Raw genomic sequence first — 224,045 nt, forward strand, 5'->3', positions numbered from 1 at the left:
TATCGTCGATCCCTCGCGCGGCATCGACGAGGTCGGCACGGTCATCGTCGAGGGCAGGAAGATTGTCGCCGCCGGCAAGGCGGCGCTGAACCAGGGTGTGCCGGAAGGCGCGACTGTCATCGACTGCGCGGGAAAGACCCTCATTCCAGGTTTGATCGATAGCCGCGTCTTCATCGGCGAGCCCGGCGGCGAGCATCGCGAGACTATTGCCTCGGCGAGTGTGGCGGCAGCGGCGGGCGGCGTCACCTCGATCGTCATGATGCCCGACACCGATCCGGTGATCGACAATGTCGCGCTGGTCGAATTCGTGCTGCGCACAGCCAAGGATACGGCAAGCGTCAACATCTTTCCGGCGGCGGCGATCACCAAGGGGCTCGACGGCCGCGAGATGACCGAGTTCGGCCTGCTGCGCGAGGCCGGCGCCGTCGCCTTCACCGACGGGCGCCACACAATCGCCAGCGCCCTGGTGATGCGCCGGGCGCTGACCTACGCCCGCGACTTCGGCGGCGTCGTCGCGCATGAGACGCAGGACGCCGACCTTGCCTCGGCGGGCGTGATGAATGAGGGCCTCTACGCAAGCTGGCTCGGCCTTGCCGGCATTCCGCGCGAGGCGGAATCGATCCCGCTGGAACGTGACCTCGCTTTGGCGCGGCTGACGCGCGGAACTTATCACGCGGCCAAGATCTCGACGGCGATGGCGGCCAACGCCGTGAGCCGGGCGAAAGCTGACGGTGCCAATGTCACGGCCGGCGTGTCGATCCACAATTTGTCCCTCAACGAGAACGACGTCGGCGAATACCGCACGTTCTTCCGGCTGACGCCGCCGCTGCGTGCCGAGGACGACCGGCTGGCCATGATTGAGGCGATCAAGGACGGCACCGTCGACATTGTCGTGTCCTCGCACGATCCGCAGGATGTCGACACCAAGCGCCTGCCCTTCGCCGACGCGGCGGCCGGCGCGATCGGGCTGGAAACGCTGCTGGGCGCGGCGCTGCGGCTCTATCACAATGGCGACGTCTCGCTGCTCAGGCTTGTCGAGGTGCTGTCGGCCGCTCCGGCGAAACTGTTCGGCCTGCCCGGCGGCACGCTGAAGCCGGGTGCCGCGGCCGACCTCGCGCTCGTCGATCTGCACGAGCCCTGGATCGTCAGCGAGAGCGGCCTTCGCTCGCGCTCGAAGAACACCTGCTTCGAGGGCGCGCGGCTGCAAGGCAAGGTCTTGCAAACGATGGTGTCGGGCCGCACAGTGTTTTCAATCTAGGCCGATGGCGGCGTAGTCCGCCATTTCGTGCGGTGAAGGAAATGCGGGGTGAAACAATGGGTTATGGCGGTATCCTGGCGCTACTGTTCGGCTATCTGCTTGGCTCGATTCCCTTCGGCCTGCTGATCACTGGCGCCGCCGGCCTTGGCGACGTGCGCAAGATCGGTTCCGGCAATATCGGCGCCACCAACGTGCTGCGCACCGGCAACAAGGGGCTCGCCGCCGCCACGCTGCTGCTCGACGCCCTGAAAGGCACGGCGGCGGTGCTGATCGCCGGCCGCTTCGCGCCGGAGTTCGCGCTTTGGGCCGGCTTCGGTGCCTTCCTTGGCCATCTCTTTCCGGCCTGGCTCGGCTTCAAGGGCGGCAAAGGCGTCGCAACCTATCTCGGCGTGCTGATCGGCCTTGCCTGGCAGGTAGCGCTGATCTTTGCCGCCGTCTGGCTCGCCGTCGCCTTCCTGTTCCGCTACTCCTCGCTCGCAGCGCTCACGGCAGCGGTGGCGGTGCCGATCGCGCTCTACTTCCTCAGCACACCCGCTATTGCCGGCCTGTTCGTGGCGATGAGCCTGATCGTCATCGTCAAGCACCGCGCCAACATCTCGCGGCTTATCGCCGGCACCGAGGGCAAGATCGGGGCCAAGGGATGAGCAAGCCCGCCGCCGGCCCGCGCCTCAGCGACCGGCAGCGGCTGAGCTGGCTTCGCCTGATCCGCACGCCGAATGTCGGTCCTGCCTCGTTCCGCGAACTGATCAACCGCTTTGGCTCCGCCGAGGCCGCGCTCGAAATGCTGCCCGAGTTGATGATCTCCGGCGGCGCCAGCCGCATCCTCCGCATTCCCACTGTGGCCGAGGCCGAGGCGGAGCTGGACGCGGCAAGGCGGGCCGGCGGCCGTTTCGTCGGCATCGGCGAGGCCGACTATCCGCTTCTGCTGAAGGCCATGGATAATCCGCCGCCCCTGCTTGCGGTGAAGGGCGAGGGCGCGGTTTTCCGTCTGCCGGCGGTCGCCGTCGTCGGCGCCCGCAACGCCTCGCTCGCCGGCGTCAAGATGGCGCGGATGCTGGCGGCGGACCTTGGCCGCGACGGCTACGCGATCGTCTCCGGCCTGGCGCGCGGCATCGATACGGCAGCGCACCAAGGCAGCCTCTCTACCGGCACTATTGGCGTGCTGGCCGGCGGGCTCGACATGCCCTACCCGCCCGAGAATGCCGCGCTCTGCATCGAGATCGCCGAGCGTGGCGGCGCCGTCGTCTCGGAAATGCCGTTCGGCTGGCAGCCGCGCGCGCAGGATTTTCCGCGCCGCAACCGGCTCGTCGCCGGCATGGCGCTGGGGCTGGTGGTGGTCGAAGCGGCGCAACGTTCGGGCTCGCTGATCAGCGCCAGGCTGGCTGGCGAGATGGGCCGCCTGGTTTTCGCCGTACCTGGTTCGCCGCTCGATCCGCGCGCGGCCGGCTCGAACGGCCTGCTGAAGGACGGCGCGACGCTGGTGACCGAAGCCGCAGATGTTTCCAGCGCCATCGCGCCGCTGGCAGGGGCGCGTGTTTCAAGAATAGCACCGCTGGCCGAGCCGCCGGATCTCTCGGCAATGCCGCCGCCACGCGAGGATGATCGCGCGGGCGTGCTCGAGGCGCTCGGCCCGACGCCGGTGGCGGTCGATGAGGTGATCCGTCACACTGGTCTCAGCGCCGCCCAGGTCTCGATGGTGCTGTTGGAGCTCGATCTCGCGGGACGGCTGGAGCGCCACGCCGGCGGCAATGTCTCTCTGGTTTCCTGATGGTTCCACCCGGCGCCGTGGCACTGACGATCGAGTGCTTCCGTTTGGAAATCACCGCATGCGCTATCTGAACGCGCACAGGCTCGTAACCAATCTGCCCGTCGTGGAGAACTATTTCGCCAGGCGCGCGGCGCCTCGGTCGGGCATGCGGATTTTCTTCCAGGACGAACACAATCTGGTGCTTCCTGGCGGGCGTGACGTTCCACCCTCAAGCGCTCCGGGCGTCGTGCCATCCATCTTCGGAGGCGACGAGACGTATCTCGTCCGGATCGCAAACGAAAAGCAGTACCGCACGGCGGACGTCGTGCTCGAATACAATGTGCCGAACATCGTCAACATCAAATCCAGCGGCCGGTTTCCGAGGCGCTTCAGCGAGCGGATCGTCTACTGCCCTCCGATCCCCTTCGACTATTCAAATGCAGGCGGCCGGTCGATCGACGTCCTGACCAACATCATCAACACCAGGGAGCCGAGGCGCGCCTCCCTGATCGAAAGACTGGAGGCTTTTGCGGGCTACAGGAATGTCCAGGGCGTCTACGACCTGCCCGGGCTGCGGTCGCTGTACCAAAGCGCTAAAATCATCGTCAACCCGCACCAGACCTGGCATCACCACTCGATCGAGGAGTTCAGGGTCCTGCCGGCGCTTTCGCAAGGCTGTCTCGTCGTCAGCGAGGACGTGCCGCTGCGAACACACATCCCCTATCATGAATATGTGATCTGGTGCCGGTACGAGGACATTCCCGACGTCGTCGCCGAGACGCTGCGGAACTACGGCCGCCTTTTCGAGAAGATCCACGGCCCCGCCGGCGGGCTTGCGGAATTGCTGGCGTCGATGCTGGCCGAGTTCGAACGGTCGATGGACAGGGTGATTGCCGCCGACGCGGCCAGGTCCGGTGCCTCGAGATTACTGTCGGCCATTCGGCGCCGTCTGGGCTAGCGGAATAGATATTTCGACACTTCCGGATTGCCGCGGCGCCACATCACATTGTCCAGGAAGTAGTGATGGACGTTGATGAAGATCAGCACGATGAAGAAGAACAGCGACGAGCCGAGAACTTGCCTGTCATAAGGGATCATAGCCGTCAGCACGAACGGGATCAGCCAGAAGCCGAGATAGCCGAGCGCGCCGCCACCGACGATAAATCCCAGGACACGAAGCCTGTAGAGGGGGCCGAGAAAGGACAGGATCTTCGGTTGCGGATCGCTCGCGGCATCCAGACCGTCGCGCTCGACATTGGTCTGATAGCGCCAGACCACCGCCAGGTACTGGAGCGAGTGGAGCGCGGGCACCACAAGCAGCCAGAGCGGGTTTATCCTTGCGATCAGGATCCAGAGGTAGAGTGATGCGACATAGGCCACGATGCCGTTGTACGGCAGGCCGCCGCCGTTCTTTCGCCAACGGTTGACCAGCATCATGACCGTAGCCGCGGTGGATGCTACGGCTACCAGCAGGGCAATGTCGGTGATCCACGACGGGGCCGCGAATGTGTAATATTCCAGCCCATAGTATTTGCCCGCGGTGACCGCCGTATTCGTCTGCAGCCAGGCCAGGATCCAGACGGCATAGCTGTTGACCAGCAGCACCTTCTTGTCCCGATCGTCGAAGAATTTGCGCTTGAGCACGGCATCCACCATCAGCATGCCGTAGCCCTGCTTGACGTAGTGCCAGCCGACGAAGAAGAACATGGCGTTGGTCGCATATCCCAGCAGCCGCGTGTTTGCCGTCGCCGCGCCATAGGCAAAGAAGGCGCTCATGATCAGGGGAACGGCGATGCCGGCGAAGATGTAGCGGATCTGCAGGCCCTTGTCGTATCCGTCGCCGCTCACCTTGCGTCCGAAATTGCGGTAGAAAATCTGATATGAGTGGGCGAAGTGGGGATAGTTTACCAGATACGCCACAAAGACCATCGTAGCGGCAACGAGGCCTTCGTACTCGAGCGGCACAAGAAACAGAACCGGCAAGATGAGAAACGCGCTACCGCCGAGCATGAGGAAGTCGGCGACTGGGCCGAATAGATATTTCTGGGGTTTCGCCGCCGCGGGGGCCAGGGTGTCGGCCGAAAGGTGAAGTGCCATGTATCGCCTCCCTTGCGAATGCCGACTCTAGCTGCCGCCCAGTCTGGCGACAAGGTTGGCACTGCCGGTCTACGCCCGCTTTGTGGATATCGAAGGCATCACGAAACGCGTTTCGGCGACTGCAACTCGCGCCCCATCCTGGCAGCCTGAAAGATCGTCATCAAAACCAGTATCGGCTCGCCATCGGTCGGATTGATCATCAGGGCGACGCGGCCAAGTTCGTCGCTCATGGCACAGTTCCAGTCCTTGACCGCGATCACCTTTTTCTCGGACAATTTATTGCCCCTCCCCTTGGACGCCTCTGCCCGGCCCACTCGATCGATCCAACGGAAAGCTTGGCCCCGGGCCGATCTAAATACAAGCAATCGCTAATATTGTTATAGCTAGCCGACTAACAGATGGGCTTCAGGAGGGCCGTTTAATCTATATGATCCAATAGTTTGGTCGTCGCGGCGTCACGACGGTGTTCGGAATTGGCTCGATCGATGCCTTCCACGGTGATGGCGAACATCCCGTTTTCGATCCTGGCTATCCAGCCCTTTGCCTTCAGATACCAGAGATGAAAATCCAGATGTTCTCGCGGACAGCCTGACAAGCGCTCGAGTTCGTCATCGCCAATGCCGGGATTGTTGACGTCCTGGCGCCGCTTTACATAGAGAAGCGTCAGCAGTTTGGCCTGGATGACGACATCCCGCTCAAGACCTTTGGTGTTGCTGGCCTCCTCGGTAAGCTCACGGCGAAGGCCCAGATTGTCCCTGTACTGGATGTCGTACTGCGCGCGCTTGACCGGATCCTTCAGCGTATTGTGGGCTTCCACGATCTCGCTGAAGCGTGAATCATCTCCGGTATCCCGATTGTCGGGATGATAGCGCATGGCAAAATAACGAAATATCCGTTCAATCGTTTCCGAGTTGGCGTTCGGGCTGATTTCCAGAAGTTCGTAGTAGTCAGTGAACATTGGTGGTGCTGCCTCGAATCTACACCACTCCCCCATAGGCAGCTTCGCGCAACTGGTACCCACATGCAAGCAGGCTTCCCGAGAGGGAGTGCCTGGCGATCCGAGCGAAGTGGGCAGCATGCCGGGCGAAGCTGCGAATCTCCGCCGTCGCCACGACCGTGGACACCACCACGGATGACGGCGAGATCGTCCGCAATGCCATCACCAGTCGGCAACCCCAATTCCCCGCGCCGTGCAAATGGTTCTGGCGCGGTCACCGGCTTTGTCAAACGAACGCTAATATACGATATAGCCTGCCGCCCAGCTGCCATGTTAGATCTAGGCGGACAATGAAAGTCCTGTTGATCGCGCTAGCCGTCGCTCACAACTGGTACACCGGCTATCATGATCCGGTTACCGGCTATGAATGCTGCGAGGACAAGAAGGACTGCGGGGTCATCAGCTCGCGCTATGTCGAGCCGCTGCCTGGTGGCGGTTTCAATGTCCGCACGGGGTCCAAGACCCGATACTTCATTCCCAAGAACCGCGTCATAGAGAGCGAAGACAGCCAGCATCACATCTGCTTGTCCCCGCCGTTTTCCTATATTCGCTGCTTCTTTGCGCCCCGCACGGAGGCGAGCCGATAGACACTCGCTGCATTTCGCGAGGCCCATTTCGGAGTTGACCGGCGCCCATTGGGCGGGGGGCTTTGGGGCAAGGCGCCGGCCAGTCAGCCGCGCAAAGCAGTGCGCCTAATCTTAAGGGCGTCGATCATTTCGTCAGCCCACCCCGGCGCCGCCGCCGTTCTTGGGGATGAAGGTCTCACTCGGCCTTTAGTACCTGGTGTCTGGTCAACCAGTCACGAATGATCAATCGGACGGCTTCAGGTCGGGAAACCTCATGTTCGGCAACAAACTGATCGACGCCCGCGAGCATGTCCGGTTGAAGGCGGACCATGATCGGCACGCCCTTTCCGGTTGGGACCGGTCCCCGCCGTTTCTTTGATATCACGGTTTCGTGCTTTGGCATAAAAACTCTGATATCAGAATTTCGGTTCTTGCGAAAGCGCTAGAGCCTCACACAAACCGAATTGGAGAAGATCCGATGCCGAACAACTATGTTCGGGCAGCCGCCCAAGGTGCATGACATCCAACAACATTGTGAAGTTTGGCCCGCTGCCTCGGCGGCGGGCCATTTTGTTAGGCTCCTGTTAGGAGAACCGCCCTCGCCCGTTCCAGGTGAGAAACGATATCACATTGCATTCATTGAAAAATTTGGTGAGCGCGATGGGATTCGAACCCATGACCTACTGATTAAAAGTCAGCCAAAAGCCATTTTCCGCAAACCCTTGCGCCACAAGGCTTTGACCGTGTCCGCACCACAAGCCCTTGATTTACAAGGCGACGCTGTTTGACAAATCAGCGACAGCAGACGACACTGAGCGTCACAGGTAGACATTACGGGGACGGACACGGGCGCGGACACAAATCCATGGCACACAAACTCACCGACACCATCATCAAAAGCTTGCCGAAGCCGGCAAAGGGCAACCGGATCAGCTATGACAAGTCCGTGACGGGACTGGGCGTGCGCGTCACGGCGGCTGGCGGGCGAGCCTTCATCCTCAACTACCGCACGCGCGCCACGGGCAAGGAGCGCCGCTACACGATCGGCTCTTGCGACGACTGGAAGATCGGCGCCGCGCGCGAGGAGGCCAAGCGGCTCAAGCGCCTGATCGACAAAGGCGAGGACCCGCTGGCCAAGCTCGAAGAAGAGCGCGACGCCAAGACGATGGCCGACCTCTGTACGCGCTACGAGGAGAGGCACCTCGACGCGAAGAAGAAGCGGCCCTCGTCCGTCGTGGACGACAAGGCCATGATCCGCGATTACATCCTGCCGAAGCTTAAGGAAAAGAAGGTCGCAGATGTCCACTCCACGGACGTCGAGGACCTGCACGCGGCGATCAGCAAGCGCGGCACGAGCGGCCGGCCGGCACGCTATCGGGCAAACCGCGTGGTCGCGCTGCTCAGCAAGATGTTCAGCCTCGCGCTCAAATGGGGCTGGCGCGACCATGCCGCCGGCAACCCGGCCAAGGGCATTGACCGCAACACCGAGGCGAAGCGCAAGCGGTACCTGTCGGCCGCCGAGCTGGAGAGCCTGACAGCCGCCCTCACCGCGCACAAGGACCAACAGGCCTGCAACATCGTCCGGCTCCTGCTCCTGACCGGCGCGCGGCGCGACGAGGTCGAGAGCATGCGCTGGAAGTACTTCGACGCCGCCGAGGGAACCTGGGCAGGTGTCGACCTCGACGCCGGCAAGTGGACCAAGCCGGCGTCGACGACGAAGCAGAAGGGATGGCACGAGGTGCCGCTGTCGGCTGCTGCCCAGTCGCTGCTGGCCGGCCTGCTCGCGCAGGCGCAGGGAGAGCTGAAGAAGGGCGAGAAGCTGTCCGACTACATTTTCCCGGGCCGCGGCGGGAAAGGCCATCGCGAGGAGATCAAGACCCAGTGGCGCGAGCTTTGCATTGCGGCCGAGCTGGTCGACGTCACGACGCTCGCCAACGGGAAGACCAAGGTCACACCGAACGTGCGCATCCACGACCTGCGCCACACCAACGCCAGCGTGCTGGTCAGCAAGGGGGTGCCGCTAACGATCATCGGCAGGATGCTGGGCCACAGCCAAGTGAGCACCACGGCCCGCTATGCGCACCTGTATGACGATCCGCTGCGGGAGGCGGCAGAACTCGCCAGCGCGGCCCTTGCGCCTGTGAAGCCGGCGCCAGAACCAACTCCGGAGGACCCTGAGCCGGCTGGCGCCAATGTCATCCCGATAAAACAGAGGAGGAAATGACCGTGACGACACTGCAGCAGGCCGCAGCGGCCCTGATGGAAGCGATGCAGGCCGAGGCGGACCTCGCCCGGGCGAAGGATCACGCGCTCCTTGAGGCGCTGGCGAAGAGGACCCCGAAACGGCGCCAGCTGGAACATCAGGCCCCGACGCCCGAGGACCGCTCCGAAGAGGCTGCGCGGTGATGGTCGGACAACTTCTCGGCACGACGCCTATCCGGCCCGGTTTGGAAAAGGCCTACGATGCCGCAGTCCTCTTCGAGGCGAGGAACCCCGCATGCACACTGCAGGAGGTCGCGCAACACTTGCTCGACGAGGAAGTGCTGCCGGACTGGTGCGCCTCGGGGTGGGCCGCCGAAGCCGCGGTAGCGGAATGGCGGTCGTTCTGGCACTACCTGGCAAACATTGTTCAGTACCGTAGCTGGATGGCGCACTGATCGGAGCGGTAGGCCATCTAAAACTGACAAAAGAGCGCCCACGGGGCGCTCTTTTTTGTTTTCGGCGCGAGCTCGTAGCCCCGCTGCCGAGGCGTTTTAGTCCAGAGCAGCCTGTTGATCGGTCCAGAATCCAGCACACGGCGGCAACTTATCCGCTAAGCTACTGATTTCATTCATAGTCCCTGGGAGGTACCTGCCAGGGACCATGGACGACATCTCCGGACTAAAGGACATTTCACGGCACATGCCGGCGACAGCTAGAGCCGGAAATGTGGACCTCGAACAGACAAGGACCCCCGGAGAGAAAGATGAACGCCCACGACATTATGACGGAGTACGTGACCCAGTCTCAGCTGGCGGCAGCGCTGGGCCTCACGACCAAGACACTGCAGCGCTACGGACAGTTGCCCGACGGGCTCCCCTCCCTCCGCCTCGGCGGAAAAACCCTTTATCGCGTGAGCACCGTTCGCAACTGGATCGCTAAGCGCGAGACCAAGCCGAATCCGCGCCGGGCGGGGTCGCCACGATGACCGCCGCGACGCTGCTGGTCGCCCTGGCTGCGGGAGCCGCGACAGGGCTGCTGATCAGCGCCGTGGTCACCCTCACCGAAACCAAGGGTGGCGCCCGCCGTCGCTGACACCGGGCCTCACCGAACCGAAGGCGGAAACCATTCCAATGACCATCCCCGATCTCGACGCTTGGCGGGCGCTCTGCCCGTTCATTATCTGGCGCGACAGGACCGGCCGCGAAGTCCTCGCCAACCGCCTGCACGTTCCGATCCTGCAGCGATATCGCGGTGTCGCGTCGGTCGCCGATCCGACAGAACAGGTAGCATGGGTCGAGCGCGAGCTGCTCTGGCACGGCGACGCAAACGCCCCGTGGTCGGCCACGGTCGGCGCCACGGCATCGCTTGCCCGCGTCAATCGCATGCTCGCTCAATGGGGCCTGCCGGCGCTGCCAAAGCCACCTCGGCCGGGCGCCAGCCCAAGGGGCGCTCGGGCCGACAGCGCGCAGCCTTGGGCCGCGCATTTCCGGCAGAAGGCCGCATCCTGAAATGGTTTACGACCTCGCGCAGCGCGTGACAGTGCCGCCGCTCCTGAAGGCCGAGTTCGCCAAGGCGCGCGACACGGTCGAGCACGCGCGAGGCTGGCGTCGCCACCAGGCGGCGCGCCTGCTGGCCGAAGACTATGGCTACCGCAACGGCTGGCGTCTCCCGGCCCGGCCCTTGTCCTTCTGTCTGGGGCAACTAGAGCGGCGATCGAACCAGACACGGCGCAGCGAGATCGGCTACCCGCAAGAGGGGTTTGAAAAACCGATCTTCTATCGCGCCGACGGGCGGCCGGCGGCGATCGTCGCGCATCCCTACCACATCGACGAGCGGCAGCTGGCCGGTCTCCGCGAGCGGTATCTGCTACGCTTCGAAATCGACGCGACCTACCCGGCATGGCTCGCGCTCGGGCTCGGCGCGAAGCTGCTTGTCATCACGCCGGACGATGAGCGCATCGCCGCGCTCGACGCCGAGGTGGCGCGTCTGCAGGACACCTACCTCAAGGGCTCGCTGGCCGCTTGGCGCGCGCATCTGCGCGGCGAAGGCATGCCGATGACGGTCGGGCGGCGCGGCGGCCACGCCGCGCCCGGCTTCGGCTCGATCGCGCCGCACGATCCCGAGCGGGCCGCCCAGCGGGCCGCCTTTTTCCAGCGCCAACAACCCCGACAGGAACGCGCCGCCGTGGAACAGCGAACGCAACTCAGATTTTTCAGGAAACCGGACCAATGAACGCCATGGCCAAAACCACCCCTCTCAGCCCCACCGAAGTGCGCCTGCGCGTGAAGGCCCACGGCTACTCGCCGCTGCCGAACAAGGCGAAAGAGTGCGTCCTGCGGGAGTGGCCGACGGTCGAAGCCACAGAGGAGCTTATCACCAAGAAGTGGAGCCGGATGCTCGGATGCACCGCGACCGGCATCCGCCTCGACGATGACCTCGCCGTCATCGACATCGACGTCGATGACGAGGTGCAGATCAAGAACATACTCAATCGACTTTATGACGCTTTTCCCGACACGCTCGGCAATCCCGACGTGCCGCTGCTGATCCGCCATGGCGGCGGCGCCAAGCTCGCCATTTTCATCCGCACTGACGAGCCGTTCAGCCGCATCGCCTCGCGTGGCTGGACCAAGCCCGGCGAGACCGTCGACGACGGGGTCCACAAGGTCGAAATCTTCTCCAGCGCCTCGGCTCGCCAGTTCGGTGCCGTCGGCCCGAGGAGCTTCGCCAAAGATGGCAGCATCGAGACCGAGTACAGGTACAAAGACCGCTCGCCGCTCGACACGCCGAAGTCCGCGTTACCCCTCGTCACTAAGAAGCGGTGTTTCGAAGTCGCCGACATCGTCGAGGAAGTGCTCGACGCCGCCGGCTGGTCGCCTGTCGAGCGGACCACCAAGGGCGAGAGTTCCGTCGAAGCCAAATACGATCTCACCGAGGATATGAAGTTCGATTGCAAAGACGGCGTCACTCGCACGCTGGCCGAGCTGCCCGACGCGGCGGCGGCATGGCGGGTCGCCGGTCAAACCCTACGCTGCTCGGCGGCGTGGCTCGAAGGGCCGGGCGCCAAGAAAACAGAGCGATGCATCATCGGGCTCGACCACGCCGGCAACGTGTTCGTTCACGAGTTCACGACCGGCAACCACTACCCGGTGTCGGCCGCGCCCGAGGCCCGCGACATCAAGGTCACCGATCTGGCGCAGAAGCTGAAGGAAAAGGGCTATGCGCCGCCGCGCCTGATCCAAGTCAAGGCCGGCGCGCTGCACGAGTTGGCAACCGAGGCCGAGCAGGCGCTGCTCGAAGCTCATGCGCCTTTTTACGTGCACGGCGGCGCGATCAAAAGGCCCGTGGTCGAAGAGGTCGAGGCCTCGCACGGGCACAAGACCAAGGTTGCCCGGCTCACGCCAGCGACCCCCGACATGATGCGCGATCATCTCAGCCGCGTGGCGAACTGGGAAAAGTACGACCTGCGCAGCAAGAAACTCGTGCCGACAGACCCGCCTCGCGACGTCGCGGCGACATTGCTGGCGCGCGATGGCGAGTGGAAGCTGCCGAAGCTCGTCGGCGTCATCACCACGCCGACGCTCCGGCCCGACGGCACCATCTTGAGCGAGCCGGGCTACGATCCCGAGACCCGGCTGCTGCTCGTCGAGCCGCCGATGCTGCCGCCGATCCCCGACCAACCGACCCGCGACGCCGCGCTCGCCGCGCTCGGCACCCTCGACGCCCTGCTCGCCGAGTTCCCGTTCGTGAACGACGCCAGCCGGTCGGTGGCGCTGTCAGAGCTGATCACGCCCGTCGTTCGCGGCGCAATGACGCTGGCGCCGCTCCACGCGAACACCGCGCCCGAGGCTGGGACCGGCAAGAGCTACATCGTCGACATCGCATCCGCGATCGTAAGCGGGCAACGCTGCCCGGTGTTCGCGGCCGGGCACACCGGGGAAGAGACAGATAAGCGCATCGGCGCCGCGCTCATGACAGGGCAGGCGCTGGTCTCGATCGACAACCTGAATGGCGAGCTCGGCGGCTCCAGCGTGTGCCAAGCGGTCGAAAGGCCCGTGGTCGACGTCCGCGTGCTCGGGCAATCCAAAAACGTGCGCGTCGAGAACCGGGCGACCTTCTTCGCCAACGGTAACAACATCAAGCTTGTCGAGGACGTCGTGCGGCGCACGATCCTCTGCTCGCTCGACGCGAACATGGAGCGACCCGAACAGCGCGAGTTCAAGGCCAAGCCCTACGACCTCGTCATCGCCGACCGTGGCCGCTACATCGCCGCCGCGCTCGTGATCGTGCGCGCCTACGTCGTGGCGGGATGCCCCGACACGCTGCCAGCGCTCGCCTCGTTCGAAGACTGGTCGCGGCTGGTCCGCTCGGCTCTGGTCTGGCTTGGCCGGGCCGACCCGGTCGAGACGCAGGAAGCCGCCCGGCGAGACGACCCGAGCAAGAACCTGTTTCGACAGTTCGTCGCCTCTTGGCGCGAGACCAGCGGCACCGACCAGCAACTGACCGCCACCGAGCTGAAGAAGCTGGCGGAAGAGAAGACCAATATCAGCCCGTTCGAACCAAAGCATCTCGAACTGCACGCCGCTCTCGTCGCTATCGCGGCGCCGCCCGGCCGCGGCGAAATTAGCGCGCTACGGCTCGGGGTGTGGCTCGGCGAGCGCTTCGGGCAAATAGTTGACGGCGTGAAGCTCCACGGCGGCAAGGACAAGCACACAAAGGTCAACGTGTACTGGCTGACTGAGACGGCGCCGCATGGTAGCGGCGCTGGCGAAGGGTAGTTCTGCGGGTAGTTGCGTATAGTTGCGGGTATCGTTTTGCTCAAACGCAGCAAACTGTCAGTGGTAATACACGCCATCCGATATGACAGTTACGTTGAGACGGCTGGAATGATACCCGCAAGCCTCCGCAACTACCCGCAGCCGTTTGAAATATCGCGACCGTCGCGTGCTGGAGCACATGCGAGAGCGACCGCTGTGCCTGTCGCATGCTACGCGGACGTGCCCGAGCCGCCGGCACGCCTGCCGATCGTTGTAGCCAACGGAGGGCCGCCGGCAACGAATTAAGGCTCACCTTTCTCTATACTCCCTAAAGAAAGCAGTTGCGCCAGGCCGCCGGGTGCGTCTCGACGACGGTCTTGCGTCCAGCCGCCCTCCCTGCTAGGAATATAGTCCTCGGCATCGCTCTGGTATCCCGGTTTCCGCCGCCATGCCAGACCCGACCCGGGAAAGCGTCCTCCGCTCTGGTTCGGTGCGCGGAGGCCGCACCATTGGGCGGCCCTGCTCCCTTCGGTAAGGAGCGGGGCCGCCACCCCCATCGAAAGGACGCTCCCAGACCATGGCGCGCGGACGAGGAAGACCCCCGAAGTTCTCCGAAGAGCAGGCGTTCGCCGCTGCTAAAGCCGGCGGCGGCATGTTCGCGATCGCCGATCGTCTGGGCGTCGACCGGCGTACGCTGGTCAAATGGCAGAACAGGCACCCCGGTTTTAAAGAGGCTGTAGAGAGGGGCCGCAAGGCTGACGCCGAGAAGCCGACCCAGGAGCAATACGAGGCCGCCGTCGACCTCCATGAGCGCGCGCAGTCGCTGCGCTCGCTGCTGGCCGACCTGACGCCGCCCGAACCCGCCAAGCCCGATCCTCGTGACGCCGAGCGCGCTGCAGAGCTGAAGACCGAGGTCGAGAAGATCGCGCCGAGGCCGCTCTCACCCAACCCCGACCGGCTTGACGTTGCGGTGATGATCGCGGCGGCGGCGAAACCCTCGATCGCCCGGAGCAGGCGCGGACCGGAGCCGCAGGCAAGAGCAGAGCCGACACCGGAGCACCGGCCGCCCAGACGGACAGCCTCGCCAGCAACTGACGAAGACACGCCGGAGCTGCCCTCGCCCGATGACGCATGGCGACGGCGTTTCGGCAACGGCGCGGAGTTGCAAGACCCGCGCAGCGGATGGTGACAAGTTCGCGACAAATAGCGACAACAGCCATCAACTGATAAGTAATCAGAGGACATCTGACGACAACCAACTGATTTCTTTCTATTTTTCTTGTGCTAGGGATTTATTCCTGTATTGTGTCCGTTGGTAGTCCACCGGAGCACCGAAAAATGTCCCCTTCCAACCGTGACCGCCTGCTCGCCGATCTCGCCGACGACAACGACGAGAATGGCCTTGGCGACGGGCTTAGCGATGGTCTCGAAGACGACAACGAAGGCGGCGCGCCCGCCGCGCCAGCTATGCCGCCGTCGTCGTCGACAGCCCGCCCGGCGCCCTCCGAAGACGATGACGAGGGTTACACGTCCGAAGCCCAGCAACGCGCCGCCGAAGGTAAAGCCACTTTGCGGCCGCCCGACGTGAGCAATCTCTCCGCCCTGCCCCTCGACGAGCTGCTGAGGGCCCTCGTCAACGCGACCAAGCCGAAGCGCCGCACACGTGGGCTCAACGCCGATGCCCTCCTGCGATCGAAGCAGATTGACCGCATCGCTGCCAAGCTCGCCAGCACCGAGAAAAATCTCGCCGCGCTCGAAGCCCGCCGTGCCGACGTCGACGTGCTCGACGATCGGGCGCTGAACACCTTCCAACGGCAGCTTACGGACGCCGAGGCGACGATCAAGACCTTGCGCATGGCCCACGCGGCCCATGTCGGCATCCACGAGCGCGAGAGCGCCGAGGAAGCCCGGCAGGCTCTGGAAACCAGTACGCGCACGACAATCGCCAATCACGCCGCACAATACGCCGCAGGCCTTCAGGAGCTCCATTTCTACGCCGCCCAGATCGTCGCCCTCGGCGCCACTCTCGACGACCACAGGCAGGCCATGGAAGGTGCTTCCTACGTCGCCCGCGAGCGGGGCCAGCCGGAACTCGCCTTCGATCCGGAAATCCTCCGCCGCGCCGTCTGCCGCCTCTTTGAGACCGAGCCGAAGGCGGCCGTGATGCCCGAACGCTGGGGCGAGACCGATGAACAATGGCACAAGCGCCTGTTTCAGACGCTGCAAAGCCACGCCGAAGGCCGCATTCGCGGCGACGATCGCGACCAGCGGAACCTGAGGCAGGATAGGCCGCGCATTGAACGGGCCAGGAAACTCTATGTCGAGCGCGGCGACGACGAGGACGACACCGCGTACGGCCTGCGCCAGCTGGCGCACCTTGCCGAGCAGCTGCCGTGCCGGCAGGCCGAAGGCGAGAGCGACAGCGACCACATGGCCCGGCTGCTCGGCGTGCTGGCGAAGACGCTGGGCATCACCCGCCAGGGCGAAAGCGACAGCGCCTATCTGCTGCGCGTCGGCAATGCCCGCGCCATTGCCGCCGACCGCATCGGCGACGTGCTCGACACGACCGGTCAGAAGGCGATCCCGACCATTGAGGTGCATTGCTCCAGCCCGGCGACCGCCGAGCGCCTGCGCCGCCAGCGCGGTCACCAACGCCTTGTCGGCGAGTTGGACCCGTGGGCCGGCGGCCAAAAGGTCTCGGTCCACAGCCGCATGACCGTCGCGCCGCCGCCCCGGTCCCTGCCGCCATCGCAACCGCTGCCGTCGTGGGTGCAGGACGACGTCGCCCGCTTCGGCGACAGCTAATGGAGAACTGCAATGCCAACCGCAAACAACCGCTTCAACGCCTTCAACTCTAGCCTCGCCACGCTCGCCAGACAGTCGGGAGCGCCTGAAGACCGCACCGCCGCCATCCGCGCGGCTCATGAGCAGGCCCGGCGTGACGAGCTGGCGTGGCCGGCGAGCAAGGCGAAAGTTCCGCCACCCAACGGCAACCAGGACCTGACCCTGCAACAGCTCAACGCGCTGGCGATCGGCCCCAACACATGACGTGCTTCGTCTGATCCGGAAGTTCGACCACCATGGCCGTCATCACGAAAAGGGGTTTCCCGCCAGTCGCCGCCACCATCGGCTCGTATGCCGCGCAGTTTGGCGGCCCGGCTGGCGCTAATGGCGTCGTCCTCGACGACGCCATTCAGCCGCGGAACGGCAGCAACCAGACGCGGCTCGAATACCTCCTGCAGGGGCCCGACAGCGGCGATGCCGGTGCCCGCTTCAACTGGCGTTCGATGTGCACAGTCACGCCAGTCGAGCAGATGGTGCGAACGCTGCTGCCTTACATGCCACCCCTGACAAGACCTTCCCGCTGAGCTTGCAACAGCTGGCGAGCCGCGCGCATGTGCAGCGACGGGTGGACTTTCAGAACCGATCCCTGCCGAACTTTTCCCTGATATACTCGATCGGTGACCGAACGCGCCTATGTGTCATCCGCATGTAAGGCTCGAATATGGAAGGCATTTGCCTCAGGAATTCGTCTGCCTCCCGCAGCCGTTGTTGATTTCGATCAGTCTTTGCGGTTGTGTCGTCGTCCGGGTACATTCGCTCAGGCTGGGATAGTGGTTCGAATTGTCTAACCAGCTTCGCGAATGAGGAAATTCTGGCGAAAGCGTCCGGGCCAAAAAGAAACTTTCCTTCAAGTATTCCTTCACGAGTTAGGAGTTGGCATTCTTCGCCAGCTTCCTTGTTTGTCACGAGCGATAGAGCAGCTGTCTCAAGCTTGGAGTAGACCGCCTGTCGACGGTCGAAAAGATCGAGCAGTACCTTTTGATGCGCTGTCCTCCATTGAAGGAATGCGATGATCGCAACAGCTATGCCGATTGTTGGCGTGAGAAGCGCAGCCAGAGTCTGCATTGTTCCCTTCCCCAAAGTTGGATCGACGTGGCGATCAGCATCCCATCGCCGGCACCGTGAGCTTCGGTATCTCGCTATTCTTCCTCCGACAATAAATCCATCGGCCTTACGCCTATTGCTTCAGCGATCTGCCAGAGCGTAATGACCGTTGGGTTCCTTTTTCCCATCTCCAATCCGCTTACGTAGGCACGGTCTACGCCCATTCGATCGGCGACCTCATGCTGCGTGAGGTTAGCCGCGATGCGGCAACGCTTCACGTTCTTCGCAACGAGCTGACGCATGTCCATACGGCATGCGTGGCGAATTGTGCACTTTAATGCGACGCACTATAGTGCACCATACAATGGTGAGGGGCTGTCATGTCTGCACTAAAGAATCTCGCATGCCAGTTCGTGGTGCTGACGTTCTTTGCGTCCACTGCGTTATCCGCTGAGCAGGTGGACGAAGGGCCGCGCAATCTCGATCGCGCCGTGACCCTTTATCGGCAAGGAAATTTCGTGGGGGCGCTGTCCATTATCAGACCGCTAGCGACGTCCGGCGATGCCCGTGCAGAAACTTATCTCGCCAAGATGCTTCTCTCAGGTCAGGGTGTTCAGAGGGATGCGCCCGCTGGATTGGCGCTGTTGCGTGCTGCAGCTGATCAGGATTATCGCGAAGCAGAATTCCTGCTCGGGGCTGCATATGCGTCAGGAGAGCCAGGCCTACCGGTAGATTACGTGGAGGCCTTGAAATGGCTGATAATAGCTAGAGCCCAAGACGGGCTAGCATACGGCATGCTGAGGGATCAGATGGGCGCCGAGAACGTGGCGACAGCCACTGCCAGGGCCGCGCGCTGGCGCGAAGACACCGACCGCAGAAAAGTGCAAGCTGCCTTGGCTCTCGGCAATAAGAATGAAGTTTCGGATTATCTTACCCGACTTGCTGATGAAGGCATACCAGCTGCCCAATATGAGCTGGGTTTGTTATACGCCGCCGGAGTACCGGATGGCATCCCTTCGAAGAAGGTGCCAGGGTTGATGGATTTTCTACCGAATGACCGAAAGGCTGCAGAATTATTTCTTAGGGCGGCATCGTTAGGTTATCCGCCGGCTCAGTCGAGGTTTGGGGCAATACTTTACGAAGGTCGAGGAGTGACCGCCGACAAGGCCGAGGCGGCGAAATGGTTCGAAAAGGCAGCTGCCCAGTCGGAAGTCAGCGCGATGATTGCGCTGGCGGACATGCTAGCAGCGGGAGATGGTGTCCGACAGGATCAAGGTCGAGCGTTCACATTGTACAGCCATGCTGCGGGCAAAGGTGATCCAGCGGCAATGAAGGCGCTGGGCGAGAGTTATGCAAGCGGCAGGCTTACCGAGAGAGACACCAAGCTTGCGTATATGTGGCTCACTCTGGCCAGTCAAATATATAGAAAAGAGCTTGTTGAGGTCTCTGCAAAAGAGGCCGACCTAACCCGCCTTGGCTTGGTCGAGCTGATGTCCCAGGATGAAATAGATCGTGCCAAGAACGCCACAGACATGTGCTTGAGCACATACTACCAACAATGCGGGGCATCATCTCTTCAATGAGCGCTGCTTATGTTTGTGAGATTTTGACCGATCGATGTTCCGGTGCTCTCATCCGAAAGGCAGCTCAGCGCGTCGGTCCTGGCTAGCATAACGTCTCGCACGCCACCCCATCGCCGTCGCGATCCAGTTTCCCGCCCAAGAGCAGTTCTGCAGATACCATTGGGCCTCGTCACACGAACTGATCTGCTTGCACGTCCGCCGCGGCTCGCATGAGTTGCCGCTCTGCGCGACCAGCTTGCGGCTGACGATGCCGAGCGGCTGGCTCGGCGGCGCCGCGCCGTCAGTGTGCGACGAGCGCCAGTCCCAAGGCGGTTCGAAGTTGCCGACCCAAAGACCGATCTTGGCCGCCTGCGCCTTCGCCTGCTGTGGTGCGTAGGAGCCAAGACTGTAGAGCGGCCAGTCGAGCGCTTGGCCATGCTCGACCATCCACGCCGCCACGCTGACGCCGTCGGCGCGCCGGCAGTCCCCGACGAAGCGGTGATAGCGATCCCAGGTCACGAACGTGCACTGCACCGGCCTCGATGCGGCCAGGAACGCATCCAGCGCTTCCGCCGATCGCCGGCCGCAAGGATATTCGAAGCCCTTGGCATCGTCGCAGTATTGTTTGCTCTCCGGCGCGTCGATCCCGTTGAAGCGTATCCGCTGCCCGTGGACTTCGATCGTGTCGCCGTCGATCACGGAGGCTACGCCGGCGATGGCGACCAGCTTCGGCTTAATCAAGTTCTGCAAATTGATTTCCGGTAGCGATCCGCTGTTATGCATGACAAATTGCGTCACCAAGGCCGCAAATGCGGCTACGGTCACGAACACAAGCCGCAAAGGCACAGCCGACAACCAGCGTGCTCGATTACGCTTAGTTCCGCTGCGCTTTCGCCAATGCATTAGGTATCCCCCGACACCGAACACGATAATGCGCCTTCCACACTTTGTTGTCGAATCCATTGTTGGACAGGCTTGCGATTGGCCTTGCATTACGCAATGTTAGCAGCGGGTTAGAGGATTTGGGGGGACCATGAAGCGATTTTCTTTGACCGCCGCTGCGTTTGTTTGCTTGGCGGGTTGTGCTACGCCACCGGACAAGATTGCAGGCGTGCCAAATGCGGGCCCTTGTACCCAGGCCGATAAAGAACGCTTGGCCGTTTTGACAAACCAACAGAACAAGGCCGCGACCGGTGACGCTCTCGGTGTGTTCTTGATTGGCGTTCCGGTTTCCTCGATGTCTGGCGGCGACCACGAAACCGAAATTGCCGTGCTGAAAGGTCGTTGTGGTCCGCCGAAAACCTGATGGTGACGGAGCGTCTCGGGTCAGAACATGAGGGGAATTCGCAATGCCCGTGACGAGCGGTTCGGGTAATCCAAAGTGGACACGCGACGAGACCTTACTGGCGCTCGATCTGCTTTATCGGCATGGCAAGCCGATCGACAAAAATCACCCGGACGCTGCGGAGCTGTCGCGGCTGTTGCGGGCGGCAAACATCTACCCCCAGACTGACCGGAAAGAAAGTTTCCGTAACGCTGACGGCGTGGCGCTGAAGACGCAAAATCTGTTTTCTGCCTTGCACCCTGAGCGCCGATTGAGTTCTTCCGAAATGGACAGGACCGTCGTTGTCGAGTTCCCAGATAGCCGCAAGTTCGAACTGGCAGAGATAGCAGCCGCAATTCGACAGGCGTTGGTCGGCAACTCATCGGGCGAGACTGATGAAGACGACGACCTTGAAGTCCCGGAAGGGAAGTACCTCGCCGCGCGTCATCGCCAGAGAGACCGGAGGCTCCGAATGCGGCTGATCGACAAGCGGCGTGCCAGCGGGCTGAGATGTGAAATCTGCGATTTCTCCGTGGACGCAAGCGCCCCTAAATCGACCGACAGCTTTTTTGAGGCCCACCACACAACACCGCTGGCCGCGGCAGAAGGCGAACGAACAACCCGGCTTTCCGACATGGCCCTAGTCTGCGCCTGCTGTCATCGCTTCATTCATCGGCTGATTTCTGACAACAAACGCTGGGTAGGGATTGCCGAAGCTGCACAGGCTTGGAAGGCTCTCGCACTTAGATCGTTGTGAATCTGCCTTACTATTTCTCTGGAGGGGTTGGATGCGTCCCGTTTGCTTGATGGCGCTATTTTTTGCAGCGCCCGGAGTCGGCTGGGCACAGCAGCAGGAGATGGCCGCGCCGCAGCCGAGGTGCTGGCTAGGATCAATGAGCTATTCGCCTGGAGCAACTGTTCGAGCCGGCGATAACGTTATGCTGTGTACGCCCGCGTTCGCTTGGGAACCGGCCACAAAATCCGCAGCGTCAGGGTGCATTTTCAAAAGTGAGTTTTATAATTCCGGCGCTGTGGTGAGCGGCAACGAATGCCAGCCCGACGGCACGTGGACGACAGTTTCTCCAGCTAAGCCTTAAGACGTGTCGTGCTGGTCAGGCGGTGCCTTCGGTCGAACTCTCCTCGTCCATCGCATGCGGCACCGGCAGATAGGCGTTAGCCATCAACCAATCGTCCAAGATGGTCTCGACCAGATCGAGCTTCCCTTTGCCCATCTCGGCGGCCAGGCCATTCAGCATCTCGTCGGTGCGCGGATCGAGACTGAGCCCGCCCACATTCCTGAGCAGCAGCGCAGCCCTTCGCAACAGCACTTGCAATTCGGCCCGCGAGGCGTCTGCTATGTGATCGGCAGTGCTTTCCAGTTCATGCACGAATTGATGACGGGACATCGGTTACGCTCCTAAAGGAATTTCTCGCCCTCGCCGCGGTGTTCGAAGCAGAACCAGTGGGGCGCCTGCTTCGGCCTAGCGAAGCCCCAGGCGGCATCTTTGCTGCAGCCGTCGTGCTCGCAGACGTGGTGCTGCACGCCGGGCGGGGTGCCATATTCAGGCTTGGGCAATCGGATTTCGTCGCTCATAAGCAACAGTGAACGAAATGAGAACAAAGCTGTCAAGCCGCCTCTTGACCAGAGCCGCCGCCGTTCCTCATTTCAGGGTAATGCCCGAGCAACCCGAGAAGTGGCCGAGAGGTGCCGCCTGGACCCTGACGCATGCCCACGATGCGGGGCAGGTCGCAGGCATCAGGTGCGGCTACTGTCGCGTCACGCGCTACTACCAGCCCGGCAGAGCTTAGGGAGGTGATCGGGAACGTCACGATTGACAAAGTGCGGGATAAGGTACGCTGCCAAGAATGCAAAAGCCGTGAGTGGATGAGGGCCCAGCTCTTTCATCCGACCGGAGAGCAGGCGCACACAATCCGGTACAGGCGGCTTGTGGAAATCCGATGGGAGAAACGAGTGATCTGGTGGGACGAATAGCTGCGGGAGCCTTTGCGGCTCTCGCAGCCAACTGCATGTCAAAAGCTTATTCGCCGGAACGCAGGATGCCTGTCTTACCCGGGTACTGGGCCTTGCTGTTCTGACGCCACCAGAACTCGACGCTCACGGGGATGTGCCATTTCTTTGCAAGCCGGTCGACCTCCTTCCAAGCGTCAGATGCCGACTGGCCCTGGACCGAGATACCCAAATCGGGATGGTACTTAAACCCGTCGTCCTCGAAGCGTTCTGCCTTGGCAGGTACGCCCAGGGCTCCAACGAGAGCATCGCCGTCGAGCTTACTCTTGGCTCTCACATGCTTGATCATCGTCAGCAAGATAGAAGCCCAGCGAGGGCTGGGTAAGTTTTTACTGTTGATGGTCACCTTAAGAGGCTTCGTAAACGCCAGGCCCGGAGCTGTGGTGAAATGCAGGGCTGGGCCGTCTGTTGAGATCGCCTCCTCTGGCTCGTCGTCACGCTCTAGTCCCAGCTGTTCCATAGCCTCGCGCACGATCCGGTCGATGGTCTCGGTAGGCGTCTTCGTGCCGAACCAGGTCGAGATCGATTTAAGGTCCGAGAAAGTAGCGTCGTTGATTCTAATCACAGGCATCATTGGGTCCTTCCCTCCGCGTTAACACCAGAGGATATGTAACATATAAGCTGATTTTGCAAGAGGATATGTAACATATTCTCTGAGCGGCCGTTGGATGCTCATAACCCGCTAACTGTTTTTCCTCTTCGAGAAGAGCAAGCGCATCGCGCCCACCCCCAAATGCCCCTGCCCGGCCGCTTCTACCGCGACCGACCAAGCGTCTGCGCTAGGTCATAGTACGGCGGGGTCTGTTGCCCGCAGGGTCTCCAAACCGCCTATGGTGGCGCGCGCCATCAGCTTGGCGCTCGGGGGGGGGGGCGCCGTGACATCGCGCCCCCGCGGCGACTTGTAGAAGCACAACGGCGACGCGGCGATATCGCCGCATTTCAACGGCGTAATGCGAGCGCCGGGGCTGCGAAACCGGGCAAGACCTCCCAGTTCACAGTTTCGCTTTGACGGCTTTTTGGAACGTGGCACGCATGTGCCTGATTTCACTGGTCGTCAGCTTCCCGCCGATCGCCGAGCCGCAGATTGGTAGAAGCTTTTTGTCAAGCTCAGCAGGAACGCCCCGGTCTGTCTCCCAATAGGCCGCAACCCCCTCGATATCGGTTTTTCCAAGCCCATCGACGAAGGTAGTGACCGTTACGGCTATAGTGGCCAGGTTATGGGCTTCTCCTGTCGCCGGAGTAGATGCGGCCTTCGCAGCAGCCACCTTTATGACTTCTTCTTTCTCTTCCCTCACCGATAGAAAGGTCTTGATCGTATCGGCTCCCCACTCCGTTGTCGTGTCTGCTTCCAACATGAGTTGCTGGGACTGCGACCCGCGACTTGGCGCAATGCCGAGCAGATGCACTCTTACCCCATAGTTTTGCGCAATCTGAACGCCCACGCGAACATCTTCATCCCCCGACAGAAGAATGGCATCGCCGATGGACTTTAGTCGGGCCAATTCGATCATATCAGTCACAATAAGGGAATCGACGCCCTTTTGCTGCCCGTGGCTGTTTATGAAACCTAGCCGAAGTTTGACATCGTCTAGACCTGCCACCGCAGCTTGATCGGTCGTTGGCCGGCTGCCACTTACGGCACCATCATACCAGTAAATTCTCAGGAGCTTTGTGTCTGGGGCTCTCTGCGCCACCTTCTTTCAGGCATTCCACGGCCTGTTTTGCGTCAAGGCTAACTGCCGTTCTGGCCTTCTTGCTGCCAGTTAGCGCAGTGCTGCCCTGTGCGAAAAGGTAGCCCGCGTCCACAAAGACTGCGCACCGATCCATTGTCCCCGCCCCACAAATAGCAAGGGCTCCCGCAGGAGCCCTTTTATGCCGTCACGGCCACAATTTACGTATCGGGACGCGACGGAGTAACCGGTTAAATGGCACGTACGCTGTCACTTCGCAAGTGAGATTATTCACATTTAGCGTGAAACTCAATATCAACAATGTGTTGACGAATTGTTTGTTCCGCGGTTTGTCCGGACGAATTCCCTCCCCGATTTTACGGACACCGCACGGACACAAAATCAGATGGACACGAAAACCGGCGCTCACCTCTTACAAATTATTGATTTTACTTAGTTTTTGGTGAGCGCGATGGGATTCGAACCCATGACCTACTGATTAAAAGTCAGTTGCTCTACCGGCTGAGCTACGCGCTCCCGCGGGCTCGAATAAGGCCGCCCTCGAAATTGCGCGGAACATAGGGAGAGTGCCTCGACGGGTCAACCGGAAAAACATGGCCTCCAGGCTGGATTTTCGCTGTGTTCGGCGCGGCATTGTGGCCATGCGGGCATGCGCGGCATAGCGCATGAGAGGGCGAAGGGCTTGCCTCCGTAAAACGCCACCACCGTCAAGGCGCATTCTGCAATCTGAACGGGAACCTGGGAACAATTGCCTATGTCGCCCGTTTTTTCGGACACAAGGGACGTCAACAACCCTTCGAGGAGAAGAGCGATGAACAGGATCGCATCCAGCCTGCTGGCGGCCGCGCTGTCGGCGTCTTTCGTGGCGGCGGACATTGTGCCAGTCAATGCCCAGCCAAATTATGTACCGCTGGGCCAGGGGCTGTCTTCGGACGTCCAGACCGTGCAGTACCGGGACTGGAGGAGACACCGCGCGCTCAATCGCGAATTCTCGCGCCGGGACGGTGTCGTGTACTGGAATGGCCATCGCGGTTATCGCGAATATCGTCGCGGCTATCGCCGTCACGGCGACTTCTGGTTCCCGCTGGCGGCCTTCGCCACGGGCGCGTTGATTACCGGTGCCATCATCAACAACCAGAACCGTGTCTATCGCGGTGGCGATGCCCATGTCCAATGGTGCTACGACCGCTACCGCTCCTACCGCGCCTGGGACAACACGTTCCAGCCGTACAACGGCCCGCGTCAGCAGTGCTATTCGCCCTACTGACCTGATCATCGGAACACGGGAGGCTGCGGAGGCCCGTGCCGGCAACGGCACGGGCCTTTCGCGACATCCCGGTCAAGGAAGCGATCCGCGGATCAACTGGCCCAGCCGATGGTCTTGAAGATCAGATACAGGCCTCCGCCTTCACCGCGTGGGGAGCGGTAAGCGCCGAGTGCATCGCAGATGCGAACCATTGCCCCGCTCAGCCCCCAGCCGAGCGCCTCCAGGTCATTGTTCGTGTCGAGCACATAGGCCTGAGCCAGCTCATCAATGCCTTTTTCCTCGCCGAAGGACCGAACCCGCTTGGCGTCTTCGAGGAGTTCGCCAGGCAGGTTTGAATTTGCCCAGGCCCACAGCCAGTTGTCAGCTTTGGCGCTCGTACTGCCCGCAATCTGGATCTCGGCGACGACCTTGATAACGCCTTGCTCCGAGAACAGGAGCTTTCGTGCCTTCAGATCGTAGTCGTAGCGCGGCCAGCTGCCGAGGCGGAAATCCTTCTGCAGGCGGTCGTTCTTGGCTTTCAGCTGATCGAAAGCCTCTTCGCGCCAGCCAGTATACCAATCTGGATTCATTCACCCCTCACCCAGCCGATCTCGCTGCCGATTTATGGCACGCTCAGCGTCCTGCGCACAGCGTCACGCCAGCCCGCCAGCTTGGCGGTGCGGGCCGCAGTGTCCATCTCCGGCTTGAAGCGGCGGTCGAGCGCCCAGGTCTTGGCGAACTCCTTTGCCTTCGGCCACACACCCGCCTTCGAGCCGGCAAGCCAGGCAGCACCGAGCGCCGTCGTTTCCAGGATGGTCGGTCGGTCGACCGGCGCATCGAGGATGTCGGCCAGCCGCTGCATCGTCCAGTCGGAAGCCACCATGCCGCCGTCGACCCGCAGCACGGTCTTGGCGGAAGCCCCCTTCCAGTCCTTGCGCATGGCGTCGAGCAGGTCGCAGGTCTGGTAGGCGACGGATTCCAATGCCGCGCGGGCAAACTCCGCCGGGCCTGAGTTGCGGGTCAGGCCGAAGATCGCGCCGCGCGCCTCGGCGTCCCAATGCGGCGCGCCGAGGCCGACGAAGGCCGGCACCAGATACACATTCTGCGCCGGATCGGCGGCTGCCGCGAGCGCGCCGCTCTGCTCGGCCTTGCCGATCACCTTGATGCCGTCGCGCAGCCATTGCACGGCGGCGCCGGCGATGAAGATCGAGCCTTCCAGCGCATAGGTGGTCTTGCCGTTCAGCCGGTAGGCGATTGTGGTGAGCAGCCGGTTCTTCGAGCGCACCAGATCGGCGCCGGTGTTGAGCAGCGCGAAGCAGCCGGTGCCGTAGGTCGACTTCATCATGCCCGGCTCGAAACAGGCCTGGCCGATGGTCGCGGCGTGCTGGTCGCCGGCGACGCCGAGGATTTTTATCTCGGCGCCGAACAGGCCCTTCTCGGTGACTCCATAGTCATCGGCGCAGTCTTTCACTTGCGGCAGCATGGCGGCCGGGATGCGCAGGATCGACAGCAGCTCGTCGTCCCAGACATTCTTCTCGATGTTGTAGACCAGCGTGCGCGAGGCGTTGGTGGCGTCGGTGGCGTGCACCTTGCCGCCCGTGAGCCGCCAGATCAGGAAACTGTCGATGGTGCCGGCGAGCAGCTCGCCCTTTTCGGCGCGCTTCCTGGCGCCTTTCACCTTGTCCAGCATCCAGGCGATCTTGGTGCCGGAGAAATAGGGATCGAGCAGCAGGCCGGTTTTCTTGGTGAATGTCTTTTCCAGCCCCTGCTTCTTCAATTTCTGGCAGAGCGGCGCGGTCCGGCGATCCTGCCAGACGATGGCGTTGTGAATCGGCTTGCCGGTCGCCTTGTCCCAGATGACGACGGTCTCGCGCTGGTTGGTGATGCCGATCGCCGCCACGTCCGAAGCGTTGCGGCTGGCAGCCTTCAGCGCGGCCTTCACGGTCGCCACCACGCTTGCCCAGATCTCCTGCGGATCGTGCTCGACCCAGCCCGAGGCTGGATAATACTGGTTGAATTCCTGCTGGCCGGCGCCGGCTACCTTCATCTGGTCGTCGAACAGGATAGCCCTGCTCGATGTCGTCCCCTGGTCGATGGCAAGCACAAAGCCGCTCATTTCCGCTCCTCCGCTCTTCATGCAACAGGGGAGACGGCAAAAGCCGCCTCCCCCGCAGGATCCATGCGGGCGCTGACGCCCGCATCAGGCAGTCTTACTTCTGCCAGCTCTTCACGAGCTCGTCGTAGTTGATGGTGATCGGCTTTTCCTTCTCGTTCTCGATCTTGAGCTGAGGCGCGAGATTGCCCTTCTTGACCGCGTCCGCGTTCCAGTAGGCGAGGTCATGCTCTTCGGCCATCTTCGGGCCGATATCGCCCTGGACGCCCGACTTCTCGATGCGGCTCATGACCTTTTCCTGCTCGGCGCAGAGCGAGTCCATCGCTTCCTGCGCGGTCTTGGCGCCGGACGAGGCATCGCCGATCGCCTGCCACCAGAGCTGAGCCAGCTTCGGATAGTCAGGCACGTTGGTGCCGGTCGGCGACCACTGGATGCGAGCCGGCGAGCGGTAGAACTCGATCAGGCCGCCGAGCTTCGGAGCACGCTCGGTGAAGCTCTTGTCGTGGATCGTGCTCTCGCGGATGAAGGTCAGGCCGACATGGCTCTTCTTCACGTCGACGGTCTTCGAAGTGACGAACTGCGCGTAGAGCCAGGCGGCCTTGGCGCGGTCGGTCGGCGTCGACTTCATCAGCGTCCAGGAACCCACGTCCTGATAGCCGAGCTTCATGCCGTCCTTCCAGTAGACGCCGTGCGGCGACGGCGCCATGCGCCACTTAGGCGTGCCGTCGTCGTTCATCACCGCCTTGGCGCCGGCGTCGACCATCGAAGCAGTGAAGGCGGTGTACCAGAAGATCTGCTGGGCGACCGCACCCTGCGCCGGCACCGGGCCGGATTCGGAGAAGGTCATGCCCTGCGCTTCGGCCGGAGCGTAAGCCTTCAGCCAGTCGAGATACTTCTGGATCGAATACACCGAGGCCGGGCCGTTGGTGTCGCCGCCGCGCGCCGTGCAGGAGCCGACAGGACGCGAGTTCTCGTCGACCTTGATGCCCCATTCGTCGACCGGCAGGCCGTTCGGGATACCCTTGTCGCCATTGCCGGCCATGGACAGCCAGGCATCGGTGAACCGCCAGCCGAGCGACGGGTCCTTCTTGCCGTAGTCCATGTGGCCATAGACCTTCTTGCCGTCGATCTCGCGGCCGGTGAAGAACTCGGCGATGTCCTCATAGGCCGACCAGTTGACCGGCACGCCGAGGTCGTAGCCGTACTTGGCCTTGAAGTCGGCCTTGTTCTTCTCGTCGTTGAACCAGTCGTAGCGGAACCAGTAGAGGTTGGCGAACTGCTGGTCGGGAAGCTGGTAGAGTTTCTTGTCCGGCGCCGTGGTGAAGGAGGTGCCGATGAAGTCCTTGAGGTCGAGGTTCGGATTGGTGACGTCCTTGCCGTCGCCCGCCATCCAGTCGGTCAGGTTGCGCACCTGCTGGTAGCGCCAGTGCGTGCCGATGAGGTCGGAGTCGTTGACCCAGCCGTCATAGAGGTTCTGGCCGGTCTGCATCTGGGTCTGGATCTTCTCGACGACGTCGCCTTCCTGGATCGTGTCGTGCGTGACCTTGATGCCGGTGATGGCGGAGAAGGCCGGCGCCAGCACCTGCGATTCATAGGAATGGGTGGCGATGGTTTCCGAGACGACCTTGATCTCCATGCCGGCAAACGGCTTGGCGGCGTCAATAAACCACTGCATCTCCTTTTCCTGGTCGGCGCGCGAAAGCGTCGACAGCGGGCCTATCTCCTTGTCCAGAAAGGCCTTCGCCTCATCCATCCCGGCGTAGGCATTGCCTGCCCCGAGCAATAGGACAAGGGCGGTCGTTGATGTTAAAAATTGCCGTCGCATGTGTTTCCTCCAGTTTTGGTTTCAAGTGCGATCTGGAGCGGTCGCCGGCACGCGGCCGCTCCAACAGTTTCCCCTCTATACGTAGCGGAACACGCCGATGGCGTAGACTACGGAGAGAGCGAGAGCCCACCACAGGTTGGGTCCAACCAGACCCAGCCAAGCGAGATGGATGAAGGCGCTGCCGAGCAGCGACAGGAAGAGACGGTCGCCGCGCGTCGTCTCGAAGCGGAGCACGCCGACGCGCGGATTGCCGCCCGGCGAGGCATATTCCCAGGCCGCCATGCCGCAAAGCAGCAGGAAGACGGTGCCGAAGAAAGCCGCCGTCGGCCAGGTCCACGCCATCCAGGAGAGGTCGAGGTTCATGGTCATACCCTCCCCAGGGCAAAGCCCTTGGCGATGTAGTTGCGGACAAACCAGATGACGAGCGCGCCGGGGATCAGCGTCAGCACGCCGGCGGCGGCGAGCAGTCCCCAGTCCATGCCGGCGGCCGAGACGGTGCGGGTCATGGTGGCGGCGATCGGCTTGGCGTCCGTGGTGGTCAGCGTGCGCGCGATCAACAATTCCACCCATGAGAACATGAAGCAGAAGAAGCAGGCGACGCCGATGCCGCTGGCGATCAGCGGCATGAATATCTTCACGAAGAAGCGTGGGAACGAATAGCCGTCGATATAGGCCGTCTCGTCGATCTCCTTCGGCACACCGGACATAAAGCCTTCGAGGATCCACACCGCCAGCGGCACGTTGAACAGGCAGTGCGCCAGCGCCACCGCGATATGGGTGTCGATCAGGCCGAAGGCGGAATAGAGCTGGAAGAACGGCAGCGCGAACACCGCCGGCGGCGCCATGCGGTTGGTCAACAGCCAGAAGAACAGATGCTTGTCGCCGAGGAAGCGATAGCGCGAGAAGGCGTAAGCCGCCGGTAGCGCCACGGCGACCGAGATCACCATGTTCATCACCACATAGGTGATCGAGTTGATATAGCCCGAATACCAGGACGGGTCGCTGAAGATGGTGCGATAGTTGGCGAGCGTCGGCGCATGCGGATAGAGCGTCAGCGACGAGACGATCTCAGCATTGGTCTTGAAGCTCATGTTGATGAGCCAGTAGATCGGCAGCAGGATGACGATGATGTAGAGCGTCGGCACGATCCACCACCAGCGCGATTCCTCGCCGCGGCGCCGCATCAGGCGCGCCACCTCGTCCTGCGACAGGGCGCTGCTCAGCCCTTCCGAAACCGCCGTCTCGCTCACTCTGTTCGCTCTTTCGTTAACGCCGGTCATCTCAGCGCTCCGCGTCGTAGTTGGTCATCACGGTGTAGAAGACCCATGACAACAGCAGGATGATCAGGAAGTAGACCAGCGACATCGCCGCCGCCGGACCGAGGTCGAACTGGCCAAGCGCCGTCTTGACCAGGTCGATCGACAGGAACGTCGTCGAATTGCCGGGACCGCCGCCGGTGACGACGAAAGGCTCGGTGTAGATCATGAAACTATCCATGAAGCGCAGCAGCACTGCGATCAAAAGCACGCGCTGCATCTTCGGCAGCTGGATGTAGCGGAACACCGCCCAGCGCGAGGCGCCGTCGATCTTGGCCGCCTGGTAGAAGGCATCCGGGATCGAGACCAGGCCGGCATAGCAAAGCAGCACGACGAGGCTGGTCCAGTGCCAGACGTCCATTATGATGACGGTGACCCACGCGTCGATCGGATCCTGGACATAGTTGTAGTCGATGCCGAGCGCATTGACGTAGTAGCCGAGCAGGCCGATGTCGTTGCGGCCGAAGACCTGCCAGATCGTGCCGACGACATTCCATGGGATCAGCAGCGGCAGCGCCATCAACACCAGGCAGACCGGCACGCCCCAGCCCTTCTTCGGCATGTTGAGCGCGATGAAGATGCCGAGCGGCACCTCGATGATGAGGATGATGAAGGAGAAGATCAGGTTGCGGACCATCGCTTCCCAGAAGCGGTCGGAGGACAAGAGCTCCTCGAACCACTCCGTGCCGGCCCAGAAGAAGACGTTGTTGCCGAACGTGTCCTGCACCGAATAGTTGACGACGGTCATCAGCGGGATGACGGCCGAGAACGCCACCAGCACCAGCACCGGCAGCACAAGGAACCAGGCCTTGTTGTTCCAGGTCTTTTCCATCTATGCCCCCATCTCGACGCGCCAGGAATCGGCATAGATGTTGATGCCGGCCGGATCGAAACTCACCTTCGGATCGGCCGGCACGGTGTCGTCCTCGCCGATGACGGCGGCGATCTCGCGGCCCTCGAGGCTGGCGCGCACCACCTTGTGGCGGCCGACATCCTCGACCTTGCTGACTTTGACGGCCATGCCGTCGCGGCCGAGCCTGACATATTCGGGGCGGATGCCGAGCTCGATCGAGCCGGCGCCGGTGTTCCCGCTGGCAGTCTTGGGCACGCCCGGCAATTCGATGCGCTGGCTGCCGATCGTCGCGGTCCTGCCGTCGATCGCCACCGGCATGACGTTCATGCCGGGCGAGCCGATGAAATAGCCGACAAAGGTGTGGCGCGGCCGCTCGAAAAGTTCGGCCGGCGTGCCGATCTGGACGATCTCGCCGTCATACATGACCACCACCCGGTCAGCGAAGGTCAGCGCCTCGGTCTGGTCGTGCGTGACATAGACCATGGTGTAGCCGAAACGGCGGTGCAGTTGCTTCAGCTGCGAGCGCAGCACCCACTTCATGTGCGGGTCGATGACGGTCAGCGGCTCGTCGAACAGGATGGCGTTGACGTCCGAACGCACCAAGCCGCGGCCAAGCGAGATCTTCTGCTTCTGGTCGGCGGTCAGGCCGCGCGCTTTCCGGTTCGCCCATGACGCCAGATCGATCATCTCCAGCGTCTCGCGCACCTTGCGGTCGACATCGGCCTCCGGCACGCCGCGGTTGCGCAGCGGGAAGGCCAGATTGTCGTAGACGGTCATGGTGTCGTAGATGACCGGGAACTGGAACACCTGGGCGATGTTGCGCTCCTGAGTCGACAGCCTGGTGACGTCCTTGCCGTTGAACAGCAACTGGCCGTGCGAGGGGTGGAGCAGCCCCGAAATGATGTTGAGAAGCGTGGTCTTGCCGCAGCCGGAAGGCCCGAGCAGCGCGTAGGCGCCGCCATCCTCGAAGGTGTGGTGCACCTCCTTCAGGGCGAAATCTGAATCCTTCTGCGGATTGGGCAGGTAGGAGTGGCGGATGTGGTTGACGTCGATGCGTGCCATCGCTTCCTCCTCAAGCCGCGAGCTTCGGCGCGGCGGCCACGGCGCGGCCGTTTCCGTCGAAGACCATGATGTGGCGCGGATCGATGAACACCTCGACCATGGCGTCGGGCTCGAAGTCGCGGATGCCGTGGGTCAGCATCACCCAACGGGCGTCGGCGAAATCGAGATGGATAAAGCTCTCCGAGCCGGTGATCTCGGTGATGGTGACCTTGGCCCGCACCGGCACGGCGGCGGCATTGGGCCGCTCGAGCGACAGATGATGCGGCTGGAAGCCGATCGTGTAGATGGCGTCGGCAATGCCGGTGAGCTCGGCCGGCACCGGCAGCGTCACGCCGCCCTCGAGCAGGAAAACCGGACCCTTCTTGGCGAGCACGATGGTGTTGAGCGGCGGATCGGCAAAGGTTCTTGCCGTCACCAGGTCGACCGGCTTGCGGAACACCTCGATGGTCGGGCCGAACTGGGTGACGCGGCCTTCCGAAAGTGTCGCCGTATTGCCGCCGAGTAGCAGCGCCTCGTGCGGCTCGGTGGTGGCGTAGACGAAGATGGTGCCGGCGGCGGCGAAGATCTTCGGCAGCTCGGCGCGCAGCTCCTCGCGCAGCTTGTAGTCGAGATTGGCGAGCGGCTCGTCGAGCAGCACGAGGCTGGCGTTCTTGACGATGGCGCGGGCGAGCGCGGTGCGCTGCTGCTGGCCGCCGGACAGGCTGAGCGGGGTGCGGTCGAGATAGGGCGTGAGCTTCAGCAGTGCCGCGGCGTTGCGCACTTCCTTGTCGATCTTGGCCTGCTCGGCGCCGGCGACCCTCAGCGGCGAGGCGATGTTCTCGTAAACGGTCATCGCCGGGTAGTTGATGAACTGCTGATAGACCATGGCGACGTTGCGCTTCTGCACCGGCTGGCCGGTGACGTCCTTGCCGTCGAACCAGACCGAGCCGGAGGTCGGCGCGTCGAGGCCGGCCATCAGCCGCATCAGGCTGGTCTTGCCGGACAGCGTCGGTCCGAGCAGCACGTTCAGCGAGCCGTGCTGGAGCGTCAGCGACACGTCGCGGATATGCTCCGCCGCGCCGACCGTCTTCGACACGTTTCTCAATTCCAGCATGATGCCTCCTCCCCGGCTCTGTGCATCACACGGCCATCCTATTCGGCCGCCGCGACATGGCGGCGACTTATTCCACGCATGAATTCGTCGAGCGTCGCGGCCTGCTCGCGACTGAGATGCAGGCCACGCTTGGTCCGGCGCCACAATACATCCTCAGCGGTCAGCGCCCATTCGTTTTCGACGAGGTAGCGAACCTCGGCTTCGTAGAGATCAGCGCCGAAGTTGCGGCCGAGATCGGCATTCGACTTGGCGAGCCCCAGCACGGCCTGCGCCAGCGTGCCGTAGAGCCGGGTCAACCGACGCGCCAGGCGCTGATCGAGGAACGGATAGGCGCTCTTCAGTTTCGCCACTTGCGCCTCGAAGCCGGTGGGCGGGAAATTGCCGCCCGGCAGCGGCGCGTTCGATGTCCAGGGCTTTCCGCGCTTGCCGAGGAAGCTTTCGATCTTTTCCAGCATCGATTCCGACAGCCGGCGATAGGTGGTGATCTTGCCGCCGAAGGCGTTGATGATCGGCGCGGACCCCTCGCCGCCATCGGTTTTCAGAACATAGTCGCGGGTCGCTTCCTGCGCCCTAGAGGCGCCGTCGTCATAAAGCGGGCGCACGGCCGAATAGGTCCAGACGATGTCGGAACGCTTGACCGGTTGCGCGAAATACTCGCTTGCCGCGGCGCAGAGATAGTCAATCTCGGTGTCGCTGATCTTCACATCATGCGGATCGCCCGGATAGTCGCGGTCGGTGGTGCCGATCAGCGTGAACTCTTCCTCATAGGGAATGGCGAAGATGATGCGGCCATCCTTGTTCTGGAAGAAATAGGCGCGCGGATCATCGAACTTCTTGGCGATGACGATGTGGCTGCCTTGCACGAGGCGGACATTGTGGACGTCATTCTGGCCGACCGTCGCCGAAAGCACGTGATCGACCCAGGGGCCGGCGGCGTTGACCAGAAGCCTGGCCTTGACTTCCTCGGTGTCACCGGTCCTCAGCTCCTCGAGCCGGATTGCCCAGAGGTCGCCTTCGCGACGCGCGCCGACGACCTTGGTGCGGGTGCGGATGATCGCGCCGCGGTCGGCGGCGTCGCGAGCATTCAGCGCCACCAGGCGGGCATCGTTGACCCAGCCGTCGGAATATTCGAAGGCCTTGCGAAACAGCGGCTTCAGGGGCTTGCCGGCCGGATCCGTCCCCATGTCCAGCGTCTTCGTCGCCGGCAGCAGTTTGCGCCCGCCAATATGGTCGTAGAGGAAAAGGCCGAGCCGGATCAGCCAGGCCGGCCGCAGGCCCTTGGCGTAAGGCAACACGAAACGCATCGGCCAGATTATGTGCGGCGCGTTCTTCCACAGAACCTCGCGCTCCATCAGCGCTTCGCGTACCAGGCGGAATTCGTAGAACTCAAGATAGCGCAAGCCGCCATGGATCAGCTTGGTCGAGCCGGACGAGGTGCCGCTGGCCAGATCGCTCATCTCGGCGAGAAAAACCGAGAAGCCGCGACCAACCGCGTCGCGGGCGATGCCGCAGCCGTTGATGCCGCCGCCAATGACAAAAATGTCATGGATCGGTGATGCGTCCAAGAAATCCTCCAGCGATTTCGCATTGCAGCATTTTTGGTCTTTTGCGAAACCGTTACGGAATTAATTCGAAATACGAACGAATGTCAAACGAAATATCACAGCGCCGTGAAAGCCACGTTAGCCGGCCCTAGCCGAGCGATGTTTCGATCAGCTGAACCTCTGCCTCCTCGCAGATCTTGCGCACCGAGGGGATGTCGCAACGATCGGTGATGAAGGTGTTGACCTGCGACAGATGGCCGATGCGAACCGGCGCGGTGCGTTCGAACTTGGTCTGGTCGGAAACCAGGATGACGTGCCTGGCGTTGGCGATGATGGCTTGCGCCACTTTCACCTCGCGAAAATCGAAATCGAGCAGCGCGCCATCATGGTCGATGGCCGAGGCGCCGATGACGGCGTAGTCGACCTTGAACTGGCGGATGAAGTCGACGGCGGCCTCGCCGACGACGCCGCCGTCGGAGCCACGCACGACGCCGCCGGCAATCACCACCTCGATCGAAGGATAGACACGCATCCTATTGGCAACATTGATATTATTGGTGATGACCATGAGGCCGTTGTGGTCCAGCAAGGCCTTGCTGACGGACTCGGTCGTGGTGCCGATGTTGATGAAGAGCGAGGCGTTGTCGGGGATCAGCCTGGCGGCGGCGCGGCCGATCGCCTCCTTCTCCTCGGCGGCGATCTTGCGGCGCGCCTCATACTCCATGTTCTCGATGCCGGAGGGGAACAGGGCGCCGCCATGGATGCGTGTGAGCAGGCGCTGGTCGCAGAGATCGTTGAGGTCCTTGCGGATGGTCTGCGGCGTCACGTTGAAATGCGTGGCCAGATCGTCCACCAGCACACGGCCATGATCCTGGGCCATCTGGACGATTTCAGCATGGCGCGGGGACAGAAACATCTAGTGCCTCCCGTTTTCGTTTTTCTTGTGTATATCCGAAAACGAAAGCAATGAAAAGGCAGATGCCGGCTAATGAAAATCATATGATCGCAAAACCGGCGCAGCTCGATAGGGGGCTTGCCTCAAGTAAGGCAGCGTGCGATTTCGGTGATGACATCAAATGCCGCGTCGATATCGTCCGCCGTCGCCTCGAACTGGCCGGCCTGGAAGCGGATCGCGACCCCACCATCCACTTTGGTCTGGGTCAGGTAGATGCGGCCATCGTCGTTGATGGCATTGACCAGTCGAAGGTTGTGTTCATCTGAATCGGCGCCCGCCCCTCCCTTATGCCGAAACGAAAATAGCGACAGCATCGGCTCGGTAACGATGTCGAAATCCGCCTCGCCTGCCAGGCGCTTGGCGAGGCCTTCGCTCCAGGCGACGTGGTTACGGATCATGGCGCGCAGGCCTTCCAACCCATGCGCCCGCAACAGGAACCAGAGTTTGAGCGCCCGGAACCGCCGACCGAGCGGCACCGACCATTCGGAATAGTTGATGATACCGTCATGACCATGGGTCTTGAGATAGTCCGGCTTGATGGCCAGCGTACGCACCAGATCTTCGGGCTGGCGGATGAACTGGATCGAGCAGTCGAACTGCGCGCCCAGCCATTTGTGCGGATTGAAGACGATCGAATCGGCGCCTTCGACGCCGGCCCAGAAATGCCGATACTCCGGGCAGATCATCGCCGATCCGGCCCAGGCGGCGTCGACATGCAGATAGAGGCCGTGCCGTTTGGCGACAGCAGCCGCGGCGGCGATGTCGTCGGTGCCGCCGGTGCTGGTGCCGCCGACGCAAGCGATGATACCCGCCGGCCGCATACCGGCGTTGCGGTCGGAGACGATCGCGGCTTCGAGCGCCGCGGTGTCCATGGCACGGAAACGGCCGGCGACCGGAATGCGGACGAGGTTCTCCTCGCCGATACCGGCGACCCAGATGGCGCGATCGATGGAGGTGTGAACCTGATCCGAGGAATAGACGCGAAGCCTCGCCTGCCCTGTCAGCCCCTCCTTGTTCCCCTGCCAGTCGAGCGCCCGCTCGCGCATGGTCAGCACCGCGGCCAGCGTTGCCGACGAAGCCGAATCCTGGATGACGCCGGAAAAGCCATCGGGCAGGCCGAGCGCCTGGCGCATCCAGTCGACGGTACGGGTCTCCAACTCGGTCGCCGCCGGCGAGGTCTGCCACAGCATGCACTGCGCCGCCATCGCCGAAACCAGATATTCGGCAACCACCGAGACCGGGGCGGCATTGGCCGGGAAATAGGCGAAGAAGCGCGGGTGCTGCCAATGCGTCATGCCGGGCACGATCTTTTCCTCGAAATCGGCAAAGATCCTGTCCATCGGTTCCGCGGTTTCCGGCGGCGAGACCTCGATGGCATGGAAAACCTCGCCAGGGGCAAGCGCTGGGCGCACCGGCCGTTCGCGCAAGGTGTCGCGGTAGTCGACACCCCAGTCGGCGGCACGCCTAGACCAAGTGCGGAATTCGTTATTGTCCATGTTTCCTCCCAGTAGCCGGCCGCCGCGCCGGCAAATGCAACCGCTCGGGTGTTGATTAACATGTTAAATATATGAAGGCAATGATTCAGCGAGGTCGCGCCGCCCTACCCCGGAAAATCCGGCAGGCTGGCGAAAGCCGTCTTCAGCGCGTTCGACCAGCCGTCCGAGATGGTGCGGTAATAGTGATCGTCCTGGCCGATGCGCTTCTTAAGGCTGACCTTGAAGGCGTCCTTCTCGTAGAACAGCAGGTCGAGCGGCAGGCCGACCGACAGGTTCGACTTCAGCGTCGAATCGAAGGACACCAAAAGCAGCTTCACCGTCTCGGCCAGGCTCATCGTGCGTTCATAGGCGCGGATGATGATCGGCTTGCCGTATTTGGTCTCGCCAATCTGGAAGAACGGCGTGTCGTCGGTCGATTCGATGAAATTGCCCTCGGGATAGATCATGAACAGCCGCGGCGGGCTGCCCTTGATCTGGCCGCCGAGGATGAAGGAGGCGTTGAAGTAGGAATCGGCCTTGTCGCCTGCGGGCGAGGAATGAGCGATGACCTCCTTGACCGTATCGCCTACCAGCCGCACCGTCTGGTACATGGACGGCGTCTCGAGCAGCGTCGCATGGCGATCCGCCACTGCCTTGGTGCGCTCGTCGAGCAGGCTGACCACGGCCTGCGTGGTCGCCAGATTGCCGGCCGACATCAGCACAATGACGCGCTCGCCGGGCTCCTCCCAGACATGCATCTTCTTGAAGGTCGAGATCGAATCCATGCCGGCGTTGGTGCGCGTGTCCGACATGAACACGAGCCCGCGATCGATCTTCAGGCCGACGCAATAGGTCATGGGTACTCTTTAGCAGCGATTCCGCTGGAATTACTGCTCTACCGTGACAGTCACCGCAAGCTGTTCCTGCGCCTGTCCCAGCCTAATCCCCGATACCGGTGAGGCGTCCCGGTAGTCGCGCCCGGTCGCCACGCGCACATAGCGCTCGTCGGGGGAGATTCCGTTGGCGGCATCGAAAGCAACCCAGCCGAGGCCTTGGACATGCGCCTCGGCCCAGGCGTGGCTCGCCGCCTGCTGGACCGCCGCATCCATCATCAGATAGCCGCTGACATAGCGGGCCGGAAAGCCCATGGCGCGCGCCGCGGCAGCGAAGATATGGCTGTGGTCCTGACAGACGCCGGTTCTAAGCGCCAGTGCCTCTTCGGCCGGCGTCATCACAGTGGTGGCGCCAGGCTTGTAGGCGACACGCTCACCGATCGTGCCCATCAGCCGATGAAGCCGCTCGATATCCGTGCCCTTGCCCGCCGAGGCGGCAAGCTCGCGAATGCCTTCGCCGGCGGCGGTCAGCGGCGTCTCCTGCGCGAACAGCCAGAGCGGCGCAAAACCCTGGTGTTGACCGGATACGCCCGTGGTGTCGCGCGTCACCACCTCGCCCGAAGCTTCAATGGCGATGGCGTGAGGCTCGCCTTCGACGCTCAAAAGCCGGGTGTCGTTGCCGAAATGGTCGGTGAAGCGTACCTCCTCGCGCGCGCCATCGATCTTCAAAGCCCAGGACTGAACGGTCTGTGTGTGGCCGCTGACTGGCAGCAGCCGCAGCCGCTGCAAGAGATACTGCACCGGCGCATCGTAGCGGTAGTCTGTCCGATGGGTGATCTTGAGCCGCATGGCGTCAGTTTCCGGTTGCGAGCCTGATGCTCAATAGAACTTGTAATCCAGCGCGATCTCGTCGCCGAGCCTGGTGTTGTCGCGGATGAAATTGGCCAGGAACTCGTGCAGGCCGGCGTCGAATATGTCCTTGATTGAGCCCGCCCTCAGCATTGCCTGCGTCTTTTCGGCCGTGGCGTGACATGCATGGCGCTCGCCATAGTCGTCGCCCAGGAATTTCAGGTGTTCGGCGAGGAAGCGGTAGCAGAAGGTCAGGGAACGCGGCATGCGCACGTTGAGGATGAGGTAGTCGGCGATGTTGGTCGGCTTGTAGTCGGCGTCGTAGACCCAGCGGTAGGAGCGATGCGCCGACACCGAGCGCAGGATCGATTCCCACTGATAGTTGTCGAGCGTTGAGCCGACCCAGGAGATCGACGGCAGCAGCACGTAGTATTTGACGTCGAGGATGCGGGCCGTGTTGTCGGCGCGCTCGACATAGGTGCCGAGCTGCGAGAAATCGAAGATCTCGTTGCGCAGCATGGTGCCGTAGAACGAACCGCGGATCAGCGCTGTCTCGCGCTTGATGGCGTCGAGCACGTTCGGCAGGTCGCGCTCGTCGATGGGCCTGGCCAGCATGCGCTTCAGCGACATCCAGGCCTCGTTGATGCTCTCCCAGGTCTCGCGCGTCAGCGCGGTGCGCACCATGCGGGCATTGTTGCGGGCGGTCTCGATCGAGGACATGGTGCTCGACGGGTTCGAGGTGTCGCGCAGCAGGAAGTCGGAAACGTTGGCAGCGGTATAGTCCTGGTATTTCTGGCTGAAGGCGATGTCGGAGCCCGCGCTCAGCAGCACCGAGTTCCACTCCTCGGACGCATTCTGCGTACGGGTGAGCGCCATGCGCAGGCCGGCATCGACAAGGCGGGCCATGTTTTCGGCCCGCTCAATGTAGCGGTTCATCCAGTAGAGCCCGTTGGCGGTACGGCCCAAAAGCATATCAATTTGCCCCGATGTCGAGCGAATAGCGAATAGCGAGTAGCGAGTAGGGAAGAATGCGTCTCATGATTGCTGCGTCCCCCTGCCCAGCTCAATCATCCAGCACCCACGTATCCTTGGTACCGCCGCCCTGCGAGGAATTGACCACCAGAGAGCCCTCTTTGAGGGCCACGCGCGTCAAGCCGCCGGGCACGATCTGGATGCGGTCGGAGACCAGCACATAGGGCCTGAGGTCGACATGGCGGGGCGACAAGCCCTTCTCGGTGAGGATCGGGCAGGTCGACAGCGCCAGCGTCGGCTGGGCAATGTAGTTCGATGGCTTTGCCGCGAGCTTCTTGGCAAAGTCCTGGCACTCCTTCTTGGTCGCCGCAGGCCCGACCAGCATGCCGTAGCCGCCGGAGCCGTGCACTTCCTTGATGACCAGCTCGCTGATGTGCTCCAGCACATATTTCAGGCTGTCCCCCTCGGAGCAGCGCCAGGTCGGGATGTTGCCGAGGATCGCCTTGCGGCCGGTGTAGAACTCGACGATCTCGGGCATGTAGGAATAGATTGCCTTGTCGTCGGCGATGCCGGTTCCCGGCGCATTGGCAATGGTGATGTTGCCGGCGCGGTAGACGTCCATGATGCCGGGCACGCCAAGTGCCGAGTCCGGGCGGAAGGTGAGAGGATCGAGGAAAGAATCGTCCACGCGCCGGTAGAGCACGTCGATCTGCTTGTAGCCTTCCGTCGTGCGCATCGCGACATGGCCGTCGACGACGCGCAGGTCCTGGCCCTCGACCAGCTGCACGCCCATCTGGTCGGCGAGGAAGGCATGCTCGAAATAGGCGGAGTTGTAGCTGCCCGGCGTCAGCACGGCGATGGTCGGCGCATCCTTGGTGCCCTTTGGCCGCACCGCGGCCAGCGACTGGCGTAAGAGCTGCGGATAGTTTTCGACCGGCCGCACCTTGATCTGCTGGAACAGCTCGGGGAAGAGCTGCATCATCGTCTCGCGGTTCTCCAGCATGTAGGAGACGCCGGAGGGCGTGCGGGCATTGTCCTCCAGAACGTAGAACTCGTTCTCCGAGATGCGCACGATGTCGACGCCGATGATGTGGGTATAGACGCCGGCCGGCGGCCTGACCCCGATCATTTCCGACAGGAAGGCCTCGTTCTTGGCGACCAGTTCCCTGGGCACACGGCCGGCGCGCAGGATTTCCTGACGGTGGTAGATGTCGTCGAGGAACGCGTTCAGCGCCTGGACGCGCTGCTCGATGCCTTGCGTCAGGCGGCGCCATTCATTGCCGGAGATGATGCGCGGGACGATGTCGAAGGGGATCAGCCGTTCTGAGGCTTCCTGCTCGCCATAGACGGCAAAGGTGATGCCGGTCTTGCGGAAGACGCGCTCGGCGTCCTGCATTTTCTGGGTAAGCCTGGCCGGGTCTTGCTCCTTCAGCCAGCGATCATAAGCCGAATATGGTCTTCTCAGTCCGGAAACTTCCGGAAGCATTTCATCAAACGCTGCCAATCGCGTACTCCCCTGTGACACCATTTCACTGGCGTCGTCGGAGAAAATCAAGCGCAATCGGTGATTTGATGGATGCCGGCGGTCGTTATGTCAGGACTGCTTAAGATTGAGGCAGGGCCGACGGGGCTGGGTCAGGCTTTGCCTTGCGCCCGGGCAAACGACAAAGGGCGACTCAGAAGGCGCGGAAAGTGACGATGGTGAACGTGTCCTTGATGCCGGGCAGAATCTGCACCTTCTCGTTGATGAAGTGGCCGACGTCCTGCTCATCCTCGACATAGAATTTGGCGAGCAGGTCGTAATTGCCGGCGGTCGAGTAGATTTCCGAGGCGATCTCGGCATCGGCAAGCGCGCCCGCGACCTCATAGGCCTTGCCCAGATCGCACTTAATCTGCACGAAAAATGCCTTCATTGCCGGTCCTGCCTAGCCTCTGCGCGAATAAGCGGCCCTTTTGGCAGAGTGGCGCCCAGCTTTCAAGCACCAGCCGAAAGGCGCCGAGCAACGAGCACCAAGCATGGCGGCATCGCCGAATCGCGGCGCCTGCGATTTGCTGAAACCACCAAGCGGCGCCATGCGTATGTTAGGATGCATCTTCGGACTGCGATTTCCCCTGGGGACAATGGAGGCAGGCATGCGCCGCTCGTTATTCGCATTCGCAATCATTCCATTCCTTTTCCTGTCCTCGGCGCTTGCAGGCGACGCCGAGGTCAAGGCGGCGCAGACGGTCATCGACAGCCAGTTGAAAGCCTTCATCGCGAATGACGGCGTCAGGGCCTACAGTTTCGCCGCGCCGAATGTGAAACGCGTCTTCCCGACGGTCGACATGTTCATGAACATGGTGACCAACGGCTACGCGCCGGTGCGCAAGCCGCAGAGCTATGCCTTCGGCAAAGTCGAGCAGACCGGTCCGACCTCGATTATCCAGCAGGTGATGATCGTCGGGCCTGATGGCAAGGATTACGAGGCGGTGTATACGCTGGAGCAGCAGCCCGACGGTAGCTTCCAGATCACCGGCTGCAGCCTGCGGGCCTCGACGTCGCTCAGCACCTGAGCCGGTCAGAGCACCGGAATATCACCCCGCGCCCAGCCTTCGGAGATCTCTGCGGCACGTGCATCGAAGGCCTGCGCTTCGATCGTGGCGCGGATGTCCTGCATCAATTTCTGATAGTAGGAAAGATTGTTCCAGGTGAGCAGCATCGCGCCAAGCGACTCCTGCGAACGCACCAGATGATGCAGGTAGGCGCGCGAATAGTCGCGTGCGGCCGGGCAGTCGCTCTCCTCGTCCAGCGGCCGCGGATCGTCGGCATGGCGGGCATTGCGCAGGTTGACCTTGCCGCGGCGCGTATAGGCGAGGCCATGGCGGCCGGCGCGGGTTGGCATCACGCAATCGAACATGTCGATGCCGCGCGCCACCGATTTCAAGATGTCGTCCGGCGTGCCGACGCCCATCAGGTAGCGCGGCCGGTCGGCAGGCAGTTCCGGACAGGTGATGTCGAGCATGTCCAGCATCACCGCCTGCGGCTCGCCGACGGCCAGCCCGCCGACGGCGTAGCCTTTCAGGTCCATGGCCTTCAGCGCCTGCGCGGAGCGCACGCGCATGGCCGCGCTGTCGCCGCCCTGGACGATGCCGAACATCGCCTTGCCCGGCTGGTCGCCGAAGGCCGCCTTGCAGCGCTCGGCCCAGCGCAGCGACAATTCCATCGCGCGCTCGATCTCCTTCGGCTTGGCTGGAAGTGCCGTGCATTCGTCGAGCTGCATCTGGATGTCTGAGTCGAGCAGGCCCTGGATTTCGATCGACCGCTCCGGCGACATTTCGTAGGGCGCGCCGTCTATATGCGAGCGGAAGGTGACGCCCTTTTCCGAGAGTTTTCTCAGCTTCGACAGCGACATCACCTGGAAGCCGCCGCTGTCGGTGAGAATCGGATGCGGCCAGCGGGCGAATTCATGCAGGCCGCCGAGCTTCGCCACGCGCTCGGCGCCCGGCCGCAGCATCAGATGATAGGTGTTGCCGAGGATGATGTCGGCGCCGACGCCGCGCACCTGGTCCATGTACATGGCCTTCACGGTGCCACCGGTGCCGACCGGCATGAAGGCCGGCGTCCGGATCTCGCCGCGCGGCATCGAAATCACGCCGCGCCGCGCCCTGCCGTCGGTGGCAAGCAGCTTGAAGGTGAAAGCCTCAGCCATGGAAGTCCTTGTCGTGCACAGGCGCGCCGGGTGCCTGCTCGTCGAGCGACTGCCGGTAGCGGATGCAGCCGCGCATGAATTTTTCCCAGGGCGGCACCGCGATGGCAGGTTCGGTCTTTTCCGGCAGCAGGGCCCAGAGGTCGGGGTGATGCCAGCAGAGATCGTGGCCGGTGGAGTCGCGATGGGTGCGAATGCCGGCGCGCAGTTTCTTCACCTCCGCGACCAGAGCGTCGCGGTCCATGTGTTCCAGATCATCGTCCATCGCTCGTCTCCGCTCGGTAAAGCAAGCTGGCGTCTCCGTAGGAGTAGAACCTGTAGCCGCTGTCGATGGCATGCGCATAGGCCGCGCGCATCGTCTCCAGCCCGCTGAAGGCCGAGACCAGCATGAACAGCGTCGAGCGCGGCAGATGGAAATTGGTCATCAGGAGATCGGCCGTCCGGAAACGGTAGCCGGGCGTGATGAAGATATCGGTCGGACCCGACCAGGCGGCGAGCCTGCCGTCCGGCGTGGCCGCGCTTTCCAGCAGGCGCAGCGACGTCGTGCCGACGGCGATGATCCGCGCTCCGCGCGCCTTGGCCTCGTTGAGTGCTTGAGCGGTCTCGGCGCTGACCGAGCCGGTTTCGGCATGCATCTTGTGGTCGGCGGTGTCGTCCGCCTTGACCGGCAGGAAGGTGCCTGCGCCGACATGCAGGGTGACGAAGCGGCGCTCGATCCCTTTCGCGTCCAATGCGGAGAACAGCTCTGGCGTGAAATGCAGCCCGGCGGTGGGCGCGGCGACGGCGCCCTCCTCCCTGGCATAGATGGTCTGGTAGTCCCTGCGGTCGCGCTCGTCGTCATCGCGCTTGGAGGCGATGTATGGCGGCAGCGGGATGTGGCCGACCGCATGCAGCGCCTCGTCGAGAAACGGACCGGACAGATCGAAGCCAAGCAGCACCTCGCCCGCCTCGCCCTTCTCGATCACCGTGGCGTCGAGCCGGCCGAGAAAGCAGGAATTGGTGTCATGGCCGAAATGGATGCGATCGCCCGCGGCGATGCGCTTGCCTGGCCGCATGAAGGCCTGCCAGCGGTCGGGCGCCACCCGCATGTGCAGCGTTGCCTCGACCTGCGCCTGTGCCTCGCCGCGCTTGCGGATGCCCTTGAGCTGCGCTGGAATGACCTTGGTGTCGTTGAAGACGAGGACGTCGCCTTCCTTGAGCAGCGACGGCAGGTCGCTCACCGCGCGGTCGGCCAGCCCCGCGCCGCCCGGTCTGACGACCAGCATCCTGGCGCTGTCGCGCGGCTCGGCCGGACGCAATGCAATGCGGTCTTCCGGCAGGTCGAAATCGAAGAGGTCGACGCGCATCAATAGAGCCGGATGAGCAGCGCTCCGGCGAGCAGCAACGCGGCGCCGGCAATGCGGCCGAGCGAGATCTCGCGCACCGCCACGCCCAGGAAGCCGGCGCGGTCGATGAGCATGCCGGCCAGCAGTTGGCCTGCGACCAGGAACGCCATCAGCGCGGCGGCGCCGATACGTGGCGTCAAAATCGTCGAGAGCGTGACGTAGAAGCCGCCGAGCATGCCGCCGGCGATGAACAGCCATGGCGCGGGCGCTTTCCAGTCTAACGAAATGCCCTGCAGCTTCACCACCACGAGAGCGATGATGCCGAGCACGACCGCGCCCGACAGGAACGAGAACGCAGCCGCCGCGACCGGGAGGCCCAGGCCGCGCGCCAGCTGCGAATTGATGGGCGCCTGAACGGCGATAAAGGCGCCGGACAGGATGCCAAGCAGGGACCAGACGGCGCCCATCATCGTGGTTTCACACCTTACTTGACGTCGGCCGCGACCTTGAGCGACACGATCTTGTCGGGATCCTGCACCGGCTCGCCGCGCTTGATCTTGTCGACATTTTCCATGCCTTCGATCACCTGGCCCCAGACCGTGTACTGGCGGTTGAGGAAGGCGGCATCGTCGAAGCAGATGAAGAACTGGGAGTTGGCCGAATTCGGGTTCTGGGCGCGCGCCATCGAGCAGGTGCCGCGACCGTGGTTGGCGTTGGAGAACTCGGCCTTCAGGTCGGGCTTGTCCGAGCCGCCCATGCCCGCGCGGGAAGGCGCGAAGGAGGCCTTGCTCGAATTGCCGAACTTGACATCGCCGGTCTGCGCCATGAAGCCGTCGATGACGCGGTGGAAGACGACGCCGTCATAGGCGCCTTCGCGCGCGAGCTCTTTGATGCGGGCGACATGGCCGGGCGCCAGGTCGGGGAACATTTCGATGACGACGTTGCCCTTGGTTGTTTCCATTATGAGCGCGTTTTCGCGGTCCTTGATCTCAGCCATGTCAGATATCCTTTTGAGAAAAACAGATTTATTTGTCGGCGGCGATACGCACTTTGACCATGCGGTCGGGGTCTGCGACCGTGCCGTTGTCCGCCTCGTCGCCCTTCTTGATGTTGTCGACCAGCTCCATGCCGCTGACGACATTGCCGACGATGGTGTACTGGCCATCGAGTGACGACGCCGGCGCGAACATGATGAAGAACTGCGAATTCGCGGAATTCGGATCCTGCGAACGGGCCATGCCGACCACGCCGCGCTTGTAGTGCTCGGTCTGCGAAAACTCGGCCGGCAAGTCAGGCAGGTCGGAGCCGCCGGTGCCGACGGCCTCGGGGTTGAAGCCCTTCTTCATGTTGCCGAACTTGACGTCGCCGGTCTGCGCCATGAAGCCGTCGATGACGCGGTGGAAGGCGACATTGTCATAGGCGCCCTCGCGCACCAGCTTCTTGATCTGCGCGACGTGCTTGGGCGCCAGATCGGGGCGCAGCGCGACGGTCACGTCGCCGTCCTTCAGCGTGATGATCATAGTGTTTTCCTTGTCGGCGGGGAAGGCCGGGAAGGATGCCGCCACGAGGCCGGCCAGCACGACGAGGAACGAAGCGAGCTTCTTCAGCTGCATGGAAGTCTCCGGAGTTTTATTTCGCGAATTTGGCGGTGAGCGCGCCGGCGACGGCCGCCGGCACGAAGGGGCGGATGTCGCCTCCCATCGAGGCTATCTGGCGGACAAGTGTGGCGGTAATGGTTCTGACCGACGGGCTGGCGGGCAGAAAAACCGTCTGCAGTTCCGGCGCCATGGTCTCATTCATGCCGGCCATCTGCATCTCGTAGTCGAGATCGGTGCCATCGCGCAGGCCGCGTATCATGATCGAGGCGCCCTCTCTCCTCGCCGCGTCGATGACCAGGCCATCGAACGCCACGACCTTTATGCGGGCGCCGTCGCGACCGAACTCGGCCTTGGTCGCCGCTTCGATCAGCTTCACCCGTTCCTCGAATGAAAACAGCGGCTTCTTGCCGGGGTGGATGCCGATCGCCGCATAGACGATGTCGGCCACGGCGAGCGAAGCCTTCAGCACGTCGAGATGGCCGTTGGTCAGCGGGTCGAAGGAGCCTGCGTAAAGGGCGATGCGTTCGGTCATGGCAGGCTTCTAGCGGGCGCGCGGACGGAAGGCAAATCCGATTGATGCGGCATCCGTGAACCTTTTCGCAGACTGAACGACAGATGAATGCGACGATCAGGAACGTTTCACGCAGCGTTCACTAGGTTGCCGCTTCAGGAGATGAAACCAAAGTCCCATCTATCCGTTATTAGGCGCAGGAGAACACGCACATGCTGATCTACATGCTAGCCACCGCAATGACAGTCGCCATGCTGATCGCCACCGCATTCGGTCTGCATCAGGAAGCCGTGCGCGTTCGCGCCAAGACGAACACGCGGCGCTTCGAAGTCCGCAAACCCTATCGCCACTACTGAATTGCGCCCCGCTTGATTGCGCGAACAGTCCCGATTGCGCCGGCCGTCTGGCCGGCGTTGCTGTTTTAAGCTTATTCGGCAATATCCGGAGCATCGTCCGTGGCATCGGCCTCGCCTTCGACGCTCTCTTCCTCATCCGATTGCGGTTCCGAAATCCGCTCCACCGAAACGACCTTCTCGCCTTCGGCCGTGTTGAAGATGGTCACGCCCTTGGTGGCGCGGCTGGCGAAACGGATGCCGTTGACGGGGACGCGGATGACCGTGCCGCCGTCCGACACCAGCATGATCTGGTCGTCATTGCCAACGGGGAAGGTCGCCACGAGACGACCGATCTCGGCCGTCTTCGACACGTCGGTGGCGCGGATGCCCTTGCCGCCGCGCCCGGTCAGTCGAAAGTCGTAGGACGAAGATCGCTTGCCGTAGCCATATTCCGTCACCGTCAGCACGAGGCGCTCATGCTCCTTGAGGAATTCGTAGCGTTCGTCGGAAAGCTCCGCCTCCTCGCCGATCTCCTCATTGGTCAGCGCGATCTCTTCCTCTTCACCGGCAACACCGGCGGCAAGCCGCCGCTCCGCGGCCGCCCGCTTCAGGTAGGCGGCGCGCTCGGCGGGCGAAGCGTCGACGTTTTCGATCACCGACATGGAGATGACCCGGTCGGTCTCGGCCATGGCGATGCCGCGCACGCCGACCGAGTTGCGGCTCTGGAAGACGCGCACGTCGCTGACCGGGAAGCGGATGCACTGGCCCGAATTCGCCGTCAGAAGCACGTCGTCATTGTCGGTGCAGGTCTCGACGCCGAGGATCTCGTCGCCTTCCTCCTCCAGCTTCATGGCGATCTTGCCGTTGCGGTTGACCTGGACGAAGTCGGACAGCTTGTTCCTGCGCACGGTGCCGCGCGTGGTGGCGAACATCACGTCGAGCTCACCCCAGCTTGCCTCGTCCTCGGGCAGCGGCATGATGGTGGTGATGCGCTCGCCCTGCTCCAGCGGCAGCATGTTGATCAGCGCCTTGCCGCGCGACTGCGGGTTGCCGATAGGCAGTCGCCACACCTTCTCCTTGTAGACGATGCCGCGCGAGGAGAAGAACAGCACCGGCGTGTGCGTGTTTGCGACGAACAGGCGAGTGACGAAATCCTCTTCCTTGGTCGACATGCCGGAGCGGCCCTTGCCGCCGCGGCGCTGCGCCCGGTAGAGCGAGAGCGGCACGCGCTTTATGTAACCGGAATGGCTGACGGTGACGACCATGTCCTCGCGCTGGATCAGGTCCTCGTCTTCCATGTCCGCGCCGCCGTCGGAGAGTTCGGTGCGGCGCGGCGTGCCGAACTCGTCGCGGACCGCGATCAGCTCGTCCTTGACGATCTGCTGGATGCGCGCGCGGGACGACAAAATGTCAAGATAATCAACGATCTCGGCGCCGATCTTGTTCAACTCGTCGGCGATCTCGTCACGGCCGAGCGCAGTCAGGCGCTGCAGGCGCAACTCGAGAATGGCGCGGGCCTGCTCTTCCGACAGATTATAGGTGCCGTCCTCGTTGATGCGGTGGCGCGGGTCGTCGATTAGCTTGATCAGCGACGCGACGTCGTGGGCCGGCCAGCGCCGTTCCATCAACTGCTCGCGCGCAGTCTGCGGATCGGGCGCGGTGCGGATCAGCTTGATCACCTCGTCGATGTTGGCAACGGCGATGGCGAGACCGACCAGGACGTGCGCGCGTTCGCGCGCCTTGCGCAAAAGGTACTTGGTGCGGCGGCTGATCACCTCCTCGCGGAAACCGACGAACGCCTTCAGCATGTCGATCAGCGTCATCACTTCCGGCTTGCCGCCGTTCAGCGCCACCATGTTGGCGCCGAAGGAGGTCTGCAGCGGGGTGAAGCGGTAGAGCTGGTTGAGGATGACATCAGCGACGGCGTCGCGCTTCAGTTCGACGACGACGCGGTAGCCCTGGCGGTCGCTCTCGTCGCGAATGTCGGAAATGCCCTCGATGCGCTTGTCGCGCACCAGCTCGGCCATCTTCTCGATCATCGAGGCCTTGTTCACCTGATAGGGAATCTCGGTGATGACGATCGATTCACGGTCGTTGCCGCGCGCCTCGATATTGACGCGGCCGCGCATGACGATGGAGCCACGGCCGGTCGAATAGGCGCTGTAGATGCCTGAACGGCCAAGCACGATGCCGCCGGTCGGAAAATCCGGACCGGGCACGATCTCCATCAGTGTCGGCAGGTCGATTGCAGGGTTGTCGATGAGGGCGATGGCGCCGTTGCAGACTTCGCCGAGATTGTGCGGCGGGATGTTGGTGGCCATGCCGACGGCGATGCCGCCGGAGCCGTTGACCAGCAGGTTCGGGAAGCGGGCCGGCAGAACCTTCGGCTCGCTGCCCGACGCGTCGTAGGTGTCCTGGAAGTCGACGGTTTCCTTGTCGATGTCCTCCAGCAATTCATGCGCGACCTTGGTCAGCCGCGACTCGGTGTAGCGCATCGCCGCCGGCGGATCGCCGTCGATCGAGCCGAAATTGCCCTGCCCGTCGATCAGCGGCACGCGCAGCGACCAGTCCTGCGCCATGCGCACCAGGGCGTCATAGATAGAGGCGTCGCCATGCGGATGGTACTTACCCATCACGTCGGCGACTGGGCGCGCCGATTTCACATATTTGCGGTTCCAGTGGTAGCCGCTCTCATGCGAAGCATAGAGGATGCGGCGATGCACCGGCTTCAGACCGTCGCGCACGTCGGGCAGCGCGCGACTGACGATCACGCTCATGGCGTAATCGAGATAGGAGCGCTGCATCTCCTCGATGATCGAAATCGGCTCGATGCCGGTCGGGCCGCCGTCGGCGCCGCGCGGTGTCTTCTGGTCGGTCAAATCAGGTCACAATCCAGTCGGGAATCACTCGCTGCTTATATAGGAAGCGGCGCCGAAACTCCAATCTTCGTGGCGCTTTTCCAGGGACAATTTTGGCGGCAATTTCAAAAGGATACCGCTGATTGCGACGATATGGCCACGGTGGGTTTCGCCGCCGCCGGGGCTGGTTCGTCGCCGATCGCCGTCACCGAGAGCGACCGCAAGTACGCTGAACCGGGCCCCGGTGGCCGCGTTGCGGGCGCCCTCAGTAGCCGCCAGTCCGGCGCGCGCGGTAGGCGCCAGGCGCTTCTCCCATCTCGCGCCTGAAGCGGCGGTTGAAGGTCGACAGGTCGCTGAAACCGGCGTTGAAGGCGATCGTCGAGATCGCCGTGTCGGAGGTGCGCAGTCGCACGGCGGCCTTGTGCAGCCTGGTTTTGAGCAGGAACTGGTAAGGCGTCATCCCGGCGACTTGCCGGAAGCTGCGCAGGAAATGATAGGGGCTCGTCGCCGCGCTGCTGGCGAGGTCGGCGAGCGACAGCGGGCGGTCTGCTTCGAGTTCGATCAGCCGCACCGCCTCGGCGACCCGTTTCTGGTCGCGACGGCTCGGCGCGCGGGCGGCATAAACGGCATCCGAGCTCGTCCTGACCACCGCGCCGGCAATGCGCAGGCCGAGTTCCTCGAATGCGTCGGCGTCGCCGGTTTCCCGCGCGGGCTTCCGCTTCCGCCAGCAGCGGCGCAAGCGCCGGCAACGGCGGCAGGCGCGGCGCGGCGAAGCCAAGCCGCATGGCGCCGGGCACGTCGGCGACAATGCGCTCCATATAGGTCGGCGAAAAATGGAAGGAGAGGCAGCGGTCGCCGGCGCCGTGCTCATGCCCGCACTCATAGCAGGCGCCGGGATTGCCGAGCAGGATCGCGCCGGGCGCAAGCATCGCCGTGCCCTCGCGTGTCCGGTAGCGGAACGTGCCCTGGGTTACCGCGGCAACGCAAAAGCCGCGATGCTCTTCCTCGAACGGGCTGTCGCCGACGCCGGCGGTGCACACGACGTCCGACACCTGCCAGCCCCGGCCCGAGACGATTTTCTTCTCACGCGTCGTCATCGCCCGAAAGTTAGCAATTTTCCCCAAGCGCAGAACCCTTTCCTGCCTCTATTGGTCGTGCTCTCCTGACAAACGAGGCAGTAGTCATGATCGGTTCCTTCGCTGAGGCCCTGCACAGCGGCGAGCCCAACCCCGGCCTAGCCGAAAAGCTGGCGCTCTATGGGCGCTTCGTCGGCGCCTGGACATTCGACGCCACCCGCCATCTCGAGGACGGCACGGTTCTTACCGGGCGTGGCGAGGTGCATTTCGGCTGGGTTCTGGAGGGCAAGGCGATCCAGGACGTGTGGATCCTGCCCGCGCGCAATACTGGTGTACAGACATCTCTCGGCGCGTGGACGTTCTACGGTACGACCCTGCGCGTCTACGATCCCGGGGTCGATGCCTGGCACATCTTCTGGAGCGATCCGCGCAACCAATACTACAGCCGGCAGCTCGGCCGCGCCGAGGGCGAGACGATCGTGCAGGTCGGCGCCGATGGCTCCGGCGCGTCGGTGCGTTGGAGCTTTTCGCGCATCACCGAGAATTCGTTCCGTTGGCTCGGCGAGCGCTCGCATGACGGCGGCGCCACCTGGCGGCTCGAGGTCGAATTCCTCGCCCGCCGCACGACTTGAGGCTGATCGGCTACCCTAATGAAAAAACGGAGAAAACGATGCTTGACCACATCTCGCTCGGCGTTGGCGACACAACTGTCTCGAAGCGCTTCTACGATGCCTTGCTGCAACCACTTGGCTATGGCTGCCTCAGCCAGTCGCCCGGCTCGCTCGGCTATGGCGCCAATGCAGTGGCGCTCTGGGTGAATGAAGCCGCGCGGCCGGTGCCGGCGGACACGGAGTCCGGCCTGCATTTCTGCTTCGCCGCGCCGACGCGAAAGAGCGTCGATGCCTTCCACGCGGCCGCGTTGCGTGAGGGCGGCAGGGACAATGGCCCGCCTGGCTTGCGCGCCGCTTATGGTGAAAACTACTATGCCGCCTTCGTCATAGACCCTGACGGGTACCGGCTCGAGGCTTACTGCGGCAAAGCTGAATAGCCGGCTGAAATCCCCTCCCTTCCTGTTCCCACCGCTCCCGCTTTGCTCTACCAATTGACGAGCTTGGGCTTCGCCCGGCGGGAGGGGACCAGCGATGCCGAGCTTCGACAGCCTGTTCAATGCCTTCGTCACCATACTGGTGACCATCGACCCGCCCGGGCTGGCGCCGCTTTTCCTCGCTGTGACGCGCGGCATGAACCGCGAGGAGCGCCAGCAAGTTTCGGTGCGGGCCTCGGTGATCGGCTTCCTGGTGATGGCGCTGTTCGCGGTTGCCGGCGCCTCGATCCTGTCGGTGTTCGGCATCACGCTGCCGGCCTTCCGCGTCGCCGGCGGTTTCCTGCTCTTCTTCATCGCCTTCGAAATGGTGTTCGAGCGCCGGCAGGACCGCAAGGAGAAGATCGGCGACGTCGCCATCACCAAGGACATGATCCACAATATCGCCGCCTTCCCGCTGGCGATCCCGCTGATCGCCGGCCCGGGCGCGATTTCGGCGACGGTGCTGCTGTCGGGACACTTCGACGGTTTCGCGGCGCAGGCGGCGCTGGTTGGCATCATCTTCGTCAGCCTCGCCATCACCTATCTGGTGTTCGTGCTGGCGGAGCGCATCGACCGCATCCTCGGCCAGACCGGCCGCTCGATCCTGACGCGGCTGCTCGGCGTCATCCTGGCGGCGCTCGCCGTACAGTTCGTTGCGGACGGCGTCAGGGCACTAATGGCTGCCTAAGCGGGACCCCTGCTGCCTTATTTCGCGGCGGTATCGACGACCTCGAAATCATGCGTGACCGTCGCCGTCTTGGCCATCATCGCGGTCGCCGAGCAGTACTTTTCGATCGAGAGGTCGATCGCGCGCTTCACCTTTTCATGCGAGAGCCCGCGGCCCTTGACGATGAAATGCATGTGGATGCGGGTGAAGACCCTGGGCTCCTTCTCTGCCCGGTCGGCGTCGAGCTCGACGACGCAATCCTCGATCGCCTCGCGGCCTTTTTCGAGGATGTGGACGACGTCGTAGGCCGAACAGCCGCCGGTGCCGATCAGCACGAGCTCCATCGGGCTCGGCCCCGGCGTTTTGCCCTCCGGGCCGGACGCTGTTCCGAGGACAACCTTGTGGCCGCTGCCGGACTCACCGACGAAGGTGCGTTCCTCGACCCATTTGACGCGTGCTTTCACGGCATTTTTCCTTGCGAGGCCTTGGCCAGCCTATTGACCGAACACGACCGTATGCATGATCCGGCCAGGCAGCAGCGTGAAGATGCCGGCGCCGATCAAGGCGAAGACATAGAGCTTGATCATGGCGCCGCGATGCGCGGCGACGCGATGGGTGTGCGCATACCACACCGCCAGCGGCGCGGTGACCAGCACCAGGATCGACAGCAGATGGATCGGACTGAACGGGCCGATCAGGCGGATCTGCTGGATCCAGAAACTCGAGACGGCGATGACAAGCATCAGCGCCGCCCAGGCATAGCCCATCACGCGGTGGCTCGGCGTGCCTTGCGGAAGCGCCAGCTGCGCGCCGCCAATCGCCAGGGCGGCAAGGGCCGCGAATGCATGCCACGGAATGGGAGGGGGCGCGGATAGCAATGGTCCGAGCGACATCTCCCCTCCTCAATGCCGGTTACGTGGGGCGCTCAGAACGGGATCTCGTCGTCGAGTTCGCGCGACGCACCGCCGCCGCCACCCCTGGAGCCGCCACCGCCGCCGCCGCGGCTGAAGCTGTCGTTCGTGCCGGACTGGCCGAAATCCGAGCCGCGGCTGCTGTTGCCGCCACCGGCATAGCTGCCGACCTGACCGCCGCCCTCGCCGCGCGCGTCGAGCATCTGCAACTCACCACGGAATTTCTGCAGCACGACCTCGGTCGTGTAGCGGTCATTGCCGGTCTGGTCCTGCCATTTGCGCGTCTGCAACTGGCCCTCGACATAGACCTTCATGCCCTTCTTCAGATACTGCTCGGCCACCTTGGCGATCTGGTCGTTGAAGATGACGACGTTGTGCCACTCGGTCTTTTCCTTGCGCTCGCCGGAATTCTTGTCGCGCCAGCTTTCCGAGGTGGCGATGCGGATGTTGACGACCGGCTCACCCGAGTTCAGGCGGCGGATTTCCGGGTCCGCCCCGAGATTGCCGACCAGAATGACCTTGTTGACGCTACCCGCCATCGTACTTCTCCGCGCTCATCCGAAACAAATTTTTGACGCCGCACCTTACAGCTTGCGGGCAATCGCCGCCCGTCGTGACTGGCTTTTCCCACAAGGTTTTTGTTCTCTTTTCGTTCTATGATGTGGGCGATGCGCTGTCAATGGTTGTCAGCAGCATGTAGTGTTCCGGCCCGGAATTTCCACGTGATCGGGAACGGATGGGGTGCCAGGTGAAGTCGATCGCACATGGGGACCAGCAGCGCGAGCAATGGCGGGCGGGCGTCGAGACACGCATGCTGGTATCGGCCAGCAACGGCGCGGCGCAACTCTGCATATTCGAACAATGGGTCGAGCCCACGGTCGGCGCCCCGACCCATTGGCATTCGGTCGAGGAGGTGCTCACGGTCGTCGCCGGGATGGCCGAGGTGTGGATCGATGACCAGCACAGCGTCCTGACGTCAGGCCAGTCTCTCATCGTCCCCGCGCACAGGAAACATGGCTTCCGCAACGTCGGCGACGAACCGCTTCACATCCACGCGGTGTTGGCGTCGCCGATCTTCGAGGCCACCTTCGATGGAGCGGCCGGGCTGGTGAGGCGCTGGCTTCCGCAAGGTTCGTAAACAGCGCTTGCCAAATCAATAAGTATCGACTTATGCTTCTGCCATGATCGAGGCAGAGATTTTCCGCGCGCTGGCCGACCCGACACGGCGCGCCGTCTACGAGCGGCTGGTCGCCAGCGAGATGACCGTGTCGGAGCTGCGCATCGGCATGACGGTGTCGCAGCCGGCGGTGTCGCAGCATCTGGCGGTGCTGCGCGGCGCAGGCCTGGTGGTCGAGCGGCGCGCCGGCCGCAATGCCTATTACCGCGCAGCGCCGGAAGGGCTCGAGCCGCTGCTCGGTTGGATCGAGCGCTACCGCGCGTTCTGGCCGGAACGCATCGAGAAACTGAAGACAGTTTTGAAGGGAATGGACCAATGACGGCAACCGAACGTCCTCCTGCCGATGCGTCGCTCAACTTCGAATGCGAGCTTACCGATCCGCCTGAAAAAGTCTGGCGCGCGCTGACCGAAGCGGAATTGCTGGCGGCCTGGATGATGCCGAACGACATCACTCCCGAAGTGGGCAGCCGTTTCGCCTTTGACGGGCCAGAGGCGCCGATCGAGTGCGAAATCCTCGAAGCCGAGCCCGGCAGGCTGCTGCGCTATTCCTGGCGCGAGCGGCCAAGCAAAGGCAATGGCGGACGGCAAGTGCCGCTCGACGGCCGATTGGACAGCATCGTCACCTTCACGCTCGACCCGACGGTTTCCGGCGGCACGCACCTGCGCATCGTCCATGAGGGCTTTGCGCGCATGCCCGCCGTCGCCATGGCCGGTGCCGGTTGCCGGCACGCCTTTGGCGCGGGCGGCACGAAACGGGCGATCGCGGCGAATGCGCCGCAGTTGCGGCGCGCGGCCTGAGCAAGGAACCAAGGGAGAGACGAAATGAGCGGTCTTGCCAATCTGGTGCCGATGGTGATCGAACACTCGAGCCGCGGCGAACGCGCCTTCGACATCTTCTCGCGGCTGCTGCGCGAACGCATCATCTTCATCAACGGAGAGATCAACGACGGTGTGTCGGCGCTGGTCTGCGCCCAGCTTCTGTCGCTGGAATCCGACCATCCCGACAAGGAGATATCGCTCTACATCAACTCGCCGGGCGGCGTGGTGACCAGCGGTTTCGCCATCTATGACACCATGCAGTACATCTCCTGCCCGGTGTCGACCGTGTGCATGGGCTTTGCCGCCTCGATGGCGTCCTTCCTGCTGATGGCCGGTACGCCTGGCCGGCGCATCGCACTGCCCAACGCCAGCATTGTGCTGCACCAGCCGCTCGGCGGCTTCCAGGGCCAGGCGTCCGATATCCAACGTCACGCCGAAGGCATCATGCGCACCAAGCGGCGCATGACCGAGCTCTATGCTCATCATTGCGGCCGCACCTACGAGGAGGTCGAGCGCACGCTCGACCGCGACTATTTCATGACCGCCGAGGAGGCCAAGGCCTGGGGTCTTGTCGACCATGTCTACGACACCCGCAAGAAGGCGGCATGAGGCCGGCACGCGGCAAAGTGATCGCGTGCGGTCTGGCATCGCTTCTGCGCCGCCAATATAGTCCGGCGATGACCAGCAAGCGTTCGTCCAGACTCCTGCGCATCGTCGCCCTCGCGACCGCGAGCATGTTGGCGGGCGCCGCCTTCGCCGATGACAGTTCGACACAGAAGGCTGCTCTGCCCGGCGTGAGCAGCGACTATCGCATCGCCAAGCCCGCCCCGCAGCCCGAGCCCGAGGACGCGCTGCCGGCCAGCGGCAACGGCCAGTTCAAGATCGGCGATACCGATGTCAGGATTTCCGGCAGCATAACCATCGACATGGCGACGGGTGGGATCAGGCCGCCGAGCCATTAAGGTGCTTTGAACGTCGGCGCTGCCGCCGCGTCGTGGAATGCGAGCGCCGCCAGCCGCTGAAATCAGATCTCCGCTTCGCCTTCGAGATAAAACACGCACTGCCCTTCGAGCTCGACACGCTCGCCAACCGCGCGGCACGTGATCTCCCCGCCTCGCTTCGATGCCTGATACGCACGCAACTCTGTCTTGCCGAGGCGCGGAGCCCAATAGGGCACCAGCATGCAGTGCGCGGCGCCGGTCACCGGATCCTCAGGAACTCCTTTCGCTGGAGCGAAGTACCGGCTGACGCAGTCGTACGCTTCATCACCTGCTGCCGTCACGATGACACCGGGTCGGTCCAGACGAGCAATCGCCGCCATGTCTGGCGTAAGTGAGCGCACAGTGCTCGCGCTGTCGAGCACCGCCATGTAGTTGAACGCGTTCACCCAGACTTCAACAGGTTCGACGCCGAGGGCATGCGCGAACCCCGGCGGGACCGCCGCGGCTTTCTCCGACGGGCGCGCCGGAAAGTTCAACACGTAGCCCGCATTCACACGCGTAACCACGAGCGGCCCGCTCTTCGAATGAAACACGACCGACTGACGACCCGGCTCGAGCCGCTCCATCACGACCGCCGCGCTCGCAAGCGTCGCGTGTCCACAAAGCGGCACTTCCGTGACGGGCGTGAACCATCGAAGCCGATAGTCGCTCCCCTCGCGAACGAGAAACGCGGTCTCCGCCAGATTGTTTTCGGCGGCTATGGCCTGCATCACCGCGTCGTCCGGGAAGCTGCCCATCGGCATGACCGCGGCGGGATTGCCGGCAAATCGCCGGTGAGCGAAGGCATCGAGCTGGAAGATGGGTGTACGCATGGGATTGAGATGGATTGAACTCACGGCCCACCAATCGCGCCATGTATCGGTCGACGTTGACGTAGGACGGGTGCGCCATCGGCACCGAGTGCCATCGCTGGCGCAAATTTAAGCCCCGCCGCTGCTTCTACAGTCTGACGGGGCTTTCATGGATCTGAAATCCAACTTTTGCCGGGAGTGTTCTGCCGGCGTTTGATTTCGGATGCTCCGCGGCGTTCAGCCGACGATCCGACTATGGTCTCTGATTGTTGGGAATCGGCAAGTCACGGTTTGTCGGGCAGCGCTCACGCCAAGCCCTGGCACTTATGCCCGCCGCGGCTCCATCATCGTGTGGAGCCTCAAGGGACTGTCCGGTGGCGTCATGCTCCGCTCCTGGGTCCGTTGCGACAATTGTCGTCCGAAGCGCAAATCGCAAAGCCTGCGGCGTCTCGCAGGCCACCTTTGGGTGGCGAGGCCATCGAAAGACGGCCGGCTCCGTTGACCCCCGGACACTGCTCCCGTGAGTCGGAGACGTCAACCGTTGAAAAGCCGATTAACGGAAAATGTGATCACCGGGAGGTTACGTCTAGGTCAGGTCGGGGCGGGATTTCCACACCGCTTTGTCAGGAGCGTGTTCGGCCTTTGTTCTTTCCGCTTGCCCGCCCGCGCGAAAGACGGTTAAACGCTTCTGTCGAGTGTTGTGGCGTCTCTCGACGTGGCGGGAAAACTACCTACATAGGGGATGGCCGGGGAACCCCGCCACTCCAGCAAATTCCAGACCTGAGGCGGCGACCGGCGATGGCCGACCATAAATACCTTTCCATTCGCGGGGCGCGCGAACACAATCTCAAGAACGTCGATCTCGATCTGCCGCGCGACAGCCTGATCGTCATGACCGGCCTGTCAGGTTCCGGCAAGTCGTCGCTCGCCTTCGACACCATCTATGCCGAAGGCCAGCGCCGCTATGTCGAGAGCCTGTCGGCTTATGCCCGCCAGTTCCTCGAGATGATGCAAAAGCCGGATGTCGACCAGATCGACGGGCTCTCCCCCGCCATCTCCATCGAGCAGAAAACGACGTCGAAGAATCCGCGCTCGACGGTCGGCACCGTCACCGAGATCTACGACTATATGCGGCTTCTGTTCGCGCGCGTCGGCATTCCCTATTCGCCGGCCACCGGCCTGCCGATCGAGAGCCAGACGGTCTCACAGATGGTCGACCGCGTGCTGGCGCTGGAGGAAGGCACGCGCCTGTTTCTGCTGGCGCCGATCGTGCGGGGCCGCAAGGGCGAGTACCGCAAGGAACTGCTGGAGCTGCAGAAGAAGGGGTTCCAGCGCGTCAAGGTCGACGGCGTCTTCTACGAGATCGCCGATGTGCCGGCGCTGGACAAGAAGTACAAGCACGACATCGACGTGGTTGTCGACCGCATTGTCGTGCACGGCGACCTGGCGACGCGACTTGCCGATTCCATTGAGACGGCGCTTAAGCTCGCCGAGGGCCTGGCCGTCGCCGAATTCGCCGACAGGCCGCTCGACGCCAGCCTGACTGGTGAGGATTCGGTCAACAAGTCGAAGAACGAGACGCATGAGCGCATCCTGTTCTCGGAGAAATTCGCCTGCCCGGTTTCGGGCTTCACCATTCCGGAGATCGAGCCCAGGCTGTTCTCCTTCAACAATCCGTTCGGCGCCTGCCCGACCTGCGACGGCCTCGGCAGCCAGCGCGCCATCGACGCCAATTTGGTGGTGCCCGACGAGAACCTTTCGCTGCGCGACGGCGCCGTCAGCCCGTGGGCGAAGTCGACCTCGCCCTATTACGCGCAGACGCTGGAAGCGCTGGGCAAGGCCTATGGCTTCAAGCTCGGCGACAAGTTCAAGGATCTTTCCGCCGAAGCGCAGGAGGCGATCCTGCACGGCACCGGCGAGCGCGAGATCACCTTCCAGTACGATGACGGTCTGCGCTCCTACAAGACGACCAAGACCTTCGAGGGCGTCATCCCCAATCTCGACCGGCGCTGGAAGGAGACCGAATCCGCCTGGATGCGCGAGGAGATCGAGCGCTTCATGTCGGCGACCCCCTGCCCCTCCTGCAGCGGCTACCGGCTGAAGCCGGAGGCGCTGGCGGTGAAGATCGCGGGAAAACACATCGGCGAAGTGACCGAGCAGTCGATCCGCAAGGCCGACCAATGGTTCACCGAATTGCCGGCGCAGCTCAACGACAAGCAGAACGAGATTGCGGTGCGCGTGCTGAAGGAGATCCGCGAGCGGCTGCGCTTTCTCAACGATGTCGGCCTCGACTATCTGACGCTTTCGCGCAATTCCGGCACGCTGTCGGGCGGCGAGAGCCAGCGCATCCGGCTCGCGTCGCAGATCGGCTCGGGCCTCACCGGCGTCCTCTATGTGCTGGACGAGCCGTCGATCGGCCTCCACCAGCGCGACAATGCACGCCTGCTCGACACGCTGAAGCACCTGCGCGACATCGGCAACACGGTGATCGTCGTCGAGCATGATGAGGACGCCATCCTGCATGCCGACTATGTCGTCGATATCGGCCCGGCCGCCGGCATCCATGGCGGCGAGATCATCGCGCAGGGCTCGCCGCAGCAGATCATGGCGACGCCGGCCTCGATCACCGGCAAATATTTGTCCGGCGAACTCGAAGTGGCGACGCCTGCCATGCGCCGCGAAGCGAAGAAGAACCGGCGCATCAAGGTCGTCGGCGCGCGCGGCAACAATTTGAAGAACGTCACGGCGGAAATCCCGCTCGGCACGTTCACCGCGGTCACCGGCGTGTCGGGCGGCGGCAAGTCGACCTTCCTGATCGAGACGCTGTTCAAGGCGGCCTCGCGCCGCATTATGGGCTCGCGTGAACATCCGGCCGAGCATGACCGCATCGAGGGGCTGGAGTTCCTCGACAAGGTCATCGACATCGACCAGTCGCCTATTGGACGGACGCCGCGCAGCAACCCCGCCACCTATACCGGCGCCTTCACGCCGATCCGCGACTGGTTCGCGGGTCTGCCGGAAGCCAAGGCGCGCGGCTATCAGCCGGGCCGCTTCTCGTTCAACGTCAAGGGCGGCCGCTGCGAGGCCTGCCAGGGCGACGGCGTCATCAAGATCGAGATGCACTTCCTGCCCGACGTCTACGTCACCTGCGACGTTTGCCACGGCAAGCGCTACAACCGCGAGACGCTCGACGTGCTGTTCAAGGGCAAGTCGATCGCCGACGTGCTCGACATGACGGTCGAGGAAGGCGTCGACTTCTTCGCTGCCGTTCCCGGCGTGCGCGACAAGCTGGAGACGCTGAAGCAGGTCGGCCTCGGCTACATCCATATCGGCCAGCAGGCGACGACGCTGTCCGGCGGCGAGGCGCAGCGGATAAAACTCGCCAAGGAACTGTCGCGCAAGGCGACCGGCAAAACGCTCTACATCCTCGACGAGCCGACCACCGGCCTGCACTTCCACGACGTCGCCAAGCTCTTGGAAGTGCTGCACGAGCTGGTCGACCAGGGCAACACGGTGGTGGTCATCGAGCACAATCTCGAGGTCATCAAGACCGCCGATTGGGTGCTCGACCTCGGCCCCGAAGGCGGCGACGGCGGCGGCGAACTGGTCGCCTCCGGCACACCGGAAGCGATCGTGCGCGAGAAGCGCAGCTACACCGGCCAGTTCCTCAAAGAACTGCTGGAGCGGCGCCCTGGAGGCAAGCGCGAAGCGGCGGAGTGAGTGCGCAAATCGTCAGTGCCTGGAGAGCGTTTGAATGACATTCAGAGAGGCGCTTGCGGCGGATCTCCCCGCCGTCGTCGCGCTAACCACCGCCGCCTATGCGCCCTACACCGCTCTGCTCGGCGCGCCGCCTATGCCGGTCACGGAAGACTATGCGCCACGCATCGAGCGCGGCGAGGTCTGGCTGCTGGAGGGCGGCGCTGAGCTTGCCGGGCTGATCGTGCTCGAGCGCCATGCCGACCATGTCATGATCTTCAGCGTGGCCGTGTCGCCTGCGTTTCAAGGCAAGAAGTTGGGCATCGCGCTGCTCGACTTCGCTGACGAGCAGACACAGTCATGGGGTCTGCCGGAGGTGCGGCTCTACACCAATTCGCGGATGGCGCGGAACATCGCGCTCTATACGGCCTATGGTTTCCGGGAAACGGGTCGCCGGGCCCACCCCTACCGGCCAGGATGGATTGTGGTCGACATGGTCAAGCCGGTCGACCAAGCCGCCTGATAGCCTTTTTGAAACTGGGAGGATGACAATGGCCAGCCAAGGAACGATCCGCTCGGGCATGGGCGGCTGGACGTTCGAGCCGTGGGACACGTCTTTCTATCCTGACAAGCTGTCCAAGGCCAAGCAACTCCAATACGCCAGCCGGCAGGTGCCGAGCATCGAGGTCAACGGCACCTTCTATTCCAGCTTCAAGGAGCCGACCTTCGTCAAATGGGCGAACGAGGCGCCTGACGGTTTCGTCTATTCGCTGAAGGGCAACCGCTTCGTCACCAACCGTCGTGTGCTGGGCGAAGCCGGCGAGTCGATGATGCGTTTCCTCGGCTCCGGCGTTGCCGCGCTCGGCGACAAGCTCGGCCCGATCCTGTGGCAGTTCGCGCCGACGAAGAAGTTCGATGCGGACGATTTCGAAGCCTTCTTGAAGCTGCTCCCCGAGAAGCAGGACGGCGTCGCACTGCGCCACGCGCTGGAAGTCCGGCACGACAGTTTCATCATGCCGGAATTCGCGGCGCTGGCCCGCAAGTACAAGGCGGCGATCGTCTATGCCGACCACGCCAAATATCCTCGGATTGCCGACGTCACCGGCGATTTCGTCTATGCGCGGCTGCAGACCGGCAGCGACGACAATCCCGACTGCTACACGCCGAAGGCGTTGGATGAGTGGGCGGCGCGCGTAAAAACCTGGGCGGAAGGCAAGCAGCCGGCAGACCTGCCGCGCGCCGATGCCAAGACCGACGCGCCGGTCAAGCCGCGCGACGTGTTCGCCTATTTCATCACCGAGGGCAAGGTGCGCGCACCGTTCGGCGCCATGGCGCTGATGAAGCGCGTGACGGGCTGACGCGGCAAAATCTCGGTATCTTCGCGGATATCGTAACGGTATCGACACTTCCTTGCGGCACTAATAGCCGACGCCAGAGCAGACTCTGGCGCCGCCGCCGGCAAGGACAGGGCATGCTGCTCGACTACAATTCAATGCTGCTGGCGGTCGGCTTTTCCGCCGCTTGCCTCAGCATGACGTTGTTCGGCACATGGCTGACCGCCCGCTCCGACAGGTTCCTTCTGACCTGGGCCATCAGCGTGCTGGTGATCGTCGGCGAGGTGTTCGTCTATGACGCCTATATCGAAGCCCCTGGGCCTGTCCTCGGCGTTCTGACGCTGGCACTTCTGCTGCTCGGCTTTTCGGTGATGCTGGGTGCCGCCCACCAGTTCAGGACAGGGCGCTCGCCATTGCCGCGCGTCCTGGTGGGCGCCGGCATTTCGCTCGCTTTGGCGCTGCCGCCCATGGCGCTCGGCTATGACGGGCTTGGCTTCATGCTGGAGAATTTCCTTGCCGGCCTGCTGCTGTTCGCGACGGCGCATGAATACTGGCGCGGGCGGGAGGAAGCGCCTGCGCCGCTGCAGGGTGTCGCCCTGCTCTATTCGCTGACCGCGGCTTCGTTCGTGCTGTGCGCGGCGGTGCTGGCCTGGGACGGCAGGCTGGTGCTCGGCCACGCGCCGAGCAACTGGGCCGAGGATCTCAGCCTCATCATCGTCATCGCCTCGATGACCGGCATCGGCGGGCTGTCGCTGGCGCTGAACCAGGGGCGGCTGGCGCAGCATCACCGGCGCAATGCGCTCACCGATCCGCTGACCGGCCTGCTCAACCGGCGCGCGCTGTTCGACCTGCATGGCGAGGCGCCGGTCGGCGCTTTCATGGCGGTGGTGGTGTTCGACCTCGACGGCTTCAAAGCGATCAACGACGAGTTCGGCCATGCCGCCGGCGACGCGGTGCTGAAAGTGTTCGCCGAGGAACTCGCGGCCAATCTTCAGCCGACCGACGCCGCCGCGCGCCTGGGCGGCGAGGAATTCGCGCTGGTGCTCAAGCGCACCTTGCCCGAGAAGGTCGAGTTCGCCGCCGAGCGCATCCGTGCATCTTTCGCCGCGCGCCACATCGAAACCGAGACGCGCCCGCTGTCCTGCACGGTCAGCGCCGGCTACGCCTTCGGCAGCCAGGACGGCATCAGCTTCGACAAGGTGCTCAGCGCCGCCGACAAGGCGCTCTATGCCGCCAAGCGCGGCGGCCGCAACCGCGTGCTTGCCGCGACGCTGCGGCGAGCGAGCTAGCGCCCGGCCTGCCTTCGCTTCAGTGCGCCATCACCTCGTTGTAGGCATCGAGGTCGACATAGAAAACCTTGGTCATTTCGCCGATCAATTCGTCCCGATCGTAGCCCTGCGACCGCAGGATGTTGATGGCGGTGATGATGTCGACGCGCTCGGTGAGGCGTCGCTTCTGGTAGTCTTCGACAAAACGCTCCATCGCCTTCCCCCTGGCAAGATTGTTTGGACGCATTGACCGACAATCACTGCGGGGAAAGCTAGGCTTGCTTGCTTGCGTGGAACTTGCCGGCCGGCCAGCACCTTCCCCCTCATTCGCGACTGGTACGGAAAGCGGCCGACTCACCAAGGCCAAGAAAAGACTAGCATGCGGTATTAAACACGCCAGAGCCGTCAATGACTTCGTCATCCTTGGCCGCAGCCAGCGCGAAGCGGAGCGAAGACCCAAGGATCCCTGCCGTTACTTGGAAGCGCTACTAAAGGTGCAGATTCTAGGATGGCAGGAGCGAGGTTGAACGGTTTTTATTCTGGACCGCCGCAATCTTCCGCCGATGTCACGGCATGGATCCTTGGATCTGCGCCGCGTCGCTTCGCTCCTTGGCACGCCCAAGAATGACGAAGGCGAGCTACACCGTCAGGAACTTCCGGACATCCGCGCGATCGAGGTCTTCAGCGGGGCCGGTGTGGACGATCTGCCCGCGGTCCATGATGTTGACCTCGTCGGCAAGCTCGCGGCAGAAGTCGAGATACTGCTCAACGAGAAGCACGGCAATGCCGGCCTGGTCGCGCAGGTAGCGGATGGCGCGGCCGATGTCCTTGATGATCGAGGGCTGGATGCCTTCGGTCGGCTCGTCGAGCACGAGCAGCTTCGGCCGCGTCACCAGCGCCCGGCCGATGGCGAGCTGCTGCTGCTGGCCGCCGGAGAGATCGCCGCCGCGACGGCCGAGCATCTGCTTCAGCACCGGGAACAGCTCGAAGACATGCGCCGGGATGTTGCGGTCGGCCCGTTTCAGCGGCGCGAAGCCGGTCTCCAGATTCTCGCGTACCGTCAGCAGCGGGAAGACCTCCCTGCCTTGCGGCACGAATGCGATGCCCGACCGGGCGCGGTCATACGCCGCGCTCCGGTCGAGCGCCTTCCCCTCGAAGGCAACGCTTCCGCTCGTCAGCCGGTGGTGGCCGACGATCGATCTCATCAAACTGGTCTTGCCGACGCCGTTGCGGCCGAGCACGCAGGTGATCTTGCCGGCGCCGGCCTTCAGCGAAACACCGCGCAGCGCCTGGGCGGCACCGTAATGCAGCGTGGCGTTGGAAACTTCGAGCATGGTCAGCGCCTTCTCCAGCGCCTGAGGAAGGAAAGGTCGAAACGGTGGAACGAGACCCGCCAGATCATGCTCAACGCCCCAAATAGACTTCGACGACACGCTCGTCGGCCGAGACGAAATCGAGCGAGCCCTCGGACAGCACCGAGCCTTCGTGCAGGCAGGTGACCTTGACGCCGAGCTCGCGCACGAAATGCATGTCGTGCTCGACGACGATGACTGAATGATCTCGCGCGATATCCTTGAGCAGGCGCGCCGTCTCCTCCGTCTCGGCATCGGTCATGCCGGCGACCGGCTCGTCGACCAGCAGCAGCTTCGGGTCCTGCGCGAGCAGCATACCGATCTCCAGCCATTGCTTCTGGCCGTGGCTGAGGCTGGCGGCCAGCTCCGCGCGCTTATCGCCGAGACGGATGATGCCGAGTATGTCGTCGATGCGCCGCGCTTCCGCTGCAGAGCGGCGATGGAACAGCGCCGGGAAGATCGAGCGCGGCCCTTTGAGGGCCAGCATCAGATTCTCCTCGATCGTGTGGCTTTCGAAGACGGTCGGCTTCTGGAATTTCCGGCCGATGCCCATCATGGCGATCTCGGCCTCGTCATGCCGGGTGAGATCGACCTGGCCGTCGAAAAAGACCTCGCCTTCGTCCGGCCGCGTCTTGCCGGTGACAATGTCCATCATCGTCGTCTTGCCGGCGCCGTTGGGGCCGATGATCGCCCGCATCTCGCCCTTGTCGAGCACCAGCGACAGATTGTTGATGGCGCGGAAACCGTCGAAGGAGACCGAGACGCCATCGAGATAGAGGATTGTGTTCGACTTGGACATCGCCCTACTCCGCCGGCTGCGGTTCGGGTTTGGCGGCGGACCAGGCACCGGGCGTCCTCGCCGCCGAGCGCACGATCTTCGGCTGCGGCTCTTGCGGATCGCTGCCGACATCCGCCGCGAGCGAGGCTGTGCGCAACGCCCTGGCCTTGCTGCGCCAGCTGTCCCACATGCCGACGATGCCCTTGGGCAGCAACAGGGTTACGGCCACGAACAGGCCGCCCAGCGCGAACAGCCAGAATTCCGGCAGCACGCCGGTGAACCAGGATTTTCCGGCATTGACGAGCAGTGCGCCGACGATCGGGCCGACAATGGTGCCACGCCCGCCGACGGCCGCCCAGATCACCACCTCGATCGAGTTGGACGGCTCGAACTCGCCGGGATTGATGATGCCGACCTGCGGCACGTAAAGCGCGCCGGCGATGCCGGCCAAGATCGCCGAAACGGTGAAGGCGAACAGCTTGACGTTCTCGGCGCGCCAGCCAAGGAAGCGGGTGCGGCTTTCGGCATCGCGCACCGCCATCAGGAGCTTGCCGTACTTCGAGCGCACGATCGCCGAGGTCAGGAGAACGGCAAGCGCCAGGGTCACGGCACTGGCCGCGAACAGCGCCGAGCGCGTTGCGTCGGCCTGCACGTTGAATCCGAGAATGTCCTTGAAGTCGGTCAGGCCGTTGTTGCCGCCGAAACCCATGTCGTTGCGGAAGAAGGCGAGCAGCAGCGCATAGGTCATCGCCTGGGTGATGATCGACAGATAGACGCCGGTGACGCGGCTGCGGAAGGCGAACCAGCCGAAAACGAAGGCGAGCAGGCCTGGCGCGGCCAGCACCATCGTTGCTGCGAACCAGAAATGGTCGAAACCGTACCAGAACCACGGCAGTTCCTTGTAGTTCAGGAACACCATGAAGTCCGGCAGGATAGGATTGCCGTAGACGCCGCGCGAGCCGATCTGGCGCATCAGGTACATGCCCATCGCATAGCCGCCGAGCGCGAAGAAGGCGCCGTGACCGAGCGAGAGGATGCCGCAATAGCCCCAGACGAGGTCGAGCGCGAGCGCGAGCAGCGCATAGCAGAGATATTTGCCAACCAGCGCTACGATGTAAGGCGGAATGTAGAACGCGCTCGACGGCGACACCGCGAGATTGAGCAGCGGCACGATGATCGCCGCCGCGAACAGGATGAGAACGGTGCTGGCGATGCGGCGATCGGCGCCGAAGAAGCGTTGCGTGATCATGCTTCCACCGCCCGGCCCTTCAGCGCGAACAGGCCGCGCGGACGCTTCTGGATGAACAGGATGATCAGCACCAGCACGACGATCTTGCCGAGCACGGCGCCGGCATAAGGTTCGAGGAACTTGTTGACGATGCCGAGCGAAAAGGCGCCGACCAGCGTACCCCACAGATTGCCGACACCGCCGAAGACGACGACCATGAAGCTGTCGATGATGTAGCCGCGTCCGAGATTGGGCGAGACGTTGTCGATCTGGCTGAGCGCGACACCGGCGATGCCGGCAATGCCGGAGCCGAGCGCGAAGGTCAGCGCGTCGACCCAGGGCGTCCTGATGCCCATGGAAGCGGCCATGCGGCGGTTGGCGGTGACGGCGCGCATGCGCAGGCCCCAGGGTGTGTGCTTCATGACGTAGAGCAGCACGCCAAACACCAGGAGCGCGAAGACCAGGATCCACAGCCTGTTCCAGGTGATGGCCAGTTGGCCGACGTCGAACGAGCCCGACATCCAGGATGGATTGCCGACCTCCTGGTTGGTCGGCCCGAAGATGGTGCGCACGGCCTGCTGCAAAACCAGCGAGATGCCCCAGGTGGCCAGAAGCGTTTCCAGCGGCCGGCCATAGAGGAGGCGGATGACGCCGCGCTCGATGGCGAGGCCGACGAGCGCTGCGACCAGGAAAGCGAGCGGCAGCGCGATGACCAGCGACCAGTCGAACAGTTCCGGAAAGGACGTGCGGATCACCTGCTGGACGACGAAGGTGGTGTAGGCGCCGAGCATGACCATCTCGCCATGTGCCATGTTGATGACGCCCATGACGCCGAAGGTGATGGCAAGGCCGATGGCCGCGAGCAGCAGCACCGAACCCAGAGAAATGCCGTACCAGATGTTCTGGCCTGCATCCCACAGCGCCAGCGTTGAATTGATGGCGCCGATCGCGGACGAGGCCGCGCCCTTGACCGCGCCTCCGGAACTCGCCTCGACCGAGGTGAGCAGCGATAGCGCGTCGCGGTCGCCGCGCGCGGCAATCACCGAGATCGCGGCAAGCTTGTCGGCCTCGGGTTTGTCCGAAACCAGAACCGATGCCGCGCGGGCCTGATCGAACAGCGCCATGACGGCCGGCTCCGTCTCGGCGGTGATGGCGGCATCGAGCGGTTCGATGTTCGCCGCGTCCGGCGTCTTGAACATGGTCGCGGCGGCTGCAATCCGCACGGCCGGGTCCTTGGCGCGCAGCGTCAGCGTGCCGAGCGCGTCGCGGATGATGCGGCGCAAGCCGTTGTTGACCTTGATCTTGGTGAGATCGGCCTTGGCGGCAGTGGCTGATTTCTCGCCGCTCAGAGGATCGAGCAGGTCGATGCCGTCGCCGGCGTCCTTGCCGACGAAGACCTGGGAGTCGGCCTTGCGGATGTAGAGATTGCCGTCGGCGAGCGCCGAAAGCGGCAGCTCGACCGCAGGGTCGCCGGTGGCGGCAAGCTCGCGCACCACGGCCTCGGTGGCCGAGAAGCTGGTGCCGGTGGCGAATTTGGCGATGATGGCGCGCAGGTCGGCTTCGGCGTTCGACGGCAACAAACTTGCCATCAGAAACAACAGCGTGAGGCCGAGAGCGCGCAACAGGATCATCCGTTCAGATACTCGTCTGGGGCTGGAATTGCGCGTCCGGGCGGACTGGAGGAGGAGTTCGCCCGGACGCTTCGCGGTCCTGGCCGTGGAGAGAACCACGACCGATCAGACCCGGGAGGATCAGTTGGTTCCCTTGCCGCCGCACTTGCCAGTGGCAACGTTGAAGTTGCCGCAGGACAGAGGCGCGCGCCAATCCGAGATCAGGTCCTTGGAGTCAGGCAGGAAGTCGGACCATTCGTCGCCCATCACCAGGCCCGGCGTCTGCGAGACGGTCTCGAACTGGCCGTCGGCCTGGATCTCGCCGATCAGCACCGGCTTGGTGATGTGATGGTTCGGCATCATGGTCGAATAGCCGCCGGTCAGGTTCGGCACCGAGACGCCGACCATAGCGTCGATGACCTTGTCCGGATCGGTGGTGCCGGCCTTCTCGACCGCCTTCACCCACATATTGAAGCCGATATAGTGGGCTTCCATCGGGTCGTTGGTGGTGCGCTTGTCGTTCTTGATGAACTTGTGCCAGTCGTCGATGAACTTCTTGTTCTCGGGCGTATCGACGCTCTCGAAATAGTTCCAGGCGGCGAGATGGCCGACCAGCGGACCGGTGTCGAGGCCGGCCAGCTCTTCCTCGCCGACCGAGAAGGCCATGACCGGGATGTCCTCGGCCTTGATGCCCTGGTTGCCGAGCTCCTTGTAGAAGGGAACGTTGGCGTCGCCGTTGACGGTCGAGACGACGGCCGTCTTCTTGCCGGCCGAGCCGAACTTCTTGATCGCCGAGACCTCGGTCTGCCAGTCGGAGAAGCCGAACGGCGTGTAGTTGACCATGATGTCCTCGGCCGGCACGCCCTTCGCCTTCAGATAAGCTTCGAGGATTTTGTTGGTGGTGCGCGGATAGACGTAGTCGGTGCCTTCAAGCACCCAGCGCTTCACCGAGCCGCCGTCCTCGCTCATCAGGTAGTCGACGGCCGGGATGGCCTGCTGGTTTGGAGCGGCACCGGTGTAGAAGACGTTGCGCTCGCTCTCCTCGCCCTCATACTGGACCGGATAGAACAGGATGTTGTCGAGTTCCGAGAACACCGGCAGCACCGACTTGCGCGACACCGAGGTCCAGCAGCCGAACACGGCCGCGACCTTGTCCTTGGAGATCAGCTCGCGCGCCTTTTCGGCGAACAGCGGCCAGTTGGACGCCGGATCGACGACGACGGCCTCGAGCTTCTTGCCGAGCAGGCCGCCCTTGGCGTTCTGCTCCTCGATCAGCATCAGCATGACGTCCTTCAGCGTCGTCTCCGAAATCGCCATGGTCCCCGACAGCGAATGGAGGATGCCGACCTTGATCGTGTCGTCGGCCGCCTTTGCAGGCGCCGTCAGCAGACCGGCGGCGAGCACGCCAGCCGAAAACATTTTTGTTATTGTCGAGAAGTTACCCCTCATATTGCACACTCCCATTCTGGTTGTTTTGCGTCGCAACAGAGCTATGCAACCACCATGCCAATCCAGGAAAAGCGGGCAAGACAGCCGGATATCCGAGCCTTATCAGTGAGTTACGATATTAGCTGCCCAACATGTAACGAAGTCCGGATCGTTCAAATGAGGCAAAATCGCGCAATGCTGCCTATATTTTGCCCAAATGGGATCCATGCCCATTTTTTGAGCCTGCCGCGTCGAATTGCGGCACGCGGCAGGTTGCGGTGCAGCGGGGAAATAGGGCAAGGTCAGCTTCGAACCGAGCGATGCCATGACCTCCCGTATCTCCAGCATTTTCAGCATCTTGCTATTGCTTGCCGCAACCGGAGCCGCCCGCGCCGACTTCACCGACGGCAAGATGCCCGACGGGATCTACCATTGCGAGGTCTACCTGCTCGGCGCCTTCCTCAACCTCGGCGACATCACCATCAAGGGCAATGTCTATAGCGGCCCGGTCACTTTCGGCACCGCGCCGCAAGGCTACAACTATCAGATGAATGCCAATGGCGAGATCAACTGGCTGGGTCCACTGGGCGGTTACACCAGCGGCGGCAACTCCGTCTCCATGACTCAGGCGACGCTGGACGGGCCTGACAGCCCGTCCTTCGATATCATCATGAAGCAGCCCGACGGAGCTTTCACCGCCTCAACCTGCACCAGGGGATAATCTACCCTTTCGCAAAAAAGCGCGGAGCCGGGAAAGCTCCGCGCAGGCTGCCGGGAGGGCGTGTTCAGATGCTCTTCGCCGACATCTGTCCGGCAATGTAATCGGCCTGACGGATGGCGAGCGAGACGATGGTCAGCGTCGGGTTCTCGGCGCCGCCGGTGGTGAACTGGCTGCCGTCGGACACGAACAGGTTTTTGATGTCGTGCGCCTGGCCATGCTTGTTGACGACGCCGTCGACCGCCTTCTCGCTCATCCGGTTGGTGCCGAGATTGTGGGTCGAGGGATAGGGCGGCGTCGGGAAGGTCCGCGTCGCGCCAACCGCCGCGTACAGCGCCTGACCCTGCTTGTAGGCATGATCGCGCATCGCCGTGTCGTTGGCGTGATCGTCGAAATGGACGTCGGCGATCGGCATGCCGTGCTCGTCCTTTTCGTCCTTGTGCAGCGTGATGCGGTTTTCCGGCCGCGGCATGTCCTCGCCGACGATCCACAGGCCCGCCATGTGGTCGTAGTGGTCGAGCGCCGTGGTGAAGGAGCGGCCCCAGCCGCCCGGGTTGAGGAAGGCCGCCATGAATGGCAGGCCGAGCGACAGCGTCTCCATCTCATAGCCACCGACGAAACCGCGCGAAGGGTCGTGGCGCGCCTCGTCGCGGATGATGCCGGCCATGGTGGTGCCGCGATACATGTGCACCGGCTTGTCGAAGATGGCGTAGACCGAGCCGGTTGTGTGGCGCATATAGTTCCTGCCCACCTGCCCCGAGGAATTGGCGAGCCCGTGCGGGAACTTGGCCGATTGCGAGTTGAGCAGCAGCCGCGGGCTCTCGATCGAGTTGCCGGCGACGGCGACGATGCGCGCCTTCTGCTCCTGCAGCTTGCCGTCCTTGTCGGCATAGACGACGCCGGTCACCTTTCCGCTGGCGTCGTGGTTGATCTTGATCGCCATCGAATTCGGCCGCACCTCGAGATGGCCAGTCGCCTCACCCTTGGGGATCTCGGTGTAAAGCGTCGACCATTTGGCGCCCCACTCGCAGCCCTGGAAGCAGAAGCCTGTCTGCTGGCAGGAGTTGCGGTCGTCGCGCTGGACCGAGTTGATGGCCATGTTGCCGGTGTGGCATTCCTTGTAGCCGAGCTTGTCGGCGCCGGCCTTCAGCACCTTGAAGTTGTTGTTGCCCGGCAGTCTTGGCCAGTCATTGGTGCCGGTGACGCCCATCTTGGCTTCGGCCTTGGTGTAGTAGGGTTCCATCTCGGCCAGCGTGATCGGCCAGTCGAGCAAGCTGGCGCCTTCCACCTTGCCGTAGGTCGAGTGTGCCTTGAACTCATGCTCCTGGAAGCGCAGCGAGGCGCCCGCCCAATGCGTGGTCGAGCCACCGACCGACTTGACGATCCAGGCCGGCAGGTTTGGAAAATCCTTCGCCACCCGCCAGTCGCCGGATGTGGTGCGCTTGTCCTTCCAGGCAAGCTGGGTAAAGGAATCCCACTCGTCGTTGATGAAATCATCGTACTCGTGGCGGGCGCCCGCCTCGAGGATGACGACGTCGATGCCTTTCTGGGCAAGTTCGTTGCCGAGTGTGCCGCCGCCGGCGCCCGAGCCGATGATGACGACCACGCTGTCATTCTTGAGATCAAATGGTGCTGCCATGGTTTCCTCCCATGAATTCGGTCAAAAGCGGTTCAAGGAAAGAGCGGTTCAGAGCCACTCGATGTCGTTGAAGCCGCGCTCGATGTAGCCGCCCTTGGAAAAGGACTCGCCCTCGTAGCCGAAGATCGGCCAGACATCCTTCTGGTTGTAGAGGCTGACGACCAGGCCGCTGCGTACCGTCTGGAAGAACGGCGAGCTCTCGATGTCCTTGAGCAGCGCGACGCGCTGCTCCTCCCAGCCGAGCCCGCGATAGCCGCCGCTGCCGGCCTTCTTGTCGAGTTCGGCGATGCCCTTCTCGATCAGCTCCTTATGGGCGGGGTCCTTGGCGGCCAGCTCGTCATGGGCCTTGACCGCGATTGCGTAATGTTTGTCCGGTACCTGGTCGTGCGGGTAGATGTCGCGCGCCACCTGGATCAAGGTCGCCATGGTCTCTGGCTTCAGCGCCGCCGTTTCGAGACCCCAGGCGTGTTGCGGGCTGATGACCGCGCTGCCGGAAATGACGAGCAACGCTCCCGCGCCGCCGCGTTTCAGAAGCTCGCGCCGCGACAGGCCGGGCTTCCTTTCATAGATGGTGACCATTTGTTCCTCCCTGCTTGCTGTCCGCACCTCGAAGGGGTGCCTTTGCTGGCGCCGCGCTGGCCCGCGCGGCTGGTGGTCGCTTACTGAAACCGTCCTCCTCGCTGCAGGACCTCGATCTTGTAGCCGTCGGGATCCTCGATGAAGAAAAAGCGGGCGATCCGCGCCCCGTCGCGGTCGAACTCGACGATCTTCTTCGGGTTGAGGCCGAGCGCGCCGAGGCGGTCGTGCTCGCTGTCGAGGTCGGCGACCGAAACCGCGAGATGACCGTAGCCGTCGCCGAGTTCGTAAGGCTGCTCGCGACCCTTGTTGACGGTGAGCTCAAGCTCGAACGATGTCTCGGGATTGCTGAGATAGACCAGGGTGAAGGTCTCGAAATCCAGCCGATCGGCGATATCGAGTCCGAAAGCATTCCGATAGAAGTCGACAGACCGGGCCTCATTCAGAACCCGGATCATTGAGTGGATCGCTTTCGCCAAATTTCAACCCTCTGCAGCCGCGCGGCAGATGCGCATGAGGGTGATTATGGGCGCCTTGCGGCAAAGGTGGTGGCAGCCGATTACCACGCGCGGGATCCGGAAAACGGATAGAAGGCGTGAGCGGGCCAGTTCCAGCGACGAAAGTCCGATTGCTGTTTTTGGCCTTCCGGTTGAGAATGGCCGGCCGCGACAGGCAAGACTCGACGGCGCGACTTGCATCGACTCGCGCCCAAAACCAACAAGAATGGGAGAAAACGATGTGCAGGGTTTTCGCCGGGCAGGACCCGGAGGGCTACCGACAGATCAACCGGTCGATTCGCATCGACGGGCATTCCACGAGCATCCAGCTTGAGGCTACGTTTTGGGCATTGCTCGATGAGATCGCCGAAAGCCAGGGCCTGACGACGCCCAAATTCATCTCGACGCTCTATGACGAGGCAATCCAGATCAACGGCCAGATCCCGAACTTCGCCTCGATGCTGCGCACCACCTGCGCGCTCTATCTGCGCGGCCACCGGCCAACCGCGAACGAACAGGCGGCGCTGAAGCGGGAAGCCGCCTAGAGCAATTCCAGGAAAAGTGCGTAGCGGTTTTCCGTCCGGAATCGCGTCAAAACAAAGAGATAGAGCGGTTCAGCGTTTCCATGAAACGATGAACCGTTCTAGTCGACGGCGACTTCGAGCGCCAGCCGCGTCATGTCGGTGAACAGCTCCTGGCGCTCGGAATAGTCGGTCTGCTCGCCGTTGGCGACATGATCGACCACGTTCAGCAACGACAGCGCCCGCGCGCCGAAATGGGCCGAAATGCGGTACAGGGCGCTGGTCTCCATATCGACGGCGAGCGCTCCCATCGCGATGGCTTCGGCATAGCGGGCGCGGCCCTGCGGATGATAGAAAATATCGCTGCAGATCGTCAGCCCCGCCCGGTGCTCGATGCCGAGCGCCTCGGCCCGCCGCAATGCCCCGGCCAGCAGTTCCGGATCGGGACCGGCGGCGGCGTAAAGCCCGAAGACCTGGCCGCTGTCGGCATTCTCGGCGCGGACCGATCGCGATATCACCAGGCCGCGCAGCGGCACCTCGGCGCTCAGGCCGCCACAGGTGCCGGTCCGGATCAGCGTCTTGACGCCGTGGAAGTCGAGAAGCTCATGGGCGTAGATCAGGAATGACGAGACGCCGATGCCAGTAGACTGGATGCTGACCGGCTTGCCCCGGAACCGGCCGGTGAAGCCCAGCGCGCCCCTGCGGCGATTGACGCAGCGCGGCGCCTCGAGAAAAGTCGCAGCCATCCATTCGGCGCGCTCCGGGTCGCCCGGCAGCAGCACCGTTTCGGCAAAATCACCCTTCTCCGCTTCGTTGTGCGGCGTCACGGCATCTACCCCAATTCCCCGCCGCGTTGTCACCGCAATCATGGCGATCTCGCGTCGATGCGCAAGCCGCGATTGCGACGCTCCAGTGGCCGGCCTCACTGGTTATGAGTGGACGGATCGCTCCCCGGCGCCGCCACCTGTAACGGGCATGGCGCTGGCGTCTGTGCGCTCGATCACATTGAGCCCGCTGTTTGTGCGCGTCGTTCTCGCAAAACCACGGCACATTTTTGGCCGACACGCATCAGGATTCCAACACGTCCTTGACGATGGTTGCCAACTGCTTGAGAGAAAACGGCTTCGGCAGGAAGCCGAAATGCGCGTCGGCGGGCAGGTTCCTGGCAAAGGCGTCCTCGGCGTAGCCTGAGACGAAGACGAACTTGATGTCGGGCTGCCGCTTGCGCAACTCGCCTAGCAGCGTCGGCCCGTCCATTTCCGGCATCACTACGTCGGACACGACGATGTCGATCTTGCCGCCGAGCGCCTCGAACACTTCCAGTGCCTCGACGCCGGAGGACGCTTCGTGGACGGTATAGCCGCGCGATGTCAGTGCCCGCATGCCGCCCATGCGAACGGCGTCTTCGTCCTCGACGAGCAGCACAGTCGCCGAACCCGACAGGTCCTTGGCCGTCTCCGCCGGTTTCACTGGCGCCGCCGGCGCCTCGCCCGCTTCGCTCGCCGGCTTCACTTCCGCGATGAGGCGCGGCAGGAAGATGCGGAATACCGTGCCCTTGCCAACTTCCGAATCACAGAAGATGAACCCGCCCGTCTGCTTGATGATGCCATAGACCATCGACAGGCCGAGGCCGGTGCCCTTGCCGACTTCCTTGGTGGTGAAGAAGGGTTCGAATATCTTCTTCAGCACATCCGGCGCGATGCCGGTGCCGGTATCCTCGATCTCGACCACCACGTAGTCGGCCGGGGTGAGCTCGCGGTATGAGAAGCTCTTGCATTCCTCGGCTGTGACGTTGCGGGTGCGCACCGCAAGGTCGCCGCCCGCCGGCATCGCGTCGCGCGCGTTGACGGCAAGGTTCACCACCACCTGCTCGAACTGCCCGATATCGACCTTGACCGGCCAGAGATCGCGACCGTGGTCGATCTTCAGCTTGATGTCGTTGCCGACCAGACGGGCGAGCAGCATCCTGAGGTCGGCCAGAACATCGGTCAGGTTCAGCACTTCCGGGCGCAGGGTCTGCTTGCGCGAGAAGGCGAGAAGCTGCCTGACCAGCGAAGCCGCGCGGTTGGCATTCTGCTTGATGTTCATGATGTCGGGGAAGGACGGATCCGACGGGCGGTGGTTGGTCAAGAGCAGGTCCGACGCCATGATGATGGCGGTCAGCACATTGTTGAAGTCGTGTGCGATGCCGCCGGCGAGCTGGCCGACCGCCTGCATCTTCTGGCTCTGCGCCATCTGGCCTTCGAGCGCCTTCTGCTCGGTGGTGTCGACAGCATAGACGATGGCTGATTCCTCGGCACCTTCGCCGCCGGTGCCCTCGGCAACCGCGTTGACGTAGAAGCGGATGTGCCGATCCTCGTTGCCGGGCAACAAAGTGTCGATCGGCTCGATTTCGGCCTGCCGTTGCCTGGCCTTCTCGAAAGCCTCGGCGAAAGCCGGCCGGTCGCGCTCGTGGATGACCGTGTCGAGCCGGACGCGGCGGTCGACCGCGTCGCGATCGACGACCGAGGAAAACAGCGAGAGGAACGGCGCGTTGGTGCGCAGGATGCGCCCATTGGCGTCGACGCCGGCGATAGCCATCGGCGTCGAGTTGAAGAAGCGGGTGAAACGGACTTCCGAGGCGCGAAGATCGGCGGAGGCATCCTCGCCCTGGGTGCGGTTGAGCACAATTGTGCGGGTCGGACCGCCGACGCCCTCGCGGCTCGCCGAGACGCGGTGCATGAAGCGCACCGGCAGCGCCTCGCCAGTCATCGTCGTCAGGTCGAGATCGATGACGGCGTTGCGCGTGGTGCCGGGATCGGCCTTGACCGAGCGGACCAGCGCCATGCCGTCGCCGGCGACGATCTCGGGCAGCGTGACGGCGCCCGGCGTGAAGCTCGCCAGATCGATGCCCAGCCATTCGGCGAGCGTGGCGTTGATGTAGGTGACGCGGCCTTCCTGGTCGGCCGAAAAGAAACCGGCCGGCGCATGGTCGAGATGGTCGATCGCCTTTTGCAGGTCGAGGAAGAAACGCTCCTGCTCGGCCCGCTCTTGCGAGATATCGGCAAGCTGCCAGGCAAGCATCGGCAGCCGCTGGCCCGGCACATTGAAAGCGCGTGCGCGGGTGCGGTACCAGTGCGCACCGGGCTCCGCGCCGGGGCGGATGGATTGCGCAAGCCTGAACTCGCCATCGCCCGCCTGGCCGTCGCGCAGGCCCGATGCCAGCCGGTAGATGGTCATGGAGGCCTCTGGAACGTCCGACAGCAGCCCTTCGACCGTCTTGAGGTCGGCCGCCGACGAAGCGCCCGTCATATCGGCATAGGCACGGTTGGCGTAGATGATACGGGCCTTGGTATCCGTGACCAGCAGGCCTTGCGACATCGAATCGACAAAGGCTTTGGACAGTTCGTCGCTGGTCGAGCGCGGCGCGACCTGAACGAAGCCGATAGCGGTGGCAAACAGGAAGCCGACGCCGATCATCGCCAGCACGCCGAGCATGCCGAGCAGGAAGGGATCGCCGAGGCGCTCGCGGAAAAGCCCGAAAACGATCGCCGCACCGGTCAGGACAACGATGAAGATGATGAGCCGGGTCACGGCACCCGGACGCGTGTTCTGGTCGACGATCGGTACCGGATAGAAATCGCCGCGCGTTTCCTTGGCCATGTGCCCCCTGCTCGTGATTCCGGTGCCCGACACCCCGCGGACGGCCGGTTGAATCACATTCTCCTGTAGCGGAAAAGGCCCCGGCGGCAAATGTCAGATAAAAATGGCGCCGGGCAATGGATTCGTGTTTCAAACTGTTCACGAAGCGTGATGCCAACTTGCGGCGGCTGGTCCGCACGGTTTAGTGTCGCGTCACCTCAAAAAAGGGCGGTGCACCGATGCTGCAGTGGCTGGATAGCGTGGCGGGTCCTGGTTATGTCGCCGCAATCCTGTGGACGTTTGCCGCGCTCGTTCTGCTGGTGGTCGTTCTCCTCATCATCAAGCTGGTGCGCAGCCTGACGTTCGGGACATTCGTCGCCGGCGGCCGCAACCGCAAGACCAGGCTGGCCGTCATGGACGCCACGGCGGTCGACAGTCACCGCCGGTTGGTGCTGGTGCGCCGCGACGACATTGAACACCTCATCCTGATCGGCGGCCCGACCGACGTCGTCGTCGAGCGCGACATCAGGCTTGCAGCACCGCGCCGCCCGGCATTGACCGGAGACAGCGGCCAGCAGCAGGCCCAGGCGCCGCGGCCGCGCCCCACCCAGCCGGCACCCGCGCCTGCAAGGCAGGCGCCACCCCAGCAGCAGCCGGCAAGCGCCACGCCGCTCCCTGCCCGCCCGCGCCCAGCCGCGCCGGCACCGGCGCCGAGGCCCGCCGTCGCGAGCCATCAGGCGAGCAACATCACGCCGCTGCCTGCCTATGGTTCGGCCAACACCAATGGCGCCCGGCATGCCCCGCCGCCAGCCAAGCCAGTTTCCATAGACGATACGCTGATGCAGGAACTCGAGGTTTCGCTCGACGATTCACATGCGAGCAAACCGGCGGCGAAGGCGCCGTCATCGCTCGACGACGAAATGACGAAGCTACTCGGCGAACTTGCCAGCCAGAAGCGGTAGCAAAAGTCAAATCCGGCAACACGGATTGGGCATCGAGGAGGCACGGCCGCGCCCGCACAAAATGGCCGGTCGCCCGGCCATTAACGATTCCGGGACGATCGTTCGCGGGTCAGTCGTCGCGATAGACCTTCTCGCGGCGCTCGTGGCGCTCCTGCGCCTCGATCGACAGGGTCGCGATCGGACGCGCATCGAGCCGCTTCAGGGCAATCGGCTCGCCAGTCTCCTCGCAATAGCCGTAAGTGCCTTCATCGATGCGCTGGAGCGCGGAATCGATTTTCGAGATGAGCTTGCGCTGACGATCGCGGGCGCGGAGTTCAATGGCTCGGTCGGTTTCCGAGGAGGCGCGGTCGGCGAGGTCGGGATGGTTGGCGTTTTCCTGCTGCAGGATTTCGAGGGTTTCGCGCGCTTCGCGCAAAATGTCGTTCTTCCAGGCGACGAGCTTCATGCGAAAGTAGGATTTCTGCCGTTCGTTCATGAACGGCTCGTCTTCGGAGGGTACGTAATCGGCGGTAACGATGTCGTTCATTCGACTCACCCAACAACCCCAAATTTGGCGCCTATATATTCGCGCAGAGAAGCCTGCACAAGCGCAATCGGCGACCGTTTCACGCAAATGTAATATCGGGCTCACAGCTGACCATGATATCTTTATGCTTGCGGGCGGAACTCGAATTCATCCATGATTCGTTGTGGTTGAAGGCTATTGGCCATTGTGCGCCATGCCTTTCTCGTGGCTAATCCCATTGTGCCAACAAGGCATTTTGGGGGAGCGGTGAGCAAACTCTACCTGTTGAGACATGCCAAGGCCGGATGGGCGCTGCCCGGCGTACGCGACTTCGACCGTCCGCTCGATGCCTCCGGCATCGCCGATGCCGAGGCGATCGGGGCAGCCATGCGCAGCCGCAACTACGTGCCCGACCTGACCCTTTGCTCCAACGCAAAACGGGCTCGCCAGACCCTGGAGGGACTGGCCGGCCAGACAGATACCGGGCGGGTGCTGTTCTTCGACACGCTCTACAGCGAGGACGCCGCCGGCTATCTCGCCATCATCCGCGACAATGGCGGGGCGGGCTCGCTTCTGGTCATCGGCCACAATCCGATGACGGAGGATCTCGCCATGGCGGTTTCGGGCGACGGCGAGGAAGCCGCGCGTGGCATGCTGAACCACGGTTTCCCCACCTCGGGCCTCGCCGTCGTGCGCTTTCCAGGCGATCTTGCCCATGCCGAGCAAGGCAGCGGCTATCTCGAGGCCTTTCTGACACCGGCCGATCTCTGAGACGCAAATTGGCGGCGCCATTCCAAACCGCCGCCTGAGTGCCTATATCGGGAACCGACCGGCCCTCAGAGAGCATGTTTTGGCATCATCGCTGACCACTTTCACCGACGAGGCGAAGATCGCTCTCGACACGCTCTCAGGGCGCGCCGCCGAGCTCTTTTCGCCGTCGCTGAGGCTGGGGGTCACCGGCCTTTCCCGCGCCGGCAAGACGGTGTTCATCTCTGCGCTTGTCCACAACCTGATCCATGGCGGGCGCCTGCCGCTGTTCGAAGCGCAGAAATCGGGGCGCATCGCGCGCGCCTTCCTCGAAGAGCAGCCCGACGATGCCGTTCCCCGCTTCCAGTACGAGGATCATGTCGCGGCGCTGGTCAACGACCGTGTCTGGCCAGACTCGACGCGCGCCATTTCCGAGCTCCGGCTGACCATCGAATACGAATCAGCTTCTGGCTGGAACCGTATGTTTTCGGCTGGAAAATTGTCGCTCGACATCGTCGACTACCCGGGCGAATGGCTGCTTGACCTGCCGCTGCTCGGCAAATCCTTCGCCGATTTCTCGCGCGAGGCGATGGAGATGGCGGCACTGCCCGTGCGCGCCGATCTTTCCGAGGGCTGGCGGACGCTCGCCGCTCAGATCGATCCCAACGCCGATGCCGACGAGATGACGGCGCGCCGGCTTGCCGAGGCCTTTTCGGCCTATCTCAAGGCGTGCAAGCTCGACGAGCGCGCGCTGTCGACCTTGCCGCCCGGCCGTTTCCTGATGCCCGGCGACCTCGACGGCTCGCCCGCGCTGACCTTCGCGCCGTTGCCGGCACTGGCCGAGCGGCGGCCCCGCCCCGGTTCGCTGCAGGCGATGATGGAGCGGCGCTACGAGGCCTACAAGACGCATGTGGTGAAACCGTTCTTCCGCGAGCACATCACGCGGCTCGACCGCCAGATCGTGCTGATCGACGCCATGCAGGCGCTGAACGCCGGCCCGGCCGCCATGGCCGACCTGGAGCGTGCCGTCACCGAAATCCTCGCCTGCTTCCGCCCCGGCCGCGGTAATTTCCTCACCGACCTGTTTTCACGGCGCATCGACCGCATCCTGGTGGCGGCAACCAAGGCCGATCACCTGCATCATGTAAGCCATGACCGGCTGCAGGCGATCGTGCGCCGGCTTGCCGACCGCGCGGTGGCGCGGGCGAACTTCACCGGCGCCGATGTTGACGTGGTCGCCATGGCGGCGGTGCGCGCCACCCGCGAGGGCACTGTCAAGCAGGGCCGCGAGACCTTGCCCGTCATCATCGGCATGCCGCTGAAAGGCGAGAAGATCGACGGCGAGACATTCGACGGAAAGACCGAAACAGCCATATTTCCCGGTGATTTGCCGGAGAAAGTCGATGCAGTGTTTCGAGCCTCCGAAACGCAGCCGCCGGACGGCGGCGAGCCGGCGATCCGCTTCGTGCGTTTTCGCCCGCCGAAGCTCGAACGCACGGCCGAGGGCGTGACGCTGTCGCTGCCGCATATAAGGCTCGACCGCGCGCTGCAGTTCCTGATCGGAGATCACCTCGCATGAGCGCGCCCCGCAGACCCGCTGCCTTCCGCATCGAGCCGGAAGCGAGCCAGGAGGCGCCGAAGCGCCACGCCGAGGCGGAGCCTGCGCGCAAACCGCGCGCGGCGAAGGCCGGTGCCGCCGTCGTCATTCCTTCCGAGATCGACGTCTTCGACGAACCGAACCTGGTCGCGGCCGAACCGCCGCCGGCCAGCGCGCCGCGCAAGCGTTCCCTGCTCGCCCGCCTGTTCTTCGGCGCCGTGGGCGTGCTGGTTTCGCTGGCGGTCGGCCTGTGGACGGACCAGCTCATCCGCGACCTGTTCGAACGCGCCGAATGGCTGGGCTGGCTGGCCGCCGGCATGGCGGCGATCGCGGTGTTCGCGCTCATCATCATCCTGGTGCGCGAATTCCTGGCCATTGCCCGCCTCGCCGAGGTCGAGAAGCTGCAACGGCGCGCGCTCGACGCCGTCTCCAGAGACGACCCGAAGGCTGCGCGCTCCGTCGTCGACGAGCTTTCTGCCTTCGTCGCAGCCAAGCCGGAGACCGCGGCCGGCAGGCGCTCGCTCGCCGGGCTGCGCGGCGAGATCATCGACGGCGGCAATCTGGTGCGGCTCGCCGAGACCGAGATCCTCGGCCCGCTCGATGCCCGCGCCAGGGTGATGATCCTCGAAGCGGCAAAGCGTGTGTCGCTGGTCACAGCTGTTAGTCCGCGCGCCCTCGTCGACGTCGCCTATGTCGTGTTCGAGGCCGGGCGGCTCATTCGCCGCCTCTCGGAGCTCTATGGTGGCCGGCCGGGCACGCTTGGCTTCTTCCGGCTGGCGCGCAGCGTCCTTGCCCATCTGGCGGTCACCGGCTCGATCGCCGTCGGCGACAGTTTCGTGCAGCAGATCGTCGGTCACGGCCTTGCCGCGAGGCTTTCGGCGAAGCTCGGCGAAGGCGTCGTCAACGGCATGATGACGGCACGAATCGGCATCGCGGCGATGGAAACGGCCAGGCCCCTGCCCTTCATCGCCGTCAGGCGGCCGGGACTGAGCGATTTCCTCTCCGCGCTGACATCGTTCGCGGCAAGGAAAGACGGTGAAACTTCGGCCTCCGGCAAGTAATCGGCGCGGCCAAGTGACGAAGCATTAACCAATCTTGTTCATGGTCTGACACGTCTAGCAAACAGCGTCCTTGCTGCCGGGTGTCGTCTATGAAAAGTGTAAATCTGTCCTGCGTCCTGTCTTTCGCGGTCGCGGTTGCGGCACCTTTGAGTTTTGCCGAAGAGGCCTTTGGCGCAGAGCCCGACAAGCAGTTCTTCCAGTCGGTCGAAGGCAGGTGGGTCGGCCCGGGCGAAATCGTCGCCGGCAAGTACAAGGGCACGAAATTCACCTGCAATTTCAATGGCACGACGCCTGACGGCAAGACCGGGATGACGCTCGACGGCGATTGCCGGGTTGGCGTGTTCACCCAGAAGATGTCCGCGACCGTCGAACGCAAGGGTCGCGAAGGCTACAAGGGCAACTTTATGGGTGGATCGTCCGGCAATGGGCTCGACATTATCGGCGGCAATGTCGTCGACACCCAGAAGGTCGTGTTCACCATCAACCGCAATCAATTAAACGGTGTCATGCAGGCGCGCATCCCGGACGACAATTCGATGACGGTGACGGTCGCCGTGCGCGTCAACAAGCAGTTGGTGCCGGTGATCGGCATGAGCCTGAAGCGGATCGACACAGTCGAGGTCGGCTCGATCGCTCCGAACTGATATCCAACAACAGCAACGAAAAAGGCGGCGGCCTCGGGCCACCGCCTAGCCCGTTTCGATTCGGACGCTCAGCCCTTGATGGCGGCGGTCACTTCGTCATAGGCCTTGCAGGCCTCGGCCAAAGTCGAGGCGTCCTTGTACTTGTCCGTCACAGCCTGCACCTTGGCCGACAGGTCGGCTGCCTTGGACGGATCCTTGGTGATCGCTTCCTGCAGCGCGGCAGTCATGTCCTGCGCCTTCTTGGTCGCCATTTCGGCGGTACACTCAGGCGCCTTCGAGCAGGCCGAACCAGCAAGCGCCGCAACACCCACGGCAACGAGCAAAAACTTCTTCATGTCAGTCATCTCCTCAAAAAAAGGCAGCGGCTTGATCGCCGCTCCCTCCCATGGCCGAAGCCAAGCGTCCCTTAACTGTCGATTGTGGCAGCACGCAACGCGTGCACCGCATAAACTTGTGTAACGCGGCTGCAACACAGGCAGAGGCCGGATTCGTGTTGTTCGCCGCCGGTCGATGCCCCTAGCCTTGCCTCCCGACCCCACGACATGCGAGGTAGCCTGCAGAAACGGAAAAGGCGGCATGGCGGCGGAAACATCGGGCAGCGATCTGATCCAAGTGGTGGCGCTGCTCGCGGCCGGCGTGGTCGCCGTCCCGATCTTCAAGCGCATGGGGCTCGGCTCCATCCTCGGCTACCTCGCCGCCGGCGTGATCATCGGCCCGTTCGGCCTTAGAGTCTTCTCCGAATCGGAAGCCATCCTTCACGTCGCCGAGCTCGGCGTCGTCATGTTCCTGTTCATCATCGGGCTGGAGATGCAGCCGTCGCGGCTCTGGGGGCTGCGCCGCGAGATCTTCGGCCTCGGCGCGCTGCAGGTCGGCGTCTGCGCGGCGCTGCTCACCAGCGTCGGACTGGCCGGCGGCTTTCCGGTTGCGCAATCCTTCGTCGCCGGCGCCGGTTTCGTGCTGACCTCGACGGCGATCGTCATGCAACTTCTGGAGGAACGCGGCGAGATCGCGACACCCAAAGGCCAGCGCATCGTTTCCATCCTGCTGCTGGAGGATCTGGCGATCGTGCCGCTGCTGGCGCTGATCGCCTTCCTGGCGCCCGGCGGTGCCGAGATGAGCCTGTCGCAGCGGCTGACCGAGGTCGGTATCGGCCTTGCCGCGATCGTCGGCCTGGTGGTGGCCGGCCGTTATCTGCTCAATCCGTTCTTCCGCATCCTGGCGGAAGCGCGCGCCCGCGAGGTGATGACGGCGGCCGCGCTGCTGGTGGTGCTGGGGTCGGCGCTTGCCATGCAGCTTTCGGGCCTGTCGATGGCGATGGGTGCGTTCCTCGCCGGCGTACTGCTTTCCGAATCGACCTTCCGTCACCAACTGGAGGCCGACATCGAACCGTTCCGGGGCATACTGCTCGGCCTGTTCTTCCTTGCTGTCGGCATGTCGCTCGACTTGCATGTGGTGGCCGCCAACTGGCGGCTGGTGGCCATCTACGTCGTCGCCTACATGGTGATGAAGGCGCTTGGCATCTACCTCGTCGCCCGCATGCTGAAGACCGGTCACCGTGAGGCGCTGGAACGCGCCGTGTTCATGGCGCAGGGCGGCGAATTCGCTTTCGTTCTGTATTCGGCGGCGGCTGCGGTCGGCATCATCGACGGCCAGGCCAATGCGACGCTGACGGCAATTGTCATCATTTCCATGGTACTGACGCCGCTCGCTATCGTTGCGCTGCGCTACGTGACGCCGCGCGACGAGCAGTCACTCGAAGGAGTCGATGTCGCCGAAGGCCTTTCCGGCAGCGTGCTGATCATCGGCTTCGGCCGTTTCGGCCAGATAGCCTCGCAGCCGCTGCTGCTGCGCGGCATCGATGTCTCGATCATCGACAACGAGGTCGAGATGATCCAGGCTGCGGCCGATTTCGGCTTCAAGGTCTATTACGGCGACGGCACGCGGCTGGACATCCTGCACGCGGCCGGCGCCGGGCGGGCGCGTGCGGTGCTGATCTGCGTCGACAAGCCGGAAGCGGCGGTCCGCATCGCGCAATTGATCAAGGCCGAATTCCCGCTGGTCACGATCCTGGCGCGCGCCTTTGATCGCGGCACCGCCCTGCAGCTCATTCGCGCCGGCGTCGACTACCAGCTGCGCGAGACATTCGAATCGGCGCTGGGCTTCGGCGGCTCGGCGCTCGAAGCGCTTGGCGTCGATCCGGAAGACGTCGCCGAGGTGATCGAAGATGTCCGCCGCCGCGACACCGCCCGCTTCGAGACGCAGCTGGCAGAAGGCGTGCGCGCCGGACAGCGCTTCCTGAAAGGCAATATAGGCACGCCGATCCCAACGCCGCTGACGCCGCCGCGCCGTACCGGCCAGGCGCTCAACGAGGAGACGGCCGGCGTGCTGAGCAAATCCGAGCCCGCGGAGGAATAGAGAGATGGCTGAACTGGACAAACGGGCGCTCGCCGTCACCGCATTCTGGCGCGATGCCGGCGAGGATGCCTGGTTCGAGAAGAACGATGCCTTCGACGCGGAATTCCGCAACCGGTTTCTCGACCTGCACTTCGCCGCCGCACGGCGCGAATGCGACGACTGGTGTGAACACGCCGAGGGTTCGCTGGCGCTGATGGTCCTGCTCGACCAGTTTCCGCGCAACTGCTTTCGCGGCACCGGCCATATGTACGCAACCGATCCGCTGGCGCGCCATTTCGCCGGCAAGGCGATCGCCGCCGGCCATGACCTGGCGCTCGAAGAGGACATTCGCTTCTTCCTCTATCTGCCCTTCGAGCATTCGGAGCTGCTCGTCGACCAGGCGCGCTCGGTGGAGCTCACATCCACCAGTGCCCAACCCTATCTGAAATATGCGGTCGAGCACCGCGAGATCATCCAGCGCTTCGGCCGCTTCCCGCACCGTAACCGCATGCTTGGCCGCGAGACGACACCGGAGGAACAGGCCTTCCTCGACGACGGCGGCTTTTCCGGCTGACTTCAGCCAACTGCCGCCGTCGGTCCGCTGTTCCTATTCCAGCCACCAGTCGCGGCCGGACGGCAAGCGCTCGATGCCCGAAATGTCGACGGTGCCGAGGCGTTCCGAGACGCTCTTGCCGCCTATCGCCAGCTCCGGCGCGATTTCGGCCAGGGGCGCCAGCACGAAGGCGCGCTCCAGCATGCGCGGATGCGGCACGTCCAGACCAGTCTCGTGGATGATCCGGTCGCCGAACACCAATATGTCGATATCGATCAGCCGCGGCCCCCAGCGCTCCTCGCGCACCCGCTTCAGCCGGCGCTCCGCGTCGAGGCAAAGGTCGAGCAGTTCGCGCGGGGCGAGTCCGGTCGTGATCGTGGCGGCGGCATTGAGGAAATCGGGCTGGTCGAGCTTGCCCCAGGGCGGCGTGCGGTAGAGCGAGGACACAGCGACGACGCTTGTCTTGTCGTCGCCATCCAGAAGGCGCAGTGCTGCCGCCATCGATCGGGCGGGATCGCCAAGATTGCCGCCAAGGCTGAGGTAGACCGTGTTATTCGGGCCAGACAACTGTCACCTCGACATGGTCGAGCACGCCGGGCACCGGCGCGTTGGGCTTGCGCACGGTGATCTCGGCTCTCTTGATTTGCGGAAACCCCGCCGTCAGCGCCTTGGCCACTTCCAGCGCCAGCGCCTCGATCAGGAAACGCCGGTGCCCGGTGATGATCTTCTCGATCACCGCGAAGGCGACGCCATAGTTGACGGTGTCCTCGATGGAATCCTCGACGAGCGCCCGGCCCGGCTCGACGGTCAGCGCCGCGTCGACGTAAAAACGCTGGCCGAGCGTCTCCTCCTCGTCCAGCACGCCGTGCCGGGCAAAGAAGGCGCAGTTCTTCATGCGGATGACATACATGGCTCAGCGTCCGGAGGGGTCGGTTTCACGCGCCAGCATAGCATCGGCCAGCGCCAGCGCATCCACGTTGATTGCGACATCGTGGACGCGAAATAGATGCGCGCCTTTCAATCTCAAAATGACGCTGGTCGCCGCTGTTCCGGCCCCGCGCCCGAGGGCGTCCCGCCCGGTCACCGCACCGATGAAGCGCTTTCGCGATGTGCCGGCCATCAGCGGGTAACCCAGCGCATGGAGCTCGGAAAACCGCGCCATCAGATCGAGGTTTTCCTCCGCCGTTTCCTTGGCGAAGCCGAAGCCGGGATCGAGCACGATCTGATCGTCGGCGATGCCGCCGGCCCGCGCGATCTGCAGCGATTTCCTGAGAAAGAAAAGCTGATCATCGATGACGTCGGGCAGCTTTCGCCTGCCGCGCCCGGTGTGCATGATGACGAGGCCGGCGCCGTTTTCGGCGGTGACGCGGGCAATGCCCGGCTCGCGCTGCAGGCCCCAGACATCGTTGACGATATGCGCGCCGGCGGCGACGGCCAGACGCGCGGTGTCCTCGCGATAGGTGTCGACCGAGATCAGCGCTTCGCCAGATTTGGCGAGCGCCTCGATGACCGGCAGGACGCGTGCCTGCTCTTCCTGGCCGTTCACGGCTGACGCGCCTGGCCTGGTCGATTCGCCGCCGACATCGATGACGGCGGCGCCCTCCTCCACCATGCGGCGCGCCTGGTCGAGCGCCGCGTCGCGCGCGGCGAACAGCCCGCCATCGGAAAAACTGTCCGGCGTGACGTTGAGGATGCCGACCACGACGGCCTTGCCGCCAAGGTCGAGATGGCGTCCATGCGCCAGCTGCCATCGCCTCGTCGTCATCGTCCGTCAACCATCTTGTGATCCCGCTGGAAATCAAATCCGTTGCGCCGAGAGCGGCCGTAAAGCAAGGTGGCCGAAGAGGCAACATGATGAAACGTTCGCTCGCTTGCGCCCTGATGCTCGCTTTGATGGCCCTGCCGGCCGGCGCGGCCAATCTGGTCAAGACCTACAGCTACTTCGCCATTGGCGGCCGCACGCTGGACGATATCGAGACGCAGCTTTCCAAGCACGGACCGCAGGTGAAAAGCACCGGCTCGCGACACCCGGGCGCGACGCAAATGGCGTTCACCACCCGCGTCAGCTATGCGGAAAGCTCGGGCTCCTGCCGCATCGCCGACGCCATCGTGACCGTCAAGGTCAAGGTGATCCTTCCGGAATGGCGCCGCTCGCGCAAAGCGGATGCCGACGTGAAGCTGTTCTGGGACACGCTGTCGGCCGACATCAAGCGCCATGAGGAACGCCATGTCGAGATCGCCAAGAACCACGCCAGGCAACTGGAGGATGCGCTGAAGGCGAGCTATCCGCAACGGAGTTGCGCCGAGGCCAAGGCGAGAGCCGCGCAGATCACCGCGGCCGAACTCGCCAGGCACGACCAGGACCAGGTGCGGTTCGACCGCGTCGAGAGCGTCAACTTCGAAAGCCGCATCCTGCGGCTGCTGCGCTATCGGATCGAGCGCATCGAGAGCGGCCAGCTGCCGCCCGCCTGATTTTCGCCGGCACCAAGGGCGCCGGTGGCGCAGGCCAATTTCGCCGAAGCATAGTGCCAGGCGGCAAAAACTTTCGAGCCCCTGTCGAAATCGGCCTATATGGGGCGACATATGTCAGGTTCGCTGAGGCGGAGCCTGAGAGCACGAGACATCCAATCGACGCGGTGGATGCGTCGAACCGGCCAAGCCGGCCGCCCTGCCCCCAGGGTGCGCGCAAGCCCACGAAAGAACGAGACCATGGATCAGGCTGTCGACAAGCCGGCGACAATTGCAGCGACGTCGCCGCTGACGGAGAGCGAGAAGAACGCCATCATCGGCGGCGTGCTGTTGTCGATGCTGCTGGCAGCGCTCGACCAGACCATCGTCGCCCCGGCCATGCCGACGATGGCGCATTTGCTCGGCCATGCCGAATATCTGCCGTGGATCGTGACCGCCTATCTGCTCACCGCGACGGCTATGGCGCCACTTTATGGCAAGATTTCCGATGTTCATGGCCGCAGGCCAACGCTCTACGCGGCGATCCTTATCTTTCTCGCCGGATCGCTGGTCAGCGCAATGGCGCCCAACATGCTGGTGCTAGTCGTCGGGCGCGCTATTCAGGGCGCCGGCGGGGGTGGCTTGTTCGCGCTGGCACAGACGGTGATCGGAGACCTCGTGCCGCCGCGTGAGCGGGCGCGTTACGCGGCCTGGATCGCGGGTACCTGGGCTGTCGCCAGCATAGCCGGGCCGCTTTTGGGCGGCACCTTCGCCGAACATCTGCACTGGTCGCTGATCTTCTGGATCAACCTGCCGCTCGGCCTGCTGGCCATGGCAATCATCAACAAGCCGCTGAAGAAGCTGCCGATCGCGGCAAAACATCATCGTATCGATGGTCTCGGCGCGGCGCTGCTGATAGCGACTACTGCCCTGCTGCTACTGGCGCTGAATTGGGGCGGCAGCGCCTACCCCTGGCTGTCGCGCGAAATCCTCGGGCTGCTCGCCTGTTCGGCGGTTATCTGGAGCGCTTTTGCGCTGTGGCTCATGCGCGCCGCCGAGCCGCTGATCTCGCTTGAGGTGCTCAGCAACCCGATCGTGCTGGCCGGCACCTTGTCCTTGTTCCTGCTGCAGGCCGCCAATATCGGCCTGGCGGTCTATCTGCCGGTCTACCTGCAGTCGATCGTCGGGCTTTCGGCCGGTGAATCGGGCATTGCGCTGCTCGGGCTGATGCTTGGCACTGTCGCCGGCGCGACGTTCAGCGGGCGCACGATACCGCGCTTCGTCCATTACAAGCGGATCGCCATGATCGGAGTGAGCTTCGCCATAGTCTGCCTTGGGGTGCTCAGCCTCGTCGCCGGGCATGCCTCCCTTTTGGTCGTTGAAATCCTGACGACCTGCATTGGCCTCGGCAGTGGGACGACGTTTCCGGTTGCGACTGTCTCGGTCCAGAACGCTGTCGATCAGGCGCATCTCGGTGTCGCCACGGGTGTGCTCACCTTCCTTCGTTCTTTGGGCAGCGCCCTTGGGGTGGCAATATTGGGCGCGGTCGCGCTGGGCTATGGCCTGCCATTGGCCGGCGAAGGCGCGCATTCAGCTGGCGCCGCCGCCTCTGCTGAAGCATTCATGATGATCTTCCTCGTCGCGGCGGTAATCCTGCTGATGGCGCTTGCCGCGCTCGGGCTGATGCCGGAAAAGGCGCTTCGCGGCCATCTCGAAACCGCAGCCCCGGTGCTGGCCGAGTAGCGAAGCCTTCAATCGTGGACGCCGAGCTTCTTCTGCAGGCTGGTCGACGAGGTCGTGTACTGGAAGACGATGCGTTCGCCGGGGCTGACGATGCGCTTGGCCGCCTGCGCCATCAACGCCACCTCGTGGAACCCCGACAGGATCAGCTTCAGCTTGCCGGGATACCAGTTGATGTCGCCGACGGCGAAGATGCCGGAGACCGAGGTCTGGAATTTCTCCGTGTCGACCGGGATCAGGTTCTCATGCAGGTTGAGTCCCCACTCCGCGATCGGCCCGAGCTTCATGGTCAGGCCGAAGAAGGGCAGCATGCGAGTGCATGGCACCTCGATGTCGCCGTCAGGTCCCTTGATGGTAGCCGATGAGAGCTGGCCGTCGGCGCCGGTCAGGCCGCTCACCTGGCCGACCTGGAAATCCAGCTGCTTCATCTCCTGCATGGCGTACATCTTGTTGACGCTGTCGGGTGCGGCCCGGAACTCCGGACGGCGGTGGACCAGCGTCACGCTCCTTGCCACCGGCTGCAGGTTCAGCGTCCAGTCGAGCGCCGAATCGCCGCCGCCGACGATGACGAGGTCATGGCCGCGGAAATCCTCCATGCGGCGCACGGAATAGAAGACGCTCTTGGCTTCATAGGATTCGATGCCAGGAATGGGCGGCCGCTTGGGCTGGAACGAGCCGCCGCCGGCGGCGATCACCACCACCTTGGCCTCGAACAGCTCGTCCTCGTCGGTGGTGACGCGGAAGCTGCCGTCATCCAGCTTCTCCAGGCTGGAGACCATGCGATTGTAGGTGAATTCCGGCTTGAACGGGTGGATCTGCTCGAGCAGCTTGTCGACCAGGCCCTGAGCCGTGATCAACGGCCAGCCGGGAATGTCGTAGATCGGTTTTTCCGGATAGAGCTCCGCGCACTGGCCGCCGGGCCGGTCGAGGATGTCGATCAGATGGCACTTCATGTCGAAGAGGCCAAGCTCGAACACGGCGAACAGGCCTACAGGCCCAGCCCCGACGATGAGTACGTCCGTCTTGATCGTGTCACTCATGCGATACGCCTTGTTGCCAATCCGGGGCGAGACTGCATGAGCAACGGCCTGCTGCCAAGCGGCCAAGGCAAAATTTGGCTGGCCGAGGGTCAGCCCTGGCGGGCCGGCACGCGCACGACCAACCCGTCGAGGGCGTCGCGCACCTTGATCTGGCAGGACAGGCGCGAGTTCGGCTGGACGTCATAGGCGAAGTCCAGCATGTCCTCCTCCATCGCCTCCGGCTCGCCGACTTCCGCCGTCCAGGACTCGTCGACATAGACATGGCAGGTTGCGCAGGCGCAGGCGCCGCCGCACTCGGCCTCTATCCCCGGGACGGCGTTGCGGATGGCGTTCTCCATCACGGTCGAGCCGTTTTCGGCATCCATGTCGAACTGTGTGCCGTCATTGGCAATGAAGGTCAGCTTGGTCATTTGTCACCTGAAGGGGAGTTCCAGCCGAGATAATCACTCCGGCGGACAAGTCAACTGCGGCGCGAAAACGCCGCGCCGTGACGTTTTTTCGGAAATCCGGCCAAAGCGCGTCCGGCGGGCGCCGCGCTTAGGTTGTTGTTTCGCACATGTCGCCATCCCGGGACCGCCGCACACCTTTGAGCGATTGTCCTAGCGGCTGATGGCGGCAATGAAATCGCGCACTTCCTCGATTAGCACGCCGAGCCGCTTGAGGGTCTTGATGTCTTCGGGCTGGCCTTCGACGGCCGCGGCGCAATCGGCGATTGCAAACGCACCCACTCCGCGCGCCGAGCCCTTCAGCCCATGCGCCAGGAGCAGCCTCTCCTTGACGTCCGCGTCGAGGATCTTGTCGCGCACGGCAAGCGCCTGCTGTACGAACAACGCCAGCACCTCCTGCTCGAGAACGCGATCGCCCATCGTCTGGCGCGAAAGATGCGCGAGATCCACAGGTCGTGACTGGGCCGTTCCCGAAACGTCGCCGCCGGGCATGGAAAAGGCAATGCCGCTTTCGCCGCGCATGGATATTGCAGCTCCTAGGTGTCTGACTGCCTGGAAAACTAGGCGAATCCCGTAGCAAACGGGTTAATGATTGGTCTGAAAAAATGTTGACAGGGAGGCGCCGAAATCACGTCTCCGTTAACCCTATATTTAAAGTTTTACGTATCGCCCAGAATGCAGGTTTTCTTTACCCCTGTGTGTCATTACGATACGAGGGTCCATTTTCAGCCTCCTGCGTGGGATAAGACAAGCCAGAATCTCGGGCCAAAATCATAAGTTCCTCGGCAGCTAGTACAGGGTAGCGAAGGCATGGCGAAGAAACCAACGACACGAACTCTCGACAGCGACGTAGCCAAGGAACTCGAACGGGCGCTCGACCTGGATTTGAGCGTAGAGGGAGATGGCGACGGCGGCCTCGATATGGCGGCGTCGATGGAAGACCTGGAAGCGCAGATTTCAGCCGCGGCTGACGAGCTGGCGCGCGAAGGGCGCAGCCAGAAGGAGGAGCCGGCGGTCGTTCAGAACCAGAACGCAAAACCAGCACACAACACGCAGCCGGCGGCGAAGCCCAAGCCGGCCGAGTTGCGTCCGGTTGAAACGCGCAACGGCGCGCAGCCGGCCGGCTTCACCCCGGCCAATGATGACCGCCAGAAGGATTATCGCACGCTGCTGCACGGTCTCAACCGGCGCGCGTCGAGCACCATCTACTGGGTCGTGGCGTTCATTTCGCTGGCCTGGATCGCCGGCGCCGGCGGCCTGGCCAACCTCCTGTTCGGCCCGGGCATCTGGAAAATCCGCACCGTCGACCAGTTCTTCGCCCGCCCCGAGCTGATCGGCCTCGCGGTCGCGGCGATCATCCCCGTCATTTTGTTCTGGGCGTTCGCGGCGATGGTGCGCCGGGCCCAGGAGATGCGCATTGCGGCGCAGTCGATGACGGAAGTGGCCTTCCGCCTGGCCGAGCCGGAGAACCTTGCCCAGGACCGCGTCATGATGATCGGTCAGGCCGTGCGCCGCGAGGTGGCGGCGATGGGCGAAGGCATCGAACGCACGCTGGCGCGTGCCGTCGAGCTGGAAACGCTGGTGCACAGCGAAGTCAACCAGATCGAGCGGTCCTATTCGGAGAACGAAGCCCGCATCCGCTCGCTGGTCGACGGTCTCGGCAGCGAGCGCGAAGCCGTCGTCACCCATGCCGAGCGCGTCCGCGCCTCGATAGCCAGCGCGCATGAGACGCTTAGGGACGAGATCGGCTCGGCCAGCGACATCATCCGCGACTCGATCCTCAATGCCTCGACCAAGCTGTCGATGACGATCAACAATTCCGGCGACACGCTGATCGACCGCATCAACGAGAGCTCGATGTCGATCTTCGATTCTGTCGAAGGCCGGCTCGATACGATCACCGACCGGCTGTCGACCTCGGGCGAGGCCTTCGCCAGCCTGCTCGATACGCGTATCGCCAAGCTGACCGACACCACCGACGGCCTCACCCGGTCGCTGACCGACCTGCTCGACGACCGCACCAGCGGCATGGTTTCGCTGCTCGGCGGCGCCGCTCGCACGCTGAGCTCCGAGTTCGAAAACAGCCTCAGCGGCATAGAGCGCACGCTGGCCGAGCGCGGCCAGGCTTTGATCAGCGAATTCCAGACCCGCGCCGAAGCGCTCGACACCGGCACTCAGAAACTCAACGCCGCGCTCGAGGCGCGCGCGCGCCAGATCAACGAGACGCTGGTCGAACGCGCACGCGAGATCGCCCACACTTTCGCCGAGAGCAAGGACCAGCTGTCGGCGATGATCGACCAGGGCAAGACCCAGATCGGCGCGGACATGGCCGACATCGTCTCGTCAACCTCCTCCATGCTCGAGGCCCGCGCCAGCGACTTCGCCGGCCGCATGGAAGCCGCCCGCCATGTCGTGTCGCGTTCCTTCGACAGCGACATCCAGCGGCTCGCGGATGCCCGCGTCGGCATCGAGGAAGCGGTGGAGAACCACAGCCGCAAGCTCTCGGAAAGCCGTGACCGCATGGCTGCCGCCATGCAGGCCGACCTGGCGACGTTCGCCGAAAGCCGCGCCGGAATCGATGCAGCCGTGACCGACCAGGTGCAGAAGCTGGCGGAAGGCCGCAACCTTATCGCTCGCGCGCTGGAAGAGGATCTGCGCAAGGTCAACGAATCGCGCGCCGCCATCGACGCATCGCTCGGCAGCCATCTGGAGCAGCTCGAAGAGGGTCGCAACCGGCTTGCCCAGGCTTTGAATGAAGACTCAGGAAAACTCGTGCAAGCCCGTACGATCATTGATGAAATGGTTGCCGGGCATGTCGGGAAGCTCGCCGAGGGGCGCAACATTCTGTCGCGTGCCCTGGAAGCCGATCTCAGCAAGCTGGCCGACAGCCGCGCCAGCATTGATGGGCTGGTCGCCGGCCAGGTCGAGAAGATCGGCGAAGGCCGCTCCGTGCTTGCCAAGGCGCTCGAGACCGACATCATCGGCATCAGGAACCTGATCGAGACCCACTCCGCCAAGCTCGCCGAAGACAGGGGTGAGCTCAGCCGTTCGCTGGAGAGCGACCTGTCGGGCATCAGGAACCTGATCGAGGGTCATTCCGTCAGGCTGGCCGACGACCGCAGCTTGCTGTCGCAGACGCTCGAAGCCGACCTCGCCAAGCTGGCGGAGGGCCGGGCCAGCATCGACGGGCTGGTCGCAGGCCAGGTCGAAAAGCTCGCCGAGGGCCGCGATATCCTCAAGCGCGCGCTCGAGGCCGATATCAGCACGATCAAGGGCGCCATCGCCGGTCATTCCGAGCGGGTCGCGGAAGAGCGCAGCCAGCTATCCAAGGCCCTGGAAGCCGATCTGCAGAACGTCAACAGCCTGATAGCGGATCACACGAACCGGCTCGTCCAGGATCGCTCGACGCTGTCGCAGGCCCTGCAGGACGACCTGCAGAACGTGAACGGCATCATGGCCGATCACCAGAACCGGCTGGTCCAGGACCGTTCGACGCTGGCCAAGGCGCTTGAGGACGACCTCGCCAAGCTGGCTGAGAGCCGCTCCAGCATTGACGGGCTGGTCGCCGGCCAAGTCGAGAAGCTTGCCGAGGGCCGCGATATCCTCAAGCGCGCCCTGGAAGCCGATCTCAACACGATCCGCAGCGCGATTGCCGACCAGTCGCAGAAACTCACCGACAACCGCGCGGAATTCGCACGCGTGCTGGAAGCCGATCTGGAGAACGTCAACGGCCTTCTCCAGGGCCACAGCGACAGGCTTGCCCAGGATCGATCGGCGCTTTCCAAGGCGCTCGAGGACGATCTCGCCAAGCTGGCCGAGAGCCGCTCCAGCATCGACGGGCTGGTCGCTGGCCAGGTCGAGAAGCTTGCCGAGGGTCGCGATATCCTCAAACGCGCCCTGGAAGCGGACCTGCAGAAGCTCGCCGCGGGCCGCAGCGAGATCGACGACATCATCGCCGGTCATGTTGGCAAGCTGGCCGAAGGCCGAGACATGCTGTCCCGTGCGCTGGAAGACGATCTGGCGAAGCTCGTCGACACGCGCAAGGACGTCGACCGTTCGCTGTCCGGCCATATCGACCAGATCGCAGCCAGGAGCGGCGACATCTCGGCATCGATCGCCGCCGATGTCGAGAAGATCGAACAGGCCTTCAACCGGCAGACCGGCATCATCGAGGAACGCGCCGGAACCATGGAACGTGCGCTGTCGACCGGCGTCGACAATGTCCGCAACGTGCTGGAGAAGAGCGCGGTCTTCGTCGCCGGCGCCCTGCGCGAGAAGGTCATGGAGGTCACCAGCGTCCTGCACGAACAGGCGGGGCAGGCCTTCAGCGATGCCGACCGCAAGATCGCCGAACGCGCAGAACAGACCTCGTCGGCCCTGCTCGCCAGGGCCGAGGACATCGCGCGCGCCTTCGAGGACGCCGATCGCCGCCTGCATGCGCGTGCAGAGGACACCACCAGCGCGCTGCTTGCCCGCCACGACGACATATCGAGTTCGATGCTCGCCCGTGCCCAGGAGACCGCCGATCAGCTGGCCGCACGCGCCAGTGAGATCGCCGGCACCTTCGACGCGGCGGACCAGAAGCTGGTTGCACGTGCGGTTGAAACGGCGCAGTCGCTGGCAGCCCGCGCCGGCGACATCCTGCGCAATTTCGAGGGCGCCGACGAACGGCTGAGCATGCGCATCGGCGAGTCGGCCGAAGCGCTTGCCGCACGCGCCTCGGATCTCGGCCGCATCTTCGATGCCGCCGACCAGCATCTGATCTCGCGCATCGCCGAAGGTTCGGAAGCCTTGTCGTCGCGTGCATCGGAGATCGCCCGCATCTTCGACGATGCGGATCAGCGTCTGGTCGCCCGCATCGCCGACAGCACCACCACCATCGGCGGCCACGCCGAGACCATCGTCGGGGCTTTCGCCAGCACCGAGCAGCGGGTCGCCGACCGCGCGCGCCAGACCGGCCAGGAATTGGCCGTCCATGCCCGCGAGATCGAGCAGGCGCTGGCCGGTGCCGACGAGCGACTGGCGTCCAATGCAGCGGCAGCCGCGGCCCGGATCGAAGAGCAGGTCTCCGGCGTCGAAAATCGTCTCGCCTACACCGCGGAAACGATGGGCCAGAAGCTCAGCGAGCAGGTTTCGAGCGCGGAGGCGCAACTCATTTCGCGCGCCAACGTGATCGCGGAGACCTTCACCGCCGTCGGCCAGCATATCGGCCAGAGCACCAACGACGCCGCCAAGACAATCGGCGCCAACACCCGCGAGCTCAACACGATGCTCGCGGCGCGCTCGGCCGAGATGTCGAGGATCCTCGACGAGACGGCCAAGCCACTGGTCGAGCGCTTCGCCCAGGGTGGCTCGGAGCTGCAGCGGAGCATGGAAGAGGTTACCGAGCGGGCGACCGAGAAGCTGCGCAGCGAAAACGCAGCGCTCGTCAACGCGCTCGCCAGCCGCACGGCCGAGACCCTCTCGGCCGTCGAGGGCGCGCGCTCGACGCTCGCCGACAGCGTCGCCGAGCTCATCGGCCGCCTGAGCACCTCCAGCGCCCAGCTCGGTCAGCTGATCGATCAGGCGGCGGTCAATCTCGGCCATGTCGAGGAGCGGCTCACCGGAAGCACGCAGAGCTTCGCGACGACCACGGAGAAGGCCGCGCAGACGTTCGCCAGCTCGGCGCGCCTGGTCGATTCCAATACGACCCGGCTCACCGACCTGTCGTCGGCCACGCTGCGCGAGGTCGCATCGATCGCTACCAAGTTCGACGAGCACAGCCGGTTGCTCTCCAGCGCCTCGGACCTGCTCAGTTCCGCGCAGAGCAATCTCGAGCACACGCTGGAACGGCAGTCGTCGCTGGACGACCTCGCGGTCGGCCTGGTCAAGAAGTCGGAGGACCTCGAAAAGGTCATGCGTTCGTTCGAGAACCTGGTCGGCCAGACGATGCAGAACGCCGAGGGACGGACTATGGAATCGGCGGAAAAGATCCGCACCGCCATCGCCGAGGTGGTCGAATCGGCGACCAAGCGTTTCGCCGACGCGACCGAGGAGATGCGGCGCACCGCCGGTTCGATCAAGAGCGAGCTCGACCTGACGCGTGCCGAGCTCAAGAAGGGCGTCATCGAGATGCCGGAAGAGGCCAAGGAATCGACCTCGGCCATACGTCGGGCCGTTTCCGAGCAGATCAACGCGCTCAAGGAGCTCTCCGACATCGTCGCGAAGTCCGGCCGCAGCGGCAGCGACTCCTCGGAGCCGCGCAGCCTGCGCCCCGCTCCTCAGGCGCCGGCCCGTCCGGCCGAGCCGCCGCGCCGGCCGCCGGCTCAGCAGCAGCAGCAGCCCGAGCGCCGGGCTCCGCAGGCGCCGCTGGGTGAAACGACCTTGCGCGGCACGCTCGACCTCGAGCGTCCGGCCGAAGCGGCCCCGCGCCGCGAGCCCAATGGCCGCACGCCGCAAGGCGGCTGGGTGCGCGATCTCCTGACCGGGGCGTCTCGTGAAGAGGAGCTGAGGCCGGCGGCGCCGGCGGAAGCGCCGCGTCCGGCTCCGGCCCAGCGTTCGCCGCTGCATGTCGTGGAATCGCTTAACTCGCTGTCGGTCGACATCGCGCGCGCCATCGACCACGACGCCTCGATCGAGCTGTGGAACCGCTACCGGCGCGGCGAGCGTGACGTGTTCACGCGGCGCCTCTACACGCTGAAGGGCCAGCAAACCTTCGACGAGATCCGCCGCAAGTACCAAGCCGAGGCGGAGTTCCGCGCCGCCGTCGACCGCTACTGCGACGATTTCGAGAAGCTGCTCAAGGACGTGTCGCGCAACGACCGCGACAACATCATGGCGCAGACCTACCTGACCTCGGACACCGGCAAGGTCTACACCATGCTGGCCCATGCCAGCGGCCGCCTGCACTGAGCGGCTTCGTCAGGAAAAGAAAAAAGCGGGCCATGGCCCGCTTTTTTTGTGCTTGATGATATCGAAGCAATGCCCCGCCGGGCGTGTGCAGTGCCCCGACCGAATCGTCAGATCAGCGAATCCGTCCAGCGCACAATGTCCTTGGCGGCCTGGCCGAAGGCGCTGTCCAGCGCGCTGACGTAAGCGGCGTTGCCGCCGCCCGAGACCGGCGCGCTCGCCGTAAAGCTCTTGGCGGCGCGCACCTCGCCATTGCGGTCGTTGAGGAGGCGCACGAACAGCTCGACCTCGGCATGCTCGCCGCCATTGACGCGCACTTCGAAGGTCCGGACCTCGACGATGATCCGATAGTCGATCGCCAGCCCCTCGCCCGGCTTGCCGACGCCGGCAAAGCTGCCGGATCGCTGGAAGGTTTCCGCGAGCCTGGCCTGCACGATCAGCGGCAAGCGGTCGGCCCACTGCGCCCCCTTCAGGTACTGGATCGACAGATCGGATGGCCTGATGACGATGTTCTGGCTGTCCAGCGCCTTGAGCGCCGACGGCTCAGTGATCAGGATCTGCCGGCGGCTGTGGCCACGTACGTCGATCGACGGCGCCGACAGCTCGAACGTGTCGAGCGGCGCCGGCTTGGCGCCGAGCGCCGCGCAGCCGGCCAGCGAGAGCGCAAGCAGCGCCGCAGCCGATGTCATCCCAACCGACCTTGCCCAAACCGACGTCACGCGCGAGCCCCGTTGTCCCCAGATCGTAAGATCAACCCGCAATTGCGGTCTTTTCTGTTCTTGAGGCGGGCGAAGATCGAAGTCAACGCCGCACCCTGCCGTCATATTGCCGGACCTCGCCCTCGCCGCCCGACAGGATGCGCTGCGGATTGCGGCTGAGGTCGGTCACCGCTTCCTCGATGCGGTTGATCGAGCGGCGGCTGTCCTGGACCAGCGCCTCGACATTCTGCAGGCCTTGGCCCGAGAAGCGGGCCAGGTTGTCGGTGATGGTGCCGAGCCGCGCATTCAGCGTGTCGGCGACCTGCTTGAACGACTTCAGCGTGTCGCGGGCGTCCGCCATGACGCCGTTCGCCTCACCCGAGCCGAGCAGCTTGTCGACCTTGGCCAGGATGCCGTCGACGCGCTCCGAAGCGTCATTGAGCCGGTGCGCCAGCTGCCTGGCGTCCTTGATGGTGTCGTCGATGTCGTCGGCGCGGTTGGCGAATTTGTTCGTGACCTTGGCGATGTCGGCGGCGGCCTGATTGGCTTTGTCGCTGGCCTTCTGGATGTTGGCCAGCGCCGTGCGCACCTCGGCCGGATCGATGCCATCGAGCACGCCGTTGACCTTGTCCAGCGTGCCTTGCGTCTTCTGGGCGAAGTCGTTGATCGAGCCGACCGCCGTGTTGACGTTGTTGATGACGGTATCGAACTGCTTGGAGGTTTCCTTCAGATTGCCGGTCACCGTGTCGACGTTGGCGACGATGCTCTTGATCTGGTCCTTGTCGACGGCGTTGAGCAGGCCCTCGGCGGCCTTCAACGTGCCGTCGAGCTTGCCCGAAACTCCTTTCAACTCATCCGAGAGCGAACTCACGCTGGACAGGAACTTGTCGATGCCGTCGGAATTCCTGGCGAGCGCATCGGAGAAGGTCTGGACGTTCTTGACCGTATCGGTCAGTGGCCCGCGCACGTCGTGGGTGAAGCCTTCGAGATCCGAAAGCACCTTGTCGGCACGGGTGAAGATGTTCTGCGCGGTCTGCAGGAGATTGGTGACGGCGGAGGGATTGGCGACGATCTCGGCGACCCTGCCTTCCTTCTCGGCCTGGTCAAGAAGTTTCACCTCCTTGGGATCGGCGCCCTTGAGCTCGATATTGGCCTGGCCGGTGAGACCGGCCAGCCCGATATCGGCCTGCGTCGACTTGGTGATCGGCGTCATCCGGTCGATCTCGGTGTCGGCGATCGCGACAGTCGGATTGTCGACGTCGATGTAGACGCGCCTGACATCACCCACCTTGACGCCGTTGAAGAGCACGAAACTGCCGCGGCCGAGGCCGGACGCCGAGCCTGGGATGCGCACACGAAGCAGCGTCGTCTCGCCCTTGTCGCCGATCGCCGCCGTCCAATAAACGAAGGCGAAGGCCGCCAGGATCGCGGCCAGCGTGAAGATGCCGACAATGACGTAGTTGGCTCTTGTTTCCATTGCCCCACTTATGGCTATGCGCGCGCCGCAAGATCAAGTTGCCGTGCACGTTTTCCGCGAAAATAGGATTTCACCCACGGCTCCTCGCTTTTCAGCATGTCGTCGATCGTGCCTTCGACCAGTACCTTCTTCTTGCCGAGCACCGCCACGCGGTCGCAAGCGGTGAACAGCGTGTCGAGATCATGCGTGACCATGTAGACGGTGAGATCCATCGTATCGCGCAGCTTGACCACCAGCTCGTCGAATTCGGCGGCGCTGATCGGATCGAGGCCGGATGTCGGCTCGTCGAGGAAGACGATGTCCGGATCGAGCGCCAGCGCGCGCGCCAGTGCCGCCCGCTTGATCATGCCGCCGGACAATTCGGACGGGAATTTCTGCGCCGCGTCAGGCGGCAGCCCGACAAGCTCGATCTTCAGCAGCGCCAGTTCGTCCATCAGCTTCTTCGGCAGGTCGAGGTATTCGCGCATCGGCACCTGCACGTTCTCCTGCACTGTCAGCGCCGAGAACAGCGCGCCGTGCTGGAACAGCACACCAAGGCGCATATCGATGCGCAGGCGCTCAATGTCGCTCGCCTTCTCGACATCGACGCCGAACAGCTTGATCGTGCCCGACTGCTTGTGCAGCAGGCCGAGGATGGTGCGCAACAGCACCGATTTGCCGGCGCCCGAGGCGCCAACGAAGCCAAGGATCTCGCCGCGGGTGATGTCGAGCGACAGTTTGTCGAGGATCACCTTGTCATCCAGGGCGACGGTGACGTCGCGAACGGACAGCACGATCTCGCTTTCGGTGGTTTCCTTGGCCTCGGTGCCGTTTCGCGTCGCCATGTCAGAACTCTATCGCGGCGTAGAACATGGCAAAAAGACCGTCGAGGATGATGACGACGAAGATCGATTTCACCACGGAGGCGGTTACGTGCTGGCCAAGCGATTCGGCGCTGCCGCCGACTTTCATGCCTTCGACGGAAGCAATGGTGCCGATGATCATGGCCATGAACGGCGCCTTGATCAGGCCTGCGAAGATGGTGCTGAGATCGATGGCGACGCGCAGCCGGTCGATGAAGGCGGCCGGGGGAATGTCGGAATAGAGCCAGGCGGCGACGATGCCGCCGCCGAGGGCGGCAAAATTGGCGATGATCGTGAGACACGGCAGCGCGATGACCAGCGCGACCAGGCGCGGAAACACCAGCACGCCGATCGGGTTCAGGCCGATGACCTTGAGCGCGTCGACCTCCTCGCGCATCTTCATGGAGCCGATCTCGGCGGTGATGGCGCTGCCGGAGCGGCCGGCGATCATGATCGCAGTCATCAGCACGCCGAGTTCGCGCAGGATCAGCACGCCGACGAGGTCGACGACGAAGATGTCGGCGCCGAAATAGCTGAGCTGATAGGCGCCCTGCTGGGCAACGATGGCGCCGACGATGGCCGACATCAGCACCACCACCGGGATGGCGCCGACGCCCATGCGGTCGATCTGGTTGAAGATGGCGGCCGGGTTGACGGCATGGCCGCGGCCAAGCTTCATCTGCGCGCCGCGGATGGTGGCGCCCAGGATGTTCATCGAGGCCAGGAAATCGTCGCGCATCTCATAGACGCGCCGGCCGACCGCCTCCAGCCCGCGGATAATGATGTTGGGCGGACCGGCAGGACCCGATTCGGGCTCGCGCCTGACAGCGTCGCCAACGGCGCCGAGCAGGATCTCGGCGATCTCGCTCTGCCCCTGGATCTGAACTTCGACGCCCTTCTTCTCGAATGCGCTGACCAGGCGGTCGATCAGCCAGGCACCGGCGGTGTCCATCTTCTCTATTTGTGAAAGATCGAGCGCTAAGCTTTTGACACCACTGCGCTTTTCTATTTTTCGCATCTCGGCGTCGACCAGCGCTACGGTGCGCGTCGTCCAGCTTCCCGAGAAAGCGCAGCCGAGAACGCCACCCTCCTCGCCAACGGCAATGCGCGGCTGGCCGTTTGGCTCCTTGGCGGCCGTGCCGCTTGCGTCGCGTTTGCGGATGGTCAACATGGCGTCCTGTTTAGCCTGCCGGAACCGGCCTGTCATTTGCCGGCGCCGCGTTGTCGCACAGCCTGAGAAGAAAAATATGGCGCGTGTCATTTCGGTCGAATCCGAGCGTTTCCCCATTGCCGGCTCCTTCACCATCTCGCGCGGCTCGAAGACAGAAGCCGAGGTCATCACCTTAACCATCAGCGAAGGCCGCCATGCCGGGCGCGGCGAATGCGTCCCTTACAAGCGCTATGGCGAAACCATGGAGGGCGTCCGCGCCGCAATCGAGGAGATGCGCGGCCGGATTGCCGACGGCATCGACCGGGCAGCCCTGCTCACCGCCATGCCGGCGGGCGCGGCGCGAAACGCCGTAGACTGTGCTCTTTGGGATCTGGAAGCGAAGTTGAGCGGCACGCCGGTCGCGGATGCGATATGCGCTGCCCAGGCGGGGGGCTCGAGACGGCCTACACGCTCTCGCTGGGCGAGCCGGAGGCGATGGCAGCGCAGGCTCGCGCCAATGCGGACCGGCCACTGCTCAAAGTCAAGATCGGCGGCGACAATGACCAGGCCCGCATCCGTGCGGTTACCGAAGCGGCGCCTGCCAGCCGCATCATCCTCGACGCCAATGAGGGTTGGACGGACGACAACATCGTCGACAACCTCGCCTTCGCCGCCGAACACGGCATCGCCCTCATCGAGCAACCTCTGCCGGCCGGCCGCGACACGATCCTGCGCCAAATTGCGCATCCGGTGCCGATCTGCGCCGACGAAAGCGTGCACGAGGCGAAGGACCTGGAAGCCCTTGTTGGACTTTATGATGCCGTCAACATCAAGCTCGACAAATCCGGTGGGCTCACCGAGGCGGTGGTGCTGCGCGAGCGCGCCCGCGCGCTCGGCTTCCACATTATGGTCGGTTGCATGGTGGGCACGTCGCTGGCGATGGCACCGGCCGTGCTTCTGGCGCAGGGCGCCGATTTCGTCGATCTCGACGGTCCGCTGCTGCTCGCGAGGGACCGGGAGCCACGCCTCGTCTACGAGGGATCGTTTGTACTACCCCCCGACAGCACGCTGTGGGGTTGAGCGCGCCGCGAGCGCAATCAGCGCCAGGCCGATGAGCGCAATGGGGATCATGGCCAGAAAGCCGTCGACACCGAAGCGGTCGTAGAGCGGGCCCGACGCCAACGTCACCACGGCCATGAAGAAGCCGTTGAAGAAATAGGCGATGCCTTGCGCAGCACCCGTGCGTTCCTCCGAGACGGTCTCGCCGATCATCTTCTGCAAGCCGATCAGCACCATCGCCACAGACACCGCGTGCAGCGTCTGGACGCCGAAGAAGCCGGCGACGCCAAGGCCGAGCGGCCAGATCAGCGGAAAGGCGATCCAGCGCACGATTGAGCCGATGCCAGCGATCAGCATCACCCTGACGACGGGAACGGACCCGAGGATGCGCGTAAACATCACAAACATGCACACCTCGGCGACCACGCCCCAGGCCCACAGCAGGCCAACGACGGTGTCGCTGATGCCGATCGACTTCCAGTAGATCGAGACGAAGCCGTAGAGAAAGGCATGGCTGGCGGTGATGATGCCGACGCCGAGGGTGAAATAGAGGAAATAGGCATTGAGAAGCTTCGGCGCCGAATGCTGGATGTCGGTCGCCGACAGCGGCGAGGCGCGGCGCGGACGGCCGAGCCTCGGCGCCAGCAATCCTGCGGCGAGTGCCGCGCCCAGGGCAACGAAGATGATCGCCGGCACCGCCTCGGCGCCGGTGCGCGCCAGGATGAAGCCGCCGACGACATTGGCGCAAAGATAGGAGATCGAGCCCCATTTGCGCATGCTAGTGTAGTTGGAGCCGAAACGGCGCACGCCCGATAGCGCCAGCGAATCGGCGATCGGCGAATGCGGCGTCCAGACGATGGTCAGCGCCAGCGAGACGGCAAGCACGACGGCGTAGCTGGGCGGCAGGAAGTAGCCGGCGGAAAGCACCATCGAAACCGCGACCAGCGCGATATAGACATGGGCGCGGTCCCTCGCCCGATCGGCAAGCGCAGTCAGCAGCGGCGTCGTCACCACACGCAGGAACATGGGCGCGGCGAGGATCACCGCGATCTGCCCGGCATGGAAACCCTTGGCCTGCAGCCAGAGCGGGAAGTAGGGCAGATGCGTACCGAGCGACACGAAGAGCGTGGCGAAGATCAGGCTCATGCGCAGCTCGAAATGGCGTGGCTTGATGAGTTGTTCAGGCGAGAGCGGCGGCAGGGACATGAATCGATCCAATCACGCCACGGTCGACCGCTCGCGACGTATGTCGATCCCTTAACATGGAGAAAAACCGTGCGAAACCGGCTGGACTAATCGATTAGCGCGAGCTTGCGGCCGCAGGGGCTTGGCGTCACGCCGCCTGCACGGCCCTGCCCTTGATGTTGACGGGAACCAGCACATCCTTGCCGGCCGGAGCCTCGGGCAGGACATGCGCCCAGGTCAGGATTTCCATGCGCCCGTCGAAATGCTCGACAACCGCCGTGCAGCTTTCCACCCAATCGCCGGTGTTGATGTACTGCACGTCGCCATAGCTCTCGATCGCGGCGTGGTGGATGTGGCCGCAGATGACGCCGTCGACATGCGAGCGCCGCGCTTCCTCGCTCAGCACCGTCTGGAACGAGCCAATGAAGTTCACCGCTTTCTTGACCTTGACCTTGGCCCAGGACGAGAACGACCAGTAAGGCAAGCCGAGCAGATGACGCAGCTTTGTAACGACCCTATTGACCATCATCGCCGCGTCATAGGCGTAATCGCCGAGATAGGCGAGCCAGCGCTGATTGTGCACCACCGTGTCGAACTGGTCGCCATGGATGACCAGCAGGCGGCGGCCGTCGGCGGTCTCGTGGATGGCACGGTCGGCGACGACGATGCCGCCGAAATGCACGCCCTGGAACTGGCGGGCGAACTCGTCGTGGTTGCCGGCAATGTAGGTGATGCTGGCGCCCTTGCGCGCCTTGCGCAGCAGTTTCTGCACGACATCGTTGTGACTCTGCGGCCAGTGCCAGCTTCGCCTGAGTCGCCAGCCGTCGACGATGTCGCCGACCAGATAGATGATATCGGCGTCGTGGTGCCTGAGGAAATCGATCAGGAAGTCGGCCTTGGCCGCCTTCGACCCCAGGTGGATGTCGGAGATGAACATCGAGCGGAAAGTGCGGGGCTCTGGGCCGGACATAGCTTGTCACCGTTGCTTTCGCAGAGCCTGTGCCACGATTCATGCAACAACCGTATGACGGTTGCGATTGGTCCAGCCGAAGGGCTAGCTTGCCGCGCTCGACAAAAGGAGAAGACCGTCATGGATCTCGGCATTCGCGGAAAGAAGGCCATTGTCTGCGCGTCCAGCAAGGGGCTAGGGCGCGGTTGCGCCATTGCGCTGGCCGAGGCGGGCGTCGACCTCGTCGTCAACGGCCGCAATGCGGAGCTCTTGGCAAGGACCGCCGCCGAGATCCGTGAAAAATTCGGGGTCAAGGTGATCGAGATCGCCGGCGACGTGTCGAAGCCAGAGGTGCAGAAGGCGCTGCTTGCGGCCTGTCCCGATCCGGACATCCTGGTCAACAACAATGGCGGCCCGCCGCTGCGCGATTTCCGCACGCTCGACCGTGACAAGATCCTCGAAGGCGTCACCCAGAACATGGTGACGCCGATCGAGCTGATCCAGGCGGTGATCGACGGCATGGCCAAGCGCGGCTTCGGCCGCATCGTCAACATCACCTCGCTGTCGGTTTATGTGCCCATCCCCGGGCTAGACCTCTCGTCGGGCGCGCGCGCCGGCCTGACCTCGTTCCTTGCCGGCGTAGCGCGCACGGTGGTCGACCGCAACGTCACCATCAACAGCCTGCTGCCGGGCAAGCTCGACACCGACCGGCTGCGCGGCCCGCATGAAGCCGGCACGGCCGAGGAGCCGGCGGCAGCGGCGGCGCGAAAAGCCCGCATCAGCGCCGACGTGCCGGCCAAGCGTCTCGGCACGCCCGAGGAATTCGGCCAGATCTGCGCCTTCCTGTGCTCGGTCCATGCCGGCTATCTCACAGGGCAGAACATTCCAGTCGATGGCGGCCTTTACGTCAGCGCGTTCTGACCTGCCGGCAACGCCAGCCGCCCGCCATATCGCAGAGTCCCGACACAAGGGGCTGAAATAACTCGGCTATTTGCGCTTCGCCGATGTGAACGCCGATGGCGTCATTTGGCGTCGCGAACAGTGCGGGCCGCATGCTGGAGCTTTTGATCGTCGCCCCTGTTTTGATGCAATTCCCGACGGAAAACCGTTTCACACTTTTCCTGGAACTGCTCTAAAAGGCTGCGAAGCAGAAGCGCAAGGAGGCCGGCATGGACAGCGAGAACAAGAAACCGGCCCGGTCGGACCTCGACGAGGCCGCTCTCTACTTCCACAAGCATCCCATTCCCGGAAAGCTGGAGATCCAGGCGACCAAGCCGCTCGGCAACCAGCGCGACCTGGCACTCGCCTATTCGCCGGGGGTCGCCGCCCCTTGCCTCGAGATCCGCGACGACCCGGCGACCGCCGCCGACTATACGGCGCGCGCCAACCTTGTCGGCGTCGTCTCCAACGGCTCGGCGGTGCTCGGCCTTGGCAATATCGGGCCGCTCGCCTCGAAGCCGGTGATGGAAGGCAAGGCGGTGCTGTTCAAGAAGTTCGCCGGCATCGACGTCTTCGACATCGAGATCGACGCGCCGGAAATCGAGCGCATGGTCGAGACGGTCGCGGCGCTGGAGCCGACCTTCGGCGGCATCAATCTCGAGGACATCAAGGCGCCGGAATGTTTCGAGGTCGAGGAGCGGCTGAAGGCCCGCATGGGCATCCCGGTGTTCCATGACGACCAGCACGGCACGGCGATCATCGTCGCTGCCGCGGTGCTCAACGGGCTGGAATTCGCCGGCAAGACAATTGCCGACATCAAGATCGTCACCTCGGGCGCCGGCGCCGCCGCGCTCGCCTGCCTCAACCTCCTGGTCTCGCTTGGCGCCAAGGTCGAGAACATCTGGGTCACCGACCGTTTCGGCGTCGCCTACAAGGGACGCCTCGAGGAGATGGACCGCTGGAAGGACCCCTATGTGAAGGACACGGAGGCGCGCACGCTGGCCGATGTCATTCCGGGCGCCGATGTCTTCCTCGGCCTTTCCGCCGCCGGCGTGCTCAAGCCTGAATTGCTGCAGCACATGGCGCCGAAGCCGCTCATCCTGGCGCTGGCCAACCCCAATCCGGAGATCATGCCGGAGGCAGCGCGCGCGGCGCGTCCGGATGCGATGATCTGCACAGGCCGCTCCGATTTTCCCAATCAAGTCAATAATGTGCTGTGCTTTCCTTACATCTTCCGCGGCGCGCTCGACTGCGGCGCCAGCGCCATCAACGAGGAAATGAAGATGGCGGCGGTCAGGGCGATCGCCGCCCTTGCCCGCGAAGAGCCGTCGGATGTCGCCGCGCGCGCCTATTCGGGCGAGACGCCGATCTTCGGGCCCGACTTCCTGATCCCCTCGCCCTTCGACCCGCGCCTCATCCTGCGCATCGCGCCGGCCGTCGCCAAGGCCGCCTGCGACACGGGCGTGGCGACCAGGCCGATCGCCGACTTCGCCGCCTATATCGACAAGCTGAACCGCTTCGTCTTCCGCTCCGGACTGGTGATGAAGCCGGTGTTCTCGACCGCCAAGGCATCCAGCGCCAAGCGCGTCATTTATGCCGACGGCGAGGACGAACGCGTGCTGCGCGCTGCCCAGGTGGTGCTGGAGGAAGGCATCGCCGAGCCGATCCTGATCGGCCGTCCGCATGTCATCGAAGTCAGGCTGAAGCGCTACGGATTGCGTATCAAGCCCGGCGTCGATTTCGGCCTGATCAACCCGGAAGAAGATCCGCGCTACCGCCACTATGTCGACTTGCTGATCGAGCTTGCCGGGAGGCGCGGCGTGACGACGGAAGCGGCGCGCACCATGGTGCGCACCGACAATACAGTGATCGCGGCGCTGGCGCTGAAGCGTGGCGATGCCGATGCCATGGTCTGCGGCCTCGAAGGCCGTTTCGAGCGGCATCTGCGCAATGTGACGCTGATCATCGGCCCCGCGCGGGCATCAAGGATCGGGACCTGTCCACGCTCTCCATGCTGATCTCGCAGCGCGGCATCATCTTCCTCACAGACACCCACGTCTCGGTCGATCCGACGGCCGAGGAAATCGCCGAGATGACGGTGCTGGCGGCGGAGGAGATCCAGCGCTTCGGCATCGAGCCGAAGGCAGCGCTGCTGTCGCATTCGGATTTCGGCTCGCGCGATTCACCCAGCGCGCTGAAGATGCGCCAAGCGGCGGCGATCCTGGCCCGCATCGCGCCGGAATTGCAGTGCGATGGCGAGATGCATGCCGACTCGGCACTGTCGGAGCACCTGCGCCAGCGCGTCTATCCGCATTCGCGGCTGAAGGGCGAAGCCAATCTGCTGGTGTTCCCGAACCTCGATTCGGCCAACATCACGCTGACGGCGCTGCGCACCATGATGGATGCACTGCATGTCGGGCCGATCCTGCTCGGCACCGACAAGCCGGCGCACATCCTGACGCCTTCGGTGACCTCGCGCGGCGTCGTCAACATGACGGCGCTTGCGGTGGTCGAGGCTGCGCACAAAGCGCAGGCGGTCGTCAACCTGGGCTGAGGGCGGATTTGGCGGTAAGCTGCTGTCACGTTTGGTTGCAGACTCAACTGCAACCGGCTGTAGAGTAAAGACAGGTTTAACCGCGGACGCGCTAGCTTGAGCGACGAGCTGGCAATCGGGGTTTCAGGCGAATGAAGGGCGTGGGGTTGAAGCTGACCCACCTTGCGGCGTTGCTCGTGGCGCTGGCGTTGTCCGTCGTCGCCGTGACAGAGCCGCAGGCCGCTTCGCGCATCTGCCGTCAGCTCGAAGATGAACTCACTGCTGCTCGCGGCGATGGCGGCGGACCGAACCTGATCCGCAAATATGACGACGCCGTCGCGCGCCAGCGCGAGCAGCTGGCGAAGGTGCGCAATCGGGCGAGCGATGCCGGTTGCGGCTTTTCGCTGTTTTCGCGCAACGTCAACAAATGCGCAGCGATCAACGCCAACATCGACCGCATGAACGCCAATCTCGACGCCCTGCTGGCGAAGCGCGAGCGGCTTGCCAGCGGCGGCTCGCGACGCGACCGAAGCCGTATCCTTGCGGCACTCGACGCCAATGGCTGCCGCGACGATGAGATCGCGCCGAGGCACGCCCCGCTTGAGGAGAGCGCGCGCAACAATGGCGGCGGCAATCTGTTCGAACAGCTTTTCGGCAACGGCGACCGCGAGATCGAAACGCTCGACATGCCCGATTTGCCGGATGTGCCGCCAGACGATCCCAGCGAACGCAACATTCGCCGGGTGATCAACCAGCCCGACGGCATGGACTTGCCGCGGCTGAACGACGACTTCCACACCGTGTGCGTGCGGACCTGCGACGGCTATTTCTTCCCGATGTCGAACGCCGCCTCTTATGGCGATTTCGAGCGCGACCAGAAGAACTGCGAATCGAGTTGCCCTGGCACGGAGATGCAGGTGTTCTACACGCGCGACATGGACGGCGACGCCGGCGCGATGACATCGTCGGTGACCGGCAGGCCCTACAGCGAACTGCCGACGGCTTATCTCTACAAGCAGACCAACATGGCGCGGCCACCGGCCTGCGGCTGCAACGCGCAAGCGCAGAATTTCGAGATCATCGCCGGCAATCCGCCGAACCCCGAGCAGTCCGAGCCCGAAGCGGCCTCCGCGCCGTTCGCTCCCTTGCCGGCCGCGAAGCCGGATCCGGGCGCTGATCCCGAGACGCTGGCCAATGCCGAGGGCGGGCTCGACCGCGATGCCATCAAGCGCCTGGCCGAAAAGCCGGCAACATCGCCGGTATCGGCGTTGCCGCCCGAGCAGCGCAGGGTCAGGGTCGTCGGGCCAGCGTTCCTTCCCGACCCAGCAGGGGCAATAGATCTGCAAGCTCCGGCCCGGAAGGCTGGCCGGTAAGCGCCAGCCTGAGCGGCATGAACAGCGCCTTGCCCTTGCGGCCGGTTGCTTCGCGGATCTTGCCAGTCCAGTCCTTCCAGACGGTGCCGTTCCACGGCTCCTCCGGCAAGAGATCGAACGCCTGGTGCAGGAATTCGCGGTCCTCGCCGGAAAACTCCGCCGGTTCGTGCGGCCCCTGACCCACGATACGCCACCAGGCCAGCGCGTCGGGCAGGCTGTCGAGATTGCCTCGTACGGCCAGCCAGAACGGCTCCGCCTTCTCCCCTGAAACACCCAGCACGATCAGCCGGTCGCGAGCCTCGGCAAACGGCATATGGTGCATCAGCGTGCGGTTGAGCACGAACAGCTCGTCCGGATCGAACTTGGCCGCCGATTTCGAGGTCGCGGCCGGATCGAAATGGCCCGCGAGTTCGGAAAGATCGTGCGCTGCCGCGACATTCTCCGAGGTGCCTACCAGCACCGCCAGCGAAGCGACCGCCATCGGCTCGATGCCGTCCTCGCGCAGGCTCTCGATCGACAGCGCGCCAGTGCGCTTCGACAGGCCCTCGCCAGAGGCCGTGGTGAGCAGGTTGTGGTGGCCGAAGACCGGCGGCTCGGCGCCGAGCGCTTGGAACAGCGCGATCTGCACGCCGGTGTTGGTGACATGGTCGTCACCGCGGATGACGTGGCTGACGCCCATCTCGATGTCGTCGACCACCGATGGCAGCGTGTAGAGATAGGTGCCGTCCTCGCGCACCAGCACGGGATCCGACAGCGAGGCGAGATCAACGGTCTCCTCACCGCGCACCAGGTCGTTCCAATGGACCTCGGTGCGTTCGGGCTGCAGCGGGTCGCTGGTGAAGTTCGGCAGCAGGAAGCGCCAATGCGGGCGTCGACCGTCGGACTGGTATTCGGCGACCTGCTCCGGCGTGAGCGTCAGCGCCTCGCGGCCATAGACGGGCGGCAGCCCGCGCGTACGGCGCACCTTGCGGCGCAGGTCGAGCTCTTCAGGCGTCTCGTAGCAGGCATAGAGCACGCGCGCGGCCTTCAGCCGCTCGACCGCCGCGTCATAGATCTCGACGCGCCGCGACTGGTATTCGGTGGCGTCGGGGAAGATACCCAGCCAGTGCAGGTCGTAGAGGATCGAATCAGCGAACTCCTGCTTGGAGCGGGCGATGTCGGTGTCGTCGAAGCGCTGGATGAAACGGCCCTTGTTGTTCATGGCGAACAGCCAGTTGAACAGCGCGGTGCGTGCATTGCCGATATGGATACGGCCGGTCGGCGACGGGGCGAAACGGACGGTTACTGTCATGAGCGGGGCGTAGCGGATGCTTTTCCGGTTGACAAGGCGCGCCCCCGCGCGAAGGGCAAGACATAGTGCAAGCCAGCTAAAATGAAAAGGCAGAGCGGCAGCATCGCCGGGGTGGCCTTGCGCACGCCCGCCGATGACCGCCAAAACCAGGCTCTCCGACGCGGTCCTCTGTCCCCGTTATCCACATCTGTGACACACAAGATATTGGGGTCACAAAAGCTACGTAAACGAATCCTTGACGGCGCAAAACGAGTCGCCTTTTATAGGCCATGCGTTCCTGTTGAGAGCGCGACCGGAGAGTTCAGAGGCCGGTCTTTTTTCCAGATTTTGTGCGTTTTGCCCACATTTCCGCCCTTTTGCGAGGCCGGCGGAAGCGTTGGGATTGGTGGGGCTTGGGTGGCGAAAAGGGAGAATTGTCGGACTGGAAAAAATGATCTGTTAACACTATATTTAGTGTTTGCAGGCAGGTTCGACCCTAGATAGTGTGAAGCCCTCGATCGGGGGAATCGCGAAAAAGTTTCAAGTTTTGAGGGACCCGCAGGGGTTCGTCGGCGAGTTGGAGAGGCGCTTCGCAAGAAGTTTGGCCAACGCGCCGCGCGACGACTGCGAAGGAGATGCCGGCGTCGTCAAGATGCCGGCAAACGGCGGACCGCGCGTTTCGCTTTCGGGGCATGAATCCCTGGGGAAAGGCGCTATATATAGACACAAAGGACCGGACCAATGCGCATCGAGCGTCGTTTCACCAAGCCAGGACAATCCGCCTACGCGGAGATCGAATTCCGCAAGGCGCTTTCCGAGATCAAGAATCCGGATGGCTCGGTGGTGTTCCGCCTGGACAATATCGACGTGCCGGCGCAGTTCAGCCAAGTCGCCGCCGACATCCTGGCGCAGAAGTATTTCCGCAAGGCCGGCGTTCCCGCTCGCCTGAAGAAGGTCGAGGAGAACGACGTCCCCTCCTTCCTGTGGCGCTCGGTCCCCGACGAGGCCGAACTCGCCAAACTCCCCGAGGCCGAGCGCTATGGCTCCGAGATCGATGCCCGCCAGGTCTTCGACCGCCTCGCCGGCACCTGGACCTACTGGGGCTGGAAGGGCGGCTACTTCAAGTCCGAGGAAGACGCACGTGCCTTCCGCGACGAGCTTGCCTATATGCTGGCCACGCAGCGCGTCGCGCCGAACTCGCCGCAATGGTTCAACACCGGCCTGCACTGGGCCTATGGCATCGACGGCCCGAGCCAGGGTCACTTCTACGTCGACCCCTTCACCGGCAAGCTGACCAAGTCGAAGTCCTCCTACGAGCATCCGCAGCCGCATGCCTGCTTCATCCAGGGTGTGCAGGACGACCTCGTCAACGAAGGCGGCATCATGGACCTGTGGGTGCGCGAGGCGCGCCTGTTCAAATACGGTTCGGGCACCGGCTCCAACTTCTCGCTGCTGCGCGGCGAAGGCGAAAAGCTTTCGGGCGGCGGCCGCTCGTCCGGCCTGATGAGCTTCCTCAAGATCGGCGACCGCGCGGCGGGCGCCATCAAATCGGGCGGCACGACACGCCGCGCCGCCAAGATGGTCATCGTCGACGTCGACCATCCCGACATCGAGGAATTCATCGACTGGAAGGTCAATGAAGAGCAGAAGGTCGCCTCGCTGGTGACCGGCTCCAAGATCGTCAAGAAGCACCTCGAAGCGATCATGAAGGCCTGCGTAAATTGCGAAGGCCATGACGACGACTGCTTCGATCCGGCGATCAACACCGCGCTGAAGCGCGAGATCAAGGCGGCCAAGAAGGACGCCGTGCCGGAGAACTATATCTACCGCGTCATCCAGTTCGCCCGCCAGGGTTACACCTCGATGTCGTTCAAGACCTACGACACCGACTGGGATTCGGATGCCTACCTCACCGTTTCCGGCCAGAACTCCAACAACTCGGTGTCGCTGAAGGACAACTTCCTGCGCGCCGTCGAGGCCGATGGCGACTGGCAGCTCACCGCCCGCAAGGACGGCAAGGCGCTGAAGACGCTGAAGGCGCGCGACCTGTGGGAAAAGATCGGCTACGCGGCCTGGGCGTCGGCCGATCCCGGCCTGCACTTCAACACGACGATGAACGACTGGCACACCTGCGCTTCGGCCGGTGCGATCCGGGCCTCCAACCCGTGCTCGGAATACATGTTCCTCGACGACACGGCCTGCAACCTCGCCTCGATCAACCTTCTGCCCTACCGCAATGCCGACGGCACGATCGACATCGCCACTTACGAGCACACGGTGCGGCTGTGGACCATCGTGCTCGAAATCTCGGTGATGATGGCGCAGTTCCCGTCGAAGGAGATCGCCAAGCTCTCCTACGAATACCGCACGCTCGGCCTCGGCTACGCCAATATCGGCGGCCTGCTGATGACCTCGGGCATACCGTACGACTCCCACGAGGGCCGCGCCATCTGCGCCGCGCTTACCGCGATCATGACCGGTACGGCCTACGCCACATCGGCCGAGATGGCCGCGGAGCTCGGCGCCTTCCCAGACTATGACCGCAACGCCCAGAACATGCTGCGTGTCATGCGCAACCACCGCCGCGCCGCCTATGGCGACAAGGACGGCTACGAGAAGCTCGCCGTCAATCCGGTGCCGCTGGTCGCGTCCGATCTGAAGCAGCAGGCGCTCGCTGAGCATGCCAAGGCGGCCTGGGACCGCGCCATCGAGCTCGGCGAGGAGCACGGCTACCGCAATGCGCAGGCAACCGTGATCGCGCCGACCGGCACGATCGGCCTGGTCATGGATTGCGACACCACCGGCATCGAGCCCGACTTCGCGCTGGTGAAGTTCAAGAAGCTCGCCGGCGGCGGCTACTTCAAGATCATCAACCGCGCCGTGCCGGAAGCGCTGCGCACGCTGGGCTACTCCGAAAGCCAGATCGCCGAGATCGAGGCCTATGCGGTCGGCCACGGCAACCTCAACCAGGCGCCCGGCATCAATCCCGGCTCGCTGAAGGCCAAGGGCTTTTCCGACGACAAGATCGCGGCGCTGAACGCGGCGCTGAAGTCGGCCTTCGACATCAAGTTCGTCTTCAACCAGTGGACGCTGGGCGCCGACTGGGTGAAGGAGACGCTCGGCTTCACCGACGAGCAGCTCGGCGATTTCTCGTTCGAGATGCTGCCGGCGCTTGGCTTCTCGAAGAAGGACATCGAGGCCGCCAACATCCATGTCTGCGGTGCCATGACGCTGGAAGGCGCGCCGTTCCTGAAGGCCGAGCACCTTGCCGTGTTCGACTGCGCCAGCCCCTGTGGCAAGATCGGCAAGCGCTCGCTGTCGATCAACAGCCACATCCTGATGATGGCGGCGGCGCAGCCCTTCATCTCCGGCGCCATCTCCAAGACCATCAACATGCCGAACGAAGCGACGGTCGAGGACGCCAAGAACGCCTATATGCTGTCGTGGAAGCTGGCGCTGAAGGCCAATGCGCTCTACCGCGACGGCTCCAAGCTGTCGCAGCCGCTCAATGCCTCGCTGCTCGCCGATGGCGAGGAGGATGAGGACGAAGCGGTCGAACAGCTGATCGCGGCGCCCGCCGCGCAGCGCGCCGTGCAGGTGACGGAAAAGATCGTCGAGCGCGTGGTGGAGCGGCTCTACCGCGACCGCGAGAAGCTGCCGAACCGCCGCAAGGGCTACACGCAGAAGGCAGTCGTTGGCGGCCACAAGGTCTACCTCAGGACCGGCGAGTTCGACGACGGGCGCCTCGGCGAAATCTTCATCGACATGCACAAGGAAGGTGCTGCCTTCCGCGCCATGATGAACAACTTCGCCATCGCCATCTCGCTCGGCCTGCAGTACGGCGTGCCGCTCGACGAATATGTCGAGGCCTTCACCTTCACCAAGTTCGAGCCGGCCGGCATGGTGCAGGGCAACGACGCGATCAAGAACGCGACGTCGATCCTCGACTACGTGTTCCGCGAGCTCGCCGTTTCCTATCTCGCCCGCCACGACCTCGCCCATGTCGACCAGTCGGACTTCGACAAGACAGCGCTCGGCCGCGGCATCACCGAGGGCAAGGCGACGCCGTTCTCGAAGGGCCTGACCCGCGGCGTTTCGCCGGTCAAGCTAGTCTCGGGCGCCGGCGGTGATCCCAAGGGCTTTGGCGGCTCAGCCCCGACGACGTCCCCTGCCCGCGCGGCGCCCACCGCCTTCTCCGGCTCCAACGTCCTGACGCTGAAACCGGCGAGCGACGAGGCCATCGCCTACAAGCGCGACTATGAGGAGCGCGCCAGGGAACTTGCCGAGGACATCGTCGAAGAAGAAGCCGAGGTTTCCAGCACCGAGGCACTGTTCACAGACGCCGCCGCGCAGGAAGCCGCCGACGCCAAGAAGCTCGCCGCGACACGCCGCCAGCAGTCGTTGCTGCAGGGCTACACCGGCAACGAATGCTCGGAGTGCCACAACTTCACCATGGTGCGGAACGGCACCTGCGAGAAGTGCGACACGTGTGGAAGCACGAGCGGGTGTAGTTGAGAAACTCCCAGCGATTAAAATTTTCTTCGACGCTAGCGAAGGCCTGGTGCAAGCCAGGCCTTTGGCTTTGCGCGACAATTCGCGATTTGATATCGTGTTGCTGATTTCCTAATTCATAAGAATTAGGTCAGAGATTCATGGAATCATGTAATCTGCGAATGCAGGCTGAAGGGAGATCACGATGTATGCGATCAAAAGTACGCACGTTGACCCGACAGAAGTCCAACGACTGGTAAAAGAAATCAGCGAACTGATAGCCAATGCCGATTCGCTTCTGTCCGCGCGGGAAGTGCAACAGAAGCTTGATTCTGAGGGATCACATGAGGCAATTGCAAAAGCGCTGCGCGTTGCCATTGAACGGGGCGATGTCGAGATTTTGGACAATATGAAATTGCAAGTGTCAAATCGGGGGGATTTGCCGATTGCCGAGGTGGCTCAATAACGCACGCACAAAAAGACGCCATCAGCTAGGAAAGCGAGATCAGCGGCAGCCGTTTCAGCGCGACCGCGACAGGGTGTTATATAGCTCGGCTTTTCGACGATTGAGTGGCGTGACGCAAATTGTGCGCGCGGGTGAAGTTGACATATTTCACAATAGGCTGTCGCACACTCTTAAGGTCGCTCAGATCGGAAGGCGGCTGGCCGAGATGCTGTTGGAGCGACAACCTACCGAGGCAACTGAGCTTGGCTTGGATCCTGAGGTTGTGGAGGCGGCGTGCCTGATTCACGACTTAGGGCACCCGCCTTTCGGACACTTGGGAGAAAAGACCCTCAATCGCCTTGTAGAAGCAGCGGACGATAAGGACGGGTTCGAAGGCAACGCTCAATCCTTCCGCGTCGTAACGAAACTCTGTGTACGTTTCGAGGAAGCACCTGGCCTTGATCTAACTGCCGCTACGCTAGCGGCTGCATGCAAGTATCCTTGGCTACGTGAGAAAAGTAATCCAAATCGCTCAAAAAAATGGGGGGCATACGCGCTGGACAAGCGCGATTTTGATTTTGCTCGCGAATCCAGTGGATACGGAGACGAAAAAACCGTCGAGGCAGCGATCATGGACTGGTCTGACGACATAGCGTATTCGGTCCACGATATGGAAGATTTACATCGCGGCCGCCTGATCCCTTGGACATTTCTTAAAACAAATGACGGCCGAGAATTTCTTGTCAAAGCTGCTGCCGACGGCTGGCACAATGCCCCTTCCGACGCTGAAGGCCGACTAAGACTTGCGTATGCCAGAATCTTTGACGAGATCGCAGCACCTCTAGCCCCCCATATTCTGACAGAATCATACGACGGGAGAATTGAGCACAGGCAACAACTTAGATTCTTTACGTCACAATTAATTGGCCGCTACATTAACTCCACGTCTTTGTCTGCGAGATCAGGAGATGGTCTTGTCTTAGATCCTGAAAAAGTTGATGAAGTCATTCTGCTGAAGCAAATGACAAGGAGTTACCTTATTTTGAATCCATCCTTGTCGGCGCAACAACACGGGCAGAAACTGATTATAGAGTCTCTGTTCGATGACTTCATGAATGATGAAAAGAAAAGCATCGTCCCGGTTCGCTTTCAGCATTTATTCGAGCAACCAGACGTAGGTATTCCACGCGCCGTGGCAGACCTAATTTCTAGTCTCACCGAAAGTGAGGCCACGGGCTTATATCAAAGGTTACGCGGCTTATCGGCTGGATCTGTCCTCGATCCAATCGTTCGATGAAAGCTGCTTGCTGCGCTCATCTCGACCACTAGAGTAGATATCTCGGAGCCTATTGCTCGTTGCGGAGCTACCCATGCTCGACCACATCACCATCGAAGTCAGCGACCTCGCCAAGAGCAAACTCTTCTACGAAAAGGCTTTCGCGCCCTTGGCTACAGCCTCTCCTTCGGCAAGGAAGGCGTGGGCCTTCGATGAAGGCAACGGCTGCCTGTTCGAGACCCAGAGCACGGGCGAGAAACCGCCCCTCACCCACCTGCATGTCTCCTTCCGGGTAAAGAACAAGGCCGAGGTCGATCCGTGCTATCGGGCGGCGCTCGAGGCGGGCGCCGCCGACAATGGCGCGCCCGGGCCACGTCGGACTATGCGGAAAATTACTACGCCTCCTTCATGCTCGATCCCGATGGGTACAACATCGAGGCGATGATCAACGAGGCGTAGTGGGCGACGGCCCCTCGACTTCGTCATTCTAGGGCGGAGCAAGGAGCGAAGCGACGCGCGCAGACCCTGGAATCCATTCCGTGACTTTGAAGCGTTGCAGCGATGCAGAATTCTGCTCCGTTTGCACTCTTCGCCGAGGTCACGGAATGGATCCTCGGGTCTGCGCGCGTCGCTTCGCTCCTTGCTCCGCCCGTGGATGACGAAGCCGCAGTAGGGCCTCACTTGTGATCGGCATCGTCGGCCCAGTCATGCCGGCCTGACAGCCAGGAACGTGTTCCATTCCTCGCGATTGCGGCCCTCGTTGAAATCGTCCCTGATCAGGACCAGCCCGGCGCTTTCGATACGGGCCGCGAAGTCGTCCCGGCGCCACAGGACGGTATGATAGTTGCCGTCCGTCTCGCCGTCGCCATTGCGCATCGATACCAGGAAGGCGCCGCCTGGCCGCAGCGAGCCGGCTATCCTGGCGAGCACCTGATCGATCTGGTCGCGGGGCACATGGATCAGGACGGCGAGCGCAAGCACGGCATCGTAGGGGCCGCCGAGATCGTCGGTGAGGAGATCGAGAAGCTCGCCGTGCTTGCCGCGCGCAGCCTGCAGCTCGAGAAACCGCTTTGTCGCGTCGGTGCGCCGAACCTTGACGCCCAGGCCCTCCAGAAAGTCGGCGTCGTATCCCGCTCCGGACCCGACTTCGAGAATCTGGCCGGCGGTGCCGGCGATCGCCACAAGGCGCTTCAGCGACGCCTGCTCTCTGTCGTTAGGAACATGCCGCACGATTTGATCGTAGCGTTCCGCATAGTCCTCATAGGCGCTGATCGTTTGACGGCTCTTCGCCAGAGCCTGCGACAACGCATCCATCTTTCCCTCCCTCGCGTCGGTCAAGGCGCCGGATTTGCCTCAGCGAAGGGTGCCGGGAGGCACGCGTCCGTCGAGCATGCCGATGTCGCGCAGGAAATGGTCCGACAGTGAACGGCGGTCGAGCAGGCCGCGCGTGCGGGGCCTGAACGGCGCGATGAAGAGGTCGAGAACCGGTCGACGAAGCGTGTTGTAACGGGTGGTGGTCATTGCCGTGTGTCCTTTCGGGTTCGAGTTCGATGACCAGAGCATGCCGTTTTCCGGCCTTGGATTCCAATCGAACCTCGCGTAGCATGCATCAGGAGGATTGATGCGTCATGAGTTGGGAGCTGCCGCCGCTAGGCGCCATCCGAGTGTTTGAGGCCGCGGCGCGGCTGGGCAGTTTCACCAAGGCGGCCGAAGAACTCGGCATGACCCAGTCGGCGGCCAGCTATCAGATCAAGGTGCTGGAAGAACGCGCGGGAACGCCGCTTTTCATAAGAAAAACAAGACAGATCGCCCTGACCGAGGCCGGACAGCAGTTGGCGCCGCACGCATCAGGCGCGTTCTCGGCCCTGGCCGATGCGTGGGTCGCGACCAAGGGCGGCGCGACCGGCGTGCTGTCGGTGACGACCATGGAGACCTTCGCAACGAACTGGCTGGCCGTATGGCTTGGAACATTCCAGCTGATGCATCCCGATCTCGCCGTGAAGGTGAACACATCGCCCCGCCTAGTCGATTTCACGCGCGAGGACATGGATGTCGGGATACGCACGGGCACCGGAAAATGGCCCGGCCTGACGGCTCACTATCTGTTCAAGGCGGACTATACGCCAATGCTCAGCCCGAGACTGGCCGAGAGTGTGGGCGGCATCCACCGTCCCGAGGATCTCTACAAGGTGGCGCTATGCTGCGCCGACGATCCCTGGTGGAAAATCTGGTTCGAGGCAGCCGGCGTGCCGTTCGAACCCGATCGCGTCATCGCGGGTCCGACGCTGGGGTCGCAGGCTTACGATGCAATGGCGGCGCTGACCGACCAGGGCGCCGCTATCCTCACCCGCAACATCTACAATGCGCTGCTGGCCAAGGGACAGTTGATTCAGCCTTTTGAAGTGCTTGGATCCGATGGCGACGGCTATTGGCTGGTGCATCTGGAAAGCCGCCGCAATGCACCCAAGATCAAGGTGTTCCGCGACTGGGTGCTGGCTCAGACGGCCGAGATACGCGAGCGCGAAAGACGCGAGGCAAGGTAAGGGTAGGGTCAAGCCCGAGGATGACGACTGCGCGGGGTGCGACTCTCCTCCTCTCGGGGAGCCGGATCAATCCTTGAAGGTGATGCCGTATTTCGCGGCCTGTTCCTTCGGCATGTCCGCAAACGCCTGACGCACGGTATAGCCGCCGTAAACCTCGCCGCCGTTCTTGACCATCCAGTCCTCGACGTCGGCTTCCTCCACCGTCATGCGGTCGCCCATCTTGTACTTGGTGCCGTTGACAGGTTCGTCGGCAAGCAGGCCGATGAAGGTGCCGTCGCCCAGGCCGGTGAGCTGCATCCAGATGTGCTCGGTGGCGCCGTTCTGGGTGAGCGGGAACTTCACCGTGTAGGTGCCGGGCGTGCCAGCGGCCATCAGCTCGTGGAAGCGCGGCAGCGTCGAGTGGCCCTTGTTCTTGGCGGCCTGCATCGCCTTGTCTTCGGTGGAATAGGCGACGACGTTCTCCGTCATCGCGCGAGGCGCCGTCTGCGAGGCGCCCGGCGCCGCGGCCGGAATGGCCATCGGCTTGTCGCTCCGCCCATGCCCGAGCGCATTGAAAAGTCCGTAGCCGACAGCGGCCACAAAAACGATTGCCAGAACCGGATTGCGCATCGACCCCTCCATGCCCATTCATGCTCGGCCGCGCGGTGTTGCGCGCGGCATGCATGATTACGCGGATGTTACCAGCCCGGCATTGCAGGACCACTAAGGAAAAAGGTGAGTGGATCCTTAGCAAAACGCTGAAAATGCCGCCGGGGGATGGGGCAGCCTGCCGGTAATGGCATCAGCCGAGAGCGCTCAGTCGGCGTCGGCGACAGTCGTCTGTTCACCGGCCCAGGCCCGCCAGGCGCGCTCGTCGCCGTGGAAGACGTTGAGGTCGATGCGGCCCCTCACTCCGTGCGACAGGCCGGAGCCGGAATATTGCCAGAACAGCCATTTGCGGTCGGGATAGACCTTTGACGGATGGCGCGCGACAGCGCGCAGCCAGAACGGATAGTCGAGGAAGGCGCCGCGCAGATTGTCGCGATAGAAGTCGGGACTGGTATAGATGATCGGCCGCTGGCCGTAGTGGCGTTCGAGCTTGTCCATGAACACCTGCATCTTCTCCAGCACCGTGTCGCGCGACGGCCGCCGCTTGCAGGAGGATTCGCCGTTCCATTCGACATCGATCACCGGCGGCAGCGCGCCCTCGACCCGCGGCACGTTGCGGATGAACCAATCGGCCTGCTCGCCGGCGGTGCGGCACCAGTAGAAGAAATGATAAGCGCCGCGTTTCAGCCCGGCGGCATCGGCATTGCGCCAGTTGGTCCTGAACATCGGATCTAGATGGTCGCCACCATCGGTGGCCTTAATGTAGGCGAAGTTGGCGCCTTGGGCGCGCAGCTTTCCCCAGTTGACGTTGCCCTGCCAGCGCGAAACGTCGACGCCGTGCACCGCAAGGTGCCGGGGCGAGGCCCGACCGAAATTGATCGGCTTGGCATCGCGAAAGCCATATCGGGTGACGGGGCCGGCCAGCATCGCCGGCGCCGCGCGAGACAGCCGCTTCGGCGGCGCCACAAGCGCCGCCGGCTCGACCGGCGGTTCGACACTGTCGGAAAGATCAGGCGCAGGGAATGCCACCGTCTCTTCCTCGGCTAGGCCGAAGGGACGCGCATTCTCTTCAGGCAATGACGCCGGCGGCCTGATACGGGCGGTGCCGGCCATCGACACTGTCTCGTCGGTGGCTTCGGTCTCAGCAGTCGCGACGGCCTTCGCCACCGGTGCGCTTGGCCTGACGACGGAACTGGTGATCTCGTTGGACGGCACCTGCAAGGCGTCCATGCCCGATGTGGACGAGCAGCCGGCAAGGCACAGCGATGCAAGCACAAAACTGACGACGCCTGGGAACCGCATCTGGACCTGTACACGAAACAAAACAGGCCGAAGGCGGATTTGCCGCCGGCAGACACGATTCCTAACGAGAAATTGCCAATAAATGTTGAATCAAGTTGTTAGGGATAAAATGGCGGCTCCGACGGCAGGCTGCCGGTGCTCCATATCTCGCTTGACAAGCTCCGCCATAATATTATCCTCCACTAATCTTACATTGTAAGGCTAGGAATTTCGGGAGGGGAAGCCATGTCATCCGCCCTGTCAGAACTGGAACCCGTAATAGTGCCGGTGCCGCATCCGCCGGCCATCGCGATCGAAGACGTGTCGGGCGACTTCAGCCGCGCCATCGAGCGCGCCGAGGTCAATGCCTGGCTCGACCTCTACGCCGCGGCGCCGGCCGATTTCGCCGCGCGGCAAGGGCTTTCGATAGCCGCAGAAGGCGACCTCGCCTGGACCACCTGCACGACCATCCCGTTCATCCATTTCAACTGCGTGAAGAATCTCGGCGTCGACAGCCCGGCCACCGAAAGCCAGCTCGACACGCTGCTGGCGCATTACCGCGCTGCCGCCATTTCGCGGCCCTGGTTCTACGTCAATCCGCACACCGAACCTTCCCGGCTCAGATGCTGGCTCGAAGCGCGCGGCCTGCAGCGCCAGGGCGGCTGGGAGCGGATCTATCGCGAGGCAACACCGCTGCCGCCCGAACCGCTGTTCCCGGCCGATGGGCTCTCGGTCGATCGGGTGACGCAAGCAACGGCTGCCGAATGGGCCGGCTTCATCGATCGCCAGTACAGGCTGCCGACTTCACCCTGGCTGCTGGCGCTGGTCGGCCGCAACGGCTGGCATCATTACATGCTGAAGCGGGACGGCGCGGTGGCGGCGGTGCGCTCGCTGTTCATCGGCGCCGACGGCGCGGCCTGGAGCGGCATCGACGCGCCGGTGCCCGGCATCATGGCGCCGAGCTTCGATCTCGACGCAGTGCTTGGCGAAGCGCTGGTCCGCGATGGCCTGGCGGCCGGCGCGAAACTGTTCGTCGCCGACATCGAGGCGCCGCATGAGGAGCGCGACGGACCCGCCTATCGCAACTATGCCCGCCTTGGCTTCCGGATCGCATATTTCCGCAGCCATTACAGCTATTTGCCGGCTGCCTCGAATTAAGCAGCTAGGCTTGTTTCCGGACGGAAGACCGCTTCACACTCTTGCTGGAATTGCTTTAGACCCGCAGCCATTGCCGGAAGCAGTTCTTGGCGACCATGTGGGCCGGCGGCACCATCGGCTGGCCGGCGCGCATGTCGTCAGCCGCGCTGCCGCGAGCCCTCTCGAGCAGGGTGCGAAGCTCGGCTGGCTGCACGCGGTCGCGCTCCATCACGAGTCGGACCATCGGGTCGTTCAAAAGCTCGTCCAGGGTGTTGATGCTCTCGCTCATCCGTCTCCTCCTCGAATGCCGGCCCGCGCACGATAGATAGGCAGCCAATGATGGCCCGCCAATGACGCTTTGCCGGCTATGTCGTGAATCGAAGATGAAATTTTTGTGCAGGCGCTTCCCCTTCTCCCACCAGGGACAAGGTGGATCGGCGCGCAGCGCCGAGACGGTTGAGGGGTGCAGGAAGGATGAGACGTCGGCGTCTTCTGGAACACCCCTCATCCGACCGAGATTCGCTCGGCCACCTTCTCCCACAAGGGGTGAAGGTAAAACTCTACCCGGGTGGCAGGCCCTCATATTGCGGCAGGCCGTCGTCCAACCGCACCCAGGGCTGCTTCGAGGCCGTCCAGAAATGCATGTCGGGCTTGAACTGGGAAGGATCGTCGAGCGAGCCGGAGGTGATGCCAAGAATACCTCTGGAATCGCGCCTGGAAAACAGCGTCGCACCGCAGGCCGCGCAAAAGCCGCGCTTGAGGTCCGGCGAGGAGTTGACCGTCGCCACCTCGCCCTCGACGGTCACGTCGTCGATGCGAAACAGCAGCCGCGCGTTGAACGCCGCGCCGATCGCCTTCTGGCAGATCCGGCAATGGCAGACGCGTTCGTTGATCGGCGCCACCTCGGCGCGGTAGCGCACCGCTCCGCACAGGCAGCCGCCCTGATATTTCGTCATCGCCGGTATCCGTTCGCTCGGGAAGAATGCCGGAACCGTAGCCGGGCGGGGAGCTGCGTCAATTGAAAAGCTTTTATGGGAAGCCATCGGTTGCGATGATGCGACCGGCAGAGATGGCAGCGCGTCCAAAAGCACGCGGCCGCCTCCAGGGAGACGGCCGAATGAGATTGCCGACCCGCTATTCGGTTGCGCCGAGCATCTCGTCCCAGCTCTTCACCTTGGTCACGCCGTCGAGGAAGGGCAGTGCGGTGCCGGGCAGTTCCGGCGCGAAAAAGATGTCGTAGTGGGTGCGGTTGGGGATGATCGCCAGCCGGTTCTGCGACAGGTTCTCGCGCATCCAGCCGGCATCCTTCTGGCCACCGCCGAGCATCTGGAAGAACTTGATCTCGTGCTCGGGCTTGTACATGTCGCTGTCGCCATAGACGAGCATGACCGGCATTTTCAGCTTCGGCACATCGGCCGAGAAGTCGCGCTCGTTGCGCATGAAGGCGCCGAGCGTATCGAGCAGCCTAGGGAAATCGTCCGGATGCGGCGCCACGGCGACGTAGGATTTGTACATCGGCGTATCCTTCATGAACGGGGCCGCCGCCGCGCTCACCTGCGCCTGCTGCGGGCGCATCTCGTCGTAGAAGCCGTTGGTGGCATAGCCCGTCGACACCATCACCAGCCGGCGCACCGCCTCCGGGTGCTGGACAGCCATGCGGAAGGCGACGCCGCCGCCCAGCGAATAGCCCATGACGTCGACCCGGTCGTAGCCAAGCGCCTTGACGATCGCCGCCATGTCGTTGCCCATCGCTTCGACGCTGAACGGCCGCTCGCCAAGCGCCGTGCGGCCATGGCCCTGCAGATCGACGGCGATCACGGTGCGATGCGCGGCGAATTGCGGCAGGACCGGCGCGAACATGTCGGTGGAGCCGAGGCCGCCATGCAGCAGCAGCAGCGGCTCGCCCTTGCCGTAGATGGCGTAGTAGTAATTCAGGCCGTCGATCGGCAGCAGGCCGGATTTCTCCGGCTTCGCAGCGGCTTTGGTGGCAGCGGTCATGGCAGGCTTTGTCTCCTCGGATTGTGCATTTGGCGCGGCAATCAGGGCCACGGCCGAAGCGAGCAGGGCGAAAAACAGGGTCTTGGGCATTTGGTCTCCTCCAGTTGTGCCCCAAGGACGCGACGGCAGAGCGCAAGCCGACATGGCCGCGAGAAAATTTGCAGCAGATGCGAAATTGGTCAGTGGCGCTTGGCCTGCACCAGATAGGCGTCGATCTCGGTCTCGCCCAGCCATTTGGCGGCTTCCAGCCGGTGCAGGCCTTCAACCAGAATGTGGCGCTTGCCGTCGTGGCGGACCTGGATCGGCATTTTCATACCGTTTTCGAGAATGTCCTCGGCCAGATGGCGGACCGTTTCCGGATGCAGCGTCTTACGCCGCGCGGCGGGCACGTAGATGTCGTCGACCTTGACCTTTTGCACGCGCAGCATCCTGGCTCCCGGCGCTGAAATGTCACCCCGACATGAGATAGTCTGTTTGCCGGATATGGCCAAGGGCAAGCACTTGCTGGCCCGATCGTTTCCATTTGACGCTTGGCCGGCCAATGGTCTCAATGGCGGCCTGTTGGTTTCAGGTGTTCATTGACGCGACTGCCGACCGAATTCCCCGATTTCGGGCTGACGCCCGAGCAGCGTCGCGAGGCGGTGCGCGGCCATTATTACGAATGGCCCGGCATGGACGGTGCGCGCGGCGAGATCTGGTGCTACAGCGACCGTTTTTCGTACCGCCCCGGCGAAACGGTGGCGTTGCATGTCAGCGCGACGGCGCCACAATTCGGCATGAAGATTGTTCGCGACGGCGCCGCCGAAACACAGGTCTTCGAGAAAGCCGGCATCGCGGCGCGCTGGCAGGAGACGCCCGACCAATGTTCGGTCGAAGGCTGCGGCTGGGACGCCTCTTTCGAGTTCCGCGTCGGCGACGACTGGCCGTCCGGCGCTTATCGCGTCACGCTCACCGCCGAGGGCCGCAACGGCACGCCGATCCAAAGCCATCACCTCTTCATCGTCACGCCCCTGCCCGGCAGGAAACCCGGCCGTCTGCTGCAGGTCGCGGCGACAGGGACCTGGCTCGCCTACAACACCTGGGGCGGCTCCAACCACTATCAGGGCATCACCGGCCCGAACCGGGACCAATATGCGACGATGGTGTCGACGCAGCGTCCCTGGTGCCGCGGCTTCGTCGTGCTGCCGAAGGAGGCGCCGCGCGTGCCGCTGGAGGTCGCGGTGCCGCCGAAGACCGTGCCGCGATATCCGCACATGGAATGGGCTTTCGCCACCGGCCATTCGAAGAAATACGCCTCCTCAGGCTGGGCGAGCTACGACAGCCATTTCTTCCGTTTCGCCGAGCGCGCCGGCTACGCGGTCGACCTTACCAGCCAGCACGAGCTGCATTTTTCGCCCGACATCCTCGACGGCTATGACTGCGTCGTCTTCGTCGGCCATGACGAATACTGGACCTGGGAGATGCGCGATGCGGTTGACGCCTTTGTCGAGCGTGGCGGCCACGCGGCGCGCTTTGCTGGCAATTTCATGTGGCAGACTAGGCTGGAGGACGAAGGCCGCCGGCAGGTCTGCTACAAATACCGGGCGCGGGCCGAGGATCCCGCCTATCGCGGCGACGTCACCCGCGCCACCAATTCCTGGGAAGCGCCGGAGATCGGCCGGCCGGGTTCTGCAACCTTCGGCCTCAATGCCACCAGGGGCGTCTATGCCGGCTGGGGCGGCTGCGCGCCGCGCGGCGTGCGCGGCTTCCCCGTCTACCGCCCCGAGCACTGGGCCTTCGCCGGCACCGGCATCTACTATGGCGACCTGCTCGGCGCCGACAGCCATGTCTATGGCTACGAGGTCGACGGCCTCGATTTCGAGATCCGGGGCGGCCTGCCCTACCCGACGGCGACCAGCGACGCGCCGGACGGCCTTCAGGTGCTGGCCGTCGGCATGGCGAGCCAGGTCGAGGAAAGCGCCGACATTGCGATCGAGGATCAGTTCCTCACCGATGAGGATGGCCGCTTCACCGCCGAGACGCTGTTCGGCGAGGCAAGCGACGCCAACCTCGACAAGGTCAAGCGCGGCAATGGCATGATCGTCAATTTTCCGCGCGGCAAGGGCGAGGTGTTCCATGCCGGAAGCTGCGAATGGGTCGCCGGCCTGCTAAGGCAGGACGCGATGGTCGAGCGCGTGACGAAAAATGTTCTCGATCGCTATCTCGGAAAGTCCTGACATGCCGAAACCGCAAGTCCAGCCTGCCCCTGACGCCGAAGCGCGGCCGCGGTCGCATCTGTTCTATCTGTCCAGCCTGCGCCGGCCGCTCGTCGATCGCGCCGAAGGCATCTATTTCTGGACCAAGGACGGCCGCCGCTTCATAGACGGATCAAGCGGGCCGATGGTCGCCAATATCGGCCATTCCAACCGCAATGTGCTCGACGCCATGAAGCGGCAGATGGACAAGACCACCTTCGCCTACCGGCTGCATTTCGAGAACGAGCCGGCCGAGGAGTTCGCACGGGAGTTGGCGCGAAGACTTCCCGAGGGAATGGACCGTATTTTCTTCGTCTCCGGCGGCTCAGAAGCAACGGAATCCTGCATCAAGCTCGCCCGGCAATGGGCGGTCGCCACTGGCCAGCCCAAGCGCTGGAAGGTGATCGCACGCTTCCCCTCTTATCATGGCGGCACGCTTGGCTCGCTCGCGGTCACCGGCGATGATTCCCTGGCCGAAACCTTCAAGCCGATGATGCGGGCGATGCCGACCGTGCCGGCACCGACGGCGTGGCGCGACCGCGACAATCTTTCGATGGAACAGCGTGGCATTCGCTATGCCGACATGCTGGAGGAAAAGATCCAGACGGAAGGCCCGGAGAATGTGCTGGCCTTCATCATGGAACCGGTCGGCGGGGCAGCGACGGCTGCGCTAGTCGCGCCCGACAGCTATTATCCGCGCATCCGCGATATCTGCGACCGCTACGGCATCCTTCTGATCCATGACGAGGTGATGAGCGGCGCCGGCCGCACCGGCAAATTCCTCGGCGGCGACCACTGGAACTGCAGGCCGGACCTGGTCGCGCTGTCGAAGGGGCTGGGCTCGGGCTACGCGCCGCTCGGCGCGCTGGCAGCACCGAAGCGGCTGGTCGAGCCGCTGCTTGCCGCCGGCGGCTTCCAGCACGGCCACACCTATGCCGGCAATCCGCTCGCCTGCGCCGCCGGACTCGCAGTGCTCGGCGAGATGGATCGTCTCGACCTTATCGCGAACGCCGCCGCGATGGGCGACGTGCTGATCGGCGAACTGAGGGCGTTGCAAAAGCGCTTTCCCTTCATCGCCGACGTGCGCGGCAAGGGTCTGCTGCTCGGCGCCGAGATGGTTGCCGATCCGGAGACGCTGACGCCGATCGCGCCGGGCAAGAAGGCGACGCAGCGCCTGCTCGACCTCGCCTATGAACGCGGCCTCATCATCTACGGCCGCAAGGTCAAGGGCGGCGTCGACGGCGACAATTTCATGGTCGCGCCGCCGATGATCATCACGCGCGAGCAGATCGGCGAGATGATCGCCATCATCGGCGACTCGCTGGCAGCGCTCGCCGCCGAACTCGACCTGCCGGTCGAAACCTGAAGGGGTAGAACAAGATGGCGACGAGAAAAGTCATCATCACCTGCGCGGTCACCGGCTCGGTGCATACGCCGTCCATGTCGCCCTATCTGCCCGTCACACCAGACCAGATTGCCGCAGACGCAATCGCCGCCGCCGAAGCCGGCGCCTCGATCCTGCATCTGCACGCCCGCGATCCGAGGGATGGACGGCCGACGGCCGACCCGGATGTGTTCATGCAATTTCTGCCGCGCATCAAGCAGGCGACGGATGCGGTGATCAACATCACCACCGGCGGCTCCTCATTGATGACGCTCGACCAGCGGCTCGCCGCACCGCTCCGGGCCGAGCCCGAAATGTGCTCGCTCAACATGGGCTCGATGAATTTCGCGCTGTTCCCGATGCTCGACAAGCCGCGAGAGTGGCAGCACGAGTGGGAGCCGAAGCTGCTCGAAGCCACGCGCGACACGATCTTCAGGAACACGTTCGCCGACATGGAGACGGTGCTGGAAAAGCTCGGCAAGGGCTGCGGCACGCGCTTCGAGTTCGAATGCTACGATGTCGGCCACCTCTATTCGCTGGCGCATTTGCGCGATCGCGAGCTGGTGTCGGGGCCGCTGTTCCTCCAGTTTGTGCTCGGCATTTTAGGCGGCATCGGCCCCGATCCCGACAATCTCATCCACATGAAGCGCATCGCCGACAAATTGTTCGGCGACAGCTACCAATTCTCGGTTCTCGCCGCCGGCCGCCACCAGATGCCGCTGATCTCGATCGCCGCCGCCATGGGCGGCAATGTCCGCGTCGGGCTGGAGGACAGCCTCTACGATGGGCGGCAGTTGGCCAAGTCGAACGCCGATCAGGTGCGGCGCATCCGCTCGGTGCTGGATGGCCTGTCGCTGGAGGTCGCGACGCCCGCGGAAGCGCGCGAGATGCTGGCACTGAAGGGCGGCGACCGGGTGGCGTTTTGAAGTGCGGTGGGGTGAGATGATAGCGCCCAGTCCTACCCCCCTCTGGCCTGCCGGCCATCTCCCCCTCAAGGAGGGTGCCTTGGCGCCTTGCCTGTCGTGAGTACAGTCAACATCAGGCTCGGCCGTATCGACGACGCCGAAACCATCCATGCCGCGCTGCTGCGGATGAGCGCCCATATCGGCGCGCATCAGCAGATCACCTCGACAGCGGATGACCTTCGCCGCTACGGCTTCGGCGAAAAGCCGGCCTTCTCCGCCCTGATCGCCGAGGTGGACGGCGAGTTCGCGGGGCTCTGCCTGCACTTTCCGATCTTCTCGACCTGGATGGGCCGGCCTGGCGTCTATGTTCAGGACCTCTATGTCGAGGACCGCTTTCGCGGCCGCCGGATCGGCGAAAAACTGCTGCGGCGCGTGGCGAAGGAATGTCGCGCTGAAGGCGGCGTCTATCTCCGGCTCTCCGTCGACACCGACAACGAAACCGCCAAGGCCTTTTATGAAAGGCTGGGCATTGGCTGGTCGAGCTACGAACAGGCGCAGAAAATCGCTGGCGAGGCGTTCTTCGCCTTTGCGGATGCACCAGAGGACAATGCATGAAAACCTATTATGCCGAGGAACAGAAGCGCCACGATCCCAAGGCTTTTCTCTCCAGCGGCGCCCAGCAGCCGAATCCGGAAAAGGCGGAGCGCATCGAGAGGTTGCTGGCCGGCGCGAAAGCCGCCGGCTCGACGATCGAACGGCCGCGGAACCATGGGCTGGCTCCGGTCGCGGCGGTGCACACGCCCGAATATCTCGACTTCCTTGAGCATATTTTCGAGCGCTGGCAGCGTATCGAAGGCGCCTCGGCGGAAGTCATCCCCAACATCCATCCGATCGCCCGTGGCGGTTCCTATCCCGCATCTGCCGTTGGCCAGGCCGGCTACCATATGGCGGATACCGCCTGCCCGATCTCGGACGAAACCTGGAACAGCTCGCTGTGGAGCGCCTGGAGCGCCGTTGAGGCGGCCGAAGCGGTGATGGCGGGCGCGTCTTCGGCCTACGCGCTCTGCCGTCCGCCCGGCCACCATGCCTTTGCCGACGTCGCCGGCGGATTCTGCTTCATCAACAATTCGGCGGTCGCTGCGCAGGTGCTGCGAAGAAACGCGGCGCGTGTGGCGATCCTCGATGTCGACTTGCATCATGGCAACGGCACGCAGGGCATTTTCTACGCCCGGCCGGATGTGCTCACCGTCTCGTTGCATGCCGATCCGGTGCGCTTCTATCCGTTCTTCTGGGGGTATGCGGATGAGCGCGGCGAAGGCGCCGGCCTCGGCTACAATCTCAACCTGCCGCTGCCGCGCAAATCCGGCGACGCTGCGTTCCTCGAAGCGCTCGCGACCGCCTTCCGGCGCATCCGCGCCTTCGCGCCGGAGGCGCTTGTCGTGGCGCTCGGGCTCGATGCTTTCGAGGGCGATCCGTTCGCTGGCCTTTCCGTCACAACGCCCGGCTTCTCGCGCATCGGCGAGGCCATTGTCGGGCTCGGCCTGCCGACGGTGATCGTCCAGGAGGGCGGCTATCTGTGCGACGCGCTCAGCGACAATCTCACTGCTTTCCTGACCGGCTTCGGCGGCAAGCAGCGATGAGCAATTCCAGGAAAAGTGCGTAGCGGTTTTCCGTCCGGAATTGCGTGAAAGCAACGTGGCTCAGGCTCGCTGCTGCCTCAGCATGGCCACGACCCGGCGCACGCTTTCCAGCGTCTCGTCGATCTCGTCCGCCGTGTTGTAATGGGCGATGCCGATGCGCACGACGCCCTCGCCGGCCGGAATGCCGAGCTGATGGACGATCTCCCAGGCGTAGTTGTGGCCTGACCATAGGAAGATACCTTCGGCATTCATCTGCCGCACGATCGTCTCCGGCACGATGCCCTCTACGGTGAACGACACGGTCGGCACGCGTTCGCCGATCCGGCCCGGATCGGTGATGCCGTGGATGGCCAGGCCGGAAATACCGGACAGGCCGTCGATCAGTTTCTGCGCCAGCGTGTTTTCGTGGGCGATCGACACTTCGAACGCCCTGGCGATCCGTTGCCGCCGCGCGCCGCCCTCGCCGGCCGCCGCACCGAGATCGGCGAAATAGTCGACAGCGGCGGTGAGACCGGCCATCAGCTCGATCTGCGGCGTGCCGAGCTCGAAGCGTTCCGGCAGGCCGTTTGACGAGCAGCGGCATTTGTAGGGCTTGAGCGTGTCAATGAGGTCGCGTCGTCCCCACAGGATGCCGATGTGCGGGCCGAAGAATTTGTAGGCCGAGCACACCAGGAAATCGCAGCCGAGCCCCTGCACGTCGACCAGGCCGTGCGGCGCGAACTGCACGGCATCGACATAGACCAGCGCGCCTGCCTGCTTGGCTACGGCCGTCAGCGCCTTCACCCGGTTGATCGAGCCGGTGAGGTTCGAGGCATAGTTGAGCGCAACGAGCCGCGTCCTTTCCGAAAGCAGCGCGCGCAATGCCGCCTCCTCAAGCAGCCAGCTTTTCTCGTCGAACGGCAGGAGGCGCACGACGAGGCCAAGGTCCTCGGCAAGCTGCAGCCAGGGCGAGACATTGCCCTCATGGTCCATGCGCGTGACGATGATCTCGTCGCCGGGCTTCATGGCGCGGCCGAGCGTGCGCGACATGTGATAGGTCAGCGTCGTCATGTTGGCGCCGACGATGATTTCTTCTGGGCTCGCGGCACCGAGGAAATCGGCCATCGCCGCATGCGCGTCGTCGACCACCGTCTGCGCGGCGACCGTCGTTTCGAAAAAGCCGCCGAGATTTGCGTTGGTGGTGAGCAGGCATCGCGACACCGCGTCCGCCACCGCTTGCGGCACCTGGGTGCCGGCCGGGTTATCGAGATAGATGCGACGGCGGCCCTTGTCGGTCAGCGACAGCGCCGGAAATCTTCCCCGCACGGTTTCGATTGGAAAATTCATTGCTGTCCCCTCCCTTTTGTTATCGTTGGACAATTCTGATCAAGGACACGGATTGCCGACGCGCTGATGAACCGCATCGACCGCCTTCTGCATCTCCTCGGTCCATCTGACCTCGACCGAGGACAGCGCCATTTCCAGCTGCCAGATGGCCGTCGCGCCGATGATGTTGGAGGTGACAAAGGGCCTGCTCGAGACATAGGCATTGGCGAACATCGCCGGCTCCATGCCGAAGGAGCGCGCCAAGGTGTTGTATTCGAGCAGGACTTGCGCCGCATTCGGCGTCTCGTAGCGCTGGCCGCGGTTGAAGAGCTGCGAGCGCGAGCCTTGCGGGCGCGCGCCGTGATCGTATTTGCCGGTTAGATAGCCTTGCGCCAGCGGCGAATAGGGAAGGAAAGCAATCTCCTCGCGCTGGCAAACCTCGGCCAGGTTCACCTCGAAGGTGCGGTTGACGAGGTTATAGGCGTTCTGCAGTGACACGGGCCGCGGGCCGATGCCCCTGTAGGCTTCGGCAAGGTAGCGCATGACGCCCCAGGAACTCTCATTCGACAAGCCGAAATGTCGGATCTTCCCGGCCTTCACCAGCTCGTCGAACACGCCAAGCGTCTCGGCGATCGGTGTCTCGCCTGATGGAGCGCCTTCGGTGTCGGCCCGTCGCGCCACGGCGCCGACGCGGGTCGGGTTGGCGCCCCACGGAATATCCCGTTCCGGCCAATGGATCTGGTAGAGATCGATGTAGTCGGTGCCGAGCTTGGTCAGCGACTTCTCGACCGCATCGAAAATATCGGCGCGCGCGAGCTTGGACGGGCGGTCGCCGCGAAACCAGGTGTTGCCGGTGCGGCCGACAACCTTCGAGGCGATGATCACCTTGTCGCGATTGCCGTTGGCCTTCATCCAGCTGCCGATGATCTTTTCGGTCCGCCCCTGCGTCTCCGCCTTGGGCGGGATCGGGTACAGCTCGGCCGTATCGATGAAATTGACGCCGCGCTCAAAGGCCAGGTCCATCTGCGCATGGCCTTCGGCCTCGGTGTTCTGCTGGCCCCAGGTCATTGAGCCCAGGCAGATCTGCGACACAAGAAGATCGGTCCGACCGAGACGGCGTTTGTGCATGGGGGTTTCTCCGGCGGGGAACTTTGCGCGACGGCGCGGGGAGGAAGCCCGAGCATACTGCAAAGCGCGGGTGTTCTCCAACCCGGTCCAGACGACTTTTGCGTGAACTCTTAAGGGCTAGGGCCGGGCTCCGGCCATGGCGCGCCGCTTCGCTTCATCGATCAGCATGTTGGCCACCTGCATGCGGATCATGGCGCGCTGGCGCAGATGCGGGGCAACGCGGTCCGGGTGGTTGGCGAAAGCGAAACTGCGCCGCATGCGGCCAAGGTCAGCGCTCTTCACCGGATGATCGAGGCCAAGTTCGGCAGCGATCGCGTCGGGGTCGATCGGCGGCAGTTTTTCCTCCGGCCTTGCCTGCTCGCCGGCCAGCGCCAGCTTCGCCTGATCGAGCAGAGCGGCGAACTCGGCGGCGAGGTCGGCGCCGGCTTCACGATATTCGGCCGCGAATGTCTCGCCGGAAACCTTGATGCGGCCGGAATGGAGCTCATCGGCCACCGAGAGATAGTCGAACGGAATGGTCGGCCGCGCCGCCGCCTCCTCGCCCGCCTCGACCTTGTCGGAGGCAACGAAGAGATCGTCGAGCAAGGACGCGAAATCCCGCTTGGCTCCGGTGCCGATGTCAGCCTCCCGTCTCGTCAAGCACATATGTGAGACGGTCGCACCATAGAGCTTGCTCGTTAAAAATGAATGCCTTCGACGTTATCCAGTTTAGCCGTTCGCATAGCAAAAAAGCCGGACTGCATTCATGCAGCCCGGCAAGGTCGCCAGGAGTGGCGAGGAAAAAGCCGGCAACGTGCCGGCACCACGCCTACGTTCGACAGACCGTAAAAGTTTCAAAAAAATCGATTGTGACGAAAGAATCGTCCGGGCATGGCTGCCATGCAATTGCTGCACTGCACAATTTTAACATTCGCCCTATATGTTTGAGTCGGGAGGACCAACTAGGGGCCATGGATCATGGGGTTCTTCACCGAAATGTTCGCGCGGCCGCGGCCGCAGGACCATCAGCGCTACCGCGCAGCCTTGGCGCTGCTGCATTCAATGAGCAATGCCGACCGCGCCGACATCGGCATCAAGCCAGCCGATTTCCCGCGCATCGCGCGCGAAATGTCCACGCGCTGAGTCTGTCCAGCAAGAGGTTTCCCGGCAGCACCGGGAAACCTCAAAACTTTCAACGTCCAAGGAAAACCGCCTTGCCGAGCGGCACGCCATTGTGCCGCAGGATGTCGTAGGCCGTGGTCACGTGGAAATAGAAGTTGGGCATTGCGGCGTAGAGCAGGTATTGCGAGCCCGGCATCGAGATCTCGCGCCCGGTCAGCCTGAGTTCGATCGTCCGCTCCGCCGAGCCATCGAGGTCGGCTGCCGAAAACGTCGCCAGATGATCGACCGTCTTGGCGATGCGGACCTGCAGGTCGGCGAAACTCGCCTCATTGTCCTCGTATTTCGGCACTTCGCGGCCGGCGAGCCGCGACGGCGCGCCCTTGGCGTGATCGGTGGCGATCTGCACCTGCCTGGTCAGCGCGAACATGTCGGGGGCCAGCCGCGCGGTCAGAAACACCTGCGGGTCGATCTTGCGATCGGCTGCGTTCTGTTCGGCCAGCGACAGCACCTTGGAGAGTGATTTCAGCCTGGCCGAAAACACCGGCACCGAGGCGTCATACATCGAAATCGTCATGTTGCTTTCTCCTAGTCGAGCGACGGGAGCTAGCGCTTCCACAGGCGATTCTTCAAGCGTCACCGCGCCGCCGCAATCACCATGCTAGGTTTCCCTCGAGTGGAGGATCCCGATGAGACGCGCGTTTCTTGCAGCGACCACTTTTTTCGCTATCGCCATGGCGGGCCAGCAGGCGCTCGCCGCCGACCCACCCTACATCGACGACCGCTCGGATGCCGCTTCAGTCATCCGTTCGCTCTACAGCGCCATCAACCGGCATGAATTCGCCCGCGCCTGGGGCTACTATGGCGATACCAAGCCGGCAAAGGATTTCGACGCGTTCGTCAAAGGCTATGACGGCACCGATACGGTCGAGGTGAAGACGGGCGCGGTATCCGACGAGGGTGCGGCCGGCAGCATCTACTACAATGTCCCGGTCGCCATCCAGGCGACCGACAAGAAGGGCGAGGCCAAGGTCTTTGCCGGCTGCTATACGCTGCGCCAGGTCAACGGCCAGATCCAGGAACCGCCGTTCCAGCCGATCTTCATCGACAAGGGCGCGCTGAAGCCGTCGACCGCCGATTTCGAAGAGGCCGTGCCGGCAAGCTGCGGCGACGGCCCGCCGCCGCCGAAGAAGGACGAGGCGCTGGAGCAGGCGAAGAAGGCGTTCGCCGCCACCTATGCCGGCCAGTGCGACAAGGAGCTGTTCGAGCAGGAGCCCGAGCTGTTTTCGATCAAATACAAGGACAAGAGCGCTGCCGAAGGCGACCCCGAGCGGGAAACGCGGCTCGCCCATTTCGCCTGCTCGGCCGCCGCCTACAATGAAAGCTCTATCTACTACATCTACGACGACGTCTCGGGCGTTAGGCAGTTGCAGTTCGCCGAGCCCGAAATGGACATCCGCTACGTGAACAACGACAGCGACGGCAAGGTGGAGAGCCTGCACGTCGTCGGCTTCCAGGCGACAGGCTGGGCCGTCAACTCCACCTATGACGACGCCACCCAGACCATCACCACCTTCAACAAGTGGCGCGGCGTCGGCGATGCCTCGTCGTCGGGAACCTACCTGTTCCGCAACGGTGATTTTTCCCTCGTCCAGTACGACGTCGATGCATCATACGACGGCGAGCAGAACCCGCAGACCGTGGTCGACTACAACACCGCGCCCTGAGGCAATCCCGGTATCACGTCACGGCGCCTTGGACAGCATCCAGTTGAGCGTGCCGCGCCAGTCGGTCATGCGGATCGGCGTGCCATGGGTGCCGGTCTCGAAGCGGACGAAGCGGGTCGGATACGGATAGGCTTTCGATCTGGCGATGATGGAGCGGAAGAAGGCTTCCTGCTTTTCCACGGGAAATACCGGGTCCTTGCTGCCCTGACCGAAGAAGACGGGCACATGGCGCCTGAAGGCTGGACTGGCGAGAAAGCTCTCGTCCCACAGCGAACCGAGCAGCAGCAGCCCGTCGATGCGTCGTCCGGTGTCGTTGCGCGCGGCAAGCTTCCAGCACAGCGATCCGCCCATCGAGCCGCAGGCGACGAAGACCTTCGCGCCCGGGGACTTCTCGGCGTAGTGATCGATCAGCGCCGCAACCTGGGCGGCGCCCTTGTCGCCGAAATCGGGGAAGTCCGGCGACAGATAGAGGCCGCCATTGGCGGCCATCAGATTCTTGAGGCGGTTGAAATTGCCGCCGAAGGTAAAGTCGTCGACACCTTGCTTTCGGCTGCCACCCTGCCCGTGCAGGTAGAGCACGATGATGCCGGCGCCCTCGGTCTTGCCGACGGCGACATGCCTGACATCGCCGGCGTCGGTCTTCAGCAACAGGTCCTGCTGCAGCTTGCGCACGCCGGTGTCGGTATATTCGCCATGGACGCGCTTTTCCGGCACCTCGTCGCGCTGGTTGATGTCGCGCATCTCGCGATAGTCGATGACGGTGTAGGCGCCATTGTCGCCGGACGACAGCGTCGCCGGATAGGCGAACAGATCGTCCTTGTAGGGTTTTAGCTCGAGAGCGCCGGCATCAACGGCGGACAGCGAAAGAGCGATCGCGGTTAACAGGGTGCGGGAGACTTGAAAGCGATTGGCCATGCCGCAGGCATGCGTTTTTCAGCCGCGCTTTGTCAATCCTGCAGCACACCGCCGGCGCCTTCCACCGCCTCGCGCGTGTCGACATCGACCGAGGCCGCCTTGCCGATCTCGACATCGACGACATCAAGCCCCCCGGCTTCGACCAGGTGGCGCGCGCCGGTGTCGCCTTCGAGGTGGGCGATGGCCCCAAACAACGAACGAGGCAGCAGGACCGGGTTGCCGCGCCGGCCGTCGTGGGCGGCACGCACCACCGAGCGGCCGCCGGATCTGCGGAAGGCTTCGATCAGCCGGTCGAGATCGGCGGAGGACACGCCGGGCATGTCGCCAAGGACGATCATGGCGCCGGCGGCCTCGGCCGAAACCCTGGCGATGCCCGCCTTGAGAGACGAGGACAGGCCGTCGGCGAAATCGGGATTGTCGGCCAGGATCACATCGAGGCCGGAAAGCGCGCCGCGCACCCGCTCTCTTTGATGGCCGGTGACGACAATTGTGTTTGCCGCCCTGGAACCCAGCGCTCTCTCGGCGGCGCGGCGCACCAGCGGCTTGCCGTCGAACAGTGCCAGCAGCTTGTTCGGCCCGCCCATGCGGCTGGAGCGCCCCGCCGCCAGAAGCACGATCTCGACCTTCGGCCGGGCTCTCGCAGTCGCCGGCTCACGCGGCTGCGGCCGGGTCGGTATCTCCATCAGCAGCCCGCCGACGCCCATGCCGGCGATATCGCCAGCCGTCACGTCGAGGCCGGCGATCAGCCGGTCGAGCACCCAGTCGAAGCCGTTCTCCTTGGGGCTGCGGGCGCAGCCAGGCGCGCCGATGATGCGTTTGCCGGCAAGCGTGCCCAGCACCAGCAGGTTGCCGGGATCGACGGGCATGCCGGCGCGGACCACGCTGCCCCCTGCGTGTTCGATCGCCGCCGGGACGACGTCGGCGAAATCGCTCATCGCCGAGGCGCCGAAGATCACCACCATGTCGTTGTCGCGGGCGAGCGAGGTCGCCGCTTCCGCGACGGGCGCGACCTCGTGCGGCGTGCGGCGCTCGGCGGTCAGATGGCTGCCCGAGCGCGTCAGGCGCGCTTCGGTGATGCGCAGCGTCTTGTCGAGCACGCTCGGTTTGACGCCGGGCAGCATCGTCTGGATGACGCCGATCCGCATCGGCCGATAGGCGTTGACTGCAAAGATCTCACCATCGGTGCAGATCCTTGCCGCCCGATCGACCAGGCTGCCGGCGACGGCGAAGGGAATGATCTTGACCGTAGCCACCACCTGGCCTTTCTCGACCGGCGCATGCTGCGCCAGCGTGGCGATGGTGATGGTCGGATCGATGGCGTTGATGGCGTCGATCATCGCGCGGTCGACGGTGAAGACGCCGGCCGCCTTGGCGTGGAGATTGACCCGGCCGGTCGCGGCGGGCCTGGCCTCCACGTTGCGATGGCTCATGCCGGCGGCGATCCGTTCCGCCGCGGCGTCCTCGTCGAGATCGTCGGGCGCCAGCACGGCCGCGACCACCTCGGAAATGCCGGCCGCTTTCAGCACCGACAGGTCATCGGCGCTCAGCCTGTGCGCCTTGCGAAAGCGCCGCTCTCCGGCCTCTGTGGCGTGCGCCAGCACCGCGCCCTCGGCCTCATCGATCGGAACGGGACCGAATTTCACGCCACGGCGCCTTTTGCTTCGAGGCCGCGCGAACGGAAGGCGTGGATGGTCTGCGCCAGCACCGCGACGGCGATCTCGGCCGGACTTGCCGCGCCGATATCGAGGCCGATCGGCGCATGGATGCGGGCGATCTGGTCGGCGCTGGCACCGAGCGCCAGCAGGCGTTCCACGCGCTTGGCGTGCGTCTTCCTGCTGCCGAGAGCGCCGACATAGAAACACCTGGCGTCGAGCGCTGCCTTCAATGCAAAATCGTCGATCTTGGGGTCGTGGGTGACGGCGGCAAGCGCCGTGTAGCTGTCGAGGGGCTGGCGCGCCAGCACATCCTGCGGCCATTCGGCGTGCAGCGCCACATCGGGAAAGCGCTCCGGCGTGGCGAAAGCGGTGCGCGGGTCGATGATCTCGACGGGATAGCCGGCGATCCTGGCCATCGGCGCCAGCGCCTGGCTGATATGGACGGCGCCGATCACCACCAGGCGCGGCTGCGGCAGATGCACATTGAGGAAGAAGGTGCGCCCTTCCGCCTCGACCGAGCCGGAATTGCCGGTACGAAATGCCCTGGCGATCGCCTCGCCCAATTCGCCGGCGACTGGATCGCCCTCGCGCACGATGCGGTCGCGGCCGTCGCCGAGGTCGGTGACCAGGATCGCCGCGCGGCGGGCGCGGCGCTCTTCGTTCAATGTCTTGAGGACGTACGGGTCCATGAAAAAGTCTCTTGTTGGAGCATGATCTTGTCCGCAAACCGGTTCCCACTTTGCGGGATCATGCTCTAGCCCAGCCGCTCGACATACACCTTGATGCGGCCGCCGCAGGAGAGCCCCACCTGCCAGGCGGTCTCGTCGGCAACGCCGAACTCCAGCATCCTGGCCTTGCCCGAGCCAATGACATCGATCGCCTCGGTCACCACCGCTCCTTCGACGCAGCCGCCGGAGACGGAGCCGTGGAAATTGCCGTCGGCGTCGATGACCAGATGGCTGCCGACCGGGCGCGGCGCCGAACCCCAGGTCTCGACCACGGTCGCGATGGCGACATCCTTGCCATCCTTCATCCAGCCTTCCGCGATGATCAGGGGATCGCGGGCCTCATCGAGATAGATGCTGTTTTCCATGACTGCTTCTCTTGGAGTCTGTTTATGATCTGGGCAGTTCGCGCAAATCTATGCTCAATCAATCACCGCGACCGCGTCAACTTCGATCAGATAGTCGGGGGACAGGCTCGCCACGCCAAGCACCACGTCGGCTGGTTTGTGATCTCCGAACAGCTCTACCCGAGCCTTTTCGATGATCGGCAAGCATTCATCGCGATTGTAGTTGACGACATAGATCGTGATCCTGGCGACCTGCGCAGGCGCCGCACCGGCGGCGGCGAGTGCGCGGCCGAGATTGGCAAACACCTGGCGCGCCTGAGTCGCAAGATCACCACGGCCAACCAGCTTGCCATCCAAGTCTTCTGGCTCCTGGCCCGAGATGAAAACCAACTTGCTGCCTGTCGCAACGACAACCTGGCTGTACGTCTGCGGAACTGGCAGGTCCTTTGGGTTGATGCATTGGAGCGTCATTCATCGGGTCTCCTGTATGGTGGTCGCAATTTATCTGGGAGCCTGTTCTTCCGATGGATAGACATATGGCTATGCGGCGTGCCTGTCGCCAGCCGGCAGCCATCGACGCGGATCGACGGAAGCGGCCGGCCGCTGGTCGAGCGAGGCGCAGAGATCGGCCAACGCCTCGAGATTGTGCACCGGGCGGAACTCGTCGACATGCGCCAGCATCGCCTTGACGCCACGCGCGCGCGCCTCGAAACCGTCGAAGCGCAGCAGAGGGTTCAGCCAGATCAACCGACGGCAGGATTTGTGCAGCCGCTCCATTTCTTCCGAAAGGCCGGCGATCTCGTCGCGCTCCAACCCGTCGGTGATCAGCAGCACCACAGCCCCCTGCCCCAGCACGCGCCGCGACCACAGGCGGTTGAACTCGGCCAGCGTGTCGCCGATACGGGTGCCGCCGGACCAGTCCTTCACAGTCGCCGAGCACTCGGCGAGCGCGGCATCGGGATCGCGATGGCGCATCTGCCGCGTCAAATTGGTCAGGCGCGTGCCGAAGACGAAGGCATGCACGCGGCGGCGCTTTTCCGTCAGCGCGTGCAGGAAATGCAAGAAGATGCGCGTGTACTGGCTCATCGAGCCGGAAATGTCGGCAAGCACCACCAGCGGCGGATGCACCTCGCGGGCAGAGCGGAATTTCGGCAGGATCAGCGTGCCGCCGGTGCGCGCGGCCGACCGCATCATGGCACGCGGATCGATGCGCCTGCCTTGCGCGTCCGCCCTGAAGCGGCGCGTGCGGACCATGTCGAAGGGCAGCCGCAAGGCGGCGATCGCGTGCTTGGCCTCGGCCAGTTCAGCGGCGTCCATCTGGGCGAAATCCTTGCCGCGCAGCACCTCGTTGCCGGAAAAGGTGAAGCGGGCGTCGACCTCGATCTCGGGGATTTCCCTCGCCGGCTGGTTCTTCTGATGGCCCTCGAACATCGCCTGGCTGACGCGGGTCTCGGCCGCGCGAGGCTTCTGCTTCTCGCTGGTATTCAGCGCGACGGGCGAGAACATCGCCAGCATTTTCTCGATCAGTTCGCGCGATTTCCAGAACAGCCGGAAGGCCTCGTCGAAGACCGGATGGTCCTCGTGCCGGGAGACCAGCACGGCATGCAGCGTCCAGTAGAAATCATCGCGCGAGCCGATGCCGGCGGCAAGCACCGCCTCGATCGCATCCTTGACCGAAGCCGGCCCGACCCGCATGCCGGCCTTGCGCAAGGTACGGGCGAAGTAGACGATGTTGTCGGCGATGCGCCCGTCTTCCGTGGCCTCTGCGGGATCGGAACGCGGCGCCTTCATGGGCCTACTGCGCCGCCGCGAGCTCGGCCTTGACCTCGTCGAGGATGCGCCGGCCCTCGCCCGCGCCGATGCGAGCGATGTCGTCCTGGTATTTCAACAGCACGCCGATCGTGTCGGAAACTGTCTCCGGATCGAGCGCCACCTTGTCGAGTTCGGTCAATGCGCCGGCCCAGTCAATGGTTTCGGCGACGCCCGGCGCCTTGAACAATTCGATCTGGCGGAGCTTCTGGATGAAGGACACAACCTCGGCCGAAAGCCGGCTGTTGGCCTGCGGCACCTTGCGCCGTACGATCTCCAGCTCACGCTCTGCATTGGGATAGTCGACCCAGTGATAGAGGCAGCGGCGTTTCAGCGCGTCATGGATTTCGCGCGTGCGATTGGTGGTGATGATGACGATCGGCGGCTCCTCCGCCTTGATCGTGCCGAGCTCCGGCACCGTCACCTGGAAGTCCGAGAGGATTTCGAGCAGGAAGGCCTCGAAGGCCTCGTCGGTGCGGTCGAGCTCGTCGATGAGGAATACCGGGGCAGCGCCCGCCTTGCCGGTCAGCGCATCGAGCACCGGGCGGCGGATCAGGTACTTTTCGGAGAAAACGTTGCGCTCCATGTCGGAGCGCACGACCTTGCCGGCCGCCTCCTCCATGCGGATCTCGATCATCTGCGCGGCGTAGTTCCACTCGTAGACGGCGGAGGAGACGTCGAGCCCCTCATAGCACTGCAGGCGGATCAGCCGGCGGCCGAGCGCCTCGGCCAGCACCTTGGCGATCTCGGTCTTGCCGACGCCGGCCTCGCCCTCGAGGAAGAGCGGCCGCTTCATGCGCAATGAGAGAAACAGCACGGTGGCCAGCGAACGGTCCGCCACATAGTCCGCGCCGGTCAGGAGATCGAGCGTCTCGTCGATCGTCCGCGGCGCCGGGCGCGGTTTCAAGCCGGTCATTCCATCTCCGTAGAGTCAGCCATCAAGGCACCTACAGGGCGCGATAGCCGCGACCGTGATAGATCAGCGGGCGCAAATTATCGCCGATGCGCAGGCCTGTCACCTTGCCAAAAAGCACACGGTGCGTGGCGAGATCCTTGGTGTCGATCAGCTCGCAATCGAACACGGCAAGCGCCCCTTTCAGGGTCGGCGCGCCGGTCGAGATCACGTCCCATTCGCCCAGCGCAAACCGTTCCTCCACCGGCAGGCCGGTCATGCCGGAAAAGCCGACTGACAGCGGCTCCTGATGCGATGCCAGCGTGTTGAGCGCGAACCTGCCATTCGCAACAAAAGGCTCGTTCTTGGGATTTTCGCGGTTGAGGCAGACGAGCACGGTCGGCGGCGTGTCGGACACCGAGCAAGCGGCGATAACGGTCGCGCCTCGTCTGCCGGCGGGGCCGTCGGTGGTCACCACGTGGACCTGGCCGGCAAAATGGGCCATCGCGTCGCGATAGGCCTGCGGCCCGATGTCGTTCTTCTTCAGCACAGATGATTTTCCTCAGAACCCACCGTTATATATGGCGGCATATTGCTAGCCACAAGCGAAGTGCTTGACGCATATCCCGAAATTCGCGTTGCGCCGAGGGCGGGCAGCCTTTAGGTCTTGGCGAAACGGGTGCCGGCAAACCTACCGCCGGCGCGGGAGGAACGCTTCGCTCACATGCGACCCCTGGTGACGATATTGGCGGTGCTGGCCTCGATTGCTTTCGCCGGCAACGCGGGCGCCGAAGACCTCGTCGTCGGCGTTGCGGCCCCCTCTCCGGCCCTTCGGCGATCCTTGGCAAGCAGGTCGAAGCCGGCGCCGGGCTGGCGGCGGAAGCGAACGGCGCCGAGATCAAGACGCTCGATGACGCTTGCACCGCGGACGGCGGAGTCGCCGCGGCACGCGACTTCGCGGCGGCGAAAGTCGATGTGGTGGTTGGCTTCCTTTGCACCGAGGCGATCGAGGCGGCACTGCCGATCCTGAAAGAGGCTGGCATTCCTGTCATCACTGTCGGCGTGCGCACCGAAAGCCTGACCGACCGGCGCGCCAAGACCGGCTGGCCGGTCTATCGGCTCGGGCCACGCGGCGATGACGAGCGCAATGCCGCTGCCAGGATCCTGACGCATCTGTGGCAGAACGAACTCTTCGCCATCGTCGATGACGGCACGATCTACGGCCGCGAGATCGCCGAGACGTTCAGGGCGGCCGCCGAGCAGGCGGCGCTGAAACCGGTGTTCGTCGACACATTCCGGCCGCAGCTCGACAACCAGATCGGCCTGATCGGCCGGCTGAAAAAGGCCGGGGCAACCAAGGTGTTCGCCGGCGGCGACGGCGACGACATCGCCATCATGGGTCGCGATGCCGGCTCGCTCAATGCTGGCATCACTCTCGCCGGTGGCGAAAATCTGCGTACGCCCCCCGGCAATGTGCCCTATGCCGCGGGTACGCTGATGATCGCTCCGCCCGAATGGGCCGAGGCCGCCGATCCCAAGGTGGTGCAGGCTTTCGCGGAGAGAAGCGTCATACCGGAAGGCTACGTGTTGCCGGCCTATGCCGCGGTCGAGATCGCCAAAGCTGCAACCGCTGAAGCGGAAAGCTCGGGCAAGCCGCTTGCCGAAGCGCTCACCGGGCGTGACTTCGCGACTGCGATCGGGCCCATCCGGTTCGACGACAAGGGCGATCTCAGCCAGTCTCCGTTCCGCGCCTTCCGCTTCGATGGAACGCGCTTCGTACCGCTGGAGACGAAGTGATGTTCCGCGCCGGCCCGCGTAACCTGATCACCGATGTCGCCGGCCTCAGGGTCGGCAACGCCGCAGACGCCAGGTTGAAGTCGGGGGTGACGGCACTGCTTTGCGACGACCCGGCGGTGGCGGGCGTGCAGGTGCTGGGCGGCGCGCCGGGGACGCGTGAGACCGACCTTCTGGAGCCACAGAATTCGGTCCAAGAGATCCATGCCATCGTGCTTTCGGGCGGCTCGGCCTTCGGCCTCGACGCCGCCTCGGGCGTGCAGGCGGCCCTGCGCGAAAGAAACATCGGCGTCGAGGTCGGCGGCTTCCGCGTGCCGATCGTGCCGGCGGCGATCCTGTTCGACCTGCGCAATGGCGGCGACAAGGGCTGGGGCCGCTACCCGCCTTATCGCGACCTCGGCTACCAAGCCGCGCAAGCGGCAGAGGCCGACTTTGCATTGGGCACGACCGGCGCCGGCACCGGCGCATTGACGTCGGGGCTCAAGGGCGGGCTGGGCTCGGCTTCGACCGTGCTCGAAAGCGGAATCACCATCGGCGCGCTCGCCGCCGTCAACCCAACCGGCTCCGTCACGGTGGGCAGGACCCGCCACTTCTGGTCAGCACCCTTCGAGATCGGCGACGAGTTCGGCGGTCTCGGCTATCCTTCGCCGATGCCCGCCGACGCAAGGAAGATCCTGTTGAAATACCGCGACAAGCAGTTCGGCGGCCAGGGGGATGCTGGCGGCAACACCACCATTGCCGTCATCGCCACCGATGCCATTCTGACCAAGGCCGGCGCCAAGCGACTGGCGATTTCGGCGCATGACGGCTTCGCGCGCGCCATCTGGCCGGCGCATACGCCTGCCGACGGCGATCTGGTCTTCGCACTGGCGACCGGCAAGAGCGGCATCGAGCTCACCGCCGACGCGGCCATCGATCTCTACGCTACCGCCGGCGCCACCATGGCGCGCGCGATCAGCCGCGGCGTCCACGCCGCGACGCCGGCTTCGGGCGATCTGTTTCCAGTCTGGTCGTCGCGCTGACTGAGGCCTGGCGGATCAGGTGGGATCGGACTTTTCTTCCTCGAAGCTCACCGCGACATCCGAATTGGCCGACAGCCAAACTTTCTCGCCCTCAACCTCGGCTACCAGGCTCAAGGGAATATAGTGGTGATGCCCTCTGTGGGAGCCCTGACCGCTGTCAGCCTTGGTCAGCTTGATCCGCTTCCCCTCGATCTCTTCGACAGTGCCGACATGTACGCCGTCGGCACCGACGACTTCCATATGCCCGCGAATTTTGCTCGTGTCGGTCATGGTGATCCTCCGCTGAAGCTGCCGACAATAACAATCGACGGCCAGATTGGATGCATCGCGGCTGTACGGCACGTCCTGTTCATCATGACATGATAGGCATGATCCAATCCTGCCGGCTGGAGCGACAAGTCCATGCGAATTCCCGTTCTGATTTGCACATGGCTGCTCGCGCAGCTCGCCACCGTCGCCACGGCCGGCGCAGGCGACGTCGCCGAGCTGGAAATCCTTGGCTTCAGCAAGGATGGCGGCGTCTTTGCCTTCGAGGAATATGGCGTGCAGGACGGGTCCGGATATCCCTACGCCAGCCGCTATTACATCGACACCGCCACCGACTCATTCCTCAAGGGAACGCCGATCCGGGTTCGTCTCGACGACGAGGCGGCAACGCTCGATGCGGCGCGGCTGCAGGCCCGCCAGAAAGGCGAGGCCATCGTCAGCCAGGCCGAGCTGGCGGCCAGTCGCGGCATCACGGCCGGTTTCAGCCCGGTGACCGAGCTTTCCAGCGATCCGTTCCGCATGGTGGTCAATCCGCGCCCGATCTTTTCTCCGGTCGACGATCCGCTCGAGTTCCGCTTGGACGAAATCCCGATGAACGACACCGAAGGTTGCCAGAGCCAGGGCGAGATCAACGGCTTTCGCCTGCTGCGCATTGTGGCCAAGGATGGCGGCAAGACCGAACTTCTGCACGAAGACAAGTCGATCCCCAAAAGTCGCGGCTGTCCGAACGGCTACCGGATCGGCGCGGTGCAGACGTTCTCGATGCAGGGGTTGAGCGCCTATGCCGTGCTGATCGCGGTTCGGCAATACGGCTTCGAGGGGCCGGATTTCCGCTGGATCGCCGTGACAGGCCGCCTGTGACACCGATTTCGCAACCCACGGCTCGCGGTCGCAACGGCAACCATTTCCGGGCCGCCCTGCCCCCGCTCGCACCGCGTTTGTCGGCGCCCTGCTCTGGGGTCTGACGATGGGCGCCAGCGCGCTCGTCAATCTCCACCTCTATGACTGGGCAACGCCGGCAAAGATCCGCTTCGTCACGCTGCTCTATGCCGCCGGTGGCGCGCTCGCCTTCCCGGTCGGCCTGTTCCTGGCGCGCCTCGTATCGCGCGGGCGGCACTGGGAGGTCGCGTTCGCTGCCGCTTTCGTTGCGCTGCTGGCCGCGACGCTCGCCTTCACCGGCGCCCTGTTCGCGCTGCAATACCGCTCCTACTATGCCGAATGGCATGCGCCGGCCTTCACGATCCGGTGGGCGTTCGAATTCGTGTTCACGGTGCTGACCGCGCTGTACCAGTTCGTCGTGCTCGGCGTCCGGCTCTATTTTCCATCAGGATTCATCGGGCTCGCCGCCGCCAGCATCTGGTTTGCGCGGCAGCGGCGTTGAGCATTCTGTCCGCCTCTGTTAGGAGGCGGACATCAAGCTTCCCGAAGTCAGGACCGATTGATGATCCCTCGCTATTCCCGGCCGGAAATGGTCGCCATCTGGTCGCCAGAGACCCGTTTCCGCATCTGGTTCGAGATCGAGGCGCATGCCTGCGATGCGCTGGCCGAGCTCGGCGTCATCCCCAAGGAGGCGGCAAATGCCATCTGGGAAAAAGGCGGCGCCGCGAAATTCGACGTCGACAGGATCGACGAGATCGAGCGCGTCACCAAGCATGACGTGATCGCCTTCCTCACCCATCTCGCCGAATTCGTTGGGCCTGATGCCCGTTTTATCCATCAGGGCATGACCTCGTCCGACGTGCTCGACACCTGCCTTGCCGTGCAGTTCACCCGCGCCAGCGACATCTTGCTCGCCGACATCGACGCGCTGCTCGCGGCGCTCAAGCGCCGCGCCTTCGAACACAAGGACACCGTCACCATTGGCCGCAGCCACGGCATCCATGCCGAGCCGACCACGTTCGGCGTCAAGCTGGCGCAGGCCTATGCCGAGTTCTCGCGCTGCCGCGAGCGGCTGGTGCACGCGCGGGAAGACATCGCGACCTGCGCCATCTCGGGCGCGGTCGGCACCTTCGCCAACATCGAGCCCTATGTCGAAGAGCATGTGGCGAAGAAGCTCGGGCTGAAGCCGGAGCCGGTCTCGACGCAGGTGATCCCGCGCGACCGCCACGCCATGTTTTTCGCCACGCTCGGCGTCATCGCCTCGTCGGTGGAGCGGCTGGCGATCGAAATCCGCCACCTGCAGCGCACTGAGGTGCTGGAAGCGGAAGAGTATTTCTCGCCGGGGCAGAAGGGCTCGTCGGCGATGCCGCACAAGCGCAATCCGGTGCTGACCGAAAACCTCACCGGCCTTGCCCGCATGGTGCGCTCCTTCGCCATGCCGGCGATGGAGAACGTGGCGCTCTGGCACGAGCGCGATATCTCTCACTCCTCGGTGGAACGCATGATCGGACCGGACGCCACCGTGACGCTGGATTTCGCGTTGTCGCGGCTCACCGGCGTCGTCGACAAGCTGCTCGTCTATCCCGACAACATGCTCAAGAACATGAACAAGTTCCGCGGCCTTGTGCATTCGCAGCGCATGCTTCTCGCGCTGACGCAGGCCGGCGTGTCACGCGAGGACGCCTACCGGCTGGTGCAACGCAACGCCATGAAGGTATGGGAACAAGGCGCTGATTTCCTTGATGAACTTCTTGCCGACAAGGAAGTGACGGCGGCATTGCCGGAAGCCGAAATCCGTGAGAAATTCGACCTCGGCTACCACACCAAGCATGTCGACACGATCTTCAAGCGGGTGTTTGGGGAGGCCTAACCTTTCCTTCTCCCCGTTCACGCGGAGAAGGTGCCCGAAGGGCGGATGAGGGGCGGCGCCGACTTCGGCGATGACTGTACTCGCCACGTCCAGGTCCGGGGGAGACAAACTCGCAAAACTGGCGCTGCCCCTCATTGCCCTGCCGGGCATTTCTCCCCGTATAGTGACGGGGAGAAAAAGAGCCGTGCCGACATCCAATCAAGCCTTGCCCGGCACCGTCCTGATCACCGTGCCCCACGGATCCTCGCGGGTCGTCTCGCCGGTCACATTGTCCGAGCGCATTTCGACCCACGCTAGGCCCGAACGTGCCGGATCGCGGCGGCCGGCGCCGGCGCTGCGCCAGGCATTGGCGCCAATGTGGTGGTGGTAGCCACCCGACGACAGGAACACCGCCTGGCCGCCATATCTCGCCACCGTGTCGAAGCCGAACTGGTCATGCCAAAAGGCCTCAGCGTCCTCCGGCCGGCCGACGCGCAGATGGACGTGGCCGACGATGGTGTTTTCCGGCGCGCCCTGCCAGCCGGCGTCATCGGCCGGCACACAGGCGACGACAGCCGGAAGGTTCAGACGCTCGGTCGCCATGGCGATCTTGTCGCCGATCCACTTCCAGTCCTGCGGACGGCGATCAGAATAGATTTCGATGCCGTTGCCCTCGGGATCGGTCATATAGAGGGCCTCGCTGACCAGATGGTCCGACGCGCCCTCGATGGCGATCCTGTTGGCGGCGGCATGATTGATCCAGCGGCCGAGATCGGCACGGCTGGGCAGCAGGAAGGCGGTGTGGAACAGGCCGGCGCTGCGCGGATCGTCGGGCTTTGCCGCGGCGTCGGGCTCGATGACCAGCAGGGGCCGGTTGGCGGCGCCGAGCGTGATCACGCCATCGGCGCGGCTCAGTTCCTGCAGACCGACAACGGCGCGGTAATAGCCGGCGAGGCTTTCGGCATCGCGCGCCCTCAGGCCGACGCGCGACACGCTGACCGGCGTGGTCGCGGCAAAAGGCAGTTCACTCATCATCGTCTCCGTTCGGGCGCTCGACGAAACTCCCAAAGCCAGAAGCTACGCGCCGCCGATCATCCTACGTCGTGTCAGCCCCAAAATCCCGGCCCTTCACGACTATGTTGTCCTCGCGACAGATCGTCGATCGCGATCGTTCACACAAGAGAGCAAGGAGCGAACATGGTGTTCACTGAATTGATGGTGAACGTCGTTCGGCACGGTTGCGCGAAAGGGCGGCGCTCGCTACATGCGCGCCATGAAAGTCAAGGACGCAGATATCCTCATCGTGCCGGGCTACACCAATTCCGGCCCCGAACACTGGCAGACCCGCTGGCAATCGAAACTGTCGACGGCGCGCCGGGTCGAGCAGGCCGAATGGTCGAAGCCGGTGCGCGAGGACTGGACCGCGAATGTGGCCAGGGCCGTCAACGAGGCCGAGCGGCCGGTGGTGCTCGTCGCCCACTCGCTCGGCGTGGCGGCGGCGGTGCAGGCCATTCCGAAGTTCCAAAGGCCGGTGGCCGGCGCCTTCTTCGTGGCGCCGCCCGACGTCGCCAATCCGGAGATCAGGCCGCGGCACCTGATGACCTTCGGACCCTATTCGCGCGAGCCGCTGCCCTTTCCCTCGATCGTGATCGCCAGCCGCAACGACCCGTTCTGCGCCTTCGACGTCGCGGAAGACATTGCCGGCGCCTGGGGCTCGCTGTTCATCGATGCCGGCGATGCCGGTCACCTTAATGCGGATTCCGGCTTCGGGCCGTGGCCCGAGGGCTCGATGACCTTTGCCAAGTTCCTGACGGAATTGAGGGAACCCTGAGGCGCAGCCGCCCGGTGGCGCTCAGGACCCGATGGAATCGCGCATGCTCTCCAGCAGCGTCTTGGCGCCCAGCGAAATCAGCGTGTGGTCCGAGCCCATGGCGAGCAGCCGGTAGCCCATCGCCACGACACGGCCGGCGACAGCCGGCTCGATGACATAGATCGCGGCATGCTTGCCGGCCTTGCGCGTGCGCTCGGCGATCGAGGCAACCGTCTCCATCATGCTTTCCAGCGTCGAATTGACGGTGGTGCCATTCGACCAGGCAATCGAGAAATCCGAGGGGCCGACAAAGATGCCGTCGATGCCGGGTGTGTCGAGAATGCCGTCCAGCGCCTCGAACGCCGCGCGCGTCTCGACCATCGCAAACGCCATGGTGCGCTGGTTGGTGTCGCGCAGCCATTCGGCGTGGTCGCCCTTGCCGTGGCGCGGAAAGGCGTAGGTCGGGCCCCAGGAGCGCTCGCCCACGGGCGGGTATTTCATGGCGGCGGCGAACAGCCTGGCGTCGGCGACCGAATTGACCATCGGAGCGATCACCGCCTCTGCGCCGAAATCGAGCGCGCGGCTCGCCATGTCGAAGCGGCCGACCGGAATGCGCACCAGCGCCGGCTTGTTGGCGGCCAGGACTGGCACCAGGCCGCGCAGCACGCTGTCCTCGTGATGGCCGCCATGCTGCATATCGAGGGTGACGGCGTCAAAACCCTGCTTGGCGATGATCTCGACCGTCAGCGCATCCGGCACTCCGGACCATGCGGTGAACAGTGTTTCGTCAGCAGCCAGGCGGGACTTGAGCGACATTTGAACTTTCCTTGTTAACAATCCGCAGTTTCAGCCGGAAACCGCGGCAAAGGCAAAGAAAAACCGCCCGGCTTGGCCGGGCGGTCGATTGGTCCAGTTAGAGCATGATGCCGAAAAGCGTGAAGCGGTTTTCGGGCGACGTCATGCTCATATTGGATCAGGTGTTCTTGATCTGCTCGATCGCCTCGGCCATCAGTTCGTCCATGGTACGACGGATCTGATGGTCCGACTGGTTGACACCGGCCTCGTCGAAATCCTTGCGAATCTTGCGGAAGACGTCGTGGTCGCCGGCTTCCTCGATGTCGGCGACGACCACCTGCTTGGCATAGGCCTCGGCGTCAGTGCCGGACTTGCCGAGCTTTTCGGCCGCCCACAGGCCAAGCGCCTTGTTGCGGCGGGCGGAGGCCTTGAAGCGAAGCTCCTCGTCGAAGACGAATTTGCGCTCGAAGCCCTCTTCTCGGTCTTTCATGCTGCTCATGGCATCCCTCCGGTCAAATCCGATTCGCTTAGGCGTAAATCATGTGTGTTCCCGAAGCACAAACCAAAAGGCCGCGGGCCGGTCAATATGCTACATCACTTGCTGCGCTGCGGCATTTCATTCCCGAAAGCGGTTAATTCGAAGGATTTGCCGATTGAGCAAACCATGTGATTGGGATAGACACCGGCATTGAACACCGCCGTTGCCATACTAATTTAGGCAGACGGACAGGAACTGGGCGCTTGCCGCCTGCCCGGAAATCCAGAGAAAAAATCAAATGAAAAATCGCCGCCGCATTTATGAAGGCAAGGCCAAGATCCTCTATGAAGGACCTGAGCCGGGGACGCTGATCCAGTTTTTCAAGGACGACGCTACCGCCTTCAACAAGAAGAAGCACGAAGTGGTCGATGGCAAGGGCGTGCTCAACAACCGCATTTCCGAGCATATTTTCAACCATTTGAACCGCATGGGCATTCCGACCCATTTCATCCGGCGGCTCAACATGCGCGAGCAGCTGATCAAGGAAGTCGAGATCATTCCGCTTGAAGTCGTAGTGCGCAACGTCGCCGCCGGCTCGCTGTCGAAGCGCCTCGGCATCGAGGAAGGCACGGTGCTGCCGCGCTCGATCATCGAATTCTACTACAAGGCCGACGCGCTCGACGACCCGATGGTGTCGGAAGAGCACATCACCGCTTTTGGCTGGGCGAGCCCGCAGGAGATCGACGACGTCATGGCGCTGGCCATCCGCGTCAACGACTTCCTCTCCGGCCTGTTCATGGGCGTCGGCATCCAACTCGTCGATTTCAAAATCGAGTGCGGCCGCCTGTTCGAGGGCGACATGATGCGCATCGTCGTCGCCGACGAGATTTCGCCGGATTCCTGCCGGCTGTGGGACGTGAACACGCAGGACAAGCTCGACAAGGACCGTTTCCGCCGCGATATGGGCGGACTGGTCGAAGCCTATCAGGAAGTCGCCCGCCGCCTCGGCATCATGAACGAGAACGAGCCACCGCGCCCAACTGGACCGGTGCTCGTCGCCTCCACCGAGCCGCCCAAGGGCTTGAAGCACTAACTGCCAGACCGGACTTGCCTGTGGCGGCGAAACCGGCGCAAGCCGCACTGATTTCTCAGGAGTATCGATGAAAGCCCGTATCACCGTCACCCTCAAGAATGGCGTTCTCGACCCGCAGGGCAAGGCGATCGAGCATGCGCTGTCCGGGCTGGGCTTTGATGGGGTCGGATCGGTGCGCCAGGGCAAGGTGTTCGACGTCGAGCTTGCGGGGACCGACAAGGCCAAGGCCGAAGCCGACCTCAAGGCCATGTGCGACAAGCTTCTGGCGAACACCGTTATCGAGAACTACGCGGTGGAGATCGCCTAGATGAAATCAGCCGTCGTCCTCCTGCCTGGCCTCAACCGCGACCGCGACATGATCGCAGCGCTGACCAAGATTTCCGGACAGGCGCCGGCCACCGTCTGGCAGACCGACACCGAAATCCCCGATGTCGACCTGATCGCCATCCCGGGTGGCTTCTCCTTCGGCGACTATCTGCGCTGCGGGGCGATCGCGGCGCGCATGCCGGTGATGCGAGCGGTGGCCGAAAAGGCGGCCAAGGGCGTCATGGTAATCGGCGTCTGCAACGGCTTCCAGATCCTGGTCGAGGCCGGCCTGCTGCCCGGCGCGCTGATGCGCAATGCTTCGCTGAAATTCGTCTGCCGGCAGGTGAAGCTCGAAATCGCCAACGCCAACACCATGTTCACCCGTCGCTATCAGCCCGGCCAGATCATCCGCTCGCCGGTGGCGCATCACGACGGCAACTATTTCGCCGACGCTGAGACGCTCGCCCGCCTCGAGGGCGAGGGACAGGTGGTGTTCCGCTACGCCGACGGCACCAATCCGAACGGCTCGATCAACGATATTGCCGGCATCATCAGCGAAAAGGGCAATGTGCTTGGCCTGATGCCGCATCCGGAAAACCTGATCGAGGCGGCGCATGGCGGCAACGACGGCCGGGCGCTGTTCGAAGGTGCCCTCGGCATCGCCGCTTGATTATCTCCTAGGACATTGCTTTCAGAACGCGGGGGCGGCCTGACCATGAGACTGACGATTGCTCGCCTTGCTCTCCTGGCTGCCGCCGTGCTTGCGCTCGCCGCCTGCCAGTCGAGCCCGAAGAGCGCGCCGCCGCCCTCGGGCAAGAGCGCCTCGCTGCTCGCCATGGAACAGGTGGCGATCGCGGCGCATAAATGCTGGATCGCCAGCAAGGATCCGGCCTTCAAGCCCTACCAGATGGCCAATGAGCTGAATTCGTTCAGCGGCACGCCGCGCTTCCTGCTGGTGCCGGCCAAGCATTATGGCGGCAAGCCGCTCCTGGTGGTGCAGGCGCAAGGCAATTCCAGCCGCATCGACGTCTTCGGCCCGCTGATGGCGGACCCGCTCGGTGCGCGCATCGGCTCCGACATCGCCCGTTGGCAGGCGGGCAATCCGTCCTGCGCTGCGGCCGCCTGAGGCCATGGGCCGTTTCCTGCAGAGAGCGGGACTGGCCGTCGGCCTGATCGGACTTGTCCTGCAGGCATGCATCACCATCCCGGCCTCGATGGAAGCCGGCCGCAGCTTCCTCGGCTCGGTCGTTTTCCTGTTCAGCTTCTTCACCATCCTGACCAATATCGGGGCGGTGCTGGTGCACACGTCGCTGCTGTCGCCGTCAGGCTATGCGTGGTTCCCGGCCTTTGCCGGATCGCGGTTGCGGGCGGGCGTGGCGGCGGCGATCGGCCTCGTCTTCATCGTCTATGCGACGGTGCTGGCGCGACTGTGGCAGCCGCAAGGCCTGTTCCTGCTCTGCGATATCCTGCTGCACTATGTGACGCCGGCGCTGTTCGTGCTGTGGTGGCTTGTCGCCGGCGCCGACGGCACCGCGCGCTGGCGCGACATCTCCTGGTGGATGGTCTACCCGCTCGCCTATCTGGCCTATGTGCTGCTGCGGGCGCCGATCGCCGGCGAAGTCCCCTACCCGTTTCTCAGCGTGGAGAAGAACGGCGCGGCCAGCGTCGCTGTTTCGGCGCTGGCCACAACCGGACTGTTTCTGCTGCTGTGCGTCATCGCCGTCTTCGCCGATCATTGGGTTGCCCGGCTGCGGAAATAGTGTTCGGCGCCATCCGAATCCTTCGACGGCGTGAACTCAATCCCAGAACGGCCGGAGGCCTTCGCGATGCGCATCGCAGCGCGAGACGCCGATATCCTTGAGCTGCTCGTCCGTCATCTCCAGCAAGGCCAAGCGGCCGCGGCGGCGGTCCAGCATCCGGTCAATCTGCCTCATGACGGAGCCGAGCACAAATACGAGGCGGTCCACGAAGCCATTGCGAGCCCGTGACTTCGTGCGCCCATCCAATCCGGTGCCGATGTAATGAATTGTGTCGGTTGTATCCATCTTCGTTCTACCTTGTCTCGATTGTATCCTATCAATCGCAGACTTCATATGGATTGACTCATCGTGCGGCACAATATAGAAAATTGTCACCATGACAAATTGGCTTCCAGACCTCTCTTCCGGCTCAGGCCCGCTGTATCAGCGTCTTGCTGACAGCATTGAATCAGACATCGACAAGGGCGTCATTGATGCCGGTGCAAAACTGCCGCCGCAGCGTGACCTCGCTTATGACATCGGCGCCACCGTCGGTACGGTCGGCCGCGCCTACCAGTTGCTGCGCGAACGCGGCCTGGTCAGCGGCGAGGTCGGGCGCGGAACATATGTACTTGCGCAGCGCGCCGAGAACCCGAAGGTCGAGCTGGAGCTTGCCGCGCAAGGAACGCGCCCCATCGATGCACCAAGCGGCAAGCTGCGCTTCGACAGCACCGCAGCGCCTGATGTCGGTCAAGGCGCAATCATTGCCGAAATTCTGGCCCGCACGGCAGAGGACCATCCCCACGACATTTCGAGCTACACGAGGGATTTTCCCGAGCGCTGGTACGAGGCGGGAAGCCGCTGGCTGTCGCGCAATTCCTTCCGCCCTTCGCCCGATTCAATCGTGCCGACGCTTGGCACTCATGCGGCGGTGATGGCAGCGATCGCGGCGCTCACCATGCCTGGCGACTACGTCGTCTTTGAGCATCTCACCTATTCGCAGATTTCGCGCAGCGCCGGCCTGATCGGCCGCCGAACGGCACTGGTTGCGACCGACAACGAAGGCGTCGACCCCGAGGATTTCGAACGCGTCTGCGCGCAGAAGCATCCCAAGGTGATGTTCCTGATGCCCACCGCGAAGAACCCGACCTTGGTGACGATGCCAGCGGAGCGGCGGCAGGCGATCGCGCAGATCGCGCGTGAATACAATGTGGCGCTAATCGAGGACGATCTTTATGGCGATCTGACCGACGATCCAACGCCGTTGCTGGCCGAATATGCCCCGAGCGCACAATTGTCGCCGGAGGCCTGTCGAAATCGGTTGCCGCCGGCGTACGCGGCGGCTGGCTTTCCTGCCCGCCAGCCTATCGCCATCGCATCCGCGTCGCGCACAAGATGATGACCGGCGGCCTGCCCTTCCTGCTGGCCGAGGTCGGCACCAGGCTGGTGATGTCCGGCCAGGCTGGCGATATCCGTAAGCATTGCATCGCCGAGATCCAGGCGCGCATCGCCATCGTGCGCGAGACGCTTGAAGGCTTCGACTTCGAGGCGAGAGACAATGTCCCCTTCGTCTGGTTGACCTTGCCGGACCCGTGGCTCTCCGGCACGTTCAAGAATGCCTGCCTGGCGCAGGGCGTGCTCATCGACGATGAGGACGAATTCAAGGCAGGCCGCTCCGAACAGGTCTTCCATGGCGTGCGTTTCGGCGTCTCACAACCGCGCCAGGATAAGGATGTCGCCGGTGGCGTCGCGGTGATCCGGCGCCTGCTCGATGAAGGCCGCGCCGGCTACGACAGTTTTTCCTGAGCTCGGCCACGCCTGATCCCGCAGCCTCCGCCACCTTGTGGCTTTCCGCCGTTTTTCGTCAATCTATGGGGTGTATCGGCCTCAAGCTTGCGATAAGAGGGGACTCGAATTCCCCTCTCCCACGGATACAAACCGCCGCCCATGACCATTTCCAATTCCGTGCCGATCACCCCGGAGCTCATTGCCGCGCACGGGCTGAAGCCCGACGAATATCAGCGCATCCTCGATCTGGTCGGACGTGAGCCAAGCTTTACCGAACTCGGTATCTTTTCGGCGATGTGGAACGAGCACTGCTCCTACAAATCCTCGAAGAAATGGCTGCGCACCCTGCCGACCAGCGGCCCGCAGGTGATCCAGGGACCGGGCGAGAATGCCGGCGTGGTCGACATCGGCGACGGCGACTGCGTCGTCTTCAAGATGGAGAGCCATAACCATCCCTCCTATATCGAGCCCTACCAGGGTGCTGCGACCGGCGTCGGCGGCATCCTGCGCGACGTCTTCACCATGGGCGCAAGGCCGGTGGCGGCGATGAACGCGCTGCGCTTCGGCGCGCCGGACCATCCGAAGACCAGGCATCTGGTGGCCGGCGTGGTGTCCGGCGTTGGCGGCTACGGCAATTCCTTCGGCGTGCCGACGGTCGGCGGCGAGGTCAATTTCGACCCGCGCTACAACGGCAATATCCTGGTCAACGCTTTCGCCGCGGGCCTTGCGAAGACGGATGCCATCTTCCTGTCCGAGGCCAAGGGCGTCGGCCTGCCGGTCGTCTATCTCGGCGCCAAGACCGGGCGCGACGGCGTCGGCGGCGCCACCATGGCCTCGGCCGAATTCGACGACAAGATCGAGGAGAAACGGCCGACCGTGCAGGTCGGCGATCCCTTCACAGAGAAATGCCTGCTGGAGGCCTGCCTCGAACTGATGGCCTCGGGCGCGGTCATCGCCATCCAGGACATGGGTGCCGCCGGCCTGACTTGCTCGGCCGTCGAGATGGGCGCCAAGGGCGATCTCGGCATCGAGCTCGACCTCGACAGGGTGCCGGTGCGCGAGGAGCGCATGAGCGCCTATGAGATGATGCTGTCTGAAAGCCAGGAGCGCATGCTGATGGTGCTGCGCCCCGAGAAAGAGAAAGAGGCCGAGGCGATCTTCCACAAATGGGGTCTCGACTTCGCCATCGTCGGCAAGACCACTGACGATCTGCGCTTCCGCGTTCTGCACCAGGGCGACGAGGTCGCCAATTTGCCGATCAAGGAACTCGGCGACCAGGCGCCTGAATATGATCGCCCCTGGGTCGAGCCGAAGAAGCCGGCGCCACTCGCGGTCGGGGACGCACCCAGGGCCGATGTCGCCGATGCGCTGCTCAAGCTGCTTGGCGGGCCGGACCTCTCCTCGCGCCGCTGGGTGTGGGAGCAGTATGATACGCTGATCCAGGGCAATTCGTTGCAGCTTCCCGGCGGCGATGCCGGCGTGGTGCGCGTCGAGGGCCATGCGTCCAAGGCGCTCGCCTTCTCCTCCGACGTGACGCCGCGCTATTGCGAGGCCGATCCCTATGAAGGCGGCAAGCAGGCGGTGGCCGAATGCTGGCGCAACCTGACCGCGACCGGCGCCCTGCCGCTTGCGGCCACCGACAACCTCAATTTCGGCAATCCGGAACGGCCGGAGATCATGGGCCAGCTGGTCGGCGCGGTGAAAGGCATCGGCGATGCCTGCCGCGCGCTCGGCTTCCCGATCGTCTCGGGCAATGTCTCGCTCTACAACGAAACCAACGGACGCGGCATCCTGCCGACACCGACGATCGGCGGCGTCGGGCTGATCGCCGACTGGTCGAAAATGGCGCGCGTCGGCTTTGCCGGCGAAGGCCAGATGATCGTGCTGGTCGGCGCGCCGGCGACGTGGGGCAGCCATCTCGGCCAGTCCGTCTTTATGCGCGACATCCATGGCCGCGGCGACGGCCCGCCGCCGCCTGTCGACCTCGAGCATGAAAAGCGCGTCGGTGATCACGTCCGCGCGCTGATCGCCTCCGGCATTGTCACCGCCGCGCATGACCTTTCCGACGGCGGCCTTGCCGTGGCGCTGGCCGAAATGGCCATGGCGTCGGGCATCGGCGCCACCATCCCTGGCCTTGTCGGGACCGATCCGATCCCGGTGTTCTTCGGCGAGGACCAGGGCCGCTACCTGTTGACGCTGTCGATCGACCCGCAAAGCAAGGAATGGGACGCCATTCGCGAGGAACAGGGCAAGCTCGGCATCTTCGCGCCCTGGATCGGCTCGACCGGCGGCCGCGACCTGAAACTCGGCGAGGCGCGGGCGATCCCGGTCAGCGAATTGACCGCCGCCCACGAATCCTGGTTTCCTCGCTTCATGGCAAACGAGGTTGTGGACCCATAATATTTTGGTCGGGATGGCGCCTTGTGCGCCTTTGGAAGTGGTGCATCCGCCATCCGGGCCATATCTATGAGATCAGTACCTGATAGGAAAACCCGCATGGCAATGGATGCCCACGACATCGAACGGCTGATCAAGGAAGGCATTCCGGACGCCAAGGTGACGATCCGCGACCTGGCCGGCGACGGCGACCATTACGCCGCCGAAGTGGTGGCCGAGAGTTTTCGCGGAAAAAGCCGCGTCCAGCAGCACCAGATGGTCTATGACGCGCTGAAGGGCAATATGGGCGGCGTTCTGCATGCGCTGGCCCTGCAGACCAGCGTCCCGGATTGAGGCAGCCGGACGGCTCCGCGTGGAACCTTTCATCGAAACGCTAACCGTTCCAGATCCTTGTTTTGACGGAGTTCCGGACGGAAAACCGTTTTCATACTTTCCTGGGATTGCTCAGATCTTCACCAGCATCGCCGTCAGGTACATGAAGCCGACGCCGGCGGCCAGGCCGGCCATCGCACTCGGAGCAAGCAGTGCCCGCGTGCCGTCGGCGCGCTGGCGAAGCTGCATCGACACGAGTTCAACGATCACCTGCAGGATTGCGCCGGCACCGACCGCCAGCGCCAGCGCCGACCATTGCGGCGCATAGGCGAGGCTGCCGATCCACAGGCCGATGACGGCGGGGCCGCCCGCCAGCAGCGTCAGCGCGGCGAAGGTCCTGAGTGGCGGGCGCTGCTTCAGGATCGGCGCGGCGATGCCGATGCCCTCGGTGATGTTGTGCAAGGTGAAACCGAGCACCAGGAAGGTGCCCAGCCCCGCCGCGCCCGACGCGAAGGCGGCGCCGATCGCCAGTCCTTCGCCGAGATTGTGCAGGCCGATGCCGAGCGCGATGAAGGTGGCGAGCGCCAGGCCGGTCGGCGCGCCGCTCCGCCGGCCCGCCGCCATCAGCGGCAGGAAACTCGCGGTGGCGGCAAGCACGATCATCGTCGGCCCCTGGAACAGGGCTGCAGCTTCGCTAGCCAGTTCGAAGGCGTCCTCCAGCGCATCGACGAAAAGGAAGGCGAGCAAGCCGACAGTCAGCGACAGGAGGAAGTCCATGCCGCTGCGTCCGACGCCGCGAAGCGCGGGGTAGAACATCAGACCGATCGCCACAGGCAGGATGCCGACAAAGGCGCCGAGCACCGCCTGCGCGACAAGGCTCAGCGAGTCACGGGTCGGCGTTGGCACAGCCACCGCGATCTCATGTCCGAATGTCGTCCCGGTGCTGGTCACGACATTGATAGCATGCGCCTCCCCCAACACCCAGGGATATGGCAGGTTGATCCATGCCGTCGAGCCGCGCGCGATCGGGCCCGGCGGGTCCTGCGTGAATTGCCAGTAGGCGTCGTCGACCTGGACCTGCGCGATCGTCATCGGTTCCGATCCGCCGGCACGGACAAGGACGCGAATGCCATCGGTGCCAAGGATCGTCCGCTCGAAGGTGATGTTCTCGACCGGTGGCGCGCCATTGCGGAAGCTCGACAGCGGATCGGAAGACAGCAGCCAGGCGATGGCTATCGCCAGGACGGTCAAAGGCAGCCCGATCCAGAGCAGATTGACCCGAGTTGGGCGCGCGGCACGCGTATTGGGCTGGCTCGTATCGGTCACGACAGAGCCTCCACGACATCGAACATGCCGGACCAGCCGAGCTCGGTGAACTCGGACTGGTGAGGATGGAACATATAGAGGCCCGGCTCGTGCTCGCGGAAATGGAACTCGAGAATGCCGCGCTCGGCCTGGCACTGGGTGATCAGGTCGACGGTCTTCAGCGTCGGCGTGAGCGTCGTACCCTGATTGTAATAGTCGAAGAAATTGGCGTGCAGGTGGAAGGAGTTGATCGGATCGAACTCGACGACATTGACGAGGTAGATGCGGACGGGCTTGTCCTTCAGCACCCGGATCGGCTTCTTCGCATAGGCGTGGGCGACCGTGTTGACGGCATAGACCTCGTTCTCGTTGTCGAAGTTGGTGTCGAAGGCGTTCATGACCATCACGAATTCCTGCCAGTTTGCATTCTCGGGCGAGCCGAGCAGGCGTGAGCGGGCGACCGCCTCGTGCTCCGGATGCCGGGCAGGGTCGGGATCGATGACGAAGGCACCGTACATGCCCTTCTGGATATGCCGCTTCAGCGGCAGCGCGTGGCAGTGGTAGAGGTGACAGCCGAACGGCCTGGCATCGAACTCGTAGACGAACTCCTCGCCCGGCCCGACCAGGCCGGCACCCGGGACGCCGTCCATGCGCGCGGCGTGGATGCCGTGGAAATGCATCGAATGCGGATGCGAGCCTTGGTTGCGGAAGACGATCCGCAGGCGTTCGCCTTCGGTCGCCCGCAGCGACGGGCCCGGCACGCGGCCATTGTAGGTCCAGGCCGGGAACATGATGCCGGGCGCAATCTCGATCTCCTTGTCTTCCGCCGTGACTTCGAAGGTGCGAAGCGTGCGCCCGTCCGGCAGCGTCGACACCGTACCGGTCTCCCATTCGTTGACCAGCTTGACCGGGTCGAAGCCGTTTCGGGTGTCGTCGACCTCACCGACCGTCATCATCGCTCCATGAGCGGACAAATGCGCCGGCTGGTTTTCGGCAGCCGCAACCGCCGGCATCTCGTGACCGACATGGCTTGTCTGCCCGCGCGCCGCGCTTGCCACCACCGCTGTGCCGCCGGCAGCCGCGAGGCCGCCGGCCAGAAGCAGCCTTCGATCGAGCTTTCGCCCCAGCAAGGATTTCGTCCCGCTCATGCCTGCATCCTCCAGATCGCGGCGAGCATAGCGGATGCTTTAAGATTTAGCTATAGCTATATTCTGTTGGCACGGATTTGGCAGACGCGGCAACGCAGGCTATCGCAAGAGGCTACTGCGCCGCCGCCCTCTTGGCCGACACTGCGATGATGGGACCCGCGGGATACTTCCCGCCGACGATCATCCTGCCGCCATCCGACAGCGCCGAGACCACACCATCGAGGAACAGCGCATTGGGACAGGACAACGCGTCGCGGAACAGCCGCGCGAAGCTGCCAAGGCTGACTTCCGACCGCGAGATCGCCAGCACGACGGTATCGCCATCGCGCACGCCAACCCCGTTGCGGACATAGCGCGAGGTTCCATTCTGGTCGAAGCGCGGATGCAGCGCGCCATCGATCACCAGCATCGGGCCCGACTGCGTGGCGAAGACCGCATCGGGCTTGGCGGCGGCATAGGCGCTGCTTTCCATGACCGCGGCCTTGCCGTCCCTGCCAATCAGGAACACGCCGTTCGGCTTCAGGAAGAAATTGCCCTCGGCATCCGCAAGGTTGAGCGGCGCCTTTTCGTTGCCATCCTCGACAAGCAGGCCGACCGGCGTCAGGTCCTCGTGGTACATACCGCCATTCATGGCGAGCAGGACCGGCCGCCCCTGCCCCTTCATAGCCGTGTCGAACACCTCCAGCGAGCCGAACGGCTTGCCTTTAGCACCGGCATGGACGCCGATATCATAGGCGTTGAGATCGATCTCGCAGACGACATAGGGTACCGCCTCGAAGCTCAAATCCCGGCACGGAGCGGGCAGTCCGCCGATGACGAGCGGCGGGCGTTCCCGCGGCCTCAGCCAAAGGGCCGCGGCCAGGGCGACGAGCAGGACGCCGATCAGGATCGTCGCGAGATAGCGCTTTTTCATTACGCTCCGGGAGGATTGGCAGCCTAGGGGACTTGGTGCAGCGTCAGGCCATCTTTTGCGCCATTTCGGCGTCAGCAAGGCAAATACCTTGTTTCGGTCAACCTATGGGTTTATTTGATGGTTATGTTTCGAGCCTGACTCCCACAGGCGTGAAAGGATTATCCATGAGCGGTATCAACGACTACATCGACAGCGAAGTGAAGAGCAACGACGTGGTGCTCTTCATGAAGGGCACGCCCGGCTTTCCGCAGTGCGGCTTCTCCGGCCAGGTGGTTCAGATCCTCGACTATATCGGGGCCGACTACAAAGGCGTGAACGTGCTGACGTCGGCCGAGCTGCGCCAGGGCATCAAGGATTATTCCAACTGGCCGACTATCCCGCAGCTCTATGTCAAGGGCGAGTTCGTCGGCGGTTGCGACATCGTGCGCGAGATGTTCCAGGCGGGCGAACTGCAAACGTTCCTCGTCGAAAAGGGCGTCAGCGTCAAAGGCGCCGCCTGACTGAACGCGCCTGCCGGCACCTGACCGGCGGCGCTGCCTTCCGGGGCTGCCCCCACCTCGGCATTTGGTTCCCGATACTCGGGAACGAGACGGATGGATGCGCCGGTCAACCGGCGCAGGTTCGTTTGGAAAATCGGATCTTGCCGTGGAAAAGCAGGCAGTGGCGCAGCAATCGGCAAGCAACTTGCCCATTCCGCGCTGGGAATTCATCGCGCTCTGCGCGGCGCTGATGGCGCTCAACTCGCTCGCCATCGACATCATGCTGCCGGCGCTGCAGCAGATCGGCGCCTCGCTCGGCGTGATGAGCGAGAACCACCGCCAGTATGTCATCACCGCCTATATGCTCGGCTTCGGCGGCGGGCAGCTTTTCTTCGGGCCGATCTCGGATCGATTCGGGCGTCGCGCGCCGCTGGTCTTCGGCCTGATCGTCTATGTCGCCGCCGCGGCTGCAGCCGCCGTCGCGCCGAGTTTCGCCTTGTTGCTCACCTGCCGCCTCATACAAGGCTTCGGCGCCGCCGCGACCCGCGTCATCGCCGTCTCGATCGTGCGCGATACGTTCGAGGGGCGGCGCATGGCCGAAGTGATGTCCTTGATCTTCATGGTGTTCATGGCGATCCCGGTCGTCGCGCCTGGCATTGGCCAGTTCGTCATGTTGTTTGCAAGCTGGCACTGGATCTTCGTGACCATGGCCGTCGGGGCGTTGATCATATCGGCGTGGGCGGTGCTGCGCCTGCCGGAGACGCTGCATCCGGAATATCGCCGGCCATTGACGGTCAGCGCGGTCGTCGATGGTTTCCGCATCGTGCTCACCAACCGTCTCACGCTGTGCTATGCCTTCGCCAGCACCTTCATCTTCGCCGCCATGTTCGGCTTCATCAGTTCCGCGCAGCAGATCTATGTCGACATCTTCCATGTCGGCGAGCTGTTCCCGCTGATCTTCGCCGGCGTCGCCGGCGCGCTCGCTTTCTCGAATTACCTCAACTCGCGGCTGGTCGGACAGGTCGGCATGCGTCGACTGTCGCAAGGCGCGCTGCTTGTGTTCCTCTGCATCAGTCTTGCCTGGCTGGTCGTCTCGCTCGAAATGACCATGCCGCTCTGGCTCTTCATCACCTTATTTGCCGGCGCCATGGTGCCGTTCGGTGGCCTGGGCGCGAATTTCAACGCGCTCGCCATGGAGCCGCTCGGCGAACTCGCCGGGACTGCTGCATCCATCCTGGGCTTCATGCAGACCTTTCTCGGCGCCCTGATCGGAGCGGCGATCGGCCAGGCCTACAACGGCACGGTGACGCCGCTCGCCGCCGGCTTCTGCAGCGTGTCGGTCGCGGCGCTGCTGATGATCCTGATTGCCGAGCGCGGCAGGCTGTTCCAGCCGCATAACCCGCCGGTGTGAGCCCAGCCCAAGGTCTTAGTCGGCCCAGAGTTCGCGGCGCAGCTCCTGCCAGCTGTCCTTGTCGGGGGCGACCAGGATGCCGCCGTCGACATGCGAGGGCAGATAGGCGCTGCCGTCGATGCGCGCCGCATAGCCGCCGGCTTCCTGATGGATCAGCACGCCGGCCAGATGATCCCACGGCATCAGCTTGTTGTAGACGACGAAATGCGCGTGGCCGCTGGCGAGCAGCCGGTATTCGTGCGCCGCGCAGCGATAGCCGAACTGCGACAGCGCCTTGGTCTGGTTGCGGGCGAGCCGCGAGCGCTCGGGTTCCGGCAGGTATTGCCAGGAGACGGCGCCCGTCATTTGCGAGATCGGCACGGCCGCCGCGACGCGCACCTTCTCCAGCGCGCCATCGGCGTGGCGGATGTGGCTGCCTGCGCCTTTGGCGCCGATCAGCCAGTCCTTGCCGACGGGGTCGTGGATGATGCCGGCGACGGTCTCGCCCTTGACGACAACGCCCAGCATGACGCCGAACAGCGGCACGCCGGAGGCGAAGTTGAAGGTGCCGTCGACCGGATCGATGACAAAGGCGAGCTCGGCATCGCCGAGACCGCCGAGCAGCGCCGGATTGTCGGAGCAGGCCTCCTCGCCAACGATCATGGCCGAGGGATAGCGCTCGCGCAGCCTTGCCGTGATCACCCGCTCGGCATTGACGTCGGCCTCGGTCACCAGATCGGCGGCCGATGTCTTCTGGCGGATGTCGCCTTCGCCCAGCCGGCGAAAGCGCGGCATGATCTCGGCAGTGGCCGCGTCGGAGAGGAGACCGGCAAGCCAGTCGATGGCGCTATCGTCAATTGTCATAGGGATCGTCTTACCTGTCGTTGAGGGCGGCGAAGTCGAACAGCTTCCTGTCGAGCAGATGCGAGGGCCGCACATTCGTCATGGCGCGGATCATCGTGTCCTTGCGGCCGGGCATGCGCCTTTCGATGTCGTCCAGCATCGCCTTCATGGCATTGCGCTGCAGGCCTTCCTGGCTGCCGCAGAGATCGCAGGGGATGATCGGGAACTTCATCGCGTCGGCGAATTTCTCGAGATCGGCCTCAGCGTTATAGGCGAGCGGCCGCAGCACCATGACGTCGCCCTCATCGTTGAGGAGTTTCGGCGGCATGGCGGCAAGGCGACCGCCGTGGAACAGGTTCATGAAGAAGGTTTCGAGGATGTCCTCGCGGTGGTGACCCAGTACGAGAGCGGCGCAGCCCTCCTCGCGCGCGATGCGGTAGAGGTGGCCGCGCCGCAGTCGCGAGCAGAGCGAGCAATAGGTGCTGCCTTCGGGCAGCTTGTCGGTGACCACCGAATAAGTGTCCTGGTATTCGATACGATGCGCAATGCCGTTGGCATTGAGGTAGTCGGGCAGGACGTGCTTGGGAAAGTTCGGCTGGCCCTGGTCGAGATTGCAGGCGAGCAGTTCGACCGGCAGCAGGCCGCGCCATTTTAGGTCGAGGAGCAGGGCGAGCAGGCCGTAGGAATCCTTGCCGCCGGACAGCGCCACCAGCCAGCGTTCGCCGGGCTTCACCATGGCGAAGTCCTCGATCGCCTGGCGCGTCAATCGCAGCAGTCGCTTGCGCAGCTTGTTGAACTCGACCGACGACGGCACGTCGGCAAACAGCGGATGGAAGCCGCCATCGGCATCGTCGCCGATGGGCTCGAGGGATTTGACGTCGGGCAGCATATTCATGGCGCATCGGCCCCAGGGACAGGTGTCGGCGCCCGGATTAGCGCATCGGCCCGGAAATCGAAATCGATTTCTGCGGCGCGGCCGCACGGCGGATCCGCCAAAGCAAAAAAGGCCGCCCACTGGGCGGCCTTTCGATAGGTTGCTGAAGCAGCAATCAGCGCGAATAGAATTCGACGACCAGGTTCGGTTCCATCTGCACGGCGAACGGAACATCCGACAGGCCGGGGATGCGCGCGAAGGTGGCGGTCATCTTGTTGTGGTCGGCTTCGATATAGTCGGGCACGTCGCGCTCGGCGAGAGCGACCGATTCCAGCACGATGACGAGCTGCTTCGACTTCTCGCGCACTTCGACAACGTCGCCCGGCTTGCAGCGATACGAGCCGATGTTGACGCGCTTGCCGTTGACGTTGACGTGGCCGTGGTTGACGAACTGGCGGGCGGCGAAAATGGTCGGCACGAACTTGGCGCGGTAGACGACCGCGTCGAGACGCGACTCGAGCAGGCCGATCAGGTTCTCCGAGGTGTCGCCCTTGCGGCGGTCCGCCTCTTCATAGACCTTGCGGAACTGCTTTTCCGAAACGTCGCCATAGTGGCCCTTCAGCTTCTGCTTGGCGCGCAGCTGCAGACCGAAGTCGGAAAGCTTGCCCTTGCGGCGCTGGCCGTGCTGGCCGGGGCCGTATTCACGCTTGTTGACCGGGGACTTCGGGCGGCCCCAGATGTTTTCGCCGAGACGGCGGTCGATCTTGTATTTCGCGGATTCGCGCTTGCTCATCGCATTCCCTTTCAAAACAATACACCCGGAACCTCATGCTCCGAGTGAAGGAAACGCGCCCTCCTCTGGCCTCCGTTTTCGAGACCTGACAGGGTTTTCCACGCAACGCGACGGAAAACCCACGGGACACGTCAGTTAACAAGGCCGGGGAAGAAACAATCGAACTTCCGTCTGCCTTGCGCATAAAGAAAACCACCGGGCATTGCGGCCCGGTGTTGGCGCGCTGATTAAACGGAGATTTAGGCGGTGTCAAGCTTGTGCGTGGCACTGCGGACCAATCACCGAGAGCCCGCGGCCCCGCAGGCGGGTTCTTGCTTTTCTTCCCCAAGTGCAGCGAGATCAGCTCTTGGATTTCTTCTCGGGCAAGCCCTTGCGCCTGGTCTCGGCGAATTCCTCGAGCTGCTTTTCGCTCATCGATTCGTACATTCCCTTCGAGGCGCCCTTGAGCTCGCTCTTCTTGGTGTCGCCGCGTTTTGCCGACAGCGCCGCGCCAGCGGCCTTTTGCTGAGCTTTCGATGTGGCAGGCATGGTCGTTTCTCCCAATTGACTATGGGAGGGAACGCAGCCGCCCAGCCGATGTTCCTGCCGTCAAGGGATCGTCAGACCAAAACCCTGCATCAGCCGGCCGATGGCGAAATCAGACTTGCCGGAGGTGAAGACGGCAATGTCGGGCTCGCCTTGCGACGATCCGTTGACCGGCGGGAGCAAGGACATGGCGCGGCGGGCTATGGCTTCGGCCGGATCGATCCAGTCCACCGGCCAGGGCGCGGTCTTGCGCATGCGGTTGACCAGGAACGGATAGTGCGTGCAGGCAAGCACGACGATGTCGGTGCGCTGCCCGTCGCGTTCGAGGAAGCAGGGCGCGATCTCGCTGCGTACAGCCTCCTCGTCGACAAAGCCCTCGCGCATGTAGACTTCGGCCAGCCCCGCCAGATTGTTGCTGCCGACGAGGCGGACGTGGCATTTCTGCGCCCATTTGCTGATCAGGTCGCGCGTGTACTGCCGCTTCACCGTGCCCGGCGTCGCCAGCACCGAGACCAGGCCGGAGCGGGTGCGCTCCGCCGCCGGCTTGACCGCCGGCACGGTGCCGACAAAGGGATGACCGGGGAACCTGTCGCGCAGCGCTTCGATCACCAGCGTCGATGCGGTGTTGCAGGCGATAACCGAGATCGCCGGCGAAAACCGGTCGAGCAGCCTGGCGAAGAGATCGAGTATGTGCGTGCGCAGCGCCGGCTCCTCCCAGGCGCCGAAGGGAAAGGCCGCGTCGTCGGCGACATAGACGAAGCGCCGGTCGGGCATCAGCACGCGCGCCTCGCGCAGCACCGTGAGGCCGCCAACACCAGAATCGAACATCAGGATCGGCCGGTCAGTCATTGTCGGTGCCCTTGCCGCCCAGCGGCGCGTCATTGTCGTCGCCATTGGTGCTGTGCGCCTGGCCCGCTTCCGCCTTGCGGGCGCGCGCGGCAGCGGCGGGCAGCCGTCTCGGATCGTCGCCGGGGGAACCGTCGCCGCGCGGCATCGCCGGCGAAAATCTGTCCAGCGACGAGATGATGCCCCTTAGCACCTTCAGTTCCGGCTCGGCGAAACCGGCGCGCGTCAGCACGGCACGCAGATTGTCGACCATCTTCGGTTTCTTCCCTTCCGGGCGGAAATAGCCGCGCGCCTCCAGCGCGCCTTCAAGATAGGTGAACAGGCTCTGCAACTGTTCCTTGGTCGCCGGCACGAGTTCCGGTCCGGAGAAGTTGGTTTGGGTCTCGTCATCCAGCCCCGACTTCATCCATTCATAGGACATCAACAGCACCGCCTGGGCGATGTTGAGCGACGAAAAGCCAGGATCGACCGGAAAGGTGACGATCTCGTCGGCGAGCCCGACTTCCTCATTGTAGAGGCCGAAGCGTTCGCGGCCGAACAGAATGCCGGTGCGCTGCCCGGCACGCTGCCGCGTCCTCAGCGCCCTGCCCGCCTCGACCGGTCCGCGCACGGCCTTGAAGCCGTCGCGCTCGCGCGCCGTCGTGGCGAAGACGAAATTGAGATCGGCGATCGCCGAGGCGAGATCGTCGAAGACCCGCACCGCATCGATGACATGATCGGCGCGGCTTGCCGCGGCGCGCGCCTTCTCGCTCGGCCAGCCGTCGCGAGGATTGACCAGCCTGAGCTCGGCAAGACCGAAATTGGCCATGGCGCGCGCGACCATGCCGATGTTCTCGCCAAGCTGCGGCTCGACCAGGATGATCGCCGGACCTGCTGCGGGGGTATCGTTAGGATCTTCGTTGGCTGGCATGGGCGTCAATGAACTGCTGTTTGCGGCATTTCGGCGACCCCTGCCATATTCGGCCGTGAAAATGAAGCTTTGGCAAAGAACGGCATGAAGTCGCGGGCGGATCGGCGTTTGCGCGCTCAAAAGGCCTTTGATATACGCTGCGCATCCCCGGCCGAAAGCCATGCGGGCAAGGCCGTTCCGATCCCCAGCAACGAGGCATTCTTTCCATGGCGAAGATCAAGGTGGCGAACCCGGTCGTCGAACTCGACGGCGACGAGATGACCCGCATCATCTGGCAGTTCATCAAGGACAAGCTGATCCACCCCTATCTCGACCTCAAGCTCGACTATTACGATCTCGGCATCGAGCACCGCGACGCCACCAACGACCAGGTGACGATCGACTCGGCCAACGCCATCAAGAAATACGGCGTCGGCGTGAAATGCGCGACGATCACTCCCGACGAGCAGCGCGTCGAGGAATTCAAGCTGAAGAAGATGTGGAAGTCGCCGAACGGCACGATCCGCAACATCCTCGGCGGCACCATCTTCCGCGAACCGATCATCATGAAGAACGTGCCGCGCCTGGTGCCGGGCTGGACCAAGCCGATCATCGTCGGCCGCCACGCTTTCGGCGACCAGTACCGCGCCACCGACTTCCGCTATCCCGGCAAGGGCAAGCTGACGATCAAGTTCGTCGGCGAGGACGGCACCGTGATCGAGCACGACGTGTTCGACGCGCCGGCCGCCGGCGTCGCCATGGCCATGTACAATCTGGACGAATCGATCCGCGAGTTCGCCCGCGCCTCGCTGAACTACGGCCTGCTGCGCAACTATCCGGTCTATCTTTCGACCAAGAACACCATCCTCAAGGCCTATGACGGCCGCTTCAAGGACATCTTCCAGGAGGTCTACGAGCAGGAATTCGAGGCCGAGTTCAAGGCGAAGAAGCTCTGGTACGAGCACCGGCTGATCGACGACATGGTGGCCTCCAGCCTGAAATGGTCGGGCGGCTATGTCTGGGCCTGCAAGAACTACGACGGCGACGTGCAGTCCGATACGGTGGCGCAAGGCTTCGGCTCGCTCGGCCTGATGACCTCGGTGCTGATGACGCCAGACGGCAAGACCGTGGAAGCGGAGGCCGCGCACGGCACCGTCACCCGCCACTACCGCCAGCACCAGAAGGGCGAGGAGACCTCGACCAACTCGATCGCCTCGATCTTCGCCTGGACGCGCGGTCTCGCGCACCGCGCCAAGCTCGACGACAATGCCGAGCTGAAACGATTCGCCGAGACCTTGGAAAAGGTCTGCATCCAGACGGTGGAGTCCGGCTTCATGACCAAGGACCTATCGCTGCTCATCGGCCCCGACCAGCCCTGGCTGTCGACCACCGGTTTCCTCGACAAGATCGACGAGAACCTGCAGAAGGCCATGGGGTAAGAACCCAAATTTCGACATGCCGAAGGCTCCGAAAGGAGCCTTCGCTTTTTGGGCAGCAACACGAGCGGAAGCAAGGGGCTGACGATGAGCAAGCCAATCCTGTACGGCGCCGACTACAGCGTCTATGTCCGCATCGCGCGGCTGGCGCTGGAAGAGAAAGGCATCGGCTACGACCTCGTGCCCGTCGATGTCTTTGCCCCGGAAGGTGTTGCGGCCTGGTATCTTGAACATCATCCGTTCGGCCGCATCCCGGCTTTCGAGCATGACGGCTTTCGCCTGTTCGAGGCGAGCGCGATCGCCCGCTATGCCGACGAGGCCTTCGACGGCCCGGCGCTGCAGCCAAAAGACGCGCGCAGCCGGGCAAGGATGAACCAGATCACCGGCCTGCTCGACGCCTATGGCTACCGCGCCATGGTCTGGGATGTCGCCGTCGAGCGGCTGGAGCAAAATCCGCCCGACGAGGCCCTGATCGCCAAGGGCCTGTTGCAAGCGGAAGCTGTGCTGCGGACACTGTCGGCGCTGAAGGCCGACGGGCCGTGGCTGCTGGGGTCGCAACTGACCCTTGCCGACCTGCACGCGGCACCGATCGTCGGCTATTTCGTCAAGGTCGCAGAAGGGCGTGAATTGCTTGCCCGATTTGCCGACATCAGCGACTGGTATGCGCGCTTCGCCGATCGCGCGAGCTTCGCCAGGACCGAACAGGCGGGCTGATGCGCGCCGTCCATGTCAGCTATGCGACGCCGAACCTGTCGCAGGCCGGCAAGCTGCTGCTGAAGAGCGCGCGCCGCTTCGGCCTCGACAGTCATCTTTATACGCCGGACCACCCGGTGCTGGTCGACCTGGCGCGAAAATACCCATCGATCATGGCCGCGCCGCGCGGCGCCGGCTACTGGCTGTGGAAGCCGTTCATCACCCTGGACATGATGAACCGCGTGCCGGACGGCACGCCGGTCCTCTACAGCGACGCCGCACTGACTTTCATTGCCGACCCGGCGCCTCTGATCGCGCTTTCCAGCCAGCACCCGGTATGCCTGTTCAAGATGGGCGGGCGGATGCTGCAGGGCGCCTGGACCAAGCGCGACTGCTTTGTCGAAATGGATGCTGACCGGGAGGAGTTCTGGTCGCTGCCGCAGCTATGGGCCGGCATGCAGCTCTACCGCGCCGGGCCGGAAGCGAGGGCTTTCCTCAAGCTGCTGGCGACGGCCATGGCGAGCGAGGTTCGCCTGACCGACATGCCGAACATCCACGGCATTCCCAACCTGCCCGGCTTCGTCGAGCATCGGCATGATCAATCGGTGCTGACGATCCTTGCCAGGCAGCAGGGCGCCGCCATTTTTCGCAGCCCGTCGCAGGAGTGGCACGATCCATCGGCGTCAGCGAGCGAGCAGCCGTTCGGCCAAACGGTGTTTGTGCACCGCAGGCGAAACCTCCCCTATTTCAGGTGGCTTTACAGGCGCCTGCGGCAGAAATACACGGCCGGCCAAGGCTTCCTTTGATCATGCCCGATCTCTCGCGAGAGCCCGGCGGCATTCAAGCTTCCGCACCATAGTCTGAGGGCCCGTTCAGTCGGGCAGATAGATTTCCGCCTTCATGAAGGTCTTCGCGCGGCCTGTGATGCGCACACGGTCTCCGGCCAGCTCGCACAATAAGTGACCGCCGCGCTGCGAGCACTGGAAAGCCGACAGCTCCGTCTTGCCGAGCTTTTCGGACCAATAGGGTATCAGCGTCGCGTGGATGGAGCCGGTCACCGGATCTTCGGGAATGCCCGCGCCGGGCGCGAAGTAGCGGGACACGAAATCATGGGTCTCGCCGCGCGCGGTGACGACCACGCCGAGAGGGTGGAACGTCGCAATCCCGGACAGGTCCGGGACAAAGGAGCGCACGGCGGCTTCGTCGGCCAGCTCGACGAACAGGTTCTCGAAGTTGCGGAAGCTCGCAACCGGGCGCGCCGAAACGGTATCCTGAAGCGCGGACGCCAACTCGGCGTCGACGGGCTGCGGCGGAAAGCAGGGCAGATCGAGCTGGTAGGCGCCGTCGCGCCCGGAAACCCTCAGCTCGCCCACCCGCGTGGCGAAGGCCATGTCGCCGGCGATATCATGTTCCTGGGCTAGCACATGGGCGGTGGCCAGCGTGGCGTGGCCGCAGAAGTCGGCTTCATGGACCGGGGTGAACCAGCGCAGATCCCAGCCCTTGCCGTTCGGCCGCGCAAAGGCGGTCTCGGCAAGGTTGTTCTCGTTGGCGATGGCCTGCATGACATCTTCCGGCGGCCAGTCCTCCAGGATGAGGACGGCGGCCGGATTGCCGTGGAAGGCCCGGTCGGCGAAAGCGTCGACCTGGTACATGGTCAGTGTCGTCACTTCGCGCTCCCGGGATGGCTAGCGTGACTGCGCGGCGACCTCAAGCGAGGTCACGCCGCTTCCAGCGCCGCCTTCACCGCCGCGATCGCGTCCTCGGCCTTCGAGGCGTCGGGACCGCCGGCCTGGGCCATATCGGGCCGGCCGCCACCACCCTGCCCGCCAAGCGCGGCGGACGCCACGCGCACCAGGTCGACGGCGCTGAAGCGGGTGGTCAGGTCGTCGGTGACGCCGACGACGACACTTGCCTTGTTGTCCTCGCCGGCGCCGACGAAGACGACGACGCCGGAGCCGAGCGTCTTCTTGCCGGCATCCGCCAGCGGCTTCAGGTCCTTCGGCGCCACACCGGAGACTGCCTTGCCGAGGAAGCCGACGCCGGCGATGGTTTCGTTCTCGGCCGGCACGCCGGCCGGCGAACGGTCACCCAGCGCCAGCCTCTTGCGCGCTTCGGTAAGCTCCTTTTCGAGCTTCTTGCGCTCTTCGAGCAGCGTCTCGACACGCGCCGTCACGTCGGCCGGCGAGATCTTCAGCGTCGAAGCGATCGCCTTCAGCCGCCTGTCCTGCTCGTCGAGATGCCTGCGCGCCGCCTCGCCGGTCAGCGCCTCGATGCGGCGCACGCCGGCGGCGACCGCGCTGTCCGACACGATGCGCACCAGGCCGATATCGCCGGTCGCCCGGACATGGGTGCCGCCGCAGAGCTCGACCGAATAGGGGCGGTTCGCCTTGGCGCCATGCAGGCCGGTGCCCATCGACACGACGCGCACCTCGTCGCCGTATTTTTCGCCGAACAGCGCCATGGCGCCCTCGGCAATGGCATCATCGACCGACATCAGGCGTGTCGACACCGGGCTGTTCTGCACGACGATCTCGTTCGCCATGCGCTCGACCTCCTCGAGTTCATCGGCCGAGATCGGCTTGTTGTGCGAGATGTCGAAGCGCAGGCGCTCGGGCGCGACCAGCGAGCCCTTCTGCGCGACATGGGTGCCCAGCACCTCGCGCAGCGCCTCGTGGATGAGGTGCGTCGCCGAATGGTTGGCGCGCAGCCTGGAGCGGCGCGCATGTTCGACCTTGAGCTCGACGGCAGCGCCGGTCTTGACCGTGCCGCTTGCCACCCGGCCGAGATGCACGAACAGCCCGTCGGCCTTCTTCTGCGTGTCGGTGATCGCTATCGAGAAGCCTTCGCCGGAAACAATGCCGGTGTCGCCCATCTGGCCGCCGGATTCGCCGTAGAACGGCGTCTGGTTGACGATCACGGCAACCGTGTCACCCTGCGCGGCGCTGTCGACGGCCTTGCCGTCCTTGACCAGCGCCAGGACCAGGCCCTCCGCCTGCTCGGTCTCATAGCCGAGGAAATCGGTGGCGCCGGTCTGCTCGCGCACCGAAAACCACACCGTCTCGGTGGCCGCGTCGCCGGAACCCGCCCAGCTCTTGCGCGCCTCGGCCCGTTGCCGCTCCATCGCATCGGTAAAGCCGGCCAGATCGACCGAGATGCTGCGCTGGCGCAGCGCATCCTGCGTCAGGTCGAGCGGGAAGCCGTAAGTGTCGTAGAGCTTGAAGGCCGTCTCGCCATCCAGCATGTCGCCGGCGCCGAGCTTTTCGGTTGCCTCCGAGAGCAGGCCGAGGCCGCGCGCCAGTGTCTTGCGGAAGCGGGTCTCTTCCAGCTTCAGCGTTTCGGTGATCAGCGCCTCGCCGCGCCCCAGCTCCGGATAGGCCTGAGCCATCTCGCGCACCAGCGCCGGCACCAATTTCCACATCAGCGGCTCGCTGGCGCCGAGCAGCTGCGCATGGCGCATGGCGCGGCGCATGATACGGCGCAGCACATAGCCGCGGCCCTCATTCGACGGCAGCACGCCGTCGGCCACCAGGAAGCAGGACGACCGCAGATGGTCGGCGATGACGCGGAACGATGCGACGGTGTCCGCATCCGGACCGCGCCCGAGCGCCGATGAGGCGGCATCGATCAGATGGCGGAACAGGTCGGTCTCGAAGACGCTTTCCACCCCTTGCAGGATGGACGCCATGCGCTCGAGGCCCATACCGGTGTCGATCGACGGGCGCGGCAGGTCGATGCGCTCTTCCTTGGTCACCTGTTCATACTGCATGAACACCAGGTTCCAGAATTCCAGGAACCGGTCGCCGTCCTCTTCCGGGCTGCCGGGAGGGCCGCCCCAGATGTGTTCACCGCGGTCGATGAAGATTTCCGAGCACGGCCCGCAGGGTCCGGTGTCGCCCATCGCCCAGAAATTGTCGGAGGTCGGGATGCGGATGATGCGGTCGTCGGTGAAGCCGGCGATCTTCTTCCAGTAGCCGGCGGCCTCATCGTCGGTGTGGTAGACCGTGACCAGCAGCTTGTCTTTCTTTAGCCCGAACTCCCTGGTGATCAGGTTCCAGGCAAGCTCGATGGCGCGCTCCTTGAAATAGTCGCCGAAGGAGAAATTGCCGAGCATCTCGAAGAAGGTCAGGTGACGCGCGGTGTAACCGACATTGTCGAGGTCGTTGTGCTTGCCGCCGGCGCGCACGCTCTTCTGGGCGGTCGTTGCGCGCGAATAGGGCCGCTTCTCCAGGCCGGTGAAGACGTTCTTGAACTGCACCATGCCGGCATTGGTGAACATCAGCGTCGGATCGTTGCGCGGCACCAGCGGGCTCGACGCGACGACCTCATGACCCTCCTTGCGGAAATAGTCGAGGAATGTCGACCGGATCTCGTTCACGCCACTCATGGATGCTTGCCTTTTCGAGAGAACCGCCGGGGGTGCCGGCGGCAAAATGGACATGGCCTTTTAGCGATCACGCCGCAGCCTGTCCAGAAACACGGAACTGGAGGAAAGTCCGGTTGTTGCCGGCTTTAGCCGGGCATCGCCCGAAACGCAAACCGCCGGCACAAGGCCGGCGGTTCGGGACGCAGTACTAAAGAACTCAATTACATAAGCAGATATTAATAAACCGAGATTGTGGCACCTACATGGCGCCGGCTTCGTCCTCGAAACCGTCGTCACCGCCGCCCTCGGAGCCGCCATTCTCGAGGAATTTCTCAGCGATCAGCCCGGCATTCTGCCTGAGCGCCATTTCGATCTCGCGCGCTGTGTCGGGATTGTCGCGCAGGAACAGTTTTGCGTTCTCGCGGCCCTGGCCGAGACGCTGCGAATTGTAGGAGAACCAGGCGCCGGATTTCTCGACCACGCCGGCCTTGACGCCGAGGTCGACCAGCTCGCCGGTCTTCGACACGCCCTCGCCGTACATGATGTCGAACTCGACCACCTTGAAGGGCGGCGCCAGCTTGTTCTTGACGACCTTGACGCGGGTCTGGTTGCCGACGACCTCGTCGCGGTCCTTGACCGAGCCGATGCGGCGGATGTCGAGGCGGACCGAGGCGTAGAACTTCAGCGCGTTGCCGCCGGTCGTCGTCTCGGGCGAGCCGAACATGACGCCGATCTTCATGCGGATCTGGTTGATGAAGATGACCATGGTGTTGGAGCGCGAGATCGAGGCGGTCAGCTTGCGCAACGCCTGGCTCATCAGGCGGGCCTGGAGGCCGGGCAGCGCATCGCCCATCTCACCTTCGATTTCGGCGCGCGGCGTCAGCGCGGCGACCGAATCGACCACCAGAACATCGATGGCGCCGGAGCGCACCAGCGTGTCGCAGATCTCCAGCGCCTGCTCGCCGGTGTCGGGCTGCGAGATCAGCAGGTTTTCGAGGTCGACACCGAGCTTGCGGGCATAGACCGGATCGAGCGCGTGCTCGGCATCGACGAAGGCGCAGATGCCGCCCTTCTTCTGGGCTTCCGCCACCGTGTGCAGCGCCAGCGTCGTCTTGCCCGAGCTTTCCGGCCCGTAGATCTCGATGATGCGGCCGCGCGGCAGGCCGCCGACGCCGAGCGCGATGTCGAGGCCGAGCGAGCCGGTCGGCACGGTTTCGATCTCGACCACCTGCTCATTGGCGCCGAGGCGCATGATCGAGCCCTTGCCGAAGGCGCGCTCGATTTGCGACAGCGCCGCGTCCAGAGCCTTTGATTTGTCCACTGCCTTATCCTCTACAAGCCGCAAAGTATTCTGAGCCATGATACATCACCCCTTGGTCGTCAATGAAGGCCGGACAATCCGTGATCCCTGCCATTTTGTACCTTTTTTGTTCTCGTTTGGCAAGAGGCATCAAGTTGCTGAAAAACAATCAATATCTTGATCTGTTCTATTTATGTCCCACAACGCACGGCGGCGGCGTCGTCCAATCGGTCATGCAGGGTTCCATTGTCCGGCCGGCCCGAATCGCGGCGCTGATTGCGGGGCGGCGCGGAGAAACCTAGTGTGCGCGGCCGGACAATCAACAAAGGTATCGACGCCACGATGGTGAAGTCCCCAACATCCTTGCCGTGGGCGGCGCCCATATCGACCGGCGGGGCCAGGTGTCGGGCCCTTACGTGCCGGCTGCCTCGAATCCCGGCACCATGCGCGAGGATGTCGGCGGCGGCGTTTTCAACGCGTTGCGCAGTGTGGTCAGGCGCGGCGTCTCGGCCTCGCTGCTGTCGATGCGCGGCGGCGACACCGCGGCCGAGACTGTGTCGACGGCGATCGCGAGCGCCGGCATCGTCGACCTGTCGGCGGTGTTCCTCGACCGCACGACGCCGAGCTACACGGCGCTGATCGACCGCGACGGCGAGCTGATCGTCGGCTTTGCCGACATGGCGCTCTACGACCTCGCCTTCCCCAAGCAGATCCGCCGCGCCAAGGTGCGCGAGGCGATCGCTTCCGCCGATGCCCTCCTATGCGACGCGAACCTGCCGTCCGCGGCGCTGGAACGGCTGGTGGCGCAAGCCGCCGGCAAGCCGGTCTTCGCCATCGCCATCTCGCCGGCCAAGGTGGTGCGGCTGATGCCGGTGCTGGGCAGCCTGGCCGTGCTGTTCATGAACCGGCGCGAGGCCGGCGCCCTTGCCGGCCTGGGCGACGATGCGAATGGCCGCGATCTGGTCGGCGGGCTGCGGCGCGCCGGGCTCACGAGCGGTGTGGTGACGGCCGGCGGCGAGCCGGTGCTCGGCTTCGACGGCGAGGGCCTGTTCTCCATCGCCCCGCCTGCCCCGCGTAGGATCGCCGACGTCACCGGCGCCGGCGATGCGCTGACCGGCGCGACGGTCGCCGCTCTGCTCAATGGCCTGCCGCTGCGCGCGGCACTGCGCGAAGGCATTGCCGCCTCCATCCTGGCCATCGAAAGCACCGAGGCGGTACCCGCCTTCAGCGCCGCCAACTTCGCGCAAATGCTGGCCCTTGTGCCGGGGGCGCTGGAAGTGGCATGAGGGCGGCCGGAGCGCCGCGCGCTCCGTATTGGAGACCATCATGACGCCCGAAACCGCCCGCCCCTTCATCGATATCCATCCGCCGGTGGCGGAGGCGCTCGCCGCCGGACGGCCGGTGGTGGCGCTGGAAAGCACCATCATCACCCACGGCATGCCCTATCCGGACAACGGCGCCATGGCCGCCAATGTCGAGAAGATCATCCTGGACAATGGCGCGGTACCGGCAACGATCGCGGTGGTCGCCGGCCGCATCAAGATCGGCCTCTCCGACGGCGAGCGCGAATCGCTGGCGATGACCGGCGACGCCATGAAACTGTCGCGCGCCGATCTCGGCTTTGCCGTCGCGCAAGCGCGCACCGGCGGCACCACCGTCGCCGCGACGATGATCGCCGCGCATATGGCCGGGATAAAGGTGTTCGCCACTGGCGGCATCGGCGGCGTGCACAAGGGCGCTGAAAAGAGCTTCGACATCTCGGCCGACCTCGACGAGCTGGCGCGCACGCCAGTCATCGTGGTGTCGGCCGGCGCCAAGGCAATCCTCGACATCGAAAAGACGCTGGAAGTGCTGGAGACGCGCGGCGTGCCGGTCGTCGGCCATGGCTGCGAGACGATGCCTGCGTTCTGGTCCAGGCATTCGCCGTTCCGCGCCCCGCTCACCTTGCATGCGCCGGAGGACATTGCGCATTTCTACCGGACGCGTCAGGCGCTGGGCCTCGGCGGCGGCATACTGATCGCCAACCCGGTGCCGGAGAACGAGGAGATCCCGGCCAAGGAGATGGACGGCTACATCCAGGCTGCGCAGAAGGCGGCGGAGGCGCTCAACGTCAGCGGCAAGGCAGTGACGCCGTTCCTGCTGTCGAAAATCCTCGAGCTGACCGGCGGCCGCAGCCTCAAGACCAACATCGCGCTGGTCGAGAACAATGCGCGGCTGGCGGCGAGGATCGCCAAGGCGCTGTAGCGTCTACTTGCCCGCCCGCAGCCCCGCCTCATAGGCGCGGCGCGCCCAGACCGCCATCTCGTCGGGGTCGTCGAACGCGCTGTCGGGAATACTCCAATAGGGCATGGCGACCAGCTTGCCATGCCTGGAGCCGGTGTAGGTCCACTGCTGGCAGCCGGCGGCCTCGAAATCGGGGGCGCTTTGCTCGTCGGCCTTCAGCTTCAGCTCGCCGCGCAGCACGATGGCGACGATGACGCCGTCGCAATAGATGCCCTTGCCGCCGAACATCTTTCGGATGCTGATCGGCCCCAGGCTTTCGAACAGTTCTTCAAGGCGCGCATTGTCCATGCCGCGATCATCTCATCCGGCGTGGGCCTTGTCATCGCCGCAACCAAAGGCATGCTGACAGATTGAGATACGAAAACGGAGCTCCCACCATGCCTGTCCTGCTCAAAGGCTCCTGCCGGTGCAATGCTGTCCGCTTCGAAGTGGAAAGCCACACGCCGGTGCCGTTCATGCTCTGCTACTGCTCGATCTGCCGCAAGCAGCAGGGCGGCGGCGGTTTCGCCATCAATCTCGGCGCCGACTACGAGACGCTCAAGATCACGGGCAAGCGCAGCCTCGGCGTCTACCGGGCCGAGATAGAGGATGACGAGCATCCGCATTGCGAGGTGTCGACCGGCGAGCGCAACTTCTGCCGCAAATGCGGTTCGGCCCTCTGGCTCTACGACCCGACCTGGCCGGACCTTGTCCATCCCTTCGCCTCGGCGATCGACAGCGAGTTGCCGGTACCGCCGGAAAAGGTGCATTTGATGCTGAAATACAAGGCGAGCTGGGTCGAGCCGGTGGTCGGCAAGAACGACAAGCTGTTCGACGTCTACCCGGAAGAATCGATCGCCGACTGGCACAAGCGCACCGGCATGTGGGTAGACTGAGCTGAACCTAAGGGCGATGCGTTAGCGCAACCCAGCGCTCGATCTGCTCCACATCCACCCCATCGCGCTGCGCGACGACCAAGGGATGATCTGCATCATGCAGAAACACCTTGGGGCGCATGTTGCCAGGCTGGAATACAACATTGGCATGTAGGTGCATCGAGCTTGGGTATTCGGGAATATCGTGCATCAGATACCCGAAGCAAAGTTCGTCCTCATATTGGCCACTGTCATATCCATCGCGATAGACATTCCAGCTCCTTTCCGAGACCGATATCCATACGCCGAAGCAGAACTCGTCGGTCAGCGCAGGAACGGGCAACGGCAGCAGGCAACGAATAAATCGATCCGTTTGGCCCGTGGCGTAACTCACCAGGCAGAAATCGTCATTCTTGCGGAAGGTCGATCGAGCGACCTCATCGAGTGCGTCTGGATCCACCGGCGCGTCGAACGCCAGGTCTGTCGGAAGCCCGACAAACTCCTTGCTGCAACAGGCACACCGCCAGCGATATGCCTCGGCACGCATGATGAAAAAGCTAAGCCGCGCTTGAAGCGCGCGCCTCGGCCAGCGCCTTGAGGTCGGCAGGCTTCAGCTCGACCGATTCGCCACAGCCGCAGGCCGAGCTCTGGTTCGGGTTCTTGAAGGTGAAGCCGGTGCGCAGCGTCGTCTGCTCGAAATCCATCTCGGTGCCGAACAGGAAGAGCGCTGCTTCCGGCGCGACATAGACATGCGCGCCGTCGCGCTCGATGTGGTCGTCCTTAGGGTTCGGCTCGGTCACGAGATCAACCGTGTATTCCATGCCGGCGCAGCCGCCCTTCTTGATGCCGAGGCGGATGCCGTGCGCATTCTCGCGCGTGGCGACGATCTCGCGCACCCGGTCGGCGGCCTTTTCGGTCATCGTGATGACGGCGAAGCGTCCCATTCTCTTTCCTCTTCCATTCCATGCAGGTTCAAGGCCCGCCGAATGATTCATCACCTAAAATGGTGAAGTTTGTTGGCGGGTGCAACCCCGGCTCTGTTACTGAACCGTTGCAAGCAACTGACTGGCCTCCCGTTCCAAAACCTTATACATCGCCGTCGGATGACGCTCTTCAGCGGCATAGAACTGGTTGGAGGCCAGATCGAATGCAGTTTCCGGCAACTCATCCATCCTATCCATTCTTTGCAAGCGGTCCCGAGGAAAGTTCGGGCCGAACACCGCCAACGCACTTTCCGCTGCAGCCGCATGTTCCGACAGGCCGAGCCGCCGCATCGCGCCAATGGCTCGCTCGATCGTTATTCCACACGAATTGTGGAAGTACTGATGAAAGGTGCCATTCAGGACATCACCGAGCAGAATATCCGCGCAAAGCACGTCGGCGACGCCTGCCGGCATTCCGTTCAGAAGCGCGTCAAATGCGGCCGGTTTGCCCATGCTGTTGAGAAAGTCGTCGCCGCCCCATTGCTGCATCAGCTTCATCGTCGAGGGCGGCACGAATTCGGGAAGATCGATCTCCCAATCTTCCATTTGAGCCCTCAATACCAGCCGACCGCGACCTGCGCCTCTTCCGACATGCGGTCGGGCGTCCACGGCGGATCGAACACCATGCTGACCTCGACTCCGGAAACACCCTCGACCGCGCCGACGGCATTCTCGACCCAGCCCGGCATCTCGCCGGCCACCGGGCAGCCGGGCGCGGTCAGGGTCATGTCGATCTTGACCGAGCGGTCGTCCTCGATATCGATCTTGTAGACGAGGCCGAGTTCGTAGATGTCGGCGGGGATTTCCGGGTCGTAGACCGTCTTCAGCGCCGAGACGATGTCGTCGGTCAGTCGCGCCAGCTCGTCGGCAGGAATGGCAGAAGCCGAAACCACGCCGTTCGCGGCCGTTTCCGGAGCTGTCTCTGCGGTGGTGCTCGCATCTTCCATGGTCGTCACCCGAAGAACTTTCGCGCCTTTTCCAGCGCATCGGCCAAAGCGTCGACTTCGGCCCTGGTATTATACATGCCGAACGATGCCCTGCATGTGGAGGTCACGCCGAAGCGTTTCAACAGCGGCTGGGCGCAATGGGTGCCGGCGCGCACTGCCACGCCCTGCCGGTCGATCACCATCGACACGTCATGGGCATGTATGCCCTGCAATTCGAACGAGATGATGGCGCCCTTGCCCGGCGCGTCACCGAAGATGCGCAGCGAATTGATGGCGCGCAGCCGCTCATGGGCATAGTCCTTGAGATCCGCCTCGTGCGCGGCGATGCGCTCGCGGCCGACCTTTTCCATATATTCGAGCGCGGCGCCGAGGCCGATCGCCTGCACGATCGGCGGTGTGCCGGCCTCGAAACGATGCGGCGGCTCGTTGTAGGTGACGATGTCCTCCGTCACTTCCTCGATCATCTCGCCGCCACCCATGAAGGGCCGCATCTCCTCCAGCATGTGCTTCTTGCCGTAGAGCACGCCGATGCCGGAGGGGCCGTAGACCTTGTGGCCGGTGAAGACGAAGAAATCGCAGTCGAGGTCCTGCACGTCGATCGGCATGTGCACGGCGCTCTGGCTGCCGTCGACCAGCACCGGGATGCCGCGGGCATGCGCGATGCGCACGATCTCCTTGATCGGCGTCACCGTGCCCAGCGCGTTCGACATCTGGGTGATGGCGACGAGTCTTGTGCGCGCGGTCAGCCGCTTCTCGAATTCCTCGATGTGGAAGGCGCCGAGATCGTCGACCGGCACCCAGACCAGCTTGGCGCCCTGCCTCTCCCTGATGAAATGCCACGGCACGATGTTGGAGTGGTGCTCCATGATCGACAGCACGATCTCGTCGCCCTCGCCGATGTTGGGCATGCCGTAGCCATAGGCGACCGTGTTGATCGCCGAGGTGGTGTTGGAGGTGAAGACGATGTTGTCGGTGCTCGGCGCATTGAGGAAGCGGCGCACCGTCTCCCGCGCCTTCTCATAAGCGTCGGTCGCGGCATTCGACAGGAAGTGCAGGCCACGATGGACGTTGGCGTATTGCTGGCTGTAGGCGTGCTGGATGGCGTCGAGCACGGCTTTGGGCTTCTGCGCCGAGGCGCCATTGTCGAGGTAGACCAGCGGCTTGCCATAGACTTCCCGCGACAGGATCGGGAAATCGCGGCGGATGGCCTCGACGTCGTAGGGGGTGGATTCGACTTTCTTGTCCATCACAAGCTCTTCCGAGGCACCGCCTCACTCCGTCCAGCACCCCGCTCGGCGCCGCGCGCCGATCCACCTTCTCCCGCGAGGGGAGAAGACAGGCGCTTACCCGTGCGTCAAAAACCAATCGTCGAGCCGCGCTTCCAGCGCCTCGACGAGCGCCTCGTCTTCCAGTTCCTCGATCACTTCGGCGACGAAAGCCTTGACCAGCAGGCCGCGCGCGCTCTTCTCGTCGATGCCGCGCGCCATCAGGTAGAAGAGATGGTCGTGGTCGATCTCGGTGACGGTCGCGCCATGGCCGCAGACGACGTCGTCGGCGAAGATCTCCAATTCCGGCTTGGTTGAGAACTCGCCGTCATCCGACAGCAGCAGCGTGTTGCAGGCCATCTTGGCGTTGGTCTTCTGCGCATGCTGATGCACGTTGATGCGGCCCTGGAAGACGCCGCGCGCCTTGCCGGTGACCACGTTGCGGATCACTTCGGTCGAGGTGGTGTGTGGCACGGCATGGTCGAGCACCATGGTGGTGTCGGTATGGGTGTCGCCGGCCAGAAGGTTGATGCCGCGCAATTTGAAATCGGCGCCCTCGCCGGTCGTGCGCACCACGACTTCCTGACGCACCAGCCTGCCGCCGGCGTTCATCACGAACAGCGTCAGCTTCGCATCCTTGCCGAGATGCGCCTTGAACTGAGCAAGATGCGTGGTGGTATCAGATTGCTCCTGCACGATCAGCCAGGTCACCTCTGCGCCGTCGCCGAGCACGAGTTGGCTGACGGAGCTGACAAGGCCGACACCCTCGCCCGACTGGCGTTCGACGATGGTCGCCTTGGCGCCGGCGCCGACGCGCGTCAGAAGCCGCACATGCGCCTGGCCGCCGGACTGCAGGTTCTGCAGTTCGATCGGCTTCTCCAGTTCCGTGCCGTCGGCGATGTCGACGAAATAGCCGTCGGCGACAAAGGCGGTGTTCAGCGCGCCGATCGCGTCATCGGCGCCATAGGGATCGAGCCCCGGCGCCACGCTGCCGTCGGTGAGCTTTTCAGACAGGCGCTGCACGGTCACGCCCTCGACGGCAGGCAGCTTCGCGGTCGAGGCGCCGTTCAGCACCGGCAGCACGGCGGAGCCTTCCAGCACCGGCGCCATGGCCTTGGCCGTGGCAGCCGGCTCGAAGTCCGGCACCGGATTGAGGTTCAGCAGCCGGCGCAGGTCCGTATAGTGCCATGACTCGACGCGCCGCGACGGCAGGCCGCGCTTGATCGTCTCGATCGCGTCGTCGCGCTTCATCATCACCGCGCCATCGCCGGGCAGCAGCGAAAGCCGTTCGCCGAAGGCGTCGATCAGCGCCGTTTCGGCGGGGGTGCGCTGGGGCTGTGCGTGCATGTTCATTGCTCTCGCCTCGCCTGCTGGCATCTCACGCGGCTTCGCCGATCACGCCGGCGTAGCCATTGGCTTCGAGGTCGAGCGCCAGCGACTTGTCGCCCGACTTGATGACCTGGCCCTTGTAGAGCACGTGGACGCTGTCCGGCACGATGTGCTCCAGCAAGCGCTGGTAGTGGGTGATGACGACGATGGCGCGCTCCGGCGAACGCAGCGCGTTGACGCCGTCGGAGACGATCTTCAGCGCATCGATGTCGAGGCCGGAATCGGTCTCGTCGAGCACGCAGAGTTTTGGTTCGAGCAGCTTCATCTGCAGGATCTCGGCGCGCTTCTTCTCGCCGCCGGAGAAGCCGACATTGAGCGGCCGCTTCAGCATCGCCATGTCCATGTTGAGCGAGGCGGCGGCGTCCTTCACGCGCTTCAGAAATTCCGGGATCTTCAGCGGCTCCTCGCCGCGCGCCTTGCGCTGCTCGTTCATCGCCACCTTCAGGAATTCCATGGTCGCGACGCCCGGTATCTCCATCGGATACTGGAAGGCCAAGAAGATGCCGGCGGTGGCGCGCTCTGCCGGGTCCATTTCGAGGATCGAATGGCCGTTGTAGAGGATGTCGCCCTCGGTCACCTCATAGTCCTCGCGGCCGGCGAGGATATAGGACAGCGTCGACTTGCCCGAGCCGTTCGGGCCCATGATGGCGGCGACCTCGCCGGCCTTCACCGTCAGGTTGAGGCCGCGGATGATCTCGGTGCCGTCATCGACGATGCGGGCGTGCAGGTTTCTGATTTCAAGCATTTTCTTCCATTCGTCCTATGCGTAGCCGTCTGCGCGGCTAAACCCGATTTAACAACTGCTTCAAGGCTTCCAAAAGTGCGTGCCAAAAGCCATCCGGCGAATAAACCGCGACAAGCAACGCAGCGCCCGCTGCGCCCAAACACAACGCCAGTTGCAGCCTCGTTTCCCAGCTGTCCATTCGATCCCGCAGATAGACATGCTTTTCTGCGGATTCGCGTTTGGGCGCCTTCGTCACCCCACACTTCCCTCAAGGCTGATGCCGATCAGCTTCTGCGCTTCGACAGCGAATTCCATCGGCAGCTGCTGGATGACGTCCTTGACGAAGCCGTTGACGATCAGCGCGATCGCCTCTTCCTCGGGGATGCCGCGCTGCATGACGTAGAACTTCTGGTCCTCGGAGATCTTCGACGTCGTCGCTTCATGCTCGAACTGGGCGGTCGAGTTCTTGGCTTCCATGTAGGGCACGGTGTGGGCGCCGCACTGGTCGCCGATCAGCAGCGAGTCGCAGTTGGTGAAGTTGCGGGCGTTGGTCGCCTTGCGATGCGCCGAGACCTGACCGCGATAGGTGTTCTGCGAAAAGCCGGCGGCGATGCCCTTGGAGATGATGCGGCTCGACGTGTTCTTGCCGAGATGGATCATCTTGGTGCCCGAGTCGACCTGCTGGTAGCCGTTCGACACCGCGATCGAATAGAACTCGCCGCTGGAATCGTCGCCGCGCAGGATGCAGCTCGGGTATTTCCAGGTGATGGCGGAGCCGGTCTCGACCTGCGTCCACGAGATCTTCGAACGGTCGCCGCGGCAGTCACCGCGCTTGGTGACGAAATTGTAGATGCCGCCCTTGCCCTCGGCGTCGCCGGGGTACCAGTTCTGCACCGTCGAATATTTGATCTCGGCATCGTCGAGCGCGACCAGCTCGACCACTGCGGCATGCAGCTGGTTCTCGTCGCGCTGCGGCGCCGTGCAGCCTTCGAGATAGGAGACGTAGGCCCCCTCCTCGGCGATGATCAGCGTGCGCTCGAACTGGCCGGTGTTCTTCTCGTTGATGCGGAAGTAGGTCGACAGTTCCATCGGGCAGCGCACGCCCTTCGGCACGAAGACGAAGGAACCGTCGGTGAACACCGCCGAGTTCAGCGTGGCGTAGAAATTGTCGGAGGTCGGCACGACCGAGCCGAGATATTTCTTCACCAGCTCCGGATGCTCGCGGATGGCTTCCGAGATCGAGCAGAAGATGACGCCGGCCTCGGCCAGTTCCTTCTTGAAGGTGGTGACGACAGAGACGGAATCGAACACCGCATCGACCGCGACACGGCCCGACTTGAAGACATTGTCGTTGGCTTCCTCGAGCTCCGAGGCGTCCGTCTTCTGCACGCCGGCGAGGATTTCCTGCTCCTTCAGCGGAATGCCGAGCTTCTCGTAGACCTTCAGGATCTCAGGGTCGACTTCGCTGAGCGAGGTCGGGCCCGGCGTGCTCTTCGGCGCCGCATAGTAGTAGATGTCCTGGAAGTCGATCTTCGGATAGTCGACGCGCGCCCAGGTCGGCTCTTCCAGAGTCAGCCAGCGACAATAGGCTTCCAGACGCCATTCCAGCATCCAGTCCGGCTCGCCCTTCTTCGCAGAGATGAAGCGAATGATGTCTTCGCTCAGGCCCTTGGGGGCCTTGTCCATCGCGATCTCTGTCTGGAATCCGTATTTATACTGGTCGACGTCGATCTTTCGAACCCGATCGATCGTCTCCTGCACAGCAGGCATAAGCGTTCTCCATCCACGCCGGGGTCAAGGCCCGACAGTTTTCAAACTATGGCACCACCAGTGGCCACGCATGGGCGGCCGGGGCGGCGTAAGTTCCATATAGTGCGTTCCGACCGGGAATTCACCCGGCCATTTCAACGCACGGCTCTACCAGGCCCGGGAGGCCCGAATTCCTGTCGCCGCTCAGGCGGCCTTCTCCGCACCGGCACGACGCGCGGCGATGCCCGCGAGTGCTGCCCGGAACAGCTCGATATCCTCGGCGCCGGTCGCATGGCCGATCGACACGCGCAAGGCACCCAGGCTGTCGCCAAATCCCATCGCCTTGAGCACATGGCTCGGCCCGACCTTGCCCGACGAACAGGCCGACCCCGCCGACAGCGCCACGCCGGCGAGATCGAAGGCAATCTGCGCCGTCTCGGCCTTCACGCCGGGAATAGCGAAGAATGTCGTGTTGGCAAGCCTTTGCGCGCCATTTCCGAAGATTTCCGCGTCCGGCGCCAGGGATTTTACCAGGACCTCGACCTCGTCGCGGCGTCGAGCCACCGCGTCGATGCCTTGAAGGCCGGCCAGCGAAGCGCGCGCGGCGGCGCTGAAACCGGCGATACCGGGAAGGTTCTCGGTGCCGGCGCGATGGCCCTTTTCCTGGCCGCCGCCATTGATCAGCGGCTTCGGAATCATCAGATCGGCCGCCGCGACGATGGCGCCGACGCCCTTGGGGCCGCCGATCTTGTGCGAGGACAGGATCAGATAGTCGGCATAGCCGGCCGACATATCGATCGGAATGCGGCCCGCCGCCTGTACGGCGTCGATCACGAGCACGCCACCCGCCGCCTTGGCGGTTTCAGCGATGCGATCGACGGGCTGGATGACGCCGGTCTCGTTGTTGGCGGCGTGGATGGCCACCAGCGGCAGGCCATCGCTCTTGTCGTGCGCGGCGAGAGCGGCAGCCAGCGCATTGAGATCGGCAATGCCGTTTCGATCGACGCCGATCCGGGTCACCTGTTCGGCAGGGAAGCGTCCGCCATTGAGGACGCAAGGATGGTCGGCCTCCGACACGTAGAGCCGACTCATGCGAACCGCGCCGCGCCCCATCCGCCAGTCCGGCGTGAGCAGCGTGGCGGCGGCTTCCGTGGCTCCGGACGTGAACACGACATGCGCGGCCTTGGCATTCACCAAGGCGGCGACATCGCGCCTTGCATCCTCGACCAGTCGCCGCGCCGCGCGGCCCTCGGCGTGGACCGAGGACGGATTGGCGGCACCAAGCGCTGCAACAACCGCCGAACGCGCCTCTTCAAGCAGCGGCGCGCTGGCGTTGTAGTCGAGATAGGCGCGAGTTGCGGCCATTTTCCCTGGATCGGTCCTTTCGAGAGCCATCCTGCGAGGATAGCGCGTTATTTCCTTGAAATCGCAAGGCAAGCCGTCCTATTTACGCGGCTTGCGGCAAGGGCGGTCGGGCCAGCGGGTTCGGCCACCCAGTTTTGAACAATTCTAAACTAGCTTCTAAGAAGACGCTTGCCCGGCGTCAAGGCCACAGTGGGCCAGAGGAAGAGTTGTTCCGGGCTGAGCGCATTCGTACGCCACGTGGAGTTTTTTATGCCTGAGGTCATTTTCGCCGGTCCGGCCGGTCGCCTGGAAGGTCGCTACCAGCCTTCCAAGGAAAAGAGCGCGCCGATCGCCATCGTGCTGCATCCGCACCCCCAGTTCGGCGGCACGATGAACAACAAGATCGTCTACGACCTCTTCTATATGTTCCAAAAACGCGATTTCACCACGCTTCGCTTCAACTTCCGCGGCATCGGCCGCAGTCAGGGCGAGTTCGACCACGGCACCGGCGAACTGTCGGACGCCGCCGCCGCGCTCGACTGGGTGCAGTCGCTGCATCCGGATTCCAAGAGCTGCTGGGTCGCCGGCTATTCGTTCGGCTCATGGATCGGCATGCAGTTGCTGATGCGCCGGCCCGAGATCGAAGGTTTCATCTCGATTGCGCCGCAGCCCAACACCTACGACTTCTCGTTCCTGGCGCCCTGCCCGTCGTCGGGTCTGATCATCCACGGTGACGCCGACAAGGTCGCGCCGCCCAAGGATGTGCAGGCGCTGGTCGACAAGCTGCACACCCAGAAGGGCATCACCATCACGCAGAAGACCTTGCCCGGCGCCAACCATTTCTTCGCCAATGACGCCGACCTTTTGCTGCAGGAATGCGCCGACTATCTCGACCGCAGGCTGGCGGGCGAACTCGCCGATCCCCGGCCGAAGCGGCTGAGGTAAATCGTCTTATGGGTGGTCGGCGCTGAGCCGTCCGCTCTGCTTCGCCATCAATTCCCGGCGCTGGGCTGCGTTGGCCCATCCCAATCGGAATGTCCTCTTGCGTTCCGGCCGCTTCGACGACGGCCGGCCGAAGATGAAGCCCAGCCGGGCAAAGACCAGCCCCGATAGGATCGCGAAGGCCAGCCCCAGCCCGAAGCCGGCAACAGTGTCGCTAGGGTAATGGGCGCCAACGAAGACGCGCGTCGAGGCAATGCACGCCGTGAGCGCCAGGGCGATGTACCAGCGCCTCGGGAACAGCAGCAGCGCGACGCCGAACACCGCGCCCATCGTGGTGGCATGGCCGGAAGGAAAGCCGGCAAAGCGCGCATCCATGGCCAAGGGGTGCAGCGACAAAACCCCGAAATCGTTGAAATAGAGCGGCCGCGCCCGGCCGATGCCGTATTTCAAGAGATTGACCGCCAGGCCGGACAAGCCGACAGCGCAAAGCACCAGGAAGGCGAAGCAGGTCCAGTTGTAGACGAAAAGCCGTGCTCGCCTGGACAGGCTTCGCCAGTCCGTCAGATTGGCGGCGACGAGGCAAAGCGCTGCCGGAATGAGGTACCAGCCGCCCAGGCCCAAATCGGTGAAGAAGTCGGTGAACTGGACGAAGCCGGGCGTCCACACCCCGCGCATTCTGCCGGCGGCGCCGTCGAGGCTGAAGAAGACTGCCGTCGCGAGCAACAGCCAGGCAAACACCCAGACCAGCCAAGGGATCTCGGGGTAACGCGCCGCCCGTACGGCAAAGCGCCTCCTCACGATGCGGATCGTGTCGAGGAAGTTGCCGAGCGAGCGGCGATAGAGGGTGGATGCGATGACGAGCATGATTGGGCGCGAGCTTATAAGGGCAATCGAGGCCCGATGCTATTCACTCTGCCACCCGATAAAGCCGGAGCGCCAGTTTGTCTCCTGACGAATAGTTGAGCCCGTCGATCTCGGTCAGGCGCTTTGCCGACTTGCCCTGCCCCGAAAGCAGTTCGTTGAGCTTCTGCTCGTCCTTGACCGATGCCAGTCCCAGCGCGCAAGCCGGATCGGCCAGCAGGTGCTTTGCGACACCGTCGACATCGGTGAGCACGGTGCTGGTTCCGACAAGGAAGACGAGGCTCGGCTCATGGTACGGGGCGGAGGCGAGCACTGTGGTGTCGCATGGTCGGTTGGCGTCGACCGCGACCTTGATCGCCGGGGTCAGCCAGATCGGCTTCAGCGACGGCGCGATGGTACCGAACAGCAGGGAAAAGGTGATGCCGGCGCAAATGGCAATCGCACCGACGCGTCCGAGCGGCACCTGCAATTGGCGCGGGAAGGCCATGTAGCCGGCGGCGAGCGCAGCAAGCGCGGCGGGAATGCTCCACCACGAAAATGCCTTGGCGAGATAGATCGGCGCGCCAATGCAGACCACCGCCAGGCCGATGGAAACGACGACAAGGCCGAAGGCGGTCGCCCACCACAGCCAGGTCTGCCAACGTTTGAGCGGTGCGTTGGCCTCCTCGGGCTTCAACGTCAGCAACCAGCCGATCAGCAGCGCCATCCCCGGATAGGCCGGCATGACATAGTGCGGCAGCTTGGTCGGGATCGCCTCGAACACCAGCCAGAACGGGATATACCAGGCGAGGCAGAAGCGCAGGCGCGGATCATCCCAAAAGCGGTTGATGGCCTGCAGCCCGGCGCCGACAGCGATCAGGCCGAACGGCCACATGAACAGTGAATAGGTCAGCATGTAGAAGCCGGGCGGCAGGCCATGCGATTCCTCGCCCTGCGCCACCTTGGTCAGCATGTCCTTGCCGACCGCCTCCTGGAAAAAAGCGCCGCCGCTCTTCCAGCTGATGAGAAATATCCAGGGCAGCACGATGAACAGCACGATGGCGACGCCGCGCACCAGCTTCAGCTTGAGGAGCCAGCGCCAGTCGCGATCGAAGGCAACCAGCGCCGCCGCCGTCAGCAGCGACAAGAGCGGCGCCACCGGTCCCTTGATGAGGATGCCAAGTCCTTGCGCGATCCAGAAGATCCAGGGCAGATGGCCAGCGACCGGCTCGTTGCGGCGCGCGGCGAGATAGGCCTGCGCCAGCGCGCCCTGGGCCGTCACGCAGCAGGCCAGAAGCATGGCGTCGGTCTTGGCGTCGCGGCCCTCGAAGGCGGTGGCAAAGATCGCCGCCATCATCAGACCGGCGGCGAGGCCGGCATTGGCGCCGAAGAGCCTCGTGCCGGTCCAGCCGATGCCGACGACGGCGAGCGCGATGCCCAGCATGGAGACCAGGCGATAGACCCAGATCGGCGCGGCGGCGCCCTCGCCGCTCAGCGCCACCGCCGCCGATTGCAGCCAGTAGATGCCGATCGGCTTCTTGTAGCGCGTGACATCCTGCAGGCGGATATCGACATAGTCGCCGGTCTCGACCATCTGCTTGGTCGCCTGGACGAAGCGGGACTCGTCACGGTCGATCGGAGGAAGGCTGGCGAGACCGCCGAAGGTCATCAGCAGGCTGAACAGAAAGAGGATGACGTAGTTCCTGTTCATCGCGGGAGCTTCCGGATCTCGATTTGCGGGATGGTGCCCCGTCGCGGCGCCTGGGCACTGCCCTTTGCGCGGCGCCTCATTACGCCAGCCGCAACCACGAGGCAAGGATACGCAATGTCATCCGCGCGGGACGCAAAACCGGAAACCACTTTTGCTGATCGCCCACTGGTGCTAAACGCCCGCCTTCATGTCATGCTTGGCCCGGCGGTCGGGCGATCTTCGGGAAAGAAAAAATGTCCGCCTACAAATCCGATTTCCTGCGCGTCATGAGCGAGCGCGGCTTCATCCACCAGATCTCGGACGAAACCGGCCTCGACCAGCTTTTCGCCAAGGAAATCGTCACCGCCTATATCGGCTTCGATGCGACGGCGAAGAGCCTGCATGCGGGATCTCTGATCCAAATCATGATGCTGCATTGGCTGCAGCGGACCGGCCACCGACCGATCGCGCTGATGGGCGGCGGCACCTCGATGATCGGCGATCCCTCGTTCAAGGACGAGGCGCGCAAGCTTTTGACGCCGCAGGACATCGCGGACAATCTGGCTGGCATTCGCCGCAACTTCGCGCCCTACCTCAAATTCGGCAGCGGCGTCGGCGACGCCGTCATGATCAACAACGCCGACTGGCTGATGGAGATCAACTACGTCAACTTCCTGCGTGATGTCGGCCGGCATTTTTCGGTCAATCGGATGCTCGCCTTCGATTCCGTCAAGCTGCGCCTCGACCGCGAGCAGTCGCTGTCGTTCCTCGAATTCAACTACATGATCCTGCAGGCCTACGACTTCGTCGAGCTCTACAAGCGGCTCGGCTGTCGGCTGCAGATGGGCGGCTCCGACCAGTGGGGCAACATCGTCAACGGCATCGATCTCGGCCACCGCATGGAGGGCGCGCAGCTCTACGCGATGACCACGCCGCTGCTCACCACCTCGTCAGGGGCCAAGATGGGCAAATCGGCCTCCGGCGCGGTCTGGCTCGATGCGGAAATGCTTTCGCCTTACGAGTTCTGGCAATATTGGCGCAACACCGAGGACGCAGATGTCGGCCGTTTCCTCAAGCTCTACACGACGCTGTCGCTCGACGAGGTGGCACGGCTCGAAAAGCTCGGCGGCGCCGAGATCAACGAGGCGAAGAAGGTCCTCGCCACCGAGATCACCGCCATGCTGCATGGCCGGGAAGCCGCGGAGACGGCGGGCGAAACCGCGCGCAAGACCTTCGAGGAAGGCGCGCTGGCCGACACGCTGCCCAGCGTCGAGGTCGGGAGGGCCACGCTTGAAGCCGGCGTCGGCATCCTCTCGCTGTTGGTCACCGCTGGGCTCGCCGCCTCCAACGGTGAGGCGCGGCGGCACGTGCAGGGCGGTGCCGTGCGTCTCAACGATCTGCCGGTCGCGGACGACCGCCGCACGGTGACGCTTCAGGATTTGGGTCCGGAAAACGTCGTAAAGCTCTCAGTCGGCAAGAAAAAGCACGTCCTGGCGCGGCCGGTGTGACGCGCCGCCTCACCGGTACTCGAAGATCGACCTGAAGATTCCGGGCGCGATCACCGACAGCGGGTTGATGTCGAGGCTCGGCTTGTTGGCATTGCCTCTTAGTCGGAAGGTGACGCCGATCAGCCCGCGATCCCGGCCGTTTCCGAGCAGCGGGCCGAACAGCGGCAGTTCGCCGAAGATGCGGTTCAGCCCATAGACCGGCATGAAGGTGCCGGTCATGTCCATGTTGTTGTTCTGGTCGTAGAGCGTGCCTTGGAAAGTGGTGCCGATGCGCTCGCCGCGCAGCACCCCGTTGGCCAGCTTCAGATAGCCGGCGCCCTTGTCGATCTCGGCGTAGCCGCGCTCGAACTTGACCCTGGACGTATCGATATCGGCCTTGACCGCCTGGTTCAGGCTGCGCGTGTCGCCGGCCGGCGTGGTCGACACGATCGAGGCGAGCTTCGGCTCGTTGACGACGAAGAAGTTGGTGGCATCGACCTGACCTTTCATCGGCCCGTCGCTGGCGCCCGCCATCGACAGCGTGATCGAGCCACCCTCCATATGCTCGTAGACATTGAGGAAGCGCAGTATGGCGCCGGCGTCGGCCGACTTCATGCTGAGCGCCCGCCTGCCGTCGGCGGTCGTGTTGCGGATGGTAATGGCCGCGCCGGAGCTCGCGGTGGCGCTGACCTCGAGGCCGTTCACGCGGGAGCCGGCGGCGCTGTAGTTCAGCTTCAGGTTGGACAGCATCTCGTCATGGAAGCCGGTAAGCGAACCGACATCGGCGTTGACGGAAATCGCATCGCTGCCGGTGGTCTTGGTGGCGGTGTCGACATCGGAGGTGAACTGCTTGATCAGCGAGCGGGCGTCGAGCGCCTCGCCGCTGACATCGACCGCATAGCCCTTGCCGGACCGCTTCACGGATACGGCGACATCGTCGCCCCGGTTCAAGGCGACCTTGCTGAAGCGCGCCGACGACAGCGCCCCGTTCACGAGCGTCACATCGCCGTCGACGGAAAAGCTTTTTCCGTCGAGATCGAAGTCGGCGAGCGTCGTGGTGGCACCGGCCTTCTTCATCGCGAACGTGACCTTGGCGGCAACGCCCGCGCCCTTGCTCCACCCCGCCCAGGGAATGTCGAGCCTGGCGTTGGTGAGGTCGGCCGACACGTTCTGTTCGTCGCCTTCGCTCTTGTCGATCGCAACCTTGACGGTTCCCGAAAGCAGCGGCGACAGGCCCGGCATGGCGGCCGCGCGCGTCTTGTCGTCGAGCACGAGCGCGACCTTGCGGCTGCGCGGCGGGCCGTCATCGACGAGCGGCTCGACGATATCGAGCTCGGCCGGGATGCCATTGAGCCGCGCCTTGGCCGAGATCACCGCCTGGTCGGGCTCGACGGTGATAGAGCCGTCGGCCTCCGTCACCGTCTGGTCCTCGAACGGCTTGGCGAGCGACAGGTCCTTGTAGTCCAGCGCCACCAGCCAGTTGAGCTTCGAGGTGTCGACTCCCGACGTCAGCGGTATGTCGGCCTTGACGTGGCCTGTCACCGTGCCGGTGAGATCCTCCGGCAAGAGGCCGACATGGCGCATGGCGTTGATCGGCTCATACGAGGCTAGTTCGGCGATGGCCGGCGCCTCACCGGCAACATCGATGTCGAGCGTGCCGATAACCGGCGCGTGGTTGGCCTGCTTGACCGTCAGCGTGCCGTTGCTGGCCGCCACCGTGCGGCCGCTGGCCATGTAGACGCTGCCGGAGGACAGCGCGATGTCGACATCGTTGCCATGGAAGGATACCTCGCCCACCGCATCGCGGATCGGCGGGATACGGCCGGCGGTGTCGAAGCGCGAACCCTCGATCTGAAAGCGGCCGAATACCTCGTCGGCCGAAAGCGGGACGCCGTTGCCAAGTCGTCCCGGCACGACCTGGAACTGCAGATTGGCGTCGACGACACGGCCGCCGAACAGATTGTCCAGCACCCACAGACGAGCGTTCCGGGCGGAGAACCAGGGCCATAATTGCTTGACATGCGAGACCGGCATGTCGTGCACGTTGAGCGAAAGCGATATGCCCGGCGGACCGTTGTCGATGAAAGCGATCGAGGCCGAGCCGAGCACTTCGCTTGGCCCACCGGAACGGATGCCTATCTGCTCGGCGACGAGCTTGCGGCTCTTGGTCTGGTAAACACCGGCGATGCGGGCGAAGAAGTTGAGCCCCGGCTCTGGCGATTCTGACGGCGCAAGCGTGGAGCCGTCGCTGGTTAGGTCGTAGCGGTAGGACGGCTCCTCCCCCGCTGCGGCCGGCTTCGGCCCGATCGAACCGGCAAAGTCGAAGGTCGAGCGACCGGTCTTGAGGAGCAACCGGCTGACATCGATCTTGTTGGCGCCGGCCAGGAGTGTCGCATCGGCTTCGACATCGGCTGGCAGCAGCCCGCGCGAACCGAGGTCGAGCACGGAGCCGGCAAGCGACAGCGAGGCGGTCAGCCGCGACTTCGTCTCGCCCGCGCCTTCCGACCCGGTCAGCTTCAAGGCGATTGTGCCCAGCCTGCCACCGGTCGCCGCAGCGGCGCCAGCCGTGCCGGCGTCGGCGAGATTGACGCTGGCATCGAGCGTCGTGATGCGTCCGGTCGCGGTGTCGCGGGCGGCCGAGGCGGTTATGGCGAGCGCACGGCCATCGACAGCCACGTCGTAGGAGGCCTGCATGCTGCCAGGGCCGGTCTGCAGAACGGTGGCATCGGCCACCGTGACCCGCTTGACCGGACTGGTGTCGGACAGCACGAATTCGACATTGCGCAAATCGACCTGGCGAATCGAATCCTCGCGCACGGCATCGAGGGCGTGGCTGACATTGGCGAAGACCGCGGCAACCACCTTGTCCGAATCGATCAGGCCATCCGCGTTGCGAAGCGACGCCGTCCAGTCGCCGCCAGTGGATGGCATCGCCGCCAGCATGAAATGCGCGTCGGAAATCCGGGCGCTGGTCAGGCGCACCTCGCCCGAAAGCAGCGGGATGAGCCGGATGCCGAAGCGGACACGGCCGGCATCGGCGATCGGCTTACCGCCGGCGGTCTTCAGGCTGACGTCGTTCACCTGCAAGGCAATGAAGCTCGACCCGTCGAGCGTCAGCCGCGCCGGGCCGACCGCGACATCGACATCGAAGCCGGCCATTTTTTCGATGGCTGCTTCCGCCTCCGCTCGCAGACGCTCGGTGCCGATGCCGGATGTGCCGAGCACGTAGACCGCGCCGGCCGCCAGCAACACCAGCGCGCAAAAACTGGCGACCACCCGCGCAAGGACGCGAAAGCCTCGGCCTATCCTGGCGCGGCCGAGCGGCGGCACCTTGCAGGCGGAGGGAAAAGCCCCCAGGTCGGTGATCTCGTCACGCCTGAACCGGATCTTCTCGTGCTGCGGTTCTTCCTGATCCACGCAATCTTCCGTTGTAGCGAACTCGATCGTGGACGAATCCCCGTCTGACACTATATCGATGCGGCTTCGCGCGTAACCTCAAACCGGGGCACCGACATGGCCGATCTCGACGTAGGCGATCTTGCGCCGCAATTCGATCTTCCGCGCGACGGTGGCGGGTCGCTCAACCTCGCCGCACTGCTTGGAAAGCCCGTTGTACTTTATTTCTATCCGCAGGACGACACCACGAGCTGCACCAATGAGGCGATCAGCTTTTCGCAGTTGAAGCCGGACTTCGAAAAGGCCGGCGCCGTGGTGATAGGGCTGTCCCCGGACAGCATCAAGAAGCACGACAAATTCAAGCAGAAATATGACCTTACCGTCGACCTGGTCGCCGACGAGGAGCGCAAGGTCATCGAGGCCTACCGTGTGTGGGTCGAAAAGACGATGTACGGCCGCAAATATATGGGCGTCGAACGGGCGACATTCCTGATCGGCAAGGACGGGCGAATCGCCAGGATCTGGCGGCAGGTCCGCGTCAAGGGCCACGCCGAAGAGGTGCTGGAGGCGGTGCGCGCACTGTGAGGCAGATTTGGCGGTCTTCGCCGCAACCTGACACCCGTCCGGCGGGCATTGGTTACCGGCGCTATCGGCCCGGCAAAGCTTTGTTAACCCTAATAATATGTAATCAGGCTCTTCGTGGTGTCGTAACGAAAGCTTGGTCCCGTGAACCCAACCGGTCAGTCTGCGGTCTTCGGCAAACGCAAGGAACCCCATACGGTCATCATCGCCCGGGGTAACGAAATCAGGCATTTCACCATCCGGCCCTGGCTTGCCGCCTTCCTCGGCTCGGCGCTGGCGGCGATTGTCATCGGCTACCTGCTCGCCACCTCCTATCTGGTGCTTCGAGACGACCTGATCGGGGCGACGACCGCCAGACAGGCGCGCATGCAGCAGGCCTATGAAGACCGCATCTCGGCGCTTCGCGCCCAGGTCGACCGCATCACCAGCAGACAGCTTCTCGACCAGCAGCTGATGGAGACCAAGGTGAGCGAACTTCTGGAACGGCAGACACAGCTCAGCCAACGCCACGGCCGCCTTGGCCCGATCCTCGAGCGCGCCGAAAGCGAAGTTGGGGCCGCACCCGCCGCCGACGGTGCCGCAACCGCCAAGCCGGACGATCGCGCCGCGCTGATTGGCGAGCAGCCGACCTATTCCGTCGCCAGCCTGGGCGCCGGCGACACGAGACCGTTCTCGCTGTGGTCGACGCGCTCCGATCCGCTGCCCAGCGATTCGGCCGCCGATCGTGCCGACAGGCTGTTCGTGTCGATCAACCAGTCGCTCAAGGCAATCGAAAGCGAGCAGCTCAGCCGCGTTACCACGCTTGCCGACAATGCATACAAGAATGCCGACGCCATCACCCAGGCGCTGGCGGCCGCCGGCCTGCCGGTCGACAGCGATTTCGGCAAGGATAGCGATGTCGGCGGCCCGCTGATCCCGCTCAACGCATCGACGATATTCGACAGCAAGGTCAAGGAACTGGACGAGGCGCTGGATGCGCTCGATCACCTGAAGAAGGAAGCGCGGCGGCTGCCGCTCGCCAACCCCGCCCCCGGTCATTCGGTCACCAGCCCGTTTGGCGTGCGCACCGACCCGATCCTCGGCACCGCGGCCTTGCATTCGGGCATGGATTTCAGGGCGCCAATGGGCATGCCCGCCAAGGTCACAGCGGCCGGCGTCGTCACCAAGGCCGGCTGGAACGGCGGCTATGGCCGCATGGTCGAGGTCGACCATGGCAATGGCTTCGCTACGCGCTACGGGCACTTGAGCGAGATCGACGTGACGGTCGGCCAGAAGCTCGCGGCCGGCGATATTATCGGCAAGACCGGCAGCAGCGGCCGTTCGACCGGCCCGCATCTCCATTACGAAGTGCGCCACAATGGCGAGGCGGTCGACCCGCTGCGCTTCCTGACGGTCGGCAAGAAGGTCGCGCAGTATCTTTAGCCGCCCGCCGATCCCCGCTGCGCCGTCAGAAACATGGTTGCTGCCGAAATCAGTGTGAGCGCCACGATCTCCCGCGACACGATCTTCTGCAGCTCGGTGACCATCGAGCACGCCACGGCGATCGCATCGACACCCTCATACGGCCTTGCCGCATGCGCGGCGGAGCCGGTGACGCGGACATCGAACGTATCGCAGCCAGAGTGTAAGGACCGGGACGGACAGCGACCTTGCCGGACTGTGTGTACGGATCGACGTGAACGCGGCGTCGATATCGCCGAGCAGCCCCTCTTCCACCACCCGTCTTCCGCCCGACGGCTCGTCTTCCTCGGCCGGCTGGAAGACGGCGCTGACGGTGCCGCCAAACTTTCCCTCGACTGGCGGAGCTGCGCGGCCACGGCGTGTCGTCCACAATACCGAAATATTTTTGAATTCCATTTGACTGAATAAATCTTCGGTGCGAAGCTCTCGTCACTTCAGGAGCGCAAGGCATGGCATTGCGGGGGACCAATCAGGAGTTCGGGCGGCCCTACAACCGGCGCATCGTTCTGGAGTCCATCCGCCTCAATGGGCCGATCGCCCGCGGCGATATCGCCAGGGGCGTCGGCCTCACCGTGCAGACCGTGTCGACCATCGTGCGCGAACTGGAGGAACAGGGCTACATCCTGTCGCTGCGCGAAGAGCCGAAAGGCCGCGGACTGCCGCCGGCGACGCTCAGGATCAATCCCGAAGGCGGCTTTGCCGTCGGTATCCACCTCACCCCGCTCGGCATCGACGCGGCGCTGATCAACCTCAGCGGCGATGTCATCGAGAGCATGCACAGCGAGGCGCCGAACGTCACGCCCGATCACGCTTTCGACCAGATCGGCGCCATGGTCCGCGACCTGGCGGGACGGCGCGCCGGCGGACGCGTGCTTGGCGTCGGCATGGCGCTGCCCGGCCCGTTCGGCGTCGAATCGATGAGCTTCATCGGCCCGACGACCATGACCGGCTGGAAGGATGTGGCGCTGCGCGAGCGGCTGACGGCAGCCACGGGTTTGCCGGCCTTCTTCGAGACCGACATGGCGGCCGCGGCCATGGGCGAGCGGCTCTACGGCCTCGGCACCGGATATTCCGACTACTACTACCTCTATTTCGGCGTCGGCCTCGGCGGCGCCATGGTGCATGATGGCAGCGTGCTGCGCGGCGCCTGGGGCAATGCCGGCGAGATCGGCCACATCCCGGTCGTGTTCGGCGGCGAGCCTTGCCCCTGCGGCAACCGGGGTTGTCTCGAACGCTATCTCTCGCTCGATGCGCGCGGACGCTGGCGCGGCAGCGACGACGACTGGGTAATCGAGATCGGTCCGGTTTTCCGCAACGCCATCACCATCATCGAGAACCTGTTCGACCCCGAGACGGTGGTCCTCGGCGGGCTGGCGCCGCCGGCGCTGCTCGAACGGTTGGCGGGAGCGGCGGAGCTGCCCAATTCGGTCTCGGCCCGCAAGGACCGCGCCACGCCGCGCATCGTCGTGGCGCGCGGCGGCCAGCATGCGGTGCTGCGCGGCGCGGCCGCACTTGCCGTTTCCGGGGTGCTGTCGCCGCGCTTCGGCCAGATCTTCACCGCCAAGCGGCAGCGCGGCGGCGACCTCCTGAAAGGCGGAGACATCGCGGCATGAGCGAACCCCTGCTGGTCCTCGACAACGTCACCAAGAACTACGGCGCGATCCAGGCGCTGAAAGGCATCAGCTTTTCGATCGGGCGCGGCGAGGTGGTGGCGCTTCTGGGTGACAACGGCGCCGGCAAGTCGACGCTGGTCAAGATCATCGCCGGCGGGCTGGAGCCGACCTCCGGCCGCATGCTGTTCGAAGGCAAGGACTTCCTTGCCAAATCTCCGGCCGAGGCCAAGGCGGCGGGCATCGAGACGGTGTACCAGGACCTGTCGCTCTGCACCAATGTCGACGTGGTGGCGAATTTCTTCATGGGCCGCGAGATCACCCGCAAGGTGCTCGGCGTCCCCGTCCTCGACGAGCGCGCCATGGAGGCCGTGGTCGCCAAGGCGCTCGCCAATGCCGGCACCCGCATCCCGTCGCTGCGCACCAATGTCGAGCACCTTTCGGGTGGGCAGCGGCAAGCGATCGAACTCAACCGCTTCGTGCACTGGGGCGGCAAGCTGGTGCTGCTCGACGAGCCGTTCGCGGCGCTCGGCGTCGAGCAGACACGACGCGGTCTCGACATGATCCGCCAGGTGGCGAACCAGGGCATCGGCGTCGTCATCATCACTCATATCATGCAGCAGGCCTTCCAGGTCGCCGACCGGATCGTGGTGATCCGGCAAGGCGTCGTGGCGGGCGATGTCGCACGCAACAAGACAAGTCCCGACGCGGTGATCAACATGATCACCGGAGAGACGCTGGCCGGTGCCGGACCGGCGAGCTGAGGGACAAATGAGGGGTCCGGCGCAAGAGGAGCGAACGACATGAAGAGAATACTTCTTTCCGTCTTCGGTTTCCTGGCACTGGCCATTGCCACGCTCACGCCGGCATTCGCCCAGTCCAAGGGCACCGTCTATTATCTGGTGCCGACATTGCTCGATGAGTTCCAGACCGGTTCGGTGACCGCGCTGGAACTGTTCCTCAAGCAGGTCGGCTACGACTTCAAATCGCTGAACGCCGACAACAAGACCGACGCCCAGCAATCGCAGATGAATGACGTCATCGCGCTGAAGCCCGCCGCGATCGTCCTTGCGGCGGTTGACTTCAACGCGCTGAAGCCGTCCGTCGAAGCGGCCCGCGCCGCCGGCATTCCGGTGGTCGAATTCGACCGCCAGATCACCTCCACGCCGTCCGACTTCACCTCGGTCGCCGGCACGGTCGAGATCGGCTACGTCGCCGCCGACCAGGCCGAGAAGCTCCTGAAAGCGAAGAACGGCGCGGTGAAGGGCAAGATCCTGCAGGTGCTCGGCGATCCCGGCGATCCCTACACGCTCGACATCCAGAAGGGGTTCGAGGAGAAGATGAAGGCGTTCCCGGACGTCAAGATCATCTCGCTTCCGGCCATGCAGTGGGAAGCCAGCAACGCCGGCACCATCGTCGCCGACCAGATGCTCGCCAATCCCGATATCGACCTGATCTTCAGCCATGCCGCGCATCTCTCGGTCGCCGGCGTCGCCTCGCTCGAGGCTGCCGGCAAGAAGCCCGGCGACGTCATGATGATGAGCTCGAACGGCGCACCGGTCGGTCTTGACCTGATCCGCAAGGGCTGGCTCAACGTCGAAGTCGAACAGCCGCTCTACGCCCAGGCCGCGGCTATCGCCGTGTTCATGGACAAGATCGTCAAGAAGGAAGAGATCAAGCCCGGCGAATATGAGGTGCTTGGCCTGAAGTCGACGGTGACCAAGGAAGCCTGGGGCCCGAACATCAAGATCCCTGGCGCCGCCATCACCAAGGAGAACGTCGACAATCCGGCCTTCTGGGGCAACCAGAAGCCGCCGACCGAAACCGTAAAACCGGTCGAGTAACCACCAGGACCGCTCCGGGCTACCCGGCCCGGAGCGCCCCCTCAAAAGCGCCGCGCGCGTCGAAACGCGCGAAGCCGCAACACTGTCAAACACGCGCGCCAACCGGATCAGCTCATGAACCCCCGCACCCGCCATGCTCTCGAGCTCATTCTCGACAATCTCGTCTGGTTCATGCTGGTCTTCGTGCTGGTGGTGTTTTCCCTGCTCATTCCGAACTACTTCCAGCTCGGCATCTTCGCCAACATCATCGAGGCCTCCAGCGTGCTGGGCGTGATGTCGATCGGCCTGGCGCTGGTCATCATCGCCGGCCACATGGACCTATCGGTCGAATCGGTCGCCGCGCTCAGCGCCATGGCGGTCGGCATCTTGTTCTGCTCGTCGGGCATCGGCCTCGGCGTGCAACTGCACCCGCAATGGCTGATGGTCCCGGTTTCGCTGCTGCTCGCCGTCCTCGTCGGCGGCATCATCGGCGTCTTCAACGGCTTCCTGATCGTCAGGCTGAAGATGAGCGCCTTCATCATCACGCTGGCCTCCTACATCTGGGTGCGCGGCCTGGTGCTCGTCGTTTCCGGTGGCCGCTCGGCACAGGACCTGGCGCCGGCGATCCGCTGGTTCGGCATCCAGCGCCTGATCGGCCTGCCGCTCACCGCCTGGATCGCCATCGCCTGTTTCGTCGTCTTCTCGCTGATCATGGCCAAGACGCCGTTCGGCCGGCACCTGGTGATGATCGGCGGCAACGAGACGGCCACCTTCCGCGCCGGCATCCGCGTCAACCGCAATTTGATCATCGCCTTCGTGCTTGCCGGCGCCATCGCCGGTCTCGCCGGCTGGCTGCTGGCCATCCGCACCTCCGGCGCCACCGCCAATCTCGGCGTCGGGCTTTTGTTCAACGCCTTCGCCGCCGTCGTCATCGGCGGCGTCAGCCTGAAGGGCGGCGTCGGCACCCTGCCCGGCGTCTATGCCGGCGTGCTCTTGCTCTCGGCCATCAACACGGCGATCAACCTGATGGGCCTGCCGGCCAATTTCACCCAGGTGATCCACGGCCTGCTGGTGCTGGCGGCGGTGCTGCTCGACGCCTTCAAGCAGACCATCCGGCAGAGGCTGGCATGACCGGCCGGCTGCAGGACAGGGTCGCGCTGATCGTCGGCAGCGCGCGCGGCATCGGCAAGGGCATCGCGCAGCGTTTCGCCGAAGAGGGCGCGAAGCTCGTGCTGGCCGATACCGAGGCCGAGGCCGGACAAGCCACCGCAAGCGAGTTCGGCGCCGCCTTCATCCGCACCGATATCTCGCAAATGGCCGAGGCCGAGGCCGCCGTGGCGCTGGCGCTCGAGCAGCATGGCCGACTCGACATCCTGGTCCAGAATGCCGGGATTTATCCCTGGCAGCTGATCGAGAACACCAGCCCGGAGGACTGGGATAGAGTGATGGCGGTCAACCTGCGCGGCTCCTTTAATGCCACACGGGCTGCGCTCGTGCCGATGAAGGCGCAGCGGCATGGCCGTATGCTGTTCACCTCGTCGATCACCGGGCCGCATGTCACTAGCCCCGGCCACGGCCATTATTCGGCGACCAAGGCCGGAATCAACGGGCTGATCCGTGCCGCCGCGCTCGAATTCGCCGGCTACGGCATCACCGTCAACGGCGTCGAGCCCGGCAACATCCTCACCGAGGCGATCGAGCTGCATCGCGGTGCTGCCTATATCCAGAACATGCAGGACTCCATACCGCTCGGACGGCTGGGCAGCCCGCGCGACGTCGCCAACGCCTTCCTGTTCCTCGCCTCTGACGACGCCAGCTACATCACCGGCACGACCATCGTCGTCGACGGCGGACAGCTGCTGCCCGAAGGCAAGGATTTTCGCCTGCTGCCGCCGTGATCGTTGGCGGGCGTGGCCGAACGGCGAGATTCGCGTCAGGTGACTGCTTGAAGATGGCTGGGATGGTGGGCGATGACGGGCTCGAACCGCCGACATCTTCGGTGTAAACGAAGCGCTCTACCAACTGAGCTAATCGCCCGCTCCGGGCCGGACCTTTAAGCAGTTAGGGCAGGCTTCGCAAGGCCAAATGAACAGGCGCCGCGTTGGCCGCGTGGCGGTTTTCCAGCGGAAAGAGGCGGTTGTCAAAAAACCTTCTCCAGTTTGCTGATAAGGTGCTTTGCCGCGCTTGACACCCGGTGGCGAACCCCTTATCCAGCGGCCCAACGACGAACACGGCTGACACGTGCTCGTCAGTGCGCGGGTGTAGCTCAGTCGGTTAGAGTGCCGGCCTGTCACGCCGGAGGTCGCGGGTTCGAGCCCCGTCACTCGCGCCATTTCTTTCAAGGGCTTAGGCCCGGCCCCTCCGAAAAAAGTTTGACCTTTCCGGCGGCGGAGGGTTGCAGCTTTTCAATATGATCCCGTCCGGGAGCCCTGCGCCGGCTACGCTGCAAGCCTGATCGCCCGCGCTTCACGCCGGGGGCGTGTAATTTGTCGATACCCGGGCCAGTTCAGTGCCTTCCGATGGCCGCTTGTAGATCAGGCGCACGACCAGACCGACATATCCAATCTGAAGAATGACCATCGCAAGAATGGCCCAACCGAGCGCTGTCCAGACAGAGCCGGTTTCGATTCCAACCCAGATAGCCGTGACGAACGACGTCGCGAGCATGCCCACTAGAAACTGAGGAAAATACATGGCTGGAGCACCCAAGGTTTGGCGATTCAGGCGGCCTTCTCAGTTGTCAAAGAGCCCGCCGCTCCATTGGCGGAGCGGCGGGGCCCCCAAATTTGCCCCCCGGCTGTCGGGGTACGATCGACCCCGAGCATTGCTGACATTGCAATCGCGATGCCAGAAATGATGACCCATTACGGGACACCCAAGCCAAAGGCGCAAGACGTGATCACCGATAAACATTATCTGTGGCTAATATGTCACCAGAGGCCAAGGCGGAGAGGCCTTTTGGGCAGGCTTGCCGGTATGCCGGTCCAACGACAGCAATAAGCAGATCTCCGAAACCGCCTTGAGAACGTTCGGCCCCAGATGGTATTCGGGCATCCTGGCGACCGGGAATGTCAGGATGGAGGACGCCACCCGATCGGCCGCCTTGATGCCTAGTGGCCCGACGACAATCCGGACAGGTGGGGGCTGCACGCGACTCGGTCGGGAATTAACCCCGCGCCAGCAGCGCCTCGACTTCCTGCAATGTCGGCATCGACGGAGCCGTGCCAGGACGGGTCACCGAAATGCCGGCGACGGCGCAGGCGAATCTCACCGCCTGCAGCGGCTCGACGCCTTTCGCCAGTGCCGCCGCGAGACCGCCGTTGAAGGCGTCGCCGGCGCCCGTTGTTTCCACAACCGGACCTGCACTGACGGCGCCGACGTGGTCGGAGCCGCTCTTCGTGTGCAGCAGCGCGCCCTTCTCGCCGAGCGTGATGATGACAGAACCGACACCCCTCGCCAGAAAACTGTCGGCGGCGCGGCGGGCATCGTCGATGGACGACACCTTGATGCCGGTCAGTTCCTCGGCCTCGGTCTCGTTGGGGGTGACGTAGTCGCAAAGCGCATAGATGCGGTCAGGCAGCCTCGCCGCCGGGGCCGGATTGAGGATGGTCGTCACCCCTGCCTCGCGCGCGATCTCCAGCGCCTTCAGCGCTGCCTCGATCGGCTGTTCGAGCTGGGTGATGAAGACGCCGGCCGAACGGATCAGGCCGGCATGGGCCTCGATGTCGGCGGGCGAGATGAGCATCGCCGCGCCAGGGCTGACGATGATGGCATTGTTGCCGCTGGTCTCCTCGACGAAGATGTAGGCGGCACCCGTATAGCTCTCCGGCGTATCAATCACCGCCGCCTTCACGCCAGCCGCCTGCCAGGTGTGCTTGGCCATGTCGGCAAAGGCGTCGACGCCGAGCCGGGTCAGGAAGGTGGTGTCGGCGCCCAGTTTGCCGGCCGCGACCGCCTGGTTCGAGCCCTTGCCGCCCGGCCCCAGCTTGAAAGAGTTGCCGAGGATGGTCTCACCCATGCGCGGCTGGCGATCGGCGCGATAGGCGGTGTCGGCAACAAAGACGCCGAGGATGACGACAGGCTTCCCGGGCATCGCCCTACTCCGCATCCGGCGGAATGACGCCCTTGCGGAAGGCGAAACAGCCATAGAAGCGGCGCTCGCCGGTCTGGATGACGCAATAGGCCTTCTTGGCGCGCTCGTAGAAGGCGTAGCGCTCGATCGAGATCATCGGCCAGGCCTTGCCCTCGGCCTTGTCGATCTCCTTCTGCACCTCCTTCTGCACCGGCGGGATCTCGTCAGGATTGCCGACGATCTCCATGCGGGCGGCGGCGTCGTCGACGAAGCTGTCCAGCGGATAGAGCGACAGCACCGCCTTCACCACCTCCGCCGCCGGCGCGTCGATGCGCAGCAGATAGCCGAGCTCCGTCTGGCGGGCGACCGAATCGGCCGGGAAATTGGTGTCGCAGATGATCAGGTCGTCGCCGTGGCCCATCGCCCGCAGTGCCTGGAGCACGTCGGCGTTGAGCAGCGGATTGATCCCTTTGAGCATGGCAGTCCTCGCGAAAAATCTGTTGGGAAATCAGAGCCGGTTTCCGGTCTCTGCGTCGAAGAGGTGGAGCTGGTCGAGCCGTGGCCTGAGATGCAGCGTGTCACCCGGCTTGAAGTCGTGGCGCTCACGAAACAGCGCCACCATCTCGCTTTCGCCGAAGCGCACAAAGACCAAGGTTTCGGAACCGGTCGGCTCGACCACGGAAATCCTGGCAGCGACGCCGTCGGGGTGGATTTCGAGATGCTCGGGCCGCACGCCATAGACGACGTTTTGGCTATCCTTGGCCGCGCTGCCGGGGGCAAGCGGAAACGCGGTGCCGGATATGTCGACAACGGACTTGTCGCCCTTCCGCACGACGCCCTTCAGAAGGTTCATGGCGGGCGAGCCGATGAAGCCGGCGACGAAGAGATTGGCCGGCCGGTCGAACAGCTGCAGCGGCGCGCCGACCTGCTCGATGCGGCCGTCACGCATCACCACGATCTTGTCGGCCATGGTCATGGCCTCGATCTGGTCGTGCGTGACGTAAATGGTGGTGGTCTTCAGCCGCTGGTGCAGTTCCTTGATCTCGGTGCGCATCTGGACGCGCAGCTTGGCATCGAGGTTGGAGAGCGGCTCGTCGAACAGGAAGACCTGCGGGTTGCGCACGATGGCGCGGCCCATGGCGACGCGCTGGCGCTGGCCGCCCGAGAGCTGACGCGGATAGCGCTTGAGATAGGGCGCGAGATCGAGGATGTCGGCGGCGCGCTTGACCCGCTCGGCGACGATCGCCGGATCGGTCTTGCGCAGCTTCAGCGCGAAAGCCATGTTCTGCTCCACCGTCTTGTGCGGGTAGAGCGCGTAGTTCTGGAACACCATGGCGATGTCGCGCTTCGCCGGCGGCAGATTGTTGACGACGCGCTCGCCGATCGCGATCGTGCCGCCGGAAACGGTCTCCAGCCCGGCCACCATCCTCAACAGCGTGGACTTGCCGCAGCCGGAAGGACCGACCAGCACGACGAACTGGCCGTCGGCGATATCGACGCTGACATCGTGCAGGACCTTGACTGGTCCGAACGCCTTGGCCACATTGGTGATCGCGACTTGAGCCATCATCTCCCCTATCGTTTTCGGTGAAGCTAGCCATTGCCAACGGCAAGGGCAAGTCAGTATATTATAGATAAAAAGCCATTCCTGTTGACAAGGTAATCGATTACGCGAATAGTGGCGAGCGCAAAATCCGATGATCGGTGCTTTGCCGGAAATCGGATCTCCAAGCGACGCAGGGTGGGGTCCCACGTCCCCGTATGGTATAGGAGAAACGCAGACGTTTCGGCGTCCGGTAGGTTGGCACGTCAAATTCACGGCTTTTGTTCTGGGAGGAATGTAGATGAGAGTCGGTCTTTACGAAAAACTGGTCCGCGCGGGTGCCACCCGGCGTGACATTCTCAAGGGCGCGGCCAGCATGGCCGCGATTGCCGCGGCTTCAGGCGCCGGCCTCGGCGCACTGACCCGGCCGGCCGCCGCGGCCGACGATCTGCGCGCGCAGATCCTGCAGATTCCAGGTGTCGGCAAGGGTCAGCCGACGGACGCCGATTTCCAGAAGGTGGGCGAGCTCTGCCTCGAAGCGACCAAGGCCAATGTCAAGGAAGGCGAGTTCGCCGGCGTCGAGCTCACCTTCATGGGCCTCAACAACCAGAACCTGCACAACGTTCTGTTCCGCGGCTTCCTGAAGCCGTGGGAGGCCTATACGGGCGCCAAGATCAGCTGGATCGACCTGGCGCAGGCCGACTACAACGCCCGCCTGCAGCAGTCGATCGCCACCGGCACCGTCGACTTCGACATCATCGAGATGGGCGCGCCCTTCGAAGGCGATGTATGCGGCAAGGGCCTGACCTCCGAAATGCCGGACTGGGTCAAGAAGCAGATCGACTTCGACGACCTGGTCAACTACCTGAAGCCGCCGGTCGGCACCTGGAACGGCAAGCAGTACCGCGTCACCATCGACGGCGACGCGCACAACTTCAACTACCGCACCGACGTGTTCGCCGATGCCGATCTCGCCAAGGCCTGGAAAGAGAGCGGGGCGACGACCGAATGGGGCGTGCCGAAGACCTGGCAGGAAGTGCAAGCCGTCACCAAGTTCCTCAAGGGCAAGCAGTTCAAGGGCCAGGATGTGTATGGCTATCTCGACGCGCCCAAGCCCTGGGGCGGCTTCGGCTTCTACTTCCTCGGCAGCCGCGCCAGCGCCTATGCCAAGCATCCCGACGACAAGGCCTGGCTATTCGATGCCGACACGATGAAGCCGCGCATCAACAATCCGGCCTGGGTGCGGGCGATCCAGGACGTCATCGACGCCCTGCCCTCGGAGCCGCCAGACCAGATCAACGCCGATCCGAACACCACCGGCTTCCAGCAGTTCCTGGCCGGCACCGGGTCGATGATCCCGTGGTGGGGCGACATCGGCTCCAACGTCAAGACCAACGACTCGTCGGTCATCGGCGACGTCACCGGCTTCTCGATCCTGCCCGGCTCGGACGACGTCTACAATTCGAAGACCGGCCAATGGGACAAGCTCGCCAGCGGCCCGAACTACTCGCCCAACTGCGCCTATCTCGGCTGGGGCGTCTATGTCATGGCCCGCGTCGACAGTGATGCGAAGAAGCAGAAGGCGGCATGGTCGGCGGCGGCACATCTCGGCGGCAAGGACCTGTCGCTCTGGTGCGCGGCCTATCCGTCGGGCTTCCAGCCCTACCGCAACAGCCATTTCAACATTCCAGAATGGGTGGCGGCCGGCTACGACGAGGCGTTCATCAGCTCCTACCTCAAGTCCGAGGGTGACAGCTACAATCATCCGAACGCGGCGATCGAGCCGCGTATCCCCGGCATCTTCCAGTACTACAGCGCCGCCGAGGACATCCTGGCCAACACCTTCGCCGGCAAGATGAAGGCGCAGGAAGGCGCCGATGCCATCGCCGCCGCCTGGGAGAAGCTGACCGACCAGATCGGCCGCGAAAACCAGATCAAGCTCTACAAAGCCTCGCTCGGCGTGTAGCCTGATCGTATGATGAACCGGGGTCCGGCGACGCAAAGCCGCCGGACCCTGTTTTGACCGGACGGGCCGGTCGTAAGCTTTTGTATCGACGGACGGGACGCGTGGCTGACCAGACCTTGCCAACCAATGCATGGCCGGCAAACGGCGTTCCAGCCGATCTGATCGCACCCGGCCGCAAGCGGCTCGGTTTCGCCCTGATGGCCGCGGCGACGCTCGGCCTGCTCGCCGTCATCGCGCTGCAGATCCTCTACAAGACGGAAGTCACCACGCTCGGCTTCGATACCTGGCGGCCGATCGTCTATGCCTATGTGCTGTGGGGCGTGGCGCTGGGCATTGGGCAGGTGCTGACGCGCGGCGAGGACGGCCAGCGCGCGCTGTTCCTGCTTCCCGCATTGCTGTTCACCATTGCCATGGTGGTCTTCCCGACCCTGTTCGGCTTCTACATCGCGCTGACCGACTGGAACCTCAGTTCCTTCTCCGGCCGCAAGTTCAACGGGCTCGACAATTTCTGGCAGATGCTGGCCGACCCCTACTACCGCAACGCGCTGTTCAACATGGTACTGTATGTGCTCGCGGTGTTCGTCGAATATGTCATCGCCTTCGGCCTGGCGCTGCTCCTCAACGCGCAGATCCGCGCCCGCAAATTCTTCCGCGTCGTCTTCCTGATGCCGCTGATGTTGTCGCCGGTCGCGGTGTCGTGGATGATCGGCAAGTCGCTGATGGAGTATCGCTTCGGCCCGGCGGCGACGCTGGCGCGATACCTCGGCTGGGACAATCCCGCCTTCTTCTCCAACCCGATCACCGCCCGCATCTCGATCATGGTGCTGGATGCCTGGACCTTCATCCCGTTCATGATGATCATGCTGCTTGCCGGCCTGCAGGCGATGTCGCGCGAGGTGCTTGAGGCGGCGCGCGTCGACGGCGCCACCGCCTGGCAGACCTTCTGGCAGGTCACTTTCCCACTGATGCTGCCGGTGTCGGTGACAGCGGTGATCCTGCGCATCATCTTCAAGCTGAAGCTGGCCGACATCATCATCACGGTGACGTCGGGCGGGCCCGGCGGCGCCACGGATTCGGTGTCGAGCTTCATCTACCGCGAGTACCGCGACCGCTCGAATGTCGGCTACGGCACGATGCTGGCCATGGCCTATCTCGTCATCATCATCGTGTTCGTGACCTGGCTGCTGAAATTCGCCAGCCGCTTCGTGCGCAACGTCAACTGAGCGGCCGGCAACATGAGCGTCCAGACCACCGACTATTCCGTCTCCGAAATCAGCTCGCCGGCGAGCTTCCTGACCAGCCGCGTCTTCATCTATGGCGCGCTGGTGTTCTGGTCCTTCATCTGCCTTTTCCCGATCTACTGGACGATCACGACGTCATTCAAATCGGCGGTCGACGTCACCCAGGGCCATCTGATCCCGTTCGTCGACTTCCAGCCTGACTGGAAGGGCTGGCGCTCGCTCGGCCTGTCGCCGGACTCGATCACGCAGACCTCGACCGTGCGCGACGAGTTCTTCAAGCGCTTCATGAATTCGGTCATCGCCTCGGTCGGCGCATCCGGCCTCGCCATCATCATCGGCAGCCTCGCCGCCTACGGCCTGACCCGCTACCGCTACCACTTCGCCTGGTTCAAGAACGAGGACATCTCCTTCTTCTTCCTGTCGCAGCTGATCCTGCCGCCGGTGGTGCTGGCGCTGCCCTTCCTGGTGCTCTACCGCGAGGTCGGCCTGCTCGATACGCGCGTCGGGCTGATCCTGCTCTACACGCTGATGGTGCTGCCGATCGTCATCTGGATCATGCGCGACCAGTTCAATTCGATCCCGGTCGAGCTCGAGGAGGCAGCGCTCGTCGACGGCCTGTCGATCTGGGGCGCCTTCTTCCGCATCGTCATGCCGATCGCGCTTCCCGGCATGGTCGCCGCCTTCATCCTGGCGATGGTGCTGTGCTGGAACGAGTATTTCTTCGCCGCGCTTTTGACCTCGACCGACGCCAAGACCATTCCCGTCATGGTGGCGAGCCAGACCGGGTCGCAAGGCATCAACTGGTGGTCGATGGCCGCACTCGCCACCGCCGCCATCACGCCGCTTGCCGTCATCGGCATCCTTCTGGAACGCTACCTGATCATGGGCATGACGGCCGGCGCGGTGAAGTAGCCGCCTCCCCTTCTCCCCTTGTGGGAGAAGGTGGATCGGCGTGTCAGCGCCGAGACGGATGAGGGGTGTTCCAGCGGAGTGAGACGTCGGCATTCCCTGGAGCACCCCTCATCCGTCGCCTTCGGCGACACCTTCTCCCACAAGGGGAGAAGGGGAGCTAGGCCCGCAGGATCGACCTTAAATGCTCGAGGATCATGGCGACGCCCTTCCTGCCCAGCTCGGCCGAAGCTTCCGGCGCGCTCGCCGTGTACCAGCTTGTATTGTCGGCGAGGCGGCCGGCGTCGACCGCTTCGGGGCACAGCGCCAGCATCAGCGAGGTTTCGCCGATGCCGGCATGGTCGAACGGGTACCGGCCGTTCATGGCGGCCGACATCAGCGGATGCACCTGGACCCAATTGAAGAAGTTCTCGCCCTTGGCATGGCCTGCATAGTAGTCCGCCATCGCCTCTGAACCCCACCAGCCCTCGCCGCGCTCTTTTTCCAGAAAGCGGAAGATCGCTTGCCGGCCGGCGGCCTTGAAAGCGAGATCGGTCGGCATGCCGGCGGCGAAATTCTCGGTCTGGTGGTGGATGATGGCGTGGATGTTGCGAAAGCCGATGCGCAGCAGGCTGAAGAACAGCTCCTCGGCGAACGGCGCCAGCTGATTGCCGCCGACCTGCACCGAGCCGCTGCCTTCCGGCGGCGCCACCGCATAGCTCGCGGCGCCGTAGTAGAAGGGCGGCAGGATGACGATGTCGGCCTCCTTCTCGAACAGCTCGAGCGTCTTGACGACGGCCAGCGTGTCCATGCCGACGGCCATGTGCTCGCCATGGTACTCGAGCACGCCGAGCGGCAGAGCGACCGGCCAGTTCTCCGTGATCGCCTTGCGGATCTGGTGCGGCAGCATCAATTCGTAACGCATCGCCCTACTCCATATTGGTGTGGCGGGCGCGCATGGCCTCCGGCGAGGCACCGGTCAGCGCCTTGAGCTTCAGCACCATCACCTCGAAGAGCAGGAACAGCGCGCCCTCGAACAGCGACCCCATCGGCAAGACGGAGGTCTTTGCCGTGCCCTGGTCGCTGGCCATGGTCTGCGCCGGAATGAGCAAGGTGAAATCGGCGCGCTTCGTGGCGCTGCCCTCGGCCTCGGCGGTGAGCAGCAGCACCTTTGCGCCTGCGGCCCGGGCAACCTGCATCAGGGTCAGCACCGTGGTGGTCTCGCCCGGTCCGGAGCTGACCAGGAAGACACCGCCCTTGCCGAGCGGCGGTGTGGTCATGTCGCCGACCACCGATACCGACAGGCCGAGATGGTAGAGCCGCATGGCGAAGCCCTTGATCTGCAGCGCCTCGCGGCCGCAGCCATAGACGGCGATCTTGCCGGCGCCGGCGAGCAGGTCGCAGGCGGCGTCGATGCGCGCCTCGTCCACCTTCGCCAACACGTCGCCGAGCTCGTTCAGCGCGATCGCGAACAGATCCGTGCCGGCGCCAGTCATGCGCTTTCCACCTTTGTGCGCGCCTCGAAACGCAGTGGCGATCCTTGCTTCACGCTTTCCCCGAACAGCTTGTTTTTGTTCATGCTATCACCGCGAAAATGCGCGTCCAACGGTCGTCAACGCTTTTGCTGTGCCACGGGCGTGATAGTGTCATGTCAGACAAATCAGCCCCAGGAAAACTCCACGACATGAAGACACGGCATTTCGACCGCATCGGCAATGGCGGCATCGACTTTACCGAGCTCGGCTTCGGCACGGCGCCGCTCGGCAATCTCTACCGCGCCGTCTCCGACGAGGACGCCCATGCCACGCTGGAAGCGGCCTGGAACACCGGCTGCCGCTACTTCGACACCGCGCCGCTCTATGGTCTCGGCCTGTCGGAAACCCGGCTCAACCCGTTCCTGCGCGGCAAGAAGCGCGACGACTATGTGCTGTCGAGCAAGGTCGGGCGCCTGATGCGCGCCTGCCCGCCGGATCAGCGCACCGGCATCGGCAAGTTCTTCGACACGCCGTCGCGCCAAGAGGTCTACGACTATAGCTATGACGGCGTCATGCGCTCCTTCGAGGCTTCGCTGGAACGCCTCGGCGTCGACCGCATCGACATCCTGTTCGTCCACGACGTCGATATCTTCACCCATGGCAGCAAGGAGGCGTCCGACCGTCGCATCGAGGAGTTCATGTCCTCCGGCTATTACGGGCTGCTTTCGCTGCGCGACCAGGGCGTGATCAAGGCCTTCGGCGGCGGCATCAATGAATGGCAGGTCTGTGAGGCGCTGGCCGAGCGCGGCGATTTCGACCTTTTCCTGCTGGCCGGGCGCTACACGCTGCTGGAGCAGGAGGCTTTGCAATCCTTCCTGCCGCTCTGCCAAAAGCGCGGCATCGGCATCGTGCTCGGCGGCCCCTACAATTCCGGCATCCTGGCGACGGGGCCGAAGCCGGGAGCCTTCTATGATTATTCGGAGGCGCCGAAGGAGGTGCTCGATCGCGTGGCGCGCATCGAGGCGGTCTGCAAGCGCCACAGGGTGCGCCTGATCGAGGCGGCGCTGCAGTTCCCGCTGCAGCATCCGTCCGTCGTGTCGGTAATCCCCGGCGGTCAACGGCCGGCCGAGGTCGAAAGCAACCGCGCGCTGCTCGACGTCAAGCTGCCCGCCGCCCTGTGGGTCGACCTGAAGCAGGAAGGGCTGCTGCGCGCGGACGCGCCGACGGGCTGATCCGCCCTGCTGGCGATGGGCAAAAGAAAAGCCGGGCAAGCCCGGCTTTTCTGATCTTTAAAGAAAAAGGTCTTAGTTGACCGCGTCCTTGAGGCCCTTCCCGGCCGAGAATTTCGGCACGGTGCGCGCCGGAATCTTCACTTCGGCGCCGGTCTGCGGGTTGCGGCCGGTCGAAGCAGCGCGTTTTGACACGGTGAAATTTCCGAAGCCCACAAGCCGGACATCGCCGCCCTTCTTCAGTTCGCCAGTGATCACGGAAAACACCGCATCGACGGCTGACTGGGCGTCACCCTTCGAAATGCTCGCGGCATCGGCGACAGCGGACACCAGTTCGTTCTTGTTCATCAAAATTCCCTTCCATGAGAAAACCGGAACTTTCGACTCATCCGGCAGGAAACGGACTTTAGAAAGAAGCGTTCCTGCAACCAAGTCGAAAAAGCGGAAAAAATCCGAAAAAAGCCCGGAATTCCGGGGTTTTTCACATTAAAAAGCCGGGCGCGAGACCCGGCTTTCGTTTTGTGCGCTGCAACTTTAGCTAAAACTAATGCGCAAGCGACTTTCCGGCATCGTCGCCACTGTCGGCCGCGGCCGGCGCGTTTACCGGCTCGACCCACTCGATCGCCTCCGGCATCCGCACCAGCGCGTGGCGCAGCACCTCGCCGACCCGCGAGACCGGAATGATCTCCATGCCGTTCTTCACGTTGTCCGGGATCTCCGCCAGGTCCTTGGCGTTGTCTTCCGGGATCAGCACCTTCTTGATACCGCCGCGCAGCGCGGCCAGCAGCTTCTCCTTGAGACCGCCGATCGGCAGCACCCTGCCGCGCAGCGTGATCTCGCCGGTCATGGCGACATCGGCCTTGATCGGAATGCCGGTCAGCACCGAGATGATGGCGGTCGCCATTGCCACGCCAGCCGACGGGCCGTCCTTCGGGGTTGCCCCCTCCGGCACGTGGACGTGGATGTCACGCTTGTCGAACAGCGGCGGCTCGATGCCGAAATCGAGAGCACGCGAGCGGACATAGGAGGCCGCCGCCGAGATCGATTCCTTCATCACGTCGCGCAAATTGCCGGTCACCGTCATGCGGCCCTTGCCGGGCATCATGACGCCTTCGACCGTCAGCAGCTCGCCGCCGACTTCCGTCCAGGCAAGACCGGTGACGACACCGACCTGATCGTCCGCCTCGACCTGGCCGAAACGGTAGCGCGGCACACCGAGATAGTCGGCGAGATTGTCGGCGGTGATGGTGACCGACTTCTTCTTCGTCTTCAGGATCTCGGTCACCGCCTTGCGCCCGAGCTTCATCAGCTCACGCTCCAGGCTTCGCACGCCCGCTTCGCGGGTGTAGGTCTGGATGATGCCGCGGATCGCGTCCTCGCCGACGGAGAATTCTTTCGGCTGCAGTGCGTGGTCGCGGATCACCTTCGGCATCAGGTGCCGCTTGGCGATCTCGATCTTCTCGTCCTCGGTATAGCCGGCGATACGGATGATCTCCATGCGGTCCATCAGCGGCGCAGGGATGTTCAGCGTGTTCGCCGTCGTCACGAACATCACGCTCGACAGGTCGTATTCGACCTCGAGGTAGTGGTCCATGAACGTCGAGTTCTGCTCAGGATCGAGCACCTCGAGCAGGGCCGATGACGGGTCGCCGCGGAAGTCCTGGCCCATCTTGTCGATCTCGTCGAGCAGGAAGAGCGGGTTGGACTTCTTGGCCTTCTTCATCGACTGGATGACCTTGCCGGGCATCGAGCCGATATAGGTGCGCCGGTGGCCACGGATCTCGGCCTCGTCGCGCACGCCGCCGAGCGCCATGCGGATGAACTCTCGGCCGGTCGCCTTGGCGATCGACTTGCCGAGCGAGGTCTTGCCGACGCCGGGAGGACCGACGAGGCACAGGATCGGCCCCTTGATCTTCTTCTGGCGGCTCTGCACGGCGAGATACTCGACGATGCGGTCCTTGACCTTGTCGAGACCGAAATGGTCGGTGTCGAGCACGTTCTGCGCGAAGGCCAGATCATGCTTGACCTTGGAGTTCTTGCCCCACGGGATCGACAGGATCCAGTCGAGATAGTTGCGCACGACGGTCGATTCCGCCGACATGGGCGACATCGTCCGCAGCTTCTTCAATTCGGCTTCCGCCTTCTCGCGGGCCTCCTTGGAGAGCTTGGTCTTCTTGATGCGCGCCTCGATCTCGGCGGCCTCGTCGCGGCCGTCCTCGCCCTCGCCGAGCTCCTTCTGGATCGCCTTCATCTGCTCGTTTAGGTAGTACTCGCGCTGGGTCTTCTCCATCTGGCGCTTGACGCGCGAGCGGATGCGCTTCTCCACCTGCAGGACGGAGATTTCGGCTTCCATGAAGCCCATCGCCTTTTCCAGCCGCTCCTTGACGGACAGCGTGGCCAGCATCTCCTGCTTCTCGGGGATCTTGATGGCGAGGTGCGAGGCAACCGTGTCGGCGAGCTTGGAATAGTCGTCGATCTGGCTGGCGGCGCCGACCACTTCGGGCGAGATCTTCTTGTTCAGCTTGACGTAGTTCTCGAAGTCGGTGACGACCGAGCGGGCGAGCGCCTCGATTTCGACCTCCTCCTCTTCCGGCTCGACCAGCGCCGACGCGCGGGCCTCATGGAAGTCGGGGCGATCGGTGAACGAAACGATCTTCGCGCGCGAGGCGCCTTCGACCAGCACCTTCACGGTGCCGTCGGGAAGCTTCAGCAATTGCAGCACATTGGCGAGCGTGCCGATGTCGTAGATCGCATCGGGCTCGGGATCGTCGTCGGCTGCGTTCATCTGGGTCGCAAGCAGGATCTGCTTTTCCTGACCCATCACCTCTTCCAGCGCCTTGATCGACTTTTCGCGCCCGACAAAGAGCGGAACGATCATGTGCGGAAACACAACGATGTCGCGCAGCGGGAGGACCGCGAAGACGCCGTCGCCGGAAGCCCTGGATATTTTGGCCATTGTCCAACCTTTCATGTCGCGGCCGCTAATTGAGCCAACCGCGAATCTCATATTAACGACCGAGGATCGTTCCGCCTACCACCGTTTGTGACGGGAGTTTTACAGCACAGAATTCGGCACCACGGCCTTCTGCTGTTAGTTGGATGTGTAAGCGGCAAAGATCAAGGGCAAACACGGTCCGTTCATCCTACTCCATCGGCCAGGCAAGGCGCCCTCTCAGCAAAACGGCGCCTCGCGGCGCCGTTTCAAGAGAATTCAAATGCCGGACCCCGATCAGGCGCTGACGGAGCCCTTCTTTTCCTTCTGCTCGGAATAGATATAGAGCGGCCGGGCGTTGCCGGACACCACCTCTTCCGAAATTACCACCTCACGCACGCCTTCCAGTGCCGGCAGTTCAAACATGGTGTCGAGCAGGATGGCTTCCATAATCGAACGCAGGCCGCGCGCGCCGGTCTTGCGCTCGATGGCGCGCTTGGCAATCGCCGACAGCGCGTTCTCGTGGAAGGTCAGGTCGACATTCTCCATCTCGAACAGGCGCTGGTACTGCTTGACCAGCGCGTTCTTCGGCTCGGTCAGGATCTGGATCAGCGCCGGCTCGTCGAGATCTTCCAGCGTCGCCAGCACGGGCAGACGGCCAACGAATTCGGGGATCAGGCCGAACTTCAGCAGATCCTCGGGCTCGACCTGGCGGAAGATGTCGCCGGTGCGGCGATCCTCGGGCGAAGCGACCGTGGCGCCGAAGCCGATCGAGGTCTTGCGGCCGCGATCCGAGATGATCTTGTCCAGCCCGGCGAAGGCGCCGCCGCAGATGAACAGGATGTTGGCGGTGTCGACCTGCAGGAATTCCTGCTGCGGGTGCTTCCTGCCACCCTGCGGCGGCACCGAGGCAACGGTGCCTTCCATGATCTTCAACAGCGCCTGCTGCACGCCCTCGCCCGACACGTCACGGGTTATCGAGGGGTTGTCGGACTTGCGCGAGATCTTGTCGATCTCGTCGATGTAGACGATGCCGCGCTGGGCGCGCTCGACATTGTAGTCGGCCGACTGCAACAGCTTGAGGATGATGTTCTCGACGTCCTCGCCGACATAGCCGGCCTCGGTCAGCGTCGTGGCGTCGGCCATGGTGAAGGGCACGTCAATGATGCGGGCCAGCGTCTGCGCCAGCAGCGTCTTGCCGCAACCAGTCGGGCCGATCAAAAGGATGTTGGACTTGGCCAGCTCGACATCGTTGTTCTTGCCGGCGTGCGCGAGGCGCTTGTAGTGGTTGTGAACAGCCACCGACAGCACGCGCTTGGCGTAGGGCTGGCCGATGACATAGTCGTCGAGGACCTTGAGGATCTCCTGCGGGGTCGGCACGCCCTCGCGCGACTTCACCATCGAGGTCTTGTTCTCCTCGCGGATGATGTCCATGCAGAGCTCGACGCATTCATCGCAGATGAAGACCGTCGGACCGGCAATCAGCTTGCGCACCTCGTGCTGGCTTTTGCCGCAAAACGAGCAGTAGAGCGTGTTCTTTGAATCACCGCCGTTGTTGCCGACCTTGCTCATTTTCCTGTCCTTTCACCGCCCGCCCGCCGATGGTCTGGCCAAGGGCGTCTCATCAATCTATCGCGAGAATGCGCTACCGCCAGTGTCCCAGCTCACACAGCGTATTCCGTACGAAACACAAATCAGAAGACGCGGCAACGATTCGCAGCAACCCCACACAAAGCTAAGCCGTCGAAAATCAACATAGCCTTAACGTAGGCAATCCCACCCGTCGAGGGAACAGCCAATTGTGGCCGAAATGCCGCAAGCCACGCCAAAAGCGTGTTTTCCCGCCACCAGGCTGCCAACCGGGGCCTATGCGGCGGCGACTTCGGCGGCCTCGCGCGACGAAATGACCTTGTCGATCAGACCAAAGTCCTTGGCCTCGTCGGCGGTCATGAAATGGTCACGGTCGAGCGTCTTTTCGATCTCGTCATAGCTCTTGCCGGTGTGCTTGACGTAGACCTCGTTGAGGCGGCGCTTCAGCTTGATGATGTCCTGGGCATGACGTTCGATGTCTGAGGCCTGACCCTGGAAGCCGCCGGACGGCTGGTGGACCATGATGCGGGCGTTCGGCGTGGCGAAGCGCATGTCCTTGTGGCCGGCGCAAAGCAGCAGCGAGCCCATCGAGGCGGCCTGGCCGATGCAGAGCGTCGACACCGCCGGCTTGATGAACTGCATGGTGTCGTAGATCGCCATGCCCGAAGTGACGACACCGCCCGGCGAATTGATGTAGAGGTTGATTTCCTTCTTCGGGTTCTCCGCCTCGAGGAACAAAAGCTGTGCACAAACCAGCGTCGCCATGCCGTCCTCGACCGGACCGGTGATGAAGATGATGCGCTCCTTCAGCAGGCGCGAGAAAATGTCGTAGGCCCGCTCGCCGCGATTGGTCTGTTCGACCACCATCGGAACGAGGTTCATGTAGGTTTCGACGGGGTTCTTCATGGACTATCCCTTTTTGAAGATGGGATTCCGGCGCCGGGGAGTATGAGCAATCGGGCAGAATCGGTTCTGGATCGTTAGGATGTAAATAGGATGCCGGCTCACCCTAACGCAAGGCCGCCCCTCCTAGCCATCTGGTTAAGCCGAATCAAGCGCTACCACCACGAAAGGCGGGAGCGAAGCGTCTTTCGACGAACCGGCTCCCGGGGCACTCCGAAACGGTAGCACTTTCTTAACCGCGCCCCTTAACGAAAAGCCGCAAAACCGCTTTCCGGGCACGGAGCTTCCGCTACAACTTCCGCGTTGAACTGGCGTTCTTTTCCATGGGGGAATGTCATGATCCGCAAAAGCCCTGCATCCCTGGCCGTGGCGGGCCTCGCCATCCTTGCCACGATATCGCAAACGGCTGCCGGCGCCCGCGCGCTCGAATGCTACGAGCCGATCCGCAGGCCGGCGGTCTACGATACCGTTTACGAGGACTTGATGGTCAGCCCCGGCGGCCAACTCGTCGACTACGATGCGCCGATCTACGGCACGCGCGAGAGCGTCGAGCAGATCGCGCCAGCCCGCGTCAGCTACGAGGTGGTGCCGGCCGTCAGCCGCACCGTCTACCACACGGTCAAGGTTGACGATGGCGGCTATGCCTGGGAATGGCGCATCATCCACGGCCGCAAGGTACTGTGCAAGGTGTGGCGCAAGGCCCGCTATGCGCGGGTCGCCGAAACCGTGGTCATCGAACCCGAGCGTGTGCGGCGCGTGGTCCTTCCGGCCGAATATGAGAGCGTCGCCCGGGAGGTGCTGGTACGGCCGGAGCGGCGGCGCATCACCGAGATCGCGCCCTCATACCAGAGGGTGGCGCGTCGGGTTCTGGTCAGGGAAGGCTCCACGCACTGGCGGCGCGTGCATATCGAGCGCCATTGCCGGGATTAGGCCACCTCTGCCCGCAGCCACTTCTTGAGGCCGCCGACATCACCGTCGCCAACGGCTTTGGCGACACGCCTGCCGACCGCCGCGCCGAACTTGTAGCCATGACCGGAGCAGGCCGAGACGACCAGGCATTTGCCCCTTTCGTGCGCCAAGAACTTCTCGTCGGCGGTGAAGGTGTAGGCGCAGGTCACGACCTCGGTCACCCTGTATTCAGCGATGCGGGCGATCGGCGGCGAGAACAGGTTGCGGATCACCTCCCCCTCGCCCGGCACCGGCGCCCGGTTCCGATCGGCGTCGCTGGTCGGCACCTTGTGCAGGCCCGAACCGAATTTCATGCCGGCGCCGCGCGTCAGCGGGATCATGTAGCCGTCGGTGACGCCGCCGACATCGAGGATGACGGGCGCCGTTTCCCAGGCCACCCTAAGATCGGCTGGCGGTTCGACATAAGCAAGCGCGGTGCGATAGGTCTTCAATTCACCGCCGAGCTCCGGGAACAGCTTCAGCACCCACGCGCCGGCAGTGACCACGATGCGGTCGGCCTGCATCGTCTCGCCGCCGGCCAGCGTGATCCGACCGGCCTCGGCATCGACCTCGACCACCTTGCTGTGTTCGTAGACATTGGCGCCGTTGGCGCGCAGCCATGCAGAGAGGCCGGAGGCGATCCTGCGGCAATGCAGAGCGCCACCCTCGGTCGAAAAATAGGCATAGCGGAATGAGCCCGGCTCCAGGAAAGGCCAGCGCTCGACCGCGGCGGCCGGGTCGAGCAACTCGAAGGGAAAGTTCCCCTCCTCCAGGCCTTCGCGGTATTCCTCGGCCTCGTCGCCGGGCTCACGCGAGATGCAGAGGAAACCCCTGGCATCGAGATGGCTCTCGCCGAGATCGGCCCACATCTCGTCCCAGGCGTCATACGCCTCCGTGATCAGCCTGCCATAGCCGGTGCCGGCGCGGTAGGCGCGACGGATGATGCGGTGATGGTCCCCCGATGCGGCAAGCGGGTTGGGGATCGGCCCCTGCTCGACGATCGAAACGCTGTGCCCGGCCTTGACAAGCGACCACGCCGTCGAAAGTCCGGCGATGCCGGCGCCGACCACGATCACATTCATCGAAACCATCCTTCCACAGCGGTCCCCGCTGGCTCAATTCATCGGGTTGCCGGGCGCCAAGATACGGTCTGGCACCGGGCTGGCAAGGCGCGCTAATGA

Annotated in this window: 221 protein-coding genes, 4 tRNA genes and 7 pseudogenes (1 of these 232 running past the window's edge); 101 read left to right on the plus strand and 131 right to left on the minus strand. The window is 63.8% G+C overall.

Annotation, left to right across the window (positions count from 1 at the left end):
• The 4 genes in view from EJ073_RS04780 to EJ073_RS04795 are tightly spaced (at most 58 nt apart) and all read left to right on the plus strand, a layout consistent with a single transcriptional unit that may run on beyond the window.
• Positions 1–1,258, plus strand: the 3' portion of a protein-coding gene (locus tag EJ073_RS04780) for a dihydroorotase (RefSeq protein ID WP_126054690.1). 29 nt of this gene lie to the left of the window's left edge; 1,258 of the gene's 1,287 nt are visible here — the last part of the coding sequence; the start codon falls outside the window, past its left edge; it ends in the stop codon at positions 1,256–1,258.
• A 56-nt stretch (positions 1,259–1,314) separates the two neighbouring features.
• Positions 1,315–1,902 carry a glycerol-3-phosphate 1-O-acyltransferase PlsY gene (gene plsY / locus EJ073_RS04785; protein ID WP_126059077.1) on the plus strand — a complete coding sequence of 196 codons (588 nt, stop codon included), beginning with the start codon at positions 1,315–1,317 and terminating at the stop codon, positions 1,900–1,902.
• Entirely contained in the window at positions 1,899–3,026 is a 1,128-nt protein-coding gene (gene dprA, locus EJ073_RS04790) for a DNA-processing protein DprA (RefSeq protein ID WP_126054691.1), read from the plus strand. The genes plsY and dprA overlap by 4 nt, the downstream gene beginning before the upstream one ends.
• A gap of 58 nt (positions 3,027–3,084) precedes the next feature.
• Positions 3,085–3,963 carry a hypothetical protein gene (locus EJ073_RS04795; RefSeq protein WP_126054692.1) on the plus strand — a complete coding sequence of 293 codons (879 nt, stop codon included), beginning with the start codon at positions 3,085–3,087 and terminating at the stop codon, positions 3,961–3,963.
• On the opposite strand, the gene EJ073_RS04800 is transcribed toward EJ073_RS04795, so the two are convergent.
• The 3 genes from EJ073_RS04800 to EJ073_RS04810 all read right to left on the minus strand — a co-directional run bounded on the left by EJ073_RS04800 (position 3,960) and on the right by EJ073_RS04810 (position 6,060).
• Entirely contained in the window at positions 3,960–5,102 is a 1,143-nt protein-coding gene (locus EJ073_RS04800; RefSeq protein ID WP_126054693.1) for a hypothetical protein, read from the minus strand. The genes EJ073_RS04795 and EJ073_RS04800 overlap by 4 nt on opposite strands.
• A gap of 98 nt (positions 5,103–5,200) precedes the next feature.
• Complete coding sequence (locus EJ073_RS04805) at positions 5,201–5,377, minus strand: hypothetical protein (protein WP_126054694.1); 177 nt, start codon at positions 5,375–5,377, stop codon at positions 5,201–5,203.
• Positions 5,378–5,520: 143 nt separating this feature from the next.
• Positions 5,521–6,060, minus strand: coding sequence for a J domain-containing protein (locus EJ073_RS04810; RefSeq protein ID WP_126054695.1), 540 nt, complete (start codon positions 6,058–6,060; stop codon positions 5,521–5,523).
• Positions 6,061–6,401: 341 nt separating this feature from the next.
• On the opposite strand from EJ073_RS04810, the gene EJ073_RS04815 reads away from it, so the two are divergent.
• A complete protein-coding gene (locus tag EJ073_RS04815; protein WP_145965101.1) occupies positions 6,402–6,686 on the plus strand; it encodes a hypothetical protein in 285 nt (94 codons plus the stop codon).
• Between the two features lie 175 nt (positions 6,687–6,861).
• Here EJ073_RS04815 and EJ073_RS31975 read toward each other — a convergent pair whose 3' ends face one another.
• Both EJ073_RS31975 and EJ073_RS04825 read right to left on the minus strand, forming a co-directional pair.
• On the minus strand, positions 6,862–6,975 hold the full coding sequence (locus tag EJ073_RS31975; protein ID WP_245455677.1) for a ribbon-helix-helix domain-containing protein: 114 nt from the start codon (positions 6,973–6,975) through the stop codon (positions 6,862–6,864).
• Positions 6,976–7,314: 339 nt separating this feature from the next.
• Positions 7,315–7,387, minus strand: a tRNA-OTHER gene (locus EJ073_RS04825).
• Between the two features lie 143 nt (positions 7,388–7,530).
• Here EJ073_RS04825 and EJ073_RS04830 point away from each other — a divergent pair.
• From EJ073_RS04830 to EJ073_RS04880, 11 genes are all read left to right on the plus strand, one after another.
• Positions 7,531–8,889, plus strand: coding sequence for a tyrosine-type recombinase/integrase (locus EJ073_RS04830; RefSeq protein ID WP_126054698.1), 1,359 nt, complete (start codon positions 7,531–7,533; stop codon positions 8,887–8,889).
• The gene (locus EJ073_RS04835; RefSeq protein WP_126054699.1) at positions 8,886–9,071 is read left to right on the plus strand and encodes a hypothetical protein; all 186 of its coding nucleotides are present in this window, start codon (positions 8,886–8,888) and stop codon (positions 9,069–9,071) included. Before EJ073_RS04830 ends, EJ073_RS04835 begins: the two co-directional genes overlap by 4 nt.
• A complete protein-coding gene (locus tag EJ073_RS04840; protein ID WP_126054700.1) occupies positions 9,071–9,322 on the plus strand; it encodes a hypothetical protein in 252 nt (83 codons plus the stop codon). Before EJ073_RS04835 ends, EJ073_RS04840 begins: the two co-directional genes overlap by 1 nt.
• Before the next feature lie 308 nt (positions 9,323–9,630).
• A complete protein-coding gene (locus EJ073_RS04845; protein WP_126054701.1) occupies positions 9,631–9,852 on the plus strand; it encodes a DNA-binding protein in 222 nt (73 codons plus the stop codon).
• A 145-nt stretch (positions 9,853–9,997) separates the two neighbouring features.
• Positions 9,998–10,375 carry a hypothetical protein gene (locus EJ073_RS04850; protein ID WP_126054702.1) on the plus strand — a complete coding sequence of 126 codons (378 nt, stop codon included), beginning with the start codon at positions 9,998–10,000 and terminating at the stop codon, positions 10,373–10,375.
• Between the two features lies 1 nt (position 10,376).
• Positions 10,377–11,099: a hypothetical protein gene (locus EJ073_RS04855; RefSeq protein ID WP_126054703.1), complete on the plus strand. Its 723-nt coding sequence runs from the start codon at positions 10,377–10,379 to the stop codon at positions 11,097–11,099.
• The gene (locus tag EJ073_RS04860) at positions 11,096–13,645 is read left to right on the plus strand and encodes a hypothetical protein (protein ID WP_126054704.1); all 2,550 of its coding nucleotides are present in this window, start codon (positions 11,096–11,098) and stop codon (positions 13,643–13,645) included. Before EJ073_RS04855 ends, EJ073_RS04860 begins: the two co-directional genes overlap by 4 nt.
• 556 nt (positions 13,646–14,201) lie before the next feature.
• Entirely contained in the window at positions 14,202–14,813 is a 612-nt protein-coding gene (locus EJ073_RS04865; protein WP_190233830.1) for a hypothetical protein, read from the plus strand.
• A gap of 149 nt (positions 14,814–14,962) precedes the next feature.
• Positions 14,963–16,429: a hypothetical protein gene (locus EJ073_RS04870; protein ID WP_126054706.1), complete on the plus strand. Its 1,467-nt coding sequence runs from the start codon at positions 14,963–14,965 to the stop codon at positions 16,427–16,429.
• Positions 16,430–16,441: 12 nt separating this feature from the next.
• The gene (locus tag EJ073_RS04875) at positions 16,442–16,672 is read left to right on the plus strand and encodes a hypothetical protein (RefSeq protein WP_126054707.1); all 231 of its coding nucleotides are present in this window, start codon (positions 16,442–16,444) and stop codon (positions 16,670–16,672) included.
• Positions 16,673–16,704: 32 nt separating this feature from the next.
• Positions 16,705–16,992: a hypothetical protein gene (locus tag EJ073_RS04880; protein WP_126054708.1), complete on the plus strand. Its 288-nt coding sequence runs from the start codon at positions 16,705–16,707 to the stop codon at positions 16,990–16,992.
• 49 nt (positions 16,993–17,041) lie between these two features.
• Here the strand turns inward: EJ073_RS04880 and EJ073_RS04885 are convergent, their stop codons facing one another.
• Together EJ073_RS04885 and EJ073_RS32860 are read right to left on the minus strand one after the other, a co-directional pair.
• Positions 17,042–17,533: a hypothetical protein gene (locus EJ073_RS04885; RefSeq protein ID WP_126054709.1), complete on the minus strand. Its 492-nt coding sequence runs from the start codon at positions 17,531–17,533 to the stop codon at positions 17,042–17,044.
• 74 nt (positions 17,534–17,607) lie between these two features.
• Positions 17,608–17,820, minus strand: a complete 213-nt coding sequence (locus EJ073_RS32860) for a helix-turn-helix transcriptional regulator (RefSeq protein WP_126054710.1) — start codon at positions 17,818–17,820, stop codon at positions 17,608–17,610.
• Between the two features lie 72 nt (positions 17,821–17,892).
• Between EJ073_RS32860 and EJ073_RS04895 the strand changes: the two genes are divergently transcribed.
• On the plus strand, positions 17,893–19,095 hold the full coding sequence (locus EJ073_RS04895; protein ID WP_126054711.1) for a tetratricopeptide repeat protein: 1,203 nt from the start codon (positions 17,893–17,895) through the stop codon (positions 19,093–19,095).
• Positions 19,096–19,143: 48 nt separating this feature from the next.
• Here the strand turns inward: EJ073_RS04895 and EJ073_RS04905 are convergent, their stop codons facing one another.
• Positions 19,144–19,899 carry a thermonuclease family protein gene (locus EJ073_RS04905; RefSeq protein WP_245455469.1) on the minus strand — a complete coding sequence of 252 codons (756 nt, stop codon included), beginning with the start codon at positions 19,897–19,899 and terminating at the stop codon, positions 19,144–19,146.
• 208 nt (positions 19,900–20,107) lie between these two features.
• On the opposite strand from EJ073_RS04905, the gene EJ073_RS04910 reads away from it, so the two are divergent.
• Together EJ073_RS04910 and EJ073_RS04915 are read left to right on the plus strand one after the other, a co-directional pair.
• Positions 20,108–20,380, plus strand: coding sequence for a hypothetical protein (locus EJ073_RS04910; protein WP_126054712.1), 273 nt, complete (start codon positions 20,108–20,110; stop codon positions 20,378–20,380).
• A gap of 43 nt (positions 20,381–20,423) precedes the next feature.
• Positions 20,424–21,155 carry an HNH endonuclease gene (locus EJ073_RS04915; protein WP_126054713.1) on the plus strand — a complete coding sequence of 244 codons (732 nt, stop codon included), beginning with the start codon at positions 20,424–20,426 and terminating at the stop codon, positions 21,153–21,155.
• Positions 21,156–21,510: 355 nt separating this feature from the next.
• Here EJ073_RS04915 and EJ073_RS04920 read toward each other — a convergent pair whose 3' ends face one another.
• The 4 genes from EJ073_RS04920 to EJ073_RS04940 all read right to left on the minus strand — a co-directional run bounded on the left by EJ073_RS04920 (position 21,511) and on the right by EJ073_RS04940 (position 24,634).
• Positions 21,511–21,804, minus strand: a complete 294-nt coding sequence (locus EJ073_RS04920; protein WP_126054714.1) for a hypothetical protein — start codon at positions 21,802–21,804, stop codon at positions 21,511–21,513.
• Between the two features lie 633 nt (positions 21,805–22,437).
• Positions 22,438–23,001 carry a hypothetical protein gene (locus EJ073_RS04930; RefSeq protein WP_126054716.1) on the minus strand — a complete coding sequence of 188 codons (564 nt, stop codon included), beginning with the start codon at positions 22,999–23,001 and terminating at the stop codon, positions 22,438–22,440.
• A 418-nt stretch (positions 23,002–23,419) separates the two neighbouring features.
• Positions 23,420–23,938 (minus strand): NYN domain-containing protein, encoded by a 519-nt coding sequence (locus tag EJ073_RS04935; protein WP_245455470.1) that lies wholly within the window; start codon positions 23,936–23,938, stop codon positions 23,420–23,422.
• 620 nt (positions 23,939–24,558) lie between these two features.
• A tRNA-Lys gene (locus tag EJ073_RS04940) sits at positions 24,559–24,634 on the minus strand.
• Between the two features lie 295 nt (positions 24,635–24,929).
• On the opposite strand from EJ073_RS04940, the gene EJ073_RS04945 reads away from it, so the two are divergent.
• Positions 24,930–25,385, plus strand: coding sequence for a BA14K family protein (locus EJ073_RS04945; protein ID WP_126054717.1), 456 nt, complete (start codon positions 24,930–24,932; stop codon positions 25,383–25,385).
• Positions 25,386–25,477: 92 nt separating this feature from the next.
• Here the strand turns inward: EJ073_RS04945 and EJ073_RS04950 are convergent, their stop codons facing one another.
• The 16 genes from EJ073_RS04950 to EJ073_RS05025 all read right to left on the minus strand — a co-directional run bounded on the left by EJ073_RS04950 (position 25,478) and on the right by EJ073_RS05025 (position 42,167).
• Positions 25,478–25,954 (minus strand): DUF6882 domain-containing protein, encoded by a 477-nt coding sequence (locus EJ073_RS04950; RefSeq protein WP_126054718.1) that lies wholly within the window; start codon positions 25,952–25,954, stop codon positions 25,478–25,480.
• 32 nt (positions 25,955–25,986) lie between these two features.
• A complete protein-coding gene (gene glpK / locus EJ073_RS04955; protein WP_126054719.1) occupies positions 25,987–27,480 on the minus strand; it encodes a glycerol kinase GlpK in 1,494 nt (497 codons plus the stop codon).
• 94 nt (positions 27,481–27,574) lie between these two features.
• Positions 27,575–29,302, minus strand: a complete 1,728-nt coding sequence (locus EJ073_RS04960) for an ABC transporter substrate-binding protein (protein ID WP_126054720.1) — start codon at positions 29,300–29,302, stop codon at positions 27,575–27,577.
• A gap of 75 nt (positions 29,303–29,377) precedes the next feature.
• A complete protein-coding gene (locus tag EJ073_RS04965; RefSeq protein WP_189347543.1) occupies positions 29,378–29,671 on the minus strand; it encodes a DUF2160 domain-containing protein in 294 nt (97 codons plus the stop codon).
• Complete coding sequence (locus EJ073_RS04970) at positions 29,668–30,582, minus strand: carbohydrate ABC transporter permease (protein ID WP_126054722.1); 915 nt, start codon at positions 30,580–30,582, stop codon at positions 29,668–29,670. The genes EJ073_RS04965 and EJ073_RS04970 overlap by 4 nt, the downstream gene beginning before the upstream one ends.
• A 1-nt stretch (position 30,583) precedes the next feature.
• Positions 30,584–31,450, minus strand: a complete 867-nt coding sequence (locus EJ073_RS04975) for a sugar ABC transporter permease (RefSeq protein WP_126054723.1) — start codon at positions 31,448–31,450, stop codon at positions 30,584–30,586.
• Entirely contained in the window at positions 31,451–32,533 is a 1,083-nt protein-coding gene (locus EJ073_RS04980) for an ABC transporter ATP-binding protein (RefSeq protein WP_126054724.1), read from the minus strand.
• Positions 32,534–32,543: 10 nt separating this feature from the next.
• A complete protein-coding gene (locus EJ073_RS04985; protein WP_126054725.1) occupies positions 32,544–33,626 on the minus strand; it encodes an ABC transporter ATP-binding protein in 1,083 nt (360 codons plus the stop codon).
• A 38-nt stretch (positions 33,627–33,664) separates the two neighbouring features.
• Positions 33,665–35,191: a glycerol-3-phosphate dehydrogenase gene (gene glpD / locus EJ073_RS04990; RefSeq protein WP_126054726.1), complete on the minus strand. Its 1,527-nt coding sequence runs from the start codon at positions 35,189–35,191 to the stop codon at positions 33,665–33,667.
• A gap of 127 nt (positions 35,192–35,318) precedes the next feature.
• On the minus strand, positions 35,319–36,086 hold the full coding sequence (locus EJ073_RS04995; RefSeq protein ID WP_126054727.1) for a DeoR/GlpR family DNA-binding transcription regulator: 768 nt from the start codon (positions 36,084–36,086) through the stop codon (positions 35,319–35,321).
• Positions 36,087–36,208: 122 nt separating this feature from the next.
• Entirely contained in the window at positions 36,209–37,621 is a 1,413-nt protein-coding gene (locus tag EJ073_RS05000) for an aspartate aminotransferase family protein (protein WP_126054728.1), read from the minus strand.
• A gap of 104 nt (positions 37,622–37,725) precedes the next feature.
• Positions 37,726–38,457 carry a peptidase gene (locus EJ073_RS05005; protein WP_126054729.1) on the minus strand — a complete coding sequence of 244 codons (732 nt, stop codon included), beginning with the start codon at positions 38,455–38,457 and terminating at the stop codon, positions 37,726–37,728.
• 30 nt (positions 38,458–38,487) lie between these two features.
• Positions 38,488–39,282, minus strand: a complete 795-nt coding sequence (locus EJ073_RS05010; protein WP_126054730.1) for a transglutaminase family protein — start codon at positions 39,280–39,282, stop codon at positions 38,488–38,490.
• A 30-nt stretch (positions 39,283–39,312) separates the two neighbouring features.
• Complete coding sequence (locus tag EJ073_RS05015; protein WP_126054731.1) at positions 39,313–40,254, minus strand: alpha-E domain-containing protein; 942 nt, start codon at positions 40,252–40,254, stop codon at positions 39,313–39,315.
• Positions 40,255–40,345: 91 nt separating this feature from the next.
• A complete protein-coding gene (locus EJ073_RS05020; protein ID WP_189347840.1) occupies positions 40,346–41,758 on the minus strand; it encodes a circularly permuted type 2 ATP-grasp protein in 1,413 nt (470 codons plus the stop codon).
• A gap of 172 nt (positions 41,759–41,930) precedes the next feature.
• Positions 41,931–42,167 (minus strand): Lrp/AsnC family transcriptional regulator, encoded by a 237-nt coding sequence (locus tag EJ073_RS05025; protein WP_126054733.1) that lies wholly within the window; start codon positions 42,165–42,167, stop codon positions 41,931–41,933.
• A 220-nt stretch (positions 42,168–42,387) separates the two neighbouring features.
• Between EJ073_RS05025 and EJ073_RS05030 the strand changes: the two genes are divergently transcribed.
• The gene (locus EJ073_RS05030) at positions 42,388–42,807 is read left to right on the plus strand and encodes a DUF4864 domain-containing protein (RefSeq protein ID WP_126059080.1); all 420 of its coding nucleotides are present in this window, start codon (positions 42,388–42,390) and stop codon (positions 42,805–42,807) included.
• Between the two features lie 5 nt (positions 42,808–42,812).
• On the opposite strand, the gene tgt is transcribed toward EJ073_RS05030, so the two are convergent.
• The 7 genes from tgt to coaD form a co-directional block, all read right to left on the minus strand.
• The gene (gene tgt / locus EJ073_RS05035) at positions 42,813–43,943 is read right to left on the minus strand and encodes a tRNA guanosine(34) transglycosylase Tgt (protein ID WP_126054734.1); all 1,131 of its coding nucleotides are present in this window, start codon (positions 43,941–43,943) and stop codon (positions 42,813–42,815) included.
• Positions 43,936–44,205 (minus strand): hypothetical protein, encoded by a 270-nt coding sequence (locus EJ073_RS05040; RefSeq protein ID WP_126054735.1) that lies wholly within the window; start codon positions 44,203–44,205, stop codon positions 43,936–43,938. Before EJ073_RS05040 ends, tgt begins: the two co-directional genes overlap by 8 nt.
• Positions 44,195–45,286 (minus strand): tRNA preQ1(34) S-adenosylmethionine ribosyltransferase-isomerase QueA, encoded by a 1,092-nt coding sequence (gene queA, locus EJ073_RS05045; protein WP_126054736.1) that lies wholly within the window; start codon positions 45,284–45,286, stop codon positions 44,195–44,197. Before queA ends, EJ073_RS05040 begins: the two co-directional genes overlap by 11 nt.
• A complete protein-coding gene (locus tag EJ073_RS05050; RefSeq protein ID WP_126054737.1) occupies positions 45,286–45,735 on the minus strand; it encodes a DMT family transporter in 450 nt (149 codons plus the stop codon). The genes queA and EJ073_RS05050 overlap by 1 nt, the downstream gene beginning before the upstream one ends.
• Before the next feature lie 14 nt (positions 45,736–45,749).
• Complete coding sequence (locus tag EJ073_RS05055; RefSeq protein WP_126054738.1) at positions 45,750–46,262, minus strand: peptidylprolyl isomerase; 513 nt, start codon at positions 46,260–46,262, stop codon at positions 45,750–45,752.
• Between the two features lie 28 nt (positions 46,263–46,290).
• Positions 46,291–46,785, minus strand: coding sequence for a peptidylprolyl isomerase (locus tag EJ073_RS05060; RefSeq protein ID WP_245455680.1), 495 nt, complete (start codon positions 46,783–46,785; stop codon positions 46,291–46,293).
• A 109-nt stretch (positions 46,786–46,894) separates the two neighbouring features.
• Complete coding sequence (coaD, locus tag EJ073_RS05065) at positions 46,895–47,395, minus strand: pantetheine-phosphate adenylyltransferase (RefSeq protein WP_126054740.1); 501 nt, start codon at positions 47,393–47,395, stop codon at positions 46,895–46,897.
• A 191-nt stretch (positions 47,396–47,586) separates the two neighbouring features.
• On the opposite strand from coaD, the gene EJ073_RS05070 reads away from it, so the two are divergent.
• Positions 47,587–47,730, plus strand: coding sequence for a hypothetical protein (locus EJ073_RS05070; RefSeq protein WP_126054741.1), 144 nt, complete (start codon positions 47,587–47,589; stop codon positions 47,728–47,730).
• 71 nt (positions 47,731–47,801) lie between these two features.
• Here the strand turns inward: EJ073_RS05070 and gyrA are convergent, their stop codons facing one another.
• Complete coding sequence (gene gyrA, locus EJ073_RS05075) at positions 47,802–50,588, minus strand: DNA gyrase subunit A (protein ID WP_126054742.1); 2,787 nt, start codon at positions 50,586–50,588, stop codon at positions 47,802–47,804.
• A 244-nt stretch (positions 50,589–50,832) separates the two neighbouring features.
• Positions 50,833–51,664 (minus strand): annotated as a pseudogene (locus EJ073_RS05080) (AraC family transcriptional regulator).
• 86 nt (positions 51,665–51,750) lie between these two features.
• On the opposite strand from EJ073_RS05080, the gene EJ073_RS05085 reads away from it, so the two are divergent.
• The 3 genes from EJ073_RS05085 to EJ073_RS05095 all read left to right on the plus strand — a co-directional run bounded on the left by EJ073_RS05085 (position 51,751) and on the right by EJ073_RS05095 (position 53,415).
• A complete protein-coding gene (locus tag EJ073_RS05085) occupies positions 51,751–52,275 on the plus strand; it encodes a hypothetical protein (RefSeq protein ID WP_126054743.1) in 525 nt (174 codons plus the stop codon).
• 38 nt (positions 52,276–52,313) lie between these two features.
• On the plus strand, positions 52,314–52,691 hold the full coding sequence (locus tag EJ073_RS05090; RefSeq protein ID WP_126054744.1) for a VOC family protein: 378 nt from the start codon (positions 52,314–52,316) through the stop codon (positions 52,689–52,691).
• A gap of 94 nt (positions 52,692–52,785) precedes the next feature.
• Positions 52,786–53,415, plus strand: a complete 630-nt coding sequence (locus tag EJ073_RS05095; RefSeq protein ID WP_126054745.1) for a MarC family protein — start codon at positions 52,786–52,788, stop codon at positions 53,413–53,415.
• 17 nt (positions 53,416–53,432) lie between these two features.
• Here the strand turns inward: EJ073_RS05095 and EJ073_RS05100 are convergent, their stop codons facing one another.
• Genes EJ073_RS05100 through ssb form a run of 3 tightly spaced genes read right to left on the minus strand, consistent with a single transcriptional unit; the run spans position 53,433 to position 54,844 of the window.
• Positions 53,433–53,858 (minus strand): OsmC family protein, encoded by a 426-nt coding sequence (locus tag EJ073_RS05100; protein ID WP_126054746.1) that lies wholly within the window; start codon positions 53,856–53,858, stop codon positions 53,433–53,435.
• A 30-nt stretch (positions 53,859–53,888) separates the two neighbouring features.
• The gene (locus tag EJ073_RS05105; RefSeq protein ID WP_126054747.1) at positions 53,889–54,287 is read right to left on the minus strand and encodes a DUF2306 domain-containing protein; all 399 of its coding nucleotides are present in this window, start codon (positions 54,285–54,287) and stop codon (positions 53,889–53,891) included.
• 32 nt (positions 54,288–54,319) lie between these two features.
• Complete coding sequence (gene ssb / locus EJ073_RS05110) at positions 54,320–54,844, minus strand: single-stranded DNA-binding protein (RefSeq protein WP_126054748.1); 525 nt, start codon at positions 54,842–54,844, stop codon at positions 54,320–54,322.
• A 209-nt stretch (positions 54,845–55,053) separates the two neighbouring features.
• Between ssb and EJ073_RS05115 the strand changes: the two genes are divergently transcribed.
• From EJ073_RS05115 to EJ073_RS05135, 5 genes are all read left to right on the plus strand, one after another.
• Positions 55,054–55,443, plus strand: a complete 390-nt coding sequence (locus EJ073_RS05115; RefSeq protein ID WP_245455471.1) for a cupin domain-containing protein — start codon at positions 55,054–55,056, stop codon at positions 55,441–55,443.
• A gap of 43 nt (positions 55,444–55,486) precedes the next feature.
• The gene (locus tag EJ073_RS05120) at positions 55,487–55,801 is read left to right on the plus strand and encodes a metalloregulator ArsR/SmtB family transcription factor (RefSeq protein WP_126054750.1); all 315 of its coding nucleotides are present in this window, start codon (positions 55,487–55,489) and stop codon (positions 55,799–55,801) included.
• Positions 55,798–56,280, plus strand: coding sequence for an SRPBCC domain-containing protein (locus tag EJ073_RS05125; RefSeq protein WP_126054751.1), 483 nt, complete (start codon positions 55,798–55,800; stop codon positions 56,278–56,280). Before EJ073_RS05120 ends, EJ073_RS05125 begins: the two co-directional genes overlap by 4 nt.
• Positions 56,281–56,304: 24 nt before the next feature.
• On the plus strand, positions 56,305–56,910 hold the full coding sequence (locus EJ073_RS05130) for an ATP-dependent Clp protease proteolytic subunit (protein ID WP_126054752.1): 606 nt from the start codon (positions 56,305–56,307) through the stop codon (positions 56,908–56,910).
• Between the two features lie 68 nt (positions 56,911–56,978).
• Positions 56,979–57,263: a hypothetical protein gene (locus EJ073_RS05135; RefSeq protein ID WP_126059081.1), complete on the plus strand. Its 285-nt coding sequence runs from the start codon at positions 56,979–56,981 to the stop codon at positions 57,261–57,263.
• Positions 57,264–57,325: 62 nt separating this feature from the next.
• On the opposite strand, the gene EJ073_RS05140 is transcribed toward EJ073_RS05135, so the two are convergent.
• Positions 57,326–58,114: a PhzF family phenazine biosynthesis protein gene (locus tag EJ073_RS05140; protein ID WP_126054753.1), complete on the minus strand. Its 789-nt coding sequence runs from the start codon at positions 58,112–58,114 to the stop codon at positions 57,326–57,328.
• 777 nt (positions 58,115–58,891) lie between these two features.
• Between EJ073_RS05140 and uvrA the strand changes: the two genes are divergently transcribed.
• The 4 genes from uvrA to EJ073_RS05160 all read left to right on the plus strand — a co-directional run bounded on the left by uvrA (position 58,892) and on the right by EJ073_RS05160 (position 64,412).
• Positions 58,892–61,813, plus strand: a complete 2,922-nt coding sequence (gene uvrA, locus EJ073_RS05145; protein ID WP_126054754.1) for an excinuclease ABC subunit UvrA — start codon at positions 58,892–58,894, stop codon at positions 61,811–61,813.
• Between the two features lie 34 nt (positions 61,814–61,847).
• Positions 61,848–62,312: a GNAT family N-acetyltransferase gene (locus tag EJ073_RS05150; protein ID WP_126054755.1), complete on the plus strand. Its 465-nt coding sequence runs from the start codon at positions 61,848–61,850 to the stop codon at positions 62,310–62,312.
• A 28-nt stretch (positions 62,313–62,340) separates the two neighbouring features.
• Positions 62,341–63,147 (plus strand): DUF72 domain-containing protein, encoded by an 807-nt coding sequence (locus EJ073_RS05155; protein ID WP_126054756.1) that lies wholly within the window; start codon positions 62,341–62,343, stop codon positions 63,145–63,147.
• 113 nt (positions 63,148–63,260) lie between these two features.
• On the plus strand, positions 63,261–64,412 hold the full coding sequence (locus tag EJ073_RS05160) for a GGDEF domain-containing protein (RefSeq protein ID WP_126054757.1): 1,152 nt from the start codon (positions 63,261–63,263) through the stop codon (positions 64,410–64,412).
• A 19-nt stretch (positions 64,413–64,431) separates the two neighbouring features.
• Here EJ073_RS05160 and EJ073_RS05165 read toward each other — a convergent pair whose 3' ends face one another.
• The 6 genes from EJ073_RS05165 to urtA all read right to left on the minus strand — a co-directional run bounded on the left by EJ073_RS05165 (position 64,432) and on the right by urtA (position 70,808).
• Positions 64,432–64,605, minus strand: a complete 174-nt coding sequence (locus tag EJ073_RS05165; RefSeq protein WP_126054758.1) for a hypothetical protein — start codon at positions 64,603–64,605, stop codon at positions 64,432–64,434.
• A gap of 424 nt (positions 64,606–65,029) precedes the next feature.
• Positions 65,030–65,725: an urea ABC transporter ATP-binding subunit UrtE gene (urtE, locus tag EJ073_RS05170; protein WP_126054759.1), complete on the minus strand. Its 696-nt coding sequence runs from the start codon at positions 65,723–65,725 to the stop codon at positions 65,030–65,032.
• Between the two features lie 70 nt (positions 65,726–65,795).
• Positions 65,796–66,542, minus strand: a complete 747-nt coding sequence (gene urtD / locus EJ073_RS05175) for an urea ABC transporter ATP-binding protein UrtD (RefSeq protein WP_126054760.1) — start codon at positions 66,540–66,542, stop codon at positions 65,796–65,798.
• A gap of 4 nt (positions 66,543–66,546) precedes the next feature.
• On the minus strand, positions 66,547–67,770 hold the full coding sequence (urtC, locus tag EJ073_RS05180) for an urea ABC transporter permease subunit UrtC (RefSeq protein WP_126054761.1): 1,224 nt from the start codon (positions 67,768–67,770) through the stop codon (positions 66,547–66,549).
• Positions 67,767–69,380, minus strand: coding sequence for an urea ABC transporter permease subunit UrtB (gene urtB, locus EJ073_RS05185; RefSeq protein WP_126054762.1), 1,614 nt, complete (start codon positions 69,378–69,380; stop codon positions 67,767–67,769). Before urtB ends, urtC begins: the two co-directional genes overlap by 4 nt.
• A gap of 120 nt (positions 69,381–69,500) precedes the next feature.
• Entirely contained in the window at positions 69,501–70,808 is a 1,308-nt protein-coding gene (urtA, locus tag EJ073_RS05190; RefSeq protein ID WP_126054763.1) for an urea ABC transporter substrate-binding protein, read from the minus strand.
• Between the two features lie 304 nt (positions 70,809–71,112).
• On the opposite strand from urtA, the gene EJ073_RS05195 reads away from it, so the two are divergent.
• On the plus strand, positions 71,113–71,508 hold the full coding sequence (locus tag EJ073_RS05195; protein WP_126054764.1) for a hypothetical protein: 396 nt from the start codon (positions 71,113–71,115) through the stop codon (positions 71,506–71,508).
• 64 nt (positions 71,509–71,572) lie between these two features.
• Here the strand turns inward: EJ073_RS05195 and EJ073_RS05200 are convergent, their stop codons facing one another.
• The 3 genes from EJ073_RS05200 to EJ073_RS05210 all read right to left on the minus strand — a co-directional run bounded on the left by EJ073_RS05200 (position 71,573) and on the right by EJ073_RS05210 (position 74,199).
• Entirely contained in the window at positions 71,573–73,144 is a 1,572-nt protein-coding gene (locus EJ073_RS05200; protein ID WP_126054765.1) for a GMC family oxidoreductase, read from the minus strand.
• 48 nt (positions 73,145–73,192) lie between these two features.
• Positions 73,193–73,723: a gluconate 2-dehydrogenase subunit 3 family protein gene (locus EJ073_RS05205; RefSeq protein WP_126054766.1), complete on the minus strand. Its 531-nt coding sequence runs from the start codon at positions 73,721–73,723 to the stop codon at positions 73,193–73,195.
• An 80-nt stretch (positions 73,724–73,803) separates the two neighbouring features.
• A complete protein-coding gene (locus EJ073_RS05210) occupies positions 73,804–74,199 on the minus strand; it encodes a VOC family protein (RefSeq protein ID WP_126054767.1) in 396 nt (131 codons plus the stop codon).
• Between the two features lie 257 nt (positions 74,200–74,456).
• On the opposite strand from EJ073_RS05210, the gene EJ073_RS05215 reads away from it, so the two are divergent.
• Complete coding sequence (locus EJ073_RS05215) at positions 74,457–74,762, plus strand: ribbon-helix-helix domain-containing protein (RefSeq protein ID WP_126054768.1); 306 nt, start codon at positions 74,457–74,459, stop codon at positions 74,760–74,762.
• A gap of 98 nt (positions 74,763–74,860) precedes the next feature.
• Here EJ073_RS05215 and EJ073_RS05220 read toward each other — a convergent pair whose 3' ends face one another.
• The gene (locus EJ073_RS05220) at positions 74,861–75,565 is read right to left on the minus strand and encodes a DeoD-type purine-nucleoside phosphorylase (protein WP_126054769.1); all 705 of its coding nucleotides are present in this window, start codon (positions 75,563–75,565) and stop codon (positions 74,861–74,863) included.
• A gap of 241 nt (positions 75,566–75,806) precedes the next feature.
• On the minus strand, positions 75,807–78,380 hold the full coding sequence (locus EJ073_RS05225) for a PAS domain-containing sensor histidine kinase (RefSeq protein WP_126054770.1): 2,574 nt from the start codon (positions 78,378–78,380) through the stop codon (positions 75,807–75,809).
• A gap of 218 nt (positions 78,381–78,598) precedes the next feature.
• Between EJ073_RS05225 and EJ073_RS05230 the strand changes: the two genes are divergently transcribed.
• A complete protein-coding gene (locus EJ073_RS05230) occupies positions 78,599–79,321 on the plus strand; it encodes a flagellar biosynthetic protein FliO (protein WP_190233831.1) in 723 nt (240 codons plus the stop codon).
• A 109-nt stretch (positions 79,322–79,430) separates the two neighbouring features.
• Here the strand turns inward: EJ073_RS05230 and dksA are convergent, their stop codons facing one another.
• Entirely contained in the window at positions 79,431–79,847 is a 417-nt protein-coding gene (dksA, locus tag EJ073_RS05235; protein WP_126054771.1) for an RNA polymerase-binding protein DksA, read from the minus strand.
• 246 nt (positions 79,848–80,093) lie between these two features.
• Here dksA and EJ073_RS05240 point away from each other — a divergent pair, with 246 nt between their 5' ends.
• The 4 genes from EJ073_RS05240 to EJ073_RS05255 all read left to right on the plus strand — a co-directional run bounded on the left by EJ073_RS05240 (position 80,094) and on the right by EJ073_RS05255 (position 83,875).
• Entirely contained in the window at positions 80,094–80,597 is a 504-nt protein-coding gene (locus tag EJ073_RS05240) for a histidine phosphatase family protein (protein WP_126054772.1), read from the plus strand.
• Between the two features lie 79 nt (positions 80,598–80,676).
• Positions 80,677–82,152, plus strand: a complete 1,476-nt coding sequence (locus EJ073_RS05245) for a YcjX family protein (RefSeq protein ID WP_126054773.1) — start codon at positions 80,677–80,679, stop codon at positions 82,150–82,152.
• Positions 82,149–83,231, plus strand: a complete 1,083-nt coding sequence (locus EJ073_RS05250) for a TIGR01620 family protein (RefSeq protein ID WP_126054774.1) — start codon at positions 82,149–82,151, stop codon at positions 83,229–83,231. Before EJ073_RS05245 ends, EJ073_RS05250 begins: the two co-directional genes overlap by 4 nt.
• Positions 83,232–83,320: 89 nt before the next feature.
• Positions 83,321–83,875, plus strand: coding sequence for a hypothetical protein (locus EJ073_RS05255; RefSeq protein ID WP_126054775.1), 555 nt, complete (start codon positions 83,321–83,323; stop codon positions 83,873–83,875).
• Between the two features lie 68 nt (positions 83,876–83,943).
• On the opposite strand, the gene EJ073_RS05260 is transcribed toward EJ073_RS05255, so the two are convergent.
• Positions 83,944–84,210: a hypothetical protein gene (locus tag EJ073_RS05260; protein ID WP_126054776.1), complete on the minus strand. Its 267-nt coding sequence runs from the start codon at positions 84,208–84,210 to the stop codon at positions 83,944–83,946.
• Between the two features lie 241 nt (positions 84,211–84,451).
• Here EJ073_RS05260 and EJ073_RS05265 point away from each other — a divergent pair, with 241 nt between their 5' ends.
• Both EJ073_RS05265 and EJ073_RS05270 read left to right on the plus strand, forming a co-directional pair.
• Positions 84,452–86,290, plus strand: a complete 1,839-nt coding sequence (locus EJ073_RS05265) for a monovalent cation:proton antiporter-2 (CPA2) family protein (protein WP_126054777.1) — start codon at positions 84,452–84,454, stop codon at positions 86,288–86,290.
• A 4-nt stretch (positions 86,291–86,294) separates the two neighbouring features.
• Positions 86,295–86,843 (plus strand): DUF924 family protein, encoded by a 549-nt coding sequence (locus EJ073_RS05270; RefSeq protein ID WP_126054778.1) that lies wholly within the window; start codon positions 86,295–86,297, stop codon positions 86,841–86,843.
• A gap of 33 nt (positions 86,844–86,876) precedes the next feature.
• Here the strand turns inward: EJ073_RS05270 and folK are convergent, their stop codons facing one another.
• From folK to folP, 3 genes are read right to left on the minus strand one after another with little or no spacing between them, the layout of a single operon-like run.
• Positions 86,877–87,389: a 2-amino-4-hydroxy-6-hydroxymethyldihydropteridine diphosphokinase gene (folK, locus tag EJ073_RS05275; protein ID WP_126054779.1), complete on the minus strand. Its 513-nt coding sequence runs from the start codon at positions 87,387–87,389 to the stop codon at positions 86,877–86,879.
• A complete protein-coding gene (gene folB / locus EJ073_RS05280) occupies positions 87,373–87,732 on the minus strand; it encodes a dihydroneopterin aldolase (protein WP_126054780.1) in 360 nt (119 codons plus the stop codon). Before folB ends, folK begins: the two co-directional genes overlap by 17 nt.
• A gap of 3 nt (positions 87,733–87,735) precedes the next feature.
• Positions 87,736–88,587, minus strand: coding sequence for a dihydropteroate synthase (gene folP, locus EJ073_RS05285; RefSeq protein WP_126054781.1), 852 nt, complete (start codon positions 88,585–88,587; stop codon positions 87,736–87,738).
• A gap of 86 nt (positions 88,588–88,673) precedes the next feature.
• Here folP and EJ073_RS05290 point away from each other — a divergent pair, with 86 nt between their 5' ends.
• Both EJ073_RS05290 and EJ073_RS05295 read left to right on the plus strand, forming a co-directional pair.
• Positions 88,674–89,294 (plus strand): DUF922 domain-containing protein, encoded by a 621-nt coding sequence (locus EJ073_RS05290; RefSeq protein WP_126054782.1) that lies wholly within the window; start codon positions 88,674–88,676, stop codon positions 89,292–89,294.
• A 237-nt stretch (positions 89,295–89,531) separates the two neighbouring features.
• Positions 89,532–91,013 (plus strand): MDR family MFS transporter, encoded by a 1,482-nt coding sequence (locus EJ073_RS05295; protein ID WP_126054783.1) that lies wholly within the window; start codon positions 89,532–89,534, stop codon positions 91,011–91,013.
• Between the two features lie 8 nt (positions 91,014–91,021).
• On the opposite strand, the gene EJ073_RS05300 is transcribed toward EJ073_RS05295, so the two are convergent.
• The 3 genes from EJ073_RS05300 to EJ073_RS05310 all read right to left on the minus strand — a co-directional run bounded on the left by EJ073_RS05300 (position 91,022) and on the right by EJ073_RS05310 (position 93,018).
• The gene (locus EJ073_RS05300; RefSeq protein ID WP_126054784.1) at positions 91,022–92,050 is read right to left on the minus strand and encodes an NAD(P)/FAD-dependent oxidoreductase; all 1,029 of its coding nucleotides are present in this window, start codon (positions 92,048–92,050) and stop codon (positions 91,022–91,024) included.
• Positions 92,051–92,139: 89 nt separating this feature from the next.
• Positions 92,140–92,460 (minus strand): 2Fe-2S iron-sulfur cluster-binding protein, encoded by a 321-nt coding sequence (locus EJ073_RS05305; protein WP_126054785.1) that lies wholly within the window; start codon positions 92,458–92,460, stop codon positions 92,140–92,142.
• 189 nt (positions 92,461–92,649) lie between these two features.
• On the minus strand, positions 92,650–93,018 hold the full coding sequence (locus tag EJ073_RS05310) for an Hpt domain-containing protein (protein ID WP_126054786.1): 369 nt from the start codon (positions 93,016–93,018) through the stop codon (positions 92,650–92,652).
• A gap of 288 nt (positions 93,019–93,306) precedes the next feature.
• Here EJ073_RS05310 and EJ073_RS05315 point away from each other — a divergent pair, with 288 nt between their 5' ends.
• A complete protein-coding gene (locus EJ073_RS05315) occupies positions 93,307–99,387 on the plus strand; it encodes a kinesin (protein WP_126054787.1) in 6,081 nt (2,026 codons plus the stop codon).
• 107 nt (positions 99,388–99,494) lie between these two features.
• Here the strand turns inward: EJ073_RS05315 and EJ073_RS05320 are convergent, their stop codons facing one another.
• The 4 genes from EJ073_RS05320 to EJ073_RS05335 all read right to left on the minus strand — a co-directional run bounded on the left by EJ073_RS05320 (position 99,495) and on the right by EJ073_RS05335 (position 103,572).
• The gene (locus tag EJ073_RS05320) at positions 99,495–100,073 is read right to left on the minus strand and encodes an ABC-type transport auxiliary lipoprotein family protein (RefSeq protein ID WP_245455472.1); all 579 of its coding nucleotides are present in this window, start codon (positions 100,071–100,073) and stop codon (positions 99,495–99,497) included.
• 112 nt (positions 100,074–100,185) lie between these two features.
• Positions 100,186–101,559 (minus strand): MlaD family protein, encoded by a 1,374-nt coding sequence (locus tag EJ073_RS05325; protein ID WP_126054789.1) that lies wholly within the window; start codon positions 101,557–101,559, stop codon positions 100,186–100,188.
• A 14-nt stretch (positions 101,560–101,573) separates the two neighbouring features.
• Complete coding sequence (locus EJ073_RS05330; RefSeq protein ID WP_126054790.1) at positions 101,574–102,383, minus strand: ABC transporter ATP-binding protein; 810 nt, start codon at positions 102,381–102,383, stop codon at positions 101,574–101,576.
• A gap of 1 nt (position 102,384) precedes the next feature.
• A complete protein-coding gene (locus EJ073_RS05335) occupies positions 102,385–103,572 on the minus strand; it encodes an ABC transporter permease (RefSeq protein WP_126054791.1) in 1,188 nt (395 codons plus the stop codon).
• 76 nt (positions 103,573–103,648) lie between these two features.
• Here EJ073_RS05335 and dgcA point away from each other — a divergent pair.
• Positions 103,649–104,631, plus strand: a pseudogene (gene dgcA / locus EJ073_RS05340) (N-acetyl-D-Glu racemase DgcA).
• On the opposite strand, the gene EJ073_RS05345 reads toward dgcA, so the two are convergent.
• Both EJ073_RS05345 and EJ073_RS05350 read right to left on the minus strand, forming a co-directional pair.
• The gene (locus EJ073_RS05345; protein WP_126054792.1) at positions 104,602–105,816 is read right to left on the minus strand and encodes an MFS transporter; all 1,215 of its coding nucleotides are present in this window, start codon (positions 105,814–105,816) and stop codon (positions 104,602–104,604) included. The pseudogene dgcA and the gene EJ073_RS05345 sit on opposite strands and share 30 nt — an antisense overlap.
• Positions 105,817–105,943: 127 nt before the next feature.
• A complete protein-coding gene (locus EJ073_RS05350; protein WP_126054793.1) occupies positions 105,944–106,765 on the minus strand; it encodes a UDP-2,3-diacylglucosamine diphosphatase in 822 nt (273 codons plus the stop codon).
• A 120-nt stretch (positions 106,766–106,885) separates the two neighbouring features.
• Between EJ073_RS05350 and EJ073_RS05355 the strand changes: the two genes are divergently transcribed.
• From EJ073_RS05355 to EJ073_RS05365, 3 genes and pseudogenes are all read left to right on the plus strand, one after another.
• Complete coding sequence (locus EJ073_RS05355; RefSeq protein WP_126054794.1) at positions 106,886–107,665, plus strand: SDR family oxidoreductase; 780 nt, start codon at positions 106,886–106,888, stop codon at positions 107,663–107,665.
• A gap of 248 nt (positions 107,666–107,913) precedes the next feature.
• Positions 107,914–110,237: pseudogene (locus EJ073_RS05360) on the plus strand (NADP-dependent malic enzyme).
• A gap of 131 nt (positions 110,238–110,368) precedes the next feature.
• A complete protein-coding gene (locus tag EJ073_RS05365; protein ID WP_126054795.1) occupies positions 110,369–111,589 on the plus strand; it encodes a DUF2865 domain-containing protein in 1,221 nt (406 codons plus the stop codon).
• On the opposite strand, the gene EJ073_RS05370 is transcribed toward EJ073_RS05365, so the two are convergent.
• The gene (locus EJ073_RS05370) at positions 111,507–112,880 is read right to left on the minus strand and encodes a glutamate--tRNA ligase (RefSeq protein WP_126054796.1); all 1,374 of its coding nucleotides are present in this window, start codon (positions 112,878–112,880) and stop codon (positions 111,507–111,509) included. The genes EJ073_RS05365 and EJ073_RS05370 overlap by 83 nt on opposite strands.
• Before the next feature lie 720 nt (positions 112,881–113,600).
• On the opposite strand from EJ073_RS05370, the gene EJ073_RS05375 reads away from it, so the two are divergent.
• From EJ073_RS05375 to EJ073_RS05390, 4 genes and pseudogenes are all read left to right on the plus strand, one after another.
• Positions 113,601–117,374 (plus strand): vitamin B12-dependent ribonucleotide reductase, encoded by a 3,774-nt coding sequence (locus EJ073_RS05375; RefSeq protein WP_126054797.1) that lies wholly within the window; start codon positions 113,601–113,603, stop codon positions 117,372–117,374.
• 181 nt (positions 117,375–117,555) lie between these two features.
• Entirely contained in the window at positions 117,556–117,816 is a 261-nt protein-coding gene (locus tag EJ073_RS05380) for a hypothetical protein (RefSeq protein ID WP_126054798.1), read from the plus strand.
• The gene (dgt, locus tag EJ073_RS05385; RefSeq protein WP_126054799.1) at positions 117,797–119,092 is read left to right on the plus strand and encodes a dGTP triphosphohydrolase; all 1,296 of its coding nucleotides are present in this window, start codon (positions 117,797–117,799) and stop codon (positions 119,090–119,092) included. Before EJ073_RS05380 ends, dgt begins: the two co-directional genes overlap by 20 nt.
• A 73-nt stretch (positions 119,093–119,165) precedes the next feature.
• Positions 119,166–119,530: pseudogene (locus tag EJ073_RS05390) on the plus strand (VOC family protein).
• Between the two features lie 246 nt (positions 119,531–119,776).
• Here EJ073_RS05390 and EJ073_RS05395 read toward each other — a convergent pair.
• Positions 119,777–120,385, minus strand: a complete 609-nt coding sequence (locus EJ073_RS05395) for a class I SAM-dependent methyltransferase (protein WP_126054800.1) — start codon at positions 120,383–120,385, stop codon at positions 119,777–119,779.
• Positions 120,386–120,424: 39 nt separating this feature from the next.
• Positions 120,425–120,592: a hypothetical protein gene (locus EJ073_RS31410; protein WP_189347800.1), complete on the minus strand. Its 168-nt coding sequence runs from the start codon at positions 120,590–120,592 to the stop codon at positions 120,425–120,427.
• Between the two features lie 107 nt (positions 120,593–120,699).
• Between EJ073_RS31410 and EJ073_RS05400 the strand changes: the two genes are divergently transcribed.
• The gene (locus tag EJ073_RS05400) at positions 120,700–121,614 is read left to right on the plus strand and encodes a LysR family transcriptional regulator (RefSeq protein ID WP_126054801.1); all 915 of its coding nucleotides are present in this window, start codon (positions 120,700–120,702) and stop codon (positions 121,612–121,614) included.
• A 66-nt stretch (positions 121,615–121,680) separates the two neighbouring features.
• On the opposite strand, the gene EJ073_RS05405 is transcribed toward EJ073_RS05400, so the two are convergent.
• Positions 121,681–122,223 carry a DUF2314 domain-containing protein gene (locus tag EJ073_RS05405; protein ID WP_126054802.1) on the minus strand — a complete coding sequence of 181 codons (543 nt, stop codon included), beginning with the start codon at positions 122,221–122,223 and terminating at the stop codon, positions 121,681–121,683.
• 186 nt (positions 122,224–122,409) lie between these two features.
• Positions 122,410–123,504: a GH25 family lysozyme gene (locus tag EJ073_RS05410; RefSeq protein WP_126054803.1), complete on the minus strand. Its 1,095-nt coding sequence runs from the start codon at positions 123,502–123,504 to the stop codon at positions 122,410–122,412.
• 225 nt (positions 123,505–123,729) lie between these two features.
• Between EJ073_RS05410 and EJ073_RS05415 the strand changes: the two genes are divergently transcribed.
• Complete coding sequence (locus tag EJ073_RS05415; RefSeq protein WP_126054804.1) at positions 123,730–124,641, plus strand: hypothetical protein; 912 nt, start codon at positions 123,730–123,732, stop codon at positions 124,639–124,641.
• A gap of 55 nt (positions 124,642–124,696) precedes the next feature.
• On the opposite strand, the gene EJ073_RS05420 is transcribed toward EJ073_RS05415, so the two are convergent.
• From EJ073_RS05420 to EJ073_RS05435, 4 genes are all read right to left on the minus strand, one after another.
• Positions 124,697–124,909, minus strand: a complete 213-nt coding sequence (locus EJ073_RS05420) for a hypothetical protein (protein WP_126054805.1) — start codon at positions 124,907–124,909, stop codon at positions 124,697–124,699.
• A 271-nt stretch (positions 124,910–125,180) separates the two neighbouring features.
• Positions 125,181–125,576, minus strand: coding sequence for a GFA family protein (locus tag EJ073_RS05425; protein WP_126054806.1), 396 nt, complete (start codon positions 125,574–125,576; stop codon positions 125,181–125,183).
• A 178-nt stretch (positions 125,577–125,754) separates the two neighbouring features.
• Positions 125,755–126,708, minus strand: a complete 954-nt coding sequence (locus EJ073_RS05430; protein WP_126054807.1) for an alpha/beta hydrolase — start codon at positions 126,706–126,708, stop codon at positions 125,755–125,757.
• An 89-nt stretch (positions 126,709–126,797) separates the two neighbouring features.
• The gene (locus EJ073_RS05435) at positions 126,798–127,046 is read right to left on the minus strand and encodes a ParB N-terminal domain-containing protein (protein WP_126054808.1); all 249 of its coding nucleotides are present in this window, start codon (positions 127,044–127,046) and stop codon (positions 126,798–126,800) included.
• Between the two features lie 150 nt (positions 127,047–127,196).
• On the opposite strand from EJ073_RS05435, the gene EJ073_RS05440 reads away from it, so the two are divergent.
• The 5 genes from EJ073_RS05440 to EJ073_RS05460 all read left to right on the plus strand — a co-directional run bounded on the left by EJ073_RS05440 (position 127,197) and on the right by EJ073_RS05460 (position 132,781).
• A complete protein-coding gene (locus EJ073_RS05440; protein ID WP_126054809.1) occupies positions 127,197–128,834 on the plus strand; it encodes a N,N-dimethylformamidase beta subunit family domain-containing protein in 1,638 nt (545 codons plus the stop codon).
• 1 nt (position 128,835) lies between these two features.
• Positions 128,836–130,218, plus strand: a complete 1,383-nt coding sequence (locus EJ073_RS05445) for an aspartate aminotransferase family protein (protein WP_126054810.1) — start codon at positions 128,836–128,838, stop codon at positions 130,216–130,218.
• Positions 130,219–130,232: 14 nt separating this feature from the next.
• Entirely contained in the window at positions 130,233–131,162 is a 930-nt protein-coding gene (locus tag EJ073_RS05450) for a 3-keto-5-aminohexanoate cleavage protein (protein ID WP_126054811.1), read from the plus strand.
• A gap of 96 nt (positions 131,163–131,258) precedes the next feature.
• A complete protein-coding gene (locus EJ073_RS05455) occupies positions 131,259–131,756 on the plus strand; it encodes a GNAT family N-acetyltransferase (RefSeq protein ID WP_245455473.1) in 498 nt (165 codons plus the stop codon).
• Entirely contained in the window at positions 131,753–132,781 is a 1,029-nt protein-coding gene (locus EJ073_RS05460) for a histone deacetylase family protein (protein ID WP_126054813.1), read from the plus strand. The genes EJ073_RS05455 and EJ073_RS05460 overlap by 4 nt, the downstream gene beginning before the upstream one ends.
• Before the next feature lie 60 nt (positions 132,782–132,841).
• Here the strand turns inward: EJ073_RS05460 and EJ073_RS05465 are convergent, their stop codons facing one another.
• From EJ073_RS05465 to EJ073_RS05475, 3 genes are all read right to left on the minus strand, one after another.
• Positions 132,842–134,107 (minus strand): cysteine desulfurase-like protein, encoded by a 1,266-nt coding sequence (locus EJ073_RS05465; protein ID WP_126054814.1) that lies wholly within the window; start codon positions 134,105–134,107, stop codon positions 132,842–132,844.
• A 39-nt stretch (positions 134,108–134,146) separates the two neighbouring features.
• Entirely contained in the window at positions 134,147–135,214 is a 1,068-nt protein-coding gene (locus tag EJ073_RS05470; protein WP_126054815.1) for an aldo/keto reductase, read from the minus strand.
• A 117-nt stretch (positions 135,215–135,331) separates the two neighbouring features.
• Positions 135,332–135,799, minus strand: a complete 468-nt coding sequence (locus EJ073_RS05475; RefSeq protein ID WP_126054816.1) for a hypothetical protein — start codon at positions 135,797–135,799, stop codon at positions 135,332–135,334.
• Positions 135,800–136,171: 372 nt separating this feature from the next.
• On the opposite strand from EJ073_RS05475, the gene EJ073_RS05480 reads away from it, so the two are divergent.
• Positions 136,172–136,336 carry a hypothetical protein gene (locus tag EJ073_RS05480; protein WP_126054817.1) on the plus strand — a complete coding sequence of 55 codons (165 nt, stop codon included), beginning with the start codon at positions 136,172–136,174 and terminating at the stop codon, positions 136,334–136,336.
• 49 nt (positions 136,337–136,385) lie between these two features.
• Here EJ073_RS05480 and EJ073_RS05485 read toward each other — a convergent pair whose 3' ends face one another.
• Positions 136,386–136,889 (minus strand): DUF1993 family protein, encoded by a 504-nt coding sequence (locus EJ073_RS05485; protein ID WP_126054818.1) that lies wholly within the window; start codon positions 136,887–136,889, stop codon positions 136,386–136,388.
• Between the two features lie 112 nt (positions 136,890–137,001).
• Here EJ073_RS05485 and EJ073_RS05490 point away from each other — a divergent pair, with 112 nt between their 5' ends.
• Positions 137,002–138,039 (plus strand): DUF1176 domain-containing protein, encoded by a 1,038-nt coding sequence (locus EJ073_RS05490; protein WP_126054819.1) that lies wholly within the window; start codon positions 137,002–137,004, stop codon positions 138,037–138,039.
• Positions 138,040–138,057: 18 nt separating this feature from the next.
• Here EJ073_RS05490 and EJ073_RS05495 read toward each other — a convergent pair whose 3' ends face one another.
• The 8 genes from EJ073_RS05495 to EJ073_RS05530 form a co-directional block, all read right to left on the minus strand.
• Positions 138,058–138,954 (minus strand): alpha/beta fold hydrolase, encoded by an 897-nt coding sequence (locus EJ073_RS05495; protein WP_189347331.1) that lies wholly within the window; start codon positions 138,952–138,954, stop codon positions 138,058–138,060.
• A 32-nt stretch (positions 138,955–138,986) separates the two neighbouring features.
• Positions 138,987–140,597, minus strand: a complete 1,611-nt coding sequence (locus EJ073_RS05500; RefSeq protein ID WP_126054820.1) for a molybdopterin-binding/glycosyltransferase family 2 protein — start codon at positions 140,595–140,597, stop codon at positions 138,987–138,989.
• Positions 140,594–141,298: an XdhC family protein gene (locus tag EJ073_RS05505; protein WP_126054821.1), complete on the minus strand. Its 705-nt coding sequence runs from the start codon at positions 141,296–141,298 to the stop codon at positions 140,594–140,596. The genes EJ073_RS05500 and EJ073_RS05505 overlap by 4 nt, the downstream gene beginning before the upstream one ends.
• Positions 141,299–141,363: 65 nt before the next feature.
• The gene (locus EJ073_RS05510; RefSeq protein ID WP_040593291.1) at positions 141,364–141,702 is read right to left on the minus strand and encodes an XdhC family protein; all 339 of its coding nucleotides are present in this window, start codon (positions 141,700–141,702) and stop codon (positions 141,364–141,366) included.
• A gap of 54 nt (positions 141,703–141,756) precedes the next feature.
• Entirely contained in the window at positions 141,757–142,152 is a 396-nt protein-coding gene (locus EJ073_RS05515) for a RidA family protein (protein ID WP_126054822.1), read from the minus strand.
• Positions 142,153–142,221: 69 nt separating this feature from the next.
• The gene (locus tag EJ073_RS05520) at positions 142,222–143,472 is read right to left on the minus strand and encodes a VWA domain-containing protein (RefSeq protein WP_126054823.1); all 1,251 of its coding nucleotides are present in this window, start codon (positions 143,470–143,472) and stop codon (positions 142,222–142,224) included.
• Positions 143,473–143,476: 4 nt separating this feature from the next.
• The gene (locus tag EJ073_RS05525) at positions 143,477–144,406 is read right to left on the minus strand and encodes a MoxR family ATPase (RefSeq protein WP_126054824.1); all 930 of its coding nucleotides are present in this window, start codon (positions 144,404–144,406) and stop codon (positions 143,477–143,479) included.
• 31 nt (positions 144,407–144,437) lie between these two features.
• Positions 144,438–144,932: a flavin reductase gene (locus tag EJ073_RS05530; RefSeq protein WP_126054825.1), complete on the minus strand. Its 495-nt coding sequence runs from the start codon at positions 144,930–144,932 to the stop codon at positions 144,438–144,440.
• Between the two features lie 174 nt (positions 144,933–145,106).
• Here EJ073_RS05530 and EJ073_RS05535 point away from each other — a divergent pair.
• Positions 145,107–146,179: pseudogene (locus tag EJ073_RS05535) on the plus strand (branched-chain amino acid ABC transporter substrate-binding protein).
• Positions 146,179–147,198, plus strand: coding sequence for a P1 family peptidase (locus EJ073_RS05540; RefSeq protein ID WP_126054826.1), 1,020 nt, complete (start codon positions 146,179–146,181; stop codon positions 147,196–147,198). Before EJ073_RS05535 ends, EJ073_RS05540 begins: the two are co-directional and overlap by 1 nt.
• Before the next feature lie 15 nt (positions 147,199–147,213).
• Here the strand turns inward: EJ073_RS05540 and EJ073_RS05545 are convergent, their stop codons facing one another.
• On the minus strand, positions 147,214–147,468 hold the full coding sequence (locus tag EJ073_RS05545) for a DUF2171 domain-containing protein (protein ID WP_126054827.1): 255 nt from the start codon (positions 147,466–147,468) through the stop codon (positions 147,214–147,216).
• A gap of 132 nt (positions 147,469–147,600) precedes the next feature.
• Here EJ073_RS05545 and EJ073_RS05550 point away from each other — a divergent pair, with 132 nt between their 5' ends.
• The 3 genes from EJ073_RS05550 to purB all read left to right on the plus strand — a co-directional run bounded on the left by EJ073_RS05550 (position 147,601) and on the right by purB (position 150,214).
• Positions 147,601–148,326, plus strand: a complete 726-nt coding sequence (locus tag EJ073_RS05550) for a DUF2259 domain-containing protein (protein ID WP_126054828.1) — start codon at positions 147,601–147,603, stop codon at positions 148,324–148,326.
• 106 nt (positions 148,327–148,432) lie between these two features.
• The gene (locus EJ073_RS05555) at positions 148,433–148,846 is read left to right on the plus strand and encodes a hypothetical protein (RefSeq protein WP_126054829.1); all 414 of its coding nucleotides are present in this window, start codon (positions 148,433–148,435) and stop codon (positions 148,844–148,846) included.
• 60 nt (positions 148,847–148,906) lie between these two features.
• Positions 148,907–150,214, plus strand: coding sequence for an adenylosuccinate lyase (gene purB, locus EJ073_RS05560; protein ID WP_126054830.1), 1,308 nt, complete (start codon positions 148,907–148,909; stop codon positions 150,212–150,214).
• Between the two features lie 198 nt (positions 150,215–150,412).
• Here purB and EJ073_RS05565 read toward each other — a convergent pair whose 3' ends face one another.
• On the minus strand, positions 150,413–151,225 hold the full coding sequence (locus EJ073_RS05565) for a VOC family protein (RefSeq protein ID WP_126054831.1): 813 nt from the start codon (positions 151,223–151,225) through the stop codon (positions 150,413–150,415).
• 241 nt (positions 151,226–151,466) lie between these two features.
• On the opposite strand from EJ073_RS05565, the gene EJ073_RS05570 reads away from it, so the two are divergent.
• A complete protein-coding gene (locus EJ073_RS05570; protein ID WP_126059084.1) occupies positions 151,467–152,024 on the plus strand; it encodes an alpha/beta hydrolase in 558 nt (185 codons plus the stop codon).
• 21 nt (positions 152,025–152,045) lie between these two features.
• On the opposite strand, the gene EJ073_RS05575 is transcribed toward EJ073_RS05570, so the two are convergent.
• Positions 152,046–152,819, minus strand: coding sequence for an HpcH/HpaI aldolase/citrate lyase family protein (locus tag EJ073_RS05575; protein ID WP_126054832.1), 774 nt, complete (start codon positions 152,817–152,819; stop codon positions 152,046–152,048).
• A 157-nt stretch (positions 152,820–152,976) separates the two neighbouring features.
• On the minus strand, positions 152,977–153,297 hold the full coding sequence (locus EJ073_RS05580; RefSeq protein ID WP_126054833.1) for a DUF1476 domain-containing protein: 321 nt from the start codon (positions 153,295–153,297) through the stop codon (positions 152,977–152,979).
• Positions 153,298–153,574: 277 nt separating this feature from the next.
• Here EJ073_RS05580 and purC point away from each other — a divergent pair, with 277 nt between their 5' ends.
• The 5 genes from purC (at position 153,575) to EJ073_RS05605 (ending at position 156,435) form a co-directional block, all read left to right on the plus strand.
• The gene (purC, locus tag EJ073_RS05585; RefSeq protein WP_126054834.1) at positions 153,575–154,369 is read left to right on the plus strand and encodes a phosphoribosylaminoimidazolesuccinocarboxamide synthase; all 795 of its coding nucleotides are present in this window, start codon (positions 153,575–153,577) and stop codon (positions 154,367–154,369) included.
• 67 nt (positions 154,370–154,436) lie between these two features.
• Positions 154,437–154,676 carry a phosphoribosylformylglycinamidine synthase subunit PurS gene (gene purS, locus EJ073_RS05590; protein WP_126054835.1) on the plus strand — a complete coding sequence of 80 codons (240 nt, stop codon included), beginning with the start codon at positions 154,437–154,439 and terminating at the stop codon, positions 154,674–154,676.
• A complete protein-coding gene (purQ, locus tag EJ073_RS05595; protein WP_126054836.1) occupies positions 154,677–155,345 on the plus strand; it encodes a phosphoribosylformylglycinamidine synthase subunit PurQ in 669 nt (222 codons plus the stop codon).
• Between the two features lie 45 nt (positions 155,346–155,390).
• Positions 155,391–155,801 carry a hypothetical protein gene (locus tag EJ073_RS05600; protein WP_126054837.1) on the plus strand — a complete coding sequence of 137 codons (411 nt, stop codon included), beginning with the start codon at positions 155,391–155,393 and terminating at the stop codon, positions 155,799–155,801.
• Between the two features lie 4 nt (positions 155,802–155,805).
• The gene (locus tag EJ073_RS05605; protein WP_126054838.1) at positions 155,806–156,435 is read left to right on the plus strand and encodes a Pr6Pr family membrane protein; all 630 of its coding nucleotides are present in this window, start codon (positions 155,806–155,808) and stop codon (positions 156,433–156,435) included.
• 36 nt (positions 156,436–156,471) lie between these two features.
• Here the strand turns inward: EJ073_RS05605 and EJ073_RS05610 are convergent, their stop codons facing one another.
• Positions 156,472–156,720: a DUF1127 domain-containing protein gene (locus tag EJ073_RS05610; RefSeq protein WP_126054839.1), complete on the minus strand. Its 249-nt coding sequence runs from the start codon at positions 156,718–156,720 to the stop codon at positions 156,472–156,474.
• A gap of 91 nt (positions 156,721–156,811) precedes the next feature.
• On the opposite strand from EJ073_RS05610, the pseudogene EJ073_RS05615 reads away from it, so the two are divergent.
• From EJ073_RS05615 to EJ073_RS05625, 3 genes and pseudogenes are all read left to right on the plus strand, one after another.
• Positions 156,812–158,220 (plus strand): annotated as a pseudogene (locus tag EJ073_RS05615) (PLP-dependent aminotransferase family protein).
• Between the two features lie 141 nt (positions 158,221–158,361).
• Positions 158,362–160,602 carry a phosphoribosylformylglycinamidine synthase subunit PurL gene (gene purL, locus EJ073_RS05620; RefSeq protein WP_126054840.1) on the plus strand — a complete coding sequence of 747 codons (2,241 nt, stop codon included), beginning with the start codon at positions 158,362–158,364 and terminating at the stop codon, positions 160,600–160,602.
• A gap of 96 nt (positions 160,603–160,698) precedes the next feature.
• Positions 160,699–160,932 (plus strand): BolA family transcriptional regulator, encoded by a 234-nt coding sequence (locus tag EJ073_RS05625; protein WP_023674714.1) that lies wholly within the window; start codon positions 160,699–160,701, stop codon positions 160,930–160,932.
• Between the two features lie 111 nt (positions 160,933–161,043).
• Here the strand turns inward: EJ073_RS05625 and EJ073_RS05630 are convergent, their stop codons facing one another.
• The 3 genes from EJ073_RS05630 to EJ073_RS05640 form a co-directional block, all read right to left on the minus strand.
• Complete coding sequence (locus EJ073_RS05630; RefSeq protein ID WP_126054841.1) at positions 161,044–162,237, minus strand: ZIP family metal transporter; 1,194 nt, start codon at positions 162,235–162,237, stop codon at positions 161,044–161,046.
• Positions 162,234–163,364 carry a multicopper oxidase domain-containing protein gene (locus EJ073_RS05635; protein WP_126054842.1) on the minus strand — a complete coding sequence of 377 codons (1,131 nt, stop codon included), beginning with the start codon at positions 163,362–163,364 and terminating at the stop codon, positions 162,234–162,236. The genes EJ073_RS05630 and EJ073_RS05635 overlap by 4 nt, the downstream gene beginning before the upstream one ends.
• Positions 163,365–163,476: 112 nt before the next feature.
• Positions 163,477–164,277, minus strand: a complete 801-nt coding sequence (locus tag EJ073_RS05640; RefSeq protein WP_126054843.1) for a phosphodiester glycosidase family protein — start codon at positions 164,275–164,277, stop codon at positions 163,477–163,479.
• Between the two features lie 164 nt (positions 164,278–164,441).
• Here EJ073_RS05640 and grxD point away from each other — a divergent pair, with 164 nt between their 5' ends.
• Together grxD and EJ073_RS05650 are read left to right on the plus strand one after the other, a co-directional pair.
• Positions 164,442–164,777, plus strand: a complete 336-nt coding sequence (gene grxD, locus EJ073_RS05645) for a Grx4 family monothiol glutaredoxin (protein ID WP_126054844.1) — start codon at positions 164,442–164,444, stop codon at positions 164,775–164,777.
• Positions 164,778–164,967: 190 nt separating this feature from the next.
• Entirely contained in the window at positions 164,968–166,167 is a 1,200-nt protein-coding gene (locus EJ073_RS05650) for a multidrug effflux MFS transporter (RefSeq protein ID WP_245455682.1), read from the plus strand.
• Between the two features lie 15 nt (positions 166,168–166,182).
• Here EJ073_RS05650 and EJ073_RS05655 read toward each other — a convergent pair whose 3' ends face one another.
• The 6 genes from EJ073_RS05655 to EJ073_RS05680 form a co-directional block, all read right to left on the minus strand.
• A complete protein-coding gene (locus EJ073_RS05655; RefSeq protein WP_126054846.1) occupies positions 166,183–167,010 on the minus strand; it encodes an inositol monophosphatase family protein in 828 nt (275 codons plus the stop codon).
• Between the two features lie 10 nt (positions 167,011–167,020).
• Complete coding sequence (gene ttcA, locus EJ073_RS05660) at positions 167,021–167,878, minus strand: tRNA 2-thiocytidine(32) synthetase TtcA (RefSeq protein ID WP_189347925.1); 858 nt, start codon at positions 167,876–167,878, stop codon at positions 167,021–167,023.
• Positions 167,879–168,038: 160 nt separating this feature from the next.
• Entirely contained in the window at positions 168,039–168,656 is a 618-nt protein-coding gene (rpsD, locus tag EJ073_RS05665) for a 30S ribosomal protein S4 (protein ID WP_126054848.1), read from the minus strand.
• Between the two features lie 339 nt (positions 168,657–168,995).
• On the minus strand, positions 168,996–169,184 hold the full coding sequence (locus EJ073_RS05670; RefSeq protein WP_126054849.1) for a DUF3008 family protein: 189 nt from the start codon (positions 169,182–169,184) through the stop codon (positions 168,996–168,998).
• Positions 169,185–169,244: 60 nt separating this feature from the next.
• Complete coding sequence (gene murI, locus EJ073_RS05675) at positions 169,245–170,030, minus strand: glutamate racemase (RefSeq protein ID WP_126054850.1); 786 nt, start codon at positions 170,028–170,030, stop codon at positions 169,245–169,247.
• Entirely contained in the window at positions 170,023–170,937 is a 915-nt protein-coding gene (locus EJ073_RS05680) for an RNA methyltransferase (protein WP_126054851.1), read from the minus strand. The genes murI and EJ073_RS05680 overlap by 8 nt, the downstream gene beginning before the upstream one ends.
• A gap of 206 nt (positions 170,938–171,143) precedes the next feature.
• Between EJ073_RS05680 and EJ073_RS05685 the strand changes: the two genes are divergently transcribed.
• From EJ073_RS05685 to EJ073_RS05695, 3 genes are all read left to right on the plus strand, one after another.
• Positions 171,144–172,355 carry an NADP-dependent isocitrate dehydrogenase gene (locus EJ073_RS05685; RefSeq protein WP_126054852.1) on the plus strand — a complete coding sequence of 404 codons (1,212 nt, stop codon included), beginning with the start codon at positions 171,144–171,146 and terminating at the stop codon, positions 172,353–172,355.
• A gap of 84 nt (positions 172,356–172,439) precedes the next feature.
• Positions 172,440–173,066 carry a glutathione S-transferase family protein gene (locus EJ073_RS05690; RefSeq protein ID WP_126054853.1) on the plus strand — a complete coding sequence of 209 codons (627 nt, stop codon included), beginning with the start codon at positions 172,440–172,442 and terminating at the stop codon, positions 173,064–173,066.
• On the plus strand, positions 173,066–173,851 hold the full coding sequence (locus EJ073_RS05695; RefSeq protein ID WP_126054854.1) for a hypothetical protein: 786 nt from the start codon (positions 173,066–173,068) through the stop codon (positions 173,849–173,851). The genes EJ073_RS05690 and EJ073_RS05695 overlap by 1 nt, the downstream gene beginning before the upstream one ends.
• A gap of 66 nt (positions 173,852–173,917) precedes the next feature.
• Here the strand turns inward: EJ073_RS05695 and EJ073_RS05700 are convergent, their stop codons facing one another.
• From EJ073_RS05700 to recA, 3 genes are all read right to left on the minus strand, one after another.
• Entirely contained in the window at positions 173,918–174,712 is a 795-nt protein-coding gene (locus tag EJ073_RS05700; protein WP_348627237.1) for a PhzF family phenazine biosynthesis protein, read from the minus strand.
• 50 nt (positions 174,713–174,762) lie between these two features.
• Positions 174,763–177,429, minus strand: coding sequence for an alanine--tRNA ligase (gene alaS, locus EJ073_RS05705; RefSeq protein ID WP_126054855.1), 2,667 nt, complete (start codon positions 177,427–177,429; stop codon positions 174,763–174,765).
• 238 nt (positions 177,430–177,667) lie between these two features.
• Complete coding sequence (gene recA / locus EJ073_RS05710) at positions 177,668–178,768, minus strand: recombinase RecA (RefSeq protein WP_126054856.1); 1,101 nt, start codon at positions 178,766–178,768, stop codon at positions 177,668–177,670.
• Positions 178,769–178,809: 41 nt separating this feature from the next.
• Between recA and EJ073_RS05715 the strand changes: the two genes are divergently transcribed.
• The 3 genes from EJ073_RS05715 to EJ073_RS05725 all read left to right on the plus strand — a co-directional run bounded on the left by EJ073_RS05715 (position 178,810) and on the right by EJ073_RS05725 (position 180,952).
• A complete protein-coding gene (locus EJ073_RS05715; RefSeq protein WP_126054857.1) occupies positions 178,810–179,010 on the plus strand; it encodes a hypothetical protein in 201 nt (66 codons plus the stop codon).
• A 99-nt stretch (positions 179,011–179,109) separates the two neighbouring features.
• Positions 179,110–179,994, plus strand: coding sequence for a carbohydrate kinase family protein (locus EJ073_RS05720; protein ID WP_245455474.1), 885 nt, complete (start codon positions 179,110–179,112; stop codon positions 179,992–179,994).
• 40 nt (positions 179,995–180,034) lie between these two features.
• Positions 180,035–180,952, plus strand: a complete 918-nt coding sequence (locus EJ073_RS05725) for a pseudouridine-5'-phosphate glycosidase (protein ID WP_126054859.1) — start codon at positions 180,035–180,037, stop codon at positions 180,950–180,952.
• Between the two features lie 3 nt (positions 180,953–180,955).
• Here EJ073_RS05725 and EJ073_RS05730 read toward each other — a convergent pair whose 3' ends face one another.
• The gene (locus EJ073_RS05730) at positions 180,956–181,279 is read right to left on the minus strand and encodes a TfoX/Sxy family protein (protein WP_126054860.1); all 324 of its coding nucleotides are present in this window, start codon (positions 181,277–181,279) and stop codon (positions 180,956–180,958) included.
• 89 nt (positions 181,280–181,368) lie between these two features.
• Here EJ073_RS05730 and EJ073_RS05735 point away from each other — a divergent pair, with 89 nt between their 5' ends.
• The gene (locus EJ073_RS05735) at positions 181,369–181,866 is read left to right on the plus strand and encodes a GFA family protein (protein WP_126054861.1); all 498 of its coding nucleotides are present in this window, start codon (positions 181,369–181,371) and stop codon (positions 181,864–181,866) included.
• Between the two features lie 7 nt (positions 181,867–181,873).
• Here EJ073_RS05735 and EJ073_RS05740 read toward each other — a convergent pair whose 3' ends face one another.
• The 10 genes from EJ073_RS05740 to EJ073_RS05785 all read right to left on the minus strand — a co-directional run bounded on the left by EJ073_RS05740 (position 181,874) and on the right by EJ073_RS05785 (position 190,267).
• Positions 181,874–182,392, minus strand: a complete 519-nt coding sequence (locus EJ073_RS05740) for a DUF2199 domain-containing protein (RefSeq protein ID WP_126054862.1) — start codon at positions 182,390–182,392, stop codon at positions 181,874–181,876.
• Between the two features lie 10 nt (positions 182,393–182,402).
• Positions 182,403–182,789: a Fe-S cluster assembly scaffold SufA gene (gene sufA, locus EJ073_RS05745; RefSeq protein ID WP_126054863.1), complete on the minus strand. Its 387-nt coding sequence runs from the start codon at positions 182,787–182,789 to the stop codon at positions 182,403–182,405.
• A gap of 96 nt (positions 182,790–182,885) precedes the next feature.
• Positions 182,886–183,374 carry a DUF4375 domain-containing protein gene (locus tag EJ073_RS05750; RefSeq protein ID WP_126054864.1) on the minus strand — a complete coding sequence of 163 codons (489 nt, stop codon included), beginning with the start codon at positions 183,372–183,374 and terminating at the stop codon, positions 182,886–182,888.
• Positions 183,375–183,382: 8 nt separating this feature from the next.
• Positions 183,383–183,775, minus strand: a complete 393-nt coding sequence (locus tag EJ073_RS05755; protein ID WP_126054865.1) for an SUF system Fe-S cluster assembly protein — start codon at positions 183,773–183,775, stop codon at positions 183,383–183,385.
• A gap of 5 nt (positions 183,776–183,780) precedes the next feature.
• Positions 183,781–185,022 (minus strand): cysteine desulfurase, encoded by a 1,242-nt coding sequence (locus tag EJ073_RS05760; RefSeq protein WP_126054866.1) that lies wholly within the window; start codon positions 185,020–185,022, stop codon positions 183,781–183,783.
• A 96-nt stretch (positions 185,023–185,118) separates the two neighbouring features.
• A complete protein-coding gene (sufD, locus tag EJ073_RS05765) occupies positions 185,119–186,393 on the minus strand; it encodes a Fe-S cluster assembly protein SufD (RefSeq protein ID WP_126054867.1) in 1,275 nt (424 codons plus the stop codon).
• A 25-nt stretch (positions 186,394–186,418) separates the two neighbouring features.
• Complete coding sequence (sufC, locus tag EJ073_RS05770) at positions 186,419–187,174, minus strand: Fe-S cluster assembly ATPase SufC (protein ID WP_126054868.1); 756 nt, start codon at positions 187,172–187,174, stop codon at positions 186,419–186,421.
• 37 nt (positions 187,175–187,211) lie between these two features.
• Positions 187,212–187,409, minus strand: coding sequence for a hypothetical protein (locus EJ073_RS05775; RefSeq protein WP_126054869.1), 198 nt, complete (start codon positions 187,407–187,409; stop codon positions 187,212–187,214).
• Positions 187,406–188,923 (minus strand): Fe-S cluster assembly protein SufB, encoded by a 1,518-nt coding sequence (sufB, locus tag EJ073_RS05780; RefSeq protein WP_126054870.1) that lies wholly within the window; start codon positions 188,921–188,923, stop codon positions 187,406–187,408. Before sufB ends, EJ073_RS05775 begins: the two co-directional genes overlap by 4 nt.
• Positions 188,924–189,106: 183 nt before the next feature.
• A complete protein-coding gene (locus tag EJ073_RS05785) occupies positions 189,107–190,267 on the minus strand; it encodes a cysteine desulfurase family protein (RefSeq protein ID WP_126054871.1) in 1,161 nt (386 codons plus the stop codon).
• 249 nt (positions 190,268–190,516) lie between these two features.
• On the opposite strand from EJ073_RS05785, the gene EJ073_RS05790 reads away from it, so the two are divergent.
• Complete coding sequence (locus tag EJ073_RS05790) at positions 190,517–191,191, plus strand: alpha/beta hydrolase (RefSeq protein WP_126054872.1); 675 nt, start codon at positions 190,517–190,519, stop codon at positions 191,189–191,191.
• A gap of 6 nt (positions 191,192–191,197) precedes the next feature.
• Here EJ073_RS05790 and EJ073_RS05795 read toward each other — a convergent pair whose 3' ends face one another.
• Together EJ073_RS05795 and EJ073_RS05800 are read right to left on the minus strand one after the other, a co-directional pair.
• Positions 191,198–192,052: a phosphatase PAP2 family protein gene (locus EJ073_RS05795; RefSeq protein WP_126054873.1), complete on the minus strand. Its 855-nt coding sequence runs from the start codon at positions 192,050–192,052 to the stop codon at positions 191,198–191,200.
• 43 nt (positions 192,053–192,095) lie between these two features.
• Entirely contained in the window at positions 192,096–193,739 is a 1,644-nt protein-coding gene (locus EJ073_RS05800; RefSeq protein ID WP_126054874.1) for a glycosyltransferase family 39 protein, read from the minus strand.
• A 233-nt stretch (positions 193,740–193,972) separates the two neighbouring features.
• Between EJ073_RS05800 and tyrS the strand changes: the two genes are divergently transcribed.
• The gene (gene tyrS, locus EJ073_RS05805) at positions 193,973–195,226 is read left to right on the plus strand and encodes a tyrosine--tRNA ligase (protein ID WP_126054875.1); all 1,254 of its coding nucleotides are present in this window, start codon (positions 193,973–193,975) and stop codon (positions 195,224–195,226) included.
• 9 nt (positions 195,227–195,235) lie between these two features.
• Here tyrS and EJ073_RS05810 read toward each other — a convergent pair whose 3' ends face one another.
• Complete coding sequence (locus EJ073_RS05810) at positions 195,236–198,622, minus strand: DUF3971 domain-containing protein (RefSeq protein WP_126054876.1); 3,387 nt, start codon at positions 198,620–198,622, stop codon at positions 195,236–195,238.
• 96 nt (positions 198,623–198,718) lie between these two features.
• Between EJ073_RS05810 and EJ073_RS05815 the strand changes: the two genes are divergently transcribed.
• A complete protein-coding gene (locus EJ073_RS05815) occupies positions 198,719–199,186 on the plus strand; it encodes a peroxiredoxin (protein ID WP_126054877.1) in 468 nt (155 codons plus the stop codon).
• 141 nt (positions 199,187–199,327) lie between these two features.
• Positions 199,328–200,605 (plus strand): M23 family metallopeptidase, encoded by a 1,278-nt coding sequence (locus tag EJ073_RS05820; protein ID WP_126054878.1) that lies wholly within the window; start codon positions 199,328–199,330, stop codon positions 200,603–200,605.
• Positions 200,606–200,709: 104 nt separating this feature from the next.
• Here the strand turns inward: EJ073_RS05820 and EJ073_RS32865 are convergent.
• Positions 200,710–201,000, minus strand: a pseudogene (locus EJ073_RS32865) (hypothetical protein); the annotation flags it as partial.
• Between the two features lie 93 nt (positions 201,001–201,093).
• On the opposite strand from EJ073_RS32865, the gene EJ073_RS05830 reads away from it, so the two are divergent.
• From EJ073_RS05830 to EJ073_RS05850, 5 genes are all read left to right on the plus strand, one after another.
• Complete coding sequence (locus EJ073_RS05830) at positions 201,094–202,257, plus strand: ROK family transcriptional regulator (RefSeq protein WP_126054879.1); 1,164 nt, start codon at positions 201,094–201,096, stop codon at positions 202,255–202,257.
• The gene (locus tag EJ073_RS05835; protein WP_126054880.1) at positions 202,254–203,018 is read left to right on the plus strand and encodes an ATP-binding cassette domain-containing protein; all 765 of its coding nucleotides are present in this window, start codon (positions 202,254–202,256) and stop codon (positions 203,016–203,018) included. The genes EJ073_RS05830 and EJ073_RS05835 overlap by 4 nt, the downstream gene beginning before the upstream one ends.
• Before the next feature lie 39 nt (positions 203,019–203,057).
• Entirely contained in the window at positions 203,058–204,098 is a 1,041-nt protein-coding gene (locus EJ073_RS05840; protein ID WP_126054881.1) for a sugar ABC transporter substrate-binding protein, read from the plus strand.
• Between the two features lie 114 nt (positions 204,099–204,212).
• On the plus strand, positions 204,213–205,208 hold the full coding sequence (locus EJ073_RS05845; protein ID WP_126054882.1) for an ABC transporter permease: 996 nt from the start codon (positions 204,213–204,215) through the stop codon (positions 205,206–205,208).
• Positions 205,205–205,975: an SDR family oxidoreductase gene (locus EJ073_RS05850; protein WP_126054883.1), complete on the plus strand. Its 771-nt coding sequence runs from the start codon at positions 205,205–205,207 to the stop codon at positions 205,973–205,975. Before EJ073_RS05845 ends, EJ073_RS05850 begins: the two co-directional genes overlap by 4 nt.
• A 63-nt stretch (positions 205,976–206,038) precedes the next feature.
• Here the strand turns inward: EJ073_RS05850 and EJ073_RS05855 are convergent.
• Positions 206,039–206,114: transfer RNA gene (locus EJ073_RS05855), tRNA-Val, on the minus strand.
• Positions 206,115–206,332: 218 nt separating this feature from the next.
• Between EJ073_RS05855 and EJ073_RS05860 the strand changes: the two genes are divergently transcribed.
• A tRNA-Asp gene (locus EJ073_RS05860) sits at positions 206,333–206,409 on the plus strand.
• A 134-nt stretch (positions 206,410–206,543) separates the two neighbouring features.
• On the opposite strand, the gene EJ073_RS05865 is transcribed toward EJ073_RS05860, so the two are convergent.
• The 4 genes from EJ073_RS05865 to ugpC form a co-directional block, all read right to left on the minus strand.
• On the minus strand, positions 206,544–206,771 hold the full coding sequence (locus tag EJ073_RS05865) for a hypothetical protein (protein WP_126054884.1): 228 nt from the start codon (positions 206,769–206,771) through the stop codon (positions 206,544–206,546).
• 472 nt (positions 206,772–207,243) lie between these two features.
• Positions 207,244–208,170 carry a ribokinase gene (rbsK, locus tag EJ073_RS05870; protein ID WP_126054885.1) on the minus strand — a complete coding sequence of 309 codons (927 nt, stop codon included), beginning with the start codon at positions 208,168–208,170 and terminating at the stop codon, positions 207,244–207,246.
• A 4-nt stretch (positions 208,171–208,174) separates the two neighbouring features.
• Positions 208,175–208,627, minus strand: coding sequence for an RbsD/FucU family protein (locus tag EJ073_RS05875; RefSeq protein WP_126054886.1), 453 nt, complete (start codon positions 208,625–208,627; stop codon positions 208,175–208,177).
• 30 nt (positions 208,628–208,657) lie between these two features.
• Positions 208,658–209,716: a sn-glycerol-3-phosphate ABC transporter ATP-binding protein UgpC gene (gene ugpC, locus EJ073_RS05880; RefSeq protein ID WP_126059086.1), complete on the minus strand. Its 1,059-nt coding sequence runs from the start codon at positions 209,714–209,716 to the stop codon at positions 208,658–208,660.
• Positions 209,717–209,993: 277 nt separating this feature from the next.
• On the opposite strand from ugpC, the gene EJ073_RS05885 reads away from it, so the two are divergent.
• From EJ073_RS05885 to EJ073_RS05895, 3 genes are all read left to right on the plus strand, one after another.
• A complete protein-coding gene (locus EJ073_RS05885) occupies positions 209,994–211,658 on the plus strand; it encodes a sugar ABC transporter substrate-binding protein (RefSeq protein WP_126054887.1) in 1,665 nt (554 codons plus the stop codon).
• 101 nt (positions 211,659–211,759) lie between these two features.
• On the plus strand, positions 211,760–212,881 hold the full coding sequence (locus EJ073_RS05890; protein ID WP_126054888.1) for a sugar ABC transporter permease: 1,122 nt from the start codon (positions 211,760–211,762) through the stop codon (positions 212,879–212,881).
• 12 nt (positions 212,882–212,893) lie between these two features.
• Complete coding sequence (locus EJ073_RS05895; RefSeq protein ID WP_126054889.1) at positions 212,894–213,811, plus strand: carbohydrate ABC transporter permease; 918 nt, start codon at positions 212,894–212,896, stop codon at positions 213,809–213,811.
• 157 nt (positions 213,812–213,968) lie between these two features.
• Here EJ073_RS05895 and EJ073_RS05900 read toward each other — a convergent pair whose 3' ends face one another.
• Together EJ073_RS05900 and EJ073_RS05905 are read right to left on the minus strand one after the other, a co-directional pair.
• Entirely contained in the window at positions 213,969–214,712 is a 744-nt protein-coding gene (locus EJ073_RS05900) for a creatininase family protein (RefSeq protein ID WP_126054890.1), read from the minus strand.
• A gap of 4 nt (positions 214,713–214,716) precedes the next feature.
• Entirely contained in the window at positions 214,717–215,283 is a 567-nt protein-coding gene (locus EJ073_RS05905; RefSeq protein ID WP_126054891.1) for an SIS domain-containing protein, read from the minus strand.
• Between the two features lie 188 nt (positions 215,284–215,471).
• Between EJ073_RS05905 and EJ073_RS05910 the strand changes: the two genes are divergently transcribed.
• Positions 215,472–216,494: an aldo/keto reductase gene (locus EJ073_RS05910; protein WP_126054892.1), complete on the plus strand. Its 1,023-nt coding sequence runs from the start codon at positions 215,472–215,474 to the stop codon at positions 216,492–216,494.
• A 72-nt stretch (positions 216,495–216,566) separates the two neighbouring features.
• Here EJ073_RS05910 and EJ073_RS05915 read toward each other — a convergent pair whose 3' ends face one another.
• From EJ073_RS05915 to EJ073_RS05930, 4 genes are all read right to left on the minus strand, one after another.
• Positions 216,567–216,839 carry an HU family DNA-binding protein gene (locus tag EJ073_RS05915; protein ID WP_006201846.1) on the minus strand — a complete coding sequence of 91 codons (273 nt, stop codon included), beginning with the start codon at positions 216,837–216,839 and terminating at the stop codon, positions 216,567–216,569.
• Positions 216,840–217,035: 196 nt separating this feature from the next.
• Complete coding sequence (gene lon, locus EJ073_RS05920; RefSeq protein WP_126054893.1) at positions 217,036–219,447, minus strand: endopeptidase La; 2,412 nt, start codon at positions 219,445–219,447, stop codon at positions 217,036–217,038.
• A 273-nt stretch (positions 219,448–219,720) separates the two neighbouring features.
• On the minus strand, positions 219,721–220,995 hold the full coding sequence (gene clpX, locus EJ073_RS05925) for an ATP-dependent Clp protease ATP-binding subunit ClpX (RefSeq protein WP_126054894.1): 1,275 nt from the start codon (positions 220,993–220,995) through the stop codon (positions 219,721–219,723).
• Positions 220,996–221,289: 294 nt separating this feature from the next.
• Positions 221,290–221,919: an ATP-dependent Clp protease proteolytic subunit gene (locus tag EJ073_RS05930; RefSeq protein ID WP_126054895.1), complete on the minus strand. Its 630-nt coding sequence runs from the start codon at positions 221,917–221,919 to the stop codon at positions 221,290–221,292.
• 333 nt (positions 221,920–222,252) lie between these two features.
• Between EJ073_RS05930 and EJ073_RS05935 the strand changes: the two genes are divergently transcribed.
• Positions 222,253–222,846 (plus strand): hypothetical protein, encoded by a 594-nt coding sequence (locus EJ073_RS05935; RefSeq protein WP_126054896.1) that lies wholly within the window; start codon positions 222,253–222,255, stop codon positions 222,844–222,846.
• Here EJ073_RS05935 and EJ073_RS05940 read toward each other — a convergent pair.
• Complete coding sequence (locus tag EJ073_RS05940) at positions 222,843–223,946, minus strand: FAD-dependent oxidoreductase (RefSeq protein ID WP_126054897.1); 1,104 nt, start codon at positions 223,944–223,946, stop codon at positions 222,843–222,845. The genes EJ073_RS05935 and EJ073_RS05940 overlap by 4 nt on opposite strands.
• Positions 223,947–224,045 lie beyond the last annotated feature (99 nt).

Origin of the sequence: Mesorhizobium sp. M4B.F.Ca.ET.058.02.1.1 (assembly GCF_003952505.1) — a bacterium.
Classification (GTDB): Bacteria; Pseudomonadota; Alphaproteobacteria; order Rhizobiales; family Rhizobiaceae; genus Mesorhizobium.

Coding starts and splice junctions, on each gene's coding strand:
- plsY (WP_126059077.1), top strand. CDS start 1,315: ATGGGTTATGGCGGTATCCTGGCGCTACTGTTCGGCTATCTGCTTGGC.
- dprA (WP_126054691.1), top strand. CDS start 1,899: ATGAGCAAGCCCGCCGCCGGCCCGCGCCTCAGCGACCGGCAGCGGCTG.
- EJ073_RS04795 (WP_126054692.1), top strand. CDS start 3,085: ATGCGCTATCTGAACGCGCACAGGCTCGTAACCAATCTGCCCGTCGTG.
- EJ073_RS04800 (WP_126054693.1), bottom strand. CDS start 5,102: ATGGCACTTCACCTTTCGGCCGACACCCTGGCCCCCGCGGCGGCGAAA.
- EJ073_RS04810 (WP_126054695.1), bottom strand. CDS start 6,060: ATGTTCACTGACTACTACGAACTTCTGGAAATCAGCCCGAACGCCAAC.
- EJ073_RS31975 (WP_245455677.1), bottom strand. CDS start 6,975: ATGCTCGCGGGCGTCGATCAGTTTGTTGCCGAACATGAGGTTTCCCGA.
- EJ073_RS04830 (WP_126054698.1), top strand. CDS start 7,531: ATGGCACACAAACTCACCGACACCATCATCAAAAGCTTGCCGAAGCCG.
- EJ073_RS04835 (WP_126054699.1), top strand. CDS start 8,886: ATGACCGTGACGACACTGCAGCAGGCCGCAGCGGCCCTGATGGAAGCG.
- EJ073_RS04840 (WP_126054700.1), top strand. CDS start 9,071: ATGGTCGGACAACTTCTCGGCACGACGCCTATCCGGCCCGGTTTGGAA.
- EJ073_RS04845 (WP_126054701.1), top strand. CDS start 9,631: ATGAACGCCCACGACATTATGACGGAGTACGTGACCCAGTCTCAGCTG.
- EJ073_RS04850 (WP_126054702.1), top strand. CDS start 9,998: ATGACCATCCCCGATCTCGACGCTTGGCGGGCGCTCTGCCCGTTCATT.
- EJ073_RS04855 (WP_126054703.1), top strand. CDS start 10,377: ATGGTTTACGACCTCGCGCAGCGCGTGACAGTGCCGCCGCTCCTGAAG.
- EJ073_RS04860 (WP_126054704.1), top strand. CDS start 11,096: ATGAACGCCATGGCCAAAACCACCCCTCTCAGCCCCACCGAAGTGCGC.
- EJ073_RS04865 (WP_190233830.1), top strand. CDS start 14,202: ATGGCGCGCGGACGAGGAAGACCCCCGAAGTTCTCCGAAGAGCAGGCG.
- EJ073_RS04870 (WP_126054706.1), top strand. CDS start 14,963: ATGTCCCCTTCCAACCGTGACCGCCTGCTCGCCGATCTCGCCGACGAC.
- EJ073_RS04875 (WP_126054707.1), top strand. CDS start 16,442: ATGCCAACCGCAAACAACCGCTTCAACGCCTTCAACTCTAGCCTCGCC.
- EJ073_RS04880 (WP_126054708.1), top strand. CDS start 16,705: ATGGCCGTCATCACGAAAAGGGGTTTCCCGCCAGTCGCCGCCACCATC.
- EJ073_RS04885 (WP_126054709.1), bottom strand. CDS start 17,533: ATGCAGACTCTGGCTGCGCTTCTCACGCCAACAATCGGCATAGCTGTT.
- EJ073_RS32860 (WP_126054710.1), bottom strand. CDS start 17,820: ATGGACATGCGTCAGCTCGTTGCGAAGAACGTGAAGCGTTGCCGCATC.
- EJ073_RS04895 (WP_126054711.1), top strand. CDS start 17,893: ATGTCTGCACTAAAGAATCTCGCATGCCAGTTCGTGGTGCTGACGTTC.
- EJ073_RS04910 (WP_126054712.1), top strand. CDS start 20,108: ATGAAGCGATTTTCTTTGACCGCCGCTGCGTTTGTTTGCTTGGCGGGT.
- EJ073_RS04915 (WP_126054713.1), top strand. CDS start 20,424: ATGCCCGTGACGAGCGGTTCGGGTAATCCAAAGTGGACACGCGACGAG.
- EJ073_RS04920 (WP_126054714.1), bottom strand. CDS start 21,804: ATGTCCCGTCATCAATTCGTGCATGAACTGGAAAGCACTGCCGATCAC.
- EJ073_RS04930 (WP_126054716.1), bottom strand. CDS start 23,001: ATGATGCCTGTGATTAGAATCAACGACGCTACTTTCTCGGACCTTAAA.
- EJ073_RS04935 (WP_245455470.1), bottom strand. CDS start 23,938: ATGATCGAATTGGCCCGACTAAAGTCCATCGGCGATGCCATTCTTCTG.
- EJ073_RS04945 (WP_126054717.1), top strand. CDS start 24,930: ATGAACAGGATCGCATCCAGCCTGCTGGCGGCCGCGCTGTCGGCGTCT.
- EJ073_RS04950 (WP_126054718.1), bottom strand. CDS start 25,954: ATGAATCCAGATTGGTATACTGGCTGGCGCGAAGAGGCTTTCGATCAG.
- glpK (WP_126054719.1), bottom strand. CDS start 27,480: ATGAGCGGCTTTGTGCTTGCCATCGACCAGGGGACGACATCGAGCAGG.
- EJ073_RS04960 (WP_126054720.1), bottom strand. CDS start 29,302: ATGCGACGGCAATTTTTAACATCAACGACCGCCCTTGTCCTATTGCTC.
- EJ073_RS04965 (WP_189347543.1), bottom strand. CDS start 29,671: ATGACCATGAACCTCGACCTCTCCTGGATGGCGTGGACCTGGCCGACG.
- EJ073_RS04970 (WP_126054722.1), bottom strand. CDS start 30,582: ATGACCGGCGTTAACGAAAGAGCGAACAGAGTGAGCGAGACGGCGGTT.
- EJ073_RS04975 (WP_126054723.1), bottom strand. CDS start 31,450: ATGGAAAAGACCTGGAACAACAAGGCCTGGTTCCTTGTGCTGCCGGTG.
- EJ073_RS04980 (WP_126054724.1), bottom strand. CDS start 32,533: ATGGCACGCATCGACGTCAACCACATCCGCCACTCCTACCTGCCCAAT.
- EJ073_RS04985 (WP_126054725.1), bottom strand. CDS start 33,626: ATGCTGGAATTGAGAAACGTGTCGAAGACGGTCGGCGCGGCGGAGCAT.
- EJ073_RS04995 (WP_126054727.1), bottom strand. CDS start 36,086: ATGTTTCTGTCCCCGCGCCATGCTGAAATCGTCCAGATGGCCCAGGAT.
- EJ073_RS05000 (WP_126054728.1), bottom strand. CDS start 37,621: ATGGACAATAACGAATTCCGCACTTGGTCTAGGCGTGCCGCCGACTGG.
- EJ073_RS05005 (WP_126054729.1), bottom strand. CDS start 38,457: ATGACCTATTGCGTCGGCCTGAAGATCGATCGCGGGCTCGTGTTCATG.
- EJ073_RS05010 (WP_126054730.1), bottom strand. CDS start 39,282: ATGCGGCTCAAGATCACCCATCGGACAGACTACCGCTACGATGCGCCG.
- EJ073_RS05015 (WP_126054731.1), bottom strand. CDS start 40,254: ATGCTTTTGGGCCGTACCGCCAACGGGCTCTACTGGATGAACCGCTAC.
- EJ073_RS05025 (WP_126054733.1), bottom strand. CDS start 42,167: ATGAAGGCATTTTTCGTGCAGATTAAGTGCGATCTGGGCAAGGCCTAT.
- EJ073_RS05030 (WP_126059080.1), top strand. CDS start 42,388: ATGCGCCGCTCGTTATTCGCATTCGCAATCATTCCATTCCTTTTCCTG.
- tgt (WP_126054734.1), bottom strand. CDS start 43,943: ATGGCTGAGGCTTTCACCTTCAAGCTGCTTGCCACCGACGGCAGGGCG.
- EJ073_RS05040 (WP_126054735.1), bottom strand. CDS start 44,205: ATGGACGATGATCTGGAACACATGGACCGCGACGCTCTGGTCGCGGAG.
- queA (WP_126054736.1), bottom strand. CDS start 45,286: ATGCGCGTCGACCTCTTCGATTTCGACCTGCCGGAAGACCGCATTGCA.
- EJ073_RS05050 (WP_126054737.1), bottom strand. CDS start 45,735: ATGATGGGCGCCGTCTGGTCCCTGCTTGGCATCCTGTCCGGCGCCTTT.
- EJ073_RS05055 (WP_126054738.1), bottom strand. CDS start 46,262: ATGGCTGAGATCAAGGACCGCGAAAACGCGCTCATAATGGAAACAACC.
- EJ073_RS05060 (WP_245455680.1), bottom strand. CDS start 46,785: ATGATCATCACGCTGAAGGACGGCGACGTGACCGTCGCGCTGCGCCCC.
- coaD (WP_126054740.1), bottom strand. CDS start 47,395: ATGACCGAACGCATCGCCCTTTACGCAGGCTCCTTCGACCCGCTGACC.
- EJ073_RS05070 (WP_126054741.1), top strand. CDS start 47,587: ATGCTGATCTACATGCTAGCCACCGCAATGACAGTCGCCATGCTGATC.
- EJ073_RS05085 (WP_126054743.1), top strand. CDS start 51,751: ATGATCGGTTCCTTCGCTGAGGCCCTGCACAGCGGCGAGCCCAACCCC.
- EJ073_RS05090 (WP_126054744.1), top strand. CDS start 52,314: ATGCTTGACCACATCTCGCTCGGCGTTGGCGACACAACTGTCTCGAAG.
- EJ073_RS05095 (WP_126054745.1), top strand. CDS start 52,786: ATGCCGAGCTTCGACAGCCTGTTCAATGCCTTCGTCACCATACTGGTG.
- EJ073_RS05105 (WP_126054747.1), bottom strand. CDS start 54,287: ATGTCGCTCGGACCATTGCTATCCGCGCCCCCTCCCATTCCGTGGCAT.
- ssb (WP_126054748.1), bottom strand. CDS start 54,844: ATGGCGGGTAGCGTCAACAAGGTCATTCTGGTCGGCAATCTCGGGGCG.
- EJ073_RS05120 (WP_126054750.1), top strand. CDS start 55,487: ATGATCGAGGCAGAGATTTTCCGCGCGCTGGCCGACCCGACACGGCGC.
- EJ073_RS05125 (WP_126054751.1), top strand. CDS start 55,798: ATGACGGCAACCGAACGTCCTCCTGCCGATGCGTCGCTCAACTTCGAA.
- EJ073_RS05130 (WP_126054752.1), top strand. CDS start 56,305: ATGAGCGGTCTTGCCAATCTGGTGCCGATGGTGATCGAACACTCGAGC.
- EJ073_RS05135 (WP_126059081.1), top strand. CDS start 56,979: ATGACCAGCAAGCGTTCGTCCAGACTCCTGCGCATCGTCGCCCTCGCG.
- EJ073_RS05140 (WP_126054753.1), bottom strand. CDS start 58,114: ATGCGTACACCCATCTTCCAGCTCGATGCCTTCGCTCACCGGCGATTT.
- uvrA (WP_126054754.1), top strand. CDS start 58,892: ATGGCCGACCATAAATACCTTTCCATTCGCGGGGCGCGCGAACACAAT.
- EJ073_RS05150 (WP_126054755.1), top strand. CDS start 61,848: ATGACATTCAGAGAGGCGCTTGCGGCGGATCTCCCCGCCGTCGTCGCG.
- EJ073_RS05155 (WP_126054756.1), top strand. CDS start 62,341: ATGGCCAGCCAAGGAACGATCCGCTCGGGCATGGGCGGCTGGACGTTC.
- EJ073_RS05160 (WP_126054757.1), top strand. CDS start 63,261: ATGCTGCTCGACTACAATTCAATGCTGCTGGCGGTCGGCTTTTCCGCC.
- EJ073_RS05165 (WP_126054758.1), bottom strand. CDS start 64,605: ATGGAGCGTTTTGTCGAAGACTACCAGAAGCGACGCCTCACCGAGCGC.
- urtE (WP_126054759.1), bottom strand. CDS start 65,725: ATGCTCGAAGTTTCCAACGCCACGCTGCATTACGGTGCCGCCCAGGCG.
- urtD (WP_126054760.1), bottom strand. CDS start 66,542: ATGTCCAAGTCGAACACAATCCTCTATCTCGATGGCGTCTCGGTCTCC.
- urtC (WP_126054761.1), bottom strand. CDS start 67,770: ATGATCACGCAACGCTTCTTCGGCGCCGATCGCCGCATCGCCAGCACC.
- urtB (WP_126054762.1), bottom strand. CDS start 69,380: ATGATCCTGTTGCGCGCTCTCGGCCTCACGCTGTTGTTTCTGATGGCA.
- urtA (WP_126054763.1), bottom strand. CDS start 70,808: ATGAGGGGTAACTTCTCGACAATAACAAAAATGTTTTCGGCTGGCGTG.
- EJ073_RS05195 (WP_126054764.1), top strand. CDS start 71,113: ATGACCTCCCGTATCTCCAGCATTTTCAGCATCTTGCTATTGCTTGCC.
- EJ073_RS05200 (WP_126054765.1), bottom strand. CDS start 73,144: ATGGCAGCACCATTTGATCTCAAGAATGACAGCGTGGTCGTCATCATC.
- EJ073_RS05205 (WP_126054766.1), bottom strand. CDS start 73,723: ATGGTCACCATCTATGAAAGGAAGCCCGGCCTGTCGCGGCGCGAGCTT.
- EJ073_RS05215 (WP_126054768.1), top strand. CDS start 74,457: ATGTGCAGGGTTTTCGCCGGGCAGGACCCGGAGGGCTACCGACAGATC.
- EJ073_RS05225 (WP_126054770.1), bottom strand. CDS start 78,380: ATGGCCAAGGAAACGCGCGGCGATTTCTATCCGGTACCGATCGTCGAC.
- EJ073_RS05230 (WP_190233831.1), top strand. CDS start 78,599: ATGCTGCAGTGGCTGGATAGCGTGGCGGGTCCTGGTTATGTCGCCGCA.
- dksA (WP_126054771.1), bottom strand. CDS start 79,847: ATGAACGACATCGTTACCGCCGATTACGTACCCTCCGAAGACGAGCCG.
- EJ073_RS05250 (WP_126054774.1), top strand. CDS start 82,149: ATGAGCGCGCCCCGCAGACCCGCTGCCTTCCGCATCGAGCCGGAAGCG.
- EJ073_RS05255 (WP_126054775.1), top strand. CDS start 83,321: ATGAAAAGTGTAAATCTGTCCTGCGTCCTGTCTTTCGCGGTCGCGGTT.
- EJ073_RS05260 (WP_126054776.1), bottom strand. CDS start 84,210: ATGAAGAAGTTTTTGCTCGTTGCCGTGGGTGTTGCGGCGCTTGCTGGT.
- EJ073_RS05265 (WP_126054777.1), top strand. CDS start 84,452: ATGGCGGCGGAAACATCGGGCAGCGATCTGATCCAAGTGGTGGCGCTG.
- EJ073_RS05270 (WP_126054778.1), top strand. CDS start 86,295: ATGGCTGAACTGGACAAACGGGCGCTCGCCGTCACCGCATTCTGGCGC.
- folB (WP_126054780.1), bottom strand. CDS start 87,732: ATGTATGTCATCCGCATGAAGAACTGCGCCTTCTTTGCCCGGCACGGC.
- folP (WP_126054781.1), bottom strand. CDS start 88,587: ATGACGACGAGGCGATGGCAGCTGGCGCATGGACGCCATCTCGACCTT.
- EJ073_RS05290 (WP_126054782.1), top strand. CDS start 88,674: ATGATGAAACGTTCGCTCGCTTGCGCCCTGATGCTCGCTTTGATGGCC.
- EJ073_RS05295 (WP_126054783.1), top strand. CDS start 89,532: ATGGATCAGGCTGTCGACAAGCCGGCGACAATTGCAGCGACGTCGCCG.
- EJ073_RS05300 (WP_126054784.1), bottom strand. CDS start 92,050: ATGAGTGACACGATCAAGACGGACGTACTCATCGTCGGGGCTGGGCCT.
- EJ073_RS05305 (WP_126054785.1), bottom strand. CDS start 92,460: ATGACCAAGCTGACCTTCATTGCCAATGACGGCACACAGTTCGACATG.
- EJ073_RS05310 (WP_126054786.1), bottom strand. CDS start 93,018: ATGCGCGGCGAAAGCGGCATTGCCTTTTCCATGCCCGGCGGCGACGTT.
- EJ073_RS05315 (WP_126054787.1), top strand. CDS start 93,307: ATGGCGAAGAAACCAACGACACGAACTCTCGACAGCGACGTAGCCAAG.
- EJ073_RS05320 (WP_245455472.1), bottom strand. CDS start 100,073: ATGACATCGGCTGCGGCGCTGCTTGCGCTCTCGCTGGCCGGCTGCGCG.
- EJ073_RS05325 (WP_126054789.1), bottom strand. CDS start 101,559: ATGGAAACAAGAGCCAACTACGTCATTGTCGGCATCTTCACGCTGGCC.
- EJ073_RS05330 (WP_126054790.1), bottom strand. CDS start 102,383: ATGGCGACGCGAAACGGCACCGAGGCCAAGGAAACCACCGAAAGCGAG.
- EJ073_RS05335 (WP_126054791.1), bottom strand. CDS start 103,572: ATGTTGACCATCCGCAAACGCGACGCAAGCGGCACGGCCGCCAAGGAG.
- EJ073_RS05345 (WP_126054792.1), bottom strand. CDS start 105,816: ATGTCCCTGCCGCCGCTCTCGCCTGAACAACTCATCAAGCCACGCCAT.
- EJ073_RS05350 (WP_126054793.1), bottom strand. CDS start 106,765: ATGTCCGGCCCAGAGCCCCGCACTTTCCGCTCGATGTTCATCTCCGAC.
- EJ073_RS05355 (WP_126054794.1), top strand. CDS start 106,886: ATGGATCTCGGCATTCGCGGAAAGAAGGCCATTGTCTGCGCGTCCAGC.
- EJ073_RS05365 (WP_126054795.1), top strand. CDS start 110,369: ATGAAGGGCGTGGGGTTGAAGCTGACCCACCTTGCGGCGTTGCTCGTG.
- EJ073_RS05370 (WP_126054796.1), bottom strand. CDS start 112,880: ATGACAGTAACCGTCCGTTTCGCCCCGTCGCCGACCGGCCGTATCCAT.
- EJ073_RS05375 (WP_126054797.1), top strand. CDS start 113,601: ATGCGCATCGAGCGTCGTTTCACCAAGCCAGGACAATCCGCCTACGCG.
- EJ073_RS05380 (WP_126054798.1), top strand. CDS start 117,556: ATGTATGCGATCAAAAGTACGCACGTTGACCCGACAGAAGTCCAACGA.
- EJ073_RS05395 (WP_126054800.1), bottom strand. CDS start 120,385: ATGGATGCGTTGTCGCAGGCTCTGGCGAAGAGCCGTCAAACGATCAGC.
- EJ073_RS31410 (WP_189347800.1), bottom strand. CDS start 120,592: ATGACCACCACCCGTTACAACACGCTTCGTCGACCGGTTCTCGACCTC.
- EJ073_RS05400 (WP_126054801.1), top strand. CDS start 120,700: ATGAGTTGGGAGCTGCCGCCGCTAGGCGCCATCCGAGTGTTTGAGGCC.
- EJ073_RS05405 (WP_126054802.1), bottom strand. CDS start 122,223: ATGCGCAATCCGGTTCTGGCAATCGTTTTTGTGGCCGCTGTCGGCTAC.
- EJ073_RS05410 (WP_126054803.1), bottom strand. CDS start 123,504: ATGCGGTTCCCAGGCGTCGTCAGTTTTGTGCTTGCATCGCTGTGCCTT.
- EJ073_RS05415 (WP_126054804.1), top strand. CDS start 123,730: ATGTCATCCGCCCTGTCAGAACTGGAACCCGTAATAGTGCCGGTGCCG.
- EJ073_RS05420 (WP_126054805.1), bottom strand. CDS start 124,909: ATGAGCGAGAGCATCAACACCCTGGACGAGCTTTTGAACGACCCGATG.
- EJ073_RS05425 (WP_126054806.1), bottom strand. CDS start 125,576: ATGACGAAATATCAGGGCGGCTGCCTGTGCGGAGCGGTGCGCTACCGC.
- EJ073_RS05430 (WP_126054807.1), bottom strand. CDS start 126,708: ATGCCCAAGACCCTGTTTTTCGCCCTGCTCGCTTCGGCCGTGGCCCTG.
- EJ073_RS05435 (WP_126054808.1), bottom strand. CDS start 127,046: ATGCTGCGCGTGCAAAAGGTCAAGGTCGACGACATCTACGTGCCCGCC.
- EJ073_RS05445 (WP_126054810.1), top strand. CDS start 128,836: ATGCCGAAACCGCAAGTCCAGCCTGCCCCTGACGCCGAAGCGCGGCCG.
- EJ073_RS05450 (WP_126054811.1), top strand. CDS start 130,233: ATGGCGACGAGAAAAGTCATCATCACCTGCGCGGTCACCGGCTCGGTG.
- EJ073_RS05460 (WP_126054813.1), top strand. CDS start 131,753: ATGAAAACCTATTATGCCGAGGAACAGAAGCGCCACGATCCCAAGGCT.
- EJ073_RS05465 (WP_126054814.1), bottom strand. CDS start 134,107: ATGAATTTTCCAATCGAAACCGTGCGGGGAAGATTTCCGGCGCTGTCG.
- EJ073_RS05470 (WP_126054815.1), bottom strand. CDS start 135,214: ATGCACAAACGCCGTCTCGGTCGGACCGATCTTCTTGTGTCGCAGATC.
- EJ073_RS05480 (WP_126054817.1), top strand. CDS start 136,172: ATGGGGTTCTTCACCGAAATGTTCGCGCGGCCGCGGCCGCAGGACCAT.
- EJ073_RS05485 (WP_126054818.1), bottom strand. CDS start 136,889: ATGACGATTTCGATGTATGACGCCTCGGTGCCGGTGTTTTCGGCCAGG.
- EJ073_RS05490 (WP_126054819.1), top strand. CDS start 137,002: ATGAGACGCGCGTTTCTTGCAGCGACCACTTTTTTCGCTATCGCCATG.
- EJ073_RS05495 (WP_189347331.1), bottom strand. CDS start 138,954: ATGGCCAATCGCTTTCAAGTCTCCCGCACCCTGTTAACCGCGATCGCT.
- EJ073_RS05505 (WP_126054821.1), bottom strand. CDS start 141,298: ATGGACCCGTACGTCCTCAAGACATTGAACGAAGAGCGCCGCGCCCGC.
- EJ073_RS05510 (WP_040593291.1), bottom strand. CDS start 141,702: ATGGAAAACAGCATCTATCTCGATGAGGCCCGCGATCCCCTGATCATC.
- EJ073_RS05515 (WP_126054822.1), bottom strand. CDS start 142,152: ATGACGCTCCAATGCATCAACCCAAAGGACCTGCCAGTTCCGCAGACG.
- EJ073_RS05520 (WP_126054823.1), bottom strand. CDS start 143,472: ATGAAGGCGCCGCGTTCCGATCCCGCAGAGGCCACGGAAGACGGGCGC.
- EJ073_RS05525 (WP_126054824.1), bottom strand. CDS start 144,406: ATGACCGGCTTGAAACCGCGCCCGGCGCCGCGGACGATCGACGAGACG.
- EJ073_RS05540 (WP_126054826.1), top strand. CDS start 146,179: ATGTTCCGCGCCGGCCCGCGTAACCTGATCACCGATGTCGCCGGCCTC.
- EJ073_RS05545 (WP_126054827.1), bottom strand. CDS start 147,468: ATGACCGACACGAGCAAAATTCGCGGGCATATGGAAGTCGTCGGTGCC.
- EJ073_RS05550 (WP_126054828.1), top strand. CDS start 147,601: ATGCGAATTCCCGTTCTGATTTGCACATGGCTGCTCGCGCAGCTCGCC.
- EJ073_RS05555 (WP_126054829.1), top strand. CDS start 148,433: ATGGGCGCCAGCGCGCTCGTCAATCTCCACCTCTATGACTGGGCAACG.
- purB (WP_126054830.1), top strand. CDS start 148,907: ATGATCCCTCGCTATTCCCGGCCGGAAATGGTCGCCATCTGGTCGCCA.
- EJ073_RS05565 (WP_126054831.1), bottom strand. CDS start 151,225: ATGAGTGAACTGCCTTTTGCCGCGACCACGCCGGTCAGCGTGTCGCGC.
- EJ073_RS05570 (WP_126059084.1), top strand. CDS start 151,467: ATGAAAGTCAAGGACGCAGATATCCTCATCGTGCCGGGCTACACCAAT.
- EJ073_RS05575 (WP_126054832.1), bottom strand. CDS start 152,819: ATGTCGCTCAAGTCCCGCCTGGCTGCTGACGAAACACTGTTCACCGCA.
- EJ073_RS05580 (WP_126054833.1), bottom strand. CDS start 153,297: ATGAGCAGCATGAAAGACCGAGAAGAGGGCTTCGAGCGCAAATTCGTC.
- purC (WP_126054834.1), top strand. CDS start 153,575: ATGAAAAATCGCCGCCGCATTTATGAAGGCAAGGCCAAGATCCTCTAT.
- purS (WP_126054835.1), top strand. CDS start 154,437: ATGAAAGCCCGTATCACCGTCACCCTCAAGAATGGCGTTCTCGACCCG.
- purQ (WP_126054836.1), top strand. CDS start 154,677: ATGAAATCAGCCGTCGTCCTCCTGCCTGGCCTCAACCGCGACCGCGAC.
- EJ073_RS05600 (WP_126054837.1), top strand. CDS start 155,391: ATGAGACTGACGATTGCTCGCCTTGCTCTCCTGGCTGCCGCCGTGCTT.
- EJ073_RS05605 (WP_126054838.1), top strand. CDS start 155,806: ATGGGCCGTTTCCTGCAGAGAGCGGGACTGGCCGTCGGCCTGATCGGA.
- EJ073_RS05610 (WP_126054839.1), bottom strand. CDS start 156,720: ATGGATACAACCGACACAATTCATTACATCGGCACCGGATTGGATGGG.
- purL (WP_126054840.1), top strand. CDS start 158,362: ATGACCATTTCCAATTCCGTGCCGATCACCCCGGAGCTCATTGCCGCG.
- EJ073_RS05625 (WP_023674714.1), top strand. CDS start 160,699: ATGGCAATGGATGCCCACGACATCGAACGGCTGATCAAGGAAGGCATT.
- EJ073_RS05635 (WP_126054842.1), bottom strand. CDS start 163,364: ATGAGCGGGACGAAATCCTTGCTGGGGCGAAAGCTCGATCGAAGGCTG.
- EJ073_RS05640 (WP_126054843.1), bottom strand. CDS start 164,277: ATGAAAAAGCGCTATCTCGCGACGATCCTGATCGGCGTCCTGCTCGTC.
- grxD (WP_126054844.1), top strand. CDS start 164,442: ATGAGCGGTATCAACGACTACATCGACAGCGAAGTGAAGAGCAACGAC.
- EJ073_RS05655 (WP_126054846.1), bottom strand. CDS start 167,010: ATGACAATTGACGATAGCGCCATCGACTGGCTTGCCGGTCTCCTCTCC.
- ttcA (WP_189347925.1), bottom strand. CDS start 167,878: ATGCTGCCCGACGTCAAATCCCTCGAGCCCATCGGCGACGATGCCGAT.
- rpsD (WP_126054848.1), bottom strand. CDS start 168,656: ATGAGCAAGCGCGAATCCGCGAAATACAAGATCGACCGCCGTCTCGGC.
- EJ073_RS05670 (WP_126054849.1), bottom strand. CDS start 169,184: ATGCCTGCCACATCGAAAGCTCAGCAAAAGGCCGCTGGCGCGGCGCTG.
- murI (WP_126054850.1), bottom strand. CDS start 170,030: ATGACTGACCGGCCGATCCTGATGTTCGATTCTGGTGTTGGCGGCCTC.
- EJ073_RS05680 (WP_126054851.1), bottom strand. CDS start 170,937: ATGCCAGCCAACGAAGATCCTAACGATACCCCCGCAGCAGGTCCGGCG.
- EJ073_RS05685 (WP_126054852.1), top strand. CDS start 171,144: ATGGCGAAGATCAAGGTGGCGAACCCGGTCGTCGAACTCGACGGCGAC.
- EJ073_RS05690 (WP_126054853.1), top strand. CDS start 172,440: ATGAGCAAGCCAATCCTGTACGGCGCCGACTACAGCGTCTATGTCCGC.
- EJ073_RS05695 (WP_126054854.1), top strand. CDS start 173,066: ATGCGCGCCGTCCATGTCAGCTATGCGACGCCGAACCTGTCGCAGGCC.
- alaS (WP_126054855.1), bottom strand. CDS start 177,429: ATGAGTGGCGTGAACGAGATCCGGTCGACATTCCTCGACTATTTCCGC.
- recA (WP_126054856.1), bottom strand. CDS start 178,768: ATGGCTCAGAATACTTTGCGGCTTGTAGAGGATAAGGCAGTGGACAAA.
- EJ073_RS05725 (WP_126054859.1), top strand. CDS start 180,035: ATGACGCCCGAAACCGCCCGCCCCTTCATCGATATCCATCCGCCGGTG.
- EJ073_RS05730 (WP_126054860.1), bottom strand. CDS start 181,279: ATGGACAATGCGCGCCTTGAAGAACTGTTCGAAAGCCTGGGGCCGATC.
- EJ073_RS05735 (WP_126054861.1), top strand. CDS start 181,369: ATGCCTGTCCTGCTCAAAGGCTCCTGCCGGTGCAATGCTGTCCGCTTC.
- EJ073_RS05740 (WP_126054862.1), bottom strand. CDS start 182,392: ATGCGTGCCGAGGCATATCGCTGGCGGTGTGCCTGTTGCAGCAAGGAG.
- sufA (WP_126054863.1), bottom strand. CDS start 182,789: ATGGGACGCTTCGCCGTCATCACGATGACCGAAAAGGCCGCCGACCGG.
- EJ073_RS05750 (WP_126054864.1), bottom strand. CDS start 183,374: ATGGAAGATTGGGAGATCGATCTTCCCGAATTCGTGCCGCCCTCGACG.
- EJ073_RS05755 (WP_126054865.1), bottom strand. CDS start 183,775: ATGGAAGATGCGAGCACCACCGCAGAGACAGCTCCGGAAACGGCCGCG.
- EJ073_RS05760 (WP_126054866.1), bottom strand. CDS start 185,022: ATGGACAAGAAAGTCGAATCCACCCCCTACGACGTCGAGGCCATCCGC.
- sufD (WP_126054867.1), bottom strand. CDS start 186,393: ATGAACATGCACGCACAGCCCCAGCGCACCCCCGCCGAAACGGCGCTG.
- sufC (WP_126054868.1), bottom strand. CDS start 187,174: ATGCTTGAAATCAGAAACCTGCACGCCCGCATCGTCGATGACGGCACC.
- sufB (WP_126054870.1), bottom strand. CDS start 188,923: ATGCCTGCTGTGCAGGAGACGATCGATCGGGTTCGAAAGATCGACGTC.
- EJ073_RS05785 (WP_126054871.1), bottom strand. CDS start 190,267: ATGGCCGCAACTCGCGCCTATCTCGACTACAACGCCAGCGCGCCGCTG.
- EJ073_RS05790 (WP_126054872.1), top strand. CDS start 190,517: ATGCCTGAGGTCATTTTCGCCGGTCCGGCCGGTCGCCTGGAAGGTCGC.
- EJ073_RS05795 (WP_126054873.1), bottom strand. CDS start 192,052: ATGCTCGTCATCGCATCCACCCTCTATCGCCGCTCGCTCGGCAACTTC.
- EJ073_RS05800 (WP_126054874.1), bottom strand. CDS start 193,739: ATGAACAGGAACTACGTCATCCTCTTTCTGTTCAGCCTGCTGATGACC.
- tyrS (WP_126054875.1), top strand. CDS start 193,973: ATGTCCGCCTACAAATCCGATTTCCTGCGCGTCATGAGCGAGCGCGGC.
- EJ073_RS05815 (WP_126054877.1), top strand. CDS start 198,719: ATGGCCGATCTCGACGTAGGCGATCTTGCGCCGCAATTCGATCTTCCG.
- EJ073_RS05830 (WP_126054879.1), top strand. CDS start 201,094: ATGGCATTGCGGGGGACCAATCAGGAGTTCGGGCGGCCCTACAACCGG.
- EJ073_RS05835 (WP_126054880.1), top strand. CDS start 202,254: ATGAGCGAACCCCTGCTGGTCCTCGACAACGTCACCAAGAACTACGGC.
- EJ073_RS05840 (WP_126054881.1), top strand. CDS start 203,058: ATGAAGAGAATACTTCTTTCCGTCTTCGGTTTCCTGGCACTGGCCATT.
- EJ073_RS05845 (WP_126054882.1), top strand. CDS start 204,213: ATGAACCCCCGCACCCGCCATGCTCTCGAGCTCATTCTCGACAATCTC.
- EJ073_RS05850 (WP_126054883.1), top strand. CDS start 205,205: ATGACCGGCCGGCTGCAGGACAGGGTCGCGCTGATCGTCGGCAGCGCG.
- EJ073_RS05865 (WP_126054884.1), bottom strand. CDS start 206,771: ATGTATTTTCCTCAGTTTCTAGTGGGCATGCTCGCGACGTCGTTCGTC.
- rbsK (WP_126054885.1), bottom strand. CDS start 208,170: ATGCCCGGGAAGCCTGTCGTCATCCTCGGCGTCTTTGTTGCCGACACC.
- EJ073_RS05875 (WP_126054886.1), bottom strand. CDS start 208,627: ATGCTCAAAGGGATCAATCCGCTGCTCAACGCCGACGTGCTCCAGGCA.
- ugpC (WP_126059086.1), bottom strand. CDS start 209,716: ATGGCTCAAGTCGCGATCACCAATGTGGCCAAGGCGTTCGGACCAGTC.
- EJ073_RS05885 (WP_126054887.1), top strand. CDS start 209,994: ATGAGAGTCGGTCTTTACGAAAAACTGGTCCGCGCGGGTGCCACCCGG.
- EJ073_RS05895 (WP_126054889.1), top strand. CDS start 212,894: ATGAGCGTCCAGACCACCGACTATTCCGTCTCCGAAATCAGCTCGCCG.
- EJ073_RS05900 (WP_126054890.1), bottom strand. CDS start 214,712: ATGCGTTACGAATTGATGCTGCCGCACCAGATCCGCAAGGCGATCACG.
- EJ073_RS05905 (WP_126054891.1), bottom strand. CDS start 215,283: ATGACTGGCGCCGGCACGGATCTGTTCGCGATCGCGCTGAACGAGCTC.
- EJ073_RS05910 (WP_126054892.1), top strand. CDS start 215,472: ATGAAGACACGGCATTTCGACCGCATCGGCAATGGCGGCATCGACTTT.
- EJ073_RS05915 (WP_006201846.1), bottom strand. CDS start 216,839: ATGAACAAGAACGAACTGGTGTCCGCTGTCGCCGATGCCGCGAGCATT.
- lon (WP_126054893.1), bottom strand. CDS start 219,447: ATGGCCAAAATATCCAGGGCTTCCGGCGACGGCGTCTTCGCGGTCCTC.
- clpX (WP_126054894.1), bottom strand. CDS start 220,995: ATGAGCAAGGTCGGCAACAACGGCGGTGATTCAAAGAACACGCTCTAC.
- EJ073_RS05930 (WP_126054895.1), bottom strand. CDS start 221,919: ATGAAGAACCCCGTCGAAACCTACATGAACCTCGTTCCGATGGTGGTC.
- EJ073_RS05935 (WP_126054896.1), top strand. CDS start 222,253: ATGATCCGCAAAAGCCCTGCATCCCTGGCCGTGGCGGGCCTCGCCATC.
- EJ073_RS05940 (WP_126054897.1), bottom strand. CDS start 223,946: ATGAATGTGATCGTGGTCGGCGCCGGCATCGCCGGACTTTCGACGGCG.